Source organism: Acinetobacter junii, from assembly GCF_018336855.1.
Classification (GTDB): Bacteria; Pseudomonadota; Gammaproteobacteria; order Pseudomonadales; family Moraxellaceae; genus Acinetobacter; species Acinetobacter junii.
In genome coordinates this window covers 3,114,253-3,344,938 of record NZ_CP059558.1, presented here as the reverse complement: position 1 = coordinate 3,344,938, position 230,686 = coordinate 3,114,253, and the positions used below count along the sequence as shown (strand labels likewise).

Genomic DNA, 230,686 nt, shown 5'->3' with positions numbered 1-230,686 from the left:
CCAGTCAGGACGACCTTCGATCATCGATTGAATACGATTTTTACCCCAATCTGGAACAAATTCGATGTCATTTTCAATCGCATTTAAAGCAGTTTGACGTAAACCTTTGGCATCCATGCTGATAAACCATTGTGGTGTTGCACGGAAGATAATCGGTGTTTTATGACGCCAGCAATGTGGATAGCTATGTTTAATTGGCTGATGTGCCCATAAACGACCTACAGCACCCAAAGCTTCGATAATTTTTGGATTGGCTTTGTAGATGTGCTCACCCGCAAAAATCGGTGCAGTTGGTAAATATACGCCATTACCACCGACTGGATTATCGACTTTTAGATTGTATTGCAGACCGACTTTATAGTCGTCCACACCGTGTCCAGGAGCAGTATGTACGGCACCTGTACCGCTCGTCGCAATTACGTGCTCACCAACAATTACTGGGACTTGACGATCAGTAATTAAAGGATGCTGTAATAATAGCTTCTCGATGACAGCGCCTTTAAAATCAGCCAATACAACTGGATTTTCGAGCTTGTAACGTTCGATTGCTGATTCAACTAAATCTTTGGCAAGAATGAAGTTTTGTGAGCCTCGTTCAGTGCTTACTTGTACAAGTTGGTAGTCAATGTCGGCATGTACTGCAACAGCTTGGTTGGCAGGTAAAGTCCACGGTGTAGTTGTCCAAATGACAATATCAGTCACATCTTGAACATCAATACTTAGACGTGTGCTTAAATCTTTAAGATCAATGACGGTGAAACCGACATCAATTGCATCAGATTTTTTGTCTTCGTATTCAACTTCTGCTTCTGCAAGTGCAGAACCACAGTCCAAACACCAGTTCACAGGCTTCAAACCTGGTTCAATATGACCCGCTTTAGCAATCGCACCCAAAGAACGTACGATGTCAGCTTCTTGTTTGAAGTTCATGGTGAGGTATGGATTATCCCAGTCACCAAACACACCCATACGCACGAAGTCTTTTTTCTGTAACTCGACTTGTGTGTAAGCATATTCACGGCATGCTTTGCGGAAGGTAGATGCGTCGACCTTGACACCAACCTTACCCACTTTCTCTTCTACTTTAAGCTCAATCGGTAATCCGTGACAGTCCCAACCAGGAACATAGGGTGCATCAAAGCCATCCATCACGCGGCTTTTGATGATGATGTCTTTTAAAACTTTATTGACTGCATGACCTAAGTGGATTTGACCATTGGCATATGGAGGGCCGTCATGAAGTACATATTTTTTCTTGCCAATACGCGATGCGCGAATCTGCTGATAAATGTTGTCGGCATACCACTCTTCTAACCATTTGGCTTCACGCACAGCCAAATTTGCTTTCATCGCAAATTCAGTATCAGGCAAATTGAGTGTGGCTTTATAATCCACTGCATTTTCAGGAGTTTGCTTATCGCTCATGCAAGTTTTCTTCCAGTTTTATCAGTCTAAACTGACATGTTCTACAAAAATGAAATTTAAAATTTAAAAAGGAAATTCTGGTGTGCGCTTACGATAGTCTCGTAGTTTTTGCACATCATCATCAATCCCAGCTTTGAGTGCTTCAAGCGAAGGGTAATTCAGTTCGCCATGTAAATAGTGAAGAAAAGTTACCCGCATCAATAGGCCATACAGATTAGCAGAAACATCAGGGAAATGTACTTCTAATCGCCATTCTGGATGATCTTGTTGAATAGCTGGACGTGTCCCGACATGACCTGCACCAAACAAACTATCAGCTTGATAACCAGCAATTCCATTCAACCCAGCATCTGTATGTTGAATTTTTGCTGTGAGAGAAGCATTCTCACATACCACGTCTACCGCATAAATACCACTTAAACACGGTTTGTGGCGATTTAAACGGACATTAATCGTTGGAAAATCAAGGGTACGTCCAATCTGATCGCCATATTGCACACGACCTGTAATGCTGTATGGACGACCCAATAATTTAGCAGCTAAAGCAAGATCACCTGCTTGTAAAACTTGACGAATACGAGTTGAACTCACACGTTCACCATTTAAAGCCACTGTATTTAAATTAGTGACGTCAAATCCATAATCGCGTAGGAATTCGCTATTACCTTGGCGGTCTTTACCAAAATGAAAGTCATCACCTAATACTAAGCATTGAGCATTGAGTTTTAATTTGAGTAGCTCAGCAAATTGGGTTGCATTAAGACTTCTAAAATACTGATCAAACTTGGCGACAGCAATATAATCCACCCCTAACTCAGTTAAATATTCTACTTTTTCTCTGAGCGAGCTAATACGTGGTGGTGCGTCATAACCTTTAAAAAATTCAAGCGGTTGTGGCTCAAAAATCATCACTAATGTTTTTAAGCCTTTGGCATCAGCCAATCTTTTGAGTTGAGCAATCATCGCTTGGTGACCCAGATGGACACCATCAAAATTGCCAATCGTTACCGCGCTCGGAGGTAACTGAAAATCTGGCGATAATGCGTTGAGACGAAGCAACTTCATGGGCGTTAAATTCAGTGAATTTTGCAAAGGCTATATATTGCCATATTCTCAGCGATTCGTCTTGTTGTTGTGTTTTTACGCAAGGAAATTTCAATATTTAAACGCAATATATCATTTTTATTGATTCATTAAATAAAAATAAATCAATTTTTCTTATTAATTGGATCGCTTAAGATAGCTTAATCGTCGCTATAGATCGAGAAAGAGATGAAAAAGCCATTTTATCAGCTAGAACAAAGCAGAGATGTGATTCGCCATTTTACCCCAAACTGGTTTACCGCCACGATGGGAACAGGTGTGGTAGCAATGATTTTAGCACAGCTGCCTTTTGCTTCATCTGTCTTGTTTATGCTTGCGACTAAATTATGGCAGTTCAATATCTTGCTATTTATCACTTTCAGTATTCTTTATGGCTTGCGTTGGCTTCTGTTTCCGATTGAAGCAAAACAGATTCTTAACCACCCAAACATGAGCTTGTTTTTAGGTGCGATACCGATGGGACTAGCGACGATTGCGAATGGTTTCTTGAGCTTTGGAGTGCATTTATATGGCGATATTGCGATTCAGATAGCGACTTATCTTTGGTATCTCGATGTATTTCTTGCGGTGTTGATTGCCTGGGTGGTGCCATTTTGTATGTTTAGCTGTCAGGACCATCAATTGCAACGCATGACTGCGGTTTGGTTGTTGCCAATCGTGGCGTGTGAGGTGGCTGCGAGTTCTGCAGGGTTACTATTACAGCATTTGGCCGCGGATCAGCATGCTTTAGCGATCTTGATCACGGGGTATGTATTGTGGGGGATTTCTGTATTGCCTGCTTTTGCAATCTTAACCATTTTGATGTTACGTCTGGCTTTGCATCAGTTGCCTGAAAAAGAAGTCGCGATTTCTAGCTGGTTATGTTTAGGACCGATTGGAACAGGGGCATTGGCTTTGTTGTTACTCGGTCAGCAAGCTCCACGTATTTTGAATGCTGTTGGATTAGAAGAATTGGCGACAATAGTTCCAGCCTTAGGTGTCATTGGTGGTTTGATCTTGTTGGGTTTTGGCTTGTGGTGGTTTGGCATCGCTGTTTTAACGACTGTACGTCACGCGCGTACAGGGATTCCTTTTAACCTTGGTTGGTGGGGGCTGACTTTCCCATTTGGTGTATTTATTTTAGCAATCTTTAATTTGGCGCATCAGTTACAGTTCAATTTCTTAACCTATATTGCTGTAGCTTTGAGTATTGTTTTGCTCGTGTTATGGGCTTTAGTGATGAAAAAAACAGTGGTTGGAGCATATAGTGGTCAACTATTTTTCTCGCCTTGTTTGGTCGCCTTACAGCAAAAGATGCAATAAGATAATCGGTGTGCAAGAGCACACCTTTTTATGTGTGTTGGCTTTAATCTGAATAGAGAATGTGGTTATGAATGCTGATGTTGCTTTGATGATGGCACTGCCAAATGAATCAAAAGGTCTATTTGAGCAAGCTGGAATTGAAGTTCACTATAGTGGTATCGGTAAAATTAATGCAGCATTCAAGGCATTTGAGGTAATCCAAAAAACGGGATGTAAAACCTTGATCAACTTGGGTAGTGCTGGGAGCTCTCATTTTAATGCGCATAGTTTAGTTGAGGTGACGACCTTCGTGCAGCGCGATATGGATGTATCACCTTTGGGCTTTGCGGTCGGGGTCACGCCTATGGATGAACATTTACCTGCTGAGATTCATACACCAGCCTATTTTGAATATTTACCTAAAGGGATTTGTGGTACAGGTGATTCATTTGAAACTGAGGTTCCAAAGGTTCATTGCAATTTAGTAGATATGGAAGGTTATGCTCTGGCAAAGGTATGCCAAAAACTTGGTGTGCGGTTGATTTCAGTAAAATATATTACGGATGGGGCAGATGATACTGCTCATTTAGACTGGGAAGAAAACCTATTGGTAGGGGCACAAAAACTGCTCGCTTTGTATCAAGCTCACTTCTAATAAAAAAGCCCATCGATCGAGATGGGCTTTTTTTAATGGGCTAATTTAGCGAGGGATCACACCATAAAGCATCATATGCACTGTATGTTCAATCGTGCGTTGGTACATGCTGCGATTGCGTAACGTTTTGCCTGTCACCATCTCCATTTGTGTAGCAAAATCCGCATAATTCTGCGTAATTGCCCAAATGTTAATAATCAACAGTTCCGCATCGATTTCTTTTGAGATTTTCCCTTGTTCTTGCCAAGTTTGGATCACTTTGGTTTTGCGTTTAAACAACTTTTTCAAAGGTCCTTTTAAGATCGGCAATATATGTGGAGCACCTTGGATGATTTCTAAAGCAAACAAACGAGATGCTTTAGGTTGGTCGCGTGAGCTTTCGAGTTTTTGAATGAGATAGTCAGTAAGTGCTTGAGTAGGCTCAAGTTCTGCTTCTAAAATTTGCAAAGGTGCAAGCCATTTCTGTAATACAGTTGTCAGCACCTCAACATAAAGCGATTCTTTATTTTCATAGTAATAGAAAATATTCGATTTATGCATATTTGCAAGTTGTGCAATCTCATCCAAACTTGCGCCGCTGAACCCATAGACGGAAAAAACATCTAGGGCAGCATTCAGCAGTTGATTGCGCTTTTGTGTACTTTTTTTCTGTTCCATCTGCGAGCTTGATTCAAAAAATGTCCTTGACATTGTAAGATAAATTCATATATCTGTGCACAAGAACACATTTTTTTTAGCAAAAATCGTTCAGTTCTTAGATTAACGGTAACGTTCTGTTGATTAACGGTAAAAACTGACCATTTTGGGTATCTTCTGCCGCTTATTTTGTAGACAAAAACAGAACGGTCAGTCATTTTTCTTAGTCGTAAAACATATAGCTCAAGTGGCTAAAACAGCCTCTAAAACCTGCTGTTCTAGGCGTGTGAAGGCAATATTCTTAACGCGTGGACGAGCTAAATCAACGTTGAAACTCTGTTTAATGTGACCTTGATCGAGCAAGATAATACGATCTGCCAGTTGAACGGCCTCACTAACATCATGGGTCACTAAAATAGCGGTAAAACCTTGTTCATTCCAAAGTTGTTCGATGAGATTTTGCATCTCTAATCGTGTGAGCGCATCTAATGCACCTAAAGGCTCGTCCAGTAGTAGAATGCGAGGCGCATGCGATAGAGCACGTGCTAAAGCAACACGTTGACGTTGTCCCCCTGAAAGTTGAGTGGGCCAATGTTCGGCTTTATCTTTTAAGCCCACTTTTTCCAGCAATTGCTCGGTAGATTTATATTTTTCTTTGGCTAATCCAAGTTGCGTGTTTTTCAATACACTTTTCCATGGTAGTAGACGTGGATCTTGAAACATGACCCTAATATCAGCATTGGTAATCCCTTCTCTAAAATGGCGTGCAGATTGATATTTGATTTCGCCATAACTTGGTTTTTCCAGTTGGGCGATTAAACGTAACAAGGTGCTTTTACCACAACCACTACGTCCAACAATTGCAACAAATTCACCTGCTTGAATATCTAAATCTAGATCTTCTAATACTTTGACATCACCATAAAATTTATAGAGTTGCTCAATTTGAATAGCAGCCCCAGTGGTATTGTGATCCTTGGATAGTGATTCTTGGGTACGAGATTCACTTAAGAATTTTAGGTTGAGATTCGTCATAAATTGATCCTTTTTATTTTTGATAGCCTGCATGCCAACGCAATAAATAACGTTCTAATATCTGTGCAAAAACATCAGCTAGTTTTCCAAGTAGGGCATAGAGCAAAATGCCGACCAAAACGATATCTGTTTGTAAAAATTCACGTGCATTCATGGTCATATAACCAATACCAGATTGCGCTGATATCGTTTCAGCTACGATGAGAAGCACCCAAACCAAACCGAGTGAAAAACGAAAACCGACTAAAATCGAAGGCATGGCCCCAGGTAAAATAATTTCTTTATAAAGTTGCCAGCGACTCAGACCATAACTTTTTCCCATTTCGATTAGTTGAGGGTCAACAGAACGAATACCGTGATAGGTGTTGATATAAATTGGAAAAAACACACCGACCGCAACTAGAAATAATTTGGCTGTTTCATCAATGCCGAACCATAAAATAACCAATGGAATCAGTGCTAAAGCAGGAATATTGCGGATCATTTGTAGAGTGGTATCGAGTAAGGTCGATGCGATCCGTGATGAACCATTCAATAACCCGAGCAGTAGACCTAGACCGCCTCCGATGAGTAATCCAAGTAATGCCCGTCCAGCGCTGACCTTTACGTGCTGCCAAAGCTCGCCACTAATTAGTAAGTGCCAAAAGGCACTCACTACAGCGGTCGGTGCAGGAAGAACACGACTTTGCAAGAGACCCGAACTTGATGCAACTTGCCATATCACGATCAATAAAATAGGGAATAGCCACGGTAAAAGATTGGTAAAAATGCGTTGTGTTCCACGTGAAACATGATGCGTAGTCATGCGGTCTCCTTGTTTAACAATTTAGGCTGTTTGGCTTCGGGCACATAATTGTTGGCAATAATTTCACCGAAGGGACCTGTTAAATGAGGTTGTGCAAGTTTCTCTCGTGTTTTTAGTGGCAATAACGGAAACACCAATTCTGCAAAACGGATTGATTCTTCTAAATGTGGATAGCCTGAGAAGATAAAAGTATCGATACCCAACTCAGCATATTCTTGAATACGTGCAGCAACAGTTTCTGGATCACCAACCAAGGCTGTGCCTGCCCCACCACGGACTAAACCAATACCCGCCCATAAGTTTGGTGAGACTTCTAATTGATCTTTACGCCCGCCGTGCAAAGCAGCCATGCGCTGCTGGCCGACAGAGTCCATTTGTGCAAATTTTTTCTGCGCTGCTGCAATAGTCTCATCATCTAAATATTGAATTAATTCATCGGCTGCTGCCCAAGCTTGGTGGTTGGTCTCGCGTACTATCACGTGTAAACGGATTCCATAATTCAAGCTACGACCCTTTGCCGCAGCCTTAGCTTTTAAATATTCGATTTTTTCTTTTACAGCAGCTGGTGGTTCACCCCATGTTAAATAGGTATCCACTTGTTCCGCCGCAAGTTCAGTAGCATCTTCTGATGAGCCGCCAAACCAAAGGGGAGGGTAAGGTTTTTGCACAGGTGGGTACAAAAGTTTGGCATCGTCAACGCTTAAGCGCTCACCATGAAAAGTGAAGGATTCACCAGTATGTGATCGGCTTAGAATTTCACGCCAAATTTTTACATATTCAGATGCCGTTTGATAACGCGTACTATGGTCTTCATATAAGCCATCACCTTTGAGTTCTTGCTCATCACCGCCAGTCACAAGATTCAATAAAATACGACCATTTGATAAGCGATCAAATGTGGCAGCCATTCGTGCAGCGAGTGCAGGCGTCGTGATTCCTGGTCGGAGTGCGACTAAAAATTTAAGCTGTTTTGTGGCATCGATGAGGCTTGCTGCTGTGATCCATGGGTCTTCACAAGAGCGACCAGTTGGAATTAATACTCCTGCATAGCCAAGATTATCTACAGCAACTGCAATCTGTTTCATATAAGCATGATCGACCTGACGAGCACCCTTGCTGGTGCCTAAATAACGACTGTCACCGTGAGTGGGAATAAACCAAAAAATATTCATGTCGATGTTCCTTATGAAAGTAAAATAAGCATTTATTTGGCAGACCAGACGCTGCGCTGAACGTCTATTTGCACAGGGATCAATTGCTCTTGTTGAAATAAATCGGCAATCTCTTGTTGGTGGAGAGTTACCTCTGTTGTGAGAGGAAGTACAGGCGAAGGTTTTGGTCTTTTGTCTAAAACACGTTGAGCAACTTGAGTATCAAGACCTGTACTCCCTGCGTAGATTTTTAAGGCTTGATCTTGGTGTTTTACGATCCAGTAATCTGCATCATTGATCGCATTTATGACTTTCTGTACAGCTTGAGGATGCTTCTGGATGAAATTTGGATTGCCAATATAAAAAGAATAAGTGGTTGGAAAAGATCGCCCATCAATCAACGTTTTGGTATGACCCTGTAATTCCGCAGTGCCCAAATAAGGTTCCCAAATTGCCCAAGCATCTACCGCTTTTTTATCAAATGCAGCACGTGCATCAGAGGGTGGTAACCAAATAGGTTCGATATCTTGCCAAGACAATTGAGCTTTTTGTAAGGTCTTAGCGAGCAGCTCATGTGCACTAGAACCTCTTTGCACAGCAATTCGTTTACCTTTCAAATCTTGTAGTGTATTGAATTGGCTATTGGGGTGAACCAATATGGCTTGTGCAGTAGGTGCGACAACTTCATAAGCCACATAAGTTAATGGCTTTGCAGCTGCTTGAGCAAAAATAGGTGGTGTATTTCCAACAGAGCCAAAATCGACAGCACCAACAGCCAATGCTTCAAGTAATTGTGGACCTGCAGGAAATTCACGCCATTCAATTTTGGCATTTGGAAAGGCTTGCTCGAATAATTTCTGTTGTCTTGCGACCAGTAGATTCAGCGAAGATTTTTGGAAGCCGATAGAAAGTGTTTTTACCGCGCTATTTTCATTTGAGGTTGCGGTGTCTGCCGACGGCTGTTCGATTTTTTGACAGCCTCCGATTGTCGCTGCCGCGATCAATAAACCCAAAATTGAAACGTTAGAAAGCACCTTCATCGAGATCTCCAATTATTTAACATCGTTTTTTAGGATGGCATCTTGGATGACAAGCTGTTTTGGAATAAGTTTTTGCGCAAAAAATGCATCAGCAACGTATTGTTGTTCTTTAGCGACTTTTTCAGAGATTGGTTGAACGCTGAAACCCATACGAGAGATTGATGTTTTTAAAACCGCAAATTCCAGCCCTGTCGGTTTTTCGAGTAATTTAGCTGCGTCATCAGGATGTGCTTTGACCCAGTCAGTTGTTTGATTCAGAGTGGCAACCAGAGTTTTCAAAACTGCTGGATTGGATTCAGCAAACGTACGATCAGCCAAATAGAATTGATGATTACTGACCAGATGTTCACCGTTCGCAATTACTCGAGCTTGGATTTGATGTTCTGCAGCAGAGAAGAATGGATCCCAAATCACCCAAGCATCGACGGCACCTTTTTCAAACGCAGCACGTGCATCAGAAGGAGGGAGATAAACGGGTTGAATGTCATTGAGCGTAAGGTTATGTGCTTCAAGCAGTTTTAATAAAAGATAATGAACGTTTGAACCCTTGTTTAAAGCAACACGTTTACCCTTCAAATCTTGTATTGATTGAATCGGTGAGTCCTTCTGCACAATTAAGGCTTCAGCAGTAGGTGCAGGTGGTTGGTTTGCAACGTAGACTAAGTTAGGGTTCGCTGCTTGAGCAAAGATAGGTGGTGCCTCACCTGCTTCACCAAATACTACGCTCCCAACATTTAAACCTTCTAAGAGTTGAGGACCCGCTGGAAACTCAACCCATTTAATATTCACACCCTGAGCAGCAAGACTTTTTTCTAATTCACCTTTTGCTTTGACAATCGGCAAGATGCCATATTTCTGGAAGCCGATGTTTAATGTTGTGGTTTCTTGTTTTGTTTCTGCTTGCTGCTCAGGTTTTTTAGCACAACCAGAAATACCCAATAAGCTGCTAAGACTTGCAGCAAGAAGTGTGTATTTTAGCCATGAAGAATGGATTGAAATGTTCATAGTGGTTGTGCTCCCCGTAAATCCAAAAAGATCTAAATAAGTGAGCAACTAAACTAGAACGCTTTTTATTGCAGAAAAAATAAATAATCAGGCTTTAGTTATCAGTAAAAGTGCAAAATAGAAAAAAGAATAAGTTTAGTGATTTATTGAATATTGAAAGAATTAAAAAATCTCACCTAAGCTAATGTTTATTATATCTTTTAAATTTTATTTAAGGTTTTAGATCAAATTAAATTAAAACAATAATCACAGTATTGAGCGATTCGAAGATATCTTTATCAGAAATAAAAATATCTTCACGTACTGGAATTAGTTCAATGCTTTTTTAAACACAAGTGAATTTCTTTGATAATTATAGAGCGCTTGGCGAGCGTTGGGTAAGTCATCCACAGTGGCAGGAATAAATCCTTGCTCTAAAAACCAGTGGCCTGTTCGAGTGGTGAGAACGAATAATTGTTGTATATCTTGCTGTTTGGCTTTGCTTTCCAAGAATTGCAGAATTTGGCTGCCACGATTGGATTTTCGATAGCTAGAATCGACTGCAACACAGGCAATTTCCGCTGAACGAATTTCATCGTCCTGCGCAGGTATTGGATACAATGCAGCGCAAGCCAAGATCATGCCATCTCGTTCAATTACTGCAAATTGTTCAATCTCACTCTCAAGACGTTCCCGAGAGCGATAAACCAAAATACCTTCTTGTTCGAGTGGACGAAGTAGATTAATGAGACCACCAACATCATGAATATTGGCAATTCGAACTTCTTCATAATGTGCATCGGTAATCATGGTACCTATACCATCACGAGTGAATAACTCCTCGATCAATGCACCATCATAAGCATAAGAAATTAAATGTACACGATGAACCCCTGATAAAGAGGCCTGTTGAGCTTGTTTTAAATGTAATGAAAATTCAGGATTATTTGCTTGGAACTGTTGAATATAAGGTTCAAGTTGACGAGGGCTCAGTTCACGAAGCAAGTGCTGTTTTTGATTCATTAAACCTTGTTTTTCACCCAAGAAAATGAGTTTATCGGCTTTAATCGCAGTTGCAGTTTTGGTTGCAACTTCCTCAGCCAGTAAATTAAACACCTCACCTGTGGTGGAGTAGCCTGTCGGTCCTAGCAACACAATATTGTGATTATCTAAATGACGCTGAATAGCATCTGTATCGATTGAACGTACATCACCTGTCAGTTGGAAATCGATACCATCACGAATACCATAAGGTTTTGCGGTGACAAAATTACCTGATACAACATCAATACGGGCGCCGTACATCGGTGAGTTCGCAAGGCCCATAGATAGCAGAGCTTCTATTTCTAAGCGAATCGAACCAACAGCATTCATAACGCCGCGTAAAGACTCGCGTGTCGTTACACGACGATTTTGATGAAAAGGTGTTTCAATTTTGCGTTCAAGCAAATTTTGATTAATTTGTGGACGTGCACCATGTACTAAGATCAGACGAATACCTAACGAGTGCAGTAAGGCAATATCGTGGATGATATGCTGGAAATTATCATGTTGAACCGCTTCACCGCCAAACATCAGGACGAATGTTTTATCACGATGAGCATTGATATAAGGTGCTGAATGGCGAAACCAATGTACATAATCTTGCGCTGTACTATTTGAAGTTTCAGTGATTTGGTTCGCCATATCGATCTCAGATTTACTGCAATTTATTTGATTCTAACCAAAAAAAGCAAAAGATAAATCTCTTAGTACTGTTGTGGCGAATTTAAATTGCTCAACTGAGGTTTCAAAGGTTTAGAAACCGACAATACGAATAATACTATTATCATCGGAATTGACTAGAATGTAGTCATTATTGATTTTATACCATTGTTCATTTCGACCCGGTTTCGGAAGATTATTTTGTTTATAATCAACTTTATAACCATTACCTCGATAATGTTGAGGCATTACATAACCTGCTTGCCAACGATGTTGTTTCAAACGTTCAACACCACGTTCTTCGCGCATACGACGTTCACGCATACGATTTTCATTATCCGAGTTATCTAAACCACGACCTTGCCAACCACCTCGTGCGTCTTCTCCGCGATCAAAGTGGGGACCTGCGATGCTGTTCATACTACTTAATACAGCGGTTGAACCTAAAACAAAGATAATGAAAATTTTTTTCATGATGCACCTTAGTGACTTCGGATGTCTCTCATGTGAAAACTGTAACTTAAAAATGCAGAGAAACTGTGAAGATCAATTCATGATTCGTTTAAAACTATGAAGATTCCTTTAGCAGCCTCTCTCACTCATCCATTAGAATTTTTATCATTCTAGCTTTGAGCATCTATGCTTTGACCATTCATTTCTAAACTGTCATCACCCATTAAATATAAATAGGCAGGCATGATGCTATCCGGTGTTGGTAAAACCTTTGGATCCTCTTCAGGATAGGCTTTTGCTCGCATGGCTGTTCGCGTCCCACCAGGATTGATGCAGTTGAATCGAATATTCGGATACGTGTTTTCAGCTGCAAAGATTTTACTCATCGCTTCAATCGCAACTTTTGAAACGGAGTAAGCTCCCCACAATGCACGAGCTTCTCGACCTACACTTGAACTGGTAAATACAACTGAAGCGCGATCAGACTTTTCGAGTAAAGGTAATAATGCTTGAGTTAATGCAAAAGGCGCTCTTAGATTAACGGCCATAACATCATCCCAAACATCTACAGGATAATGTGCTAATTCGACGCGATCACCTAACATGCCTGCATTATGTAAAATACCGTCTAAACGCCCAAACTGTTGCTCGAGTGTGTCGACCAATAGCTCATAGTCATGGCTTGATGCAGTAGACAACTGTAAAGGTAAAATTGCAGGTTGAGGAGCACCTAAGCCCTCAATTTCATCATAAATAACTTCAAGCTTATTTAGTGTGCGACCATGTAATACGACGGTTGCGCCATGCAAGGCATAACTAATAGCAGCCGCACGCCCAATACCATCACCCGCACCTGTAATCAGAATAATGCGGTCTTTTAATAGATCAGGACGAGGTTGATATTCTGAATATTTCATTGTTATGCCTCCTATAATTATCTTTAATGCTTAACCCATCATACGCTGATTTTCTGACAAAACAGTGATTTTCTGTTTGAGCAATTCATGTAATTCCGGAACTGTTTGGATAATCGCATCTGCATTCCACGCATCAAGGTCATCACGAGATTCAATTGGTAAATAACCATACGCTGCCAAAATCGTATACATACTCGCATTGCGACCTGCATCGATATCACGAGGATGGTCACCAACATAGATGATTTCTTCGGCAGCAATTTGAAGTTGTTTTGCAGCCAAATACATTGGTTCAGGATCTGGTTTGGTATTTTGAACATCTTCGGGGCAAACCAAGACTGAACAACGTGAGCTGAGATTTAACTCTTTAAGCAGGGACTCACTCAGACCACGTGGTTTGTTGGTTACGATACCCCATGGAATTTGTTTTGCTTCTAGCTCTTCGAGTAAAGGGTACATACCATTAAAAAGGTCTGTATCTACAACGATATTTTCACCATATACATCTAAAAAGCGTTGGCGATGAGCGAGAAATACAGGATCAGTCACGTCTAATTCTGGATAGACCAATTTCACCATGGCTCGAGCACCTTCTGACACTTGAGTTCGAATTAACTCTGCATCAACAACTGGACGTTGTTCATCACGACACATCTGTTGAATGATGCGAATAAAGTCAGCCGCAGTGTCTATGAGCGTTCCATCAAGATCGAATAATACCGCTTTCATTAGGCACCTGTATTGGTAGTATGAACCATATAATTCACATCGACATTTGGGGCTAACCAATAGTGTTTGGTGATTGGATTATAGTGAAGACCAATCATTTCTTTTAAGCTAAGACCAGCGTTGCGAATATCATGCGCCATTTCAGATGGGCGAATGAATTTATGATAATCGTGCGTGCCTTTTGGTAGTAAACGTAACACGTACTCAGCGCCAATGATCGCAAACAAATACGATTTAGGATTACGGTTGATCGTTGAAAAGAATACATGACCGCCTGGTTTCACCAAACTTTGACATGCTTTTACAATCGAAGCTGGATCAGGCACGTGCTCCATCATTTCCATGCATGTGACAACATCGTATTGACCTGCTTGCTCTAGCGCAAGCTGCTCAACAGGGATTTGGCGATATTCAATGTTTTGTACATTTTCTTGTTGTGCGTGCAGACGACCGACAGCGAGTGGGGCTTCGCCCATATCAATACCGAGAACATCTGCACCACGACGTGCCATGCTTTCTGCGAGGATGCCACCACCGCAACCGACATCCAAAACTTTCTTCCCTGCCAATCCACCTACACGCTCATCAATCCAGTTTAAACGTAATGGGTTAATTTGATGGAGAGGGCGGAATTCAGAATGTTGATCCCACCATTTGGCAGCCAATGCTTCAAATTTTGCGATTTCTTGTGGGTCAACATTCAATTGCGACATGGTGTCACCTCTATTTATTGGCATAATGATCTAGGTCTAGTGTAGCGATTCTTGAAAAAAAAGCGATAAATCCTATAAAAAACTTCACAGAAGCAAAACGAATTGATCGTGTTTGATTTATATTTAGCATATAAACTTACGAAAAATGCTTAGAGGAAAAGCAAACTCAATGAAAAAGTTAGTATTAGGTGGTTTAAGTGCGGTTGCAATGGCGTTTTCAATGAATGCTATGGCGGCTAATTTTGTTGCTGGTAAAGATTATACTGTGGTTGCGAATCCAGTGAAGACCGCTGCACCAGCAGGCAAACTCGAAGTACGTGAATTCTTTTGGTACGGATGTCCACATTGCTTCAAACTTGAGCCACATATGCAAACGTGGTTAAAGAAGATTCCAAGTGATGTTTATTTCTTACGTACACCTGCTGCGATGAATAAAGTATGGGAGCAGGGCGCACGTGGTTACTACGTTTCTGAAGCGCTTGGCGTACGCAAGAAAACCCATATTCCATTGTTCCATGCTATTCATGAAGGTGGTCAACAAATCTTTGACCAAGCTTCTCAAGCAAAATTCTTTGCACGTTATGGTGTGCCAGAACAGAAATTTAACAGTATGTTCAATTCATTCCCTATTACTGCAAAAATTGCTGAATCTAACAAATTAGCTCAACAATATCAGTTGACGGGTGTTCCAGCAGTTGTAGTAAATGGCAAATATGTGGTGCAAGGTGAAGATGCTAAAGTGACTCAAGTCGTTGACTTCCTACTTGAGAAAGAGCGTAAAGCTAAATAATTGGCATACTTCGATCATAAAAAAGGACTGTCATCACAGTCCTTTTTTATTTAAGCGTTTTCATCGAGCTGAAATTCTTTTAGATCGATCTGTACTGTTTGAGTAGGTAAAGATAGCGCTTGGCTGACATAGAGATTAATCAGTTTTTGGCGAGAACCAATTGAACGCTGGTAATAGCTTGAGTTCAATAATAATGCTGCGCCATAAGTAAGAGACCAGATATAAGATAAATAGTCTCGAATCGACATATCGTAGTTCTGTGATTTTAAATATTTTTCAGTCATGTCTTTGAGTGAAACAATACGTTGTTGGCGAACAGCGTATAGTTCATCAAACAAATGTTTGAGTTTCGACTCTGTCATGGTCAGATGTTCTTCTAACTGATGTAAAAGAATCGTACGACTCGGCGCCGTTAAATGATGCAGCATATAACGAGGGGCATATTCTTTGAAATCTGTATTGTATTGATCCGAAATCTTGAGAATTTCTTTTTCATTTTGAATGATCAGTTCAAGTAACAATTCATTTTTGCTACGGAAATGCTTATATAAGGTGCCTTTTGCGATATCCAGTTCGGCAACCAGTTCATCGAGGGTCATTTCTTGGTTGTTTTCTAATAATAGCTTTTCCGCAACCTGCAAAATTTTTTCTTTACGTATTAAGAACTGAGTATGACGATCAGGATTCATGATGCTTTTAAGCTCCTCATAGTGTTCTAAACGGCATCGCGCTATTGTCTAATGCATCATAACGCTTAGCAATGCTTTTATATATCAACCTTTCATATTGATATGATCAAGCGTTTTGAGGTTCCCAGTTTGAGATCCCACGAAATAGTAAGCGTACTTGAGTCGCTGCATTATCGATAAATAAATTTTGCTGTTCTAACAAATGATCAATCGTGAACTGTTTGGGTAAGTTGATCCATGTCATCGCCCATGTAAAGGACATATTAATCAAAATCGTTGATAAGACTTGGAGGTCTTTGGCTTCTTTAATATGTTTGAAGGTTTCGAGTTTGCACAGGTCAATGGCAAGATCTTCAATCAAAAATTCGATTTCACGGGCAATCGCGATTCGTACTGTTTCAGAACCACCCCAACGTTCAGCGATCATAAATTGCCACTGTTGAGGGCTATGATTTACTGCTTGGACAAACAACTCAATGCTGGTTCGTGTTTTCGCAGACCCGCTGTGTTGTAAATAACTTTGCCCCAGTTGATGAATCAGGCTTTTGAGATGCAAAGAAACTTGATCAACGAGTTCTTGCCCTAACGCTTCCATGTCTTGGAAATGACGATAAAACGCCGTTGGTACTAAACCAACTTCGCGAGCCACTTCACGCAAACTGATACTACTAAATGAGCGTCCAGAAGTACTGAGATGGAGTGCTGCATCAAGCAGAGCTTGTCGGCTCTGTTGTTTTCGTTCATCTCTAATCGACATGAAAAAGATCCATTGAATTCATACAGCAGAGTCTAGCAAAAAAAACATGATTTTTTTAGCCCTGAGCGAGGATTAAACAAAGCAACTTTGTCCTGAGAAGTGTCTAAAGCCTAGCAAGAAAATGAGCAGCTAGGCTTCAAATAGAATTTATACCAATACTTTCTTTGTTCTCATAACCATTTAATGCCTGTTAAGAAGTGAAGTTGCCAAGCGAGAATAGAAACATGTTTTGTTAGGGCTAGATTTGTTGATTAATCCATTATTTTTTTCTCGTCATTTTAGCGATTTATAAAAAAGTATTAAAAATAACCAAAAATTAGTGAACAAGTGTTGACTCAGTGAACACAAATTAATATAGTGTACACATGTTCACTACATGAACATTTGTTCACTCAATATAAATAGCCAGATACAAAACGAGGAACGTATGAACGCTAAGTTAAATTATCAACCGCATTGGGTTCGTGAAGATTTTGTTGATTTTATCCTTGCAAAGGTTAACCCGATGTGGACTTTACGCCGCATTATGGCAAAAATCGAAGCGATTGAGCCTATTGCAGATGAAATGATCAAGGTCACTTTAAGCAGTAACAATAAATTTACAACCTATCAGCCTGGTCAATTTGTGATGGTGACGGTTCGTATTGATGGTGTGCTGCATCAACGAGCGTATAGCTTGGTGAGTTCACCAAGTCACGACAAATTGGTATTGGGTATAAAAAAACAAGGTCGTGTATCTAACTATTTAGCCAACAGTGCACGTGCTGGTGATGTGATTGAAATTACTCAGGCGATGGGCGAATTTACGCTAAAAGACTTTGATACAGAAGAAGGTAAACAACCAATTCTTTTGGTATCTGCAGGTAGTGGTATTACGCCGATTATTCCGATTGCGAAACAGGCTTTAGCACGTTCAAATCAACCTGTAACGTTGATTTATTACTCACGTGATCCAGCGTTCCGTACTGAATTGGAAACACTGGCAGCAGAATATGCGCACTTTAAGCTACACATTATTGTCGATAGTGCTGAACAACCTGCTTATTTTGATGAAGAAACTTTGGATCGTTTGTGTGTCGATGCTGCTCAACGTCAAACCTATGTGTGTGCTGCTCCAGGGTTGATGAAAGCGACACGTCAAATCTGGGCGAAACGTGGTTGGTTAGACCGTTTAACGCAAGAAAGCTTCTTGCCAGTGACGATGGATGTGGATGCTCAAATCCAACCAGTCAATTTCCGCCGCAGTATGCAAGAGTTTGAAGGCCGTGGCAACCTATTGGCCAGTGCTGAAGCTGCGGGTTTGAAACCATCTTTTGGTTGTCGTATGGGGATTTGTAATACCTGTGTTTGTACCAAGGTTAGTGGTGCAGTGAAAAATCTACTTACAGGTGAAATCGATAACCAAAACAATGTGCAAATTAAGTTGTGTGTGAGTGAAGCGGTGAGTCCCGTTGAGATTGACCTTTAATTCATATTGACCAGATAGAGAATAATATTATGAACATGATGACAGTAAATCCGACTAAAACGATTCCTCCAATCAAATTTGGCGGTAATACAAGCCGTGCATTAACACCAGAAGAAGTACAAGAGTTTGGCCGTAAGATTGAAGCCATCCGTACTGAAACCATGGCTAAAATTGGCAAAGAAGATTCTGATTATATTTATAAAGTACGTAACTTTGTACGCTACACCGAAATTGCGTCACGCGGCATGTTGATGTTTGGTGGTTGGATTCCACCTGTATGGTTATTAGGTACCGTTATGCTAGGCGTATCTAAAATCGTTGAAAATATGGAACTTGGTCATAATGTGATGCATGGTCAGTTCGACTGGTTAAATGATCCAACGCTTAATGGTGCAACCTACGACTGGGATACGGTGTGTACGGGAGAAGATTGGAAATATACGCATAACTATAAGCATCATACTTATACCAATGTGTACGGCATGGATCATGACATTAGTGGTTATGGCGTGATGCGTATGAGTCGTGAGCAAAAGTGGGAACCTCGCTTTTTGTTTAACGTACCAACGGGTTTTGTATTATCTACGGGTTTTGAATGGCTATTGGCTTTACAACGTCTAGAGATGGAAAAAGTATTATTTGATGGCACCAAAACTTGGAAAGAAGTGTATGTAGAATCCAAAAATCTACGTAAAAAGATGGTACGTCAGTTTGGTAAAGATTATGTGCTGTTCCCATTGATCGCTGGCCCAATGTTCTTGCCAGTATTAGCGGGTAACTTTGTTGCCAATCTGATCCGTAACTACTGGGCATCGACCGTGATTTATTGTGGTCACTTTACAGAAGACTCTGAAATTATCACTGACAATATTGATAATGAAACCAAAGCAGAGTGGTACTTGCGTCAGATTCGTGGTTCAGCAAACTTTACTGGCGGTAAAATCATGCATTTCTTAAGTGGTAACTTGAGTCATCAAATCGAACATCACTTGTTCCCAGATGTACCTGCCAACCGCTATCAAGAGATGGCTCCTAAAGTACGTGCAGTCTGTGAAGAGTTTGGTCAACAGTACAATACAGCGCCGTTTGGATCTCAAATTGTGAGTGTGTATAAACGTCTGGCGATTCACTCTTTGCCTGACAATGTGGTAGACCGTTTGGTGGCGATCAAAGATAGCTTTGTTGACGCAGTGAAAAGCATGTTTGGTAAAGCTGCTTAATTAAGATAGAGCATTGTTTGAGTCATTAAGCGATGCTCTTTACCAACAAGCAAAAGGGAAAGTACGTGTAATTGAGATATACTATGGTGCAATTATAGTTGTGCTATCGTTTTAAGGAATCATTATGCGTATTGACCAAAGAGCATTAGACCAGTTACGTGACGTAAAGATTACGCGTAATTATACCCGTTACGCTGAAGGTTCAGTTTTGGTTGAATTTGGCCATACCAAAGTGTTGTGTACAGCAAGCATTGATAATTCAGTACCTCGTTTCTTGAAAGGTCAGGGACAAGGTTGGGTAACTGCGGAATATGGCATGTTGCCACGCTCAACGCACACGCGTAGTGATCGTGAGGCAGCACGTGGTAAGCAAACGGGTCGTACTCAAGAGATTCAACGATTAATCGGTCGTAGTCTTCGTGCGATGGTGGACTTGAAGAAGTTGGGTGAAAACACGATTACGATTGACTGTGATGTGATCCAAGCGGATGGCGGTACACGTACTGCGGCAATCACAGGTGCAGCGGTTGCATTGGTAGATGCAATGAATGTATTGCTGAGCAACAAGAAAATTAAACATGACCCGTTAAAAGGTTTAGTGGCAGCGATCTCAGTCGGAATGTATCAAGACGAAGTCCTACTAGATCTATGCTATGAAGAAGATTCAAATTGCCAAACGGATTTAAACGTGGTGATGACACAAGCAGGTGAATTTATTGAAATTCAAGGGACGGCAGAAGACAAACCGTTCACACGCCAGCAGTGTAATGCCATGTTAGAGCTTGCAGAAAAAGGAATTTCAGAGTTGATTCAAAAGCAACAGCAAGCACTCGGTTGGTAAGTTCCAGTTGATAGTGCGGGCGGTCTGGTTTTTTTAGACCGCCTTTTTTTTCTCTTATGTTTTCTGTCATCAAATTGCGATCTAATTATCATCGAATTGTCATTTATATTGTATTGACTATCTGCACGATTATTTTAACGGATAGTAAAATGCCATCTTATCTTTTAGCTTTGCTGACGAGTTGTATATTCCTATTAAGTGCTTGTAATGACGGTGAGCAAAACAGTCAGGGCGATACGGTTCCAAAACCACCAACAAACTGCAAAATGCATTGCGCTCCATAAAAGAATAACAATAAGGAAATACAATAATGAATCGTCGTGACTTTTTATTAAATTCAACAAAAACACTTTTTGGTACAGCAGCGCTCGCTAGTTTTCCGATGAGTATTCAAAAAGCTCTTGCTATCGATGCTAAGGTTGAGACAGGTACGATCAAAGACGTCAAACATGTGGTGATTCTGACTCAAGAAAACCGTTCTTTTGATAATTATTTTGGTACGCTCAAAGGTGTAAGAGGGTTCGGAGACCGTTTCACCATTCCTTTAAGTCAGGGGCGTAAAGTTTGGGAGCAGTATGATTCTAATAAGAATAAGGTGTATCCATACCATTTAGACAGTACACGAGGAAATGCTCAGCGTGTGAGTGGTACACCACATTCATGGACGGATGGTCAATATGCTTGGGATCACGGTCGTATGGGCAACTGGGTACAGTATAAGCAACCACAATCGATGGGTTATTACAAACAACAAGAACTCGAATTTCAGTTTGCTTTGGCGAATGCATTTACTATTTGCGATGCTTATCATTGTGCGATGCATACAGGTACAAACTCGAACCGTATGTTTATTTGGACGGGAACCAATGGTCCAACTGCTGCAAACGTTGCGAGTGTCGTCAACGATATGGATGCGATAGGACCTTCATCAGAAGGCTATAACTGGACTACATATCCTGAGCGTTTACAACAAGCGGGAGTGAGTTGGAAAGTCTATCAAAATATGCCTGATAACTTTACCGATAATCCTTTAGCGGGCTTTAAACAATATCGTCTTGCGAATGAGCTTTCTGGAAAACCTGTAAATCATGATACCGAATGTCCCGCATATGATCCTGCGATTGATGTTACCCAACCGTTGTACAAAGGGATTGCGAATACAATGCCTGATGGTGGTTTCTTAGGAACATTCAAAGAAGATATTGCGAAAGGTCAGTTGCCTCAGGTCAGTTGGTTGGTTGCACCTGCGACTTATAGTGAGCATCCTGGACCTTCAAGTCCAGTTCAAGGCGCATGGTATATTCAGGAAGTCTTGAATGCTTTAACAGAACAACCTGAGCTTTGGAGCCAGACTGTATTCATTATTAACTTTGATGAAAATGATGGTTACTTTGATCATATCCCATCTCCAAGTGCTCCTTCGATGGATGTTTCTGGTGAAGTCTGTGGGAAATCAACATTAACTCAAGCACAAATGTCTTATGAATATGCCACGCATGCGAAGGCATCAGCAGGCCAACCAAATTTTACTGATCCCAAAGTAAGTAATGGGATTGGTGTCTATGGACCTGGTATCCGTGTGCCGATGTATATCATTTCACCTTGGAGTCGTGGCGGATGGGTGAATTCACAAGTATTTGATCACTCCTCTGTGATTCGATTCCTAGAGCAGTGTTTTGATGTGCAAGAACCGAATATCAGTCCATATCGTCGAGCGGTATGTGGTGATTTAACTTCTGCTTTTGATTTTAAAACGCCTAATCTTTTACCTTTACCAAATCTAATGGGAAAATTGACTAAAGCTGAGGCAGATGCAATTCGTAAAGCTCAGGAAGGCATGCCACAAGTGAGTCGTCCACTCAATCAGGCATATCCAATTCAAGAAATTGGTATACGTCCATCTCGTGCGTTGCCATATATTCTTCATACCAGTGCCAAAGTAGATATCTCCAATAGCACGATCAAGCTGATGTTTACAAACACAGGCAGTCATGCAGCAGTTTTTCATGTTTATGATCAATTCAATTTAGATGCGATTCCTCGCCGTTATATGGTTGAGGCAGGTAAGCAATTAGAAGATGTATGGCAAACCAAAGATAGCCGATATGATTTATGGGTCTTGGGTCCTAATGGTTTTCATCGCGCTTTTAAAGGGGATTTAACCAGAAATGAACAACAGAGCTCACTTCCAGAAATACGCGTGTGCGTAGAGGAGTGTGAGCCTAAAGTTTTTGTAAAACTCAGGCATGAGGGTAAGTTGTCGGTAAAAATGCAGGTCAAAGCCAATGCTTATTTGCCAAACCAGACGTGGTCAATTGAAACAACGACAACTGAGAGTGAACTGAGTTGGGATATGTCTGAATTTGGAGGTTGGTATGATTTTACTGTGACGATAGCAAATGACCCAAGTTATAGTCGTCGTTTTGCAGGTCGTATTGAGACCAATCAAGATTCGATTTCTGATCCTTATATGGGCTTTGTTGGATCATAGTTGATCGCTTTATGAACTCATAAGCAGTCTATTTTTTTCTTTTAGACTGCTTTCTTTATTAGAACTCAACGAAGGAAAAACCAATAAATACATAAAGAAATAACCACGCCCCATGTAATAAAGCCAACAATAAAAACCTCAGTGCTCTCAATATCAACATGACGTCTCAATCGATAAGCAGATACAACACAATATCCAGTGCCACGAATCAAGCCTTCGATAATCACTTCAAAAATGATATGCAAAAAAAAGCGGATGATTTGAAAAATCAAAGTAAAGAAGGCTTCGAAAATAGATTCCATTTTTTATGGTTTAAAATAGTTTATGGGTCAATGTATCTCTAAGCGACATAAAAATAAACATGATCAATGAATATCTATCTCTACATAGACGCATTATAAATTTTCAAACGGTAACATTACCCGCTCATTCAGCTCATCTTAGTTTGGTACGCTGGAATAAATTGAAAATAACAAGGAGGGGGAATAATGGTTCAAGTATTTCTCGTTTTTTTAACAGCAGTGACTTTTGTTTTGATGGCTGTTGATCCACGCTCTACTGATTCGACACAAGCGAAGTCAGCTTGGAATGAAAAAGTCGAAGTATCTAATGACACTTCGACTCAGAAGGAAACAAAAGATGTGGATGATGCTTAAGCATTAAAACGCATAGATAAATCTATAGCTCTCACATCCTTAGTCAGTACACCCATTGAAATGTAATCTACGCCAGTTGTGGCAACTTCGCGTAAGTTCTCAATAGTAATATTGCCTGAAGCTTCTAACTTACAACGTCCTGCAACATGCTTCACTGCATCAATCATTTGTTGCTGGCTGAAATTATCTAACATCACGATATCAGCTCCAGCTTCGAGTGCTTGATTCAGTTCGTCCCAAGTCTCTACTTCTACTTCTACTGGTTTACCTGGTGCGATTTGATGTGCTTTGGTAATGGCTTGGGCAATACCACCTGCTGCCATAATGTGATTTTCTTTAATTAAGAAAGCGTCAAATAAACCTAGACGGTGATTTTGACCACCACCGATTGCCACTGCATATTTTTGAGCGATGCGTAAGCCAGGTAAGGTTTTGCGTGTATCCAAAAGTTTAGTGTTTAAACCATCCAATTGTTTGACGTAATTTGCCGTTTTGGTCGCCACAGCCGAAAGGGTTTGCACAAAATTCAAAGCAGGGCGCTCAACAGTCAGTAAGCTACGGGCTGAACCTGCCAATTTTAGAAAAGCTTCATTGGCTTGAACAAGTTCACCTTCTTGCTTTAACCACGTGATTTGAACATTTTTATCATAAGCTTTGATTAAGGCGTTAACCCAAGGTTGACCAGCTAATACCATGTCTTCACGAGTGATAATCGTTGCTGTAGCTTGCTCATTTTCTGGTGTGAGCATTGCGGTGATATCACCGTCCCCAATATCTTCCTGTAATGCTTGTTGAATGTTAATTTGAATCGATTGTTCAAGCAAAGATTGAGGAATGCTCATACTATTTCCAGTATAGGTTGACCAAAAAACTAGTGCGTTATATTAGCACCCTCAACATAAAAAATAAGCATTTCATCTCGATTATTGCGCATAAAGCATGTCAAAATGGCAAAGATAAAGATTAAATTGCCGATTTGATAAACCATGCAACGTTCTAGATTTGCGCAAATTCGAAATGGTGTATTAGAAGGTGCGACGCAACTTCCATCACCAAATTTTAATGCACGTCCAATGGATGCTGACATTCAACTGATTGTTATTCATAACATCAGTTTGCCACCTTCTCAATTTGGTGGTGGTTATATCCAGCAATTCTTTCAAAATAAGTTAGATTGGAATACTCATCCTTATTTTCAGACCATTGAAGGCATGCAGGTATCCGCACATCTATTGATTTTGCGCACTGGAGAAGTGATTCAATTTGTAAATTTCAATGATCGTTCGTGGCATGCGGGACGTTCGAGTTATCTAGCACACAAAGAATGTAATGATTATTCGATCGGCATTGAGTTGGAAGGCAGCGATGATCTTCCTTTCGAGGACGCACAGTATCAAGCATTGGTTGATGTTGTATTGATGCTAGATAAAAGCTATCCAAAAATTCAGAATCATATCGCGGGGCATTCTGATATTGCACCGATGCGGAAAACAGATCCAGGTCCTTATTTTGATTGGCAAAGATTCCGAAAAGCACTATCACAAGCCAAATTAACTTAAAAAATATCCGCCAATTTATGATTTCACAACGAAATCTATTTTGAGTTTCATTACAATAACGCTTTTTAAAGATAAGCCGTAGGTGAATGCGATGGCATTGTGGCGATCGACTATTATTGTCAGTGCAATGACGATGTTATCTCGAGTTTTGGGATTAGTGCGTGATATCGTGCTATTAAATGTATTTGGTGCGGGTAAAGATTTCGATACTTTCGTTGTTGCCTTTCGTATTCCAAACTTTTTTCGACGCTTATTTGCGGAAGGGGCTTTTTCTCAAGCTTTCATTCCTGTTTTAACCGAATATAAAACTAGTAAAACACATGCAGAAGTACAAATTCTGATTAGCCGAGTGTTTGGTTGTTTGCTGACGGCTATGTCATTGCTAACTTTTGTAGCGATGGTTGCCGCACCAGCGATTATTTATTTGTATGCACCAGGATTTCATAACGATCCAGAGAAATTTGATTTAGCGGTGGATATGTTCCGCCTCACGATTCCTTATTTAATGTTCATGTCGTTGACGGCTTTTGCGAGCAGTATCTTAAATAGCTATGGTTCATTTGCATCGCCAGCATTTTCACCTGTGCTTTTGAACATTGCGATGATTGCAGGGGCATGGTGGTTAACACCTTTTATGGCAGAACCCATTATGGCATTGGGGTGGGCTGTCGTGGTTGCAGGTGTTTTACAGTTAGCGATACAAATCCCTGAGCTTTGGAAAAAGAACTTACTTATTCCACCTAAAGTTGATTTTAAGCATGAGGGTGTTGATCGTATCTTAAAACTAATGTTGCCAGCATTATTCGGTGTTTCAGTGACACAAATTAATTTACTGTTAAATACGATTTGGGCATCGTTCATGCAAGATGGTTCAGTGTCGTGGTTATACAGTGCTGAACGAATGACTGAACTGCCATTAGGTCTCATTGGGGTTGCGATCGGCACAGTTATTTTACCTTCCCTATCTGCGCGTCACGCTGAGCAAGATCAAGCTAAATTTAAAAGCATGATTGATTGGGCTGCTAAGATCATTATGTTGGTCGGTATTCCCGCAAGTATTGCATTATTCATGTTATCGACGCCGATTATTCAAGCCTTATTCCAACGTGGTGAATTTACTTTAGAAGATACACATATGACGGCACTTGCATTGCAATGTATGAGTGCGGGTGTAATTTCATTTATGTTGATTAAAGTGTTTGCACCGGGTTTTTATGCACAGCAGGATACCAAAACACCAGTTCGTGTTGGTCTCATGGCAGTTGCTGCAAATGCGATTTTAAACGTTGTATTTATTGGATTCTTTAAATTAATTGATTGGCATGCTGAGCATATGGCTTTAGCACTCGCTTCGTCGGGCTCTGCTTTAGTCAATGCTGGGATGCTTTATTTTTATTTACACAAACGAAATATCTATCGTTTTGGGGCGCATTGGAAAAAGCTCGGTTTTCAATTTTTAGTTGCCAACATAACCATGATTGCTGCTCTTGCATATGCTTTAACATGGTATCAAGGTGATATCGCTCAGTGGTTGCGAATCGCAGAAGTTGTTGGCTTGTGTATATTGGGTGTCGCTGCTTATGTCATTGGTTTACTAATCACGGGTTTTCGCCCAAGACATTTAAAACATTAAAAAAGAAACCCTCCAACAAGGAGGGTTTATTACTATTTCACTTCGAGTAATTCAATATCAAAAATAAGTGTGCTATTTGGTCCAATTGCATCTCCAGCACCCACGTCACCATATGCTAAGTTAGATGGAACAAAGAAACGACTTTTGCCACCTTCTTTCATCGTTTGGACACCCTCAGTCCAGCCAGAAATGACTTGATTCAGTTTAAATTCAACAGGGTGGTTACGAGCAATCGAACTATCAAACACAGTTCCATCAATTAATCGACCTTCGTAATTAACTTTTACTGTCGATGTTAACTTTGGCGATTTACCAGTACCTTGTTGAAGAATTTGATACTGTAAACCTGATTTTGTTGTGATGATATCTGACTTTTTAGCATTCTCTGCTAGAAATTTTTTTCCTTCTTGAGCATTTTTTTCTGCCTGCTCTTGAAATTCAACTAATTGTTTGGCTTCAAGTCGCTTTTTATATTGGTTGAGAACTGTCGCCATTTGCTCATCACTGAGAGTTGCTGGTTTTCCCTTAATTGCATCTTCAAGCCCTAGCACAAAGGTTTCGATATTTAAGTCTTTAAGTGTTTCTGTATTTCCTTTCCCCATTAAATACCCGTAGCTATAACCCAGTTGATCTTTTTGTGGACTTTTTAGGGTGATAGGAGCTGCTTGAACCGTTCCAATCATCAATGTTATGAGAGTAAGTGTAAGTTTTTTCATTCTTTCTTCCAAAATAAAGGAGAGCACAAGCTCTCCCTATATCATTATTTTACAGCGATTAATTCGACATCAAAAATCAAAGTACTATTTGGCGGGATAGAGCCTGGCACGCCTTGTTCACCGTAGCCTAAGTTAGCAGGGATATAAAGCGTTGCCTTACCGCCTTCTTTCATGAGTTGTAGACCTTCAGTCCAGCCAGGAATGACTTGATTTAATGGAAACTCGATTGGTTCACCACGATCGTATGAGCTGTCAAATACTTTACCGTCAGTTAATTGACCTTTGTAATGAACTTTAACGACAGAAGTTGCAACAGGTTGTTTGCCAGTTCCTTCTTTGGTGATTTTGTATTGCAAGCCAGATGCTGTTGTTTTAACACCTTCTTTTTTAGCATTTTCAGCTAAGAAACTTGAGTTGCTTGCCTCAACTTTTTTGGTTTCGTCTTGTTGCTTTTGTTGCATCTCTTTTTGGAATTCTACATATGCTGCTTGTAATTCCTCCTCAGAGTATGCTGCAGGCTTCTGAGAGTGTGCATCACGGAAACCTGTAATAAATGCATTCGTTTCAAGCTCTGGTGGAGTTTGTTTTGCAACTTCATAACCGAGAGCATAGCTGATCTTAGCAACAGGTGCTGCATTTTTATCTGCTTTTGCACCAAACTCAGTGGTTGGATTTTGTGTCGCATAATAAACAGGTACTAGGGCCGCACCGCCTAACACAACTGCAGCAATGAGAGGTAAAGCTTTACTCATGAGATGTCCAAAAGTGAGATTCTAAATAAAAATATGTCAATGATCTTAGCATGTCTAAGCTTAAGCAATGAATAACTCAGCTGTAAAATGCGTAGGTTTTTTTATAAGATTTATGTTTAAAAAAAAAGCCAAATCAAATGATTTGGCTTTTAATAAGGCTTGAAAAGAGAGCTTAATCTTCTTTTTGAGCTTTATAAGCATATGCATAGTTATAACTATAGCCAGTACCTGCTATACGTTGGATATCATTCAAGATGAAACCGTTGACTTTCACACCAGCTTGTTCAAAGCGATTTAAGCTGAGTTCAAGCTCTTTCATCTGTGATTTTGAGTAACGTGCAATCAACAAGTTTACGCCAGCGTATTGAGAAATAATGATACCGTCTGTTACGGCCAATACAGGCGGTGTATCAATAATAATATGGTCATATTGAGTACTTAATTCTTCCAATAAGGTTTTGAATCTTTGTGAACTCAACATTTCGGAAGGATTGGTTGGACTTTTACCACGTGTGATCACATCTAAACCATTCACTTGCGTATTGTGAATAACTTGACTCAATTCTACTTGATTGCTGAGAAACTCAGATAAACCTGGTTTGACCTCAACATCAAAGTATTTGTGCATATAACCACGACGCATATCAGCATCGATCAGAAGTACTTTTTTATCACCTTGAGCAAAAATCGTTGCTAAGTTTGTTGAAATAAAAGACTTACCAACCTCAGGGGCAGGACCAGCAACCATAATAATATTATTTTTTGCATTCGATAATGCAAAATGAATAGCGGTACGAATGCTCCGTAAACTTTCAATTGCAATATCATCGCTATGTTTCACAGCCAAGATAGGAATTGACTTTTTCTTTTTCAAGATGCTCATACGAGTTTCTTGTACAGGAGATCTTGGTACTGTTGCATACACTGGTAGATCGAACTCTCTTTCAATTTGTGTTGAGTCTTTAACACCCGTGCGGAACATATTACGAGTTAATGCCAGCAATATTCCCGTAAATCCGCCCAAGAATATCGCTAGAATGAGAATTTGTAATTTCTTTGGTTTAATAGGTTCTACTGGCTCTACAGCAGTATCAACAATACGAACATTACCAATTTCTCCAGCTTTTGCAATACGCAGTTGTTGGTAGGAATTAAGAAGAGCTGTATAAAGTTGGGTTTTGACCTCCACCTCTCTATACAATTGGAGATATTGTCGTTGTAAATCCGGTAATTGTTTTAATGTACTGTTTAACTCGGTGATTTGTTTATCTAACGCGGTAATCTGAGCATTAATTTCACGCATCGCGGGATGCTCTGTAGTATATTTGGCTGCTAGATCTGCTTGTTGTTGTTGTAACTCAATTTTCTTAGTTTCTAATGTAATACTTTGGGTCAGGTAGAGTTCAGACTCTTTAGTTACATCAACCGTATTATATTGCTGACGGAATTTGTTGAATTCACGTTCTGCATCATCGAGTTGCGTCTTGAGCTCTGGAAGTTGTTCATCTAAGAATTTTAATGTTTGTGCACTTTCAGCAGTTCGTCTAGCAATATTTTGTGCACTATAGACAGATAAAATTGAATTGAGAACTTTCGTAATATGTTCTTTATTTTGACCTTGATAACTTAGCCCTAAAATTCCTGTGGCCTTACCTTTTTCTGCAACTGAATAGTTTGAATTTAGAGCTTGAACAGCAGCAGGCAGTGATTGCTTGCGTATGAAATAATGTGCATCTAATTTATCTGTAGAAAATATGGCAACTTCCCAATTACCTGAGCGCATGGTTACTTGATTTAACTGATTCAGCGGTGCTGTTAATAGGATTTCTTTAGTCGCTGCATTGGTAAGGCTAAAATAATTATTTTTAAAACTTAAACCCAAGGTTTTATCAAGATAATAGTTAGGAACTTTGAATTGATGTACATCAAAAGCTTTTTGGCCATCGTGGAAAGTGACGGCTTTAGGTGTATGTTCTGTTTCGTAATTTTTCTTATGAATTAAACGCTGGCTAAGCGTATCTTCTTCACTTGAGATTTTTAGATCTAGATGTAATGCCTGAATCACAGAGCCTAAGACTAGTCGTGATTTTAAGATTTCAATTTCAGATTGAGCAGGAGATTTCTGATCAACCATTTGAGAGAGATTACCCAACAGAGCTGCGGACGCTCCTTTACTATCCTCGACCTGAACCAAAGCATCTACAGCATAAGTACTTGGTGTTACACGAAGGTATAATAAAGCACATACCAGACTAAAAATGATGCAGAGAGCAATAAGTTTCCATTGAGCTATTAAAGTAAAAAAAAGCTCTTTGAGGTCAATAGTGTCTTCAGTGTTCGTATTTTGACTCATAATCTTAAATCTAAAAAGTTAAATATATTTCTTCCAATCAGTAACACACTGTTGGATAAGTCTGCATGTATCATCAAAAAACTTTTGATCATGTTGATATGGATCAGATACGTTTTTATTTTGCCAATGCCCTAATCTAAAGACCTTACCTTTACAAAATGGCCAAGTCTGTTCAAGGTGTAGCTGCTGTTTATTGCTCATTACTAAAATTAAGTCAGCTTTCTTGATCAATTCGGCATTTAGTTTTTTTGCAATATGGGTGCTCATGTCAATATTGAGTTTCAACATACATAACTGTGCTTTATCATCAGCTGGATAGCCAATAAGTCCAGAAATCCCTGCTGACTCTATATTCAAATTAGGATGCTGTTGCTTCAATAAGTATTCAGCCATCGGACTTCGACATATATTACCCACGCATACTACTAGAATATTTTGAATGTTCATTTGGGTTATTGTCCTAAACGATCAAAACTATAGAGTGCATTAGAAAAGGGGATAATCTGATTGACTATACGCTGCCAACGAGTTAAACCAGTTGCATCCACATAAACAATATCGTTACTTCTTAACTTAAACTGATTTGCGAGTCCAAAGTCACCTAAGCTTATTAGATTCAAATGATAGAGTTCCGTTGATCGATCATTAGCATTAGTTCTTAAAACATATATACGACTTGCACTAGCTGATAGTGGGTTAAGTCCTAAGCTTTCACCTAATGCATCGCCAAGGGTCATTTGCTGATCACGCATTTGTAAGGCTTGGTTTTTACCTGACTCACCCATCACATAAATTTTTTGGTTTTCTTTTGTGCTGACATAGATTGTATCATTTGGTTGAATTAGTAAATGATGTAATGAATAACCTGCTTTTTCTAACTCAATTGTATTTAGATCATAAACTTTAGCATTGCGAACAAGTTGAATATAGGTGTTTGCGCCTTTTTCATTTATCCCACCAGCCAACCCTAAAGCTGTATAAATACTGGTTGGTTGATCATTTAAAAAAAACTGACCACCTTTTGCCACACTGCCTTGAACAGAGTATCGCTGTCCTTGGTAAGAAAGAACACGAACAATTACATCTGGGTTTTTAAGATATTGAGAGAATTGTTTTCTTAACTCGGTATTTAATTGACTTAAAGATTTACCAGCGGCTTTATATTGACCAACTAATGGAAGTTGAATATATCCATTTAAATCAATTGTATAACCATTTGCTCTAGCGGCTTGATCATTACTTGCATTCATTGATGCTGGCGTAATCTCAGGATAAGACCAAAGGTATATAGATAATATGTCACCAGCACTGAGACGATAGGTTTGTTTTCCTTTATTAAAAAGCTTTACATAATCATGTTGATAGTTAATTTGTGAGGGTTGGATGGTAGGCAAATTACCTTGGGTGATTTTTATTACATTGACTTTAGTACCAAGATCTGTTGTGTAAACACCTTCATTGGGAATGTCATACGTTTGCAAGCCCGAAGTAACAGCACAACTCGTAGCGCTTATGGTAATTGCTATAATGGAAAAAAGTTGATAATGCTTCACACTTAACCCTTAATATTTATATCTAATTCATCAATTAACCGCACTAAAGACAATCAATTTTTAGACGCTTAAAATACTATTCTAACCTAATGCTTCAAGAATAGCATACAAGATATATGTGTAGCTGTTTAATTTTCTAAACAACTAGAATCAAAGACAGGAATAGATACCTAGTTTGATGTGATAATTCAATAAATGATTCTAGTCTTTTTTTGTCAACTACTTATTTTTGATTGAAGTTTGAATTAAAATTTCAAAATGTTGATTTAATTAAATATTTTAAAATTAGCTTAATTATAAAAAGAATGTAAATATCACTTAAAATTACGAGATAAAATAGAAGTTTTATTTGGTTTGCGATAACTGACATAAATCCAGCGATTACAAAATGTTGGTGTCGCATGTTAATTCACAAACATATGCCCAATCTTAGCGTGCTTATCAGCTTTTTTTTAAATTAGTTAATCATTCTAGATAGTGAAGCATTAATATAAGTAGAATTTGGGTTAAATCGTTTGATATTTATAAGTCTATGTAAAAAATGGCTTTGTTTTAACTACACATGTTTTTTATTGTTAAGTAACTATAAACGGTAGTGTAGCAGTAATAGAAAATTTGTTATATTCTCCCGCTAAATTATATCTTAGTGATTACTCTATTATCTTTCTTTACGATAGAAGAGTAGCCATTAGCAAAAAATCAAGATAGGGAAAAGGTTGAATTTTATGCAACTTGCCGATTTAAGAATAGCTATTATAGGTTTGGGGTATGTCGGATTACCATTAGCTGTTGAATTTGGGAAAAAAATACCAACAATCGGTTTTGATATATTACAAAAACGTATAGATGAACTCAAAAGTGGTCAAGACCATACTTTGGAAGTTTCACCAGAAGAATTAAGTCAAGCAACCAACTTAAGTTATAGTGCAAATTTAGAAGACTTAAAAGGCTGTAACTTTTTTATTGTAACTGTACCGACCCCGGTTGATGAGGTGAATCGTCCAGATTTGACGCCTTTAAGAAAAGCAAGTCAAACCTTAGGTAAAATCATTAATAAAGGCGATATCGTTGTTTATGAATCTACTGTTTATCCAGGCGCTACCGAAGAAGTTTGTATTCCAATATTAGAGCGTGTGTCTGGCCTGAAATTTAATCAGGATTTCTTTGCGGGTTATAGTCCGGAACGCATCAATCCGGGCGATAAAGTAAATACCCTAACCAAGATTAAAAAAATCACTAGTGGTAGTACGCCCGAAGTTGCTGATAAAGTAAATGCAGTTTATGCCAGCATTATTACTGCGGGTACTCATAAAGCATCAAGTATTAAAGTTGCTGAAGCAGCGAAGGTCATCGAAAACACACAGCGTGACTTAAATATTGCCTTGGTGAATGAACTTTCGGTAATTTTTGATCGTCTGGGTATTGATACCATTGACGTACTTGAAGCTGCTGGCAGTAAGTGGAACTTCTTGCCATTCCGCCCAGGTTTGGTAGGGGGGCATTGTATTGGTGTCGATCCATACTATTTAACCCATAAAGCGGAAGAAGTGGGTTACCATCCACAGGTCATTCTGGCGGGTCGTCGTATTAATGACAATATGGCACGCTATGTGGCGCGTAATACCATTAAGCGAATGCTGCAAAATGGTATTGATGTGCCTCGTGCAAAAGTTGGCGTACTCGGTGTTACCTTTAAAGAAAATTGCCCAGATATCCGTAACAGTAAAGTCGCTGACTTGATTAGAGAATTCGAAGCTTGGGGTGCTCAAGTGGTCGTTGCAGACCCGTGGGCAGATGCTGAAGAAGTCAAGCATGAGTATGGGATCGAATTAGGTCAGGTCAATGCAGAACACCCAGTCGATGCACTGGTTGTTGCGGTGGGGCATAATGAATTCCGTAAATTGTCTGCGGCCGAGCTAAAAAGCTATGTGCGCAGTAATCAACCTGTTCTTGCCGATGTCAAAGGTTTATTTGACCGTATAAGCATGACTGAACAAGGTTTTACAGTATTCCGTCTATAATTTAAATATTGAAAAGAAGTTAAACGATGAAAAAATTTGCTCTTATTGGCGCAGCTGGCTATATCGCACCACGTCACCTGAAAGCGATTAAAGAAACCGGTAACACATTAGCAGTTGCTATGGATGTGAATGATTCAGTGGGGATTATGGATAGTCATTTCCCAGAAGCTGAGTTCTTTACAGAATTTGAAGAATTTGAAGCCTATGTAGAAGATCAGAAGTTAAGAGGTGAGAAGCTAGATTATGTTGCGATCTGCTCACCTAACTATCTTCATGCCCCTCACATGAAATATGCGTTGAAAAATGGTATTGAAGTGATTTGTGAAAAACCATTGGTACTGAATTCAGAAGATTTAAATATGCTTTCTGAATATGAAAAGCAATATGGTGCCAAGGTAAACTCAATTTTACAGTTACGTTTACATCCGTCTATTATAGCTTTACGCGATAAAGTTCAAGCGGCTCCAGCAGATAAAGTATTTGATGTTGATCTAACTTATCTCACATCACGTGGTAAGTGGTATTTAAAATCATGGAAAGGAGTAGATAATAAGTCAGGTGGTGTTGCAACTAATATCGGTGTGCATTTCTACGATATGCTGCATTTTATTTTTGGCAAAATTGTTAAAAATGAAGTGCATTTCCGTGATGAGAAAACCGCTTCGGGTTATTTAGAATATGAGCGTGCGCGTGTACGTTGGTTCTTGTCAATTGATGCGAATAACCTACCAGAGAATGCTGTACAAGGTGAAAAGCTAACCTACCGTAGTATTACCATTGAAAATGAAGAGCTTGAGTTTTCAGGCGGCTTTACTGATTTACATACACAGAGTTACCAACGTGTATTAGAAGGTAAAGGTTATGGCGTAGAAGAAAACCGTGCAGCGATTGAGACGGTTGAAGTGATTCGCGTTTCTCCAATTGTTGAAAACCCAAAAAATCCACATCCACTATTGGCAAAGGTGAAAAAAGCATGAGCTTTTATCAACATGAAACAGCTATAGTCGATGATGGTGCACAAATTGGTGAGGGTTCCCGTGTTTGGCATTTTGTTCATGTCTGTGGCGGAGCAAAAATTGGTAAAGGCGTTTCTTTAGGCCAAAACGTATTTGTGGGTAACTGCGTCGTCATTGGTGACCATTGTAAAGTCCAAAATAATGTATCGGTTTACGATAACGTTACTTTGGAAGAAGGGGTTTTTTGTGGCCCAAGCATGGTATTTACAAATGTATATAACCCACGTTCTTTAATTGAGCGTAAAGACCAATACCGAGATACCTTAGTGAAAAAGGGCGCTACGCTAGGCGCAAACTGTACTATTGTCTGCGGTGTTACCATTGGTGCTTATGCTTTCGTTGGGGCTGGTGCTGTAGTGAATAAAGATGTACCAGCTTATGCGTTGATGGTCGGTGTGCCAGCTAAACAGATCGGTTGGATGAGTGAATTTGGTGAACAGCTTGATTTACCTTTACAGGGGCAAGCTCAGGCTATCTGTTCTCATACAGGAGCTGTTTATCAACTCGATGGAACGACACTGACAAAGCAGGGTTAATATGATTGACTTTATTGATTTAAAAGCACAACAAAATCGAATTAAAGATAAAATTGATGCTGGTATTCAAAATGTATTGACCCATGGTCAATACATTTTAGGTCCTGAAGTAACTGAGCTAGAAGAAAAGCTAGCTTCGTATGTGGGTGCTAAACATTGTATTACTTGTGCCAATGGAACTGATGCCTTACAAATTGCACAAATGGCATTTGGTATTGGACCTGGTGATGAAGTTATTACTCCAGGTTTCACTTATATTGCTACAGCAGAGACAGTTGCACTCTTGGGTGCAAAACCTATTTATGTTGATGTAAATCCTAAGACTTATAATTTAGACGTTGAAAAACTTGAAGCTGTGATTACATCTCGGACTAAGGCTATTATTCCTGTGAGTTTATATGGTCAATGTGCAGACTTTGACGCAATCAATGCAATTGCGGAAAAATATGGTATACCAGTAATCGAGGATGCGGCTCAAAGCTTTGGGGCAACATATAAAGGTCGTAAAAGCTGTAACCTAAGTACGGTTGCTTGTACAAGTTTTTTTCCAAGTAAACCATTGGGATGTTATGGTGATGGTGGGGCTATTTTTACTAACGATGATGATTTGGCTAAAGTGATTCGTCAGATTGCACGTCATGGACAAGATAAACGTTATCATCATATCCGCGTGGGTGTGAATAGCCGTTTAGATACCATTCAGGCTGCGATTTTGTTACCAAAATTAGAAATTTTGGATGATGAAATGCAGGCGCGTCAAAGAGTAGCTGAAGTTTATAATCAGTTATTTAATGAGGTGGATATTCAGACAACGCCATATCTCGAGTCACACAACACCAGTGCTTGGGCTCAGTATACGATTCAGGTCGATAATCGTGCAGATATTCAGGAAAAATTAAAAGCTCAAGGCATTCCAACGGCTGTACATTACCCAATTCCGTTGAATAAGCAACCTGCAGTAGCAGATTTAAGTGTGACGTTGCCTGTTGGTGATGCGATTGCTGAGAGGGTTATGAGCTTGCCAATGCATCCTTACTTGACGATCGAAGCTCAAGCGAAGATTGTTACAGCCTTAAGGTAAAATGATGAAAAAAATACTTGTAATTGGAAATGGTGATTCAGTTTTCGTAAAAGATTTTATTTATCAGTATAAATCTAAAGGATGCATAATAGACTTAATTTCTTGGGGCAGCGAAACAAAGATCGATGGTATAAGAAACGTGTCAATATGTTCTATTAAGAATACTGGTTCACCAGTTCTCAATCACTTAAAAATCTTTAATAAAATTAAAGCTGGTTTAAAGTTATTTGAAAATGATTATGATGTTATTGTAATTCATTCTATTTTTTTCTTTCTTGCTCCACATATGTTCCATTTAAAAAGAAAAGCAAAAAGAATTGTTTCTGTTGTATGGGGAAGTGATTTTTATCGTGTTACATCGAAAATTAAAATCTTTTTTCAAAATGTCATTTATAAAAACTCTAATGTTATTGTTTTTACAAACCCTAAAACTAAATCTATTTTTAATAACAGAAAAAAGAATATCAAGACAGAACTTAAAATTGCAAGATTTGGATTGCCTGTTTTACAGGAGATTGATGTTCTAAGGAAGGAAAATCAATCTGAGTTATGTTCTGGTTTTAATTTACCAAAAGATAAAATAAAAATTATGGTGGGTTATAATGCAAATTTAGCACATGAGCAATTATTAGTAATAGATGAAGTAGGAAGATTTGAAAATAGTCTATTGGAGAAAATTCATTTAATATTTCCTTTAGGATACGGTGGTGCTAATAGTAAAGTAGCAATAGAAGAAAAATTAAAAAGAAACCCAAGTATTAATTACACTATTTTAGAAGATTTTTTAAATTTCCATAATGCAGCTAAATTAAGATTAGTAACAGATATTTTAATTAATATTCAACCAACTGATCAGTTTAGTGGGTCAATGCAAGAAACTCTATATGCGGGTGGATGGGTATTAACAGGTAATTGGCTGCCTTATGAAATGCTTATGGAACTTGAACCCAAAATTCTTCTTATAAATTCAAAAGAAGAAGTGGGTGAAAATTTGGCTAAATTAATTAATGAAAATGCAAAATGTTCTTCGGTAAATACTGAAAAAATTCAAGAATATATTCGTAAAGAATCTAGTTGGGAGAAAAACCTTATTATTTGGGATTCAATAATGTTTGGTGTCTAATGACATGGTTTAGTAGATAGTATTATGAATACCAAAAAGATTTTCGGTTATGCAGTAGGTCCTATCGGTACAGGGCTTTTAGGTTTTATTACTCTGCCTATCATTACCTGGTTCTACTCAGCGGCTGATGTAGGTCGGGTTTCAATGCTTCAGGTATCGACAAGTTTAGCCATTCTACTATTTAGCTTTGGTTTAGATCAAGCATATGTGCGTGAATATCATGAGTCAAAGAATAAGCCTGCACTTTTAAAAATGGTTTTATTTCCATGTTTAGTTGTCAGTGTTTTATCATTCTTGTTGTTAGCAATCTATGATTTAAAAATTATATCGCAGTGGTTATATGAAATTCCAAGTACTTTTTTAAGTTTCATGGCAATTTTATGTTTTATCACTGCTTTAGTTTCAAGATTTTTATCCCTTATTTTGAGAATGCAAGAAAAATCATTTGCTTTTTCAATGAGTCAGTTATTACCAAAAATAATTTTCTTATTTATTGTTATTAATGCCGTATGGTTAGGTTTTTCTAGGGATATATATAGTTTAATTACAGCAAATACAGTTTCACTTGTTTTGGCATTTTTGGTATTTGCATGGAATACAAGATCAGAATGGTTAATTGCAATTAACGAAAAGATTAATATCAATGAGTTAAAGTCTGCTTTTAGCTTTGGCTGGCCTTTAATCTTTGGAGGCCTAGCTTCTTGGGGATTAAATGTCATGGATCGATTGTTTTTAAGACATTTTTCTACTTATACCGAGTTGGGGATATATTCAATTACAATGAGTATTGCTGTAGTGGTGACTATTTTTGCAGGTATTTTTAATACGATATGGTCACCTATGGTTTATAAATGGATGAGTGAGGATAACTTTGATTATGAAAAAATAGATTTAATTTTAGAGTATGTTGTTGCTGCAATTTATTTTTTTATTGTTTTAAGTAGCTTATTTTCATGGATAATTCCTTATTTTTTACCTGTACAATATAACAATATCCAATATTTAATAACCGTATGTTTGTTGGGGCCGTTACTATATACACTGTCTGAAGTTACAGGGATAGGGATATCTGTTGTTAGAAAAACAAAGTTCTCAATGCTATGTGCTTTTATTGCCATGTTATGTAGTGCTACTCTAAATTATTTTCTTGTGCCTAAATTTGGTGCAGCTGGTGCAGCGATATCAACGGCGATAGCTTTTTTTATTTTCTTTGTTTTAAGAACTCTAATTTCTCAATTAGTTTGGAGGAAAAAATCTCACCTAAAAATTTTTATAATTCTTGTTAGCTTATTAATTTTAAGTGGTTTAAATCTTTTGTTAGAAGATTTAAGAATGGAAATATATTTTATATGGGTGGGAATGTTTTTTCTAGGTTTGATATTGTTTAATAAAATTTTTATTGATTTTTTTAGAAAATATTTATATGGAGAAAGGATTTAATTTTAATTGTAGCTAGCAGTCATTAAACTGTGATTTTGGATTTTTCTGGAAATTAATTTAAGGTTCTTAAAAAATATCAATTTGAAATTATTGATATTGCTTTATTAGAATTTAAATTGGTGAAGAATATATTGTTTTGATAGGCTGAGTAGTTGAAAGGTCTTCTGAAGATAGTATAAATGGCTTTGGTTGTTAAGGAATTTAAGCAATGAAAATAGATATGATTATGATGTCTAAATTTGGTTATGCTGATGGGGGGCGTGAGACATGGTTTAATAATTTTTTTAATGAAATGAGTGAAGATAACGATGAGTTGAAAGTAGTTTTATACTCTTTAAAGTTGAGATCAGAGAATATGGTTGATTTTCATATAAAGGGAGATAATCTCATTGAAAATCATCAAATCGATTTAGGTGCTAGAAAATTTTTACCTTTAACTTTATTGTTTATTCTAAAATTATTTTTCTTAATAACTGTAAATAATAATAGAAGTTCAAAAGTTGTAGCGGTAGGTAGTTTAAATGAAATGTTAGCTTGTTTTTTTAGTTATCCTCCTATTCTGTATAGAGGAAAAAAAATTATATGGTTAAGGACAATTAGTCGACGAGAATTTGGGATGAAAACTAAATTTTTAAGACTACCTTTAATTTTTATTGAATATATGCTTCTTAAATTTTATTTTGATCGTGTCTTAACAAATGGAAAGGATACAGGTGATTTTTATTCTAGTATTGGTATATCTAATGAGGTAATTAATAATGGAGTAAATGCAGAAAGATGGTTTAATGAAATAAGTATAATGCCTAAAGAGGATAAGTTATCAATAGCATTTATTGGTCGGTTAGAGGAAAATAAAGGCATTGTTGAGTTTTGTAATGCTATTAGATTGTTTAACCAAAGAGGGAGTAGTAATATTTCTTTTAAAATTGTTGGTCAAGGTGGTTATGCGAATAATGTTTTGAAGTTAGCTAATGAGGAAAGAAATGTAGAGTTTATTAACGGATTAAATAATCAGGAGATGCCTAGTTTTTTAAGGAATATAGATGTTTCTGTTGCATTAACTTTTTCTAGTAATTCAATGGGGGGTGGTGGGCTATCTAATGCCTTACTTGAGCAAATGTGTTCTGGTAATCTAATAGTGGCTTGGGATAATCCAATTTTTAGACAAATTCTTAATGAGGATTGTTCAATTTTGGTAGAACAAGGTAATGAACTTATGTTGGCTGATACTTTTGCTAAGATTTCTAAAGAATATAATTTGATGAGAGGTTTGAGGTTGAGAAGCCAAGATTTGAGTTTAAAGAACTCATCAAAAAATAATAAAAATCAATTTTTAAGTGTTTTAACAGAAGATTAAAGAGGATGTATTTTATGCTATAACTTTGCTAAGTTTAAAGTATAAAAACTTTTTGGCCAGAGTTGATTTGTTTTTTAATCGATTTTTTGTTATTTTGTTTATTAAATAAATGATTTTGTTGGTTAAAAAAAGGATAAAAATAAAAAATAAATGTATAATTGTCTCAATATTTTACTCTGGTTCTTGATGAGACATGAGGAAATGTCAATTAAGTAAGTGAGGGAAGCCTTTTGAATATATCTAAAATGATATCTTTGTTATTACTTTGTTTCTTGTCAACATCTTTCTTGGCAGTCTCTTTTGATGGGAATTCAAGATTAATTAATTATTTTTTTGCTATAATTGTTTTTGTTTTTGTTTTTGTTTTTGTTTATAAAAAGAATATATTAGATAGATCTTTTTTTATAATTATAAATAATTATTATTTAGCAATATTTTTATCTACGCTTTTTGGCTTTTTGGTTGTATATGTTTTAGATAGTACTATATTTTCTTTCAAAGATGTAAATATGTATGGGCGTATTTTAAATGTAATATTATTTTCATTTTTAGCTTGGTTTATTGTATCATTGTGTGCTTATGATGATAAACACTTTTATCCTAAGAAAATGGCCGCTTTCTATGCGGTAGGATGTTTTTTGCTAATATTGACTGGTTATTGGCAAGCATTATCAATTTATTTAGGTATAGGTTCATTTCCATTCGAAACAAGAAGTATGGTTCATGGTGTGGGTAAAAGTGACTATGATATTCAAGGGCGATTAACAGGAATAGCATCAGAACCAAGTTTTTTTGTCCCATTTGTTTTAGACTTTATGATACTCTCATTAATTATATTTAAAAAAAATATAAATAAATTAATTTTTTTCTGTTTTGGAGCTTTAGTCTTATTATTGTCTTTTTCACCTTCGGGTTATGTTAGTGCGATCGGCTCTTTAGGGTTGGCTTTGATTTTAGTGGCAAATTTTAAAAATAAGACATATGTTACTTTTGTATCCATATTTTTAGTGGCAAGTTTATTTTTTATAGTAACTGCATTAGATAAATTTAAAAATATCGGCTATGTTATTGGTCGATTAGAAAATATTGGGGAAGATGTTAGATTTAAAACTATTTTTGAGGTTATGGATACATTTTTAAACTCAAATATATTAACAGTTCTTTTTGGTTATGGAGTAACTAATTTTAAATTTGCGGCCCTGAATACTAACTACAGTATTTTTGAAACATCAAATAATGTTTTAGTTGATGTGCTTGTGGAAATGGGAATAGTAGGTTTGTGTCTATTTTTGGGTATTTTTTTTAAATTATTTCTTTTAATTAAAAAGTCTCCAACTGATCTTCTTCAAAAATTTATTTGTTATGCTTTGTTCTTTGATCTTTTGATAACTGGAATGGTGCGAGCAGATTATGCAAGTTCGCGATTCTTTATCATTATTGCACTTATTGTATTATTTTCTAAATATAATTTAAATAAGAAGGTATAGTATGTTTATAGACGTGATCATTCCAACCTATCAACCAGGTACATATCTTATAGAAACTTTGCAATCTATTCAAAAGCAAAAGATTCCATTTAATAATTTTAAAGTTACAGTAGTTTTAAATGGGTGTAAAGAACCTTATTATTCTGATGTAAAAAAAATTTTAAGCCAATTCTCTTTTAATTATTCTTTTATATATACGGAAAAAAAAGGTGTATCAAATGCTCGAAACTTAGGTTTAGAAAGCACCTCCAGTCCTTATATTTTATTTTTGGATGATGATGATTTGTTGAGCGAAAATTATTTAGATGAAATGCTTTTTAGTGCATGTGGAGAAGGTATAGTGACTTCTAATGTGTTTGGTTTTAAAGAAAGTAAAGATGTTTTGATTGATGATTATTTGAGTTTTAAATATAAATTTAAATCAAAAAATATTATTAAGTATAGAAGATATTTGTCAAATTCATGTTCTAAATTAATACCAAGAAATGTTATAGATGTAAATAGGTTTGATTTAAAACTTGATAAAAGTGAAGATGCTTTATTTATGTTTGAAATATCTAAAAATATTAAAAGTATAACTTCCACTTCGATAGAGGTTATTTACTATCGTAGACTTAGGCCGAATTCTGCATCGAGAAAACAAGTGAAAATGACTCAAGAGATTTTAAATGGCTTTAAAATTATGTGGAGTTTTACCTTGGTTTATTTTAAATCGCCACTTCAATATAACTTTTTATTATATTTGACTAGGTTGTTAGCAGTAATAAAAAGACTAGGGTTAACTTTTAAATCGTTACGATGATATTTTTCTATAATTGCAATTTTATTAAAAATTAACTAGTTAGTTTAGTGGTTTAAAATTGTTTTATAGAGAGGTTTTAATAGTTATAAATGTATTTATTAAAAGGATTACTTTCAGGTGCAAAAAGTTTTATTAATATTTGGTACTAGACCAGAAGCCATTAAAATGGCACCTCTAGCAATTAAATTACAAGAGAATAGTGATAGCTTTGAAACGAAGGTGTGTGTAACAGGGCAGCATAGACAGATGTTGGATCAGGTTCTTGATTTATTTCAACTAAATCCGGACTTTGATCTGGATTTAATGAAGCCAGGGCAAACACTGTCTGACATAACTTCTGGAGTATTAAAAGGATTAGAACAGGTATTCGAAATATGGAAACCTGATTTAATCCTTGTACATGGTGATACTGCAACAACATTTGCAGCTTCATTAGCTGCATATTATCACAAAATAAAAATTGGACATGTAGAAGCAGGGTTACGGACAGGAGATTTATATTCACCTTGGCCTGAAGAAGCTAATCGAAAATTAACAGGAGTCTTGGCGAACTTTCATTTTGCCCCAACCATGTCTTCTTACAACAACTTAATTAAAGAAAATATTAAATCCAAAAACGTAGTAGTGACTGGCAATACGGTTATAGATGCTTTATTACAAGTAAGAAACAAAGTAGAACATGACCAGCAATTAATACAAAAGTTTGAACAGGAATTTAATTTTCTAGATAAAAACAAAAAATTGATTTTGGTAACTGGTCACCGTCGTGAAAACTTTGGACAAGGTTTTCTAAACATATGTACTGCTTTGGCACAGCTAGCGAAAAAATATCCGAATGTGCAGATTATTTATCCTGTTCATTTGAATCCTAATGTACAACAACCTGTCAATGAGCTTTTGACAGGTATTTCTAATATTCACCTGATAGCTCCCCAAGATTATCTACCTTTCGTTTATTTGATGAATCGAAGCTTTATAATTTTAACGGATTCGGGTGGAATTCAAGAAGAAGCCCCTTCTTTGGGTAAACCAGTTTTAGTGATGAGAGACACAACTGAGCGTCCAGAAGCTGTTGAAGCAGGAACTGTAAGGTTAGTAGGTACTGATGTAAATAAAATCGTGGAGTTGGTGACAAAGTTATTTGAGGATCGAACTCTTTATGCTGAAATGGCTTCTGCACATAATCCTTATGGCGATGGTAGTGCTTGTAAGAAGATTATAGATTTTCTGAAAATAAATTTAGTTTAATTTTTAACCATCTAATTTTGTGGAAGTATTTATTGTGAAGAATTCATTTAAACACATTTGTGTAATTGGTCTTGGTTATATAGGTTTACCGACAGCAGCAACATTTGCGGCGCATGGGGTAAAAGTAACAGGTGTAGATGTGAATCAACATGCTGTAGATATGATCAACCAAGGTAAAGTCCATATTGTTGAGCCAGATTTAGATGCCTTAGTGCGCGATGTTGTCGCACAATCCAAATTAACAGCTCAAACATTACCAACGGAAGCAGACGCTTATATTGTTGCTGTTCCAACACCCTTTAAAGACGATTATCAGCCTGATTTAAAATATATTGAAACCGCAGCGAAAGCTTTAGCACCATTTTTGAAATCTGGTAATTTAGTGATTTTAGAATCGACATCTCCTGTAGAGGCTACTGAACAGATGTCATCTTGGCTAGCTGAAGTGCGTTCAGATTTAACTTTTCCTCAAACGCATGGAGAACAGGCAGATGTTTTAGTTGCACATTGTCCAGAGCGTGTTTTACCAGGAAAAGTTTTGCAAGAACTGATTAGTAATGACCGTATTATTGGAGGAATGACTCCACGTTGTTCAGCTGCAGCTTGTGATCTATACAAAATTTTTGTAAAAGGTGAGTGTATTGAAACAAATGCCCGTACAGCAGAAATGTGCAAGTTAACAGAAAATTCTTTCCGTGATGTTAATATTGCTTTTGCAAATGAACTCTCAATTATCTGTGAAAAATTAGATATTAATGTCTGGGAACTAATTTCTTTAGCTAATCGTCATCCCCGTGTAAATATTTTACAACCAGGTCCAGGCGTAGGTGGACATTGTATTGCTGTCGATCCTTGGTTTATTGTTTCTAAATCGCCTGATCAAGCACGTTTAATTCGAACTGCACGTGAAGTTAACGATGCGAAACCTCAATGGGTAATTGATCAAGTTAAAATCAAAATTGTAGAGTTTTTACAAGCTAATCCAAATAAGACGATTCAGGATGTTACTATTGCTTGTTACGGTTTAGCATTTAAACCAGATATTGATGATTTGCGTGAAAGTCCCTCTTTAGAAATTACTAAACAGTTAGCACAACAAGGTTTAAATATTTTAGCAATTGAACCAAATATTGATAGTTTGCCTGTAAATATGCCTTCCAATATTCAACTCATACAATTGGAAGAAAAAAATCAAGCCGATATTCATTTAATTCTAGTAGAACACAAAGAGTTTAAAAAAGGCTTACATGAAATAAATCCTGAATTTGTAGTAGATACGAAGGGAATTTTATAGGCTACTAAAGACATAATATGATTTCTTTAAGGGATTTTGAGTGAAAAGAGAGAAAAATTGAAAATTTTATATTTCCATCAGCATTTTTCAACACCTAAAGGGTCAGCAGGTATACGTTCTTATGCTATGGCTCAATCGCTGATTCGTAATGACCATCAAGTGACGATGGTTTGTGGCTCTTTTGGTGCAGGTCAAACGGGTTTAACTCAGCCTTTTAACAAAGGAATGCGTCGTGGCATGGTCGATGGTATTGATATAATTGAATTTGAGTTGCCTTATTCAAATTCACTCTCATTTCTCAAGCGTATTTTAATTTTTTTAAGTTTTGCTTTTAAATCAATCAAAGTTGCTTTAACTGAACAATACGATATTGTATTTGCAACAACGACACCCCTAACGGCTGGTATCCCTGGTATTTTTGCCAAGTGGTTTCGATGTAAACCATTTGTTTTTGAGGTTAGGGATCTATGGCCAGAGCTGCCTAAAGCGATGGGGGTAATCAAAAACCCAATTGTTTTATGGTTGATGTCTGTGCTTGAATGGATCTCCTATCATTCAGCTGATCGTTTAGTCGGGTTGTCTCCAGGTATTGTGGACGGCATTATTAAACGAGGGATTGCTGCTGAAAAAGTAGCATCAATTCCAAATGGTTGTGATTTAGATATTTTTGCATCTGAACATCCAGCATGGCGGCCAGAGGGAGTGCAACCAACAGACCTCATGGCAATTTTTACTGGGACACATGGCTTGGCCAATGGTCTTAATGCAGTGCTAGATGCAGCAGTTGAATTAAGAAAGCGTCAAAGAACAGATATTAAATTAGTTCTAGTTGGTGATGGTATGCAGAAAAAAGCATTACTTGAACGAGCGGCCGACCTTCAATTGGATAATGTGATTTTTCATGATCCTGTCAATAAGACAAAGCTAGCAGGTCTTATGGCTAGTGCAGATATTGGGTTACAAATTTTGGCCAATGTTCCAGCCTTTTATTATGGAACCTCTCCGAATAAATTTTTTGATTATATTTCAGCAGGTCTGCCTGTTTTAAATAATTATCCGGGTTGGTTGGCGGAATTGATTACTAAAGAAAAATGTGGTTTTGCTGTACCCCCAGATAATCCTCAAGCTTTTACTGATGCGCTAGAGCAAGCTGCGGATCACCGTGAAAAATTGGTTGAAATGGGTAAAAATAGTCAGCAAGTTGCTACAGAACAGTTTAATCGTTCGATTCTTGCGCAGAAGTTTTCTGATTGGGTCACAGGAGCGTCAGATGCTTAAACGTTTATTAGATATCGTTATTGCTTCGACTACTTTGGTGTTACTTTCACCGCTATATTTTTACGTTGTTTATAAGGTAAAGAAAAATTTAGGTTCTCCCGTCTTGTTTCGTCAAGTCCGTCCAGGTCTGCATGGTAAACCGTTTGAAATGATTAAGTTTCGTACCATGAAGGATGCTGTTGATGCACAGGGCAACCCACTACCAGATAGCGAACGCTTAACCTCTTTTGGCAAAATGCTACGTTCCACCAGTCTAGATGAAATGCCTGAACTTTGGAATGTAATTAAAGGTGATATGAGTATTGTGGGACCACGTCCATTACTTATGGAATATCTACCTTTATACAACAAAGAACAGGCTAAACGTCATGATGTACGTCCAGGTATGACTGGGTATGCACAGGTCAATGGGCGTAATGCAATTAGTTGGGAACAGAAATTCAAATTGGATACATGGTATGTGGAAAATAGATCACTTTTATTAGATTTTAAAATCATGTTGCAAACAGTGAAGAAGGTCATTGCAAAAGATGATATCAATGAAGCTGGAGAGGCGACGATGACAAAATTCACAGGCTCAAAGCCGGAAGATAAAACATGAGTAACCCTATATATGCGATTTATGGTGCATCGGGTTGCGGTCGTAGTTTAATGCCTGTTGCACGACAACAATTACAGCGTCTTGGTATTTCGGCTGAAATCTATTTTATTGATGACAGTCTACAAGAACAGCAAGTAGTAAATGGACATATCGCATTAAACTATCAATCTTTTAAAAGTTTAGCTGCTGCTCAAAAGTTTGTATTGATTGCTATTGCAAATAGTCAAATTCGTGAAAAACTTGCCAATCAGCTTATCAAGGATGGTCTTCGATTGTGGACTGTACAAGCTGATAATGTGGTAATAATGGATAGTGTTGAATTGGCAGAAGGCGCAGCACTAAGTCCTTTTGTTTCAATTACATCAAATATAAAAATCGGTAAATGTTTCCATGCTAATTTATACAGTTATGTAGAGCATGATTGCGTAATTGGTGACTATGTTACCTTTGCTCCAGGTGTGAAGTGTAATGGTAATATTCATATTGAGGACCATGCTTATATTGGGGCAGGTGCTGTAATCAAACAGGGCACACCCAGTAAACCCTTAGTTATTGGAAAAGGTGCGGTTATTGGAATGGGTGCAGTGGTAACCAAAAGTGTTCCGGCTGGTGTAACAGTTGTTGGAAATCCTGCACATATTTTGGAAAAGAAGTAATACAAAATATATGAAGAAAGATTGTTTTTCATATAAGTAAGATGAAAGCGGAAAGAATGCCATTTTTGATAATGGTCAATGAAAAGGTAAATTAAGATGTTAAATACTGCATTTGAACCATGGCCAAGTTTCACTCAACAAGAAGCAGATGCCGTATCTAAGGTATTACTTTCAAACAAGGTGAACTATTGGACGGGACAGGAGTGTCGTGAATTTGAAAAAGAGTTTGCTGCATTTGCTGGTACTCAATATGCGGTAGCTTTAGCGAATGGAACAGTTGCATTGGATGTAGCACTTAAAGCATTAGGTATCGGTGCAGGAGATGATGTAATTGTGACATCTAGAACCTTTCTTGCTTCAGCTAGTTCAATTGTCACAGCTGGTGCAAATCCTATATTTGCAGATGTTGAGTTAAATTCTCAAAATATTTCGCGACGAACCATTGAAGCTGTTTTGACACCCAATACTAAAGCAATTATCTGCGTGCATTTAGCAGGTTGGATGTGTGACATGGATCCGATTATGCAACTTGCTGAGGAAAAGGGTCTGTATGTTATTGAAGATTGTGCTCAGGCTCATGGTGCTCGATACAAAGGTAAACCTGCAGGATCTATCGGGCACATTTCAGCGTGGTCTTTCTGTCAAGATAAGATTATGACCACAGGTGGTGAAGGTGGTATGGTCACCACTAATGATGAAATACTTTGGAAAAAAATGTGGTCTTATAAAGATCATGGTAAAAGCTTTGACAGTGTTTATAGCAAGCAACATCCTCCTGGTTTTAGATGGTTACATGATTCGTTTGGCACAAATTGGCGTATGATGGAAATGCAGGCAGTGATAGGTCGTATTCAACTCACGCATATGGCGGAGTGGACGCGAAAAAGAACTGAAAATGCAGAGCAGATTCTGAAAGCATTTGCTAATTCTCCTTATTTTACAGTTCACTTGCCTTCGACTGACTATGTACATGCACATTATAAATGCTATGTACAAGTCAATTTAGCTGCTTTACCTGAAGGTTGGTCACGTGACCGAATTATGCAAGAGATTAATGCGCAAAATGTGCCATGCTTTAGTGGGTCGTGCTCAGAGGTGTATTTGGAACATGCTTTTGATGGTACACCTTGGCGTCCTGAACAGCGTTTACAGAACGCGCAACAACTTGGTGAAACAAGTTTGATGTTCTTGGTACACCCAACACTCAGCAAAGATAGTATAGATAAAACGGTTCAAGCAATTCAAACCGTAAAAACTGCGATTCACTAAGTGTAAAAATACATGCAAGAGTGAAATGAGCTCTAACTCTTGCTTTTTATGATTATGTAATCAGTATGTAAAGGTCATTTCAAGTTCAAGAAGAAATGCGTATAAAGATCAAACTGAAAAATGGATGATTAGAAGATCATTGTGAAAAAGATTATTCATCAATTCGCCTCAGCACCAAGGCTACTTAAGCAAACTTTCCTTGTTTTTCTGGATGCTTTAGCTATTCCAGTGATCTTATGGCTCTGTTATGTCATTCGATTATTTGATTTAGGTGCACAAATTATTCCAGGCATTGAACATGGTGTCCTGTTGGTGAGTTTGATTGCTATCGTCAGTTTAGTCATTACAGGCGTTTATCACTTTATTGTCAGAACATTCAATGAAGTTTTTATCGTTAAATTAGCTCTAGCTGTGGCGCTGACGATGATTGCTTTGTATGGTCTGAGCAGTTTTACCCATGCATATATTCCGATGTCTATCCCATTTATGTTCGGATTTATGATGTTTACGTGGGTATGGGTTAGCCGTGCTTCTATTCGTTTCATTATCAAAGCTTCATTCTATTCAGACATAGGTCGTAAGAGAATCGCCATATATGGTGCAGGGGATGCTGGGCAACAGATTGCCGCTGCATTAAACCGCTCGGATGACCATTTACCTGTCTTTTTTATAGATGATTACACTTCACTACAAGGTCAAATTGTAGGTGGTTTAAAGGTTTTTTCTGTTGAAAAGGCATTGCAACGCTTTGAAAAAGACAGAATTGATGAGATTTTATTAGCAATTCCATCCGTTGGCCGAGTTCGTAAAACTGAAATTATTCAGCAGTTTGAATCTGCTCATTTAAAAATTACTGAACTTCCTGGACTGACTCAATTAGTTGATGGTGAAATACGAGTCTCTGATATTCAAGAAGTTGATATTATTGATTTACTTGGTCGAGATCCAGTTCCACCGATTGCGCACTTACTATCTAAAAATGTACAGAATAAAATTGTGATGGTGACAGGAGCAGGTGGGTCGATTGGTTCAGAACTATGTCGCCAAATTATAAAGAATCAACCTAAAATGTTAGTGCTCTATGAGCTAACAGAATTTGCTTTATATGATATTGATAAAGAGTTAAGGCAAGCCGCTAGTTGTGAAATTATTCCGATATTGGGGACTGTTCAGGACCAACAAAAACTGGAACGAATTATAGAACAGTATCAAGTGCAAACGGTTTATCATGCTGCTGCCTATAAACATGTTCCTTTGGTGGAGTGTAATCCAATTGCAGGTCTAAAAAATAATGCAATTGGCACTGCAAATAGCCTTAATGCTGCTGTCAAAAAAGGTGTTGAAACCTTTGTCCTTATTTCTACAGATAAAGCAGTTCGACCAACCAACGTAATGGGTGCTTCCAAGCGTATGGCTGAGCTTTATTGTCAAGCTGTTGCTGAAACTAAGCCTCATACACAAATTAGTATTGTTCGATTTGGTAATGTACTCGGTTCATCAGGATCAGTAGTCCCTTTGTTTAAGCAACAAATTGCAAAGGGTGGGCCTATTACGGTAACTCATCCAGAAGTCACTCGTTATTTTATGACGATTCCAGAAGCGTCTCAGTTGGTTATTCAGGCTGGTGCTCTAGGATCAGGTGGTGATGTTTTTCTCTTAGATATGGGTGAACCAGTACGTATCCAAGATTTAGCACGACAAATGATTAAACTGAGTGGTTTGAGAGTTCGGGAAACTGGCGAAACTGATGGCGATATCGAAATCGCTTATAGCGGTTTAAGACCTGGCGAGAAGCTTTACGAGGAGCTATTGATTGATCAGGATAATACTGAATACACAGAGCATACTCGTATTTTACGTTCGTTTGAAAAACATTTTCCATTACACGAAATTCAATCGGTATTTAGTAAAATCAACCAAATGACTGCTGTTGAGCAAGATATAGATTGGGCATTAACCCAGTTAGAACATTATGTTGATGGCTATAAACGTAGTGGCGAAGTTCGAGTAAATTAATTAGAGAAAATCTATGATCAAAAAAGCAATTTTGCCTGTTGCAGGGTTAGGTACACGTTTCTTGCCAGCAAGTAAATCGATTCCTAAAGAAATGGTGACTGTTGTAGATCGCCCCGCGATTGAGTATGTTGTTCGAGAGGCCGTTGATGCAGGTATTGAACAGATCATCTTAGTCACGCATTCATCTAAGGCATCTATTGAAAATTATTTTGATCGAAATTTTGAGCTTGAAACGACGCTGGAACAAAAAAAGAAATTTGATTTATTGAAAGAAATTACCGATATATTACCTAAACATATCAGTGTCGTAAGTGTACGCCAACCGCAACCATTAGGTCTGGGGCATGCTGTACTTTGTGCGAAAGATATTGTTGGTGACGAAGCGTTTGCCGTTTTGTTGCCTGATGTCTTGGTTAAAGACCATGCAGTTGAAAATGATTTATCGTTGATGATTCAGCGTTTTCAACAGTCACAAGCTGCACAAATTATGGTTGAAGCAGTGCCTGATCATTTAGTGGATCAGTATGGCATAGTAGATGTTGCACAATCACCGAATGAAGGTGAAAGCATCATCATGAAAGGTATTGTAGAAAAACCCGCAGTAGGTACAGCACCTTCAAATTTATCCGTTGTTGGGCGTTATATTTTGCCAGCTAAAATTATGCAATTATTGCAAGATACGCCTAAAGGCGCGGGCAATGAAATACAACTTACTGATGCAATTGCAAGCTTGCAACAACTTGAGGCTGTAGAGGCTTATCGAATGAAAGGTCAAACCTTTGATTGTGGCAGTAAGATTGGTTATCTTAAAGCAGTATTGCACTATGGTATTGAGCATCCAAAGCTAGGTGCTGATTTTAAGGGCTTAATTCGTGAGTTAGCCCTGTAATTTAGGGTTAACGGTTATGAAAATTGCAATATTTGGCAATACTTTATATGCGGGAGTAATGTCCGTACTTTTATCTGAATCTGGACATCAGGTTTTTTGGTGTTCAGATACTCAAAACAATGAAAATAATTTGCAATATGCATTTCATGATGAGAATGTTAATCAACTATTAGAAAAACAATTAAAAAGTGGCTTTTTGAACTACGCAGCTCTTTCTGAGTTGCCATTAGATATAGATGGGTATTTATTTAGTTTTAACCAAACCCAAGAAACTTTCGTTTATCAGTTGCTCAGTAGGCTAAAGCAGCGAAATATTATCCATCCAAAACTCATGATTAATGCATCTACTTTTGGTCTGCATGGTACTGAAAAGATGCAGAAAATACTTGCAGAGGATGATTGGGTATATTTACCTGACACAATCCAAGAAGGTAATGCTTTGCAGAGCTTAACCCAAGCTAAGCAATTGATCGTGGGCTGTTTGGATCATCGTGCTCAATGCAAAGTAAAAGAGTTATTAAGACCTTTTTTCCCTTTGGAACAGCAATTTTTGTTTATGCCCATCCTAGATGCCGAGTTTACTAAACTTAGCATCTCAGGCATGTTGGCGACCCGTATTAGTTACATAAATGATTTGGCTGTAGTCGCCGAAAAACTTGGAATAGATATTGCCTCAGTACGTCAAGGCATGGCTGCAGACAATCGGATAGGCTCTGCTTATTTATCACCTGGAGCGGGGTTTGGTGGTGAAAACTTTTCCCATGATGTTTTGACATTGGCTAGTACTGTAGCAAATACAGGAGTTAAAAGTCAGTTACTTGCACAAGTTTGGGATATTAATGAGCAGCAAAAAGAAATTCTGTTCCGTAAATTATGGAATTATTATCATGGTGATTTGCAAGGTAAAACAATAGCAATATGGGGGGCTTCCTTTAAGGAAAATACCTCCAGTATCCAACAATCACCTATCCATCACATGCTAAAAGCACTATGGGCACAAGGTGTTACAGTCCATTTGCATGATCCACAGGCTTTAGATGAAATTGAAATGATTTATGGGCAACGCTCAGATTTGATTCTCTTTCAAAATCAATATGAAGCTGTTCAGAATGCTCATGCCCTTTGCCTTTTAACGGCGTGGAAACAATACTGGAGCCCTGATTTTAAGCGATTGCAGCAGCAGATGGAGCATCCTTTGATTTTGGATGGTCGTAATATCTATGACCCTCATTATGTGAAAGCACAAGGTTTTGCTTATATGGGCGTGGGGCGTTAATGATGACTCAACCTAACCAATCTATGTCTTTGACGCAGAAGTCTTCTGCAATGGAAAGCTTATCTTCTTTAAAAAATCAATTGATTGATACTCATCTCAATACCTTATTTGCTGAAGATTCAAAGCGTTTTAATCATTTTTCAGTTGAATATGATCAAATTGTTTTAGATTTTAGTAAACACCGTATCAATCAAAGCATAATAAATGGTTTAGTTGAATTAGCAGATGAGCGAAATTTAGGGCAATGGATTCAGAAATTATTTTCAACAGAGTTGATTAACTATACGGAGCAAAGAGCAGCAATGCATTGGGCATTGCGGCTGCCAAAGGATTCTAGTTTTCAACCCGAAATTACTGAACAAGTACATGTGCAACTTGATCGCATGTATGCCTTAGTAGAAAAGATTCATAGCGGTCAATATCGTGGCGCTACCGGTGAGGTAATTCAAGATGTCGTGAATATTGGTGTTGGCGGTTCAGATTTGGGTCCACTAATGGTGACTCACGCGCTGTCTGATTTTAAAGTGCCAACTGCAAAACCTTTAGCTGTCCACTTTGTCTCTACAATGGATGGTAGCCAGTTATCTGAGCTTTTGCATCAATTGCGACCTGAAACAACGCTATTTATTATTTCATCGAAGTCTTTTGGCACAATTGATACGCTTTCTAATGCACAAACCGTACGTCAATGGCTTGAAAAGGCGTTAGGTTACAATGACAAAATTCTCAAGAATCATTTTATTGGGGTTTCAACTAAACCTGAGAAAATGACGGAATGGGGAATAGCAGCTGATAAACAATTGTTACTGTGGGATTGGGTTGGTGGTCGTTATTCTCTATGGTCTTGTATTGGGTTACCGATCGCATTAACGATCGGAATTCAGGGTTTTAAACAGCTTCTAGCAGGAGCTCATGCGATAGATCAGCATTTCCGAACCACATCATTTGAGCTCAATATTCCTGTTCTGATGGGTTTGTTAGGCGCGTGGAATAATAATTTTCTCGATATCCAAACACATGCTGTTTTGCCATATGATGGTCGCCTTAAATATTTTGCTGCCTATTTACAACAGCTTGAAATGGAGTCTAATGGTAAATCTATTCAACGGGATGGAGAAAAGGTTAGCTTAGCTACTTGCCCAATTGTATGGGGTGAAGTTGGACCCAATGCGCAGCACGCATTCTATCAATTACTTCACCAAGGAACGCATAAAGTCAGTTGTGATTTTATCGCGCCTGTAAAACGTTATAATTCTAATCAATTTACCTATGCTGAAAATGCGGATGCCTTGATAGAACAGCATCATTTGGCATTATCGAATTGTTTAGCCCAATCACGCCTGTTGGCTTTTGGGAACCAAGCACTTTCACAAGATGAATTAAATGAATTACCAAGATATAAACAATATGAAGGTAATCAACCAAGTTCAACCATTTTGTTAAAAGAGCTTAATCCATATAGTTTAGGGATGTTGATAGCAATGTATGAGCATAAGGTGTTCGTACAATCCGTCTTATGGAATATCAATCCTTTTGATCAATGGGGAGTAGAGAAAGGAAAAGAAGTTGCCAACCAACTCTTACCTATTTTGAACCGAGAGCAAGAGGATTTATCTTTATTTGATACTTCAACACAAGGTTTATTAAGAATATTGTTGAATCAAAAAGAATAGTAAAATGTTGAGCTGAGCTATATTTGCAACTAAAGCGTAAATATAGCTCGGCTGTTTTTATAGCTTAGGATTGAATCAATCCAGTTAACTCATCCACATAATTTTGCATAGGTTGCGGATTTTTATCAGCACGACTTTCAATATTTAAGCGTAGTAATGGTTCTGTATTCGATGCGCGGACATTCAAACGCCATGCACCAAAATCAAGGCTAACACCATCTGTACGGTCTACTAATGGATTTTGGTCTGCATAATGATCAAAGATCTTTTGAACCGTTGCTTGTGTGTCTGCTACTTTAAAATTGATTTCGCCGCTACAAGGGAATTTGGCAATCATATTTTCAACGAGTATTGAGAGTGATTTTTCTGTTTCTGAGAGTAGAGCTATGGTGAGTAACCAAGGAATCATACCGCTATCACAATAAGCAAAGTCACGGAAATAATGATGTGCACTCATTTCTCCACCGTAAACAGCATTGTGTTCACGCATCACATCTTTAATAAAAGCATGTCCAGATTTTGATTGAACTGCGATACCTTGGTATTGCTCTACGATATCAAAGGTATTCCAAACTAGGCGTGGATCATGCACAATTTTTTCGCCAGATTGTTTGATTAAGAATGCTTGTGCCAATAAGCCAACAATGTAGTAGCCTTCGATGAATTGACCTTTCTCATCGAATAGGAAGCAACGGTCAAAGTCACCATCCCATGCAATGCCCATATCTGCATTGTGCGCAAGCACAGCATCACGGGTACTGTCTCGGTTTTCAATTAAGATCGGATTCGGAATTCCATTAGGGAAAGTTCCATCGGCTTCATGATGAATTTTAATAAATTCAACTGGAATATTCAGTTGCTGGAATTTCTGTTCAATCGCATCAATGACATGGCCTGCTGCACCATTACCTGCATTTACCACCAGTTTGAATGGTTTAATTTTCTGAGGATCGATGTAGGTTAATAGGTGATCAACAAACTCTGGCAAAATATTATAGTTTTTAGTTGTACCTTTTTGCTCAACTTCGGTAAAAGTTCCTGATTCAGCGAGTGCTTGGATGTCTTTTAATCCCGTATCAGCACTTATTGGACGTGCATTTTCACGAACTAATTTCATGCCGTTATAATCCATTGGATTATGGCTCGCCGTAACTTCAATGCCACCTTGTACATCAAGATGGAAAGCGCCGAAATAAACTTCTTCGGTACCCGTCATGCCTAAATCTAGAACATTGACACCTGCATCATTAAGACCACGAATGGTTGCTTGCTTTAAGCCTTCACTACTCAGACGGATGTCACAACCAATCACCACTTTTTTAGGTTGATAGATTTGTCCGTATGCACGACCAATTTTATAGGCAATTTCTTCATTGAGTTCAGTGCCTAGTTTTCCGCGAATATCGTAGGCTTTAAAGCAGGTCAGTTGAGTCATATTTAAAGGTGCTGTTTGTTGTTTATTCATGTGTTGCAGTATACAAAGACTGAGCTAGATTGAACATTGAATGATACAGATTTAATCATTCAGCACATTTATTCTTGGCTCTAGTTGTCGGATAAATTTTAGTTTTAATGAAGCTGGTTTTGTAAAAATAAAAAAGGTTGTTTCACGTGAAACAACCTTTTTTGATTCATAAAGTCTCCCTTTTGAAAGGGAGATGAGGAGCGATTATAGCTCCGCAAGGGGATTTTAAGCTGATTTTGCTAACACTTCAGCCATTGCTTTTGCAACTTTATAAATATTATTCATATTTAAACCTGCAACGCAGATACGACCACTACGAACGAGGTAAATTGCATATTCTTCACGTAAGGTGTCGACTTGCTCGCCTGTCAAACCTGTATAGCTGAACATACCTTTTTGGTTTACAAGGTAGCTAAAGTCACGCTCAGGAAGTGCTTTAGTCAACTCATCTTTTAAGATGCTACGCATTTTGATAATACGTTCGCGCATCTCTTTAACTTCGTTTTGCCATTGTTGATTGAGATCAGCATCATTTAATACTTGATCAACCAACCATGCACCAGTTGTTGGTGGGCTAGAGTAGATACGACGTACAGTTGCTTTTAACTGACCGAATGTGCATTTTGCTGCTTCAGCATCGTCACATACGAAAGTTAAACCACCAACACGCTCACCATAAAGTGAGAAGATTTTAGAGAACGAGTTGCTTACGATGAAGTTCAGACCAGCTTGGTCTAAAGCACGAATCGCATAAGCATCTTGTTCCATGCTATCGCCAAAGCCTTGATAAGCGATGTCGAGGAATGGAATCAAGTTACGCTCTTTTAATACCGCAATCACTTGATCCCACTGTGCTGGATTTAGATCCGCACCTGTCGGGTTATGGCAGCAAGGGTGTAACAACACGATGCTTTGCTCTGGCAAAGTTTTTAATGTCGACAACATGCCATCAAAATCAACGCCACGTGTTTCAGCATCGAAATATGGATAGTAGTTGCTCTTGATGCCAGCACCGTTGAAAATCGCAACATGGTTATCCCACGTTGGTTGGCTTACCCACACTTCTGAATTTGGGAAATAAGTTTTTAAGAAATCTGCACCAACTTTTAATGCACCTGAACCACCAAGCGTTTGGATAGTAGCAACACGACCTTGTTGAATTGCAGGGCTATTTGCACCAAACAATAACGCTTGAATCGCATCACGGTAAGGTTTAAAACCTTCCATTGGTAGATAAAGTTTGGTTTGAGTATTTTTAGGTGCAATACGTTTTTGAGCTTCGATAATAGTTTCGAGCTGTGGAACGATACTGTCTTCGTTGTAGTACAAACCAATACTTAAATTAACCTTTTCAGCGCGTGGATCAGCGTTGAACTGTTCCATTAAAGAGAGAATTGGGTCGCCTGCATAAGGTGGGATATGTTGAAACATTAACAATGTCCTTTTATTCAACAAGGTGCATGGATGTGTCTTGTGGAGCGCTGCTCCAGATGCCCAATAATGTACCAATAAAGCGATGATGAAGCACGCTGTTATTTACATTTCTAGTGCAGTATTTACTTACAAAAATTTGTAGCAAAGTGCTCGATTATAAAGATTGTCTACAATCAAGCTGTCATACCATAGTCGTAGCATAAGCAATATTAATGAGTCCAAAGATATACAAAATTGAGCGTAGATCAATTGCAATAAAATCATAAATATTTGTTTTATTTATAATTATTGTGATTTTTATGACGGTTTTGAATGATTCTAATCAGAATGGATAAAATGTCTGACTGACTGCACAGGTCTATTTTATTGTCGACAATCCTATTGCATTATTTCTATTATCCCGTTATAAAATCATCAAAACTGTAGAGATTGTCGACAATATGCAAGATACCCTTGTTCCTCAAGCCATCAGCACGAGTCAGAGTATTACTCTGACGGAACACGTATTTAAGCAAATTCAATCGGCGATTGTATTAGGACAAATTCCTGCGGGCAGTAAAATTTCTGAGCCTGAGTTAGCGCGTATTTACGGGATTAGTCGTGGTCCATTGCGCGAGGCGATTCATCGTCTCGAAGGGCAGCGATTGGTTGAGCGTACGGCACATGTTGGCGCGCGAGTTGTTTCTCTTTCTCTACAACAATTTAAAGAACTTTACCAAATTCGTGCTTCACTTGAAGGCTTAGCTTGTAAGTTGGCTGCACAGCATATTGATAAAAAACAAATTTTGGCATTGCGTGATGTGTTGCGAATGCATGCTGAAGATGAAAATTTTAAAGCAGGTAAGGGTTATTACCTACAAGAAGGTCAAGACGATTTCCATTACTGCATTATCAAAAGCAGTGGTAATAAAACCTTAGAAAAAATGTTATGTGATGAGCTGTATCACCTCATCCGTATGTACCGAATTCAATTTTCAAACACCCCAAATCGACCGAGCAAAGCTTGGGACGAACATATCCGCATTTTAGATGCGATCGCAGAAGGTGACGGTGAACTTGCCGAAATGCTGATGCACCGTCACATCAATGCATCTTACAAAATTGTTGAGCAAACATTGCTGCAAACCCAAGGAGAACATCAACATGGCTAAATCTGCTGGTCAGCTATTCCGCGACGCGGTCGCAAATGAAAAACCATTACAAGTGGTGGGTGCGATTAACGCCAATCATGCATTGTTAGCAAAACGTGCAGGCTATAAAGCAATTTATTTGTCAGGTGGTGGTGTTGCAGCAGGTTCGTTAGGTTTACCTGATTTAGGGATTAGTAACCTTGATGATGTATTGACGGATGTACGCCGTATTACTGATGTCTGTGATTTACCATTATTGGTTGATGTGGATACCGGTTTTGGTGCTTCAGCATTCAACATTGCACGTACCACTAAATCAATGATTAAGTTCGGTGCAGCAGCAATGCACATCGAAGACCAAGTGGGCGCAAAGCGTTGTGGCCACCGTCCAAACAAAGCGATCGTGACCCAACAAGAAATGGTTGATCGTATTAAAGCTGCTGTTGATGCTCGTACCGATGAAAGTTTTGTGATTATGGCGCGTACTGATGCACTTGCAGTTGAAGGCTTACAAGCAGCAATTGATCGTGCAGGTGCGTATATTGAAGCTGGTGCGGATATGTTGTTCCCTGAAGCAATCACTGAATTGGCAATGTACAAGCAATTTGCTGACCTGACTAAAGTTCCAGTATTAGCAAACATTACTGAATTTGGTTCTACACCATTATTCACGACTGAAGAGTTGGCTTCTGCGGATGTAAGCATTGCGTTGTATCCACTTTCAGCATTCCGTGCGATGAACAAAGCAGCAGAAAATGTGTATGTGACTTTGCGTCAAGAAGGCACACAGAAGAACGTTGTTGACACCATGCAAACCCGTCAAGAATTGTATGAACGCATTAACTACCATGCGTTTGAACAATACCTAGATGGAACTTTCGCGAAGAATAAATAAGTCAAACAATCTCCCCTAACCCCTCATTGGAAAGAGGGGTTTAGGGAGATTAAGAACTTTATAAGTTTTACCCCAAAGATATAAAAAAGGACAATGTTATGAGCAGTAATGAAACTCCAACAGGCTTCAAGCCAAAAAAATCAGTTGCGTTAAGTGGTCAAGTTGCAGGTAACACAGCACTTTGTACAGTGGGTCGTAGTGGTAATGACTTGCACTATCGTGGTTATGACATTCTTGACCTTGCAGTGGGTAGCGAATTTGAAGAAGTTGCGCACTTGCTTGTACATGGCAAACTTCCAAACAAAGCTGAGTTGAAAGCCTATAAAGCAAAACTGAAAGCACTTCGTGGCTTACCAGCAGCATTGAAAACTGCACTTGAGCAGTTACCACCATCTGCACACCCAATGGACGTGATGCGTACAGGCGTTTCAGTTCTAGGTTGTTTAACGCCTGAACATGAAGACCACAATGAAGCAGGTGCGAAAGATATCGCTGATAAATTGATGGCAAGCTTGGGTTCAATGTTGTTGTATTGGTACCACTTCAGCAACAACGGTCGTCGTATCGAAGTTGAAACGAATGATGACTCAATCGCTGCGCATTTCCTCCATTTACTTCATGGTGAAGCGCCATCTGAAGAATGGATTCAAGCCATGCATACCTCTTTGATTCTGTATGCAGAGCATGAATTCAACGCTTCTACATTTACTTCACGTGTTGTTGCAGGTACAGGTTCAGACATGTACTCAGCAATTACAGGTGGTATTGGTGCGTTGCGTGGTCCAAAACATGGTGGTGCGAACGAAGTTGCATTCGTGATTCAACAACGTTATGACAACGCTGATGAAGCAGAAGCAGACATCCGTAGCCGTGTAGAGAAAAAAGAAGTGATCATTGGCTTTGGTCACCCTGTTTATACCATCTCTGATCCACGTAACGAAGTGATCAAGAAAGTGGCGCGTGATCTTGCAGATGCTCAAGAGAACACCAAAATGTACCTCATTGCTGAACGTTTAGAAGCAGTGATGAAAGAAGTGAAGAACATGTTCCCGAACCTGGATTGGTTCAGCGCGGTGAGCTATCACTTGATGGGTGTTCCAACAGCAATGTTCACTCCATTATTCGTGATTGCACGTACAGCAGGTTGGTCAGCACATGTGATTGAACAACGTCAAGACGGCAAGATCATTCGCCCAAGCGCGAACTATACTGGCCCTGAAAACTTAGAATTTAAACCATTGGCGGAGCGTGGTTAATGACAAATCAATACCGTAAACCGCTGGCAGGTACCCAGCTCGAATATTATGACGTGCGTCAAGCCGTTGAAGATATTCAGCCAGGCGCATATGAAACTTTGCCATACACATCTAAAGTGTTGGCAGAGCAGCTTGTACGTAAAGCTGATGCAGAAAACTTAACTGATTATTTAAAGCAATTGATTGAACGCCGTCAGGACATGGATTTTCCTTGGTATCCTGCACGTGTGGTATGTCATGACATCTTAGGTCAAACCGCACTCGTCGACCTTGCTGGCTTACGTGATGCGATTGCTGACAAAGGTGGCGATCCTTCTAAAGTGAACCCAGTAGTTCCAACGCAGTTGATCGTGGATCACTCTTTGGCAGTGGAATATGGCGGCTTTGATCCTGACGCGTTTGAAAAAAACCGTGCAGTAGAAGATCGTCGTAACGAAGACCGTTTCCACTTTATCGAGTGGACGAAAACCGCATTTAAAAATGTCGATGTGATCCCTGCGGGTAACGGCATCATGCACCAGATCAACTTGGAGAAAATGTCTCCAGTGATCCAAAATCGTGATGGCTTAGCGTTCCCAGACACATGCGTAGGTACAGACTCACATACACCACATACGGATGCACTTGGTGTGATCTCAGTGGGTGTGGGTGGTTTAGAAGCTGAAAACGTGATGTTGGGTCGTGCATCTTGGATGCGTCTTCCAGACATTATCGGTGTTGAGCTTGTCGGTCAACGTCAAGCAGGCATCACAGCGACTGATATCGTATTGGCACTCACTGAATTCTTGCGTAAAGAACGTGTCGTTGGTGCATACCTTGAGTTCTTCGGTGAAGGCGCAGACACCATGTCGATTGGTGATCGTGCAACTATCTCGAACATGACACCTGAATACGGTGCAACGGCTGCGATGTTCTACATCGACCAAAATACGATTGATTATTTACGCCTGACAGGTCGTGAAGATGCACAAGTGGCATTGGTTGAGCAATACGCAAAAGAAATCGGTCTTTGGGCATCAGATATGACCAAAGCACAGTATCCACGCGTACTTCGTTTTGATCTTTCAACAGTCACTCGTAACATTGCAGGTCCATCAAACCCACATGCACGTGTATCTACTGCTGACTTGAAAGAAAAAGGTATCGCAGGTGTTGTTGAAAACCGTACTGATGGTTTAATGCCTGATGGCGCGATCATCATTGCTGCGATCACGTCTTGTACCAATACCTCAAACCCACGTAACACGGTGGCAGCAGGTCTATTGGCACGTAAAGCCAATGAACTTGGTTTAGTACGTAAACCTTGGGTGAAATCATCATTTGCACCAGGTTCTAAAGCGGCTGCACTTTATCTTGAAGAAGCTGGCGTACTCAAAGACCTAGAGAAACTTGGTTTTGGTATCGTGGCGTATGCATGTACTACCTGTAATGGTATGTCAGGTGCGCTTGATCCAGTGATTCAACAAGAAATCATTGACCGTGATTTGTATGCGACAGCGGTACTTTCGGGTAACCGTAACTTCGATGGTCGTATCCATCCTTATGCAAAACAAGCGTTCTTGGCATCGCCTCCACTTGTTGTCGCGTATGCGATTGCAGGGACAATTCGTTTTGACATCGAAAAAGACTCATTCGGTACAGACAAAGACGGTAATCCAATTTACCTGAAAGATATCTGGCCATCTGATGCTGAAATCGATGCACTGGTAAAAGAAGCTGTGAAGCCTGAACAATTCCGTAAAGTCTACATTCCAATGTTTGACCTCGGTGAAGTTGAGCAAGCGGAAAGCCCACTTTACGACTGGCGTCCAATGAGTACTTATATCCGTCGTCCGCCGTATTGGGAAGGGGCGTTGGCTGCACCACGTACTTTGACCAACATGCGTCCGCTTGCAATTTTGGGTGATAACATCACGACTGACCATTTATCGCCTTCAAATGCGATCATGATGGATTCGGCTGCGGGTGAATACCTACACAAAATGGGCGTACCTGAAGAAGACTTCAACTCATATGCGACACATCGTGGTGACCATTTGACCGCACAACGTGCAACATTTGCCAACCCGAAATTGTTTAATGAAATGGTGGTTCGTTCAGACGGCACGATTAAACAAGGTTCAAAAGCGCGTGTAGAGCCTGAAGGCGAAGTGATGCGTATGTGGGAAGCGATTGAAACTTACATGAACCGCAAGCAACCGTTGATCATTGTAGCGGGTGCGGATTATGGTCAAGGTTCAAGCCGTGACTGGGCAGCGAAGGGTGTTCGTCTTGCAGGTGTTGAAGCGATCGTGGCTGAAGGTTTTGAGCGTATTCACCGTACTAACCTTGTCGGTATGGGCGTGTTACCGCTTGAGTTTAAACCAGGTGTGAACCGTAAAACGTTGAAGTTAGATGGTACTGAGCTTTATAGCGTGATTGGTAATATCTCACCGCGTTCGACTTTGACTTTAGTGATTGAACGTTCAACTGCTGATGGTAAAGAAGAAATTCTTGAAGTGCCTGTAACTTGCCGTTTAGATACAGAAGAAGAAGTTTCTGTATATGAAGCGGGCGGTGTACTTCAGCGTTTTGCGCAAGACTTTTTAGAAGGTCAAGTGGCTTAATACTTTAGCTAAAAGTAATTGATATTGTTTAAAAAAAACCCTATCTTGATGATGGGGTTTTTTATATTGAGAATATTATGCAAGAAGAACTACTTAAAAATCTTGTCTCTGAATTAATTAAGCAATTTACCTTACCAATATTTAATGGGTTAAAGAGGTTAACTAAAGAAGCTAATAACAAAATTCAAGTGTCATTTAATTTATGTTTTTCAGAATATTTAGAAAGAAACTATGAAAGATATTCGAAAACTAAAACACTTTTGTATAGAGAAATGCCTGTAAATATAAAAGATTTTTACGTCAGAACTGATCTGATGATTAGTTCAAAAATAGTTAATGAACATAATTTTATTGAAGAAATAGAGGGTAGTAAAAGATTAATTATTTTGGGGAATGCAGGTAGTGGAAAATCAACATTCTGTAAAAGTCTATTTATTGAACTAATAGAGAAGCCAATTGGTATCTTTCCAATTTTTATTGAGCTAAGACATATTAATAGTTCTCCTGATAAGTCTATATATAATTTTATATTAAATACCATGATTTCTATAAATCCATTATTTAATAAAGAACAATTAGATTACGCCTTTAAATTAGGACGGGTTTTGATTGTTTTGGATGGATTTGATGAAGTTAATAGTGAAGAGCGCGAAAAAATTGAAAGAGAGATATTGCATTTATCAAATAATTATCATGGTATAAGAATGTTGATCTCTAGTCGCTTTGATAATAGATTTTCTTCTTGGGAGGAGTTTTATCAATATAGGATTTTAGAGCTTGATAAAAATAAAGCTCTAACTTTGATTAATAAGCTGGATTATGATAGACAGGTTAAAGCATCATTTTTAAGTGAGTTAGATAAGAAATTATATGATTCTCATACTAGTTTTGCTGCAAATCCATTACTATTGACAATGATGCTTTTAACTTATGAACAAATAGCAGAAATACCAAATAAGATACATTTATTTTATGAGCAAGCTTTTTTAACTCTTTTTAATAAGCATGATTCATTAAAAAGTATGTATAAGAGGAAGTCTTTTTCTCAATTGCCTTTAGATGATTTTAAACGTTGTTTAGAGGCTTTTTGTATATTGAGTTATTGTGATAGATCATACTCTTTTGGAGAAAATGAAATAAATAGGTTTCTTGATGATTCCATAGCTATTTCTGCTTCAAAAACTACTGCTAAGGATTTTTTAAATGATTTACTTGACTCTGTTTGTATATTACAAAGAGATGGTCTAGGTTTCACTTTCACCCATCGATCTTTTCAAGAATATTTTACTGCTCAATTCTTAGTAAATAAGATTAGCAATAAAAAATTTGAGCTTTTTGAGAAAATTTTTAATGTGAACTGGAGAGATAATGTATTAGGTATGGTTTTTGATATGAATCCTGCTATATTAGAAAAGGAATGGATTATTCAGAAATCTATATATATTCTTTCGGAGGTTAAAAGTGTTATTGATGAAGATATTTTACTTTTAAATAAAATTTACTCATCAATTACTACAGTGGAAAATGATGATGGGGAAGTTCTTATAGGCTTTGGTATGGGAAATCCATCAAATTATGCAGAGTTTTTTTTGTTTTTTAATAAACTTTATGATAATGAATTTGCAGAGTATTGTAAGGAAAATTATAAAGAAAAGTCAGAAGATAATAAAAAATATGAAGAGGATTTAATTGATTTTATTATTAACAATGGGGATATTAGCTTGGTGGAATATGAAGTTATTGATCCACATATTATAGATTTAGTTAATAAAGCAAATGCAACCGATTTTATTGTAAGGAATATTAATTTCTTAGAATATATGGTTGATTTTATTAATAAAAAAAATGATAAGCAAGACGTTGATATAGCAGCACTAATTTTAGATGGTTAAAATATAGCTAATTAAATCTAGAAAGATTCTTTCTACTAACCTAGAGTTTAAATTTCACCTTTCCGACACCACTATTCGTCAGAAAGGTCAATAAATAATCAAAACTATCACGCTATAGTATATGAACCATTTCTAAAATCTATGGAGAACAAAGATGGTTACTGCTGGCGAAAGACCTGGAACTGGCTTCTATTTTTGTGTCCAATGCGGACATCGCACCTATTTAGAAATTGGTACTGATCGTTTACCTCCGTGTACCAAATGCCTTGGCAATCAATTCAACAGTAAGAATGCCTAAGCCGCAAACACCAAACAGTTACCCACTGTTTTGATGAAAGCCCTGTCACTCGATAGGGCTTTTTTGTTACTGTAAAATATGAAATAACAAGATAGCGATATCTGACAAAAATAAGGAAAACCCAGATGGAAACAATTTTAGGACTTTGTATCGGCGTAGGATTAAGCGCAGCCTGTGGTTTTCGTGTCTTTGTTCCTTTATTGGTGATGAGCATTGCAACCCTGATGGGCTGGTATGAACCTGCAAAAGGTTTTGAATGGTTAGCGATCCCTGCTGTATGCGCGGCACTTGGATTTGCAACCATCTGTGAAATCGCAGCTTACTATGTGCCGTGGGTCGATAATCTCTTGGATACCATTGCCACGCCTGCTGCTGTAGTGGCAGGCACACTCAGTACGATGGCAGTCAGTAGTGGAGAAATGTCACAATTTGCAACGTGGGCAGCCGCGCTGATCGTGGGTGGCGGAACAGCAGGTGTGGTGCAAATGAGTACGGTCGCTGCACGAGGTGTCTCAACAGCAACCACTGGTGGACTGGGTAATTTTGTAGTGGCAACAGGTGAGTTGATTGGCTCGATTGTCTTGTCGATCTTGGCATTTGTGATGCCTGTTGTGATTACGGTATTTGTGATTATTCTCGTGATTGTGGTCGCACGTTGGGTGAGCCAAAAAAAGCAAGAAAAGATCAGTCATTCAACATCGTGAGTTTTTAAATTCAGTACAATCAGGAAACTTAGAGCAAATTTTATAATCTAAGTTTCCTATGTGTATTACCACTTCACACGTTTTAATAAGATATCTTTATACATAATAAAGTCGCAGGCGAGGCTAAAGAATGGCTGCTTAAAGGTTGCAGGTTTATTATGCTCATAAAAGAAATGACCTACCCACGCAAAGCCATATCCGACTACAGGCAAAGCCCAAAGTAATTTGGCATTTCCAGTTGCAACAGATGCAGCAGCGATACCAATCACGCAGCTTGTCCCCACGAAATGCAGACGACGACAAGTCGCATTTTCATGTTGCGAAAGATAAAAAGGATAAAATTCAGCAAGGGTTTTATAACGAACTTCACTGGCTTCCATCTGCACAGTATTGTTTTTCATCAGTTCTTGAGTATTGTGAGACATACGACTATTCCTTTCGTTTAAAGTCGTCTTCATTTTGAACACTCCAACCGAAATGGTCTTGAACGAATATGCTATCTCAACATACGGAATTAGACTCGATCACACCGCATAAAAGCTTGGTCTATGCGTGGGATGGCGTGATTGTGTATGTGACTCAAGATCATTTGAATAAAGCACACGCGCATTTTCCAGCACTATTACAAATTGGTTTGGGCACTGCTTTTGCATTGGCTGTTGAAGATCAACCTACCCGCTATCATGAAATTGTGGTGATGGCACCCAATATTAGCCACAGTACCGATTCACAGAATCAACCTTATATTGCAATTCTGATCGATCCTGATCATGTGCTTTATGCTTATCTGCATCCTTTATTGAATGGACAGACATTTAATTCATTATCTGCTGATCGACTTCAATCTTTTCAAAAACAGTTTCAGCAATTGATGACTGCTCAACTCTGCTTAGAACAAGTAAAGCAATTGCTGATGGATGTGTTATTGGCACTCAATCCTCAGCCATTATTGGCTTTACCATGGGATCAACGGATTCAACTGGCATGTGATTACATCAAACGCTGTGTGCCTCATCAAATTCCAACTATCGCTGATGTTGCGCTACAGGTTGGACTATCAGAGTCACGCTTGATGCATCTGTTTAGTCAGCAACTCGGACTTTCCATGCGGCAATATATCTTGTGGTTGCGTATCCGCTATGCCATCAAGTTGTGGATGCAGGGCAAAACTTTGATTGGGATAGCAGTTGAATCAGGCTTTTCTGATCAAGCTCATTTCACCCGAACTTTACGTCGTATGGTGGATTTTGCGCCGTCGATGTTGAAAGCCAATACGATTTTTATCAGCGATGATGCTACCGAAAAATAAACTAAGCATTGAAAGAGTTCGGTCAAAGTATTTCTAAGATTCGATGCTAAGATTTTCATGAACACTCAGAAGAATGATAGATATGAAAATCGTCGCCATTCAGCCTGCATTGCAGTTAGGACAGGTTGAAGCAAATTTAAAAAAACTCGAACAATTGATTTTAGCGGCATATCAAGAGCATACGCCTGATGTGATCGTACTTCCTGAGTCGATGACTTCTCCAAATGTCTATTCACCACAAGCTTTCTTGACACCACAACCATTACAGGGTCAGCCCTTACAGCTTTTAATTCGCTTAGCCAAGCAATTGAATGTGGTGATCACAGGGGGCTTCGTGGCAATTCGTGACGGGCATACCTATGGTACTTATGTCATGGTGGAGCAGAATGGCGATTATCATCTGCATGACAAAGATATTCCAACTGCATGGGAGCAAAATTTCTATCGCGGTGGTTCGGATAATGGAGTTGTGGATTCAAGTAGCTTGAACTGTAAGGTTGCATTGCTCTCAGGTTGGGAGTGGGCAAGGTTCCGTACCGCCAAGCGTGTTCGAGAACAACATGCACAGTTGATTTTAGGTGGAATGTGTTGGTATTCGATGCCGATAAATTGGTATGGATTGTTGGGTACTTGGATGCGTCGTGAACATGAAATTTATAAACAACAAAGTGAAGCACTACCTGCGCAAATGGCACGTTTAACAGGTATTCCCGTAGTGCATGCCGCTCATGTCGGCGAAATCCTGAGTGATATGCCGTTGTTACCTTATGTCAAATGGTTAACTGAAATGGTGGGCGAAACGCAGATTTGTGATGCTGCTGGAAATGTTTTAGCGCGTATGAGTTTAGCCGATGGTGAGGGCTTTATCGCCGCAGAAATTGAATTGGCTGACCCTAAACCTGTCGAACCTTTAGCATCTAGTTATTGGATTCCTGACATGACGCTGACTTCAAAATTAGCATGGCATGTCGGCAATCTTCATGGCGGACTGATGTATCGTGTAAGACATCGCCTGAAAAAGTTTCCTTGGCAAAAACAGTTGAAGTAAACTAAAGCTAGCTTCTCATTCAACAAACAGCGATGGCATGGTGATCTTACCCATCGCTTCTGAGTTTCAAAGACAGTATTTTTCTCAATCAAAGCTCGAAAAATCATCTTCAAGCGAGTAAATTACACCCACATTTTGAGTGTGCATGGTTGATGATGGCGTTTACTTGGATTTTATTTACCTTGATGGCTGCTTTTATGCAGGCGTGGCGCAATGCATTTCAAAAACAACTCAGCACCACAGTCGATGTTTATGGCACGACATTGGCACGCTTTCTATTTGCACCGATCTTTGCTTTTAGTTATATCGTCATTCTTTATGCTCAGCAGCCTGTCAGTGTTGAAGTTAGTTTTTCTAATAAATTTTGGTTCTATGTGGTGATCGCAGGGATTAGCCAAATCTATGCAACGGCTTTAATGGTCAAATTATTTCAACAAAAGAATTATGCCATCGGGGTCGGACTCGCCAAAAGTGAAGCTATTTTAGCGGCATTGGTCGGTGTACTGTTTTTACAAGAGCATTTAACAGCATGGGGCTGGGTGGGTGTTTCGATTGGTGCAGTCGCGGTATTTTTACTGAGTAAAGGCCGACAACATACTGAACTTTCAATGAAAACATTGATGATCGGTTTAGGCAGTGGTTTGTGTTTTGCCATCACCTCATTGTTGGTACGTGAAGCAAGTTTAGAGTTGGGCATGTTGCCATTTCTACATCGTGCCGCATGGGTGCTGTGTAGCTTAATCAGTTTTCAGTGCATCATTTTGTTGCTATATCTTGGTATCTTCAGTCGTCAGACTTTATACAAAATGTGGCAACGTCTTGGACTGACTTTCAAAGTGAGTGTCTGTAGTTTTCTTGCTTCATTGGGTTGGTTTAGTGCGATGAGTATGCAAACCGTGGCAATCGTGAAAACACTGGGTCAGGTCGAGATTTTATTTAGTTTATTGATCTCTGCATTTTTCTTTAAGGAAAAATTGGCGAGAACTGATCATTTGGGTTTGTGGTTGGTGATCGTGGCTGCAATTATGGTGATTTGGGCTTAAATTTTATAAGCTCATGAAAAAATACACATGTAAATTTGAATATATCGGAATTTAAATTAGTTATTATTTGTTGGGATGGGAAATAATTCTGATTTTATAATCTGGTATGCAAAACTATTTCATTTGTGGCGAAAAATACCATTTTTTAGGAAAACAATCCCATCCCGATCTGCCTAAACTATGTCTCAAGGGTGTGAAAGGGATCGAAAAGAGTAGCATGCACCGACGCTTATAAAGCAAGTGTGTACGAACCCAAAAGGTCTCGATTCGGCTTAGGACGCTATAGATCAAAAGTTTATAGGCAAAGGTTATGGCTTACAAAGTCATAGGTGTTGAAGTAAACAACATGTTTTCCCTTGATACCCTAAAAAATTAATCTAAACAGAATATGACGAAAACATTAAAAATAATAAATACTAGATCAATAAAAGCAAATTCGAATGTGAAACACATCTTTAAATTCAAAAAATATGAATAGAAGTCGAGATTTTTATATTAAAAAACAAAGTGATATAATGCCATTAAAAGCGAAAAATCAAAATATGATCATACTGGAATAGGTCAGAAAAATAATGAACGAGTTCGATCTGAAAATACGTTATCCCCATCAAACCAACAGAAATGATGCTGCTCATTTGGGTATGTTTGACGCAGAGACGATCATTCGTAAGTTTGATGAAATGGGATGGCGACAACAAATGGTCCGTCAGTTACAACTGGATGGTACAAGCACCAGTTTTATCGTAACGAATGAATATACAGGACAAAGTGTCCGTATCATTTTGGATGCCTATGCTCAATCCCAGCAACTTGAATTTAAATTGGATAGTGATATTCCTGTTCTGATTTCGAGAAAGGATGTATTTGGATTGGTCACCCGCAAAGCCAAAGATACGATTTCCTTTAATCACCTGACACTGAACCGTGCCAAAGAATATCTCATCGCGTTTATGAATGGCGAGGTTGAGGAGTTAGAAGCACTTTATCGTGACAGCTTAAATAAACCGATGAAGACAGCGTCTTAACTTTTAATCTTCCTGAACACAATCGAATAAACCCTGAATAAAGACATTTTATTCAGGGTTTTTATTTTAGATAAACCAAATAAAAAATAGCGAGCCGCTGGTTGTGATTTTTTTGAATGGGTCGATTTTCTATCCGTTGTCGTTATAATCTGCTCGCTTGATTCAATCTGTTTGCTTCCTATGCCTTTAAACGATCATTTTATTTACCAACCTCCCCAAGAACCGCTTGAGATCATGTACGAAGATGAGGATTTGGTCGTGGTCAATAAACCTGCAGGCTTATTGTCCGTGATGGGGCGATTACCAGAACATCATGACAGCGCGTATTTACGTGTATTGGATCTCCATCCAACAGCTAAAGTAACGCACCGTTTAGATATGGCCACTTCAGGTTTACTGATGTTTGCTAAGCATCGTGATGCAGAGGTCGCCGTGAGTAAAATGTTTCAAGCGCGTACCGTCAAAAAATATTATGAGGCCTTGGTACAAGGTGCAATTCAGGCTGAAGGTAGTGTCGATGTCCCATTGATTACAGATTGGGAAAATCGTCCACGTCAAATCGTACATTTCGAGTTGGGTAAGCAAGCCAAGACACTGTTTCAATTGATGGATTACGAAGCTGAAACTGATCAAAGTCGTGTGCGACTAGAACCCGTTACAGGTCGTTCACACCAACTTCGTGTGCACATGATGCATATTGGACATCCAATCATGGGCGATAAACTTTATCATCCTGAGCCTGCCAAATTTCATTTAAAACGTATGGCGTTGCATGCTGCATTCTTGTCTTTTCAACATCCTTTACAACAACATCTCGTTGAAATTAAATCGGTGATTCCATTTTAAAATGTAAGTTAAGGTGAAATGAAGTGTAGCTAAGCTAGGCATGTGGATGGATTTATAATAGATTATAAAAATATATAATGTTTTGTGAGATGTCCGATGAGTCAACCATTAACCCAGCATTGGCAAACCATCTATTCCACCAAAGATCCCAAAGAAGTCAGTTGGTTCCAAGCTCAGGCTTCAACCTCCTTGCGATTGATCCAAAAAGCGCAACTGCACCCTGAGGCAGAAATCATAGATGTTGGGGGTGGCGCCTCGGTTTTAGTTGATCAGCTTTTAGAACAAGGCTTTAAACACATCACAGTTTTAGATTTGGCAGAGGCTGCGTTACAAAAAAGTCAGGTACGCTTGGGAGAACTTGCCAACAAAGTGACATGGCTTATTGCTAATATAGTCGAGGTTGAGTTTGCAGATCATCAATTTGATCTTTGGCATGATCGGGCGGTTTTTCATTTTTTGACAGAGCACAACGATCAGCAGCGTTATTTGCAAAAAGTAACTGCTGCGCTGAAATCAGGTGGTTATCTAGTGATCTCAACCTTTGCAGAAGATGGAGCATTGAAGTGTAGTGGTTTGCCTGTGCAACGCTACAGTACACAAGAGCTGATACATTTCTTTGGACAATCTGCATTTGATGTGGTGGAAGAGGGGAAAGAAGTTCATATCACCCCAGCGGGAAATGAACAGAAGTTTAGTTATCTACTCTTGCGAAAAAAATAAAACAAGGAATAACGTTCTTAACTATGTATTCGTGTATCAACGAGTTAAAGTGGGCTGGTTTGCCGACTTTGACTCAAGCGCAATTAAAAAAATTACTACTTGAAGCCGATCCAGATTGGCAGCATGTTTTAGCTTATCTATCAGAAGTAAAAATCTTTGTGATTTCCAATGATCGTCGGGATGTAATTGCAGAATTATGTTTATTACAACGCGGGGATGAAGCGGAAATTATCAATTTAGCCGTCACCAAAGAGCATCGAGGTTTTGGTTTAGCCAAATCATTGATTAAACATGCGATAGAAAACGCATGGCAATCTTCGGTCAGCACTGTTTTTATTAAAACAGGCAATTCAAGTTTTGATCAGTCGGCTCTATATCAGAAGTGTGGTTTTCGTATGTCATACATTGAGCGAGATGTGTTTAAACACTATCCTGAGCCGATTTATGAAAATGGAATCCGTTGTATCGATCAAGTTGTTCTATCCATCGAGTTGACCATATAGCTATCGAAGATCGACATGAAGATCATTTATGCTTTCACTACAATAATGATCTTCATGCGTCTAAAAACTGACATAAAAATAGATTAATCTATAGCCAAATAATTAAACTGAAACGACAACAAAGGATATTCAAATGACACGTGATTACGAGCAATTTCCTGATAATGATAATGGTAATGTGCTTTGGCAAATGGTTGAAGATGGCAATGACCTAAGTGAACCGCATGAAGTCGAATTTTCAATTGTATTTGAAAAGCAAGAACAAGCAGAAAAGTGTGCATTGCATCTGTTGCATCAAGAGCAAAAAATTTCACTGTATCAAGAAGAATTGCATTCAGATGGATCGGATTTGTGGGTGTTAAATATTCACGTCAATATGATGTTGGAATATGAAGATATTGCTGATTTAGAAGAGTGGATGACGCGGATTGCGCAAGAGTTTGATGGTGAATACGACGGATGGGGTTGTATGAGCTATATCTATGATGATGAAGACGAATAATGATACATATTCAGCCTGCGTTTGCAGGCTGAAATATTTTTAATGGTGCACCCTACGACATCTAATTTTATTTACTCACATCTAAGTAAAGACTTTCTTTGACTTCTTCCATCACCACATAACTATGGGATGATGCCGAAGCAGGCAGTTTTTTCAGTAAATCACCCAATAAACGTCGATAAGCACTCATTTCTTTGAGTCGAGCTTTGACTAAATAATCAAACTCACCTGAGATCAGATGACATTCCAAGACCTCAGGAATATCGACTAAATCTCGAGCTACTTGATCAAAGACATCACCTGATTTTGCTGACAGTTTGATTTCCAAAAACACCAATAGGCTACGATCAACATGCGCAGGATTAAGCCGAGCGTAGTAGCCCATAATAATACCTTCACGTTCCAATCGTTTGACGCGTTCTGAGCAAGGCGTGGTAGATAAGTTCACACGTGAAGCTAACTCACTAATTGCGATACGCCCTTCACGTTGCAGAATGTCTAAAATCAGGCGATCAATACGGTCTAATTTACGCATAGATTATTCCCTTTTATTTTAATTTTTCCGCGATAAAAACATTAAATTACCTAGATTATAGCCATAAAAATAGTCAAAAAAACTATTGAAGCAAAAATATACTAGTTAAATAAACTAGTGGGCGAGAGGGACCTATTATGCGCGTCATCGTTTTAGGAAGTGGTGTTATTGGTGTAGCAAGTGCTTACTATCTTGCGCAACAAGGTGCCCAAGTGACTGTACTTGATCGTCAGTCTGGTCCAGCAAAAGAAACCAGTTTTGGTAATGCTGGGCAAATCTCGCCAGGATATTCAACACCTTGGGCTGCACCAGGGATTCCATTCAAAGCAGTAAAATGGATGTTCCAACATCATGCACCACTTGCTATTAATATAGATGGCAGCATGTGGCAGCTTCAGTGGATGGCACAGATGCTGAAAAACTGTAATCCTCAAAGTTATGCGGTCAACAAAGAACGCATGATGCGTGTGGCGGAATACAGTCGTGATTGTTTGCGTCAACTCAGAAGTGAAACAGGTATTCATTACGAAAATCGTTCCAAAGGTACCTTACAGGTATTTCGTAATGAAGCGCAGCTTGAAGCAGTGCAACGAGACATCCAAGTACTGAAAGAATGTGGTGTTGATTTTAATTTACTCAATGCTCAAGAACTGGGCAGTGTAGAACCAGCATTGGCACACACCGATAAATTAGTCGGTGGTTTACATTTGCCGAATGATGAAACGGGTGATTGTTATTTATTCACCAATGCCTTGGCGAAAGTAGCGCAAGACTTAGGTGTCGAATTCAAATTCGATCAAAATGTTGAGCAACTGATCGTAGAAGGTGACGAAATCAAAGGTGTGATGGTCAATGGTGCGATTTTAACGGCTGATCGTTTCGTACTTGCCTTTGGTAGTTATTCACGCGATTTCTTAAAACCATTGCAATTGAATCTGCCAGTTTATCCAGTGAAAGGTTATTCATTGACGATTCCAATTGTTGAACCAAAATTTGCTCCGCAATCAACGGTTTTAGATGAGACATATAAAGTCGCGATTACACGTTTCGACCAACGTATCCGTGTGGGTGGTATGGCGGAATTAAGTGGCTTTAACTTGGGCTTGAATGATGATCGTCGTGCAACTTTGGAAATGGTTACCCAAGACTTATTCCCAGGTGGTGACTTACAACAAGCATCATTCTGGACAGGTCTACGTCCAATGACACCAGACAGCACACCGATTATTGGTGCAACCAAATATAAGAACCTATTCTTAAATACTGGTCATGGCACTTTAGGTTGGACCATGGCATGTGGTTCAGGCAAATTGATTAGTGATTTGGTGATGAATCATCGTACCGAGATTAGTACGGATGGCTTATCGATCCAGCGTTATTCACACGCGGCATAATTTGATTATACAAGGAAGTTGATTATGCCTCGCCCAATTACTGCGGTCATCCATACTCAGGCTTTGCGCCAAAATCTTGAGGTCGTGAGAACTTCTGTTCCAGACAGCAAGGTGTTTGCAGTGGTCAAAGCCAATGCCTATGGACATGGAATCGAACGAGTTTACGATGCTTTAAAAACTGCGGACGGCTTCGCATTACTTGATATAGATGAAGCGAAACGTTTGCGTGCATTAGGTTGGACAGGTCCAATTCTATTGCTGGAAGGAATTTTTTCGCCACAGGATTTATTTGACTGCGCTGAATATCAGTTGAGTTTCACGGTACATAGCGAGCATCAAGTCGAATGGATACAGCAGCATATCTATCCAGCCCAGTTTGATATTTTCTTAAAAATGAACAGTGGCATGAACCGTCTAGGTTTCAAGCCTCAACAATACCGAAAAATCTGGCAACATCTGCAACGCCTCAATAATGTTTCCAACATCACCCATATGACGCATTTCTCTGATGCTGATGGCGAACGTTTTGGTCAAGCTGGGGTTGAATATCAACTCGCAGAATTTGAAAGCACCATTCAGGACTTACCTGGCGAAAGATCGGTGAGTAATAGTGCTGCCATTCTCAGATATCCCTCGCAAGTACACTCCGATTATGTCCGTGGCGGCATCATGCTCTATGGCAGCTCTCCCGATTATCCGAAGCATAGTATCCAAGATTGGGGACTTGCACCGACCATGAGTTTGCGCAGTGAATTGATCGCGATCCAGCAGTTAAATGCCAATGAAAGTGTGGGTTATGGTTCAAGTTTCGTAGCTGCACATGCGATGACTATTGGTATTGTAGCGTGTGGTTATGCAGATGGTTATCAGCGTACCTCTCCTACAGGCACGCCCGTGTTAGTCAATGGAATCCGTACTAGAACCATTGGGCGTGTCAGTATGGATATGTTGGCAGTCTATCTAACGCCAGTTCCGAATGCTGAAATTGGCAGTGAAGTTGTGCTTTGGGGAACATCAAAAACAGGACAAATTCTCTCTATTGATGATGTTGCAGCAGCCTCAGGCACAGTTGGCTATGAACTTATGTGTGGCGTAACTGCACGAGTTCCATTTATCACTCAAGACTAAGGAAGTCATCATGTCATATTCAGAGATCCAGAAAATCAATAGCACCGAAGTGATGAGTGCAGCCACGGTTTTTAATCAGGTGGTTTATCTATCAGGACAAGTTCCTAAAAATCCTGATTTAGATATCGAAGGACAAACGCGTGATGTATTGGCAACGATCGAGCAATTGTTAGCCTCCGCAAATAGCGATAAATCACGTTTACTTTCGGTACAGCTTTTTCTGAAAGACCTAGCGGATTTTCCTAAGGTCAATGCGATCTATGTTGATTGGTTAAAAGACTGTGTGGCGCCATCACGCGCTACGATTCAAGCTGATTTGGTCAATCCAAATTGGTTAATTGAAATTGCAGTGATTGCAGCACAAAAATAAAGCGAATCGCTTTATTTTTGTTTAAATGAGATTAAAAAAGAAGAAAAGTAACGTATTTGTCATAGATAAAAGTAAGGCAAATACGTATTTTCTTGCAGTCAAAATGAATGGGTCATTTATAAAGGACAGCTGGTTAAGCTCATAAATTAGCGACCGATTCATTTTAGGAAGTAGTAAAAAGGAACTTTTTTATGACGGTGATACATAATCAGTCTTCAGGTGATGATGCACCTCAAGACTTACAACGAAAACTTTCCAATCGCCATTTGCAATTGATTGCCATTGGTGGCGCGATTGGGACTGGACTGTTCATGGGTTCAGGAAAAACCATCTCCCTTGCTGGTCCATCAATCTTGTTTATTTACATGATTATTGGTGGCATGTTCTTCTTTTTGATGCGAGCACTCGGTGAATTGTTGCTTGCCAATTTACAGTACAAATCTTTCGTCGATATGGCACACGATCTGATTGGACCGTGGGCCGGATATTATTTGGGTTGGACCTATTGGTTAGGTTGGGTCTTGGTCGGTATTGCGGACTTAGCTGCTGTGATTAATTATCTGGGTTTTTGGCTGCCTGATGGAACGACCTTTACTCCAATAGGACAGGCGCTGATTAGTGCGGGCTGCGTATTATTCGTTTTGGCCTTGAATTTACTTACGGTCAAATTGTTTGGTGAAGTCGAGTTCTGGTTTGCACTGATTAAAATCTTGGCGATTATTGGTTTGATTGGGGTTGGGGGCTATATGATTTTTAGTCACTTTACCGCACCTCATGGCACAGTGGCTTCGCTAAATAATATTTGGTCGCATGGTGGTATGTTCCCGAAAGGTGTTGATGGCTTCTTGGCTGGTTTCCAAATTGCTGTTTTTGCCTTTGTCGGTGTGGAGCTGATTGGAACCACTGCGGCAGAAACCAAAGACCCACATAAGAATCTTCCCAAAGCGATTAATGCGATTCCGATTCGTATTATTTTGTTCTACGTCTTAGCTTTATTAGTGGTGATGGCTGTGACACCGTGGGATCAAATTCGCGCAGATAAAAGCCCATTCGTTGAGTTATTCCTGAATGCGGGGATTGTGACCTCAGCGATCATCATGAATTTAGTGGTGTTATCTTCGGTGATGTCGTCGATGAACAGTGGTGTTTTCTCTACCAGTCGTATGTTGTTTGGTCTGTCTAAAGATGGTCAGGCGCCAAATTCATTTAGTCGCTTATCCAAAAGTGCAGTGCCAGCAAATGGTCTGATCTTCTCATGTGTATTTATCATGGGTGGAGCTGTGCTTCAGTATTTTGTCCCGAACACCATGGAAGCCTTTACTTTGGCAAGTTCGCTCTGTGTGATCCTGTTCATTAGCGTATGGAGCCTGATCATGGTTTGCTATATCCGCTATCGCAAATTACGTCCAGAGTTACATGAACAGTCTAAATTTAAAATGCCAGGCGGCGTGTTCATGTCTTATGTGGTGATCGCATTCTTGTTGTTCACTTTGGTGATTTTGGCACTCGAACCTGACACGCTGAAAGCGCTGTATGTGAGTCCGTTGTGGGTGGTGATTTTAGCGGTGACCTATCAAGTATTATACAAACCACGTATGCGTAAACTTGGACGTGAATTAGCTTAATCGATTCATTAGCATCTCCCATAAAAAGAGCTGATCTAACTAGATCGGCTCTTTTTATATCTACGCCGAGAAGTATTAATCAACCAATAAATGCTGATATTTATCTGCCTGTTTACGTAAATAATCCCAGACCAGTTTAATCCGTGGCTCATGCTGTAAATCTACAAAGGTCAGCATCCAGAATGTATGATTAAAACGTACTTGTTCAGCTAAAACATCCTGAAGTTCAGGTTTATCATGGGCTAAAAATTTCGGCAAAATTGCTAATCCAGCACCTGCACTTACTGCGATTTGCTGTGCCAAAATACTGCTACTGCGAAAATTTGCAGTGAGTTTTAAGGGTAAGCGTTCTAGACAATACAGCTCAGGGCTATAGACCAAATCATCAATATAATTAACAAAACGATGTTGGGTTAAATCCTCTAATCCACGAATTGGTGGATGTTGAGACAGATAGTTTTGGCTGCCATAAATCTTTAATGTGTAATCTGACAGTCGCGTGATGATATAAGGTCCAGACGTTGGTCGATCAATAGACACCACAATATCCGCTTCACGATGCGAGAGCTTAATCATCTTTGGCACAGGAATCAGGTCAATCGTGAGCTGAGGATAGTGAATCGAAAATTCTGCCAATAGTCGTGCAAGAAATGCGGTACCAAATCCTTCAGGTGTGCCAATTCGCACACGACCTTGTAAAGGTTGATGCGGTTTCTCAATCTGAAGAAAGGCTTGTTCCATTTGCTCAACCTGCGGAACAAGGGCTAATCCTTCCATCGTTAGTTCATAACCTGATGCTTCACGCTTGAACAAAGTCGTGCCTAAAGCCAGCTCCAATGCTTGAATCCGTCGAGCTACGGTACTGTGTTCTACGCCAATAATGCGTGCTGCATTGGTCAAGGTTTTGGTTCTCGCTAAAACCAGAAAAAACTGTAGATGATCCCAATCCACTTTCATTGTTATTGTCATCCCTGTGCATATTTGCACATCAATCGTGCATGAATTTGCGTTGGTGGTCAAAGCATTCTTTGCTAGTCTCAAACAAATGTTAAAAAAAGAAAATACGACGAATCGCTATTTTCGAACATCTGAACACAATAAAAATAGGCCTATGGAGAGGTTATGAATACAATCCAGAAAATCGAGCTGGACACAGCTAAGCTACTCATTAATGGACAGTTGATCGAGTCTGAAACCCAACACTGGCAAGATATCGTCAATCCTGCGACACAGGAAGTCATCGGTCGCGTACCTTTTGCAACAGTGCAGGAAGTGGATGCAGCGATTCAAGCTGCACAAGATGCTTTTGCCACTTGGCGTCAAACACCGATTCAGGCACGTATGCGCATTATGCTGAAGCTACAAGACTTGATTCGTGCCAACATGAAAGAGATCGCGAAAGTACTGACCGCTGAACAAGGCAAAACCTTAGCCGATGCAGAAGGTGATATCCAGCGTGGCTTAGAAGTGGTTGAGCACGCTTGTTCTGTCGGTACCTTGCAAATGGGCGAGTACATCGAAGGCGTAGCACGTGGTGTTGATACCTATACTTTGCAACAACCATTGGGTGTTTGTGCGGGCATCACTCCATTTAATTTCCCAGCCATGATTCCATTGTGGATGTTCCCGATGGCGATTGTTTGTGGCAATACCTTCGTACTCAAACCCTCTGAACAAGACCCATTAACCACGATGATGTTGGTCGAACTTGCGATTCAAGCAGGTGTACCTGCTGGTGTGTTGAATGTGGTACATGGCGGTAAAGAAGTGGTGGATCGTCTGTGTACACATCACCACATCAAAGCGATTTCCTTTGTCGGTTCAACTGCGGTGGGTACCCATGTGTATAACCTCGCAGGGCAACATGGCAAACGTGTGCAATCGATGATGGGGGCGAAAAACCATGTGGTGGTGATGCCTGATGCCAACAAAGAACAAACCCTCAATGCTTTAGTCGGTGCGGCTTTTGGTGCTGCAGGACAGCGTTGCATGGCACTTTCAGTTGCTGTGATGGTGGGTGAAAGTAAGCAATGGGTTCAAGAGTTGGTTGAAAAAGCCAAAACCTTGAAAGTTAATGCAGGACATGAGCCGAATACAGATATCGGACCTGTCATTTCTCAACGTGCCAAAGCGCGTGTGATTGATTTGATCAATAGTGGTGTCGAGCAAGGTGCAGAGCTGTTACTCGATGGTCGTGATGTGCAAGTTAAAGGTTATGAGTCAGGTAACTTTGTTGGAGCGACCATTTTTAATGGCGTGACCACAGATATGCGTATCTATAAAGAAGAAATCTTTGGTCCTGTATTGGCAATTATTTCTGTTGATACTTTGGAAGAAGCGATTGAGCTGATCAATGCCAATCCATTTGGTAATGGTGTTGGACTCTTCACTCAAAGTGGTGCGACAGCACGTACCTTCCAAAACTTAATTGATATTGGTCAAGTGGGGATTAACATTCCAATTCCTGTGCCAGTGCCATTCTTTAGCTTTACAGGTTCGCGTGGTTCAAAACTAGGTGATTTAGGCCCTTATGGTAAGCAAGCGGTACAGTTCTATACACAAACCAAAACCATTACTAGTCGTTGGTTTGAAGATAGCCATGAAGTCGGCGATGTAAATACCACCATTAGTTTACGTTAAGGGGGAATCAGGGATGAATATCGCCTTTATCGGTCTTGGAAATATGGGTGGCAGAATGGCCCATAACCTGCTCAAAGCAGGACTTACAGTTTATGGTTATGACCTCAGTGAAGTGGCGAATCAGCACTTTGCTGAAGCGGGTGGTGTGGTCTGCGACAGTCCACAAGCAGCAGCCCAACAAGCAGATGTGGTGATCACCATGTTACCAGCAGCCAAGCATGTCAAAGAGGTTTACCTCGGTGAGGAGGGTGTGCTGGAAGTCTTGAAGGCAGGGGCATTGTGCATTGATAGCAGTACCATTGATCCACAGACCATCAAAGATATCGCTGCGCTTGCGCAAACTAAAAATATTCACATCTGTGATGCGCCTGTGTCGGGTGGCACCATTGGCGCGCAGGCAGGTACTCTCACTTTTATGGTGGGTGCCAATGATCAGACCTTTGAGGAAGTCAAACCTGTGCTCAGCTACATGGGCAAGAATGTCATTCATTGTGGTGATGTTGGCGCAGGACAAATTGCCAAGATTTGCAATAACTTAATTCTTGGAATCTCGATGGCTGCTGTGGCAGAGGGCATGGCATTGGGTGCCAAATTGGGGATCGACCCACAAGCATTGGCAGGTGTGGTGAACACCTCAAGTGGTCGTTGCTGGAGTTCAGAGATTTGTAATCCATGGCCACATATCAATGAAAATGCACCTGCTTCACGTGGCTATCAAGATGGTTTTGCGACACAACTGATGCTGAAAGATTTAGGTCTGGCAGTCGAGGCAGCAGGTCAGGTCAAACAGCCTATTTTGTTAGGTGGCATGGTACAGCAGATGTATCAGCAGATGTGTATGCGTGGAAATGCGCATTTGGATTTCTCCAGCATTATCCAGCAATACCTACCAGACCAAGTTTAAACATCAAGCCATTGGATGGCTTGTATACCAATAAATGCAACTCTGTCGTAAATAACTACAAATCCAGACTGAGGGAATAGAGATGTTGAATTATAAAGATGTGGCAAACGCATTTGATTTTGAAAATACGGCTCAACAAATGTTGTCAGGTTCGTTGGATGCACTCAATGCATGCTTTGAGTGTTGTGACCGACATGTAGACGGTGAAAAAGTTGCTTTGTACTGGCAAGGCAAAGATGGGCGTAAGGAACAATATACTTTTGCGCAATTCAAACAGTGGTCCAGTCAATTTGCTAATTTTCTAAAATCACAAGGTGTACAGGCAGGTGATCGTATTTCGGGTTTATTACCACGAACGCCTGAGCTGATCGTGACGATTTTAGCCGCATGGCGAATTGGAGCCGTATATCAACCGCTGTTTACTGCTTTTGGGCCGAAAGCGATTGAGCATCGTATTCAACTTGCACAAAGCAAGTTAGTCGTCACGGATGTGGGCAATCGCAGCAAGCTCGATGAAGTTGAACAATGTCCAGCTATCGTGACCGTTGCTGATACAGAAGGTTCGGTGCTCAAAGCCAGCGATTTTAATTTTTGGCAGGAGCTGAATCAGCAGTCTGATCAATGTGAATTAGTCATGCGTAATTTGCATGATCCATTCTTATTGATGTTTACCTCAGGTACTACTGGACCTGCAAAACCGCTCGAAGTTCCACTAAAAGCCTTGATTGCATTTGGTCGCTATATGCAAGATGCGATTGGCTTAACTGAAGATGATGCTTTTTGGAATATTGCTGATCCGGGTTGGGCCTATGGTTTGTACTATGCGATTACGGGGCCGTTATTCTTGGGACATGCGACGTTGTTCTACGAGGGTGGATTCAGTACGGATAGTTTGTGTCAAATCGTCAAGGATTATCAAATCACCAACTTGGCAGGTGCACCAACGGCCTATCGTATGATGATGGCTGCTGATCCAGCACAAATGGCGCCGTTAAAAGGTCAGTTCCGTGTGGTCAGTAGTGCAGGTGAGCCACTGAATCCAGAAGTGATTCGCTGGTTCAAACAAGTTTTAGATGCACCGATTTACGATCATTACGGACAAACTGAAGTGGGTATGGTGATCTGTAACCATCACGGTTTAAGCCATGAAATACGTGCAGGTGCGGCAGGTTTTCCAAGTCCGGGTTATCGGGTTGCCGTGGTCAATGAGCAAGGCGAAGAGCTTCCACCAGACACCGCCGGAATTTTAGCGGTGGATATCAGCCAGTCGCCAATGATGTGGTTTGGGGGATATAAAGAAAGCCGTAAATCACCTTTTGTTGGCAATTATTACTTAACAGGCGATACCGCTGAGTTACATAGTGATGGCAGTATGAGTTTTGTAGGGCGTAGCGATGATGTGATCACCACATCGGGTTATCGTATCGGCCCATTTGATGTTGAAAGTGCTTTGCTTGAACATGATGCGGTGATTGAAGCTGCGGTGATTGGTGTGCCTGATCCAGATCGTACCGAACTGGTTAAAGCCTTTGTTATTTTAGCGGCAGGTGTACAGTCTACAGTTGCTTTGGCAGAAGAATTAAGCCAATTTGTGAAAAAACGTCTTTCTGCGCATGCATATCCACGTCTAGTGGAGTTTGTCACCGAGTTGCCGAAGACGCCGAGTGGTAAAATCCAACGGTTTTTATTGCGTAATCAGGAAATTGCTAAGCAACAAGCAAAAGCAGGGTAAGGGAAATAACAATGCAATTTACCGAAGAACAATTGTTAATTCGTGATATGGCGAAAAGTTTCGCCCAAGAACAAATTAAACCGAATGCCAGTGATTGGGATCGAGATGGCACCTTTCCCAAAGCTGCGTTGGCGCAGATGGGGCAGCTTGGTTTTATGGGGATGCTCGTCCCAGAGCAATGGGGTGGGTCAGATACGGGAAATTTGGCCTATGTATTGGCACTCGAAGAAGTTGCAGCAGCAGATGGTGCGACCTCGACGATTATGAGCGTGCATAATTCGGTGGGCTGTGTACCTATTTTAAAGTTTGGTAATGACGAGCAAAAAGAACGCTTTTTAAAGCCCTTAGCCCAAGGTGAAATGATTGGAGCCTTTGCTTTAACCGAACCTCATACTGGTTCGGATGCCGCAGCTATCAAAACTCGCGCGGTTAAAGATGGTGATGATTATATTCTGAATGGTGCAAAGCAGTTTATTACTTCTGGTCATAATGCAGGGGTGATTATCGTCTTTGCCGTGACTGATCCAAGCGCAGGTAAAAAGGGTATTAGTGCCTTTCTCGTGCCACGTGATACACCCGGATATGAGGTCATTCGTGTCGAAGAAAAGTTAGGTTTACATGCTTCGGATACCTGTCAGATTGCTTTGACCGATGTACGTGTGCATAAAAGTTTGATGTTGGGTAAAGAAGGCGAGGGTCTGAAAATTGCACTTGCTAATTTAGAAGGTGGTCGTATCGGGATTGCAGCACAAGCAGTGGGTTTGGCGCGTGCAGCTTTAGAAGAAGCCACGCACTATGCCAAAGAACGTCTGACATTTGGTAAACCAATTTTCGAGCATCAAGCGATTGCCTTCCGCCTTGCCAGTATGGCAACAGAGATCGAAGCTGCACGACAACTGGTTCATTATGCTGCACGTCTCAAAGAAGCGGGTCAGCCTTGTTTGAATGAAGCATCGATGGCCAAATTATTTGCTTCTGAAATGTCAGAGCGTGTTTGTTCAAGTGCCTTACAGGTCTTTGGTGGTTATGGCTATCTGAAAGATTTTCCAATCGAGCGAATTTATCGTGATGCACGAATTTGTCAGATTTATGAAGGTACTAGCGATATTCAACGTTTAGTGATCGCACGTAGTCTATAAAACTCAAACAAGGATTGAATGATGCAGTGGCAAACTATTTTATTGGAAAAGCGTAATGGTGTAGGGTTAATTACCCTCAATCGTCCTAAAGCTTTAAATGCGCTAAACAGTGAATTGATCAGTGAAGTGAATCAAGCCCTCGACCAACTGGAAAAGGATCGTGAGATTGGTTGTATCGTATTAGCAGGTTCAGAAAAAGCTTTTGCAGCCGGCGCGGATATTAAGGAAATGGCACAGCTAAATTTTCCTGATATTTATTTTGATGATTTTTTCCATCTTGCTGATCGTATTGCCCAACGTCGTAAACCTTTGATCGCTGCGGTGAGTGGTTATGCTTTGGGTGGTGGTTGTGAATTGGCACTGATGTGTGACTTTATCTACTGCGCTGAGAATGCCAAGTTCGGCTTACCTGAAGTGACTTTGGGCGTAATTCCGGGAATTGGTGGAACACAACGTTTAACTCATGCGATTGGTAAAGCCAAAGCCATGGAAATGTGCCTCACCGCACGACAAATGGGTGCAGTAGAAGCTGAGTTAAGTGGTTTGGTTGCACGTGTATTCAACAAAGAAGACCTACTCGAACAAACCCTAAAAGCTGCTGAACAAATTGCGACACGTTCTCTGACCGCAAACATGATGCTGAAAGAAACCATTAATCGAGCTTTCGAAGTCAATTTGACCGAAGGATTACGATTTGAACGACGCATGTTCCATTCTATTTTTGCCACTGCGGACCAAAAAGAAGGCATGCAGGCGTTTGTTGAAAAGCGGCAGGCAAATTTTAAAAATCAATAAGAGATCAACAAAATGAACAAAGAAAATCACTTAATGATTGAGCAACAAGGTGGTCTAGGCATGATCACCTTAGATCGAGTGACACATCTGAATGCATTATCACTAGCGATGATTGAGGGGATTCAAGCCCAACTTGAGCTTTGGCGAGATGATGCTGCTATCCAAGCGATTTTAATCAAATCGAATAGCCCGAAAGCCTTTTGTGCAGGTGGCGATATTCGCTATCTGTATGACAGTTATAAACTGGGCACGACAGATCATCAAGGTTATTTTAGTGCCGAATATAAGATGCTCACCACCATACGTGAGTACCAAAAACCTGTCATCGTTCTGCTCGATGGTTATGTGCTTGGTGGTGGTTTTGGCTTAGCGCAAGCCTGCCACATCATTGTGAGTAGTGAAAAATCACGCTTTGCCATGCCTGAAACAGCGATTGGTTTTTTCCCAGATGTCGGCGCTACTCATTTCCTATCGCGCTTGGATGACATAGGCGTGTATATGGCGATTACAGGTGAGCAAATAAGTAGCAGTGATGCCCTTTATTTGGACTTGATTGACTACCATGTACCGAGCGAAAGACTGCAAGCCTTGCAAGATGCCTTGGTTGCAGAAAACGATTTAAGTCAACAAAACATTGAACATATTGTGAGTTGCTTTATCACCCGCCCAGCAGAAAGTGAATTGAAACAGTATGCTGAAGCGATTCGTAAACATTTCGGTTTTCAACATTTGGATGAGATTGAGCAAAGTCTTGCAAATGAACAAGATGAGCAGTTAAAAGCATGGGCAAGCAAATTACTGCATCTACTGCAACAACGCTCATTCGTAGCAAAACAAACCAGCTTGAAACTACAACATCTTGGACGTGGGCTTTCCTTGCAGCAATGTATGCAACTAGAGCGTGATTTGCAGGATATTTGGTTTGAGCATGGAGACTTTATTGAAGGCGTGCGTGCACTGATTGTCGATAAAGACAAACAACCGCAATGGCAACAAGCCAATCCTGAACTAGAGCAAATATTAGAAAAGCTAAGCTAAGTACGGCTCATCCGATTGTTATCACAAAGGAGAAATACAAACAGGACGTAGACTTTTGATCAAGCATGATCATCAGCATAAAAATTCAGAATAAAAATTTCCAAGAAAGGAAAATGAAGATGCAAACATTACATGGAAACGGTTCACATCCTAAAAAGTCATCACATCGTTTGGCGGGTATCTCCAGTATGGTGGGTACCACCATCGAGTGGTATGACTTTTTTATTTATGGTGCAGCGGCGGCACTGATTTTCAATAAATTATTTTTCCCTAATCTTGATCCCCTGACAGGCGTACTCGCAGCATTTGGGACCTATGCAGTAGGCTTTATCGGACGACCCTTAGGTGGTTTAGTGTTTGGGCACTTTGGTGATAAAATTGGTCGTAAGTCCATGTTGTTACTGACTTTGATGCTGATGGGCATTCCAACGGTATTGATTGGACTGTTGCCTACCTATGAATCAATCGGCTATTGGGCTGCGATTTGCTTGGTCATCTTGCGTTTTATCCAAGGTATGGCAATGGGTGGAGAGTGGGGCGGGGCTGTGCTCATGGCTGTTGAACATGCACCTGAAGGTAAAAAAGGATTTTGGGGTAGTTTGCCTCAAGCCAGTACAGGTGGCGGTTTAATGCTGGCCTCAATTGCTCTAGGATTGGTGTCCTTACTGCCTGAACAAGCATTGTTTAGTTGGGGTTGGCGTATTCCATTTCTCGCAAGTATCGTATTACTGGCTGTAGGTTGGTATATCCGTGTCAAAGTACCTGAGTCACCTGACTTTGAAAAAGTTAAAGAGCAAGCTGAGAATATTAAAGTTCCTGCGTTACAGGTCTTCAAACAACATCCAAAACAGTTGATTACGATTATTGTGGCACGTGCTGCTGAAAACGCATGGTTTTATATTGCATCAACATTTACTTTGGCTTATACCACGACCCAACTTGGAATCCCTCGACAAGAGATTTTGTTCGCTACCATTTGTGGTGCAGCAGTCATTCTATTTATGACCCTATTGTGTGGACATCTGTCCGATCGGGTTGGTCAACGCAATATGTTTATGTTTGGCTTATGCGTGTTGGCAGTATTTAGCTATCCATTCTTTAGTATGCTCAATACCAAAGACCCTGTACTGGTGTGGACTGCGATTGTATTGGCAATTGGTGTGGTGTTCCCGATTATGTATGCGCCGCAAGCACAATTGTTCGCGCGTCAGTTCCCTGCTGAGATTCGTTATAGCGGTATCTCGATTTCAGTGCAGTTGGCTGGTGTATTGGGTGGTGGTATTGCACCGTTGATTGCAACCAAGTTGTTGAGTGTCGGTGGTGGCAATCCATATTTGATTATGATTTATATTGGTTCGATGGCGATGATAGCAATTATTGCGACAACTTTTATGCCGCGTGACCGAATTGCTGAAACTTATCAGCAATCAAATGAGCTAGATTTAAAAACGAAGATTACTGAACAATCCTAGTTTGCAAAATCCATAGATAAGAAAAAAGCCCTAATCTTTCGACTAGGGCCTTTTAAATTTGGAGCGGGAAACGAGACTCGAACTCGCGACACCAACCTTGGCAAGGTCACCGAGATTTATAACATTAAATGATGTTAACTATAAGTATATGATTTAATTGATTGTGTATAGTTTTTAGTGGGGTAAAATTTTTAGCAATTTAGATCATTTAAGGGTATTTTGGTCACTTCATATTGGAAATTTTAGTCTATAAAAGTCACCTGTATTTTGGTGCGAATTTTCATGAGAAATAACAATATTATATGATTTAATATAATGATTCTTAATCCTCATGAAAATGTTTTATATTCAATTCAATAAATGAATATTATGCTCAATCCTATTTTGGATCAGTTGGAGAGTCTCTGCTTGAATTTGTCCAGGTAATAGGTCATGAGCGATATTGCTGAATCGGATTGCAACCTTACAAATCGAGCCAATAATTTCATCGACTTCTTGGGCAGAAAGTTCCGCTTCCTGAGTACCAAGTTTTACAAGAGCTTGTCGAGGAATATCCAGTGCCTCACCCATGATATCCATTTGATGATATCCACCTGGCCCTTCACAGAAAGTAACATCATAGGCAGGGGAGAGTTTCCATTGCCCATTTTGGGACATCAGAAATGAAAAGTTTTTGCAATGATCATCTCGATTATTGAAGACTACATTGAAAACAGCTCGCTTGAATGCAATTGCTTTTTCGCGAACATCATTGGTGCAAAAGTGTGCAGCGCGAAGAAAGTTACTGTAGTCTAAACTCCCTGGTGATTTAAAATCAGCTCCGGTGAAGGCCGCTAAACTTTGCATAGGGATACGCATACCATCATGGCGGTCAAATCTTTTTGATGCAAATGCGGTTAATCCATTCGGAAGAGTAAAATATTGAGTGTCAGGGGTGTCAATATGACAATGACGCAAACATTCTGCATAAACAGCTTCAATTGCACAAACTTCAGGATGCTCTTGCTGAGCGGGAAATTTGATCAGCCAAGCTTCATGTTGATGTGAGCTAACTGTTGAGAATTCGTTGGTGACAGGATCACGATAGACGAGTGCTTTTGGCCTTGCACCATGTGGAGATCCACCCATAATTAATAAATGCTGTAAAAATTCTGCACCTTCTCCTTTGAGAACTTGCTGAACTTCTTGAGCGAGTTTAATCAGCGGAATATTTTCAGTTAATGCTAACTCAGGTGCTGAAGGTTCAAAGGATAATGCCCCCATTGCATGTGTATTAATATACGTGAGTCGTTCTAATGGCCCAATCCGTGCTGGATTGAGTCCATTTTTTTTAAATAAGCGATCCATAAGAAGCATGCCCCAACCATCGGGTAGGGCATCATATATAGGACCTGGCAATCCCATTTGATGTGTAGGAAAGTTCGTTCTTAATGAGTCACCTTTTAATGGAAGTAGGTAAGAGGAAAGTTCTAAACCTTTACTGATCGCTTCTGCACTGTATTCAAAGGCAATTAATGGCCGACCTGTGATTGCGGTTGAGGAGACCAGTGTACCCCAAAGCCAATATTCACCCCATCCATTGTAGTAAACATTAAGTTTTTTGAGCATGGACTTATTTCCTTTTGATACGTTGGCGAGCCGTATTGCTCTCATAGCGGAGAATGTCATTTACACTGTTTAAATGAGGTTTGAAGAGTTCCTCTAATTCTTTTAATCGGCCCAATACCATGGCAACGCGTACTAAATTTTCAAATGAAACATTTCGACCAGCTTCCAGATTAGATACTGTATTCACACTAATACCAGCACGTGTAGCGACGTCTGCCTGAGTCATTTCCAGATAAAGTCGTTCTTTGCGAAGCCTTTCACATAATAAAGTAACAATCTCTTCAGGTTTTTTGAAATTTAAATCCATAATATTGGGTCTTATGTGTATATATGTATATTAAAACACAAAATAATGGATTTATATAAATAAACCATTTGATGTAAGGAAGGTGCTTAATTGGGCTGATTAGATCTTATTAGATTCAAGAAGTCTAATTAGACATTTACAATCTAATAGAGTCTAACAACTTGCTTTAAGTTCAATTAGTTTCGCGTGATGTAGCGAGAAACCTGGATTTGCTATCAGTTCAATGTGGAATATCTGACACAAGTGGTCTGGAGCAATGAGGTCGATGGGCAGCGCTTTGCCTTGCCTGTTACCTTAATTCAGTACCGATTCACAATTTATTCATCATATTCTGAAAATATTTCTTCAATTTCATCCTAATGCGGCAATTTATACTTTTTTATTCACTTCGAATTGTAAACCAATACTGCAAATTCTTGTTTAAATGATCATTAAATTTTGTGCTAACTTGGACAGACATTATTTGGCTAGTGGGACAAACAGTTATTGTTCTTTAAGATGATTAATTTAATCACTCACGCTTGGAAGTCCATATTAAATCATTACAGGAATGACTGGTAAACCACGAATAAGAATGCGTGGCAAACTTATCCAATAATTTGCATTAAAGATGAGAAACTATCATGAGATACATCAGTAACTTGAATACCCCAAGTGCTTTTGCATCTTTACCCTTGAAGCAGAACTTAATTCGCCTTTCATTTTCATTCAGGCTGAAGTTTTCTGCCCGTAATGTTAAATCCTGTAATGTCTTTTTGAGCTCTGTCTTGCTCTGCTGAGAGAGTTCTAAATGAAGATATTTTTTGGGAAATAAGCTATGAATAAAAGAAAGAAGTTTCTTCAGTTGCCGTTTTTCATTCAGTTCAAAAATTAACTGGGCTGAATTGGGCTGAGCTTTTTCAAGATAAATTGAGTAGATCACATTGAGCTGTTTTTTGTATTTACTTTGTACATTTGCATAACGCTCCTGAACATGGTGAATGACCTTTTTTTCCTCCTGATTGGTTGGAAACATGGTGACCAATGCATCGGGAGTTTTCCTTAAAAAATCTGTGGTAAATAACTTCGATGATTTTTTTTGATTTACACAGGAGGTTTTTAAATGCAGGGCTCTGGCACGTAATTTTTGCGCGATTTGCAAAGGAATGGCTTCAGGTAATAGAAGGTCTTGTTCTTTTTCTACTGCAAGAATGTGATGCAATAATTCAAAAGTCATCTCTGAGTCATGAGCTCCTAGCATCAGTGAATCAGGTGATTTCTGTTGACCTGGTTGAAATTGATGATCATGTTGCCTGTAACGGTCTTTAGTGAGTTGATCAAATAAAAAATGTTTGATCGCCCGCTGCTGAACAGGATATTTAATAGAATCATCATGTTTCAGAATATTAAAATAGGCTTCTTTAGGAAGCGGGCTGTGCATTTGATTCAGCTGGTAGCTAATTGCTAGATGCATTAAATGCAGATAGCTTGAACAAGTGGTTTCAGGCGTTAGGTGCCCGGCAAAATGAGAAAGCGCATACCAGGTTTGCTGAGTATTTTTGTTTCGCAGCAATGCATAACGGATGCGTAGTTGATCATTTGGCGTATAGTCTGTAAATGCATCAGCAAGCGGTGAGTGTTTTAAAACCAGATAGAGATGATTAAATGCTGAATGACGCAGAGTATGGTAAGTAAAACTGTGTTCTCCAGAAGCAGACTGGATCAATTGTTTCAAGAGAGCATTGACTTCATTTTCGTGAGTTTCTTCTAGGGACTGTTTTAAAAATAGCGGTTGAGTAACTGATTTTCTTTGTTCTTTTAGCAGGCGTTTTCTATTCTGACTATATGTTTTAAATGCATGTAATTCATCGGCTTTAAGTAGATGATGTAAAGGAATCTTGCGGTAAGCTGAGTAGCTTTTTTGATTTTTATTGCGATTGTTGCGAATGGTGAGTATCACAGCATCTGCACCAATAAATAGATCACGTACGAAGATATTCAATGTTTCATTGATCCGTAGTCCGACTCTGAACCCCAGAATAAAAATCAGTTTAAATATATTTTTATCCTGAATTGAAATATCTTGAGTATTTTCGAGCTGCTCTAGCATGCGGTAAAAAATATGGGGCGAGATCAATGCGGTTCTACAGATTTTTACTTGGATTAAACTATCCAGATCCACAGTGGGCGCGTTAAAAAATAAGGTCTGTTTGTGATGAAACTCCTGTAAACGTTTTTGTAAAGTCTCTCTAGTTGTTTCTTTCTTTAATAAAAGCATTTCTCCATACAGATCTTCAAAATCGGCATTTGAAAATGATGAAATGTCTTTGTCTTGCGTTGCCTGCAGCCAATGGACTGCAAACTGTGAAAACATGGTCTTCAGAGAACTTTGCTTGACCGGCTGAAAATCTGCACGTATAAGCTTGCGCTTAAATCGTTGCTGCTGCTGAATAATATGATTGAGAAGGTCCAGCTGAGGTTCCGTTAATTTTGAGCGTAGAATGCTCCACAGCAGCAAACGTTCCAAGGCTGGAGATTGTTTTTTAGCATATAATTCTATGAGTTGATCGCTATAGTTTTTTGCACGAATAGCTTGACGTATTTCTACTAAAATATCGACTTCATCTAATGTAATAGTGACCGTAGGCTTTTTCTGAGGTTTTTCACAAATATTCTGAACTGTATGGGTAGGCGTGGGTTCAGACTGAATAAAATAGGCTGCTAATTGTTTTTCGAGAGGGCTGGAACTGTAAATTTCATTTTTTAGGATACAAATGGACATTTGATCCAGTCCGCTGTTTTTCAGGAACTGTGTATAGTAAAAACCGTATTTTAACAGGTCTTTACAACGTACCTTTTCCTCAGGGAAGCATTCAATAATACAAGCGTTAATCAGATGTTCTGCATCTTCAATATCCGAAAATAAATCAAACTTTTGATGTTTAAGTCTGTAGATCCAGCATTTCACAATGTCGTGTAGCACAAACGTTTTTGTATAGCTGACTGAAAAATCAGGGTCATTTATACGCTGATTACCGAAATTCCGGTTCGGGATTTCGAGTGTTACCATATGATTTAGGTTTAAAAAACTTTGAAATTTCTTTGTTTTTAAAATGATTTTTAAAAAAAATTGCAATTCGGCATGGTTATAAATGCCATTAAATAATATTGAACTGATCAAACAAAAGCCAAGAGATTGGGTGGGACTGAAGTCATTTCGTTTTGCCCAGTAAGCAATCATATTTTGGGCAAACTGAGTAACTTTTTTACCATGTTTTAAGGTTTCAATATTTTGTAGTGGCAGAGACCTTTCGTGCCTTACGGGAGCGGCAGGCACTGGATAGTACTGATTCGATGAAAGATTAAAGCGCTTGATATATTTAGCAAATTCTATACGTGCCATCTGATAGCTACGGATGTTTGACTTACAGTGTTCTAAAAGCTGATTATCAACTTGACGACAAATTTCCGAATAGTTCTCAGGCGTCAGTTCTATACATTTCTCACTAAACAAGTTCAGAAGAAATGCTTTGTTTTTTCTATGCTTTTTTATTCTTTTAAGGGAGTGTGGGTGTTTACTCATTCAATCAGGAACCCGTTAAATGTAGACATACTTTTAAGCTTTAAGAGTCCGACCAGCTTGTCTTGTGCTGCTCTAATTTGATCGTAATCTGTTGTCTCAAAACCTGAATAGCGGTCAAACAGTTCCTGCATAGCTTCGTCATGACCAAAGATGCCTTTTATTAGATCTTCATTGCAGTATTGGGCAAAAAAATAGCGAGCGAAGTGGCGGGTCCAATTGCGCTGTAATGCTATTTCAGTACAGTATTTTTGAATATCAGAAAGTTCCAGATTTCGGACATATCCTTTCGAATCGTAAAATAAGAGCAAGAGATGTTCACCATCGAAGACCTTTTGGATTGCTTGTACTTGTTCTTGCGACAGATAGGCTTTAGTGAGGTGCAGAAAATGTTTCAAATACTTTAGGTAATGCTGTATTTCATCACGGAGAAAATTATTAAAAGGTAAATAGCGTCCAATGGTGCCCGAATAACGTTGCTCTTTATCTGCAACAGCCATCAATTGGTTGTCAAGGTCAATATAATCTAGATTGGGTGGGAAGGACTCACTCGGCCGTGCTGAAGTTGTCAGCATACAAATATGCCAAAGCCAGATTGAATAATGATTTAAAGTCTGAAAGGGATTGGGATTATTCCGAACTTGGTGGTCAAGCTGGTAAAAAAAAGACTGGACGAATGGGAGATCCGGTACTTGCTGACTGCCAAACGTAATAGGGGATTTAAATTCGTCAATATATCCAGTGTCAAGCTGAGGACCAACCAGATTAAGTGTTTGAATATAAATATCTAAGATATCAATAATTTTTGTTGAAAAATAATGGCATGGAGTGTAGTTGTTAACATTTTCCCCAGCGAATAATTTACTTTCTAACTCATATCCTAGTTCATTTAATGTAATATCACTGATTAAACGAGGAAGATTTTGAGCTGTTAAAGGGAAAGTAAGATCATCACTGATTCTACGTAGATAATCTTGTACATCAGAAGCAATATCAGCTTTATCCCAATTTTTTAACTGAAAGATTCGATCTAAATAAACTTTGGGTAAGGGGATGGTAAAAGAATTACCAATGTTGAGCATATATTCTTTTAATAATGCATCTTTAAATTTAGAGTTATCAACACTTTGCTTTAAAAAACAGTTTCCATGAGTAAAACGGATTTCTTTACTTTTTGAGCTTAGAAAGAAACGAGTTCTGAATACCAGTAGCTCTTCATAATGCGTCAAACTGAGTACTGAAAATAAAAGCAATGCATGAATTGGAGAGTTTTCTGCCTGTTCTAATAAAATTTGCATAATGTACTGTGCAGTAGGCAAATCGAAGACATGAGGATTTGCCTTGCTCATTAATTCATTCTTGTTTTGATGCAGAATTTTGTTTTTGAGATTATTGATCTGAGCTGTAATAGAACATTGCTCTAGTGAATTGAATTCAAAATTATGGTCTTCAACTTTTTCTATAGTTTTATCCTCACGTGGTTGTTTTGCTATACCGCGTTCAAAATGAGTCTGATACGTTTGTTCATCATCGAGAGATATTCTTGATATCTTTTGAATATCAGTTTGAGGAGCTTCTTTGGCACCTGAACTGATTTGGCGATTTCGTTTTAAACGTTCAGACTGAGTAAAGACATATTGATAGATAACACGTAGATTTGCCAGCTGGCCAATTTGTTTTGCTGTTAATTTTGGAGTAGAACGTTCAAGTAAATCTTTATTCTCTACTTCAGTTTCATTTAAAAACTCAAGCAGATCCTCCAAATCCATAGGAAGAGCTGGTAAGAAGCTATAAAGCCAATGGTATTCCCGCTTTGTGCTGGCTAAACGAAAACGCATACAAAGATTAGCTACAGTGGAGGCATGTTCTTGGCTATCAAGCGATTCAATACATTGAGTATTGAAAATGGCCCATTTCAGTGCATTAGCTTGATAGGCTGAAGGGGTGTTGATCACTGCAACAAGGTAATGAACCAAAGGATATTCACTGATTGATTTGTCTGCAAGTTGTTGATTTATAATATTGTTGATTTCAACGATTTCAGTAGGTTTAATGAAGTCATTGAGTTTGCTTGAATTTTGAAAACTTTCTAGCTTTGCTTCTGCTAGTGTTTGATAGAATTCTCGAAACGGCTCAAGCTTTAATTCTTGAGTATCTTCTAAGTAACTATATCCGTTCATGATGATATTCCAGCCAGAATTTTTTCTAATGACAATGGACCTGTATAATTTGAAATAGAACTTACTGGACTTTTGGATTTAGACAGCCCTGATAATTCTCGTAGATGATTGATAGTTAGAACTTCCTGACCGAAAACTTCCTGAAGATGTGCGGCTAAGTATTGTTCATTTAGCCAATGTGCGATGATATCTAAGCCATGAATTGAGTGATGTAATCCGGAACATAGTAAGGCCTTTACTTCGCTTAAAGCCATGATGGTGAATTCGTAGGAATTATTTTTCTCATAAGCTCTAAACGTAAATTCATTTTTATTCTTGTTGTAAAAATAGGCATAGATCCAGCTGAAATGACTACTAAAAAAATAGTGACCCAGTGTGTTAGTGGTAATGAGTGGAATGTCGATATTCTGCTTAAAAATTAAATTCAAGTGATAGTTTTGCTGTTTCTCATTAAGCTGAAAAAATAGAGCAATCCAAATTTGGTAGGCATGCATACATTTTGGATAACACTTTAAGTGCAGATTTTTTACAGCTACACGGTAATTTTGAATCCCCTTTTTTGATTTTGACATATTTTATTGTCTCGCAGAAAGTTTAGATCAGATCTAAATACTGATAAGTTTTTTTTAAAATTATTCTGTTAAATCAAAGGTTTTTTATTTTCCTTAAAATCTCTAAAATTAAAGTATTTATTGTTTACATTTATACTGTTCAAATACACACTAAAAAATTTGCTTAGTAGTTTCATTAGTAATAACCATCGAAAAATAATAATGTTTTAGGTTGTGCTACTAACTGAATCTCTAAAACTAAAGTCTTTAAGATTCAGTAAATATTAATTATTAGGGAAAAAAAGAAGGATGCCTTTTAGTATCCTTCAGTGATCCCAGTCTGCTAACAGTATTAAAAATATCACATTAAGTTATTGATAAAAATAGAATAAATATTTATTCTAATTGAGATTATTTTTTTAAAATTAGGCAGATAGCCTAAAAATTGTTTGAGTTACAAGTCATTTTTAATACAAAAAATTACAATTAAATTGCGGTTAAGCATACTTTTGTTGAAATCAGAATCTCTAGATTGCCACTATATCTTCTTAATTTTATTATGCGATTGCTGGCACACATTGCCAGTCGGTTTTAGTAGACCGTTGATCCAACACAGAAAACAGTCTATCTATTTTTTATGGATCTTTTCATCCCCTTTTTTCTTTAGGGCAGGGTGTTCTGCCACCATTACTTACAAGTAATTGGTATAACTTATTAATATTCAATGATTTACTTGTATTGCATTCGCTTTTTTAATCTGTACCTCATCCCATGTTCAACCTCATTGTACTTTGTAATGAGGATTAAGGTTATACAGCTAATTTTTATTATTCGTCTGTATAAAAAACATTTCTTACAAGAAAAATCCAACGGTGGATTGCTAAGTCACGTCTATACAAAATAATTCTTTTCTATATCTGTTGGTGATTGAGCATTGTATTGAACACATGAGAATAGATGGTCGTTTTATCCAGTATTTTGCAATCAAATTGAGATGCAATGCATGTAAAGCTAGTTGATGGGTATTGATTAGATAAATCATACGTTGATAGCAAGGACGCTGTTTAAATAAATGGTTTTTGTTTAGTTTCTTTCAATGATGTAAATAATGCTTTGAAATTATTGAATGAGAACACTTATATCAAATAGCAGTAAATATAATTTCAGAAATACTCAGTTGGGCATGACGAGTTCTTGAGCATGTACAGTTATGTCTTAGAAATTTCAAATAGACAGCTTCAAATTGTAGAAAAAATCATCAATGACACAGAATAATTGAGTACTATCGAACATAAGGAATAGAGTTGTAAGTTTGTTGTGGTAACTCAACTGATGGCTCTAGTCCTTTTCTTTTTCAAGTTTATTCCTTATCCGAGATTCGGGTTAACATAAAATATTGGCTTTTATGCAATGAATCAAACGTCAAATTATTATAATCAGCATGCTCAAGAATTTTTTGAAAATACCTATCAGGTTGAGATCGATTAAATCATTTTCATCATAATCCAGAGTACTGTCATTATCAGACATCAGCGGCAGCCTATATTGTATTTTAATATCCGTCCATAGTAATGAATGAATTAAATTTTGCCTAGCAGTGGATATTATGGGGTACAAAGAATGGCTAAATTCAAAAAATAATTGCCCCGACAATAAAACAAAATAATCCAAAAATCACCCAAATCCAGACATTCGATTTGGGTTGCTCAGTATGTGATGTATAGAGCGGTTGTTGTTCCTGAGCAGGGTTTTCTTGGTTGCCGGCTCTGTTTTTATAGGGCTGGTGCTTGGAATAGGATAGGCCTGTGCCAGGAATACCAACGATGGTTCGGGTGCCTTTTTTGCCAATATTTAAAGAAGCACTAGGTGTGCCAATGCTTGCACTGCTGATGCCTTTATGCGTCAGATTGATTTTTAATCCAAGTAATATTTTAATACTCTTGCGAAATCTGAAGCCCATATTTTTTCCATTTACAAGAACCAGTTTGGTTTCTATCTCAGTTGTCCGGATACAGTGAAATAAGAGTTTGATTCATTCATAGGACTGATCATTTGACTTATCTAGTGAAATATCAGTATGTTCTTTAACATAAGATATTGGCTTTTAGACAATGAATCAAACATCAAATTATTACAATCAACATGCTCAAGCATTTTTTGAAAATACCTATCAGGTTGAGATGGAAAGTCTTTACGCACCATTTCTAAGATATTTGCCCGAACAGGCATTGATCTTGGATTTGGGCTGTGGCTCGGGGCGGGACACTTTGGCGTTTAAAAAAAAAGGCTATCAAGTTGAGGCAATTGATTATTCTGCCGAGCTGGTTAAAAAGGCTAGGGAACTGACCAATATTGAAGTACGTCAGCAAAGTTTTTATGACCTAGCTGAGAATAATAAATACGATGGCATTTGGGCCTGTGCTTCTCTTTTACACTGTGACAGAGATCGTTTGCCTGAAGTACTGGGGCTTATATTCAAAGCATTAAAACCAAATGGCGTGTGTTACATGTCTTTTAAATATGGCAATACAGACCGTGAGAAAGACGGACGTAGCTTTACTGACTTGAATGAGCAGCAAGCGCATGAGTTAATCAAACAGATTGATCAGGCTTTATTGTTACAGCAATGGATTACTGTAGATAAACGTCCAGACCGTACAGAAGAGTGGATCAACGTAATATGGAAAAAGCAATCACATGCTTTTGATTATTACCCGCAGCGTTTATACAGTCGTGCCGAGTTAATGAAAGAGCCCTCTTTGATTCCTGCAGAACACGGGATTTATTTTTGGTGGTTCAAAACAAATCCACCGGGAATCCCAACAAAAAACTGTATAACGTATCAAGAATACACTTTGTTGTATGTTGGCATATCGCCTGACAAAAAGACTAAACCAAATAGTAAATCAAACTTGAGAATACGGCTTAAAACACACTTTACAGGTAACGCAGAAGGTTCAACACTAAGACGAACATTGGGCATACTTCTGGCTGAGATGAGTGGGTATCCGCTTAGAAGAGTAGGGTCAGGTAATCGCATGACTTTCACGCATTCAGGTGAACAATGGCTGGATGCATGGCTTGAAGATAATGCGTATGTGTCTTGGATAATTTGTGAAGAACCTTGGAATGTTGAAGAAAAAGTTTTTAAGCAAACGATACTGCCACTCAATTTGAAAGGTAATCAGCACGAGTTTAAAGAAACCCTTTCAGCTATGCGTAAAAAAGCCATTCAAAATGCGAAAATGATGGAAATCGCTACGGAAGCAGGATTACAAAGACAGGTGAAGCTTCAACATGTGGCAGGATAATCACTTTATAGAAAATTATAAACCTACACCCAACGAGCAGCTGAAATTCTTGAAGCATATTCAGCAGATATTGCAGTCAGGGACTTTTACTTCGACATATAAGTTTGCTTTGCTGATCAGTATCACGCGTCTGGCGATTGAACAGGGTCAAGATACCGGTGCTGCCTTGCATTTGGAATATCAGGATATTGCTGAAAAGTTTATTGACCTATACTGGAAACAGTCACTGCCGTTTCAGTTTAACCAGTATGAGCCTTTTACTATTCATCAAAGCACTGGTAAGCAGGCAAAGATCATCACTGAAATCCAGAATGCACAGCAACAATTCAAGACCTTGGCTGCGTTGAGAAAGGATGTACTTTACTGGAACAGGTTGAAGCGAGCAGTTGCAACAACGGTAAAGCAAATGCCGGTGGTATATTTGCAGAATCTGAATGGTCAAACGGTAGAATTTCTCTATTGCCTTGAAGACTCCAAACAGTCCCTCAAGCTTTTACCCAAAGTGATGTATTGTTTGAGACAGTTTAGTGAAATTATTGAAGAGCTGTGCCAGAAGCGCTGGATTGATTTTGTCCGGCTGAATAAGCAGAACCTGGTTGTATTAGATGGGTTACCTGACCTAGATGAATTCATGTTTGCACCGAGTCGTAACCAACTAGGACAGGTCGCAGACTTTCTGATTGATTTGCAAGAATGCCAGTGTTTTTATTGCGGTAAAAGCCTAAAAAAATCTAAATATGCAGTGGATCATTTTATTCCATGGTCTTTATATCCTGCCGATACCGGACATAACTTTGTCCTGGCGGATGAAAAATGCAACTCACAAAAAAGTAATTATTTAGCATCACAGCAATTCTTACATCAGTGGCAGGAGCGTAATCATCTGCATGATCAATCTATTATTCGAGAGATTTCTCAATTAGGTTTTCTAACCGATCTGCAACGTTCGCATCGGGTTGCCGACTGGGCGTATAAGCAGGCAATAGAGAATGAGTATTTAGTTTGGTTGGGGGGAAAAGATAAAAAGATATTAGCCCAAGTGTATTAAAGAATTTATTTTCAATAGATATATTTAAGTACTTGAATGTAATAAAGATATAAAGCACCTTAGTAGTGCTTTATATCTTTGGGTGTGTGCATTTGTTCTAACCTTTCTAAGACGGTAGCAGAGAACGGTTGCCAATAGTTCCATGAACGATATTTTTGATCAAAACGGCCACCACCTTCATTCCGCCATTGCTTTAGAATTGCAATGATTTCGGGGTTGTAAATACAATTCACGGATAGCATTCCACTCGAAAATTTGCGAGCACGTACCCATATTCCATTGATGGTAAATTGATAATCTTCCCAAGATGAAACATTAGGAGTCGTGTTTGTTGCGAGTTGTTCAGTTGCTTTAAGTGGATTTTTAGATATTTTCCCTTCAACTCCATTTTTAATCACTTTAGGGGCTTGAGGATAAAGCCAACTTTTATGATCCAGACTTTCAAGGATCAGTTTCTTTGCTTGTTCACTTGGTATTACAAGTTCAGTCTGTAATAAGCTCGATAAATCAATCTCTAATGTATTAACGTTCATTGATTCAATGATCTTGAGTTTATTCTCATCAATAAAATGTGTGACAGCAATTTCAATAAATACTGGTTCATCATTGTAATAACAGGCTAAATCAGGACGAATTAACCCTAAGTGAAATTCAGGAATAATTTTGTCAAATGTCCACCATGCAGCTTCATTGTCTTCAGTATTTGGGACCGCAGGAAGCATTAAACCCATAGATTCTAAAATGACTTCTTTGGCGTATTTGTGTAGTACAGATTCTGGATTAATGTTACAGCTCTCCTTATTGCTGGCATGTGCAAAATGATGCTCTTTGATATCACCTTTGCGTGCAATGACAGTTTCACCGCATTCAAAACAAGTACATTTACACGCTAAGCCACGTTCAACATTTTCTATTTGGACCAGATTATTATTTTCATTGAGAGCAACATACATAGTCATGAGTACAAATCCTTTAGCAAGTTAATTTACTCTTCTACTATGACTGTGATTTAATCGCTAAAACACCGTATTAACAGGGGTAATACGGGTAAGTGGGGTGTATAAGTGACTGAAATAGAAATAAAAGTACTAAAATTATTTTATGGCTTACTAGTGAACCAGCCTACGATCAACAGGGCGTATGATTGTTTAAAGGTGTTATTTGAAAAAACAATTGAGAGTTATAAGAGTGGTTTTGAAGAGAAAGTTACTTACTCCAGGCAGCAATTGAAAGCTGCTGTTGATGGAAAATTGTCAGCGGAAAGAATGGATTCTAAAGAACTTGGAAAATGGATCAATGACTCACGATTAAATGATTTTTTAAAGTGTGTTATTCACCGGCACAGTGCAGTGTTTGATGAGCTTGGATACATCCCATTTGTAAATACAAATGATACTAAGGGTGGGAAGGGGAATGAGCGAATATATTGGTTGGAAATAAAAAAAATTACAGCTAAAGTTGATGAAGATAATCAGAGTCCTGAAGATAATATTGTTCATTATGAGCGAAATAATCCTGCCGACATTCAACTGTCGTGGTTTTATAAATTCATTTTTAAAAATGGCGAGTTAAAAAATAAGAGCTTGAGAGGACTGGTAATGATTACCGTACTCTTTGGTAGTGTGATTGGCTGGGCTATTTATGTTTTTATTTTTTCATTGGTATTGGTTAGTGATGAACAATCTTTTACATCGTTGGACTTATTTTGGATTAGTTGTCTGATTTTCTTTTCATTTATTATGTTTAAGTACTGGGCAATTCCGTTATGGAATTTACCAGAGCATCGTGTAATTAAAGCCCCTATGAGTTTTATTTCATTCGCTGAAGATCATGCTGATCTTGAAATGTATCGGGATAAAGAGAGAAATCAAATTACTCGGGTGACAAAGTTTAAAGGTACATGCCCGATATGTGCTTCTGATGTCCTCTTAAAAAGTGGGAAACCAGATCAAAAGATGCCTTTAGTGGGACGGTGCGTTGAGAGTCCTTTTGCCCATGTGTATAGTTTTGATCGTGTGACACTGAAAGGTGAGCAACTAAAATAAATCATAATTTACATGGGTAAATTGTTATATGTAAATGTGATTTTTAAAAATAAGTGGGCGATTGTACGGCCACTACATTTAAACATGAAATTTTTGAAAAGTAAGAGGGTTCGGATTGACCCCACAAACTTGATAAGAGACGGTCTTATTTTGATAGCTATTCAAAATGTTTAATTATTACACGCCTGTCTTATCTAAGTCTTATGCTTATAGTAAGATTCTCATTTATCTAAAAAATATTGTCTATGAAAAAAATTGCTGTTGTTGCTGCCGTAATCAAACATGAAGATAAAATTTTATGTGTACAAAGAGCACCATCTAAATATGATTATATTTCTTTGAAATATGAATTTCCTGGTGGGAAAGTTGAGCAAGATGAAACGCCAGAGCAAGCAATTATTCGTGAAATTCAAGAAGAATTAAACATGGAGATTGTAGTACATTCACATCTTATTACGGTTGACTATGACTATCCTGACTTCAGTATTTCTTTGAATACATTCTTATGTCATAGCAATGATAAAAATTTACAGTTATTAGAACATGTGGATTATCAATGGTTGACTATCGATGAACTAACTACTCTCGACTGGGCAGCAGCAGATTTACCTATTGTTGATAAGTTGCAAACAAAATGATTCTAGATGCATTGAGTAAAGGGTTAATTACAAGCTTCATTGATCAATCTTCCTATTCAGAAGATATTTATCAAACTAAGTTGGTACAAAATAATTATCCATTAGAAAAAGTGATCAATACCTTTGAAGGTGAATTAGAACATTGCACAAGGTTTTGGTTCACTACAGCTTTTTTGAGCATGAGTGGTTTTAATACACTTTATTCTTTGCTAGAGAATTTACAACGCAGGAATGTTCCTGGTCGAATTTTAGTTTCTCAGTATCTTAATTTTACTCAACCAGATGCACTAAAAAGACTAAAAAAGTTTAAGAATATTGAGGTCCGTATCGATACGAAATCTGATTTACATGCGAAAACCTACCTATTCCAGCGTGAAGATCATATAAGTGTGTTGTTAGGTAGTAGTAATTTAACTGCTAATGCATTGAGTAAAAATGAAGAGCTCAATATTTTTATTCGAGCTTTACCTCAAAGTAAAATTATGCGAGATATGCTGCTTAAAAAAAAGACTTTATTTAATGATGCACAAGAATTGACTGACGAGTATTTAGCACAATATAGTGAAATATATCAGGCCCAAAAACACTTTGTTCAGAAACTACCACAACAGAACATAAAGCTTTCTAGTTCAATTACACCTAATTTAATGCAACAAGAAGCCTTGAGTAGTTTGGAAAAATTACGAGAGGGCAATGTTTCTAAGGCTTTACTCATCTCTGCAACAGGTACAGGAAAGACTTATCTTTCGGCTTTTGATATACGCAATTTCAAAGCAAAAAGTATGCTTTTTATTGTGCATCGAGAAAATATTCTTCTTGATGCACAACAGACTTTCAAAAATGTATTCGGGACCGATTTTAAATCTGCTATTTTTTCAGGATCTAATCGAGATATAGCTGGGTACAATAATATTTTTGCCACTATACAGTCTTTATCTAGAGATCATCATTTAACTCAATTTTCACCAGAGGCTTTTGACTATATCGTAATAGATGAAAGTCATCGTTCAGGCTCTGCTAGCTATTTAAAAATTTTAGAATATTTCAAACCTAAATTTCTTTTAGGTATGACCGCGACTCCAGAAAGAAGCGATGGTATTGATATTTTCAAAGCATTTGATTACAACATAGCCTATGAGATTAGGCTTAAAAAAGCCATGGAATGTAATCTCATTTGTCCTTTTCATTATTTTGGAATTTCAGATTTAGAAATAGATGGTGAGCTGATTGATGATAATACTGATTTTGGTCATTTAATTAGTGATGAGCGTGCTCGAAAGATCAAAGAAGCTTCAGATAAGTTTGGTACAGATAGCGGTGAATTAAGAGCCTTAGTTTTTTGTTCTAGCGTTAAAGAAGCGAAAGAGCTTGCAGGGAAAATGAATCTCTTAGGGATTCAAAGTATAGCTTTAAGTGGTGAGAATAGTACGGAACAGCGAACAGCTGCGATCGAGTCAATCAGCTCGGCAGATAATCATCGTATTGAAATGATTTTTACGGTTGATATTTTTAATGAAGGAATTGATATTCCTAAAATTAATCAAGTAATTTTTCTACGAGCAACAGAGTCATCGATTATTTATGTCCAACAATTAGGTCGTGGACTACGAAAAACTGCAACTAAAGAATACCTGACCGTTATCGATTTCATTGGCAATTATGAAAAGAACTTTCTAATCCCAATGGCTTTATTTGGTGACAGCTCATTTAATAAGGATCAATTGCGCAAATTAGTGACGAGTGGTGGTTCATTATTACCAGGTGCATCGACGATTCATTTTGATGAAATTGCTAAAGAAAAAATCTTTGCTTCGATTAATAATTCTAATTTTCAAATGAAAAAAGATTTAGTGAATGATTACAAGTTATTAAAGACTCGGCTTGGTCGTATGCCGATGATGATGGATTTTCTACAAACCGATTTGCGAGATCCATTTAGTTTTGTTAATTATGCAAAATCTTATTATTCCTTTATAAATCCGATAGAAAAAATTACACCAACTTTAAATGAGTTCGAAGAGGCGTTATTACAATTCTATGCTCTAGAAATTAACAATACAAAGCGTGTACTAGAATCATTGCTTTTAGAGAAAATTATTCAATACGATCAAGATGTAATAGAGGTCGAAACATTCCAATATGAAGTAAAGGAAAGATATCAAATCAGTGTTTCTAAAGATGATTTGGTATCCATACTTAATAATTTAAATATGGTTTTTAACCCGACTAAATATTTTAAAGATCATGGGGTAATGAGTTCTTTAGGGATAAGAAATTCTTATTTTTTTGCTTCTAATGATTTAAAGAAAGCTCTTAAAAACTCTACTTTTAAAAAATTCTTAAATGATAATGTGCAGTATGCAATCAGTAAATATTTTAAAGATTTTGATATAGTTAAATTCAACCGTGGTTTTGTTTATTATGCGAAATATGGACGTAAAGATGTATTCCGTATTTTAAATTGGGAAAAAAATCAAAACCCACAAAATGTGGGTGGATATTTAGCCAGTAAAGATAAATCAAATTGCCCAATATTTGTCACCTATCATAAAGCAGATGATATTTCTGATAGTACAAAATATGAAGATAAGTTCATTGATCCGCAACATTTTCAGTGGATGTCTAAATCAAAAAGAAAAATTTCTAGTCCTGATGTTCAGGTGATTTTAAATGCACAGCAACAAGGAACATTGCTACCTTTATTCGTGAAAAAAGATGATGATGAAGGTGTTGATTTCTATTTTATCGGTTTTCTAAGTTATATCGAAGGTAGTGTACAAGAGACTTTAATGCAAACAGATGCTGGTCCTGTTTCTGTTGTTAAAATTGATTTTAGAATAAATAAGCCTGTTGAAAATGGATTATATAAATATCTTGTAAATATATAATATGTATTAGTTCAAACTTAATAGGATATTGATTGTGGAAACCGAGAGTTATCTGCTGGGTTAGATGTTCTGAATCTTTAGAAAGAAAGCCAATTATCTCGGAAGATAATTGGCTTGAGCAAAGAGTTTGGCTATCCGCTTATTCGTCGATCATCCCAATAACACGGTACTACAATCAAATTGTTTTCATGTAATCGTGACCATAATCGGACACCTAAATCCCGCTGCATATTTTGGACTGTGAAATTGGAAATCAGCAGGGTAGATTTCATATTGTCATAACGACTATATAAGACCTTATGCACCATCTCTAGACGTTTTTCATGCCGGTCATGCAGGCCATATTCATCAATCACCAATAAATCAAAACTGGAGAAATGGTCGATGACTTCTTTCTCAGAGCGTGAAGCATCTGACCAGGTATCCATCATTTTTTGAGCAATTTCTGCACTGGTATAGTAGCGTGCAGATTTTGTACTGTTATGCAGAATGTTGCGAATAATTGACGCACTCAGATGGGTTTTACCTGTACCCGGTGTACCAATCATCAACATGTTCGGGTTGTGGTCAGAAATAATCTGCTGTGCAAAAGCCTGACATAGCTTGATGGTATTGTCTTGTGCAGTACATGCAACTACATAATTCTTGAAGCCACGATCCAGGTAGCGTTTATTGAGTCCTGAATTTTTAATTTTCTGTTTTAGTAATCGCTGTTGCAGTTCATTCTCATAGGCTGCATGTGAGTGTTGGACGGTTTCTTTGGCACACAATTTACAGATCCTGTGACCTGCAATTTCTATCAAGGGTACATCATGGGTAGGGCAAAGTGTTTCCGTTGTTTCTGCGCGAAACTGGAGTGTTTTAAGCATGGTATTCATGACTGATCTCCTAAATCCACTTTGAATTTTCTAAAAAATTCTCATTTTTTTCTTCAAAATTTGAAGATGAAGATGAAGATGAAGATGAAGATGAAGATGAAGATGAAGGGCATGATTCAAGCATGGCTTGAGTAATACTCGAGCTCTTCTCAGGAGTTGCTTGAGCATTTACTTTTCGTTGCTTGGTTGATGCTTGAGCATTACTAGCGGATTTTCCCCAACGTGCTTGAGCTGCATTTTTAGCTTTATCAGATTTCATTTGCTGATTTTGCAATGCCTGGCTTTTTAAACTGCTTAAGAAATTTGAATGAATCTGCTCAGACTCGACTTCAAACAATTCTAGGGCCATCAGCGTATTTAACAAAGTTTTAGCCTTGGTGTGCTGCGGTAATTTCGTGATGCTGCATACCGTTGCTAAATCATGAGGAATGGCACCATTTTTCCAGAAATCCATCATTAACAGCAGTGCCGCACCAATTTGTTCTGCTGTCATTCGTGCAAATTTCGCCTGTAGGTCGCCAATATAGAGTGGCATCCAAATTGAAATATCTTTATTCATATGTTTACCTTTTTATAGGTATAAAGGGGCTAAGGTCATCGATTTGATGACCTTTTATGTTTGTTTTATGAGTGAGCGAGACTCATTAAGCGGAGACGGGCCTGTTGAGCCAAGTCATCGTAATGAGCTTGCCCTTCATCTAGCATTCGCTGTAGCCAGAGTCTTAATGCTTGGTGATCATCGAAGCATTTATTGATTTCCAGCAAAAAGGCCAGATTGTGCAGTTTGGGAATGTGTAGCTCATGGATTAATTCACGAGCGACCAAATCTGCTTCAGGGCTGACGACCACACCACCAAAGAAAGCTTTACTATTCATGTGCAAGCTCCTCTGTATTTAGTTTTTCCAACATGGCTTCAAATGCACTGCCATCGCGGCGCGTAATATTGGGGATGTAACGGCTATAGACTCGGAATAGCATTTCAGTCGTTGAATGTCCCAATTGACGTGCGATCCATTCCGGATTTTCACCCGCAGATAACCAAAGTGTGGCAGCTGTGTGACGTGTCTGATAAGCACGACGAGGCGTTAATCCTAAAAAGCGCAGGATAGGGTGCCATACACGTTTATTAACTAAACGGTAGTCTAGAGGACCGCCATCACGGTTGCAGAAGACGAAGTCCGATTTTCCGTTGTTGAGGCTTTTCTGTTGCAGAAAGGCCTGATAAACCCGATCACTCATTTGGATGGTACGGTCAGAACCATAAGTTTTGGTTCCACCAAGCTCCCCATTCACTAATGCTTCACGAATGTGGATTTCCCGACGTTGTAAGTCGATATTTTTCCATTGCAGACCATCGATTTCACTGGTGCGCATACCCGTAAAAAAGCGAATGGTGTAATAGGGGCGGAAGTCTTCACGCACTGTGGTAAGAATTTTATGCACCTCTTCCAGAGAAAAAGGTGTGACTTCAATCTTGCTTTCCTTCAGATTGTTAATATTTTTATAAGGCGACTCAAACTCGTATCGTTCAGCCGCATCATTGAGTATCATACGTAAAGGCGTCATGATTTGATTGATTCTCGATGCTTTCAGACTTGTCTGATTTTTTCCGTGTGTCACTTTGGCGAGAGAGGCACGGAAGTTCAGCAAGTCTGACTTCTTGATTTTCGAGAGAACCTGATTACCAAAAGCAGGAATCAAATAGTTTTTGATCACAATTGAAACCTTTTGCTGGTATGAGGTTCTCCATTCAACTTGTTTCTGCTTAAACCACAATTCAGTAAACTCTTTAAAAAGAGGCACTTTGGTTTGTACAGCGATTTGCTGACTTCTTTTTTCCTTAAACTCCTCAACACGGTTACTTTTTGGGAAGTACTTTTCGTATTCAAAAGTTCCCAAAGTAATTTCCGCCTCCAGCTGCTCGAGACGTTTTTTCAAAATACGACGGTTATAGGCATTGTCTTCAAGACTAGTTGTTTCTCTGCAACGAATGCCCATGTAGCGAAAATCGGCAATCAGTTTGCCACTTCGTTCCCGGATGGTAGCCATCAGTTAAACCTCCTAAGCCTTATTGCAGGGCATCCATGCTTAAACCAGTGAATTTAAGCATTTCAGTTTCAATACGTTCCCAAACAAAAAGAATTTTGCGGCCACCAAAAGGACGGATGTAGTGAACACCTTCAATAAAGACACTGTCCTTTAGCTGGTTGCGAATAGTACGAGCGTCGTACTGGATTTTTTCAGCCAGTTGCTGGGCTGTGAGATAGGTATATGACATAATAGAGCCTCATATTTTTTACTAGGTAACTAGGAAAAATTATTCCTAAGACATAAATTATCATATTTTTATGTTGTTGCAAGTACTTTTTATGATTTAAGTAGGAAATTTTATGATTATTTCAAACTTGGCAGTTTTATTAGCAGAAAGGAAACTTAAGGTTGCTGATTTGGTAAGAAGTACTGGAATTAATAAATCTACTTTGCACAAACTTTATAATGATGAATCTGTACGGATTGATTTTGAAACCATTGATAAAATTTGTATTGCATTAGATGTGGGAGTGGGTGATTTATTGATTTTTAAGAAAATTGATAATAATCAAAATGATAATGATTAGTTTGGTCACAAATGGTCACATCAAAAAGTAAAATGGTCACAAATTATTGAACGATTGGTAAAAAACACTGTGCTTTGAAAAGAGTTTGGTGTTTTTTAAAGCCAAAAAAGCTCTGAGGGGGCTAAAAAGTAGTGATGAAATGAGAGCATTTGAGATCAATTAAGACCATTTTTATTGTCGTGGGCACGCCATGGTCACATCTTGGTCACAAAATACAAATTACATTAAGAATATTTTTTATTGAATTGAATCACAAAGGAAGGCGGAATTTTCAAAAATATAATAAAATCAACAAGAAAAAAGCCCTAATCTTTCGACTAGGGCCTTTTAAATTTGGAGCGGGAAACGAGACTCGAACTCGCGACCCCAACCTTGGCAAGGTTATGCTCTACCAACTGAGCTATTCCCGCATATTGAGCAGTTTTTACTAAAACTTACACTTAAAAAAACCAATCTGGAGCGGGAAACGAGACTCGAACTCGCGACCCCAACCTTGGCAAGGTTATGCTCTACCAACTGAGCTATTCCCGCGTGCCAGCTATAATACATTAAGCAAAACAAGGGTCAACAACTTTATGCAAAGTTTTTGCTTAATTGCATAAAATAAAAGCATTTATCTAGAAAATACCGAAAAACCAACCTTTAGAGGCGAAGTTTTAATCTATTCTGCCAAGATACTCTGCGTTTGTATCTCCGAAATCATCACAGACCTCATGCAAGTAGTTATGTATAATCAATGTACTATCTCAATCTGATTTACAGAGTGAATGATGAACTTAGAACAACAGTTAATTGAGCGCTTAAACACGTTAAACCCAACTCACCTTGAAGTTATCAATGAATCTTCAGGTCATGGTGGATACTTTCCAGGTAAAGAATCCCATTTTAAAGTTGTGGTGGTCAGTGAAGAGTTTCAAGGTTTACGTCTCGTGCAACGTCATCAGAAAATTTATGCGGTTGCTGCGGAATTGATGAGTCCTGGGAAAATTCACGCCTTAGCTATACATGCTTATATCCCTTCAGAATGGCAAGGACAAGCACCAGCAAGTCCTGAATGTGCCCATGCACCCAAAAACTAGGAATCGACTATGGACGCGCATTTAATTACCAAAATTATCCATATGTCAGCGGTGAGTTTGCTCATTCTAGTATTTGTCGCTCGTGCTGCAACTTTGTTTATTGGATTGCGAGATAATCAACAGCCAAATACAAGTTCAAGTAAAGCGATCGTGGGGTTACAGCATTTATCGTTAACTTTAATTATTGTTACGGGTGCTGTGTTGGTTTATATGAAAAACTTCCAAGTCGAGTCGTGGTTCTATGCCAAAGTCATCCTATTTTTTGTACTGTGGTCTTCGATGATCAAAATGTATAAAAAAGATGATACGGTGCTTTTGGTTCAACGTCGTGCTGGTTTATTGATCGGAACAGTGGCCTTAGTGGGTATTCTGGGCTTAGTTATGATCAAGCCAGTTTTTGCATGATTGTTTGACATTGTTTTAGTAATTGTTTTAGCACTAGGTTAAACTGCGTGCAGTTTACAAAAAATCTTGTAGAGGGAAATCATGTTAACTCGTGTGGTATTTAACCAAAAAGGTGGTGTGGGAAAATCAAGTATCACAGTCAATTTGGCAGCAATCAGTGCTAAACAAGGTCTAAGAACCTTAGTTATTGATCTTGATCCACAGGCAAATTCGAGCCAATACCTTTTGGGTGAAGATGCGACATATTCTGCTGATAAAACAGCATTAGAGCCAAACATTGAGAACTTCTTTGAAGATGTCTTAGGTACAACACAACAAAAAGGACTGATTGGTAATGCAATTGGTTCTATTTTGAAAGCCCCACGTGGTAAAGGGCTCGAAAGTTATGTACATCGTTCGTCATTTGAAAATTTAGATGTCATTCCTGCCAGCCCAAGTCTAGGTTCATTAGAACACGCATTAGAAAGCAAACATAAAATTTATAAATTACGTGATTCGATTCAATCGCTTAGCGCACGTTATGATCGTATTTTTATTGATACACCACCTGCCTTCAATTTCTTTACTTTATCCGCATTAATTGCAGCAGATCGTGTATTAATTCCATTTGATTGTGATGTTTTCTCTAAACGTGCGTTACAAACTTTGATTGAAAATGTGATCGAAACCCAAGATGATCATAATGATCGCTTAGAGATTGAAGGTATTGTGGTCAATCAATATCAAGCTCAAGCAAAATTACCACGTGAAGTGGTTCAACAATTGAAAGATGATGGTTTGCCTGTACTTGAAAGTATGCTGCCACCATCAGTTTTGATGAAAGAATCACATCAGAAGAATTTACCTTTGGTTCATCTCGCAGCTGAACATAAATTGACGCTTGCTTATGTCACTTTATTCAATGAGATTGAAGCAAAAAAATAAGAGAAGCTTATGAAGCGTTTATATTGGTTGCCAGTTTTGGCAACAACCTTATTTCTCGGTGCATGTGCATCGACGGTTAAACCTGCTTATGTATCTCCAACGCAATATCAGTCATTAAACTGTCAGCAACTACAAGCAGAATACAATCGTATTCAGCATTACATCGATAATGGTGTACAAACACCGAAGCGCACAGGCGTAGGGGTGGGAGTTGGACTTGGCGGTGGCTGGGGTAAAGGCGGTTGGGGCTTTGGGCCTTCGATCTCAGTCAATATGGGTCAGTCGATGAACACCAAAAATACTGAGCTTGCGAATGTACTGGGTCAGCAAGATGCAATTGTTCAGGCTGCGAAGTTTAAAGGTTGCCCAATTATTGTCAAACAGCGTGCAAATTCTTAATCTTCATATGTGCATCACTGGTATTTACGCTGGTGATGCTCAATTAAAGTTTAGCAAAATGTTTCATTAAAAATATAAATATAACAATGTCTTAATTGATTCTATCTTCAATTTTCTTCATTTCAAATTGTTCATTTTTCCCATAAAACTTGTTTGTCGCAGCGAATTTCGTATAAGGTGGCGAGCATGTTGAGTCAGTTGGTATCTATATGATTGAGAGTTGGTTTTTTGTTTTGGCGATGATCGCAGTGTTACTCATTCCAGGGCCGACGAATGCTTTATTAGCCAGTTCAACACATCAACAAGGCGTGCTGAAAACGTTGTCATATATACCTGTAGAGTGGCTAGGTTATATCTATGGGATCGGATTGTGGGCGTTATTTATCCATCTTTTTGACCCAATTTGGCCTGCTTTAATCATCATTTTGCATGTTTGTAGTGTTGCCTATGTTTTATGGCTAGCATTTCATTTATGGAAAAGTTCACATCTTCAAAAATACAATCAGCATCATCAACAAATTAAAACTCCTCGACTATTTGTTTCGAGTCTAAAGAATCCTAAAACATTGTTATTGGCAGCAGGAATTTTTCCAAGAGAAACATGGGACTCAGTTGAAAATGCATTATTGGTTTTCGCTGTGTTTAGCTTAGTGTTAATACCCGTATCAATTTTTTGGATGATCTTTGGGCGTGCATTATTGGCTGGTAGTTTGGTAGGAATCAAAGCCGACCACTTGTATAAAGGATCGGCTATGTTATTGATTATTTGTACCTTACCAATGATTTTTCGTTTCTTTTAATCAATGGGGCAGAGCATTATTTTGCTTTAATGCTTTGCATTTTCTGACGTAGAAAACCAATTACACCCGGTAAGATACTGATAATAATGATACCGAAAATTAAATGCGTAAAATTATCTTTCACGATTGGCATATTTCCAAATAAATAACCCAAAGTAATGAATGATGCGATCCAACAGAACGCCCCCACCACGTTATAGGTCAGGAAGTATTTATAGTTCATGCTGCCTGTACCAGCTACAAATGGCGCGAAGGTACGTGCAAATGGCACGAAACGTGCGAAGATAATGGTTTTTCCACCATGACGCTCAAAAAATTCTTGAGTCTTAAATAAGTGCTGTTTATTGATGAAACGCAAGTTCATTTCAAATACACGAGGACCTATGTAGCGTCCGATATGGTAATTGACAGTGTCACCAAGAACTGCAGCGATAAATAACAAGACACCGAGAACCCAAGGATCCATTGCACCAGTTGATGCGGCTAGCGCACCTGCCGCGAATAACAAACTATCGCCTGGTAGGAATGGCATCACCACTAAACCCGTTTCGACAAAAATAATCAAAAAGAGAATGGCATAAATCCAGACACCATAATTCTTAATAAACTCTAAAAGGTGTTCGTCAACGTGCAGAATAAAATCAATGAGTTCCATGAAGGCTTTAACACTATAAATTTGAGCTAAATCCTAGCAGTGCGTCTGTCTAATGTCAGTAAGAAAAGCAAATTAATTAGTAACTTTACTTAATGATGCAAAGCATAACGAATTGCTGTTAAATTAGTCACTATTGTTCTTAAAATAGAACGATGTATTAACAAATATGATGTTTATTGCAAATAGGAAGATACATAAACTGGTGTTAAGTTAAAAAACAAACAGTGTGGAATTGATTATGTTTAATCCTAATGTCGTTGTAAAAAATATCGTAACGCAATCTGGCGTAGAAAATACAGTGACTTTAATTGCTCGTATTTTAATGGCCTATATCTTCATTATTGCTGGATGGGGTAAATTGACCGCATATGGTGCTACAGCTGGCTATATGGAGTCGATGGGAGTTCCAGCGGCATTATTACCGATCACAATCTTGGTTGAGTTTGGTGGTGGATTAGCTCTGTTATTTGGTTTCCAAGCTCGTTTAGCTGCTTTGGGTTTGGGAGTGTTTAGTATTATTACTGCATTCATCTTCCATGGCACAGATGATCAAATGCAACAGATCAACTTTATGAAAAACTTGGCAATGGCGGGCGGATTATTTTACTTAATGCTTTATGGTGCAGGTCGTCTGAGTTTAGATCACGCAATTGAAAAATAAACAATCAGTTTCAAAAAAGCCCCACTTTTGATGGGGCTTTTTTACATCCTTTGAATTTACCGTTTATTACAAAAAATGATCTCACTGTTTATCGAAATTTGTTTGAATATTAAAGGATTAAATTGTTTGGAATGAATCAATGAGAACAATAAGCTTAGGTTTAATGGTCGGTCTTTTATCAATAGCTGCAAGCCACACATGGGCTGGGAAACAAGATGCTGTACTGTTGAAAGAAGCAGCTCAAAATAGTGTGCTGGTTAGGGATATCGTCAAATATGCAGATGAAACTGGTGTGACGCTCACAGGAAAAATTAGCAAACATTTACACAGTGATCATTATGAATTTCAAGATCAGAGTGGCAGCATTGTTGTAGAAATTGATGATGATTTATGGCAGCAAGCACGTTTAAGTGTTGGTGATTCTGTACGTTTAATCGGTGAGGTTGATACACATCGATTTAAACCTACGGATATCGAAGTAATCAAAATTGAGAAATACGGACATTAATAAAAAAAGGAAGCCTTAGCTTCCTTTTAAATTTGATAAAAATCTTAGAGCATAAAGTGGATTTGCATTTCCCCGACGAGGAAACCGAGCACAGCACCGACGATAATCAATGACCATTCATCTTCTTTGAATGCTGGGCGTAACATACCTTCAAATTCTTCAGGGCTGAGGCGTTGCATACGATCAACTAAGGTATTACGAACATTCATTGCATCTTCAGCATAAGATTCAACATAACGCATCGTATCTGGCAACTGTTTTAAAATACGTTCAGCAACTTCAGCTTTCAGGCTTTGATACTTCTCGCCACCAATTGCGTACACCACCAATGGGCGAACAATACCTGCTTGTAAATCAATTTCTTGTTTTACATGGCGGCTGACCAGTTCAATTACCTTGTCTGAGTGAGTTCCTGAAAAAAGCTCTTCCATCATGTTACGAGAGGTGAGTAACTGTTTCGAGATTAATGCAGCGTAGTCCGCAGCCACTTCATTTTGACGTTTAATGAATAGTCCTTGCCATGTGTAACCCATGATTTTTTTCGGGTACAAAGGTCTAAACATCATTTGTAATGCGATCCAGTCACTAAAGAAACCGACAAAACCACCAAACATTGGAAGCATCCAAGGATATTTTCCTTGTGTCACAATCCAACAAAGCATTTGTACGACACCAATCGCGAATCCAAAAATAAAGCCGACATTACTGAAGAATTTAAATTCTTGTTTGCCGACTTTTTTAAAGATTTCATTGAGGAGGCGTTTATCTTTGAGTAGGTTGTTGACCACCATGTGTTTGATATCGAAGTATTTAGACACATCACGCTGTACTTCACTCATGATGTGTTCAACGATTTCAGGTGCTTTGGTTTGGACACGTTTGATCAGTTTTTGACGAGCAAACTCTGGCATCCCTTCCCATAAACCAGGTTGGTATTGCTGAGCAACTTCACGAGTGATGTCTTCAGCGGCTGCCATGAGCGGTTTTTCAATTTCTTTTGCGATGCGTTTCGGATCGAGTCGTGCAAATATTTCTTCAGGTTTGATCAGTTTTGAGGTCATCAATTCAACGGCAGTGGTTGCCATTTTTTCAGCTTTGCGAGGAACGATACCTTGCCAGCCAATAGGAAGACCAAATAATCTTAACCCCTTAAACTCAAGTGGTGAGAACATCATTTGAATCGCAATCACTTTTGTTACATAGCCAATAAAGCCACTAATAAAAGGGATTGAAATATATAACCAGAAATTCTGTTGAAAATCTGCAATCATTTCTTGAAACATTATTGTATTGGTCCTTCAAGTCCTAATTGTTGCCTTATGACAAGACAAGCCATAGATGATAATGAAATGTTTTAGGACATTGGTGGTACACCAATATCTTTAGATTCTTTTAATTTTTCCTTTTATCAAGGACATCGCATTCACATAAAAAGGAAACGATGAGATCTATTGAATACCTTTCCATGGTAATGCTTTTTTCAGTTCATCATCTTAGCACCAATTTTTGCTTTGTGTTGAGCAGAATTGGCAAGAATTGTTGATTTAACTCTCTAAAATAGGCAAAAAGTTGTGAAATTTTAGTTTAAATTTCAGCAGGGATTAGCAAGTAAAGCTAAAAAATAAGATAGATGATGAATTGCGATGCGCCAAAGCGTGAAAAATGTTAGAATGTGGCGCTTAATTCATTTGCCTTTATGATTATCCCATGACGACCAATACTCAAATTACTGAAGATCGTATCCTTATTTTGGATTTCGGCTCTCAATATAGCCAGCTGATTGCACGTCGTGTACGTGAAGCGGGTGTCTATTCTGAAATGTATGCATTTGACATGTCTGAAGAAGATATTCGTGCATTTAATCCAAACGGGATTATTTTGTCAGGTGGCCCTGAGAGTGTACATGAAGAGGGTAGCCCACGAGCACCTCAAATCGTGTTTGAATTAGGCGTGCCAGTTTTGGGTATTTGTTATGGTTTACAAACCATGTCGGAACAACTTGGTGGAAAGGTAGAGCCAGGTACAGTTCACGAATTTGGTTATGCAGAAGTTGATATCTTGGTACGTGACCAGTTAATTGGTAACTTGCAAGATCGTGAGAACCAGCTGCATGTTTGGATGAGTCATGGTGATAAAGTAAGCGCGATTCCTGAAGGTTTCCAAGTTACTGCAAGCACACCAAGCTGTCCTTTTGCTGCTGTAAGTGATGAAACACGTCGTTTCTATGGCGTTCAATTCCACCCTGAAGTGACTCACACTGCGAAAGGTGAAGAATTACTTTCTAACTTTGTTCATAAAATTTGTGGTTGTCGTGGTCTTTGGACACCTGAGCACATCATTGATTTACGTGTAGAACAATTACGTAAACAAATCGGCGATGAAAAAGTTCTTTTAGGTTTATCAGGTGGTGTTGATTCATCTGTAGTCGCAGCATTGTTGCATAAAGCGATTGGCGATCAGTTAACGTGTGTATTTGTAGATAATGGTTTACTTCGTTTAAACGAAGGTGATCAAGTTATGCAAATGTTCGCAGAGAACATGGGTATTCGTGTGATCCGTGCAGATGCAGAAGAGCGTTTCTTGACTGCGTTAGCGGGTGAAGTTGATCCTGAGAAAAAACGTAAAATCATTGGTCGTGAGTTTATCGAAGTATTCGCAGAAGAAGCTCGTAAACTTGATGGCGTAAAATTCTTGGCACAAGGTACGATTTATCCTGACGTAATCGAATCTGCTGCAAGCAAACAAGGTAAAGCACACGTCATCAAATCACACCACAACGTAGGTGGTTTACCAGAAGATTTAGCTTTTGATCTTGTTGAGCCATTACGTGACTTATTCAAAGATGAAGTACGTAAATTAGGTACAACTTTAGGTTTACCTCATAGCATGATTTATCGTCATCCATTCCCGGGTCCAGGTTTGGGCGTGCGTATTTTGGGTGAAGTGAAAAAAGAATATGCAGATATTCTACGTCTTGCTGATGACATCTTTATGCAAGAACTTCGTGCGAGTGGTTGGTATGACAAAACTGCTCAAGCATTTGCGGTATTCCAACCTGTGAAATCAGTGGGTGTTGTGGGTGACGGTCGCCGTTATGCATGGGTGATTGCACTTCGTGCGGTTGAGACTGTTGACTTTATGACAGCGCGTTTCGCTCACTTGCCATACGAGTTAGTTGATAAAATCTCTACGCGTATCATGAATGAAATCAAAGATGTTTCACGTGTAGTTTATGACGTGTCATCTAAGCCACCAGCAACGATTGAGTGGGAATAATTTTTCCGCATAGTTATTAATGAAAAGGACGCGTAAGCGTCCTTTTTTTGTATAATTTTTAAAATAAAGAAGATATAAGTGCGGCTATACTATACTCACATAAATATTGTCTCAAAGATAACACTCAGCGTATTACCAAAACACTATATTGATTCATACTTGAATTGTTAAGATCATCAGAACAACTCATTGCAACAGCATAGGTAAAAGAGAGCGACATCATGAGTAATAATAACGATTACGACATTTCTGATTCAAAAGACTGTGAAACTTATATTAATCAGTTTATTCAAGATTTTACGATCCGTTCAGCAGAGATTGGAAAAGGGACAACGATTAAACGTGCATTGCCAAGCCGCCAAAAACGTTTAGTTGGTGCTTGGTGCTTTCTAGATCATGCAGGGCCAGTCAGCTTTCCAGCTGGAGATGGGTTAGATGTTGGACCACATCCTCATATTGGTTTGCAAACCTTTACATGGATGATTGAAGGCACCATGATGCATACCGATAGCTTGGGTTCAAAACAGCTTATTCGTCCAAAACAAGTAAACTTAATGACAGCTGGACGTGGTATTTCTCATACAGAGGTCGCGCCTGATACTGAAACTCAAATGCATGCTGCACAGTTGTGGATTGCTCTTCCTGATAACAAGCGCAATATGGAGCCTAACTTTGAGCATTACCCAGAACTTCCTGTTGTGGTTAAAGATCAAGTTGAATTTACAGTTTTAGTCGGTGACTTCCTCAATACTCTTTCTCCAGTTCAAGTACATACACCTTTAGTTGGTGTTGATCTAACAGCTCAAGCGGATACTAAAACGCGTATACCACTCAATCCAGCATTTGAATATGCTTTCATGGCGCTTGATGGCAAAGCTCGTGTGAACGGACATGAATTAACTGCTGATAATATGGTGGTTTTAGAAACAGGTTTGACGGAAATTGAAGTTGAAATCAAATCTGGTAATCGAGTGCTTCTCATTGGCGGTGAACCTTTTGAATCACCTATTTTGTTGTGGTGGAACTTCGTAGGGCGCACGATGGAAGACTTGCAGCAAGCACGTGAAGACTGGATTAACCATGATGCACGCTTTGGTGAGATTCCAGATTATCAAGGCAAACGCTTGGAAGCACCAACGCTACCTGATCAAATGAGGGCTTCAAAATGAGTGTTATCGCAAGTGCAAAAGTTCTAACTTTACCTGAACCGTGGAAAGGGGAAGTGACTAGTGGAACGCATCAATTTTTGACAGATAAGCCTGAATCTTTCGGTGGACATGACACAGGTCCCGCACCATATGATTTTCTTACAGCTAGCCTAGCATCATGTACCATGATTACATTGCGCATGTATGCTCAACATAAAGAAATAGCCTTAGGTGAGTTTACGGTTGAGGTGGATTTTCATACTAATCGGGAGCAACAGGAGCGAATTGAACGTCGTGTCACCTTTAAGCAACCTGTTTCACCAGAGCTAAAAGAAAAACTTCTCAATGTCTGTAGCAAGACACCTGTCACTAAAACTTTGTTACGCAGTTTAGACATTCAGACCGTGATTCTTTAAGGCTTTAGTGCTATTGTGCTTGGGCAAAACATAATTCTAAACGCAACTGTTAGAGGGATAAAAAACAACAGTTGCGTAGCACAAGCAGGCACACAAAATGATTACCTTACATTATCTGCAATGCTCACGTTCGTTTCGAATACTGTGGGCATTAGAGGAGCTTGGTGTGGACTACCAAGTAGAGTTTTATCAAAGGTCAGCCAGTTATGCAGCACCAGAAATCCTTAAAAACATACATCCTCTCGGCAAAGCACCTATCTTGGTAGATGATGGTGATGTAATTGTTGAATCGGCAGTGATTTTGGATTATTTGCAGCAACAATATGATCGACTTCAGCAGTTCAAACCCCAACAAGTGAAAGATCAAAGACAATATGACTATTGGATGCATTATGCAGAAGGTTCTTTGATGCCGCTTTTGGTGATGACTTTAGTCATGAACAATGTCAGTAAGCATGTACCGTGGGTGATTCGTCCAATTGCTGAGAAAATCACAGATGGCGTAAAAGGTGGTTTTATTCGTCCTCGTGTAAAAGAACATATTCTGTATTTAGAACAATATCTGTCTGAGCATGATTATTTTGCAGGTGAGTTTTCATTTGCTGATATTCAAATGGCTTTCCCATTGATTGCGTTACAAAAACGTCTACATGGGAAATACCCAAATATTCAAGCCTTTGTACAGCGAATACAAGAGCGCGCGGCATTTCAACGTGCCGAACAGAAAAGTTTAGAATCTGAGTGTGGCTAGTTCAAATCATCTTGCTTTAAATAAAAAAGGAACGATCAAGCGTTCCTTTTTTATTTGATATTTTGCCGATCAACGTTTGATGACAATCGAATCAATACCACTATTTTGAAGTGTTTGTTGTGCTGCTAAAGCGGCATCTTGGCTATCGTATGGTCCTGAAAAAACACGATACCATGTTTGACCATTTTCAACAGTTTTGACTACATCTGCCGATAAACCATTCAAAATAATTTCGGCACGTCTTGCATCGGCACTATCAGGATCGGGATAGCTTCGCACTTGTAAAATATAAGTGGCTTGAGCAGGAGCTGTTTGCTCACTTGGCGTAATTCCTCCTGACGCATCAGCGTTTGTCGCCTCTGCGGCTGGGGATTCAATAATCACGACATTACCTTGCTGTTTGGTTTCAGGAACAGCTTGTTCAGGAATTGGAGTGACTTGTTGTTGAGGGAGCAGATCATAGAAGCGATAGTCTTTGTTGGTATCTTCCTCTTGATAATGCTCTGATGTCACCTGATTTTTAGCAGGTACAGGTTGCCATGGTTTCCATAGCATCAACATAACCGCAACACATAGAATCGCCAAAATGGCTACAAGCATACCGAGCCACTTAGGTATGAGTGGTTTTTTGGGTTTATTTGGTCGTTCAGATACACCACGTTGCGTTTTTCCAAACACCTGAAATTCCTCTTGATCCTATTATGTTATTTGTAACGTGAATCATTGAATAAACAAAGCATTATGTTCAAAAATAATGCGTTATTCACCTTATTATTTATCAGATAAAACCTAAGATAGTGTTTTTTTCTGTAAAGTGAATATGAATCTCTCATTTGTTAAACTTAAACGATATAAATAATAAAGCAAGCAAAGTGGACTTTGCTTGCATCTATTGATTATAAAGTTGTTTAGATTACATTGAGTCTGGTGCAGATACGCCCAATAACTCTAAACCATTACGTAACACTTGCTGTACGTTAATTGAAAGTAATAAACGTGCTTGCGATAAAGGAATATTTGTTTCATCTAGAATTTTAACATTATCCAAGTTATACCAACCGTGGAACAACGCAGCTAATTCTTTCAGATAGTTACCAATTTGATGCGGTTCATACGCATTGGCTGCTCGTACCAAAATATCTGGATAAGCTGAGAGCTTAGCTAATATTTCAAATTCTGTCTCTAAAGTCAGTAATTTTGCATCATAATTTTGTAGAGTAGTGCGATCAAATGGAATATTCTTCTCTGGTGCACGAATATCTACCATACGGTTCACACGCGCATGCGCATATTGGATGTAATACACCGCATTGTCTTTGCTTTGCGAAACTGCGAGGTCTAAGTCAAAATCAATATGTTGCTCAGATTTACGCATCACGTAATAGAAGCGTGCCGCATCATTCCCAACTTCTTTACGTAGATCACGCAATGTGACGAACTGACCTGAACGAGATGACATTTGTACCATCTCACCGCCACGCCACAAACTCACGAACTGAACTAAAAGTACAGTCAATTTCTTCGAGTCATAGCCCATCGCGTCAATTGCTGCTTTGACACGTGAGATATAACCATGATGGTCTGAACCCCAAATATCAATTAAGTCAGTATAACCACGTTGTAATTTATTCAAATGATAAGCAATGTCAGACGCAAAATAGGTGGTTTGACCATTACGACGTTTCACAACACGGTCTTTTTCATCGCCGAATTCGGTTGATTTAAACCAGATATTGCCATCTTTTTCGTAGAGGAAACCGCGTTGATCAAGTGTTGTAAGTGCTTCATCAATTTTATCAGCCAATGATGCTTCACTAAACCATTGATCAAAGGTAACACCAAAGTCTGCGAGGTCGTCTTTAATATCATCTAAAATGGCATGCAAAGCCGCTTGGTGGAAAACGCGATAGCCTTCACCTAAATGCTGTTGAGAATTCGCAATTAAACCATCAATATGCTTTTCTTTATCCCCAGAGAGCACAACTTTGTTGCCATCAGCGTCTAATTCTTCTGCATATTGAACGTCTTCTGGTACATCTTTGTAAATATCTGTAACTGGACGAACATAAGCATCACCATCTTGATCAATGATGCTTTGTGCGATTTCTTTCACGTAGTCGCCTTGGTAGGCATTCTTAGGGAAAACAAGAGTTTGACCTGTTAACTCTAAATAGCGCAAATAAGTAGAAGTCGCCAAAATATCCATTTGACGACCAGCATCATTTACATAGTATTCGCGATCAACTTTAGCGCCTGTTGCTTCTAATAAGTTTGCAACAGTCATACCGTAAGCAGCGCCACGACCATGCCCAACATGTAGGCTAGAAGTAGGGTTCGCTGATACAAACTCAACTTGGATTTTTTTCGCAGCGTTCACTTGGCTACGACCATATTGATCTTTCTGTGCTTGAATCTGGTCGAGCACAGCAAAGCGTTGATCAGCATTTAGAAAGAAGTTAATGAATCCTGGACCAGCAATTTCTGCTTTACTAATATCAGCAACTTCTGGAAGTGCTGCTAGGATTTTTTCAGCAAGATCACGAGGTTTCATACCTGCAGCTTTCGAGCCAATCATCGCAATATTCGAAGCAAAGTCACCGTGACTTCGGTCTTTGGTACGGGTTAAATGGCTCGTGTTTGTCCAATCTGAAGGAAGTACCCCTTGTTGTTGAAGGGATTGCACCGCATGATCAAGAGCTGATTGTATTGCCGTATTCATAGTTACCGAAATAAATGTCGCGGAAAAACGCTAAATATAGCAAATTTCGCCCCTGTTAGGGGAGACATTTGGCGGCTGAGTGAATAATTTTAGTTAAGTAATGACCTATGTGAATGAGAGTTTCATTGAATCTCAACTTTTAGTTTGATTGGTAATTTCTGATTTGAATGAATGTGGTTTGGATCAAGTGTACAAGATTTTTGCATTATTTAATTATGAAATGGTTGATAACATCAAAATTTATGTGCTTAAGATTTATTGATAACTATGAATTATCACAACATAATTATAATTGTATGAAAATATTATAAAATATCTCTTGTATGTCGCTATTGAATACTAAGCCTGAACTGTATCACTGTTTAAAATGTCATTTTTATACGAAATAGCCTTAAGCTATTAGACACCACGAGCATGAAGTGATCTTTAAGAGGCTTTTGTGCTCTAAGCTGGAAAATGAGATAGGCAATGACAACAGGAAATCCAAGTAAACACCCTCTTTATATCCCATATGCAGGTTATACCCTCCTAGAATTACCACTTTTAAATAAAGGTTCGGCGTTCACTCAAGAAGAACGAACCAACTTTAATTTGCACGGTTTACTTCCACATATTATTGAAACTATTGAAGAACAGAGTCAGCGTTCATATCAGCAATATTGTGCGTTTAGTGATGACATCAATAAGCATATCTATTTACGCAATATTCAAGACACCAATGAAACCTTATTTTATCACCTCATCGAACATCATTTAGAAGAAATGATGCCGATTATTTATACACCAACTGTCGGGGAAGCATGTCAGCGTTTCTCAGATATTTACCGCCGTCATCGTGGTGTTTTTATCTCATATCCTGATCGTGAATTTATTGATGATATTTTACAAAATGTGAATAAAAACAATGTAAAAGTGATCGTGATTACCGATGGTGAGCGTATCTTGGGATTAGGCGACCAAGGAATTGGCGGGATGGGTATCCCGATTGGGAAGCTGTCTTTATACACTGCTTGTGGCGGAATTAGCCCAGCCTATACTTTGCCGATTACAATCGATGTCGGAACCAATAATCAGCAACTATTAAATGATCCGATTTATATGGGGTGGCGTCAGCCTCGTATCAATGGCGACGAGTATTATGAATTCATTGATCATGTGATCAATGCGGTTAAACGACGTTGGCCAAAAGCTTTGATTCAGTTTGAGGATTTTGCTCAAAAGAATGCTATGCCGTTATTGCAAAAATACCGCGATAAGATTTGTTGTTTCAATGATGATATCCAAGGTACTGCGGCCGTTTCGGTTGGAAGTTTAATTGCAGCGAGTCGAGCGGCAGGAAAACAATTAAAAGATCAAACGATTGCCTTTTTGGGGGCAGGCTCAGCAGGTTGTGGTATTGCTGAACAAATTATTGCCCAAATGATGGCAGAAGGTTTGACGGATGCTGAAGCACGTGCGCGTGTATATATGGTTGATCGTTTTGGTTTAATCACTGAAAATCAGCCGAACTTGTTAGATTTCCAGCGTAAGTTAGCGCAAAAGGCGGAAGTCATCGAGCAGTGGGCGAAAGTTGAAGATATTATTTCTTTGTTAGATGTTGTGCAGAATGTCAAACCGACCGTATTGATTGGTGTCTCGGGGCAACCAGGCTTATTCACTGAAGAAATTATTCGTACCATGGCGGCACATTGCGAACGTCCTATAGTCATGCCTTTATCAAACCCAACTTCTCGTGTCGAAGCAGTACCTGCAGATATAATCGAGTGGACTGAAGGGCGTGCGTTGATTGCAACGGGAAGTCCATTTGCACCTGTGAATTATCATGGTCAACTATACAATATTGCTCAGTGCAATAATTCTTATATCTTCCCAGGTATTGGTTTGGGTGTAGTCGCTTGTGCAGCTACCCGAATCACTGAAAATATGTTGATGGCTTCAAGTCGTGCATTGGCTGATTGCTCTCCTTTATTAGCAGATGCTCAAGCAGACTTATTACCTCCATTAGGTGAGATTCAGGCTGTGTCTAAAGTGATTGCTTTTGAGGTGGCGAAAGCTGCGATTCAAGATGGTGTTGCGGTAACGATCAGTGATGATTTATTGCAGCAAAAAATAGAAGAATCTTTTTGGCATCCTGAATACCGTCGATATAAACGAATCCCATTTTAAATAAAAAGGAGCGTAATGCTCCTTTTTTTATACTGCCAATATTTCCTCTAGAAGTTCATCACTAGGCGCAAAGTAATAGGCACCATCAACTGCTGTAGTGAAATGTAATAGGCGATCATGAATGCCATCACCAGCAGTTCCGAACATACGCTGTAACATTGCATCAATAATATTTAGATCATTGGTATAGGCGACGAAAAATAAACCTTGTTCACCTTTGCCATCACCATATGGCAAGCTGTGACGGAGGATTTCCATTTCTTCACCCTCATCGTCTTCCACGACTGTACGTGCAACATGAGAGTTTTCAGGTTTGACATCATCATCAAGTTCAATTGACTCTAATTTGGTACGACCAAATACTTGCTCTTGCGTATCTACTTTGAGTTGTTGCCATTTCGCTAAGTCGTGGACATAACGCTGAGCAAAAATAAAACTTCCATCCGCAAATTTGCCTGCTTGCTCAGGTAGCAGCGCAGCTTCAGCACGATCGTCAGGAAATTGAGGGTTTTCAGTGCCGTCAATAAACCCTGTCATATCACGTCCATCAAAAAATCTAAAGCAATGGCGTTCATCCAAGACTTCTACTTTGTCTTGAATACCTGCAAAGAAAGCTTGACTGATTGAGAAGCAAATATCAGCACGTGCACTTGCAATATGAATAAATACATCTGCAGGTACAACAGGCATATTAAATGCGCCACTTTGAGGGTCGAGTTGTTTAAAACCTTCTGGTGTTTCAGTGCTGAGTTGTGCCCACAACTCAGGACCAAACGCAACAGCAGTTTTAATTTGATCATTTGGATGTTGGGTGATGAGGCGGTCGCGAGTTGATAGGAGAGCTTCAATCTGTTGTTTTAATTCAGAAATTGTAAGATCTTTTAAGCGAAGCACAATAAAGCGTGCATGATCTGAAGGTAGTGGAAGAATGACAGATTGAGCAGTCATTAAAATCTCCTTAATTATTTTTTAATACAGCAAAAAACAATATTGTGCCTGATGATATAACTGTTTAATAGTTTATTTATTCTTTTTTACCTCATGAATTAGCAGAAAATTTCAGCAATAAAACAGTATAATTCCACTTTTATTTATCTCTTTTATATATGAGTTTCCAAGTTTGGTTCGCCTTTATGTTGGCATGCTGGGTGATTAGTCTTTCTCCAGGGGCGGGGGCGATCGCTTCAATGTCGAGTGGTTTAAACTATGGCTTTAAGCATGGTTATTGGAATGCGATTGGCTTGCAGCTGGCTTTGATTATTCAAATTATGATTGTAGCCGCAGGGGTGGGAGTTCTTTTTGCGACGACACCGTGGGCGTTTCAGGTGGTGAAATGGTTTGGGGTCATTTATTTATTATATTTAGCTTATGTTCAGTGGACTGCCCCAGCTCAAAATATTGATATTCAAACCGAGCAGAAAAACACACCTGCTTTAGTACTGGTGTTTAAAGGATTTATCGTCAATATGAGTAATCCTAAAGCTATCGTTTTTTTGTTGGCTGTACTCCCGCAATTTTTAGATTTAAACCAACCGCAGTGGATACAATATGTGATCATGGCGATTACAATGGTCGTGATTGATTTGATGGTGATGGCGGCATATACAGGACTTGCATCAAAAATCTTGAGATTACTGCGTTCACCTCGACAGCAAAAATATTTAAATCGAAGTTTTGCGGTGATGTTTGGTTGTGCAGCTGCATTGTTGAGTGCAATTCAGCAAACGAGTTAATCTTTTGCTGAAGACACGCTAAGAGATTTAAATTTTTGTGTTGCAAAAATAGCTGCGAATGTCAGTGCCATACACAAAACGATGCTTAATCCTGTAGCAATATTCAATGCTGCACTTGACCATAATCCAACGGTCACTCCAAATTGAGCAAGCATAAATGCCCAAATCACCATTTGTTTAGGGGAGTGAGCCAGTAAGCGAGCACTCAATGCGGGAATGACCAGCAAAGCACCCATCAGTAGAGAGCCTACTGCGCGAAGTGCCAACACGGTAAATAAAGCGAGAAGCAACATAAAAACTAGGCGTTGCCATTTAGCATTCACGCCTTCACTGATCGCAATGTCAGGATCAATAGAAATCTGAATTTGTGCGGACCATGAGCGATAAAGAACAACCAATGCTGCAGCGATAACAATCGCAAATAAAGGTAAATCAGCCCATTCGATACTCAACAGATCGCCAAATAAATAGCTTAATAGTTCAGGTCTTAAACTTGGTAAATGCTGTATTAGAAGTAGGCCTGAGCACAGTAATGTCGCTGAACACAATGCCAATAAGGCATCATTCGGCAATCTTGAATCATGTAGAACCCATAAAATAGCGACTAAGAGTCCTGCTAAACAACCAACACCTAACCAAAAAGGCAGTTGAAGCATTCCTGCTATAGCAACACCGAGTAATGTGCCATGCGCCATAGTGTCTGCAAAAAATGACATCCTGCGCCAAAGCATCATACAACCTAAAGGTGCTGTGAGAAATACTAGTAATGTCCCCATGATCCAAGCAGGTAACAGTAACTCTAACCATTCCATCATCGCTTAGACCTTTGGTTCAGGGTGGATATGCGGACGAGGGTCATGCGTACAGAGTTCAACATGATCGCTATGCCCACAATGATTGTGGTGATGCTGATAAAACATGCGTTGAGTTCCAAAAATTGCTTGATACTCAGGATGCTGTTGAATGCTTTCAGGTAGTCCGCTACAACAAATGTGTTTATTGAGACAAACTACACGATGAGTACCTTGCATAACCCACTGTAAATCGTGAGAAACCATTAAAACAGCACAACCATAACGCTCTGGCAGACTACGTACGTATTCATACAGTTCGGCTTCTGATTGGATGTCTAAACCCTGCATGGGCTCGTCAAGAACTAAAATATCAGGTTGACGTAATAAGGCGCGAGCAAGGAGAACACGCTGACGTTCTCCTCCAGATAGCTGCTGAACTTTAGATAATTGTAGTCTTGCAATCCCAGTGTCCTGAATAATTTCTTTGCGAAGATCACTTGCACATGCTTCTAGATCAAGTAAGTCTTGGACACGTAAGGGCAGGCTGCTAGACGGATTAAATTTTTGTGGGACATATGCCATTTTTAGCTTTTTAGCAAAAGTGACTTTGCCTGCGTTGGGTTGCATGATGCCAAGCAATACTTTGATCAACGTAGACTTACCAGCGCCATTCGGACCAATCAAAGTGACGATTTCTTTTGCTTGTAAAGCAAAATTGACATTTCTAAGGATGTCTCGTTTATCTCGTTGAACCGAAATATTTTCAAGTTCAATCAATGAAGGGCTTATTGACGAGTGCTGCACTGATGACATTTTCCAGAGATTTCAATAATGCTGTGTTGCGCGATAAATTGATCAGATGCCGCCAATTGATCTAACTGTTGAATTAAGCCTTGAGCAGATGCTTCTTTTACAGAGTGGCATTCTGTACAAATCAAAAAAGCAGCTTGATGTCCTTCACGTGGATGGCAGCAAGGGATGTAAGCATTGATTGAGGTTAAACGATGGATTAAGCCTTTCTCTAGCAGGAAATCTAATGTTCGATACACGGTGGGTGGTGCAGCAGGACGATCAGCTTGCCCTTTTATTTTTGCCAGAAGATCATAAGCACCCATAGGTGCCGAGGCATTTAGAATGAGTTCAAGAACTTCTTTGCGTAAAGGTGTTAGTCGTGCGCCAACCGCAGTACATAAAAGCTCTGCTTCCGCAATTCTTGCTTTAATATCGTGATGACCGTGGACACCGTGCAAAGCATTATCATGTTCATGTGAACAAGAACTCATAACTTGACCTCATTGTTTTGCACATATCATAACATGCAAATGATCTATAACTATCTATATCGTGATCTTGATGATTATGATGACAAGGGGCTTGGAAAATAGACATAGGCAATTTTTAACTTTTGTTATATTATAACATGCTTCGCTAAGTTGAGTACTACTGTAATGTCACGCCTTTTAATCTTTGTTTTCTTTTCAATGTTTAGTACATGGGGGTGGACTCAAAGTTTAGTGGTTTCGACACATCCAATTTATTTGATCGCTAAGGAAGTAACACAAGGAATTGAAGAGCCTGTATTACTTTTAAATGATCAAACAGGACATGATGTTCAATTGACACCTGCTCACCGCAAAGCGATTCAGGATGCATCTTTAGTGATATGGCTAGGCAAGGCGCATGAAGCACCTTTAGAAAAGCTCCTAGGACAAAATCGAAAAGCGATTGCTTTATTGGACTCAGGAATTTTAACGATACTTCCTCAGCGTAGTTTACGCGGAGCAGCTTTGGCGAATACGATGGATAGTCATGTTTGGTTGGAACCAAACAATGCAGTTCGTATTGCTTTCTTTATTGCGACTTTGCGATCACAGCAAAATCCTGAAAATAAAAATAAATATATGTCAAATGCAAAAAACTTTGCACAACAAATGCTACAGGCTTCACAAATATATGAGAGTACTAATAAGGCAAAACCATATTGGTCTTATCATGATGCCTATCAATATTTAGAGCGGGCGCTGAATTTGAAGTTTGCTGGAGCATTAACTGATGATCCGCATATTGCGCCTACAGCTGCACAAATAAAGTACTTAAAAGATAGTCGACCAAAGTCAAAAATGTGCCTATTGGCTGAAACTTCGGCAAGTTCAAGCCAATATCAGAAGCTGAATCCCATCATCTTTGAATCGGTAGATGAAAGCATGAGAGGGGAGGATGATTTTGTGGTTGCTTGGAAAAAATTGGCTTCAAAAACCGATAAGTGCGTATTAAGTGCGCAAAAATGATGAAAAAAAATTAATTGAGTTGACTCTATCGTCAGAAAATATGGTAACGAAAAAAGCAGACTTAAGTCGAGAAAAGATTGCATGTTCAGGGGTGTAACTCTATAATGCCTGCGATTCGAAACGATCATCAATAAAACTTGTCAAGCAGTTACGCTGTAAGTGGGTAAAAAATGAGCCGAACTAGTCGCATGATTGACCGACGATTAGCAAAAGCTTTGGTCTTCTTACAAGCGTGTATGATTCCAGTGGCAGCTTTATTGGCTTGGCTGATTAAAGATACAACTGCTGCTTTAAGTGCTGCGCTTGGAGCTTTGGTCTGTTGGTTAGCACACTGTTATTTTGCTTGGCAGTCGTTCAGAACGGCAGGTGCCAGAGCATCAAAACAAGTCATGCTAAACATGTATCGAGGCATGCTTGGGAAGTTTGCGATTGTGATCGTTGGTTTTATATTAATTTTAAGCAATGTTAAACCGCTGTCACCGGTTGCATTGTTTAGTGGATTTATCCTCGTACAAGCGATGTCGTGGGTCGCGCCGTTTTGGGCGTCGCGTCTACAAAAACGTGGATAAAGCACATTTTGAGATTTTTGGAAGTAAAAACGAGATTATTGCAGTACGCATGGTTCGTTTAACTTCTTTTTAATGATTGACATTGACCAGGTGTGATTTATGGCTGCTGAAGAACATGCCCTGACTTCGACCGAGTATATCAAGCATCACTTGACCAATATGACCTATGGCAAAATGCCTGATGGTACATGGAAATTGGCTGAGACTGCTGAAGAAGCTCAATCGATGGGGTTCACTGCAATTCACTTGGATTCAATGGGTTGGTCTATCGGACTTGGTGTTATTTTCTGTTTGTTGTTCTGGACAGTTGCGAAAGCTGCGAATGCAGGTGTACCAACTAAATTCCAATCAGCGATCGAGATGATCATTGAGTTTGTTGACTCAAGTGTTCGTGATACTTTCCACGGCAAATCACGTTTAATTGCTCCACTTTCATTGACCATTTTCGTGTGGATTTTCCTCATGAACGCAATGGACTTGATTCCTGTAGACTGGATTCCTTATCTAGCTCAACAGATTGGTGCAAGTGTATTTGGTATGGACCCTCACCACGTTTATTTCAAGGTTGTTCCATCTACTGACCCGAACATTACTTTAGGTATGTCATTGTCGGTATTTGTGTTGATCTTGTTCTACAGCATCCGTGAAAAAGGTGTTGGAGGATTCGTTGGCGAGTTGGCACTTAACCCGTTTAATCCAAGTAACCCAGTTGCAAAAGCGTTATTGATTCCAGTGAACTTGATTTTGGAATTAGTAACTTTCCTTGCTCGTCCAGTTTCGTTGGCTCTACGACTGTTCGGTAACATGTATGCAGGTGAGTTAATCTTCATCTTAATCGCGTTATTACCGTTCTGGATCCAGTGGGCGTTATCTGTGCCTTGGGCTATCTTCCACATTCTTGTAATCACGCTGCAAGCATTTATCTTTATGATGCTGACCATCGTTTACTTGAGCATGGCAAGCGAAAAGCATTAATGGTATTGCCTAACTATCACCTGATGGTTGGGCTTAAATTTTAGTTTAATTTGGTAATAACCTAACCTCTGAGGAATTTTTCATGGAACTCACTTTAGGTCTAGTTGCAATTGCATCTGCTATCTTGATCGCTTTCGGTGCTTTAGGTACTGCGATTGGTTTTGGTCTTTTAGGTGGTCGCTTCTTAGAAGCTGTTGCTCGTCAACCAGAATTGGCTCCACAACTTCAAACTCGTATGTTCTTAATCGCGGGTCTTCTTGATGCTGTGCCTATGATCGGTGTTGGTATTGGCTTGTTCTTCATCTTCGCTAATCCATTTGTAGGTTAATAGCTTAATTCCTAAATCCACATATTGAGGAATAGCGAAATGAATATCAACCTCACATTGATTGGTCAAGCAATTGCATTTGCGATGTTCGTCGCATTCTGCATGAAGTTTGTTTGGCCACCACTAATCAATGCGATTAGTGAGCGTCAGCGTAAAATCGCTGATGGCTTAAACGCTGCTGAAAAAGCTAAAGCTGACCTTGCTGATGCACAAGCACAAGTTAAGGCAGAATTAGATGCAGCGAAAGCACAAGCGGCTCAATTGATCGAACAAGCGAACCGTCGTGCAGCACAATTGGTAGAAGAAGCGCGTACCCAGGCTGCGGCTGAAGGTGAGCGTATTCGTCAACAGGCGAAAGAAACTGTTGATCAAGACATCAATGCTGCTCGCGAAGAATTACGTCAACAAGTTGCTGCTTTGGCAGTTGCTGGCGCAGAAAAAATTCTGAACCAACAAGTTGACGCAGAAGCTCATAATGCCATGCTGACTCAGCTGGCTGCTAAACTATAAGCGAGGCGAAATATGGCTGAACTCTTGACGTTAGCACGCCCGTACGCCAAAGCAGCATTTGCTTATGCATCTGAGCAGAATGCAACTGACGCTTGGTCAAATGCGTTACAACTGCTCAGTGCTGCGGTGCAAGACGAAGCATTTTCCGCTTATTTAAATCGCCCTGAGCTGACTCCTGCGGAACAAGTAGGTCTTTTTGCGAAAGTTTTAGGTGAAGATCAATCTCAATCAGTGTCTAACTTTTTGACACTTCTTGCAGATAACGATCGTTTAGTTTTATTGCCTGAAATTGCTGCAGAATACGAATTACTTAAATCGCAGAACAACAACACGTTGGAAGTGGAGATTGAATCTGCTTTTCCAATGGATGCGACACAAGAGCATATTTTAGCTCATGCGCTTGAAAAACGTTTTAACAGAACTGTACATGTGACTGTTACCGTTAATCCAGCGTTAATCGCAGGTGTTGTGATTCGTGCAGGCGACCAAGTGATAGATGACTCTGCGCTTAACAAGCTTGAAAAAATGCGGACTCGTCTTCTTGCGTAACAGCAAAAAGACTGAACTTAAAAAAGATTGAGGAATAGCGCAATGCAACAACTGAATCCATCCGAGATCAGTGCGCTCATTAAACAGCGTATCGGCGATCTGGACACCAGCGCGACCGCTAAGAATGAAGGTACCATCGTCATGGTATCTGACGGTATCGTGCGTATTCACGGTCTTGCGGATGCAATGTACGGTGAAATGATCGAATTCGACGGCGGCTTATTTGGTATGGCACTGAACCTAGAACAGGATTCAGTGGGTGCCGTTGTTTTAGGTAACTACCTAAGCCTTCAAGAAGGTCAAAAAGCTCGTTGTACAGGTCGTGTATTAGAAGTTCCGGTAGGTCCTGAACTTCTTGGCCGTGTCGTAGACGCTTTGGGTAACCCAATTGATGGTAAAGGCCCTATTGATGCAAAACTAACTGATGCTGTTGAAAAAGTAGCACCAGGTGTAATTTGGCGTCAATCTGTCGACGAACCTGTTCAAACTGGTTATAAATCAGTTGATACCATGATCCCTGTAGGTCGTGGTCAGCGTGAGTTGATCATTGGTGACCGTCAAACTGGTAAAACAGCAATGGCGATCGATGCGATCATCGCTCAGAAAAACTCTGGCATTAAATGTGTATACGTTGCGATTGGTCAAAAACAATCAACAATTGCAAACGTTGTACGTAAGCTAGAAGAAACTGGCGCTATGGCGTATACAACTGTTGTCGCAGCTGCGGCAGCTGATCCTGCAGCTATGCAGTATTTAGCTCCGTACTCAGGCTGTACAATGGGTGAATACTTCCGTGACCGCGGTGAAGATGCGTTAATTATTTATGATGATTTGTCTAAGCAAGCTGTTGCTTACCGTCAAATTTCATTGTTATTACGTCGTCCACCAGGTCGTGAAGCGTATCCAGGTGACGTATTCTATCTTCACTCACGTCTTCTTGAGCGTGCTTCGCGCGTTTCAGCTGACTATGTTGAGAAGTTCACGAACGGTGCAGTAACTGGTCAAACTGGTTCTTTAACTGCGTTACCGATCATTGAAACTCAAGCGGGTGACGTATCTGCATTCGTACCAACGAACGTAATTTCGATTACTGACGGTCAGATCTTCTTAGAAACATCATTATTCAACGCGGGTATTCGTCCTGCTGTGAACGCGGGTATCTCTGTATCGCGTGTTGGTGGTTCTGCTCAAACTAAGATCATCAAAAAATTGTCTGGTGGTATCCGTACTGCTTTAGCACAATACCGTGAATTGGCTGCGTTTGCTCAGTTCGCTTCTGATCTTGATGAAGCAACTCGTAAGCAACTTGAGCATGGTCAACGTGTAACTGAGTTAATGAAGCAGAAACAATATGCTCCTTACTCAATTGCTGACCAAGCTGTATCTGTTTATGCATCTAACGAAGGCTACATGGCTGACGTTGAAGTGAAGAAAATCGTAGACTTTGATGCTGCGTTAATTGCTTACTTCCGTTCAGAACATGCTGCGTTAATGCAACAGATCGATGAAACTGGTGATTATAACAAAGACATCGAAGCAGCATTCAAAGCAGGTATTGAGAGCTTCAAAGCGACTCAAACTTACTAAGTTTATCTTTAGTTAAGTTTGGTTCACGGATCAACCTTCGGAAGCTCGAAAGAGCTTTCGAATACTAGGTTAAGCGTATGGCAAATTTAAAAGAAATTCGCGCCAAAGTAGCTAGTATCAAAAGCACGCAGAAAATTACTCGCGCGATGCAAATGGTAGCTGCTTCTAAAATGCGTCGTGCGCAAGAGCGCATGGCTCAAGGCCGTCCGTATGCCGATAATATGCGCCGTGTAATTGCTCACTTAGTTCAAGCAAATCCTGAATATAAACACCGTTATATGGTTGATCGCCCTGTTAAGCGAGTTGGCTATATCGTGGTGTCTTCAGATCGTGGCTTGGCAGGTGGCTTGAACATTAATTTGTTCAAGAAAGTTGTGCAGCATGTCAAAGCACAACAAGAGCAGTCAATTGAAGTTGAATTTGCTTTGATTGGTCAAAAAGCGGTTTCGTTTTTTAAGAATTACGGCGGTAAAGTGCTTGGTGCAACGACCCAACTTGGCGACGCGCCGAGTTTGGAGCAGTTAACTGGCTCTGTACAAGTTATGCTTGATGCATTTGATAAAGGCGAATTAGATCGTATCTACCTCGTTTCAAATGGTTTCGTCAATGCGATGACTCAACAGCCTAAAGTAGAACAACTTGTTCCTTTAGCACCAGCGCAAGCAGGCGATGATCTCAACCGTACTTATGGTTGGGACTATATCTACGAACCAGAAGCAGAAGAATTGTTAAATGGTTTGTTGGTTCGCTACATCGAGTCTATGGTTTATCAAGGTGTGATTGAAAACGTTGCATGTGAGCAGTCTGCTCGTATGGTCGCAATGAAAGCAGCGACAGACAACGCAGGCCAATTGATTAAAGACCTACAACTCATTTACAACAAGCTGCGTCAAGCCGCGATTACTCAGGAAATTTCCGAGATCGTTGGCGGTGCCGCTGCCGTTTAACATTATTAAGTTTGAATTGAGGAGACAGCAATGAGTAGCGGTCGTATCATTCAGATCATCGGCGCGGTTATCGACGTCGAGTTTGAGCGCAATAGCGTTCCTAAGATCTATGACGCTCTCCAAGTTGACGGTACTGAAACTACTTTAGAAGTTCAGCAACAGCTTGGCGATGGTGTTGTTCGTACCATCGCAATGGGTTCTACAGAAGGTCTTAAACGTGGCCTTAATGTAACTAGCACAAATGCACCGATTTCTGTTCCAGTGGGTCCTGCTACGCTTGGTCGTATCATGGATGTATTGGGTCGCCCTATCGATGAAGCAGGTCCTGTAGCGACTGAAGAACGTTTGCCGATTCACCGTCAAGCACCTTCTTATGCTGAACAAGCAGCTTCTACTGATCTTTTAGAAACTGGTATTAAAGTAATTGACTTACTTTGCCCGTTCGCGAAAGGTGGTAAAGTTGGTTTATTCGGTGGTGCGGGTGTTGGTAAAACCGTTAACATGATGGAGTTGATCAACAACATCGCGAAAGCACACTCAGGTTTATCTGTGTTTGCTGGTGTTGGTGAGCGTACTCGTGAAGGTAACGACTTCTATCACGAAATGAAAGATTCTAACGTTCTTGACAAAGTAGCAATGGTCTACGGTCAGATGAACGAGCCACCAGGTAACCGTTTACGCGTAGCGTTAACTGGTTTGACTATGGCTGAATACTTCCGTGATGAAAAAGACGAAAATGGTAAAGGTCGTGACGTATTATTATTCGTCGACAACATCTACCGTTATACACTTGCGGGTACTGAAGTATCAGCATTGTTAGGTCGTATGCCATCTGCGGTAGGTTACCAACCGACACTTGCAGAAGAAATGGGTGTTCTTCAAGAGCGTATTACGTCTACTAAGTCTGGTTCGATCACATCGATCCAAGCTGTATACGTACCTGCGGATGACTTGACTGACCCATCACCTGCAACAACGTTTGCTCACTTAGATGCAACAGTAGTATTGAGCCGTGACATCGCATCTTCTGGTATTTATCCAGCGATCGATCCACTTGACTCAACTTCACGTCAGTTAGATCCATTGGTTGTTGGTCAAGAGCATTATGAAATTGCACGTTCTGTACAGAACGTATTGCAACGTTATAAAGAGCTTAAAGACATTATCGCAATCTTGGGTATGGATGAATTAGCTGAAGAAGATAAATTGGTTGTTTACCGTGCGCGTAAAATCCAACGTTTCTTCTCTCAACCATTCCACGTAGCTGAAGTATTTACTGGTGCTCCTGGTAAATTAGTACCGCTTAAAGAAACTATTCGTGGCTTTAAAGGTCTATTAGCTGGTGAATACGATCACATCCCAGAACAAGCGTTCTATATGGTTGGTGGTATTGACGAAGTGATTGCTAAAGCTGAGAAACTCTAATTTAAGGAGATCATCTCATGGCGACTATGCAATGTGATGTCGTAAGTGTTAAAGAGTCTATTTACTCTGGACAAGTTACGATGTTAATCGCAAAAGGTGCGGGTGGTGAGTTAGGTATTTTACCTGGACATGCACCACTTGTAACTTTACTCCAACCTGGACCGATTCGTGTTCAGTTGGAAAATGGTACGGAAGAAATTGTTTACGTATCTGGCGGTGTGTTAGAAGTTCAACCTCATGTTGTTACGGTACTTGCAGATAGTGCAATCCGTGCAGACAACTTGGATGAAGCTGCAATTATGGAAGCTCGTAAACAAGCTGAACAATTGCTAGCAAATCAAAAGAGTGATTTGGATTCTGCTGCTGCACTTGCTGCGTTGGCTGAAACAGCTGCTCAGCTTGAAACGATCCGTAAAATCAAGAATCGTGCAATGTAATTGCAGATTTAAGATTGAAAAAGCCACCGTCAGGTGGCTTTTTCATTTAGAGTGACTTTATGAATCTGACAATTATCACAATTGCCTTTATAAAAAGGTTCAGTAGCAATACGATCAAGAACAGATATTCTTTAAGATATAAGAAAATAATGCTTAGTTTATTTAAACTTTTTTTATTTGGTAATCTGTGCGTGAAGCATAAATTAAGGATATATTTAACAATCTAGCAACTCGCTTAACAATAGTGATCGGAAGTAAGAGTTTGCTGATTTTTCTATATTTGCAATAACGAATAGATCTTATAAAAATTCAATTAGGAAGTATATGTTACCGAGTAATGTCTTAAAGTTGCGTTTAGATCGCATCGAACAACAAGGGCATCATTTATCTGTCAAAGACCAATTGAAGCTGGTAACGCTCACCCAACCTGATTTAACTGCAAATATTTACACACAAATATTTAATCTTACTTTACCCAAGATTTGGAATTTTCGTCATTCCACCAAAGAAGATATTCATTGTTCTTTACGTTTAATTCAATTAATTACAGAGACCTTTATTCCTGCTTATAAGTTCCATGCACAAAAAAATGCATGGCTAGAGCAGTGTTTAGCATTTCGTTTGCAATATTCAGAAGAAAAATTTAGCTCAAATGAAATTCAAACGATTTTGTTGCAGTTATCAGAGTGCAAAGATGGTGAATTAAAACTGAGTGTTTTGAAACAACTGTGTGATGAATACGATATTGTTGAAATCAAATTGAATCTTGCGAAGTTGTATGTGCGTTTGGAAAATTGGCATGCAGCTATAGAAATCTATGATCGTGTATTCCAGCAACAACCTACACAGCATGAAGATATTCACTACGATTACATTCAAAGTCTGTTAAATCGTAATCATTATTCGAATGAACATGGTCATGGTGATATCGTTGAAGCTTTGGATCGACTAGGAAATCTTGATCAGATTCAACAGCAAAAACTACACGATGAACTGACACGACGAGCTGTAGGCTTATTATTGCCTGAGAATCTCAACTCGCATATTGTGCAATCTCCAAAACCATTTATACATCTTCAGCATAAGCTAAAGTTCGTTGGATACTCTTTAAATCATTGGCTATCGGCTGATGAGTTTGTTGTACCTTATTATAAAAATAGAATTGAACAAGCACCTAAATTGCTCAATAACCAAGAGGTGGTTATGCATTTAGATCGCCATAAAGCAGCAAATGCAGCACTACAGAAAATATTAATTGGGCGAGATTTAAAATTTGTTAGTGGAATTAACGCTGCAAATCATAGCTTAGGATTTATTTGGAATTATTTTCATATAAACCCTTTGGTTTTAGATGCGCTTGTCACTGCTTCAAAGGGTGATCCAGAAGCATTTTATAATTTAAAACAGATTCCAGCACCTGATTATAATCATGATGCTGCTATGCAGCAGATATCATCTTATTTGGCTAAACAACAAGTAGCATATAACTTGAGCCAACAGGGACATAGTATTGAGTTTGTAGAGCATTCACATTTAGCTGGATTTGACCTTATTGTGGATGGTACACCGATGCAGGTTAAATGCACGCTTGATACTGAAAAAGTCGAAAAATTTGCGCAGAGCTATCCACATATTGCAATTATCGTGAATATTGAACTGGCTCATTTGCAAGAAAAATACCCATCGGTTTTTGCTGATTTAGCACTAAGTTATGAGTCAGTACAACGCACTGCTCAGCAAAGCTTACAGCAAGTCGTTGGACGTGAGGATTTTTTACCGATCCCTTTAATGAATACAGGTTTTGCCGTCTATCGTAATTTTAATAAAGTACAAACTAGACAAACAGTACGCCCTTTTCTGCAATACAAATCGTCTAACTCTACTATGAAAAATGGTTTGGCTTTAGGAGCAGCAATCGGTGGGATGGTCTCAGGTTCGATCGGTGCTTTTTTTGTTGGGGGACTAGCGATTTATCGAACTTGGCGTGTTCAGAATAAAGAACAAACCAAATCGGCTCATGAGAAACAACAAATCATTGCGCAAAGAAACCAAGTCATGGATTTGTTGATTGATTTTGCGGAATGGTTTACTCACGACTTACTCAAGTATCGGATTGATTTATATGCCTACCAACTCAGACAAATTGAAATGAAGCTGATGGGGCAGATACCTGAGCTGTCTCTTTCTACTTTGCTGTTTGCCTATAAGTTTGAAGCACATCATCGAGCGGTAAAGTTGTATGAATGGATGCAGCAACAATTGACGCATGACAATCCCAAACGCAAAGTACAAGCAGGCTGGGTGGCATTAGCACAGTCAGATCAGTTTATGTCGATTGAGTTGAAGCAACGTCTTAATCAATTAAATACTGTATTAGATCAATATAAAAAGATGACTCAAATGGGGCATGATTTTCAAAATCTAAGCAAGCAGAAAGCTAATACTTCAGTTTCTATGCCATCGTATCAGATACAACCCATCAAAATGAGTTATGAGATTTGATGCTGGCGTAATCCTAATTACTCATCATAAAAAAGAGCGCTCTCAAGCGCTCTTTTTTATGTATTTTATTTTGCTAATTCAGCTTCAATTGCATTAACGATGCGTTCATCATCCGCTGTAATATCTGGTGCAAAACGCGCCACAATTTCACCATTTTTATTTACCAAGAATTTTTCAAAATTCCATAAAACTTCAGGCGGATTGTTTGGCGTTAAACCATAATCAACTAAATCTTTCCACCAAGGACCTTCACCAATACGTTCAGGGATTGCTTGAGTTAGAGTTTGATAGAGTGGATGTTTGTCATCGCCAGCAACAGAGATTTTTGCAAATAAAGGGAAATGAACATCGTAATTTAATGAACAGAATTGCTGAATTTCATCATTACTACCAGGTTCTTGCTCTAAGAAGTTATTTGCTGGAAAACCTAAGATTTCTAAACCTTGATCTTTCTTCGCTTGGTACAGTTTTTCCAAACCTTCATATTGGGGAGTTAAGCCGCATTTAGATGCGACATTGACGATTAAAAGTACTTTACCTTGGTATTGTTCAAGGTCGACTTCCTGACCTTTGATATCCTTAACAGGAATGTGATAAACCGATTGGCTCATGGAATACGTCCTAATTTGTTGTTGTGACAAGACTTGTTTGTTTTAACTGCTTATTTATCAGAGTGCAATCTTATTCATAGTAATCAATACAAATAATGAGCAAAAGAAGAAAGCTGAATTAGGTAGATGCATTTTTGAGTTGAATAGGTGTTTGTCCCGTATAGCGTTTAAAAAATTCGATAAAACTTGAGCTGTGTTGATAACCTAGAGAAAACGCAAGTTGTTTAATGGTCATCCCTTGGCGAATTTGATTGATCGCATAGATGATCTTAGCTCGATTGCGCCATTCTGCTAAAGATAGCTGTAACTCTTGTTGGCTGAGGCGAAACAGATGACGTTCACTGAATGTAAAGTGCTGTAGGATCTGTTGTAGGCTCATATGAAATAATTCAGGATTCGCAAGTTGATCGAGGATCGGAGTTAATGTTGGATGAGTGCTTTGCGGCAAATAATGTGTATATGCTGGAGCTTGTTTTAGTTGATCGAATAACACTTGTAATAAATGTTCAAGATATTCGGGTGCAGGATTTTGCTTTTGTTGCTCTAGAATTTGAATGACCAAGGCGCGAAAAAAAGGTTGAATACTAAAACAGCGGCAGACATCGCCTAATGCATCTCCGAAACGAGGATGAAGTCGGATGCAAATATAATGAATTTCATGTTCAACAGGCAGTGATTGGTGTTCTGTCCGTGGTGGTAGCCATAGCCCATAGCTTGGCGGTGATAAATAATATTTTCCTTCAATATCAAACTCTAGTGTTCCATTTAAACTAAAATTAAAGTCACCCCAAAGTGAAGAGTGAGGGCTAACAACGTCATTCTTTTGATAGAGAAATTCATGCACCTCTATACCAGTTAAGAATGGAAATTGTTGGGTACCGTCAAACTTCATTTGGATTCTCAACTTTTAATTTTCACAAGTGACTTTGGGATTATTTAAGCCTTTGGCTAAAGTAAAAATGCTGATCAAGGCTAAAGCTACAAAGCTAATTACACCATAAATTAAGATATTTTCATTGAAGTGATCAACGACATAACCACCTAATAATGAGCCAACAGCAATCATGACTTGGAACATGCCAACAAATAGAGGCATTCCTTTTTCAACAGCATTGGGTGCATGAACAAACATCCAAATATTCGCGGAAGTAGGAAAAGCTCCAAAGGCAAAACCCCAAAGTGCGGTGAGGATGACAGCACCCAGTTCATGCACTGCAAATATTGGGAAGCCAAAGAACACAACTGCAAAGCAGAACCCCACAAAAGCAAGCGTATAGCGAACATTTAAATTGCCACTATAACCTGCGAATGCATTCCCAAACACACCAGCAATTCCATAAAGTAACAGGAGAGAACTAATGGTGGTGCCATCAAAACCTGCGATATTTTTAAAGAAAGGGGCTAAATAACTATAGGCACAGAAATGTGCTAAACCAATTAAGAGTACAATCAACATGCCACTACGTGCTTTGGGTATTCTTAACAGCGCAGGAAGATCACGCAGGTGAATAGCGGATTCAGGATTTAATTTGGGTAAGAAGATGATTTGTAATAAGAGGACTATTAAGCCAATCGCTGCCGTTATTCCAAATGCGCTCCGCCATCCGTAGAACTCGCTGAGCCATGTGCCTATAGGAACGCCTAATACCGTTGCAAAGGTTACACCTGCCATGACGACTGCGGTTGCCTTAGCGATGGGCAGATGAGCAGGAGCAAGTTTGCCACTCAAAGCAATTGCTGTTGCCCAAAAGCCTCCAATTGCAATTCCTAATACTAACCTGCTCAGTAAGAGGATATTAAAACTCTCAGCAAATGCAGTAATGGTATTTGCTATCACCATGATCGCAGTCAGTAGAATTAAGACATAACGACGATCTAGTTGTTTCACTGATATCGGGAGAAGGGGTGCTGCAAATGCTGCCATGACGCCTGGTAGAGTGATAATCAAACCCGCTGTGCCAATAGAAATATTCAAATCAGCTGCAACACTGTTGAGTACACCTACGGGGAGAAATTCACTGGTCACCAGTGCAAAAGCGCCGATCGCGACTGCGAGAATCGCATACCAACTCCCTTGATTTTTCGTAGATGATGCGCCATTAGATTCGGGAGAGTAAGAGTTTTCCATATAAAATTCCTTTATTGTTAGATGCGTAACAATAAAATTTTGAATACTGGTTAAATTTTTATAACGATCGTTAGAAAATAAAAATAGTTGATAAAAATAGATGCGTCAATTAATTTAATAATGATCGTTATGAAAATATCTGTGGCTTTTATGAAAGATACGCATGAATCTCACCTAATGCCTTGTGATAATAGCCTTAAAAAGAAACGTGGTCGCCCAAAGTGTTTTGATGAACAACAAGCCTTACAAAAAGCAATGCTATTGTTTTGGGAACATGGCTTTGAAGCGACATCGATGAGTGATTTAACTCAAGCTTTAGGGTTAACTGCACCAAGTTTATACAGTAGCTTTGGTGATAAGGTGGGACTTTTTTATAAGTGTATCGACTACTATTTGGCTCATGAAGCATGTCCAATTGAAGCGATTTTCTTAGAGGCGAAAACTGCCAAAGTCGCATTTGAATTATTTCTTTATGACAATGTACAACGTTTGGTTCAACCCAATAAACCTACAGGTTGCATGCTTGTCGTTGCTACCATGAATTGTTCTGATCATGCGCAGACAGTGCAGCATACTATTCTTGAAAAGCGCCTGAAGACCAAACAAAAAATGCTTGAGCGTTTAAAACAGGGTGTAGAAAATGGTGACATTGCTCAGTCTACCTCTCTACAAGAGATAGCAGATTTCTATGCAACAGTCTTACAAGGATTGACTGTGCAAGCACGAGATGGTGCAACGGTTCAACAACTGCATAAGGTGGTTGAACACGCAATGCGTAGCTGGGATTTATTCTAAATTTGATGTCTAAACAGCGATATAAATGTCTGAAATACGATATTTAAATTGATTTAGACATCTTTCAGAATATTCGCATTACTTAGAAAATGCGGGAAAGTGGATGGGTCAGCTAAGCAAATATCAAAAATGGGTGTTTATCTTACCTCTCATTGCTGTTTTCATTTGGTCATTGAACATTGCGGTGACTCGTTATGTTGCAGATTATATTTCACCTGCCAGTATTAGTTTTTATCGGTGGTTTGTCGCTTTTATTATCCTGACGCCATTCAGGCTACCCAAAGTTTGGCAACAACGTGCTTTGATTCGACCTTTGATTGGACGTTTAGCTGTGCTAAGTGCTTTTGGTATGGTGTTATATCAAGGTCTCTCATATACCGCGGCACATTATACGACGGCGACCAATATGGGCATCGTCAATGCATTTGTTCCCATTTTTACTATATTTATTTCATATTTGATTTTAAAGGATAAACCTAATCGTTTTGCGATCTTTGGTAGTTTATTGTCCTTTGCTGGATTGATCTATGTGATGAGCCAAGGTCAGCTTTCTAGTTTGTTTGCTCAAGGTGGGCATTGGGGAGATGCTGTCATGGTGATTGCGGTAGGATTCTATGCATTTTATGGGGTGTTTCTCAAAAAATGGCAAGTCCAGTTACCCTTGATGACCAGTTTATATGTCCAAATAGGGTTTGCATTGTTATATCACGTCCCATTTTTATTATATTTAGGCTTGGATGCGATTGATGCAGAGAATGCCATGAGTGTGCTTTATGCTGGTATGTTTCCATCTTTGATTGCTCCCTTGTTATGGATGGTAGCAGTACAAGCGATTGGCCCAAATCGAACCAGTATTTTTATGAATCTTATGCCTGTATTTACGGCAGTGATAGCCAGTGTTTGGTTGGCCGAACAATGGACAATTTATCACTCGGTTGGCGGCATAACGATTCTCATAGGGATTATTTTGGCCCAAAAAAAGACAAAAAAAGTTGTTCAATCACAGTTGGAAACGGCGACTTAGTTGTGCATAAATGAGATAGTTTTGCTTAAAAGAGCAACAAACGAACGTAATTTTTTTATTAACTGTTTATTCTTTCTATATGATTTACAAATATATTTTAAAGGAGTGCCTCATTTGTGATTCTGAAAAAGATCAATAAAAATAAAAATATATTTTTATTGGATCTTTAAAACTGACAAAAAAGGTACGCTTTTCACTTTTTTTGTTAGATAAATAATATATTTGTATAAGATGAATGATTGATCCATAATACTCAACACAGCAAGATGATTCGTTTTAGAATGAATGAGTTGCTTACCAAATTTGCGAACCCTCTGGATGTGATGATACACATCCTTTTTATGCTCAGTTATCCCTATATAACTGAGCTTTTTTTTATCTGCTATTCATGTAATTAAGCGCGAATCACTTCACCTGTTAGTGCATTTAGAATACGACTTGGTTCTTGGCTCAAGCCTAATTTACCATCTAGATAATGCAGAGATGAACCAAAATAAGCTTGTGCTTCTTCTAAACTTTTTGCTGGAGTTAAGCCTGCAGGATTTGCGCTTGTCGATACGATAAATCCACCAAATGAATCACATAGCTCTACACACAAAGGATGTGTTGTTACACGAACAGCAACCAAAGAGTGTTGTCCTTTAATCCAAGTCGGGATGTGTTGATCGGCTGGAAGTAGCCATGTTGTGGCACGTTCGGTCTCTTGACGATTTGACCAACTGGCAATCACTTGGTTGCGGAGGTTGGATTCTAGGTTCTGTAGTAGATGTTCTACTTGTTCTAGATGCCCAGCTAATAAAATCACGCCTTTTTCAACTGGACGATGTTTTAACTCAAGAATGTCTTGAAATGCTTGTTGATTAAAAGGATCACAGCCCAAACCCCAAACGGCTTCTGTTGGATAGGCGAGGACTTGTCCTTGTTTTAGACAATCAGCGGCTTCAGCAATCGAGTTTGTAATCATGTCTAGGTAGGTACTAACAGAAAAGATTGGCTATAGTTTAATGGATTGGACGACAACGTAAATAGCGACCACCTTGTTGTATGCACAAACCTAGTAACTCTAATTCCATTAATTGAGATGTGATTTCAGAGATCGGTGCTGGATAGCGTTGGCTGAGTAAATCTAAATCCTGTCCAATCCAATCTAAATTCTGATACAAGCTAATCAAATGTGGTGGAAGTGTTGAGTGCTGTTCTACAGCATCTTTAGTGTGTTGTTGGGTCTGCCAATGTGTAGGTAATGCTAAATCTTCAATAATCTGTTCAGGATGATCGACCAAAACAGCCCCTTCACGAATAAGTTGATGACAGCCTTGATGGTATTCACTGTAAATATGACCAGGGATAGCAAATACCATTTTACCTTGATTGGCTGCTTCATTCGCCGTAATCAACGATCCACTTTTTAGTGCTGCTTCAACCACTAAGACACCTAAACTTAAGCCACTAACAATCCGATTTCGTCGTGGAAAATGTTGTTGTAATGGGAGTGTCGTAGGAAGAAACTCTGTGATGATGGCACCTGATTGAGCAATTTGTTGTGCCAATGGTTTATTTTGAGTGGGATAAACGGTATCTAACCCAGTACCTGTGACAGCGATACTTCGATGATGTGCTAAGCCACCGCGATGAGCAGCTTCATCAATCCCATGTGCAAGACCACTGGTAATATAAAATCCTTTCTCACTAAGGTAATAAGCAAAATCATAAGCCACTTGGCGACCATGTGGACTAGGTTTGCGGCTCCCCACTAATGCAATTTGCGGTTGCAGTAAAGCTTGAAGATGACCTTGACCAAATAATATGGGTGGATGGTCTGCATAAGGTATGAGTTGTTTGGGATAGTCAATATCGTGTGGCGTCACGATAAAGTCACAGTGCTTCAAAATCAGTTGAACTATCTGTTCAAATTGTTTTTGACCTTGTGTACTTTGAAATTCTTCTAAACGTTTTAGATGGTTTGCATGTAAACCGAGTTGATACCACTCAGAGAATCGGTGGCTTTGTGTTGCTTGTTCACAACTCCCAAAATGTTTCAGAATTTTGTGAAAGCTGGATAGGGAATGTTGAACCAAATACCACACCAACACGGTATGGTAGTGGCGGGGTGATAATTGATTCAACATAGTTTGTTCTTAGTCATCCAAGCGTGGTGGTTGGATGTTTGAACCGACCTTGATTGGTAGTTCACTTTCTAAAACGTAGGCATAGCTGATACGATCAAAACTCTTGAAGATCATCAAGCTACCCACATATTGTCCAGGTAATTTAACTTTCTCTTTAGTTTTTGGATCTTGTACGATCTCACCCTCTTGGTAGGTGCTAAAGACTTGACCAATTTCAACGCCATCAGCAGTACCACGATCAACAGTGACAACACCATTTTTTGCGGCTGTACCAATCGATCCTAATACACGAATCACTTTACCGCCATCGCGTACTTGTTTTGCATCGATAGGATAGAACAAGGTTGGTAACATTGCCTCTTGTTCAAGCATCACGCGATCACCACGACGAACTTCGCCGTTATAGCTATCAGTGAGTTCAACCGTAGTAATGTCGTTTTCATTGCGCACAGCAACACCAGATGCGACTTGAAGTAATTCAACACCTAGGTTTTGCTTTTTGCCTTGCTCATCGACAACGATGTAAGGTTCACCTTCACGGTAAACGCCATAACGCTGACCATTTTCTAGACCTTGACCACGGACGTAAACACTTTGTCCTTTGCCTGCAAGCACGCGATTGTCAGCTGTGCCTAAGATATAAGGGGTATTCGCAATTGCATCCGCTGGTAATACTGAACTACGTTCTAACCATTGTTGAATATGAGCCAATGGAATAACTGGCACACTATTGTTCAATGCTTCGATACGTACTTGCGGACGTAAAGTTGTTCCACCACCTGTATAACGACGAATAATACCGTCACAGCCGTCACCTTCATCTTTACCGATTAACGGTTTGCCATTCAAACTACAGAGTAGTAAGCGGTCACCTGGATAAATCCAGTGAGGATTCTTAACGTGTTTATTGCTTGCCCAAATTTCTGGCCAGCGCCATGGTTTACTTAAAAACTTGCCTGAGATATCCCAAAGGGTATCGCCTTTTTTCACTACATAGACATGTGGTGCCCCAGCTTTGACAGAGGGTGGGCTAACATTAGGGCTTGCTGCATGCGTTATATTTACCGTCATGCCTAATCCTGCACAGATGGCAACAGCAATCAGTTGTTTTTTTAACCCCAAGGCATGAAATGAGTGTATGCCGTTTAAAACCTTTTTCATTATCATAATTCCTAAAAATTATGTGTGTAGTTGCGCTATAATAACGACTTTACACACAATTTTTTGATCAAGCATTCCCTTCAGTTGGTTTTCTGATCAATGGCATAAATGAGGAACAGTATGGCCTTATTACCTATTTTAAGTTTTCCTGATCCCCGTCTTCGTACCATTGCTAAGCCAGTCGAAGAAGTCACTGATGATATTCGTCAGCTTGCAGCAGATATGTTAGAAACCATGTACGAGGCACCGGGTATAGGTTTAGCGGCAACTCAGGTTGATCATCATATTCAGCTTATTGTCATGGACCTTTCTGAAGAGAAAAATCAACCGATGGTGTTCATTAACCCCAAAGTCACTCCACTGACTCAAGAGACTCAGCCGTACGAAGAAGGCTGTCTCTCTGTGCCTCAAATATACGACAAAGTTGAGCGTCCGTCACGTGTAAAAATTGAAGCAATTAACCTTGATGGTCAAGCATTTGAGTTAGAAGCTGACGAACTTCTCGCAGTTTGTATCCAACATGAAATGGATCACTTAAATGGCAAACTTTTTGTTGATTATTTATCGCCATTAAAACGTCAGCGTGCACGTGAAAAGGTTGAGAAAGTAGTACGCCAGCGTGAAAAAGAGAAAGTTGCCGTGAAGCGCTAAGCTCATCGTTGGTTTTTCGTGATGCCATTATTGTTTCGCAGTGGTTTATTATTCGCATTTACCGCAGTCTGTTTGCAGATTGCGGTCTTTTTGCAGCCTCTACTGCCGAAGCAATATCAAATCGCACCAGTCTGTGAAACGATTACCAAAGCTTTACTGTTACCTCAGGTACAAGCTGAGCAAAGTCAATCACAGCATCATGCTCATCATCATTCACATCAACTCGAACAAGCACCCGCATCTACATCTTCGCACGATCATCACGATCCCAATCATCAATGTCAGTACTGTACGGTATATGCCAATTTAGTGTTGCCGCCTGATGTTGGTGTCAAAGAAATTTTAGTTCGTGTTCAAGTACGTTTAGTCACATTTCAGCAAACATTTCATCATGTTTATTTTGCGCTACAACGACTTTTTCTATTGCCACAAGGGCGAGCCCCACCTGTTTTCGCATAAATCAAAGCACTTTTTCTTAGGGTTTGTATGAACTCTAAGCCCGTTTTATTTATGTTTTAAGAGAAGACATCTCATGGCACAGCCTAAATTTTTATTACAACCCTTAACGGTTGCGATTCTTGCTGCCTCAAATTCGAGCTTACTTTGGGCAAATTCTGAAGATTTATCGACTCAGCAACGTGTTGAAGCAAAGCTTGCACCTATTGTTGTGACTGCTCAACAACCGAACCAAAATAATGGTTTAGTCATTGAAGCTGATCCTAAACAACCCATACAACCTGTACCAGCAACTGATGGTGCTGATTATTTGCAAAGCATCTTAGGCTTTAGCGCCATCAAAAATGGCGGAACGAATGGTGATGTTACATTTAGAGGAATGTTTGGTTCTCGGATAAAAATGCTTGTGGATGGAAGTGAGAGTTTAGGTGCTTGTCCACAACGAATGGATGCCCCGACTTCATATATTCAGCCTGAAAGTTTTGACAAAATTACGGTAGTGAAAGGTCCACAAACTGTTCAATACGCAACGCCTGGCTCTGCAGCAACGGTGATTTTTGAGCGCCAACCAGAGAACTTGAGCAAAGATCAGCCTTATCGTGGACAAGCGAGCGTCTTGATCGGTTCATATGGGAGACTCGATCATAATGTAGAGGCTGCGATTGGGGATGAGAGCAAATATGCGCGATTAAATGCTAATCGTTCTGTCTCAAATGATTATCAAGATGGTGATGGTCAGACGGTTCATTCAAATTGGGAACGCTGGAATGCCGATCTTGCCTTAGGCTGGAAGCCTTCAGAAGATTCTTGGCTAGAGTTTCGTGCGGGTAAAGCAGATGGCGAAGCGGCATATGCAGGTCGTACTATGGATGGTTCGCAATTTAAACGCGAAAGTTTAGCTTTGCATGCGGAACAAAAGAATATCACTGAGGTGATTAAGAAGATTCAAGCACAGATTGATTACAGTTATAACGATCATGTGATGGATAATTTTAGTCTACGCACACCTCCGATGACCACGATGAAAATGCACGGTATGGAGATGACTGTACCGAACAAAATGTCGATGCGTGTTGATCGTCGTACCTTAAATACACGTCTAGCAGTAACAACCGATTGGGATAAATTTAGCGTGATTTCGGGTGTAGACACGCAACAGAATAAGCATGGTGGCGATATGATGATGTATGCCATGCCGAAGATGAACATGCCTTATGCGGAAGACTTGAAGTTTCAATCTTATGGTGCATTTAGTGAGTGGACTTATGCGATTGATCAAGATCAAAAAGTCGTAGCAGGAGCACGTGTCGATCAAGTCAAAATAGACAATCTGCAAAATGCTAAAAATCGTAAAGATACTGTACCAAGTGGTTTTGTACGCTTGGAAAAGAGTCTCCCAGAACATGGTTTAAAGACTTATCTAGGTTTGGGATATGTGGAACGTACACCTGACTTTTGGGAGTTGTATAGCACCACGACAGATCATGGTGTAGGTTCCACAGATATGATGGGTAAAACCACATATAAAATGGTGGATAATCTAGACAACCTGAACAATGAGCGCACAGCACAATTGGATCTCGGTTTGCAAGCAGAGCATGGTGCATGGAGTACTTGGGCATCAGTTTATGCTGGATTAATCAAAGATTTCATCCTACTTGAATACAATACACCAGATAAAAGAAAACCACTTGCACGTAATGTTGATGCCACAATTGCTGGGGCAGAGGCTGGGGTAGGTTATCAATTTAATGATCATTTCCAAGCAGATATTTCAGCAATGTATGCGTGGGGTGAAAATAGGTCAGATGATCGTGCTTTGCCACAGATAGCGCCTTTTGAAGCGCGTATGAATCTTCGTTATGTGGATGAAAAATATAGTCTAGGATTGTTATGGCGTGCCGTTGCAGAACAAGATCGTATTAGTCTCAATGAAGGGAATGTGGTTGGTTATGATATGAATGAAAGTAAAGCGTTTAATACCTTGGCGATCAATGGAACATATCAATTGACCGATGCAGTCGATGTTTCGGTAGGCGTTGATAACCTTTTAGATAAGGCTTACACCGAGCATTTAAATAAAGCAGGCGCTTCGATGTTCGGTTATGCAGCCAGTGAGCAATTCAATAATATTGGACGTAATTATTGGATGCGTATGAGTATGAAGTTCTAAGGAATAACAAAACAAGGTGGGAATTCCACCTTGTTTTATTTTGTAGTTAAGCCAAGCAATCTTGTTTTGGCATCAAACTATCGCAGTACAACGGATTTAAAGCACATTGTAGGTCATCAATTTGTTCTTGGGTCACATAGCCTTTAGCTTTGAGATATTCTGCAACGCGATCATCTCTTAAACTTAAGAATGCTGCATCGTAAACTCCTAAATCTACAAATAAAGCAGCAGTTTCTAAGCTATTAAAATGATCTAAAAATACGTCATTTTCATACATCAGGAATACATGGTCTAAGTCTGCATTCGTATCGACTTTGAGTCGTTGTGCAAGCTCTAAAGGACGTGTTTTGATAAACAGTAAATCGGTCAATTCATCAAATTGTGATTTATCGAGTTGATGTGTGCCTGTTTTAACGTGCCCTAACCATGCTTTAAAGACGAGAACTGCACCACCACGAAGTAGCATGCTCCACATTTGATGGCGTGTATCGTGATCTAGATGTGCAGATTCATTTTCCAAGGCTTTAACTAGATTCTCTTCTTGCTGAGCTAATTTATCAAAAAGCCCTAAACCTTGCGGATGATATGCAGCTGGTGCAAAAACATCAAAATTCAGATCGTGAAACACTTTTAGCGCGAGAGGAACAGCCGCTTGATATAGTGTATTTAATGCACGAGTGTGTAGTTCACTGAGCTTGCTTTGTTCGAAAATTTGTTGCCAGTCAAGTTCTGGAAGTAGCGCATTTGCACTATATTGGCGATAAAATTGTAATGCGGTATGTTCTGAAGTGGCTGTATTGCTATTCATGATCAATGTCCTTTTTGGCGAGAGTAAGAAACCAAAGGATTGATGCATTGGTTTCTTGCAATTTGATCAATTTATGCGTGATTTAAAAAGCAAGTAGAATACGACTAAAGTTGTAGATATGGATTTTTATGTTATAAAATTATTTAAAATCAATGATATATATAATTGTAAGTAAGTGTACAAACGTTCACTAATGTAAGTGGTTTATTTTGCCATAGTCAACTACTGTTTGAGCATTTTGGTCAATTTTTTAGCAACCAAAATGCTTTTTGTTGATCACTTCTGCCTATATCTAAAAATATTATGCTAGTCGCTGATCATTAATGGGCGTTTGATCCTTCTAACTTAATTTTTGTGCATCGGCATAATTTTTAATCCCGAAAGCCACGAACGCAGACCTGCTGGTTTTAGTGGTTTTTTCAGTAAGACGATATTCTGTTGTTTAAGTTTTTGCGGTAACTCTGGGTCAGAATCCGCAGTGATGAGTGCAACAGGAATGTGGGCAGGGCGATGCTGTTCGATAAAATCGAGTCCACGTTGATCATGATTTAAATGTTGATCAATTAGCCAAACCTGAATATCTTCATGTTGGATCAGCTCTAATGCTTCTGCTGGTTCAGTGGCAGTAAAGATTTGATAACCCCATTTGCTGAGTAAAGTCCGCATACCTTCCAAAATCGTTTCATCATTATCCAAACATAAAACTTTATAAGCCGTATGTTGTAAGGCGGTCATTTGTGGTGAGGCGACTTGGATTTTTGGAGCTTCTGCTAGAGGTACTTCAATCATAAAACAAGAACCTTTACCCAACTCAGAATAAACTTGAACAGGGAAATCTAGTAAGCTCGTCATACGTTGCACAATCGCTAGACCTAAACCAAGTCCTTGCTCACCCCATGGTGAAGTATGTCCACAACGTTCAAACTCTTGGAAAAGTTTTACGCGTTGTTGTTCATTAATACCAGGTCCTGTATCCCACACACCGATTCGAATATGATTCGGACGTTGAGCTGAACGTAGCACACCCACTACAACACGACCTTGAGCGGTGTAACGTAATGCATTGCTGACAAAATTTTGGATTATTCGTCGCATCCATTGTGGATCAGTGTCTACCCAAAACTTAGTGTCATGCACTTTGAGTTGAATATTGCGTTGAGCTGCGATGGATTTAAATTGCAATTCGAGATCACTCAACAAATCATGTAATGAATATGCTTGGCGCTTCGGTTGAATGGTTCCACCTTCGAGGCGAGCAATATCTAAAAGTGCGGATAACATACTCTCTGCACCATAGAGTGCACGGTCTAGCTGTTGAAGGGTGAGTTGATCATCTGGATTATCAATACTTTGCTCAAGTGCAGTACTAAACAGTCGTGCCGCATGCATCGGTTGCAATAAGTCATGGCTTGCAGCAGCCAAGAATCGACTTTTGGATTGATTGGCTTTATCGGCTTGTTCAAGTGCTAACTGCTGTTCTGTCAATGCATCGGCAAGCTGTCGGGTACGATCACGGACTCTTTCTTCTAAAACAGCTTCATTTTCACGGAACGCCGTAATATCTGCGAAAGTCGTGACAAAACCACCACCTTCGATTGGATTACCACGCATTTGAATCACAAGACCATCTTTACGAATCCGTTCAAATTCATGAGCACTTCCAACTTTCATCCAATGAATACGTTTACGAACATGTTCCTCAACTGGTCCTGGACCACATTCACCACGTTCAGCGTTATAGCGAATAAGATCGGCAATTGGACAGCCGACATAAACTAAATCTTTAGGGTAATCAAACAGTTTCAGATACTGATTGTTCCATGCAACTAAACACATATTTTTATCGACCACACTTACCCCTTGAGTCATGTGATCAATCATGGTCATCAGTAAGTTTTGGTTGAAACGCTGCCATTGTGAGGCTTGGTCTAAGATATTGGCGACTTGACCTAAAGCTAAACCATTATTGATCAAAGCAGTGGTCAATAATGTTCGTGCCGAAGCTGCACCAATGATCCCCGCTAAATATTGTTCAGTAAAACGCCACCACATCCCATTTGCGACATGATTTTCATTTAAAACCACATGATTTTGTTCACAAAATTGCTGGAATGCTTGGATTGTCGGTTTTTCACCTGTAATTCTTTTCGCGAGAGCGAGTAGGTCACCGACTTTTAATCGTGCGGCATTTTGATGTAAATCACTGAGATCTGTTGAAGTCTGTGCTGAAGGTAGAGGTTTGCTTTCGTAATAAAAGAAACTTTCAGCCTGAATTTGTTCAGCAATACTTGGGCGGTACAAGCGTGAAACCCAAATATACATGGCGATATTTAGTCCTAAAGACCATAAAACACCATGTGTTAATGGAACAAAAGATTCAAAACCTAATAATGCTTCTGGGCGTAAGCTATTAATATCAAAAGGACCAAACAGCAATAAATGTTGAGCAAAATTTTGATAATGCTCAGGAAGACTACGTAAAACTGTTGGGAATAACAGTGTATAGCTCCACATCACAAAGCCAACAATCAGTCCAGCGTATACTCCTTGACGACTAGCTCCTCGCCAGTACAAACCACCAATCAAAGCAGGTGAAAATTGTGCAACTGCACTAAAAGCGAGTAAGCCAAAAACTGATAGTTGGTTGATATCATTGAAAAAATGGAAAAACAAAAAGCCGAGCAGCATGACGCTGACAATACTGATCCGACGAGTTAATTTCAAAACACGTGGCAGTTGTTGATCTTGACGAGAAATGATCTTAAATCGCCAAAGTGCAGGCATGATCAAATCATTACTAAGCATGATTGAAAGTGCCACAGATGCAACCAATAACATTCCTGTAGAAGCCGAAAATCCGCCTAGAAATGCCAGTAATGTAAGCCATTCTTGTTGATAACTGAGCGGTAGTGCGAGCACCGCAATATCAGGTGTGCCCAATGATTCAGGCAATGAGTGTAATGCCCAACTTGCGATAGGAATAATCGCGATGATGGTCAAAATCAAATACGCTGCAAACCAACGTCGAGCACCACGGATATGTTTTTCATCGCGTAACTCAACCACTGCAACGTGGAACTGACGAGGCAGACAAATCATGGCTAAACCAGCCAGTAGCGTTTGCACCCAAAAGGTTTCTGGAACGCCAACTTGTTGTAAGTCATGAAAATGTTGACTGACATCGTTGCTGACTTGTTTAATATTTTCAGGCGATTGCAATAAGAAAAATCCTGCAACACAGAGGAGGGCGAATAATTTCACAAAGGATTCAAAGGCAACCGCCAGCATCAAACCGCCATGCTGTTCCGTGTGTGCAATATGTCGTGTTCCGAAAATCATTGCCAAAATAGCCAAAAGGGCTGTCAGCATTAACACACTGTTTGTTGTCGTAGTGACGTGTGCATTTTGTTCTAGAATGACCGATGCACTGAGTGCAATAGCACGTAATTGCAATGCCAAATAAGGAACAATAGCAATGACTGCTAAAATCGTGACGAGTGCAGCCAAACTTCCACTTTTACCGTAACGAGCAGCAACAAAATCGGCAATAGATGAAATGGCATGGTATTGGCGAATACGTCCCAACCGTTTCCAAATATCGTAGCCAAACCAAATAAATAGCAAAGGACCCAGATAAATCGGGAGGAAAATAACACCTTCTCGAACAGCAGCGCCTGTAGCACCATAAAACGTCCAAGATGAACAATACACGCCGAGCGTTAGGCTAAATAACAGCATACGACCGCGTGGACTCAAGCGGCTAGCGTGTTTTTCACCAAAGAAAGCACAGCCGAAAAGTAGCACGATATAGAGGGCGAGTACCCCGATAATAAGCCAACTGTTCATATTGCCCACGTGTTCAAATTCCATTTTTTATCATACCCGATGCTTCGCTTGCATGATGAGTTGAGATGTGCATTTAGAGACCAAAGTCTAAGTTACGAGTCAAGCATAATCTTGTTAACTTTAATTATGAAAAATCCCATTTGAAAAAGGGGTCCATGGTTGGACACAAAAATAAGGAGTCGGTTATGGATGATTCACAGGTAGAACAAATTCTACGTAATCCAAAGTTTCAAGAGATGGTGAGCAAGAAGCGTACTTTAAGTTGGACATTAACAGCAATTATGTTGTTTATCTACGTCGGCTTTATGCTTTTAGTTGGCTACAACAAAGAATTTCTAGCAAGTTCATTTAGCGGTGGTGTAACAACATGGGGGATGCCTCTTGGTTTGGGCATTATCGTGTTGTCCTTTTTGTTATGTGGTGTGTATTCATATATCGCCAACAATAAATTAGACCGTCTAAATGAAGAGGCTCTCAAGGAAGTTGAGGCGATCACACATGAAAAAGGAATGCACTGAGATGAAAGGGACGTCAATAAAAGCGAAACTCTTCGCTCTCACAAGCTTGGTGAGTTCTGGAATCGCCTACGCTGGACCAGACCTTGGAGCAGCAGAGCAGCAAGCAACCAACTGGCACGCGATCATTATGTTTATGATCTTCGTGGGTTTTACGCTGTTTATTACTAAATGGGCAGCAAAACAGACAACAAATGCTAGTGATTTCTATACGGCAGGCGGTGGTATCAGCGGTTTCCAAAATGGTTTGGCGATTGCGGGTGACTATATGTCGGCAGCATCGTTCTTGGGTATTTCCGCACTTGTTTTCAGTTCAGGTTTTGATGGCTTACTCTACTCGCTTGGTTTCATGGTGGGTTGGCCAATTGTATTATTCTTAGTGGCTGAGCGTTTACGTAACTTGGGTAAATACAATTTATCTGACGTGGTTTCTTTCCGCTTAGATGAGAAGCCAGTCCGTACCTTAGCCGCATTTAGTTCATTGGTTGTTGTTGCATTCTATTTGATTGCTCAAATGGTGGGTGCAGGTCAGTTAATCAAATTATTGTTTGGTCTGAACTATAACATCGCTGTTGTGATCGTTGGCTTACTGATGATGGCATACGTAATCTTCGGTGGTATGTTGGCGACCACTTGGGTACAAATCATCAAAGCGGTGATGTTACTCAGTGGAGCGACTTTCATGGCATTTATGGTAATGAAAGCCGTTGGATTTAGTTTCACGAATATGTTTAACCAAGCGATTGGTGTTTATAGCCAAGCGCATGGTATGAGCTGGGAAGAAGCTGCAAAAATCATGGGGCCAGGCAAACTCGCTGCAAACCCAATTGATGCACTGTCATTAGGTCTTGCTTTGATGTTTGGTACTGCTGGTTTACCACATATCTTAATGCGTTTCTTCACAGTTAAAGATGCAAAAGAAGCTCGTAAGTCTGTAGTTGTTGCAACTGGTTTTATTGGTTACTTCTATCTTTTAACTTTCATCATTGGTTTCGGTGCAATCTTGTTTGTTGCAAACAACCCTCAATTCCTTGATGTTGCAAAAGCTGCTATGACAGGAAAATTAGAGTTGGTCGGTGGTAACAACATGGCTGCGGTTCACCTCAGTGATGCTGTGGGTGGTGACCTATTCATGGGCTTCATCTCAGCAGTGGCTTTCGCAACAATCTTGGCGGTTGTTGCTGGTTTGACACTCTCAGGTGCTTCAGCAATTTCTCATGACCTTTATGCAAACGTATTCAAAAAAGGTAAAACGACTCCTCAATCAGAATTGCGTATGTCTAAAATTGCAACTTTAGGCTTAGCAATCTTTGCAATGATCTTGGGGATTTTGTTCGAGAAACAAAACGTTGCCTTCATGGTTGGTTTAGCATTCTCTGTAGCATGTTGTGCAAACTTCCCAGTCCTTGTTTTATCAATGTTCTGGAAAGGCTTAACGACTCGTGGTGCGGTTATCGGTGGTGTTGTTGGTTTAGTTGGTGCAGTGACTCTGATTATCTTATCAAAAGCAGTTTGGGTAGATACGCTTGCGATCTCAGAAACAGCACCAAACCCATTTAATGGTCCTGCATTATTTGCTATGCCATTATCGTTCTTATGCTGCTGGTTCTTCTCTGTAACAGACAAGTCAGCACGTGCTCAAAAAGAACGCAAAGCATTCGACGCACAGTTTGTTCGCTCACAAACAGGTATTGGAATCTCAGGTGCATCTGATCACTAAGTAGATTCTACGCTTTATTAAAAAGCCCTCATTATTGAGGGCTTTTTAATTGCTAATGCATACTGGCCAGTTGTTGTGCTTGATTACGATAAAGAGACAAGCCAAGTTTTTGCAGATGGCGTCCATTAAGTTCAAGAAACTGATTCAATCGTGGAATATGCTTAGCACATGAGTAAAGTGCCAAGTTTCGGCCAATCAAATAATAGGCAAACCAAGAGGCTGACTGAGGGGTTAAGCCCAACAATTTCATCTTCTTACGTCCTACAAAGAACTGAGTCAGTTCTAAGTGTTGTTTATATGCCAATTTTTGTTGAAAAGAGCGTAAATAACGATATTTTCGTTCAAAAGGTTCTTTGGAAAGACTTGAGCCAAGTGAAATACTACTTGCATCCGATTTTGGATGTGCGAATTGCATCCAGTAGATGAGTTTCCATCCTTCAGATTCCTGATCCACCAACCATTTTTCCTCAATTCCCATCAACCAACCTGCATATTTCCAAAAGTGTAAAAAGCTGTCGACTTCCTCCGCACTTGGAAAGATACCTAAGGCTCGAATTCCTAATAGCACCACCCCACTAAAGGCAATATTCGTCATGGCTTGATCATATTGATTAATTGGTAAGCCCCATGTTTCAGCATCCCATTTTTCTGATTTTTGTAGCTGATGCCGTACTAAAGAATGAATGAAACGAACATAAATTGTGGAACAAAAGCCCTTGTTATAACGTTCAAAGCCCTCTTTCTCTGTGATATCAACCCACCATTTTGTGGTTTCTGCAAGGCGCGTAGCTGCTTGTTTTTTTAATGCACCTGTGAGGATTAGCGGTTGGTTAAAACCCGGATACATATAGCCCGCCATTAAAGAGAGATCTCTCAGAATCAGACCATTATTTGCTCCCAATCGATAAGTGAATTGCAGAGCTTTATCTATTTTGACTTGGTCATACCAAGTGGGTTTTCGTTCAACTAAGCTAAAAAATTGTGTCAGTTCAGGAACGTCATGAGGCAGTTTATCTAAACCTTCATATAACGCCGTCTCAAAGTATTTTCGATGAAGTTTCGGATTTTGTAATACCCATCGCATCACTTGATCCATCGGCTCATCACCTGCTTGAAGCGCTTCATTGAGTTGTAAATATTCAGCATAGCTTGGTTGTAGATGTTTATTGGTCATATAACCCAAGATTTTGGTTTTTAAATTGGACTGCACCATAGTTTCAAATGCAGCTAAACGACTTGGCTTAGGGATGCTTAGCATTGCAAAACACCTTTGATTGTTATTTAATCAAAGCATAATATGAATATTTATTCGCATTCAATTCGCATTTCAACAGAGCCTCTTGATGAGAAAACGCCCACAACAACAACGCGCCAAAATGATCGTTGAAAGTATTTTGGAAGGTACGCAAAAATGCATTTCTGAACAGGGGGTTCTGCAACTTACAACACCAAAAATTTCAGAAAAATCAGGTGTAAGTGTTGGTTCGATTTATCAATACTTTGAAAATAAAGACCAGATCGTTGCCGAGTTGTTGTTAAGAAAAAGTGAAAATTTAGGACAAGCACTGAAACAGCTGGTGATGCTTCAACAACAGACTTCGATTCAAGATATCATCAGATTGAGTATTGCATTTGGTTTTGAGTCCCTAAAATCCGATCAAGGTTTTTTCATCGAAATTTTAAAAAACTGGCATGCTTATAGTGATTCAGATGCAGCGCAAGTTCTGGAACAGCATTTTTTAGAAATTGGGATGCATTTATTTGGGCGTTATTATCCGCATTGGGATTTTGAAACTTTAAAACATAAGTCCTTTGTGATTATTAACAGTACATTATTTACAATGATGCGTTATGCCAGTAAGAATACGTTTTTAATCGAAGAACAACGCTTACAACAAGAACTCACCAATATGATTATTTCTTATTTAGATGCCGTATCATGAGTTCAGAAAAACAATAATTTGGACATGGAAAAGCAATGCAAACAATAAAACAGTTTTGGAATGGATTTAGATTGTTGCCATCAGCTTGGCTCTTATTGGTGCAATTGGCTTTATTAATTTTAGCCACAATCACTTATGACGATAGTGCCTATCGTGCATTAACATGGTCATTAGGCGTTTTAGCCTTACTTATTATTGCAAAAGTCATTCGACAAACCCCAGTATTTGCATTTTGGGGACTGTTCTTTGTCAGTGGCGCATTTATATTTTCTATTTTGATCTTTGTCGGTTTTGACAATCATACAATACAGATTACTGCATACAGTTTTGAAGCCTTAGCCTATTTTTATGCAGCGTATGGTTTACTAAGATATATGTTTTCAGATCGTTATCTCACAAAAGACGAATTATTTGCGGCTGGTGCCGTATTTACTTTGATCGCTTGGGCATTCGCTTTTTTATATAGTATTTGTCAGATTATTTTGCCGAATAGTTTTCAAAATCCAAACCATCCTGAAGCCTTACAACGTTGGCTAGACCTACTCTTTTTGAGTTTTAGTTTGCAATCAGCCACAGGATTATCTGATCTTATGCCACTCAGTCCAGCCGCTAGAGTATTAACCATGCTACAGATGTTTGGTGGTGTGATGTATTTTGCAGTGATTGTTTCGAGATTAATTGCGCTGCAATATATTCCTCATGCACCGAAAAATTCACAAGATTAATCTTTAATCCTGTTACAGCATTACAACTGCGTTATTTTTCACGTTTTATATACTTTTGTTTGAGTTTTTCTTGTTTTGAACTCGCTTTTGTTCACATTAAGTGAATGTCTTATTTGACCTATAGGTCTGTCATGATCATTAAAATAATATGGGTGAATTATGTCTTCCAAGACTCCTTCGCAGTTTGCGAATGTGAATCCAAATGTGTTTTTTAGCACAGTCATTATTATCGCAATTTTCTTAGCAATTGTGATAATTGCCCCAAGCTCGTTTGAGTTTTTAACTCAACAACTGAAACAGTGGATCACTGATTCGTTTAGTTGGTTTTATGTATTATCAGTCGCCGTTTTCCTTATTCTACTGATTTACATCGCCTGTTCGGACAGTGGGAAAATCAAACTCGGACCTGATCACAGCCAGCCTGAATATAAAAATGGTTCGTGGTTTGCCATGCTATTTACGGCAGGCATGGGGATTGGTTTGATGTTTTTTGGTGTGGCTGAACCTGTCATGCACTATGTCAGTCCACCGAGTGGTGATCCTGAAAGTGTCGCCTCAGCTCAACAAGCATTAAGAATTACCTTTTTTCATTGGGGACTACATGCATGGGCAATTTATGCCTTGGTGGGTTTAGCTCTAGCGTATTTTGCGTATCGACATAATTTGCCTTTAAAAACACGTTCAGCACTTTATCCTATTATCGGTGAACGGATTTATGGCCCTTTGGGCGATAGTATTGATACTTTTGCAACGATTGGAACTGTATTTGGTGTCGCGACTTCATTGGGTTTTGGGGTAACGCAAATTAATTCAGGTTTGCATTATTTATTTGGGATAGAGCAAAGTACAAATATCCAAGTTGGACTTATTATATTTGTCAGTATTTTGGCATCTTTATCTGTTTTTCTAGGACTCGATAAAGGAGTGAAACGCCTTTCTGAATTAAATCTAATTCTCGCTTTAACCCTTCTTGCTTTTGTATTTATTGCAGGGCCGAGTATCTATCTGTTACAGACCACGATTCAAAATACAGGTTCTTACATCTCAAATTTATTTGCGATGACTTTTAATCTTTATGCCTATCAACCCAATGGTTGGATTGGAGGATGGACAATTCTTTATTGGGCATGGTGGATTTCATGGTCTCCATTCGTGGGAATGTTTATCGCACGAGTATCAAGAGGACGAACAATTCGTGAGTTTATTGTTGGTGTATTACTGATTCCTACAGGCTTTACTATTATTTGGATGGGCTTTTTAGGAAATGCGGCACTTTTTAGCATCATGCAAGAAAGCAATACCAATTTAATTCAGGCGGTACAGTTAGACTCTTCGGTCGCATTATTCGAATTTTTAAATCATCTTCCATTCTCAGGAGTTTTAAGTTCTGTTGCCACGCTTTTAGTGATACTTTTTTTCGTTACCTCAGCTGATTCGGGTGCATTGGTGACGGATTATCTCACCTCAAAAACCGAAAATTCACCGACTTGGCAACGTTTGTTTTGGACTGTCTTGATGGCGTTATTAGCGATTACGCTTTTACTCGTCGGTGGACTAGCCGCATTACAGTCATCCATTATTATGAGTGCATTGCCTTTTACGATTGTGATGTTGTTGATGAGTTGGGGGCTTTTAAAAGCATTGAATTTGGATGTAACCAAAACTCGAGCTATCCAAGAGGCACGTATCACACCACGCGCAATCAACAACCCACGAAGTTGGCAGCAACGTTTAGGATTGATTATGCATTATCCACATACAGAACAAGAGGTGAAAAATTATATTGCAAATGATGTTCGCAAAGCCTTTGAAAGCATTCAACGAGAATTCAAACGTCGACATTTAGAAGTTGACATTCGAGAGACTGAACAGGGTTTGCAGCTACATGTTGACCATCAGCATGAAATTAACTTTATTTATAAAGTCGTATCACATGTAACGCTTCCACCGAGTTTTATGCTCGGTCGATCTGAGATCGACGATTCTTCATATTTCCAAGCCGAAGTGTTTTTACGAGAGGGTGGTCAAAACTATGATGTAATGGATTGGACGCAAGAAGATTTAATTCAGGACATTATTGATCAGTATGAACGACATCTTTATTTCTTAAATATTGTACGAACGACAACTTCCTAACCCTCAAAAATAATTTTCTGAGAGATTAAAATAACGGCTTCAAAGTAATTGAAGCCGTTATTTTATTTTGAATGAATTAAATTTGAGCATTATTGAACTTTAAGAAATATTTTCTAACTCAGGATGTTGTCTAAAATACAGGCTAAATATAAAAATAGAGCTAGTTTTCTGTAGATAATTAAAACAAATTTTTAATAAAATTATTAAATTACAGTGACTTGGGTTTGTGGAATTCGTTTTTTTCTTATAATTAATAATTTTTAAATTATATAAATCAGTAAATTAGATAAGTTAAAGTTTAAAAATAAAACAACCAAATCATTAAATTTTTAAAATCGCTTGCAAGCGACCTGAAATGCTGTAGAATGCACATCCATCGGCGGTGATGCGGATAAAAACTTGTTGAGAAACAAGGATTTGGCTAAAGTGGTTAGATTCTTGAGTTGTTTGATAAGTTTTAAAAATATCTAAATTACCTGTTGACTTTAAAGAAATTTAGAGTAATATAGCCGACCTAGCTTGATGATGACGAATCATCGAGAAGATCATTAAGAGAATAGAAGAACAACTTGTGTGGATTTTTACTGGTTGATCGATCGAAATAATTTTCATTGATTGAATGGTAGAAATTTCTCGAAGTTTATTTGAGCGAATTTTTAGTCAGAAAATTGATGAGCCAGAATTAGCACCTTGTCTTAACTAAGGTGCAAAATGATTTTAACTGAAGAGTTTGATCATGGCTCAGATTGAACGCTGGCGGCAGGCTTAACACATGCAAGTCGAGCGGAGATGAGGTGCTTGCACCTTATCTTAGCGGCGGACGGGTGAGTAATGCTTAGGAATCTGCCTATTAGTGGGGGACAACATTCCGAAAGGAATGCTAATACCGCATACGTCCTACGGGAGAAAGCAGGGGATCTTCGGACCTTGCGCTAATAGATGAGCCTAAGTCGGATTAGCTAGTTGGTGGGGTAAAGGCCTACCAAGGCGACGATCTGTAGCGGGTCTGAGAGGATGATCCGCCACACTGGGACTGAGACACGGCCCAGACTCCTACGGGAGGCAGCAGTGGGGAATATTGGACAATGGGGGGAACCCTGATCCAGCCATGCCGCGTGTGTGAAGAAGGCCTTATGGTTGTAAAGCACTTTAAGCGAGGAGGAGGCTACTGAGACTAATACTCTTGGATAGTGGACGTTACTCGCAGAATAAGCACCGGCTAACTCTGTGCCAGCAGCCGCGGTAATACAGAGGGTGCGAGCGTTAATCGGATTTACTGGGCGTAAAGCGTGCGTAGGCGGCTTTTTAAGTCGGATGTGAAATCCCCGAGCTTAACTTGGGAATTGCATTCGATACTGGGAAGCTAGAGTATGGGAGAGGATGGTAGAATTCCAGGTGTAGCGGTGAAATGCGTAGAGATCTGGAGGAATACCGATGGCGAAGGCAGCCATCTGGCCTAATACTGACGCTGAGGTACGAAAGCATGGGGAGCAAACAGGATTAGATACCCTGGTAGTCCATGCCGTAAACGATGTCTACTAGCCGTTGGGGCCTTTGAGGCTTTAGTGGCGCAGCTAACGCGATAAGTAGACCGCCTGGGGAGTACGGTCGCAAGACTAAAACTCAAATGAATTGACGGGGGCCCGCACAAGCGGTGGAGCATGTGGTTTAATTCGATGCAACGCGAAGAACCTTACCTGGCCTTGACATACTAGAAACTTTCCAGAGATGGATTGGTGCCTTCGGGAATCTAGATACAGGTGCTGCATGGCTGTCGTCAGCTCGTGTCGTGAGATGTTGGGTTAAGTCCCGCAACGAGCGCAACCCTTTTCCTTACTTGCCAGCATTTCGGATGGGAACTTTAAGGATACTGCCAGTGACAAACTGGAGGAAGGCGGGGACGACGTCAAGTCATCATGGCCCTTACGGCCAGGGCTACACACGTGCTACAATGGTCGGTACAAAGGGTTGCTACACAGCGATGTGATGCTAATCTCAAAAAGCCGATCGTAGTCCGGATTGGAGTCTGCAACTCGACTCCATGAAGTCGGAATCGCTAGTAATCGCGGATCAGAATGCCGCGGTGAATACGTTCCCGGGCCTTGTACACACCGCCCGTCACACCATGGGAGTTTGTTGCACCAGAAGTAGGTAGTCTAACCGCAAGGAGGACGCTTACCACGGTGTGGCCGATGACTGGGGTGAAGTCGTAACAAGGTAGCCGTAGGGGAACCTGCGGCTGGATCACCTCCTTAACGAAAGATTGGTGACCGGTAAGAATCCACAACAAGTTGTTCTTCGAAGATGTATCTGAGGGTCTGTAGCTCAGTTGGTTAGAGCACACGCTTGATAAGCGTGGGGTCACAAGTTCAAGTCTTGTCAGACCCACCACTACTGACGAAGTGATGAATAATCACAAGCTGCTAGATGAAAAGATATGTCGTTCATTATGATTAAAGCTGGGGACTTAGCTTAGTTGGTAGAGCGCCTGCTTTGCACGCAGGAGGTCAGGAGTTCGACTCTCCTAGTCTCCACCATGAATTAAATGAAATATTTAATTCTGAGCTAAATAGATTATAGAGTTTAATGAATAAAAAGATTAAGTAATTGATCTTGGTTTATTAATCTCTGTGATTTATCACAGTTTACTACGCACCGACGAGGTGGTAGTTAATCATTAACAGATTAGAAAATTGAGTCTGAAATAAATTGTTCACTCAAGAATTTAAGTTGATCGAAGTAATTCGATTGATTTAAACATATTGAGAACTAGCAAAAACACTGAATCAAGCGTTTTGGTATATGAATTTAGATTGAAGCTGTATGGTGATTAAATTCACAGACAACAAACCAGTAGCAATTAAGTTTGCAACGATAACACTCACTTGTATGTGTTAACGACTGTTTGGGGTTGTATAGTCAAGTAATTAAGTGCATGTGGTGGATGCCTTGGCAGTCAGAGGCGATGAAAGACGTGATAGCCTGCGAAAAGCTCCGGGGAGGCGGCAAATATCCTTTGATCCGGAGATTTCTGAATGGGGGAACCCACCCGCTATAAGGCGGGTATCATAAACTGAATACATAGGTTTATGAAGCGAACGAGGGGAAGTGAAACATCTCAGTACCCTTAGGAAAAGAAATCAATTGAGATTCCCTTAGTAGCGGCGAGCGAACGGGGAGCAGCCCATTAAGTTATGTGTGTTTTAGTGGAACGCTCTGGGAAGTGCGAACGTAGAGGGTGATATTCCCGTACACGAAAGGGCACACATAATGATGACGAGTAGGGCGAGGCACGTGAAACCTTGTCTGAATATGGGGGACCATCCTCCAAGGCTAAATACTCCTGACTGACCGATAGTGAACCAGTACCGTGAGGGAAAGGCGAAAAGAACCCCTGTGAGGGGAGTGAAATAGATCCTGAAACCGCATGCATACAAGCAGTGGGAGCCGACTTGTTCGGTGACTGCGTACCTTTTGTATAATGGGTCAGCGACTTATATTCAGTAGCGAGGTTAACCGAATAGGGGAGCCGTAGAGAAATCGAGTCTTAATAGGGCGTTTAGTTGCTGGGTATAGACCCGAAACCAGGCGATCTATCCATGAGCAGGTTGAAGGTTGGGTAACACTAACTGGAGGACCGAACCCACTGTCGTTGAAAAGCCAGGGGATGACTTGTGGATAGGGGTGAAAGGCTAATCAAGCCTGGTGATAGCTGGTTCTCCCCGAAAGCTATTTAGGTAGCGCCTCGGACGAATACCATTGGGGGTAGAGCACTGTTTCGGCTAGGGGGTCATCCCGACTTACCAAACCGATGCAAACTCCGAATACCAATGAGTACTATCCGGGAGACAGACTGCGGGTGCTAACGTCCGTAGTCAAGAGGAAAACAATCCAGACCGCCAGCTAAGGCCCCAAAATCATAGTTAAGTGGGAAACGATGTGGGAAGGCATAGACAGCTAGGAGGTTGGCTTAGAAGCAGCCACCCTTTAAAGAAAGCGTAATAGCTCACTAGTCGAGTCGGCCTGCGCGGAAGATGTAACGGGGCTAAAACTATGTGCCGAAGCTGCGGATTTGACATTAGTCAAGTGGTAGGGGAGCGTTCTGTAAGCCGATGAAGGTGTATTGAGAAGTATGCTGGAGGTATCAGAAGTGCGAATGCTGACGTGAGTAACGACAAAACGGGTGAAAAACCCGTTCGCTGAAAGACCAAGGGTTCCAGTCCAACGTTAATCGGGGCTGGGTGAGTCGACCCCTAAGGCGAGGCCGAGAGGCGTAGTCGATGGGAAATTGGTTAATATTCCAATACTTCTGTGTAATGCGATGAGAGGACGGAGAAGGTTAAGTCAGCCTGGCGTTGGTTGTCCAGGTGGAAGACCGTAGGCATGCATCTTAGGCAAATCCGGGGTGCTCTATGCTGAGAGTCGATAGCAAGCTGTACTTGTACAGTGAAGTGGCTGATACCATGCTTCCAGGAAAAGTCTCTAAGCTTCAGTTACACAGGAATCGTACCCGAAACCGACACAGGTGGTCAGGTCGAGTAGACCAAAGCGCTTGAGAGAACTCTGCTGAAGGAACTAGGCAAAATGGTACCGTAACTTCGGGAGAAGGTACGCTGCTGACGGTGATGGGACTTGCTCCCTGAGCGGTTGGCAGCCGCAGAAACCAGGCCGCTGCAACTGTTTATTAAAAACATAGCACTCTGCAAACACGAAAGTGGACGTATAGGGTGTGATGCCTGCCCGGTGCTGGAAGGTTAATTGATGGGGTTAGCGTAAGCGAAGCTCTTGATCGAAGCCCCAGTAAACGGCGGCCGTAACTATAACGGTCCTAAGGTAGCGAAATTCCTTGTCGGGTAAGTTCCGACCTGCACGAATGGCATAATGATGGCGGCGCTGTCTCCAGCAGAGGCTCAGTGAAATCGAAATCGCTGTGAAGATGCAGTGTACCCGCGGCTAGACGGAAAGACCCCGTGAACCTTTACTGCAGCTTGACATTGAACTTTGACCTTACTTGTGTAGGATAGGTGGGAGGCTTTGAAGTTGGAACGCTAGTTCCAATGGAGCCGTCCTTGAAATACCACCCTGGTAATGTTGAGGTTCTAACTCTGTCCCGTAATCCGGGACGAGGACCATGTCTGGTGGGTAGTTTGACTGGGGCGGTCTCCTCCTAAAGAGTAACGGAGGAGTACGAAGGTGCGCTCAGCGTGGTCGGAAATCACGCGTAGAGTATAAAGGCAAAAGCGCGCTTAACTGCGAGACCCACAAGTCGAGCAGGTACGAAAGTAGGTCTTAGTGATCCGGTGGTTCTGTATGGAAGGGCCATCGCTCAACGGATAAAAGGTACTCTGGGGATAACAGGCTGATACCGCCCAAGAGTTCATATCGACGGCGGTGTTTGGCACCTCGATGTCGGCTCATCTCATCCTGGGGCTGAAGCAGGTCCCAAGGGTATGGCTGTTCGCCATTTAAAGAGGTACGCGAGCTGGGTTTAGAACGTCGTGAGACAGTTCGGTCCCTATCTACCGTGGGCGCTGGAAATTTGAGAGGATCTGCTCCTAGTACGAGAGGACCAGAGTGGACGAACCTCTGGTGTACCGGTTGTCACGCCAGTGGCATCGCCGGGTAGCTATGTTCGGAAGGGATAACCGCTGAAAGCATCTAAGCGGGAAGCCTACCTCAAGATAAGATTTCCCTAGGAATTTATTCCTCTAAAGAGCCGTTCGAGACTAGGACGTTGATAGGTTGGGTGTGGAAGCACGGTGACGTGTGAAGCTGACCAATACTAATTGCTCGTGAGGCTTGACTATACAACACCCAAACAGTTGTTGTATTCAAGATAAATTCAATACACAACTTGATTTAGTGTACAAACTAGTTACAATACAGACCCAATAATCTAATCCGTTAATAACTCTTTGGATCGTAAGTAAGGCAAACATTATTAATTAATGTGAATAAGACCCGAAAACACCACAACAGTTTGCTGGCGACAATAGCAAGAGTGAACCACCTGATCCCTTCCCGAACTCAGAAGTGAAACCTCTTCGCGCTGATGGTAGTGTGGCGTTTGCCATGTGAGAGTAAGTCATCGCCAGCTTTTAAATCTAAACACCCCTAACCTAACGGTTAGGGGTGTTTTTTATTTGATATTTATTTTAATTATATAATTGTGATTGATTAAGAAGATGTTATGGATGAAATCTCATTAGAAAAAATTAAATCAAATCTTAAACAACTAGAAAATATACTATCTAATTCTACTCGCGTACACATTGATCGAATTGAATATAGGACTTTCGATGAAGGGATGTGTGATGCTGTCTATTTTATTTGTAAAAAATCACAAGGTTTGAATTCATTAGAAGCATTTATAACACTGGTTATTCATGAACTTCATTTTTATGAAGAATGGGATATTCTTGAAACAACTACAACAGATTTAAAAAATATTTTTGATATTTGGTTGTTACCTATATTAGAGAAAGCTAATTTTAAAAAATTGACTGAATTAGAAGTCCAAGAACAAACACAATGGATAATGTATTCTATTCAAAAATTAATAAAGGAAAGTCAGAATGCAAAAAATCTAAAATATTTTGATCGTTGGGGAATTTATCATAATGGTGGCAAGGTTCTTTCAATTGAAAGTTTTATTTTGCCTATTTCTTCAGATCTAAAATTAGCATTAGAATTAACAGCAGAGTGGAATGAGGTAGAAATATTTTATGAAACGTCCGATGAGTATGTATTGTTCTCATGGTTTACGGGCGCATAATCAGTGAATAAAGCTATAAATATGGGGAGAGCTTTTCATAAATCCTACGTTTTCTACTTTCCTACTCAGCTGACAAGCCTATAATGATTGAGAATCATTCCAAATCTAATAAGGAAATAACATGTCGACCGATCAACAATTTCCAGTGCCTGCAAACTTAGGGATCGCAGTATATTCAAACAATGCTGAAGCGATTGGTAATACACCATTGGTTCGTATCAATCGTCTGATTAAAACTGGCGCAACAGTATTGGCAAAAGTTGAAAGTCGTAATCCTGCATTCTCAGTGAAGTGCCGTATTGGTGCAGCTTTGATTGCGGATGCGGAAAAGCGTGGTGTGTTGAAAGCGGGTATGCATATTGTTGAACCAACCAGTGGCAATACAGGAATTGCATTAGCATTCGTTGCAGCGGCAAAAGGTTATCCAATCACTTTGACGATGCCAGCCAGTATGAGTTTAGAACGCAGAAAAGTATTAAAAGCTTTAGGTGCGAATCTTGTTTTAACTGAACCTGCTAAAGGTATGAAAGGTGCAGTAGATGAAGCGGTTCGTTTAGCAACGGAAAATCCAGAGCTTTATTTTCTACCACAACAATTTGAAAATCCAGCCAATCCACAGATTCATGTTGACACTACAGGTCCAGAAATCTGGCAGGCAACCAATGGACAAGTTGATATTCTAGTTGCAGGTGTTGGCACGGGCGGGACAATTACAGGCATTTCTCGTTATTTTGAGCAAGTTCAGAATAAGCCAATTTATTCTGTCGCAGTTGAACCTGCTGAATCTCCAATCATTACTCAAACTAAAAATGGTGAAAGCATTTCACCCGCACCGCATAAGATTCAAGGCATTGGAGCGAACTTCATTCCTAAGAACTTAGATTTGGATTTGGTGGATGAGGTTGTACCAGTGAATAGTGCTGATGCGATTGAGTGGGCAAGAAAGTGTGCAACTCAAGAAGGCATTTTGGTTGGTATCTCAAGCGGTGCAGCTTTAGCAGCAGCAGCTCAAATTGCAGAACGTCCTGAAAATACAGGTAAAACCATTGTGGTGATCTTGCCTGATAGTGGTGAGCGTTATTTATCTTCTGTTTTATTTGAAGGTTTATTTGACGAAGCTTGATTGCATTGTTGAGTGAGTAAAAACCATGCCTAAGCGCATGGTTTTTTATTACTTCTATTATAAGGCTTTTTTTAAGGTCTTTTCATGGCGCTTAACTGAGCGTGCATATTTCTTCGCTTTATGGCGAGTCCAAAAACTACGTTCATAGCCTGTCGGTCCAACATTGTAATACGCTACAGCTGTAGACCAACTTCCAGCAGATTTGTAATAGCTGGAAAGAATATAAGCACCACAGTTGATATTGGTATTTTCATCATACAAATTGCCAGGGCAAGACGTACTCCAATAACTAGAAATAATTTGAGTTAGACCAATGGCACCTGTAGGAGAGCGCGCTGAGCTATTAAAATTTGATTCTTGGCGAATTAGTGCAGCAAGTAAAGTCGGTGAAACATCATAACGTTCAGCACTTTGCACAATCATAGGAGATAAACGATTGGCAGTATTTGGAGCAACAGAATAAGCATTTTGCAAACCTGAAGACAATTGATTAGATCGGTTTGCAAATGATCCGCTTAAACTACTGCATGCTGTCATACTGATCGCTATCATGCTCAAACTAATTTTTAAAATCATTCTATTAAATTTATTGATACGACTGTATTGATCAGTATGATTGAATAAGAATTGCAAAATAATAAACCAATAGTACAAAGATGAATTGATGGTATTAACACCATGCAAATGAGTCAATAATAGTTATTTTGCGATCATGTGAAGAGCATTGTTTGGACATAAAAAAAGCCCCGACATCCTGTCGAGGCTTTTTCATATTTGGTTTCTTGCCGTTAACTCCTGTCAACGACCACGTCCTGTGCTTCTTGTTGTTCTGAATGAGACTTCCTGTCTCTTTATGATTCTTATGATAGAGCTTTATACTTTAGTCGTATATTCGCTAATCACCGAAACTGATGTACGTATATGCGTACATGATGTAATCATAATGCTTCTTTTAAAGCTTGCTCATGGCGTTTTACTGAGTTGGCGTAGCGATGTGCTTGATTGCGCATGTAGAGGCTTCTTTTATAACCAGTTGGCCCGACATTGTAATAACCAAGTGCTTTGAACCAATCACCAGTCGCTTGATAGTATTTTGCAAGAATGTATGCGCCACAATTAATATTAATCTGTTCATCATAAAGATTTCCAGAACAGGTCTGTTGCCAAAACTTGGGACGTACTTGGGTCAATCCCACAGCATCTGCTGATGATCTGGCATTGGCGATATAGCTAGATTCTTGTCGAATCAGTGCAGCAAGTAAATGTGGAGAAATATTATAAGATTCAGCGCTTTGCAGAATCATCGGTGCGACACGATTTGCAGTCGTTGGATGAACAGAAAAAGCCGTTTGAATGCCTTGTGAAAATTGTTGTGAATGGTTGATTGTTGGTGATTTTGTTGTTGTACATGCAACGATGAAGTAGGCACTAATAACTATAAAGCTGAGTTTAAGACATTTGTTTTGAAACTGAGTAAAAGAAAATCTGTATCGCGTTATCATCGTGAAAAAAGTGTGTCCATTCTATAAAAGCACGCGGATAGTAAAAAGAGGCCTAGTTCGGGTCAATGATGGTTCATAGGCAAAATCGTTGGTTTTTATATTTTAGGCTTGACTTAATTTAGAAAAAAAGAAGCCTCGACTTCCTGTCGAGGCTTCTTCGTATTTGGTGCTATCACCAACTCCTGTCGATGACCACGTCCTGTGCTTTTTGTTATTTTAAATGAGACATCCTGTCTCTATGTCTTGCATTCTAGGTAAGTATTGGCATGTTGTATATGCGTTAATCACCTGATTTCGTGTAGGCTGTGGCTTACATAGTTGAATATCTCAATGCTTCAAATTGGCTGTCTTTATTATCCATGCTACTAGCTTTTGAGCAATTGGTGCACAGACTAATACACTTGGAAATGCAAACATCCACGCCACAATCCAAGCTGACATCCACATTGAAAAGAAGTTATCAATTAAACCTACCGCTTTAAAGGTAGTAATTCCTGAGATGAGAAATGACATCATGCAAGATAATATGAATGGAAATAAAAGACTTGCTGCCTTCACGTAATCACCTCTGAATTGCATTTAAATTTAATGCAAAATTTTGCCCGAATAATTGGGCGGTTTTAATATCACCAAAATCAAACGCATTGGCTGCACTTTGATGTTCAGCTTGTGCCATTAAACCTGACCAAGAACCAAGACGATTGAGTGCCTGAGTATGAGGTATACCTTGATGTTGTTCAGGTAGAACAGGATTACCAATCCATATCATACCGTGTTGCATACAAAAGGTGAAAAGTGAAATGAGTGTCGACTGTTTATCTCCAGCAGGAAGTGATGAAACCGTAAATCCTGCCGCGAGTTTTCCTTTTAGGCTTTGCTTTTTCCATAATGGTCCTGTGAGATCCATCAGTTGTTTGAAGGTGCCTGAAACACCCCCTAAATAAGTTGGACTACCCCAAATGAGTCCATCATATTGGGTGATGAGGTCTGGATGAGCCATCAATGATTCTGCTGTAAACAAATCAATTTGAATATTCTCTACTTGTGCAGCACCTATTTGAATTTGCTCTGCAATAAATTGTGTATGACCTTGGCGGCTATGATAGATAATTGCGATAGATTTCATGGAGTCGTCCTCGATTAGAAAAAATTAAGCAATGCAGCGGTGAGAAATAAACCACACCCAAAAATACTGTGATTGATCAAACTTTTGATGCGGTTAATAAAAGGCTGAGGTGTTTTTGAGGCAGCGATACCTAAACCCATCGCGGGTTGCATGATCAGGAAAGGGATCAAAACAGTGATCACACCAAAGGAAAGTGCAGAAGGAAATTGAGGTTGAGCCAACCAATTTTGGCCTACCATTAAAATAAAGCTGAAAGAAAAAATGACACCCACACTGTAATGAGCAATCCAGCCAAGTAGATATTCATGTCGAATTTCTGGACTTTGAGCAATGGATTGATGCTGGATTTTTCCACGCAAAATCCAGCCAACCCAACGCCCAAGTAAAGCAAAATTTAACGTTGGGATATTGAATCTTTTTAATATCAACAACCAAATATCCATGATGATGGTTGCACCAATACCAAGTCCAAAAATGTAAATCAATCGTTCCAACACATTCATTTCATCACCTAGAGCCTTTACCAATAAAATCTGATAAATTGATTGTGCAAGTTCAAGTTAACTTGAAGTCAAGGGGGATTTATGGATATTGGTGAAGTCGCAAAAAAAGCAAAGCTCACGACATCGACATTGCGCTTTTATGAAGAGAAAGGGTTAATCAAATCGATTGGTCGTCATGGCTTACGTCGTCAGTACAGTAAACAAGTTTTGGATCAACTGGCTCTCATTGCATTAGGTCGAGCAGCAGGCTTTTCATTGGATGAAATTGCAAGCATGTTTGGTCAGGATGGAAAGCCTGAGTTGGATCGGAAAATGCTGAATGATAAGGCAGAACAATTAGAACAAATGACACGACGTTTACATTTCATTAGCGAAGGATTGAGACATGCTGCGGTATGTCCCGCAGAAAATCATATGCAATGTCCGACTTTTCAGAATTTTTTAAAAGCTGCGATTGCAGGTGAATATCAGCCCACAAAACTCTAAAACAAAACAGAGTTTTAAGGAGAAAGCATCGGATTGCGTCGCCATAAAGATGTCATTTTATTGAAGTCAAAGTTTCATAAAAACTTGTTCTAATTTTTCTTAATTTTTACCAAATGTATAAAACCATGAACAAGAAAACTTTATTGGCTTTATTGTGCTGTAGTGCTTTGGCTTTAACGGCATGTAATGATGATCAAGATCAAAAAACATCGGTAGATCAAGTGACTGAGCCGACCTTGATCTCTTTTGCTAAGCTGCCTGTAGAAACCTATGCGATTGGACCTGATTCAGGCAACGCTGTCAGTGGCGCTAATGGTATTTACCCACCATTTAAAGGACAACCTGTACAAGGTTTCTCGGCTGCTTTGAAAAATGAAGACGGTAGTTATATGGCGATGTCTGATAATGGTTTTGGTACGCAAGACAATTCAGCGGATTATTTATTGCGTATTTATAAAATCAAAGCCGATTTCAGAACAAAAAATAAAGGCACAGGGCAAGTTTCAGTCCAAAGCTTTATTCAATTACGTGATCCAAATAAACGTATTCCTTTTGAAATTGTGAATGGAAATACTTCAGAACGTTTATTAACAGGTGCCGATTTTGATCCTGAGTCGATGCAACGTGCAGCAGATGGCAGCTATTGGATCGGTGATGAGTTTGGCCCTTACTTATTACATTTCTCAGCAGAAGGAATTTTATTGGATGCACCTATTGGATTGCCTAATCCTTTAGATCCAGCCCAAGAACTACGTTCTCCTCAAAACCAATTCAACAAAGCCAACATCAATTTTGTTGAGCCTTTGGTACAGCGCAGTGGCGGCTTTGAGGGAATGGCGATTTCTCTAGATGGCAAATATTTATATCCTTTACTGGAAAAGCCATTGCTGAATGATGCAACAGGTCAACTTCTGATTTCTCAATTTGATATTCAGAAGGAAAGCTATACGGGACAATATTATTGGTTCGCTTTAAATAGCAAGGCAACCAATATCGGTGATTTCCAATTATTTAGTGATAAAGATGGCATCATCATCGAACGTGATGCGAGCCAAAATAATTTAGGTGGGTATAAAAAGCTGATACGGATCACTTTGACCGAACCTAAACAAATGGTAGTACGTGAAGATTTGGTGGATTTAATCAAAATTGCCAATCCAAATTTACTCTATGGCACAGCGCGTGAAGGGGATATTGGAACAGGTCAGGTCTTTGCTTTCCCATTTGAAACGATTGAAGATGTAATTATTGAAAATGGAACGACATTAACTGTATTGAATGACAATAATTTCCCAGGTTCTTCGGGACGTAATGCCAAACTTGCGGACGACAACGAAATTATCCAGATTCGTTTGCCGAAAGCATTATTTTAAACGTCGGGTAAAATTAGCCGAAATGGTCATTCCTCATTTCGGTTGAAAGCGTATACTGATCAGGCAGAAGGAGTCCTCATGTCTGAATCAGTTACGCGCCCAACCCATATTGAATATGGTTCAAAATCGTTTACTGCGATTTTATGGTCTTTGTTCTTTGCTGGTTTTGCTTCCTTTTCATCCCTGTATTGTGTACAGCCGATGATGCCGATCTTTGCTAAATTCTTTCAGGTCACACCGACCCACAGTAGTTTCCCTCTATCTTTTTCAACCATTGCACTCGCGATTGGTTTGTTGTTCACAGGATTCATATCTGATCGTTATGGACGCAAAAGGATTATGGTGTTTGCCTTATTTTTTGTTTCCGTATTATTGCTGATTAGTGCTTCATTTCCGATTTGGGAAATTTTTCTGACTACTCGTATTTTTATTGGCTTAGCTGTGAGTGGTGTCGCAGCGGTTGCAATGACTTATATCGGGGAGGAGATCGCACAAAAAGATATCGGTTTTGCCATGGGGCTGTATATTTCAGGTACGGCAATTGGAGGAATGGGAGGGCGTTTAATCGCGGGGGTTTTAGTTGATTTTATTTCTTGGCAATCTGCTACTTATATTATTGGTTTTCTAAACCTGATTATCGCTTGTTTATTTTATTTTTTATTACCCAAATCGCAGCACTTTAAACCGTATCCCTTTCGATTTTCTCGTTTTAAGGATGCATTTGAACAGAACTTAAAAGATTCAAAATTAAGGATTTTATTTGCCCAAGGTTTTATCTTAATGGGCTGTTTAGTGACAGTATTTAACTATATTAGCTATCATTTATTAGAAGCACCATTTCACTTATCACAAGCATGGATTGGTGTGATTTCGATTGCTTATCTAGCAGGCATTTATAGTTCGCCTAAAGCAGCACAATGGGGCTTTAAATATGGGCGTGATAAGGTTCTGCCGATGATGTTAATGACGATGATGATTGGCTTGTGGTTTACACTCATTCCATCATTATGGTCAATTTTGATCGGTTTGATTATCTTCGCTTTTTCATTTTTTGCAGCGCATTCGACCGCAAGTAGTTGGGTTTCAGTACAAGCAGTTCAATATCGTGCAGTGGCATCCTCGCTGTATTTATTCTGCTATTACATTGGTTCAAGTTTGCTCGGCAGCTTCGGTGGATTGGTTTGGGAGCAGTTTGGCTGGATTGGAATTAATTTGAGTGTGAGTGTGGTTTTGGTGATTGGGTTAGTATCCGCTTTATATCTTGGTAAATTACAACGTTCAGCCTAAATTATTAAATCTGAATAAACTTTGTACAAATAATTTGTTATCTCCTTGTTCTTGAATGCTTTATAAACAGGGAAAATGAATTGAATTCATGTTAAAATGATCGGCTTTCATCTTTAGATGTCTCTCCTTCATCTGCTAGCCGAGATTCGCAAGCTATGTCTACTGCCTATACCAAGCAGACTGCGCCTAAAGCGCTGTTTGATTACGACAAATATTGGGCGTCGTGTTTTGAACCCGCACCATTTTTGCCGATGTCACGAGAAGAAATGGATCTACTCGGTTGGGATGCGTGTGACTTTATTTTAGTTTGTGGTGACGCTTATATTGATCATCCATCTTTTGTATCGGGTGTGATTGGGCGTGTGCTCGAAGCACAAGGCTTCCGTGTTGGTATTATTGCTCAACCAGATTGGACCAATGTTGAAAGTTTCCGTGTTTTAGGTAAACCAACCATTGCGTGGGGCGTAACTGCGGGCAATATGGATTCGATGATTAACCGTTATACGGCAGATCGTAAAATCCGTTCAGATGATGCTTATTCGCCAAATAATGAACCGAATAAACGTCCAGATCGTGCTGCCACGGTGTATTGTCAGCGTTGTCGTGAGGCTTTTCCTGATGTGCCAGTATTGCTCGGTGGGATTGAAGGTAGCCTACGTCGTATTGCTCATTATGATTATTGGTCAGACAAAGTTCGCCGCTCAATCTTGATGGATTCTAAAGCCGATTTATTGATGTACGGAAATGGTGAGCGTGCAATCATTGAAGTGATGCATCGTTTAGCTAAAGGTGAGAAAGTTCATGACATCACTGATGTTCGTGGTACTGCATTTATTATTAATAAACACAATAAAGCATCAAAAGCACAATTTGTTGAAATTGCAAGTAATGATGTGGATACGATTGGTCGTGTAGACCCAATTATCAATCCATATGTCATGACTGAAGATATTGATGGCTGTGAAGTTGAAAAAGAAAAAGGCAACTCACTCGCACAATATCAAAATTTCCAAAAAGAAATTGTGACCAATCCAATCGTTCGTGAAGGGGATCAACTTGATCCAGATACGCAGATCGTACAGTTAAAACCTGCGCCATCCAAAGCGATTAAACATAAGTTACCGCCACGTGAACTCGCTGTGATTCGTTTGCCTTCTTTTGAGGAAGTCGCCAATGATCAAGTGCTGTATGCGCACGCCAACCGTATTTTGCATCTGGAAACCAATCCAGGAAATGCTCGCGCATTGGTACAACGCCATGGTGAACGTGATGTTTGGATTAATCCACCACCAATTCCGTTAACAACGGAAGAAATGGATTATGTCTTTGATTTACCTTATGCACGTTTACCGCATCCAGCTTATGGTAATGCGCGTTTCCCTGCATTTGATATGATCAAATTCTCTGTGAATATCATGCGTGGTTGTTTTGGTGGTTGTACGTTCTGTTCGATTACTGAACATGAAGGTCGTATTATTCAAAACCGTTCTGAAGAATCCATTCTGCGTGAAATTGAAAAGATCCGTGATACTGCACCTCAATTTACAGGCATTATCTCAGACTTAGGTGGTCCAACGGCAAACATGTATCGTTTGCACTGTAATGACCCTGAAATCGAGAAGAACTGTCGTAAACCGTCTTGTGTTTATCCAGGTGTTTGTCAAAACTTACACACTGATCATGCGCCATTGGTTCAGCTTTATCGTAAAGCACGTGAAATCAAAGGCGTGAAGAAGATTTTAATCGGTTCAGGTCTTCGTTATGATCTCGCTGTGTTAAATCCTGAATATGTTAAAGAGTTGGTACAGCATCATGTTGGTGGCTATCTGAAAATTGCGCCAGAGCATACCGAACATGGTCCATTATCCAAGATGATGAAACCAGGGATCGGAACTTATGACCGCTTCAAACAAATGTTTGAGCGTTTTAGTAAGGAAGCAGGGAAGGAACAATATTTAATTCCTTACTTCATCGCTGCGCATCCGGGTACAACGGATTATGACATGATGAACTTGGCGATTTGGCTGAAAAAGAATGGTTTCCGTGCTGATCAGGTACAAACCTTCTATCCATCGCCAATGGCAACTGCAACTACTATGTATTATTCAGGCAAGAATCCATTGTCTAAAGTGGCGCGTTATACCGAAAATGTCGATATCGTGAAAGGTGAAAAACGTCGTCGTTTGCATAAAGCTTTCTTGCGTTACCATGATCCAAATAACTGGCCTTTATTACGTGAAGCACTGAAAGAAATGGGGCGTTCGGATTTAATTGGTAATTCGAAACAGCATCTGATTCCAACCTATCAGCCACAAGGCACGGCTGAAGGTGAGTATAAGTCTGCTCGTAAGAAAAACTCGACAGTGGCTGGTGATTCTGTAAAACGGGGTCAACAGTCTCGTCCGCAGTCTCAATCGAGTCAGAAACGTCCTCAAAAAGGACAGGTGTTGACTCAGCACACTGGTTTGCCACCACGTGAAACTGGTGATAAAAAGCCATTTTCAGGAAAGAGTAAACCTAAGGCTAAAGCCCATCGTTAATATTTAAAAGAAAGGGAAACATGCTTTCCCTTTCTTTTCGTCTGAAAATGTCAAAATAATCACAATTTAAGTGTAAAACTACAATTTATAGAAACATATACTGACAATATCAACTTGAAAATTTAAGCTATGATGATTATAAATAAAGGGCAGAACAGCTTTTACGACTTTGGTCGACTAGTAGAAAACGATTAAAAACTTTAAAGTTGCACTGCTAAAATGACTTTGCTATCGCTGTTATTGATTAAAAAAATGGCATAAAGCCAAATGATTATAAAAAATCTAAAGGGATTGGTTAGAAATGTATTATTTCATTACATTAGCTGGGTTGCTAATAATTGCAGCACTCGCGCTTCGGCGTATGCATCAAAATCAACGTCAAGATAGTCCGTTAAAACGCCGCGGCATTCTCACGATTTCTGAACAAATTACACTTATGCGCTTACAGGCTGTTTTGCCACGTCATACTGTACTTGCACACGTGTCTTTTGATGCTTTATTGACAACAAAATATGCGCATACACGCCGTAAGTATCAAGGACTAGTGGCAGATTTTGTTGTGCTTGATCAACAATATCAGGTTCTCGCTGTGATTGAGATTGCAGATGAGTCTTCAATTAATCGTTTAAATCAAAAATACTATCAAGATAGTTTGTTGGAGCTGGCTGGTTATAAAGTTCTACGCTACGGTAGTATTCCAACAGAACATGAATTACGTGAAGATTTGGTATCTGATCCTTATGAATCAAATACCATTATGACAACTTCATCTACCTCATTGCCTCAAACAGAACGTATGATGAAGTACAGTATGTTTGCTGCAAAATCGTCTTAATCTGGAAGAACAGCAGTAACGGTCATTTCTACTAGTACGTCAGGTGCATAGAGTTTAGATTCTACGCAGGTACGTGCTGGGGGATGACCTTCAGCAATCCATGCATCCCAAACCGCATTCATCGCGGCATAATCTTTCTCGATGTCTTTAAGAAAAATAAGCACTGACAAAATATGGGTTTTATCTGTTCCCGCTTCCGCTAGTAAACGATCGATATTATCTAAAGTCTGCTGTGTCTGAGCAGTTACATTTACACTGGTATCATCAGCTAATTGACCTGCTAAATGAACCAAATTTCCTGAAATTGCGACTTCGCAGTAACGAGAAGTGACATGCAAACGCTGCACAGACATAAGATTTACCTGAATGAATAACAATAGAAAAGATTGTACTTGATACGATTCTGATGCAGTGTAAATTTGTTTAAATTAGGCTGAAAAAGTTTCTATTTCCATTAATTTACGTTGTTTGAAAATCAAAATAGAGCGGGATTGTGGGCAAATAATAATATTGCCTAGATTCAGAAATTGAATTTTGGCTTGTCGAAGTTGATTTAAACAGCTCGCAATAGAGCTCTGGTTGGGACACAGTTGTTTGAGTTGGCTCAAAGCTGAAGTGGTCGTGTGACACATGATCTTATTCCTTATCATCATTGTTAAAAATTGGGCAAAGATATGACTTTGCCCAATTCGTTTATATGTTTTGTTGTTCGGATTGATACCAATTGACGTGGCGTGTGATGTACATGACGCATGCAATTAAAATGAAAGACAAAATGGAGCCGAACAAGAAAGTTTTTCCGCTGGATTGTAGTAATAGATACATCATGCCGTATAAAGCACTGAGCAAAACACCGAAGAGTATGGCGGCTTTAAAACCTTGAACGACGAAGTATAAATACCAAGTAATCAAGCCAATACATGCAACTGCCGCAATCAGATAGGCAAGGGAAAAAGCGTAATATTCACTGATTGATAGTAATAAGACGAAGAACACGCCTTGTGCCATGGCAACCAAAGCATACTGAACAGGATGAATTTTGAGATTCTTCAAAACCTCGAATAAAAAGAAGCAACCAAAGGTAATAATGATCACCATAATGCCATATTTGATGGCACGATCAGTTTGGGTATAAATATTAACGGGTTCTAAAAATTGCGTTGAAATACCAGAAATGTTATTTGAAGATGTATTTGAAGTAGCATAAGCAGCCTCAACATCACTGATCAGATTGCTTTGAGTATTTAAAGCTTGGTAAAAACACTGACTATTTTCACAGGTTGAGAGACGATCTAAATTACGTTTACCTAAAGCAATATTTTTCCAGTCCGCTTCAAAAAGTTGTCTTTTGCTGAGTTTCTTAAACGGTAAACTTTGACCATCGTATTTCACATCACCCCAATTCCCTTTAGCTTGATATGTCATTTCGTAACTGGTTGGGATAAATGCAAATTCGCTTAAACCTTCTAGATCAAATTGCAGATTAAAGCTAAAACCTTGTTGGAGTTTTTGGATCAGTTCAGGATATTGCTTGCTGGTGATATGTAGGAGATCAAAGCCATGCTGTCCTTGGCTTTGTTCAGAAAAGTCAAATTTATAATTTTTTCCATCAATATTAAACGTTGGCTTTGCGTTTAGACCGCGAGCATCTTGGATAGGGAAAATGATTTCAGCTTGATCCCAAAGATAGTTGTGTTGAGGTTCAATCGTAGCGCCTTTAAATACGCCTTTTCCTTGCATGTGATTTTGATAACTAATCGCTTTATACATACTACGTTTGTAGGTATTGTCTGAAACTTTAAATTCAGCTGTCCAGTCTGTTGTTTCTGCACCTAAGGTAATAAATGCTGTTTGCGTGCAATCGTAAGTTTTCTTTTGTTCATCGGTACATGTAGTTTGAATTTGATAGGGAAGTTTTAAATAGGGTGCAATCACTTGTTGTGGGCGAATTTGTTCTTTTGCAATGTCCTGAATCACTTGTTGTTGATAGCTTTGGCGCTCATCTACTAAGTTAGAGATAAAAAAAAGACCAATATAAAAAATCAAAATCAGGAACAAAATCGCTCCTATTTTCAGATTAATAAAGTTTCTGCGCATGGTGGATTCCATTGTCATTGTGGTATGACAAGTATCTCGAATCGATATGCGTTCTAAATGAGTTGTAATTGAAGCTTATGTGAAGTTTCGATGAAGTATAATTTTTACCAGTACTCCTGATTTGTGTTGCTCTAAGAAATCTAAATAATTTTCAGGGATATTTTGAATGGTGACGTGACCTTGATGCTGTTGGATAATTTGCTGCACGATACTCAGACCAATACCTGTACTTCGTTGCTGATTTTGGGGACGAGGTAATGAAAAATAGGTTTCAAAGACACGATTTAAAGCGTATTCAGGGATGGCTTCACCCTCATTGAATAATAGTATTTCAATACCACCAGTGATAGTGATGGTATTTGCCCTGAGTTGAATTGCGAGAAGACCGTGTTCAGAGCAAAAGTCTCTTGCGTTATCTAAAAGATTATTGATTGCTTGTTTAAGCCAAAAGGGATCAGCATAGATTGCGCAATATTCAGGAAGATTCAGCTCTATTTGAATCTGTTTAATTTGAAGAGCACTCTGTTGTTGTATCACGCAATCCCGAATCAATTTTGATAAATCAATATTTTGATACTCTAAAGCATGCTGATTTTTTTCTAAGCGTGTGAGCAGTAGCATGCGTTCGATTAAAGATTGTAAGCGATGACTTTGCTCAACAATATGTGCTGCAAATTGTTGTTGATCTGCTAAGGGTAAATCATCTTGTAATAGTTCTGCACTGGCTTGAATTGCCGTGAGTGGGCTTTTTAACTCGTGGGTTAGCGTATTGACATAATTTTCGACATAAGCACGATCTTCGAGTTTCTCTCGCATTTCACTGAGCGCTTGAGTCACTTGGTTGAGCTCTTTTGCAGAATAGAAAAATGGAGCTTGATTGACGGGTGCTAGTGCTTGAGCATAGCGACGCACTTTATCAATGCTGTGTCTTAACCAATATGCCACCATGCTTGCGAGTAATAAACTCAGTGCGGCGATCCAAAGCGCTTGATGAATCAGTTGACGTTCTGCACGAGCAATATACGGTTGTACGGACTGATTTGGTTTACCAATGCTAACTACACCAAGTAATTGTTGTTTGTAAATAATGGGTGCAGCAATATGCATCACGCTGCTGTTTCGATCATAAGGATTGGTTGCAGTAGAACGTGCGCCGTATTTGCCGCGTAAGGTCAGATAAACATCATTCCATTTGGAATAGTCTTGCCCAACGGCTTGACCTTCGGAGTCGTAGATGACAATACCGTGCTGATCTGTAATATACAGTTGTTGGTTAATTTCATCTTTTTGATGCTGCCAAATTGTGGCATTGAGTTGGCGTGATAATGCTGCTTGAATTTTTTGATCAAATTCAGGTGTACTGACTTTTTGTTGTGCCACATCTTCTGCAATCAGTTGGGCAATGATATTGGCATTCTCGGCGAGAGTATCTTCGACCACTTGACGTACATTTGGTTTAACCTGTTGATTCAACGTGTAGGCAATAAAGCTCAGGCTCAGCACAACCACTAAGCTAAAGAAAAACCAAATGCGGATAAAGATGGACATATCAAAAATTTTTTTAATTGTTGTGCTTGAGTTTAATACTAATCGAAATAAATAGTTCAGGTAAATTGAAAAATGAGCTAGAGAATATTAACATTCAACATAGTACCTTTTAAAAAATGATAAATTTAAGGGATTAGCTTTGAATAAAATAATTTTAATTTTTAGTTTGTTTTGCGCGTCAAGCTGTTTTGCGATTCATCCAGACCAAGAATATATGGAATTCTTAAAAAGGTATGAAGAACTTGCTAATTTGAATGATGCTAAAGAAATGGACATGTATGCCGATGATGCAAAGATTACCATTAAGGGAATTTCATCTGATGGTATCGAACGTTCAATGAGTATGTCAGGTAAGAAAGCAAAAGAATTCTATTTAGAAAATATGGAAATAATTAAAAAAATAGGGTCTCAAATAAAATTTAGTAATGTAAAAGTAGTTAGAGGTCATAACTCGACAAAAATAAATGCATCAAGGTATAGTAATGAAAAATGCTATACTGATAATGACTATAATATGGTAGTAACTAAAAAGGCAGATAAAAAGCTTTATATCACAGAAGAATATTTGACAATACCACAAGAAAACTTATGTAGAGAAGGGATCAAAGATGATTTGGCTCTTCAATTATCTTTATATGCGAATGTCATGCAGAAAAATCTTCCAATGCAGGTTGATAGAGAAACGAATTTAGAAAAAATTACTGCTCAAGATAAAGAGCTGATGTTTGTTTTTCGATTTATTCATTTTACAGCAAATGATTTTTCCAAAGAGCAATGGGAAATTAGTGGGGTACCGCAACTTATTCAAAATGTTTGTAAAGATATACCAATGAAAGAAAGACTAGATAAAGGTGCACAGTTTAATTTTAAAGTTTATTATTCAGATTATACCCCTATTACCGATATTAAAATGACGAAGCAGGATTGTAGTATTTAATTAACCTTGAATTAAACTATACCCAAACCCTCGATGTGTCCGAATGGGATCATCATCGGGGGTAATTTGTTTAAGCTTTTGTCTTAAACTTTTAATATGGGTATCGACTGTACGTTCTAGGCTATGCTCAGGATGTTCCCAAATATGATCCATCAGTTGTTGTCGACTAAAGACTTGTTCAGGATGCTGAATCAGTAAAAATAACAAACGATATTCATAGCGTGTCAGTTGCAGTATTTGCCCATGATATTGAATCTGTAGCGATTGTGGATTGCACGTCCACGTCGCAGATTGCAAGATAATTTCTGCTTGGGAAGTTGATGGTTTCGACGAGATATTTTGCGCCTGTATTTCCATTCTGCGCCAAATGGCTTTGATTCGCGCCACAATTTCTCTTGCACTAAAAGGCTTTGTACAATAATCATCTGCGCCGATTTCTAGACCGACAACCCGATCAATTTCATCATCACGTGCAGTGAGGAATAATAAAGGTGTTTGATATTTTTGGCGTAGCTGTTTGCAGACTTCAAAACCATTCTGATCAGGTAAACCAACATCTAAAATAATAAAATCAAAAGCTTGTTCTGAAAGATATTGTAGTGCTTGAGCCCCTGTATTTGCCCAACTCACGTTCCAGCCTTCGCGCTCAAGAGCATAACGTAGCGGAAGAAAAATCGCAGCTTCATCTTCAACACAGAGAATTTGTTTTTGATTCATCATGATTAACTAATCAATATTTTCTAATTTTATTGGGTTAGTTTAGCGGAAGATGTGGTTGAGAAAAGTAGGAATACTCATTTTTATAATTATTTAATAAAGCAAAGGACACTTGAAGTGCCCTGTAATATTCGGATTTGATCGTCACGCCAACCACAGGAGCAAATGCTAAAAGCGAGGATTTCTTTAGCAAGAGCAAATGACAAGGATAATGTCACTGCGATGCTTAGAGTACTGAAAACCGCATAAAAAGCAAACATAAATTTGAACGAGAATTGTGCTTTTGCATAAAAAAGCAACGTTACCACAAGGAAAGTTGAGATTCCTCCTCATGCGTCTGTAGTTGGTAAACGCCTACACCGACTAAACGGAATTGAAAACTTTGATCAATACGCATTTCTTCGATTAATTGCAAAACCACTTGTTCTAAATCTTGTTGTGAGCGAAGAGCGAGTTTAAAACTCTTACTATGCTGTAAGGTTTGAAAGTTTTTGAGTTTGAGTTTGACGTTTACCCCACGAGCAGTCAGCTGTTTTCTTTGCAAACTGCGCCAGACTTGCTCTGCTAAAGGCTGCCAAGCATGAGCACATTGATTCAATGTGTAGTCATCATCAAAGGTAATTTCTTTCGAGATTTGTTGGCGTTCACGTTCTGCTTTGACGGGACGATGATCAATGCCTTGTGCGTATAAATACAGTTGTTTACCGTATTTTCCGAAGTGATGGATGAGTACATTTTCTTCTATTTTTTGTAGGTCGCCCAAGGTGTGTAAATTTAATTGATTTAATTTTTCATGTGTGACTTTGCCAACGCCAGGGATTTTATTTAGTGCTAAGTCTTGAATAAAGTGTTGGATTTGATGGGGTTTGATAACAAACAATCCATTCGGTTTATTCCAATCAGATGCGATCTTAGCCAAAAATTTATTAGGTGCAACGCCGGCTGAAGCGGTCAGTCCTGTGACGGCAAAAATATCTGCGCGAATTTGAGTCGCAACTTCAGTAGCGCTCGGGATGTTTTTTAGATTCTCAGTGACATCCAAATAAGCCTCATCTAAAGATAGTGGTTCGATGAGTGGTGTATAATGCTGAAAAATTTGATGAATTTGTGCTGAAACCTCTCGATATTTCTCAAAATGAGGTTCAATCACCACCACTTGAGGACAAAGCTTTTTTGCTTGCCCCATTGACATCGCAGAACGTAGACCAAAAACACGAGCAGGGTAGGAGGCAGCGGCAATGACAGAGCGTGGATGGTGTGAGGAAATGACCACTGGTAAATCTTTAAGTTCAGGACGATCACGTAGCTCAACTGAGGCAAAAAAAGCATCCATATCGATATGAATGATTTTGCGTAACTCATTTGCCATCTTGAATGCCTTGCTGCTCAAGGAAGATGCGCCACTGGCGTGGTGAATCCGCATACACATTTAAATCAACAGCTTTAGGTATCCCATCAATTTTTCCAGTTTGGGTGTGTTGCCAAAATAGCCATTTACGTCCGTCTTTTAATTCAGGTTTAGCTTCGTAATCACGAACCCATAGCGGCGTATCGTTAAAGCTCCCCATCAAAACGATGTGATAAAAACTCTTAGAAATATAGAAAATAGGCTGTTTGCCATAATGTTGTTGTAATTGATCATGCATGACCTGAATTTCTTTGAGTAACTGTTCTTTGGTATAGGTATTAATACAATTACTGTCATATTCCAAATCAATCACAGGGGGAAGGGCATCTGCTTTCTTTGGAACAGTCGCGATAAAATTTTCAGCTTGAACTTTGCCATCACGACACAGGCGATAGAAATGATAAGCACCGACATGCAACCCCTGTTCGCGAGCTTTTAGCCAGTTGTCCTGAAACTTACGATCTTTAAAATCGCCACCTTCTGTGGCTTTGAGATAGACAAATTGATATTGCATCGGAGAGATTTTTTTCCAGTTAATCTCACCTTGATGATGTGAAACATCAAAACCGCGAATCGAATAATCTTGTGCAGAGGCTTTTTGTTGGTAGAACAAACCGAAATAACTGACGATACCTAACATGACGGCTAAACCGATACTGGTATAAGTCGGATAATGCTCAGAGAGTCGGTATTTCGCAGTTTTTTTCGCCATGTCGTCAGAAGTTATGCAAGGTCTAATAGAGAGTCGGATTTACAATACTGATCATGTATTGATTGTACTCGTTTTGCTTTGGGATGAACCATCTGACTACCAAATTGTTCCACAAATCTACACGATGCATAATCTTTAGCCTGTCGTTCATATTCACGTACCCAGTTTTCTCTGTCTGCCGTGCGCTCGTTTGATATCGGCCATATACCTTGTCTTAATCGCTCTACGCCTATTCGCCACGGTTTAGGACTGATTCGGGCACGGAAGCAATTTTGATTTTGGCACATCAGGTCATAATAGGGATCGGCATAGATTGCTTTGAAAAATGATTGAACTTGCTCCCCTCGAGGTTCAAAGATTTGATGCATAACCAAAATTCGATAACCATTGGGCGTGCGATAAACACGTAAGTGCCATGTTGGATAATGTGCTGAGAACGCTCTAATTTTCTCTAGAGCTTGTTGTTCAGGTGTGCCCTTAAGTTTTTGTTGGAATTTAAATACCGATTTTGCAATCAGGCTCATAACTAGAAGCGAAAGGACAAATCCAATGCCAAAGATAAACCAAGAAGAAAAATAAAATGCGCCTAAACCGCTGCTAGCCAGTAATACAAAGAAAATGATGAAGTACAAACTAGAATGAGGTTGGGTCACAAAATCAATATCAGCAAATAAGACATCAGGTGTGTTTAGACATAATGCACCATAGCTATTACGCGTAATAATCACATCATCGTACTGGCTGATGATTTCCTCTCGAATAGGTAAGCCCTCTGCACCGTTATAAGCAATTTTATGATCGATACGCCGAACCGTTTTATCTATTTTAAGTTGTTCAAGCGCCTCAAAGACTCGTTGCTCGGCATGCTGCTGAGCCGCTTCGATATTTTCATCTGACCAACCAAAGCGTTTAATCGTATATTGGCAACCTTCAAATTTCGTTTTGGTTTTTGCTTCAGCCCAATATTTAGGGATGATCATCTCTAGATCCTTCTTATTTTTGATATTTTATTACTTAATTAATCTGTTGTTTCTTTCGGAATTTGCCAAAAAATCCAAGCAGTAATGATATTGATACATCCTAAAGAGATGAGTGTGGCATGGAAAGCTGTAGTTATCGATGATGTTGGAAAATGTTGACCATATACATTGATCAATGTACCTGCTAAAGCAACCCCGATACTCATCGAGAGCATCATAATCATCGATAAGAAGCTATTTCCACTACTCGCATCATGCTGTGGTAAATCTTTAAGGGTGAGCGTATTCATGCCAACAAATTGCAGTGAGTTGAGCGTCCCAAAGATAAATAAATGTAATATTTTTAGCCAGAGAGGCGTATCAGCGGTCATTAATGCAAAACTAGCAATACATAGACCCACCAATACGGTATTGGTGAGCAGAAAGCGACGATAACCCACTCGTTGAATGATCGGTCGAATAATCGGTTTGGAAAATAATGAACCTAGTACCATCGGGATCATCATTAAACCTGTGATAAAGGGTTCGAAGCCAAAAGCCACTTGCAGCATCAACGGTAAAATAAAGGGAATCGCATTACTGCCGAGACGAGCAAAGAAATTTCCTAGTACCCCAATTGAAAAAATCTTATAGCGAAATAAACGTCCATGAAACAAAGCATTTTGATGGCTATGTGCATGATAGGCATACGCAACTGTTGCAATCGTACCTGCAACTAATAAGGAAATACTGACTAAACCTGAATATTGAGGTGCAGCAATATTTTCAATGCCTAAAGACAATCCGACCATTGCGATCATGAGCAAGATAAAACCACTTAGATCAAAGGCTTTTACGCTAGGTTCTTTTTGGTTAGGCATGACTTTGAAGGTCATGATCATTCCTAAGACTCCCATCGGGATATTAATCAGGAAAATCCAGTGCCATGTGGTGACTTCGACGAGCCATCCGCCCAATGTCGGTCCCATGAGTGGACCAATTAAACCAGCCAAACTCATTAGGCTCATAGCAGAGAGAAACTGAGAGCGGGGAATTAGTTTAAGTAATGCCAAACGACCAACAGGCATGAGCAATGCACCACCAATCCCCTGAATGACACGAAAGAATAGCAACTGATCGAGATTTTGGGATAAGCCACAACCTAGTGATGCTAAGCTGAAAATTACCATCGAACTGAGATAAATATTGCGAATACCAAATCGATCAGCAAGCCAACCGCTTAACGGGATACAGGCTGCGACGGATAATACATAAGCGACAATGACTCCATGCATTTGCAATGGGTCTTGATTGAGCTGAACTGCCATAGCAGGAATCGCCGTGTTGACGATCGTGGTATCTAAGGCCTGCATAAAGAAGCCAATTGAAACCAATAATACCAACAAGCGAAATTCAGGTTGTACAGCTTGATGAGTCGTCGTTGTCATATATTTTAAGGTGCTAAAACTCTATTCAAGTTTAATGCAAAAGAGCCTGAAAGAAAGACAATAATTGTCAAAGAGACGTCATCGAAATGACATCAAAATGTCATCGAATTTGAATCTCAGAACACTAGATTGATCCTACATAATAAATCGTATGGAAATTGATCATGAAGTTTAAGATTTCAGTTTTATTGACAGCTTTACTGTCTGTGGGATTAGTGGCATGTAACGATAATAATGACAACAACAATAAATCAGAACAAATTGAACCTACCCCTGAAACCATTAAATTAAGTGTATTAGGACACTATAAAACCAATATTTTTGCTGAAAGTGCAGCAGAAATTCCTGCGTATGATGCGGCAAGCAAACGGTTATTTGTCGTGAATGCACAAAAAGGTTTGGTAGATGTACTAGATGCATCTAAGCCTGAACAACCTGTTCATATTGCAGAACTCTCTGCACGTGATTATTTAGCTGACTCAGAAGTGAATAGCGTTGCCGTACAAAATGGCATCGTGGCGATTGCAGTCCAAGCAAAAAATAAAACCGATGCAGGTCTCGTGGTTTTCTTTAATGCCAAAGATTTGAGTTTTATGAGTAAAGTGGCTGTAGGTTCATTGCCTGACATGCTGACCTTTAGTCCAAATGGAAAAACTGTTTTAGTGGCAAATGAAGCTGAGCCAAATGATGATTATTCGATTGATCCTGAAGGTTCGGTCAGTATTATTGATATTCAAGACATTAAACAACCTAAAGCGAGTATTGCTGATTTTAGAGCTTGGAATAGCCAAAAGGCAGATCTCATGGCAAAAGGTGTGCGTATTTTTGGACCAAATGCTACGGTTGCTCAAGACTTAGAACCCGAATACATCACCATTTCAGGTGATAGCAAAACGGCATGGGTGACATTACAAGAAAATAATGCGATTGCACGAATTGATATTGCTCAGCAGAAAGTTACCGATATTTATCCATTAGGCTATAAAGATCATGGCGTAATGGGTAATGAACTGGATGTCAGTGATAGAGACAGCAAGATAGATATCAAAACTTGGACTGGTTTAGTGGGTATGTATCAGCCAGACTCGATTGCGAATTATCAAGTGAATGGACAAACCTATTTGGTCACAGCCAATGAAGGGGATAGCCGTGAATGGTTAAAAGATGAAGATGCCTATTTTGCGGGTAACTTAGCTCAAGGTTATGTTGAAAATATCCGTATGAAGCATTTATTTAACAGTAAAGGCTTCAATGCGGAAGGTGATTATCCTGCCCATTTACAAAAGATCGCAAATGGTGTGAAAGGAGCTAAACTTAATCCTGTTACATTTGCCTATTGTGGTGCGACAGCAACCGAAGCAGGAGATTGTCGTAAAGATGGTAATTTAGGCCGTTTAAATATCGCATGGAATATGGGATATCAAACCAATGCGGATGGATCACCAAAGCTAGATGCAAATGGACGATTAATTTACGATAAATTGTATGCCTATGGCGCACGTTCATTTAGTATTTGGAATACCCAAGGACAGCTGGTATGGGATTCAGGAAGTGAGTTTGAGAAGAAAATTTCTGAACTGTTTCCAAATTATTTTAATACCGATCATGAAGCCGTTAGTTTAGATGATCGTAGTGATAATAAAGGTCCTGAACCTGAAGGTATTACACTGGGCACGATTGGTGCGAAGACCTTTGCATTTATTGGTTTAGAGCGAATGAGTGGCGTGATGGTATATGACATTACTACACCAATGCAGCCTAAATTTGTTGAATATTTCACGACTCGTAATTTTGTGGAAACGGATAGTGCCAAGCAAGGTGATTTAGGACCAGAAGGCTTGATCTTTATCGCTGCCAAAGACTCACCAAATGGTAAGCCCTTATTGGTTGTCGGAAATGAAGTAAGTGGCTCTACTGCAATTTATCAAGTGAATGTTCAGTAATAAGTTATAAAAAAGCGGATCAATAGATCCGCTTTTTTGATCAAAATACATCAAACTTCAATATGGGTCGGTGCATCCAAATTTTTAATTACATTGGAAATTTGTTCAGTGGTTTCACAAATAATCACTTTGGCACGATGTTGAGGGGGAAGAAATCCTTCTTCTACTGCATAATCAAGTTGAGCAATCAGTGCATCATAGAAACGATTGACGTTATAAATAATCATTGGTTTTTGATGCTGATTGAGTTGTCCCCAAGTCGCAATTTCTAGAATTTCTTCAAAAGTTCCCAAGCCACCTGGCAGAGCAATAAAGGCACTAGCACGCTCAGCCATTAACGCTTTACGTTCATGCATGGTCTCTACGACGTGTAACTCGGTGAGTTTACTATGAGCAATTTCATAATCCAGCATAAACTCAGGAATTACGCCAACGACTTCGCCACCATGTTCTAAAACTGTATCTGCGACTTGTCCCATTAGACCAATACTGGCACCGCCATATACGATGCCAAAGCCTTGATCAGCGACATGCTGTGCGAGTTCAATCGCTTTATCGCGGTAGATTGGTTTATTACCGGTACGTGAACCACAATATAGCGCAATTAAAGCTTGAGTTGTTTTTGGGAGAGGTGTTGTTCTTTTCTCAGTCATTCTTAGTACACTATTCATTTCGTTTATTTTTCACCTTATCATTTTCATCGTAGTTGTCTAGGCTAAATCACTTTTATGACAGTTTTATGCACATTTTACATACAATCTCTTTTGGCAATACTTAGAAAGAATTTGTAAGAAACATCCACATAAAAAAGGTGAATTTCACTACGATCTTGCCTATACTGAAAATCCTTTTATTAATTTATGTACCTCTATGAGTAGTGGTTGTTGTCGCTCCGCTTTGTTTTTATTTCCTAAGAAAAATGTTTTGGCTGCTAATGCTGGCCTTTTAAAATTTAAACTCCAATACCTTGCTGCCAATTTTGCAGAGGAGTCTCGTCAATGATCTTCGAATGGATGTCTGACCCTTCTGCATGGGTTGGTTTGGCGACTCTAGTCGTATTGGAAATCGTATTAGGTATTGATAACCTTGTTTTTATTGCGATTTTGGCGGAAAAATTACCGCCAGAACAACGTGCTGCTGCTCGTAGAATTGGTTTAATTCTCGCATTATTAATGCGTTTGGTTTTGTTGGCATCCATCGCTTGGGTGGTCACTTTAACCCAGCCGCTTTTCCATGTGTTCGATCATCCTTTCTCAGGGCGAGATTTGATTCTGTTGTTCGGTGGTGTGTTCTTATTGTTTAAAGGAACAATGGAATTACATGAGCGAATTGAAGGTAAGCAGACCTTAAAAGAAGAAAATCCAGTACATGCTGCATTCTGGATGGTGGTTGTACAGATCGTTGTACTTGATGCGGTATTCTCACTTGATAGTGTGATCACCGCTGTGGGTATGGTCAAAGACCTTTCAGTGATGATGATCGCGGTGACTATTGCGATTGGTATCATGTTGTTGGCAGCACGTCCTTTGATGGAGTTCGTCAACAAACACCCAACCGTTGTGATTCTGTGTCTCGGTTTCTTGATGATGATTGGTTTCTCCTTAGTCGTTGAAGGCTTTGGTTTCCATATTCCGAAAGGCTATTTATACGCAGCGATCGGATTCTCTGTTTTGGTTGAAATGGTCAACCAAACTATGCGTCGTAACCAAGAAAAACTTGTGACAACGACTGACTTGCGCTATCGCACTGCTTCAGCAGTGTTGCGTATGTTGGGCGGCAAAAATGATGGTCAAAACAAAGAAGCGGAAGATGTTTTAGCAACTCAAGCTTATGCCAAAGAAGTCTTTGACGAAGATAATGGTGTGTACCATAGCGTACTTGTACAAGGTGTACTGGGATTGTCGGAACGACCTGTTAAATCGGTCATGACACCTCGTCCAGAGTTAGAGTGGTTAGATTTAGATTCTGATCCTGAAGAGTTAAAACAGCGCTTAATGGCAATGACCCACTCACGTTTAATTATTGCGCGTGGTGAGCTGGATAATATTGAAGGTATTGTTCTGACTCATAAAGTATTAAATGAATATATTGAAACAGGCTCAATTGATTTCACAAAACATATTAGAGAACCTTTGATTGTTCATGAAAATGCGCAAGTGTTGATGGTGATGGAGCAATTACGTCAAGCACCTTTGCAAATGGCGATTGTACTCAATGAATATGGTTCAATTGAGGGTATTGCGACTCCTATTGATGTGCTTGAAGCGATTGCTGGTGAGTTCCCTGATGAGGATGAACTCGAAGCTGCGGCAGCAAGCTTAGAAGACGGTTCAATGTTGTTAGAAGGATCGACCGATATTCGCCATGTGTCATTGTTACTCGGTAAGGACTTAGTTGATGAAAGTGAAGAATATTCAACTTTGTCGGGCTATATTCTTTTCCATTTAGGACGTTTGCCTGAAAATGGTGAAATGATCGAAGCCGATGGTCATCGCTTTGAGGTGGTGACGATGGATGGGCACAAGATTGAAAAAGTGCGCATCATTGCAAAAGACAAAACATCTGAAAAGTAATTCGATTTGTTGAGTTGCTTTAAGTCCCTGAGCAAAATCTAATATGTAGAGCAATCACATTATGATTTTCTCAGGGTTTTTATTTTTGAGAATGAAAAATGACTGTGTTAGAGAATTGCCCTTGCGGACAAGGTTTATACATAAATTGTTGTCAGCCTTTGCATCTAAAACAACAATTTGCTGAACATGCAGAGCAGTTGATGCGTTCACGCTATAGTGCATTTGCCTTGCAAAAAATAGATTATATTGTTGAGACGACTGCTTTAGGTCAACAGTCTATGCTTGATCGTGTGGCAATTGCAGATTGGAGTCAGTCCAATCAATGGTTGAAATTAGAAGTGTTACAACACCAGCCTAAACTTGATAAAACCCATGCCTTAGTCGAGTTTAAAGCCCATTATTGTGATCAAAATCAGGATGCAAAACAGCAGCATATACATCATGAAATTTCACATTTTGTTTTACATCAGCAGCGTTGGTATTTTCTTGATCCAACCTTGAATATGCAAGTCACCATGAAACAACCGTGTATTTGTGGTTCGGGGAAAAAATTTAAACAATGTTGTGCACAATTCATCTAAGTTTGTCTTAAAATAGCGCACACTTTTATGCCTGATTGAAGGATGTAGGCAGATGTTGCTCACCGTTATTTACATTATTGCCATTACTGCGGAAGCAATGACAGGAGCTCTGTCAGCGGGACGTCGTAGTATGGACTGGTTCGGTGTGACACTGATTGCCTGTGTGACAGCTTTGGGTGGTGGTTCAGTTCGAGATGTGTTGTTAGGGCATTATCCTTTAACTTGGGTGAAGCATCCTGAGTATTTGGTACTGACGTGTTGTGCTGCATTTGTCACGATTATTATTGCCAAATGGATGAAGCATTTACGCAATATCTTCTTGGTACTTGATGCTTTAGGTTTAATTGGTTTTACCATTATTGGTTGCCAAATTGCGTTGTCGATGGGGCACGGTTTTGTCGTCTCAGCCGTTGCAGGAGTTTTGACAGGAGTATCAGGTGGTATTCTGCGTGATATTCTGTGTAATGACGTGCCTTTAGTGTTCCGCCGTGAGCTATATGCCAGTATTTCCTTTGTTGCTGTGATCTGTTATTGGGTCTGCTTAGAGGTCGGTTTGCCACATGATTTGACCGTTATTTTCACTTTGGTTTTTGGTTTCACTTTACGTCTGATCGCGATTTATTTTGGCTTAGAAATGCCGAAATTTATTTATAAAGAAGATGATGCGGAATCAGCTTCGTCTACGGATGAGCATTGATTGACTAGCTGTATATGCGATGCTTTGAGATAAATTAAAATGAATGATATCAAGTTTGATAAGAAAGATTTTTATAAAAGTAACAAGCTTTTTCTTATCTTGGTGATTGTATATTTTCTGGCACAGTATAAGTCTCAGTTAGATGTTTTAAATATTCTGCATGATCTCCTTTTATTCGGAGTGACTATCGGATTGTTCAAATTACTAAGAAATACTCAACAAGATCAACTGAATTATCTTATTCCGAATATTATGTTTATTTGTCTCATAATTTTTCAGATTGTATTTAAGAAATAACATCTCTTGTAAGACAGCATTTGACGTTTAAACAACAACAAGGGCTTGTCACAACGCTTTCATCCACATAGCATACAAAGCATTGACGATAACAATGATTTTGGATGACTTGCTGAAATGACCAGCCTTGCACATCATGCAACCGAAAACCGTTCCGTAGCTGAATTCACAGAACAAGCTTATTTAAACTATGCCATGTACGTGATCATGGATCGTGCATTGCCACATATCAGTGATGGTTTAAAACCTGTACAGCGCCGTATCGTATATGCGATGAGTGAGTTAGGTTTAAAATCAACAGGTAAGCCAAAGAAATCTGCACGTACTGTCGGTGATGTACTGGGTAAATACCATCCACATGGTGACTCAGCATGTTATGAAGCCATGGTATTGATGGCTCAGCCGTTCAGTTATCGTTACCCATTGATCGAAGGTCAAGGCAACTGGGGTTCACCAGACGATCCTAAATCCTTCGCTGCGATGCGATATACCGAAGCTAAACTGTCCGCTTATAGTGAATTATTGCTGAGTGAACTAGGACAGGGCACCAGCGAATGGCAAGATAACTTTGATGGTTCGATGAAAGAACCAATCACGTTACCTGCACGTATTCCCAATATTTTGCTGAATGGCACCACAGGAATTGCGGTGGGGATGGCGACAGATATTCCACCTCATAACTTACGTGAAGTGGTAAAAGGTACGATTGCACTGATTCGCAATCCTGAAACCACAGATGAAAAATTAGCAGAATACATCCCTGCACCAGATTTACCGACTAAAGCAGAAATTATTACCCCGCCTGAAGAATTATTAAAAATTCAAACCACAGGTCGTGGTAGTTATCGCATGCGTGCGGTATATACCATTGATAAAAATGAAATCGTAATCACTGAACTACCGTATCAAGTTTCAGGTTCAAAAGTGATTACTCAAATCGCTGATCAAATGATCGCTAAGAAATTGCCTCTGGTCAGTGATGTACGAGATGAATCAGATCATCAAAACCCAACACGTTTGGTGATTGTACTGCGCTCTAACCGTGTCGATGCCGAAACGGTAATGAGTCACTTATTTGCTACGACAGATTTGGAATCTAGCTATCGCGTCAATCTGAACATGATTGGCGCGGATGGTCGTCCGCAAGTTAAATCGATTCGCCGTATTTTATTGGAATGGATTGAAATTCGTAAGCAAACGGTGACACGTCGTCTGCAATACCATTTAAATAAAATCGAAAAACGACTGCATATCTTGGCAGGTCTTTTAATTGCTTATCTCGATATTGATACTGTGATTCGAATTATTCGTGAGGAAGATCAACCCAAACCAGTGTTGATGCAGCACTTTGGGATTGATGACATTCAAGCGGAAGCGATTTTAGAGTTAAAGCTTCGTCACCTCGCCAAGCTTGAAGAAATGGAAATTCGTCGTGAGCAGGAAGAGTTAGAAGCGAAAGCTGCGATTATTCGTGAGCAATTGGCAAATCCAGAATCATTGAAGAATTTAATCATTAATGAATTAAAAGAAGATGCTAAAAAGTTCGGTGATGATCGCCGTTCACCTATCGTTACTCGTGCTGATGCTGTACAAATTAAAGAACAGGACTTAATGCCTGCGGAAACGGTGACGGTTGTTTTATCCGAAGCAGGTTGGGTGAGAGCTGCCAAAGGCGGTGATGTCGATGCTGCGAATTTAAACTATCGTGCTGGTGATCAATATCTCAGCCATGCAGTTGGAAAGACCAATCAGCGGGTTTATTTCTTGGATGAAACAGGTCGAAGCTATGCTTTACCGATCAGTAGTTTGCCATCGGCACGTGGATTGGGTGAGCCTTTAAGTTCTAAACTTGCACCAGCCAGCGGTGTGTCATTTATTCAAGTCTTTATTGAAGATGATGCGAGTGAATTGCTTGCCGTGAGTTCAAATGGTTACGGCTTCAAAACACAAGCAGCTCAACTTGATACCAATGCTAAGGCAGGTAAATCCTTCTTGACTGTGGCAGATAAAGCGACGGCATTACCATTGTTGCCAATTCAGCAAGCGACACATGTTGCAATCTTAAGTTCTGCGGGTAGGTTACTTATCGTTGATTTGACTGAGTTACCTGTGCTGAATAAAGGTAAAGGTAACAAGTTGATACAACTTGATGAAAAAGAGCAAATTTTATCCATGACAACCTTGAATTTAGATGAAATAATCCAAGTCGCTGCAGGACAACAACATCTAAAACTGAAAGGGGATGATCTCCAAAAATATATAGGAAAAAGAGCAACAAAGGGGCAACTTTTACCACGGGGATATCAAAAAGCAAATAGACTCCTCATTCAGAGATAAGGCTAGTATTCTGCGACACAAATACGTTATATATGAAATATATTCATCTTGTGTGAATAGATTGACAAGGCAATTCAAAAAGTTAAAAAAAATGTTTTGCCATGGAAAGTAACGTTGTTACATTTTAAGGATTACACTCGGAGATAATGGCATTATGGAAAAGATTTGGTTTGCTGAATACCAAAAGACAGGAATTCCAGAAACAGTTGCACTGCCTGCTGAAAACACCTCACTTGTTGATATTTTTGAACGCAATTTCCAAAAATTTGGTTCACGTGATGCCTTTATCTTCATGGATAAAGTTTTAACGTTCAATGAATTAGAAGTCGCTAGTCGTAAATTTGCTACATATTTACAAAGCCTTGGTTTGGCAAAAGGATCGCGTGTTGCGGTGATGATGCCAAACGTATTTCAATACCCAGTGGTTGCCTTAGGTGTATTCCGTGCAGGCTTGGTATTGGTAAACGTTAACCCGCTTTATACAGCGCGTGAACTTGAGCATCAATTAAATGACTCAGGTGCGGAAGCTCTTGTAATTATTGAAAACTTCGCAAGCGTATACCAAAGCATTATTGGTAAAACACCTGTGAAGCATGTTGTGGTAGCTTCAGTTGGCGATATGTTGGGGACCTTAAAAGGTACGATCGTTAACTTTGTTTTGCGTAAAGTGCGTAAGCAAATTCCTGCTTGGAACATTCCAGGTCACGTGAAGTTTAATACAGCATTAAACAAAGTAAGCCCAAGTAACTATAAACGCCCAAGCTTAACATTAAGCGATACAGCAGTACTTCAATACACTGGTGGTACTACGGGTGTTTCAAAAGGCGCTGAATTAACACATCGCAACCTTGTATCTAACTTATTACAGTCAGATGCAATTTTCTCAAGTAAATTCGGTACGGGTGATGGTGCTAAAAATGACCGTATCGTATGTGCTTTACCGCTTTATCACATCTTTGCATTCATGGTGTGTGCACTTTACGGTATGTACAAAGGTCAAGCGAATATCTTGATTCCTAACCCACGTGACTTACCAGCTGTTGTTGGTGAATTACGCAAATACAAACCTTCATTCTTCCCAGCAGTAAATACATTATTTAATGCTTTAGTGAACAATGAAGAGTTTAAACAACTTGACCATAGCAATCTTAAGATGGCAATGGGTGGTGGTATGGCTGTATTGCCTTCAACTGCTGCTGCTTGGAAGAAAGTAACAGGTACGATCATTATCGAAGGTTATGGTTTATCTGAAACTTCACCAGTTGCAACTGCGAACCCACCAGCAACAACTGAGTTTAGTGGCACAATCGGTATTCCATTGCCATTAACAGAAGTTGTATTGCTTGATGATGATGGTAATGAAGTGGCACAAGGCGAACAGGGTGAGATTTCAATCCGTGGTCCTCAAGTCATGAAAGGTTATTGGAACCGTCCTGACGAAACTGAAAAAGTGATGACCAAAGATGGTTTCTTCCGTACTGGTGACGTCGGTATCATGGATACACGTGGTTACTTCAAGATTGTAGACCGTAAGAAAGACATGATCTTGGTTTCAGGCTTTAACGTTTATCCAAGTGAAATCGAAGAAGTGATTGCAAAACATCCTAAAGTGTTGGAAGTTGCTGCGATTGGTGTACCTGATGAAAAATCAGGTGAAGTGCCAAAACTATTCATCGTGAAAAAAGATCAGTCATTAACGACTGAAGAAATCTTGGCTTATGCAAAACAAAACTTAACAGGTTACAAATGCCCTCGTTATGTTGAGTTTATGGATGACTTACCAAAATCAAACGTAGGTAAAATCTTACGTAAAGATTTACGTAAACCTGCTTAAGAAACCAACCTTTACACTGCTATAACCAGCTCACCCTTAAAAAGGGGGAGCTAGAAAAACGCCGCAATCGCGGCGTTTTTTATTTGGGTTTATTTAGCGTTATTCGACTTCATTAACCAGCGATCAATATACGGTCGACCGATGCCGACAATCCCGACAAATACAACCATTGTGGCAAGTTGGAAACGTAGACGAGTAGGATCAATCCCATTAAAACTAAAGTAATTATCTGCTACGGCGTAAGCAACAATAATACTCAACCAATGCCAAAGCGTTAAACGCTTAATCCCGACAGCGTAGAAGGCAATCGTCAGTATAACAAAGGTACCTAGAGTTGATTGCCAGTTCAAGTTTGCACAAATTACGCTAAGCAAAAATGCCATGATTGGCAGCACGACTTTCAATACACGATCTACGAGGACTTGATGTTGTCGTTGCTGTGCAAGTACTTCAAACATTTCTTTTTGATCTGGATGTTGCATAGTCTAACCCTAGAAAACTAAAAATGAGTTACAAGTGGATGGCATATAAACTTGAGAGATTTGTCGAATATACACAAATGAAAATTAAATAAATTTTAGGTTATGATAGCATGATCAAAAGAATTTCAAGTGACGGATGTGAGCATGCAAGGTATTGGCGGCATTATATTGATTATTATCGTCGCGTGTCTGTTGCCCTATGTTTTCACCTTGATTGCAAAATCGAAGGGTGGTTTTCAAGCAAAAGATAATCAGAATCCGCGTGAATTTCTAGCTAAAACGACAGGTTTGGCCGCACGTGCCAATGCTGTACAGCAAAATAGTTTTGAAAGCTTACCTTTGTTTATTGCGGCTATATTAATGGCTGAATATATGGTGGTACCTGAGAAATTTATTATGACTTTAGGTTGGGCTTATATCGTTTTTCGCGTGATTTACGGTATTTGTTATCTAGCGAATTTAGCGACTTTACGTTCGATCATTTGGTTTTTTTCGCTACTTTGTCCGATTCTCCTTTTTGTGATTACTGTCAAAATGACTTAAGGTAAATAAAATAGAAAATTCTCTAGCTGATGGTTTTCTAGCATCATTTTCATTGTATTCACGTTATAATCTCTCGGATTTACATCTAAGTTCACCAATATAAACGAGTGTTGATATGAGTTATAGCAATATTCCTGCGGGTAAAGACGCACCAAACGACATTTATGTCATCATTGAAATTCCTGCAAATGCAGCACCTATCAAATACGAAATCGATAAAGATTCTGATGCGTTATTTGTAGATCGTTTTATGGGTACAGCAATGTTCTACCCTGCGAACTACGGTTATGTGCCAAATACATTATCTGAAGATGGTGACCCATTAGACGTTCTTGTTGTAACTCCACATCCTGTTGCTGCTGGTTCTGTGATTCGTTGCCGTCCAGTTGGTAAATTAAATATGGAAGATGATGGTGGTATCGATGCGAAACTTATCGCGGTTCCACACGAAAAGTTATCTCCACTATATAAAGATGTTAAAGAATATACGGATCTTCCGCCATTATTGATTAGCCAAGTTGAGCATTTCTTTGCACATTACAAAGATTTAGAGCCAGGCAAATGGGTGAAAATTAGCGGTTGGGAAGGTGCAGATGTTGCTAAGGCTGAAGTGCTTAAAGCGATCGAAGCTGCTAAAAAATAATAGTTTTTAATACATCCTCAACGTTTGCATGCAAATGTAGGGGATATAAAAAACCTCCATTCAATGAATGGAGGTTTTTTTTAACTTGATCAATCGACTGTGAATTAGAATAATTTCACAGGGATATCAAGCCAGATACGCCATTCATTCGTATCACCGATGTAACCAGCTTGATATTCGCTGCTTGCACGGTAGTATGAGTGACGTAAGCGTAAGCTTGCATCTTTAGCAAAACCAGATTGAACTGTGTATTTTACTTGGTTGAAGAATTCACGTTCAGTTGCATTATCAGCTGTACGTGTACGACCAATCAAATCACCATTCGCGTTGGTTACAGCTGTATTGGTATCAATATCCCAGCCATAAACAAATGCAGTTGTCCAACTTAAACCTGGAACGCCATAAGCGCCTAAGTCAATGTTGTATTGAAGCTGAGCTGATTTTTCATCATTTCCAATAAAGTCAGACAGGTATGAGTTCGGCATATAAATGGTTTGATGGCCATCACCTACACCTTTACCTAGACCGTAGTCATAACCAGCATTACCACTGTTTTGTTGGTAAGCAAGCATCAACGTATGAGGACCAGTGTTATAGGTCGCAGACAAAGCCCAAATTGAGTTTTGGTATTTGTCATCAGCTGAACCAATGTAAGAGTACAAGCTGTCATTTGCTTGACGATCCCAATCAGTGTGGTAACCACTGAAGTCATACGTCAAAGAGCTATTGTTTGCTAATGCTTGTTTGTAGTTCGCATTTACATAGTGACGCTCTAAACGATCTTGAATATCTGTACCGTAATACGATGTATTCAATTGATCATTTACTTTGTATTTTGCACCCCAAACAACTGCGCGGTCTAATTGGTTACCGTCAGAGTTAATTTGGTCAGAGTATTGGTTTTTAGTGAATTTACCAACAGTAACTTCTAAACCTTCAATTTCACGGCTGTTTGCTAAAACACCTTCAAAATATTCAGGAACTAGACGAGCTGTATTACTTGCAAGTACTGGTAAATCTAGGACTTGAGTACCATAAGTTACGGTTGTATTTGATACACGTGCTTTAACAAAACCACCACCACGAGCCCAATGGTCATATGCTGAACCATCTGGGTGTTTTGGAATCATGCCGTTGCCAGCATTATTGTTTGAGCCAAGTTTGAATGAAGCATCGCCGATAATACCAGCGCCAAAGCCAACGAAGCCTTTAGTAAAACCAGAGTCTAGTTTTACCATCGCCGTCTGTGCATATGAGCTAGTGTCTTCGACACCATTTTTCTTGTCACGCGTTAAGTAACCAGTGCGGAACAGAACTGTTCCGTTGGCATCTTCAACAAATCCTTTTGCTTCGCTTTGTTCGCTTGCATATGTTGAGGAGATCAATGCGGCATTAATCAAAACCGCCAATGTAAGTTTCTTTGCCTTTGGCATAGGTAGCCTCATAATAAATAAAATCAATTTCGATCAAAATCGAAATTTTGACCAATTGTATAAGTTATACATAAAAAAGATAGATTTTTATTAAATTATTTTAATCATTTTTACACAAAATTCAGCTAACATTTTATGATTTAATTATCGTTTAAAATTAAATCATATTTAAATTAATATATTGATTTTTATTAATATATTGTTTTATTTTAATCATAAAATATATTGATTATTTTTTAGCTAAATGCATTAAAAATACGTGATTTGTTTCTATTTTTTCTCTTTTATTTTAATGATTTATTTTTTCTTTGATCAAAAGCTATTCGACTGATTTGCAAAAAATTACATCCCGACGAATGACATTTTTTGCTGTACAAAAACGCACCATTATTTTCAGGCAGATTTAAGTTTTATCTGTGCACTTTTAGGGGGCGATTCAGGCTATATCAACATATTTGATTGTTATTTAAGGAGAACAGCACTTTTTATTAAATTGAATTGCATTATTTTTGTGCATTTTTTAGGCGCAACAATGGCAGTGCTTCTTAATAGTTCAGAAAAATGAACCTTATTAAAGAAAAAATAATATTTCAGCACAGCCAAATGGCGTCGATAGCACTCTTATTGAACAGAAGCTAGATTTAGCAAGCATTTCTAAAAGTTGGCACAGCAATTGCTAATTACAAAATGATGCAACTTAAAACATAAATCAGTCGAATATCCATCATGGGGGAGATCAATATGATGAAATTTGCATGTAAAGCGATCGCGTTGAGTATTTTTGCTGTGACTTCGACTTTTGCTATGGCCGAAGAAACAAATACTTTATCTCAGTATGGCCTTAGCTTTTCTGGTAATGCTGCTTTAACTACAGACTACCGTTATCGCGGTATGACACAAACTCAAAGTGATCCAGCATTACAAGGTGGTTTTGCTTTATCTCATTCTTCTGGTTTGTATGCAGGGGTATGGGGTTCAAATGTAAATTTTGGTTCTGCTGATCCGCATTTGGAGTTAGACCCATATGTAGGTTATGCAACTGAATTACCATTTGCTGGTAAGCCAAAATTAGATGTTGGTTTATGGTATTACGGTTATCCAAGTGCTTCAGATTTTAACTGGCTTGAATTATACGCTAAATTAGGATTCAGCAGTGTTATTGCTTCTGGTGACAGTCTTTTAGCTGCTGTTAACTACACCAACGACTTCTTTGGTTTAGAAGAAGATGCGTGGTATTTAAATGCAACTTATACTGTGCCTTTCGCTGACACTGGTTTTGGTGGTGTAGCTAGCGTTGGTTATACTAAAGCTGATGATTACGACTTTAGTGACAACGGTAGTGAAGACGATAACTATGTTGATTGGAAAGTTGGTGTAACTTATAGCGTGAAATCAGTACCTGGTTTATCAGCTGAACTAGCTGCTGTAGGAACAAACATTGATGCAAATGCGCAACCATATAAACGTGGTGTTGAAACAGGTGCAGTATTTACATTAAACAAAACATTCTAATCATGTAATTGATTGATGCTTTGAAAGCCAGCAATTTGCTGGCTTTTTTATCTTTAGTCATTTTATTTTTAATCAATTTGATTGTTTGAAATTGAGTTAAGTATTACGTGCATCACTGCGCCAGAATGAACGCTTTTTGCTCCAGTTTGGTTAGGTATTCGATCATTAATTTTGCAACTTAATTATTCTAAAAAACAATCATGCTGATTTTTATCTAAATAATTGTTTTATAATAATTTATTAAATTTTGTATTGTTATTAATAATGGCATGGCATTTGCAAAATATCTATTGATTCACTTTAAGACCTAAATCATTCAAATGTAAATAAAAAGGGGCAATCAATATGATGAAGTTTGCAGTTCAAGCTGTTGCTTTAGGGGTCGCTACATTCGCTTCGACACTCACTATGGCAGAAGAAAAAAAACTTCCATTTCCAGGTACGATCACAGGCAATATCAATGTTGTGTCCAGTTATAACTTGCGTGGTATGACCAACTCACCTGAAAGTGATACACCTGCGGTGCAAGGTGGACTTGATTATGCACATGATAGTGGTTTTTATTTGGGTTATTGGTTTTCAACATTGACAGCTGCTTATGCAGATTTTAATACCTCACCTACAGACGTGAAGGAAGAAAAGAAGTCATTTGAAAATGATTTGTATGCAGGATACAAAGGAAAAATCACAGAAGATTTGGGCTATCAAATTGGTGGGACTGTTTATTATTACTATCCAGGCTGGGAATCAACGGGTTATGAAACAATTGTCGGGCTGAGCTACAAAGACTTTAATATTACTGCTCAGACATTATTAAATAATGTGACTTTTGGTAATAAAGGTGACACCTATTTCTTGGCAACTTATGCACCTAAATTAGCTGGCGGATTTACAGGTAAAGCACAAGTTGCGGCTTATTATTATGGTGATGATGATGAGTACTTGGCTTATCAAGCCAAACCAGGTGATGTCACTAAAACAGATTTTGCATTCCGACACGCTACACTAGGTTTATCGCATCCTTTGGGTGAAACTGGCGCAACGTGGAGTCTAGATTACATTTTTGGCGGTTATACACGTGATGAAACTAAACAGAAAAACAAAGTTGTTTTAGCTTTAGGTTATGCGTTCTAACTGATTTGAGAAAAAAGCGACCATTAGGTCGCTTTTTAGCTATTGCTACCTCGATAAGACAAGGCTTCTGTTAAATGTGAGCTAGATATTATGTCACTCTCAGCTAAGTCAGCAATCGTTCTTGCAACGCGAAGTACCCGATGATAAGCACGGGCCGATAGATTTAATCTTTGTTGTGCCATTTCAATAATTTTTGCAGATCCCTCGTCTAAACGAGCATGTTGATCCAAAAGTTGGGGTGAAAGCGCTTGGTTTAAGCATTGCTGTCTTTTGATCTGTTGTTGATATGCTTTTATCACTCGATGACGAACAGTTTCAGAGTTTTCTGAGGGTTTTGGGTCTTGTAGCTCTTGAGCTTGCAAGGGTGGAACATCGATATGCAGATCAATTCGATCCAAAAGTGGACCTGAAATTCGATTTTGATAACGTTGAATACTTTCAGGCGAACACTGACAACGACTATCTTGATTAAATGCATATCCACAAGGGCATGGATTCATTGCAGCGATAAACTGAAAATTTGCAGGGAAGGTCATTTGTCTCGCCGCGCGAGAAATTACGATTTCTTTAGACTCTAAAGGTTGGCGCAGAACTTCAAGCACTTTGCGGTCGAATTCAGGTAATTCATCTAAAAACAAAACGCCGCGATGAGCAAGCGTAATTTCTCCAGGTTTTGGTTGAGAGCCTCCACCAACCAAAGCGATCGCAGATGCTGTATGGTGAGGTGCACGAAAAGGGCGTTGACCGAAATGATGTTGAGCATTTGCTACGGAATAGATACTAGCAACCTCTAAATTTTCTTGAGCATTCAAAGGGGGTAAAATTGAAGGCAGTCGAGATGCAAGTAATGTTTTTCCAGTGCCAGGTGGTCCCTTAAAGAGTAATGAATGACCTCCTGCAGCCGCAATTTCTAATGCGCGGCGAGGACGGAGTTGACCTTTAACATCAGCAAGATCGTATTGATATTGTGATAATGATGAAATAGATCGTTGTGGTGCGGCTTTTATTTGGCTACTGCCCGAAAAATGTGCACATACATCTTGTAAATGTTTGGCAGGATAAACTTGAAAGTCTTCTAGTTGATTTACCTCGTCCACATTTGATTCAGGAAGAACTAAATGATGCTTAGCTTGCTGACAAGCCATAGCAATAGTTAATGCCCCTGAAGTTGGACGTAAATGACCATCCAAAGCAAGTTCACCAATAAATTCAAATCCTTCCGTACAATTTTCAGGAAGCTGACCTGAAGCGATTAAAATCCCCAATGCAATTGGCAGGTCAAGTCGTGACCCATCTTTGGGCAAGTCTGCAGGTGCTAAATTGATGGTTAAGCGTTTGGTTGGGAAAAGAAAACCACTATTAATTATTGCAGATCGAACGCGATCTTTACTTTCTCGGACGGCTGCTTCAGGTAAACCCACGATGGTTAAAGATGGTAGGCCAGAACTAATATGCACTTCGACCTCGATTTGAGGGGCGTGTAGCCCCAACAATCCCCTTGTATAAATTTTTGCAAAAGACATTTTATTATTGTTCCATTGTGGTGCTTTATTTTTAATCATTTAAATGTGCAAATTGCACTGAAAAGGTGCTTATTTTTTGTTCTGCACCATTTCTTCAAGAGCTTTCATCTGTTGTTGTAACTCAGTAAGACGTTGGTTGGCTAAATTGAGGGCAGTTCTTTGACGATCTAGTTCTTGTTTGGAAACAAGATCGAGCTTCTCGATGCTTTCATTTAATAATGCGCGGAGGTTCTTTTCTAAATCTTTTTTAGGTTGATCAATTTGCTGCAAAATCGCTTGTAAAAGAGTTTCAATCATAATGAGCTCAATGAGTTATGTATATTTGCTGCTCAGTGTAACACTGCTTGTCTGAATCCTCTAGACTTGTTGTTGAACGTTGGATGACTGGAGACTTGTTTTAGCTAAACGTAGGCAAATGAAACTTATTTTCGATTGAATATCTACATCTTCAAGGCTAAATAGGTTATAAAGAAAGCTTGTGCCTGATATTTAAAAATCCCCAACCTTTAAATATTGGCATGAAAATTGAACATAAAACCTTACTGGTGAAAATAAGCCGAAGGAAAACAAACATGAAGCTTGTAACTGCAATTGTAAAACCATTCAAATTAGACGACGTGCGTGAAGCGCTCTCTGATATTGGTGTTCAAGGGATTACCGTAACTGAAGTCAAAGGTTTCGGGCGTCAAAAAGGTCACACAGAATTGTACCGTGGTGCAGAGTATGTGGTTGATTTTTTACCAAAAGTGAAGATTGAAATTGCGATTAGCGATGAAATGGTTGATGCCGTAATCGAATCAATCACTCGTGTCGCAAGCACTGGAAAAATTGGTGACGGAAAAATCTTTGTTACGAATTTAGAACAAGTCATCCGTATTCGTACTGGTGAAACAGGGCCAGATGCTGTCTAAATTGGCATAAAGTTTGCTGAGTTAGAAATAAGAGAAATAGCTCACAAAATAAGGTTGGGGGACACGAATGAAAAAAATGCTTATGGCGCTCAGTCTATCTGGCGCACTCTTAGGTGGTTCGGCTGTTGTTTGGGCAGAAGAAGCTGCTTCAACACCAGCAACAGAACAAACTGTAGCAGCATCTGATACCGTCGCTGAAACAGTAACGACTGTTGTTGCTGAAACTACCGCTCCTGCAGAGGCTGCTCCAGCACCTGAAGAGACACCAACAGCAGATACAGGTGATACCGCTTGGATCCTTGTTTCAACAGCACTTGTTCTGTTAATGACTATTCCAGGTTTAGCGCTGTTTTATGGTGGTATGGTTCGTAAGAAAAACGTACTCAGTACCATGATGTTCAGCCTTTCAGCTGCAATTCTTGTGAGCTTGATTTGGGTGATTGTTGGTTATTCTCTCGCATTCTCTGGTTCAGGTGCCTATGTTGGTGACTTGGCGAAGGCGATGTTAAATGGCGTTGCTTTTGATGCGCTGAGTGGAACGATTCCTGAAAGCTTATTTGTAATTTTCCAAATGACGTTTGCGATCATCACTGTGGCAATTATCAGTGGTTCTATTGCTGATCGTATGAAATATTCTGCGTTCATGGCATTCATCGCAATCTGGGTAATCCTTGTTTACGCTCCAATTACTCACTGGGTTTGGGCCGCAGACGGTTGGTTATTCAAAGCAGGTGCTTTAGACTTTGCTGGTGGTACTGTTGTACATATCAACGCGGGTGTTGCTGGTCTAGTCGCTGCATACATGTTAGGTAAACGTACAGGTCTTGGCCGTGAATCTATGGCGCCACATAACCTTACTTTAACTGTAATCGGCGCGAGCTTGATTTGGGTAGGTTGGTTCGGTTTCAATGGTGGTAGCGCATTAGGTGCGGGTGCTCGTGCAAGTATGGCAATCTTGGTAACTCAAGTTGCTGCTGCCGCTGCTGCATTCTCTTGGTTACTTGTAGAACGTCTAATCCGTGGTAAAGCTTCTGTTCTTGGTGGTGCATCTGGTGCGGTGGCTGGTCTTGTTGTAATCACTCCTGCTGCTGGTTTCGTGGGTGTAGGTGGTGCATTGATCATGGGTCTGATCGGTGGCGTAGTATGTTTCTGGGGTATTACTGCACTGAAACGCTTACTTAAAGCTGATGATGCTTTGGATGCATTCGGTTTACACGCTGTTGGTGGTATCGTAGGTGCAGTACTGACAGGTATCTTCTACAGTGATGAAATCATTAAAGCTGCTGGTGTTGTACTTGCTCCGACATTCGCTGGCCAACTTTGGGTTCAAATTGAAGGTGTATTAGCAACAATCGTATATAGTGGTGTTGTGACTTTCATTATCCTTAAAGTGATTGATCTTGTGATTGGTATCCGTGTAAGCGCTGATGATGAGCGTATGGGTCTTGACCTTAGCCAACATGGCGAACGTATCGAATAATTGATCTTTCGAATATCGATAAAAAGCAGCCCGTAAGGGCTGTTTTTTTTATGTCAATGAAGAAGCATTTATATACTTTTGGTTGTACTGATGGGCTATTGTGGCTCTCTGTTTAGCTATAGCTGAAACTTTGATACACTTGGTTGACGTGAATAACTAATTGCACAACTATGCATTGTCCATTTTGTAACGCCGCTGATAGTAAAGTTATCGATTCCCGTTTGGCTGCCGAGGGTAGTCAGATTCGTCGCCGTCGTGAATGCGTGGTGTGTGGTGAGCGTTTTACAACTTTCGAAAGTTATGAAATGGTAATGCCGCGGGTTATTAAATCAGATGCGAAAAGTGAGCCTTTTGATGAAGCAAAACTCCGCCGCTCTCTGATGCACGCTTTGCAGAAGCGGCCTGTGACCCAAGAGCAAATTGAGACAGTGCTGAGCGACATTCAATCCCAAATTCGTCGTCTCGGTGAACGTGATGTCAAATCTAGAACCATTGGCGAAATTGTCATGCAGGCTTTGTTTGCATTGGATCATGTGGCGTATGTTCGTTTCGCTTCTGTATACCAAGATTTCCAAGATGTAGAGGCATTTCGTCGTCAAATCGAGCAAATGCAACAACGTGAAAACGAAGCTTAAGTTAGGGAAATCATGTCCGATTTAATCCAAGATCATCTTTCTGAAAATCAGTACTGGATGCAACAGGCTATTGATTTAGCACGACGTGGTCAGTATTCGACTAAACCAAATCCAAATGTGGGTTGCGTTATTGTTAAAGATGGAAAAATCATAGGTGAAGGTTTTCATCCCAAAGCAGGTCAGCCACACGCAGAAGTATTTGCACTTCGACAAGCTGGAGAAAATGCCAAAGATGCCACGGCATATGTGACTTTAGAGCCGTGTGCCCATTTTGGTCGGACACCACCTTGCGCGGAAGCCTTAGTAAAAGCTCAAGTCAAAAAGGTTGTCGTTGCTTGTTCTGATCCAAATCCTCTGGTTGCTGGTAAAGGCGTCAAAATATTGCAAGATGCAGGTATAGAAGTGGAAACTGGGATTTGTGATGAAGAAGCCAAAACTTTAAATTTTGGCTTCTTAAAAGCGATGTCGACAGGTTTACCTTATGTACGTTTGAAAATTGCATCTAGCTTAGATGGGCGGACTGCGATGGCATCTGGTGAATCGAAATGGATTACTGGAACAGCAGCACGTCAAGATGTACAACATTGGCGAGCCATCGCCGCTGCTGTGATTACAGGTATTCAGACCGTTCTAGCAGATGATTGTGAACTCAATGTTCGTTTCTTAGACGGGGTTGATCTCAGTTCGGTTGTACAACCTAAACGAATTATCTTAGATCGTCAGGGACAGTTACCTCTGAGTGCCAAGATTTTACAAAATCCTGAAACCGTCATAGTGATGACACCATTTCGTCAAGAACTTGCCGATTTAGGCGTGATACAATTAGCGCCGCAACCATTGAATCAATTATTGCAAACCCTCACTCAGCAATATCAAATTTATGATGTGTTGGTAGAGGCGGGTGCAACCTTATCAACCGCCTTTTTAGAACAAGGTTTGGTTGATGAAATGATTAGTTATGTTGCACCTACTTTACTTGGTCAATCTGCCCGTCCAATGTTCAACGCTAAGTTTAGCAAAATGGCAGAGCAACTTCGTTTTGAGTTGGTCGATGTAACCCAACTTGGGCAAGATATTCGCCTGAGATTGCTCCCTATCCAAGAGATCATATGAATCCAGAACCATCGGTTTATCACAAACGTCGTCATGCAGCACGTACCACTGACGAATATCTTTTTCATCAGTTAGTTCCATATCTCGGGAATAAGCGTCGACTTCTACATTTGATTTTAGAAGCGCTTGAGATTACAGGTACTCTGAATAGTAAAAAGAAGAATCCACCGATTTTTGCGGATTTTTTTGCAGGGAGTGGTGTTGTTTCTCGTTTAGCCCGCCAAAATGGGTATCGTGTGATTGCTAATGATTGGGAGCCCTATAGTCATGCACTCAATCATGCCATTTTAGCTTGTGTGGATGCACCAGCTTTCAAAGAGTTGGGTGGTTATCAAAAGGCGATTGATTACTTAAACAGGCTCCCTGAAGTCAAAGGCTGGGTGACCCATAATTTATGCCCACGCAATGATGATATTTACGATCCTTCCCGTGATCGATTGTTCTTTAAACGCCGCAATGGCATGCGTATAGATGCAATTCGACAACAGATTGCGACATGGCAAGCTCAAGGTGCAATTAATGATGTCGAGATGAGTGCTTTGTTGGCGCCATTACTTTATTCAGCCAGTTTTGTGAGTAATACCAGTGGTGTATTCAAGAGTTTCCATCAAGGGTGGGGTGGGCGAACTCAAACTGCACTAGAACGTATTGAATCTTTATTGTGGCTTACCCCAAGTCGCTTTTGTGAAATTGGTGATAGCAAACGACCTGCTGCTGAAATGTGGTGTGTAGATGCTCAGCATTTAGCAAATCAAATGAGTGGTTTTGAGGTTGATGTTGCTTATCTTGATCCTCCTTACAACCAACATGCTTACAGCAGTAATTATCATGTCTTAAATGCTTTGACTTTGTGGGATCAAGTCGACTTGCCATCACCTGATACAAAAGGCTTCAAGAGTGGTATTGATCGAGCATGGCGTAAAGAGCGTCCTAGCCCTTATAACTCTTCGAAGCATGCCAAAGATGCTTATGAGAAGTTACTTGAAACGATTAATGCACGTTATATTTTGACAAGCTATTCAACTGATGGAAATATCGAGCCTAAAGATTTACTTACAGCGAATTTAAAACGCGGCAAAGTAACATTACTTACGCAAGATGTTCCACGCTATCGAGTTAGTAAACAACGCCAATCTGAACGTGCACGTGTACTTGAATTTATTGTCATTACAGATACTCATGCTAAGTCTGGTCCTCCATTAAGACAACTATTAGGGCAGCTTTATCATTTCGCTGAGCTAGGCGGGGTCGATACAACAGGCAACAGCACGCAACTTGCACTATGGTAGGTTAATGCAGACATCATTTTTTATAAAATGGTGTCTGGGCTTTTATATTTTTTATCTTTTTTAATCATTAGAGCTAATATTTAGATTAAGTTATTGTTTTGTATGTGAGTTATAAAGAGCTTTTATAAATTCATATTTAATTGTTAATTTTATAAATAATAATCAAAAACAGAAGCTTATATTATTTTCATTTGAACTTATTGATTTTGTTATTTGAAAAATATTTTACTATTTGGTTTAAAAAATACCTTAAAAATATTGATCATTTTCGAAAATGAATATATTTTGCCGAGCTTGATTTAAGGTCATGCTGATCAGTAGCTATGACCAAGTGAGGTTGTTATGAGTCGCTCGGAACCTACTTTATGGGGTCAATGTGTCGCAGAGTTTTTCGCTACCGCAATATTTCTATCATTTGGTATTGGTGTTGTGGCTGCACTTAAGCTTGCAGGAGCAAACTTAGGTTTATGGGAAATTAGTATCGTTTGGGGTTTAGCAGTTGCTCTAGCTGTTTATCTGTCGGCGGGTATTTCAGGTGCTCATCTCAATCCTGCAGTGACTATCGCTTTAGCTTTATTTGCTGGGTTTGATAAACGTAAAGTTCCTTTTTATGTCATTTCACAAGTCGCTGGTGCAGCCTTGGGTGCATTCCTTGTATATGTTTTATACAGTAACCTATTTCTGGACTATGAGCAGACTCATCATATGCTCCGCGGCAGCGTAGAAAGTTTAGAGTTAGCAGGGATTTTCTCAACCTATCCACATCCGTTGTTGTCGATTGGTCAAGCATTCATGGTGGAAATGTTTATCACTATGCTTTTACTTTGGTTAATTATGGCGATTGGCGATGATACTAATGGCTTACCACGTGGAGCTTTAGCACCTATTTTGGTCGGATTGCTTGTCGCTGTAATCGGTGCTTCTTTTGGTCCATTAACAGGGTTTGCAATGAATCCTGCACGTGATTTTGGTCCTAAATTGGTTGCTTACTTTATGGGCTGGGGACCTGTCGCTTTTACTGGTGGTCGTGATATTCCATATTTCATTGTTCCTATTTTTGCACCAATTTTAGGTGCGTGTTTAGGTGTATTGGGCTATAAATTTTTCTTTAGCCAATTTCTAAAACATCAGCAAGTTGAAGTCAAAGAAAAGATGAACTCACAAATTTCTGAGTTTCAATAAACCTCATTGAATTGTTCAAAGGTAGTCAAATGACTACCTTTTTTATCTCTGATGATTTGAACTCTGAGTGGCTTGTTATCTCAAGTTCTTTGCTTTAAGGTATCTCATTGACTATGGCGCGTATTGCATAAAGATAGGTTGAAACTCCCATGTTTACAGGCATTATTGAAAGTTTAGGTAAGGTTGAGAGCTTACAAAGTGTGGGCGGCGATGTTCGTTTACGTATTCAAACTGATCTGGATATGTCGGATGTGCATTTGGGGGATTCGATTGCAACCAATGGTATCTGTTTGACGGTGATCGAATGGGGCGATAATTGGTATGCGGCTGATGTTTCCCGTGAAAGTTTGAATCGTACGACATTGGGGCAGTGGAAAGTTGGTCAAGCGGTGAATGTCGAAAAGGCAATGCTGCCAACGACTCGTTTTGGTGGGCACATTGTCAGTGGTCATGTTGATGGCTTGGGTGAAATTACTTTAGTCCGCCATGATGCCCGTTCATTGTATTTTGAAGTGACTGCACCTGTTGAATTAGCCAAATATTTGGCAGAAAAGGGTTCTGTGACAGTTGATGGGATCAGTCTGACCATTAACCATTTACGCGGCAATATTTTGAGTTTGAATTTGATCCCGCATACGGCTGAACGTACCAATATTGGAACTTGGCAAGTTGGAAGCAAAGTCAATCTTGAAGTTGATGTGTTGGCTCGTTATATCGAAAGATTACTACTCGGTGATAAGGCGGCTGAGCAGAAAACTGAATCCAATATCAGTATGGCATTTTTGGCCGAAAATGGTTTCTTGAAGTGATTCAAAAAAGCCCAGTTTGAACTGGGCTTTTTATTATTCTTCATCTGAAAATTGACTATTTTTGAGAATGTATTCTATTTCGTCTTGCGCAATCGCATGTAATTTTGCTCTAAAAACTGTGACCGCTTGTTCAATCATACTTTCAGCTTCTAATTCCAGTCGGACACGCACACTTTCAAGCTCAGATTGAATTTGCTCATCTTTAATGACCATGTGTTGAGCTTGAGCATAATCAATACTTGGTTGTTCTGGATTTACTTGATAACGTTCAGTTTGGTCTGCAATTTCTTGGTCAATATGATGACGTAATGCTGCTAAATGTTCAGTTTGTTGTTCGAACTGACGCTCTTCATCCGCTTGAAGCTGTGCTGCATATGCTGCTTCAGCAGCTCGTTTTTCTTCAAGAGCCTTTTCTAAAGCCAATTGTTTACGGATTCTTGCTTGTTCGATTAATTCTGCTTTGAGATCAGCATATGCTTTTTCAATTCGTTGTGCAGAATCTCGTTGTGCTTGTTCATCATGATGAACCCAAGTTTGGATGGGTGTTTGGGGCAGGAGTAAATCACAGATGCGAGCTAAATCTTCTTGATACGTTTGGCGAACCGCTTCAGGCGTGTTTAACCAACGTTTTTTAAAGTCTTGACCTACATTTAATGCCACCTGACACTCCTCGAATGACGCTCTAATTTCGGATTTATAATTTAAATGTTCGAGGTGCTATACCTAAACGACGATACATTTTAAATTTTTCTCGACCGATTTGTTTCGCAATTTCATTATTTTCAATAATTTCGATAATGTGTCGAAATTCTTGAGTTTGTTCAAGTGCATGATTGTTAAAATTAAAGACAATCCAATCATTGGATGATGGTAATTCTTCTGAAATACATACGGCACTATTTTCTAAATGAATCCCATGGGGGATAAAACTTGTTGGATCAAAAGTCCAAAGCTTCTCATCAAGTTCGTTCTGCATTTCTGTATTATCGCAATACCACCATACTTTAGGATGTTGGTTCAAAATCTTTCGGCATAAACGACAAGCACTTTCAACTTGTCGCTCAGTACTATTTTCAAATAGATAAAAACTAATTTGAGCTTGAGTTGACATCTAATTACACATATCTGTTTTTTATGGTTGGGTTGATGTATTCGCTAGCGAATACATCAATATGCTCAAATAGGGCTAGAAACTTCTCAATTTTGAATCGTCCAAAGTTATGTCCAAGCCCTATTTTTATGACAAGATAAATGTCAAAACACTTAGTTATTCGTTTGAGTACGATTTGCTAAAAATTGCATCAATAATGGAACTGGGCGACCTGTTGCTCCTTTAGCTGCTCCAGATAACCATGCTGTACCAGCAACATCGAGATGTGCCCAGCGATAGTCACGTGTGAAACGTTCGAGGAAACATGCTGCTGTGATTGCCCCACCATGTGGGCCGCCGATATTCGCAATGTCTGCAAAAGGTGAATCTAGCAATTCCTGATATTCTTCCATCACAGGCATGCGCCAAACACGATCGAGTGATTGTTCGCCAGCTTGTAGCAGCTCTTGAGCCAATTCATCATCAGGAGTAAATAAGCCACTTACAACTTTACCTAATGCAACGACACATGCACCTGTAAGTGTTGCAATATCAATCACAAGAGCAGGGTTAAAGCGTTTGATATAGGTGAGCGTATCACAAAGAACCAGACGACCTTCTGCATCAGTATTTAGAATTTCTACAGTTTGACCACTCATGGTCGTTACAATATCACCAGGTCGAGTCGCCCGACCTGATGGCATATTTTCCGCTGCGGCAATCGCACCTACCACATGAATTGGTAGCTGTGCTTCGCAAAGAGCCTGCATTGTGCCAAGTACTGAAGCAGCACCACACATATCAAATTTCATCTCATCCATACCAGCACCAGGCTTCAGTGAGATACCACCTGTATCAAAGGTTACACCTTTGCCGACAAGTACGATCGGAGCTTGATCTGTATTGGCTTTATATTCAATAGTAATCACTCGACCTGGACGATCAGATCCTTTGCTTACGGCAAGGAACGCATACATCCCAAGGTCAGCCATTTGTTGTTCATCAAGAATGGTAACTTGCAACATATCTGGATATTGAGCAGCAAGAGCCAGTGCTTGATCAGCTAAATATTCTGGGAAGCAAATATTTCCTGGTCGATTGCCTAAGTCGCGTGCATAGTTTTGTCCAGACTGAACAGCATGAACTAAGTTGAGTTGTGCATCATCTAATAGAGTTGTTTCAGCAACAAGATGAATGGTTTCTAAAACAAATTCATTTTTTTTGGATTTGAATTCGTCATAACCATAGCCTGCTTGACTTAAACTGAGTGCAAATAAGGCATGTAAATCTGTTGGCAAAGCAGTGAGATCAATCGTAATTTCTTTAAATTTATTTTGTGACGATTTGATAATGCTTTGTGCGAGTTTTGCTAATTTATTAGGTTTTAACTCGTTACTTTTACCTAAACCAAGCAGTTGGGCATTAGCTTGCTCTTCTATTTGAGCAATAAGCGGTAAATTCTCGTTGAAGGCTGCTTTAAATTGTGTTGCTGAAATAAGATTATCTAGATTGTTGATTTTATAAGACTTTGTGCTTTGTTGTAATTGCTCTGAATCAACTAAAATCCACAAAGATTCACTAGACGCTTGAGTTGGTAATGCGGTATGAAGTGTAAATTTCATTGTTTATGTAAAACCTAATGAGCAAAAAAGATAGATAAGTCCATTAAACACGTTCAGGTATGAGCTTGCAATCGGCAACATGCGATAGGTTTTATATTTTTAACATTCGGGTAAACTAGCGTTACCCCACGATTGGTCTATTTTTTGGAAGCATTACTTTGATTATTCGGCGTTATCTCGTCAAACAAGTGGTGTCCACTTCTTTGGTTGTAACTGCATTACTTACGCTCATTATTATGGGTGGTCAGTTAATCAAGATTTTTGGACGAGCTGCACAAGGTCGTTTAGATGCTGGCGTTTTGCTGAGTATCATTGCATATCGTCTACCCGAATTTTTGACGTTGATTCTTCCACTCGGTTTCTTCATTGGATTGATGCTGGTATTTGGTCGACTTTATGTTGACCATGAAATGGCGGTGTTGAATGGTAGTGGCGTCAGTCGAAATCAATTGGCAAAATTATTATTACCGATGACCTTCGTTTATTTGCTTGTTCAATCTTTTCTGATGTTTTGGGGATCATCGTCGGGAATCAGAGCTTACGAGAGTTTGATGCAAACTCAAGCAGTGCGAGCAGGTTTTGATTTGGTTCGACCGAAGGAGTTTATTTCTTCTGGGCCATACACCATTTATGCTGGCTCTTTGTCAGAAGATCGCAAAAACTTAAAAGATATTTTCTATTATCAAAAAGCTGAACGTGAAGACAAACCTGATGTCATGATCTTGGCAAAAGAAGCTACACGCGTGGAAATGGCGAATGACACAGCCAATGTGGTAGACCTCGTTCAGGGGCGTCGTTACGAAATTTATCCGAATCAGCCACGCTACACTCAAGCAGAATTTCAGTCATATCGCTTACGTTTAGAGAATGATAAAGATATTAAATTTGAAAGTGATGATGTTGAAGCATTATCTATGAGTAAATTATGGCAAAAACGTGATGATTCGGTGGTTCGTAGTGAGTTGGGATGGCGGATATTTGGACCGTTTGTGATCCTTGTTGCTTTGTTGCTCGCCGTAGCATTATCTGAAGTTAGCCCGAGACAAGGTCGTTATTATCGTCTTATTCCTGCGATTTTTATTTTTGCCAGTTTAATTGTATTGATGATTGCAATTAAGACCCGAATTAGTAAAGAAGAGTTAGATATTTGGGCATATCCAGTTGTGCTTCTTGTCTATGCAATTGCAGCAGCGATTTTTGCACGCAAACAGAAATTAGCGCCTAAAATTAAGAAAGGCATTCAGCGAGTGGGGTTATGATGTTAGCACGTCGAATAGTCGCCAAACATGTGACAAAAACCACGGTACTCGCAATGTTGGGAACAACATTGGTGCTTTCCTTTTTACAAGTGTTGTTTACGTATCTAGGTGAGTTAGGCTCACTTAAACCTAATTACAACGCATGGCAGGCATTTTTGTATGTCATGTGGGGTGCGCCTCGATATTTGTATGAAATTTTACCTGTAGCAGCGTTGATAGGTTCTGTACTTGGTCTAGGGGCATTGGCATCGAACAGTGAACTGATTGTCATGCGCTCGGTGGGTATCAGCCTATGGCGTATAGTTGGCTGGGTTATGCGTTCAGCACTGTTATTAATTGTTTTGTCTTTTGTATTAAGTGAATGGGTTATTCCATATACAAATGAAAAAGCTCAAAGCATTAAAAAACAACGTAGTGTTGCGACTTTAGGTGAAGTAAAAGGATATTGGTCGAGAGAAGGTCAACGTTTTACATATATTGACTATGCAAACTCTCAAGGGCAATTGCGCAATATTCAGTCAATTGATTTTGATCAAAATTATCGTCTTCAGTCTTTTATTACTGCTGAGAAAGGTCAGTTTGTGAAAGATGGTCAATGGACTTTACAGGACTCACATCAAGTTGATTTGCTGGCTCAAGGTAATGCAATTAAAACTGATCATGCTCAACAGGCATTAGGTCTCGCTTTGCAGCCGAAATATGTGCACATGGTGACCTTAGATCCTGAAGATTTATCTCCAAGTCAGTTGGTTAGTTTTATGCGCTATTTGGAAGAATATAGCCAAGTACCAAAGAGCTATGAACTGGCTTTCTGGCAAAAAGTATCTTCTCCTTTTGCATTGATTGCACTGGTTCTGATTGCTTGTTCATTTATTTTTGGTCCATTGCGTCAACAGTCTATGGGTTTTCGTCTGGTGATAGCATTATTTACGGGATTAGGCTTTTTCTACTTGCAAGACTTTTTAGGTTATGCAAGTTTGGTTTATGCGCCATCTCCTGCATGGTTTGTATTGTTGCCAATTATGCTGATGTTCGGCATCGGTAGTTATTTGCTCTATCGAGCACGTTAACGCAGCATTTGCTTTCCGTATCTTATCGATTGAGCAAAGCCATCCGTCAGGTCATAGAGAATTTTGTCAAATTTCGGTAAACTATGCCGATCAAATGATAGACAAACAGAGAGTCCAATATGACGGATGCAAATGCTGGCAAAATTCCTCACGTTCTAGTAATCATGGATGGTGTAGGACATCGTGAAGCAGTTGAAGATAACGCGTATTTAGCAGCAAAAACGCCAAATCTAACCGCCATGAAAGCGAAGCATCCGAATAGTTTAATCTCTGGTTCAGGTGAAGATGTCGGTTTGCCAGATGGGCAAATGGGTAACTCTGAAGTTGGACATATGAATCTTGGTGCAGGTCGAGTGTTGTACCAAGATTTTACTCGTATTACTAAAGATATCCGTACTGGTGCTTTTTTTGAGCATGAAGTATTGGTTGATGCTGTAGAAAAAGCCAAAGCTGCAAATGGTGCTGTGCATATCATGGGCTTGTTGTCAGAGGGTGGCGTTCATTCACATGAAGATCATATCGTGGCGATGTGTGAGCTTGCACTAAAACGTGGTGCAAAGGTCTACTTACATGCATTTCTCGATGGTCGTGATACTCCACCACGTAGTGCGAAACCTTCGTTAGAAAAATTAGATGCTGTATTTGCTCAATACCCAAATCAGGGTCGCATTGTTTCGATGATTGGTCGTTATTTTGCAATGGACCGTGATAATCGCTGGGATCGTGTTGAACAAGCTTATCGTTTAATGACTGAGGGTGAGGCGACTCGTATTGCTAGCAATGCGGTTGAAGCGTTGGATCTCGCTTATGCCGCTGATGAAAACGATGAATTTGTCAAAGCAACACGTATTGGTGACATTGTTAAAGTACAAGATGGCGACAGTATTGTATTTATGAATTTCCGTGCCGATCGTGCGCGTGAAATTACTCGTGCTTTTGTTGAAAAAGATTTTACAGGCTTTACACGTAAAGTAATTCCAGCACTTTCAAAATTCGTTATGCTGACTCGTTATCAAGCAAGTATTGATGCTCCCGTTGCTTATATGCCTGAAGAGTTGAAGAATTCGATTGGTGAATATCTATCAGGATTGGGTAAGACACAGTTACGAATTGCTGAAACAGAAAAATATGCACATGTTACGTTCTTCTTTAGTGGTGGTCGTGAGGATGAATATGCAGGTGAGAAGCGTATTTTGATTCCATCGCCTAATGTCGCAACTTACGATTTAAAACCTGAAATGAGTGCAATTGAAGTCACTGATGAGTTGGTTAATGCAATCAATTCAGGTGAGTTTGATCTGTTAGTTGTGAACTATGCAAATGGTGATATGGTTGGTCATACTGGTGTGTTTGATGCTGCTGTGAAAGCAGTAGAAACTGTGGATGCATGTTTAGGTCGAGTCTACGAAGCAGTGATGGCAAACAAAGGTCATATGTTAATTACTGCTGATCATGGTAATGTAGAGCAAATGCAGGACTATGAAAGCGGACAGGTACATACGCAACATACCACTGAGCTGGTGCCATTCATTTATGTTGGACCTACACAAGCAACAATCGCTGAAGGTGGCGTGCTTGCAGATGTAGCACCAACTTTGCTCAGTTTAATGAATCTTCCTGTTCCACAAGAGATGCAAGGTAAAAATCTAATTACGTTACAATAAGGTGAGAGAATGACCCCACACAACAACATATATCGCGCATTATTTGCTAGTTTGTTGATGTGTGGGGGATATTCCTCCTTTGCTGCACCGATCTCACATACGCATGAATGGGATGAGAGTTCTGAATCGCGTAGTGCCGAAGTTCCGATTGAATCAATTCAACAGTTTGTTCAAATCTATAGCATTGTGAAGGACAATTACGTCGATAAAAAATCTGACGATGCTTTGTTCCAACAATCCATACAAGGTCTAGTCAGTGGTCTAGATCGTTATTCTCGTTATCTTTCTGCAGAAGAATATCGCCAACTCATTCAATATACCGAAGGTGATTTAGCATCAGTTGATTTTAATTTGAATTACGACACGCATATCCGTGCATGGCAGATTCAAGATTTAAAAACAGGTTCTGATTCAAATAAATTGGGTTTGCGTAATGGGCAGACAATTTTAAAAATTGATAATCAAGAATTAAAAAATTTAAACCAAGATCAAGTCCTTGGTTTGCTTTATGGGTCTATTGGTAGCACCGTGCAAATACAAGCTGAAAATAGCACGAGTACTATCATCTTAGTCAGAAACAAAAAAGTTGAAACGGATATCGAACCTGAGTTACTGCACAATCAAGTTTTAGTCTTAAAAATTCGTGTCTTTCAACAAGACACTGCAAATGAAATCAAAAGAATTATTGATGAATATAGTTCAAATCGTTTGAAAGCTGTTGTTTTGGATTTACGTAATAATCCAGGTGGATTGTTATCCGCTGCTGTTGAGTCAGCCGATTTATTTTTAAACCAAGGTTTGATCGTGACGACAAAAAGTCGTTCTGAGGGAGATCAACAATTTCAAGCACTTCCTTCAAATGACTTTCAAAATCTAAAAGTAGGGATTTTGATTAATCATCGTTCCGCATCAGCTGCTGAAGTATTTACTGCTGCATTAAAAGAGCATAAAAGAGCATGGGTAATTGGTGAAAATAGTTATGGGAAAGGTGTGGTGCAAAAGCTTTTTCCACTTCCTAGCGGAGCCGCCTTACAAATGACGGTTTCTCATTATTACACGCCTGAAGGACATATGATTGAAGGTCAAGGGATTCAACCTCATCAAACCTATCCCTTGTCGCCTGAAACAAGGGAAGATACATATCTAGAACATGTGGCAGAATTGACTTTAAAAAGCAAAATTTAAAAAAAGCCCCAAATTTTATGGGGCTTCTTATTCAGAGATTACTCATCATCCTCAGTATCTAAACCAAACTTTTTCAAACGATAGCGTAAAGATCGGAAGGTCATTCCAAGTTTTTTTGCTGCTAGCGTTCGATTCCAGTGGGTCAGATTTAAAGCATTCAATAACACTTCTTTTTCAATATTTTCTAAATAGCGCTCCAAACCTTCTGGCGGTAATTTTTTAGAGCTTGGGTTTGGACTCGCACTTTGCAGCGTTATTTCACTTTCATCTGACTGAACATAAGCATTTGAAGGAATACTGATTGAGCTACGCAGAGGTGCAGTTTGCAAATGAGCCAAATCAATGGTTTCATCATCACTGAGAGTGATTGCACGTTCAATAATGTTTCGAAGTTCGCGAACGTTACCTGGAAAATATTGCTGCAAGAGGAATTGCTCTGCACGTGTGGTGAGGGATTTAACAGGTAACTCCCATTCTTGGCTAATCTTTTGAATAAAATGATTCGCCAGAATTAAGATATCTTGACCGCGCTCACGAAGTGGGGGCAATACGATATCCATCACATGAATGCGAAAGAATAAATCTTGTCTAAAGCGACCTTGCTGAACCAAAAGTTCTAAATCTTGGTGGCTGGCACTAATCACACGGAAATCCACATCAATTTCTTGATCTGAGCCAACAGGGCGAATTTTTTTCTCTTGTACTGCACGTAAAAGTTTTACTTGCATGTTTAAGGGAAGTTCTGCGATTTCATCTAAAAAAAGGCTGCCACCGTGTGCAGATAAGATAAGTCCTTGTTTATCCTGTGTTGCACCTGTAAAACTGCCTTTCTTATGACCGAATAATTCGCTTTCCATTAATTCTGTTGGAATAGCACCACAGTTGATGGCAATGAAAGGTCCTTCGCTGCGATTACTTAAACGATGCACTAAGTTCGCAACGACCTCTTTTCCTGTTCCTGATTCACCTGTAATAAAAACAGGTGCTTGTGAACGGGCAATCTTTTTTAAAGCGATCCGTAATTGCTGAATAGGTGCTGAACGCCCAATCAACAATTTGTTTTCTAAGGCTGTTTCTACCGCCTCTTGTTCTGGTTGAGGGCGGTTTAAAGCTTTTTGAATCAGTTGATCAAGATGTGTCTGATTCACTGGTTTGCTAACAAAGTCAAACGCTCCAGCTTTCAGTGCTGCAATTGCAATGTCCATATTTCCGTAAGCAGTAAGAACAGCGATGGGTGTGTTTGGATAGTTTTGAGTCACATGTTTAACGAGATCAAGACCATTTCCATCTGGAAGATTAAGATCGGTTAGACATGCATCGTACTGAAACTCGGTAAAGAATTTTTTGGCTTGCTCCACACGATATGCAAGATGAGTTTTGATTCCCATACGTGCGAGCGTCATTTGCATAAGAAGACACAAGTCTTCTTCATCGTCTACGAGTAAGACGAGAGGTTGTTTAGTTGCCATTTCCCCGAAAAACCTAATTTAATCAATGAATTTTTGAGCATTCAATCCTGAAACATGCTCCTTGTTGTTGCTCTATATAATTGAGCTTTGCATGATTTGCCTCACAAAAACTATGAGACAAGTACAATCCTAAACCAGTTCCTTTAATTTCGGTACTAAAAAATGGTTTGAATAACTGAGAAATATCTCTTTTTGCAACGCCTGTACCAAAATCAATCACATCTATTCGGGTGCGACCATCATTTAGATGAATATTCACTTCAATATATTCTGCTTCAGGTGCATTGTGTCTTATAGCATTACGAATAAGATTGATTAACACTTGTCTTAATTGTTTTTCATCAAACAGAATTGCTAAATTTTCAGGCAAACTGAGTTTGATCTTAGATTTAACATCTGCTAAATCTTCATTTAATAATGTTTCAAAAAATTCTGTTAATTGAATAATTTGTGGTTCAGTAGGTTTATTGCGTGCCATCCCCAAAGTATCTTGAATGATGCTATCGATCCTTTTTGCCTGTTTGCTAATCATTCGAGATAGCATGTCTTGCTGATGGATATCGCTACCCTTAAGTAATTCATTGGCTTGTACAATAGCTGCAAGTGGGTTTCTGATTTCGTGTGCAATACTTGCAGAAAGTTGTCCTAAAGCTGCCAATTTTAATTGTTGAACCTGTTGAGTAAGTTTTTGGGCATCTTTCAGGATCAATAAGAATAAGGGCTGTTCAGGAACAATTAAATGTTTGACTCTAACATTGACCGTGTATGGGCTAAGTTGTGATTCAAAACTAAATTCCTCACCATCTTTTAGCTCACTAAATTTGATCAGCTCAAAAAGATCGGGTTGCCATTTTATTAAAGGTGTTTTCTCAGTAGAAACAGGAACGTTAATTCCAAGTAAAGTATTGGCAGCAGGATTGCTTAAAACAATATGATTACTTTCATCTAGAACGAGATAACCATCTTCAATCTGTTCAAGGATGTAGCGGTTAATATTTTGAAGTTGATGAATCTCTATGGATTGATGGAATGTCAATGTCTCTAAAATTTTAAAACGTTGTACTGCAATACGTCCAATCGCATGCACAACAAAGAATAGAAATGCCAGTAAGGCACTGTTTCCGAGATGATTTAAGTTATTGTAGTTAAAGAAATCACCAATAAAACGTTGATAAACCACCATAATGACAGCAAAAAGTGTCACGATCAGCGAGAGCTGAGAGTTTAATAGAATTGCAGAAGAAAAGATTACGATTACGTATAACAAACTTAATTGTAAATTTGGTCCCCCTGCAGAGAAAGTAATCAGCGCTAAACAAATCACATCAATAAGAAAAATTAAAATGAGCTGTTTGGTGACTTGTACTGGAAGTATTTTGAGTAAAAAAAGCTGGAAAATACTAAATGCAATAAAGCAAATCAGTGTATAGAAATATAAAAAAGGGTAATCATAATTGGAGGCTAATTGCTCAGCCGTTAATAGATAAATGAGCAAAAGGCTGATAGAAATAATCAGCCGATATCCACTGTACCAAATACCAAGCTTATAGACAGTTTGGGAGACGGAAGAGGCTATTTTGCCCAGCATATGTGATCACTTTTCTTAAGGTTTAATAAGACCGTATCGAATCGCTAAGTGTGTGAGTTTGACATCACTATCAATCCCTAGTTTTTCAAAAATACGATAACGATAAGTATTGACAGTTTTAACGCTTACAAACAATTTATCGGCAATTTCCTGAGCACTAATACAGTTAACGACCATCATCGCGACTTGCATTTCACGTTCTGAAAGCGAATCAAATGGGGATTGTTGAGTATCTGAAAGATATGAGCTAGCTAACTGCTCTGCAATATCAGCACTGAAGTATTTACCACCTTGCATGACTTTATTGATCGCTCGAACCATCTCCGAAATTGGTGCGCCTTTGGTAATATAACCTTTAGCACCAGCTTTGAGCAGTAGTGATGGGTAGGGTTCTTCTGCTAAACCACTGACAGCAATGACTTTTGTATCTGGTGCTGACTGGAGTAGTCGGCGAGTAGTTTCAACGCCACCAATACCTGGCATATTGACATCAAGCAATACCACTTGAGGGTGTTTTTGACGAACCAATGCAATTGCTTCCTCGCCAGATTCAGCTTGTCCAATAACATCTACATCTGGATGGTCTTCTAACATACGGCAAATGCCTGTGCGTACGAGTTCATGATCATCAACAACGAGAACAGTGATCAAGAAGACCTCCTTTTTTTTCAAAAAACTGGTTTTTTGTTACATAAAGCAAAATTAGCTTGCAATGAAACGACAAAATTAGCAATCCTATTCTTTGTGATTAGAGAATAGTTGTACACAATTGTGTCTATAAAAGCTTTACCCGATTTGTTCAAATGTAAGGCATAATGATAGTAAGCGCAAATGTACAGCGTCCTGAGTTGAGTATTGTGTCGTGAAAAATTCTAAAAAATCTGTCTTGCATGTGTTAAGCATGTCGATCTTGTTGGCGTGGAGTTCAACAAGTTTTGCTGAATTAGTGAATAATAATTCAGTATCTCCGAGTGCGGGCAGTTCGTCAGCTTCGATTAGTTGGTCTGCAAATGATGTTAGTCAACTTCTGGAAGATGATGAGACTGAGATCAGCCCACAAGGTTCAACTTCAGTCACGACAACTTTACGAGGGAGTGGCTCTGCTTCCATTACTTCATCAACGGCGCCTCAAAAGAGCGTACAAATACGTGACACTTTCGGGTATAGCAATCAACCCTCTGTCAATGCACGTGCAGCATTAGTCATGGATGCACAAACTGGTGAAGTACTGTACAGTAAAAATAGTAGCTTAGCAGTTCCAATTGCATCGATTACTAAAGTCATGACCGCAGTTGTGACAGCTGATGCTCGTTTAGACATGTCGGAAGAGATCACCTTACAACAAATCGATTTCGCTGGTGCTGGTGGTAAGAACTCAAGTTCTACATTGCGTGCTGGGGATACGATGAATCGTGCAGAACTACTGCTTTTCGCATTGATGAAATCTGAGAATCCTGCTGCTGCTGCTTTAGCTCGTACATATCCAGGTGGCCGTTCAGCGTTTGTGGCTGCGATGAATGCAAAAGCAAGACAATTAGGTATGACATCAACTCGTTATGCTGAATCTACAGGCCTTGATCCACATAATGTTTCATCAGCAAGAGATTTAGGTATTTTGGTTAGTGCTGCATCTCAATATGGTTTGATTCGTCAGTTCTCAACAACACCTACTTATGATTTTAATTTAGGCTATCGTGTTTTGAAGTCTAATAATACCAATGCATTAGTACGTAATGGTGGTTGGAATATTAACTTATCAAAAACAGGTTATATCAATGAGGCAGGACGTTGTGTAGTGATGCACACCACAGTTAATTCTCGTCCAGCTGTTGTCGTATTGCTCGGGGCTTCAACTTCTCAAGCACGTACAAATGATGCCACTAATCTATTAAATTGGGTGGCTACCCTACCAAAACGTATTTAGTAGCCTTGGATTGTTAAAAGCTCTTCTTTATGAAGAGCTTTTTTATGTCTTTAAAAAATCAGAGAAAGACGACATAACTTGTCTTTTAATTTTGTAAATGCGATAGATGTGAAGCAATTACCCCAAAACTTTGAACAACATTTAGAACTATTACATCTTAACTATGTAAAGGATAAAACAATTTCGCAAATGATGTTATCGCCATTAGCATTGACGGGTAAATTACATTCTTTATTACTGACACATAATAGCTGGTTTATTTTTGATATCTTACCTCGATTGGGATCACTGCCTAGTTTGGGAAATATTCGTTATAGCCCTGCTGATTTTTTTAATGCAATGCATTTTGAATTGTGGATGGACAATTGGATGGCAATTCCTCTGAGTGCGCAAGCATTACATCAAATAAAACAAACGACTTAACGATATATTTTTAGGGGAATAAAATGAGCACATATGTGATTCGTGCCAAGTATTTTGGTTATAACGATGAAGTTTTCTACGTAGCTGGCAATCGTATTGCGAATATTTTTGATAATAAACAACAGGCTGAATTAGCTTATAAAAAACTTGAGATAGATGGAGCGTGTGATTTTGCTTTATATGAAGTTGAATCTCTTTTTGATGCTGATGAAGCATTATTGCAGCAATTAGATGATTTCGTATATTCACGTTGTGGTGAACATATTTGCGAAGAAGGGGATATCTCTGACGATGTATTACCTGCAAGTTTAAGTGACGATGATACCTTTGAATTTATTCAGCTTGCTGGAATGCAAAAATTCCAATTGATTGAATTCGAAAATCAAGTCAAATTTTATGGTTTATGGTCTGTAAAAAAACAACAATGGGTTGAGGAGCATGATGAATGCTTTGCGGGTTTAATATATTCAGAAAATTTAGATGCTTTTAAATCTAAAGTTGAGCATATTTTTGCTGATTATGATTATTCAGCAATTGAACTAAAAGGTAGCTTAGATGAGCTTTCAGCTCAACCGATTTTATTGCAAGCAATGATTAGTACACAATCTGGTTTAAGTTATGATGAAGCAAAACAAACCCTTGTCATTGATGCTTGGCAAGATGAAGCATTGTATGCTGTGAATTCGCTATTGAAGCAGCCTTTGTTTGAAATTAAGGAAATTAGTCTAGAAGAAATTCAAAAAATTGAAAAAGACTTAGCAAAACAATACAGCTATGATGAAGATTATGAATATGAAGAATAAAATCATGTTCTAGTTAATAAAAAACCAGTTGCAAGCAACTGGTTTTTTATTACTAAAAATTTATTCTTACATATTTGAAAGAATAGAATCTTTAACTTGATCCATCGTTGCATCAATGGATAACATCACAGCATCCGCACATTGTTTGATTGCTGTATCTGGATCTTTCAAACCGTTACCTGTCACAGTACATACGATCACAGAACCTTCAGCAATTTTACCTGCTTTAATGTCACGAATAGCACCACCGATAGAAGCAGCAGAAGCTGGCTCTACGAAAACACCTTCATACATAGAAAGTAAGCGTTGAGCTTCGAGAATTTCGCTATCTTGAAGTTCATCGAACCAACCTTTCGAATCACGTACAACTGCTTTTGCATGATTCCAGCTTTGTGGATTACCAATACGAATAGCCGTTGCAACGGTTTCTGGACTTTCCACTGGAGCACCACGTAAGAATGGCGCTGCACCAGAAGCTTGATAACCAACCATCGTTGGTAAGCCTTCAGGTTTAGGACCAGTGAATTGATCTGTTGCTGCATCATAGATGACTTGTTCGAACTGATCAGCAGGTTGATTTGCTACTGCTTCTGTATAACCCATCCAGTGTGCAGTGATATTCCCTGCGTTACCTACT

208 protein-coding genes, 4 tRNA genes, 3 rRNA genes and 4 pseudogenes (2 of these 219 running past the window's edge) are annotated in these 230,686 nt (G+C 39.4%); 135 read left to right on the top strand and 84 right to left on the bottom strand.

The window, feature by feature from the left end; translation table 11 throughout:
* Positions 1-1,425, bottom strand: the 5' portion of a protein-coding gene (ileS, locus tag H2677_RS15495; protein WP_212638884.1) for an isoleucine--tRNA ligase. The gene continues 1,413 nt to the left of window position 1, outside the view; the window shows 1,425 of its 2,838 coding nt (coding positions 1-1,425); its start codon is at positions 1,423-1,425; the stop codon falls past the left edge of the window.
* A 63-nt stretch (positions 1,426-1,488) separates the two neighbouring features.
* A complete protein-coding gene (gene ribF, locus H2677_RS15490; RefSeq protein WP_212638883.1) occupies positions 1,489-2,490 on the bottom strand; it encodes a riboflavin biosynthesis protein RibF in 1,002 nt (333 codons plus the stop codon).
* Positions 2,491-2,697: 207 nt separating this feature from the next.
* Between ribF and H2677_RS15485 the strand changes: the two genes are divergently transcribed.
* Together H2677_RS15485 and H2677_RS15480 are read left to right on the top strand one after the other, a co-directional pair.
* Positions 2,698-3,831: a TDT family transporter gene (locus H2677_RS15485; RefSeq protein ID WP_212638882.1), complete on the top strand. Its 1,134-nt coding sequence runs from the start codon at positions 2,698-2,700 to the stop codon at positions 3,829-3,831.
* Between the two features lie 67 nt (positions 3,832-3,898).
* Positions 3,899-4,465 (top strand): 5'-methylthioadenosine/S-adenosylhomocysteine nucleosidase family protein, encoded by a 567-nt coding sequence (locus H2677_RS15480; RefSeq protein ID WP_212638881.1) that lies wholly within the window; start codon positions 3,899-3,901, stop codon positions 4,463-4,465.
* 45 nt (positions 4,466-4,510) lie between these two features.
* Here H2677_RS15480 and H2677_RS15475 read toward each other — a convergent pair whose 3' ends face one another.
* The 11 genes from H2677_RS15475 to ubiG all read right to left on the bottom strand — a co-directional run bounded on the left by H2677_RS15475 (position 4,511) and on the right by ubiG (position 14,632).
* Positions 4,511-5,122 carry a TetR/AcrR family transcriptional regulator gene (locus H2677_RS15475; RefSeq protein WP_004956922.1) on the bottom strand — a complete coding sequence of 204 codons (612 nt, stop codon included), beginning with the start codon at positions 5,120-5,122 and terminating at the stop codon, positions 4,511-4,513.
* A gap of 222 nt (positions 5,123-5,344) precedes the next feature.
* Positions 5,345-6,136, bottom strand: a complete 792-nt coding sequence (locus H2677_RS15470; protein WP_212638880.1) for an ABC transporter ATP-binding protein — start codon at positions 6,134-6,136, stop codon at positions 5,345-5,347.
* Positions 6,137-6,149: 13 nt separating this feature from the next.
* Complete coding sequence (gene ssuC, locus H2677_RS15465; RefSeq protein ID WP_125297580.1) at positions 6,150-6,941, bottom strand: aliphatic sulfonate ABC transporter permease SsuC; 792 nt, start codon at positions 6,939-6,941, stop codon at positions 6,150-6,152.
* Positions 6,938-8,113, bottom strand: a complete 1,176-nt coding sequence (gene ssuD, locus H2677_RS15460) for an FMNH2-dependent alkanesulfonate monooxygenase (RefSeq protein ID WP_212638879.1) — start codon at positions 8,111-8,113, stop codon at positions 6,938-6,940. Before ssuD ends, ssuC begins: the two co-directional genes overlap by 4 nt.
* Before the next feature lie 32 nt (positions 8,114-8,145).
* The gene (locus H2677_RS15455) at positions 8,146-9,132 is read right to left on the bottom strand and encodes an aliphatic sulfonate ABC transporter substrate-binding protein (RefSeq protein ID WP_212638878.1); all 987 of its coding nucleotides are present in this window, start codon (positions 9,130-9,132) and stop codon (positions 8,146-8,148) included.
* A 12-nt stretch (positions 9,133-9,144) separates the two neighbouring features.
* On the bottom strand, positions 9,145-10,137 hold the full coding sequence (locus tag H2677_RS15450) for a sulfonate ABC transporter substrate-binding protein (RefSeq protein WP_212638877.1): 993 nt from the start codon (positions 10,135-10,137) through the stop codon (positions 9,145-9,147).
* A 309-nt stretch (positions 10,138-10,446) separates the two neighbouring features.
* Positions 10,447-11,802, bottom strand: coding sequence for an amino-acid N-acetyltransferase (argA, locus tag H2677_RS15445; protein WP_212638876.1), 1,356 nt, complete (start codon positions 11,800-11,802; stop codon positions 10,447-10,449).
* A gap of 111 nt (positions 11,803-11,913) precedes the next feature.
* On the bottom strand, positions 11,914-12,294 hold the full coding sequence (locus tag H2677_RS15440; RefSeq protein ID WP_005403823.1) for an RcnB family protein: 381 nt from the start codon (positions 12,292-12,294) through the stop codon (positions 11,914-11,916).
* Positions 12,295-12,443: 149 nt separating this feature from the next.
* Positions 12,444-13,190, bottom strand: coding sequence for a YciK family oxidoreductase (locus H2677_RS15435; RefSeq protein ID WP_004907319.1), 747 nt, complete (start codon positions 13,188-13,190; stop codon positions 12,444-12,446).
* A gap of 30 nt (positions 13,191-13,220) precedes the next feature.
* Positions 13,221-13,919: an HAD family hydrolase gene (locus H2677_RS15430; protein WP_005403824.1), complete on the bottom strand. Its 699-nt coding sequence runs from the start codon at positions 13,917-13,919 to the stop codon at positions 13,221-13,223.
* Positions 13,919-14,632: a bifunctional 2-polyprenyl-6-hydroxyphenol methylase/3-demethylubiquinol 3-O-methyltransferase UbiG gene (gene ubiG, locus H2677_RS15425; protein WP_004907314.1), complete on the bottom strand. Its 714-nt coding sequence runs from the start codon at positions 14,630-14,632 to the stop codon at positions 13,919-13,921. The genes H2677_RS15430 and ubiG overlap by 1 nt, the downstream gene beginning before the upstream one ends.
* A gap of 169 nt (positions 14,633-14,801) precedes the next feature.
* Between ubiG and H2677_RS15420 the strand changes: the two genes are divergently transcribed.
* On the top strand, positions 14,802-15,422 hold the full coding sequence (locus H2677_RS15420; protein WP_004907312.1) for a thiol:disulfide interchange protein DsbA/DsbL: 621 nt from the start codon (positions 14,802-14,804) through the stop codon (positions 15,420-15,422).
* Positions 15,423-15,472: 50 nt separating this feature from the next.
* On the opposite strand, the gene H2677_RS15415 is transcribed toward H2677_RS15420, so the two are convergent.
* Together H2677_RS15415 and H2677_RS15410 are read right to left on the bottom strand one after the other, a co-directional pair.
* Positions 15,473-16,111 carry a TetR/AcrR family transcriptional regulator gene (locus H2677_RS15415; RefSeq protein ID WP_004907310.1) on the bottom strand — a complete coding sequence of 213 codons (639 nt, stop codon included), beginning with the start codon at positions 16,109-16,111 and terminating at the stop codon, positions 15,473-15,475.
* Between the two features lie 106 nt (positions 16,112-16,217).
* The gene (locus H2677_RS15410; RefSeq protein WP_004956897.1) at positions 16,218-16,868 is read right to left on the bottom strand and encodes a TetR family transcriptional regulator; all 651 of its coding nucleotides are present in this window, start codon (positions 16,866-16,868) and stop codon (positions 16,218-16,220) included.
* A 427-nt stretch (positions 16,869-17,295) separates the two neighbouring features.
* On the opposite strand from H2677_RS15410, the gene H2677_RS15405 reads away from it, so the two are divergent.
* The 6 genes from H2677_RS15405 to H2677_RS15385 all read left to right on the top strand — a co-directional run bounded on the left by H2677_RS15405 (position 17,296) and on the right by H2677_RS15385 (position 23,544).
* Positions 17,296-18,336, top strand: coding sequence for a ferredoxin reductase (locus tag H2677_RS15405; RefSeq protein ID WP_005403828.1), 1,041 nt, complete (start codon positions 17,296-17,298; stop codon positions 18,334-18,336).
* Between the two features lie 29 nt (positions 18,337-18,365).
* A complete protein-coding gene (locus H2677_RS15400; RefSeq protein ID WP_212638875.1) occupies positions 18,366-19,556 on the top strand; it encodes a fatty acid desaturase family protein in 1,191 nt (396 codons plus the stop codon).
* 124 nt (positions 19,557-19,680) lie between these two features.
* Positions 19,681-20,397, top strand: a complete 717-nt coding sequence (gene rph, locus H2677_RS15395; RefSeq protein WP_004907303.1) for a ribonuclease PH — start codon at positions 19,681-19,683, stop codon at positions 20,395-20,397.
* A 149-nt stretch (positions 20,398-20,546) separates the two neighbouring features.
* Positions 20,547-20,681, top strand: coding sequence for a hypothetical protein (locus tag H2677_RS16145; RefSeq protein ID WP_268919030.1), 135 nt, complete (start codon positions 20,547-20,549; stop codon positions 20,679-20,681).
* A 26-nt stretch (positions 20,682-20,707) separates the two neighbouring features.
* Positions 20,708-22,888, top strand: coding sequence for a phosphocholine-specific phospholipase C (locus tag H2677_RS15390; protein ID WP_212638874.1), 2,181 nt, complete (start codon positions 20,708-20,710; stop codon positions 22,886-22,888).
* A gap of 488 nt (positions 22,889-23,376) precedes the next feature.
* Positions 23,377-23,544 (top strand): ABZJ_00068 family colistin stress protein, encoded by a 168-nt coding sequence (locus H2677_RS15385; RefSeq protein WP_167543093.1) that lies wholly within the window; start codon positions 23,377-23,379, stop codon positions 23,542-23,544.
* On the opposite strand, the gene nadC is transcribed toward H2677_RS15385, so the two are convergent.
* Positions 23,541-24,386 (bottom strand): carboxylating nicotinate-nucleotide diphosphorylase, encoded by an 846-nt coding sequence (gene nadC / locus H2677_RS15380; RefSeq protein ID WP_212638873.1) that lies wholly within the window; start codon positions 24,384-24,386, stop codon positions 23,541-23,543. The genes H2677_RS15385 and nadC overlap by 4 nt on opposite strands.
* Before the next feature lie 144 nt (positions 24,387-24,530).
* On the opposite strand from nadC, the gene ampD reads away from it, so the two are divergent.
* Together ampD and murJ are read left to right on the top strand one after the other, a co-directional pair.
* Complete coding sequence (gene ampD, locus H2677_RS15375; protein ID WP_004956877.1) at positions 24,531-25,103, top strand: 1,6-anhydro-N-acetylmuramyl-L-alanine amidase AmpD; 573 nt, start codon at positions 24,531-24,533, stop codon at positions 25,101-25,103.
* A gap of 82 nt (positions 25,104-25,185) precedes the next feature.
* Complete coding sequence (gene murJ / locus H2677_RS15370; protein WP_171065614.1) at positions 25,186-26,736, top strand: murein biosynthesis integral membrane protein MurJ; 1,551 nt, start codon at positions 25,186-25,188, stop codon at positions 26,734-26,736.
* Between the two features lie 32 nt (positions 26,737-26,768).
* Here the strand turns inward: murJ and H2677_RS15365 are convergent, their stop codons facing one another.
* The 5 genes from H2677_RS15365 to H2677_RS15345 all read right to left on the bottom strand — a co-directional run bounded on the left by H2677_RS15365 (position 26,769) and on the right by H2677_RS15345 (position 32,110).
* Positions 26,769-27,452, bottom strand: a complete 684-nt coding sequence (locus H2677_RS15365) for an FKBP-type peptidyl-prolyl cis-trans isomerase (RefSeq protein ID WP_112987031.1) — start codon at positions 27,450-27,452, stop codon at positions 26,769-26,771.
* A gap of 44 nt (positions 27,453-27,496) precedes the next feature.
* Positions 27,497-28,204: an FKBP-type peptidyl-prolyl cis-trans isomerase gene (locus H2677_RS15360; protein ID WP_199956103.1), complete on the bottom strand. Its 708-nt coding sequence runs from the start codon at positions 28,202-28,204 to the stop codon at positions 27,497-27,499.
* Positions 28,205-28,376: 172 nt separating this feature from the next.
* Positions 28,377-30,557 (bottom strand): polysaccharide biosynthesis tyrosine autokinase, encoded by a 2,181-nt coding sequence (locus H2677_RS15355; protein ID WP_212638872.1) that lies wholly within the window; start codon positions 30,555-30,557, stop codon positions 28,377-28,379.
* Positions 30,558-30,575: 18 nt separating this feature from the next.
* The gene (locus tag H2677_RS15350; protein ID WP_125299894.1) at positions 30,576-31,004 is read right to left on the bottom strand and encodes a low molecular weight protein-tyrosine-phosphatase; all 429 of its coding nucleotides are present in this window, start codon (positions 31,002-31,004) and stop codon (positions 30,576-30,578) included.
* 5 nt (positions 31,005-31,009) lie between these two features.
* The gene (locus H2677_RS15345) at positions 31,010-32,110 is read right to left on the bottom strand and encodes a polysaccharide biosynthesis/export family protein (protein WP_212638871.1); all 1,101 of its coding nucleotides are present in this window, start codon (positions 32,108-32,110) and stop codon (positions 31,010-31,012) included.
* A gap of 725 nt (positions 32,111-32,835) precedes the next feature.
* On the opposite strand from H2677_RS15345, the gene H2677_RS15340 reads away from it, so the two are divergent.
* The 19 genes from H2677_RS15340 (at position 32,836) to pgi (ending at position 55,173) form a co-directional block, all read left to right on the top strand.
* Entirely contained in the window at positions 32,836-34,131 is a 1,296-nt protein-coding gene (locus H2677_RS15340; protein ID WP_125299896.1) for a nucleotide sugar dehydrogenase, read from the top strand.
* 26 nt (positions 34,132-34,157) lie between these two features.
* On the top strand, positions 34,158-35,108 hold the full coding sequence (locus H2677_RS15335) for a Gfo/Idh/MocA family protein (RefSeq protein WP_125299897.1): 951 nt from the start codon (positions 34,158-34,160) through the stop codon (positions 35,106-35,108).
* Positions 35,105-35,683, top strand: coding sequence for a UDP-2-acetamido-3-amino-2,3-dideoxy-D-glucuronate N-acetyltransferase (gene wbpD, locus H2677_RS15330; RefSeq protein ID WP_125299898.1), 579 nt, complete (start codon positions 35,105-35,107; stop codon positions 35,681-35,683). The genes H2677_RS15335 and wbpD overlap by 4 nt, the downstream gene beginning before the upstream one ends.
* A 1-nt stretch (position 35,684) precedes the next feature.
* Complete coding sequence (locus H2677_RS15325; protein ID WP_212638870.1) at positions 35,685-36,764, top strand: DegT/DnrJ/EryC1/StrS family aminotransferase; 1,080 nt, start codon at positions 35,685-35,687, stop codon at positions 36,762-36,764.
* Between the two features lie 4 nt (positions 36,765-36,768).
* The gene (locus H2677_RS15320; protein ID WP_171455789.1) at positions 36,769-37,887 is read left to right on the top strand and encodes a glycosyltransferase; all 1,119 of its coding nucleotides are present in this window, start codon (positions 36,769-36,771) and stop codon (positions 37,885-37,887) included.
* Between the two features lie 24 nt (positions 37,888-37,911).
* The gene (locus H2677_RS15315; RefSeq protein WP_212638869.1) at positions 37,912-39,327 is read left to right on the top strand and encodes a lipopolysaccharide biosynthesis protein; all 1,416 of its coding nucleotides are present in this window, start codon (positions 37,912-37,914) and stop codon (positions 39,325-39,327) included.
* A gap of 208 nt (positions 39,328-39,535) precedes the next feature.
* Positions 39,536-40,684, top strand: coding sequence for a glycosyltransferase (locus tag H2677_RS15310; protein WP_212638868.1), 1,149 nt, complete (start codon positions 39,536-39,538; stop codon positions 40,682-40,684).
* Positions 40,685-40,914: 230 nt separating this feature from the next.
* A complete protein-coding gene (locus tag H2677_RS15305) occupies positions 40,915-42,171 on the top strand; it encodes an O-antigen ligase family protein (protein ID WP_212638867.1) in 1,257 nt (418 codons plus the stop codon).
* A 1-nt stretch (position 42,172) separates the two neighbouring features.
* On the top strand, positions 42,173-42,973 hold the full coding sequence (locus H2677_RS15300; protein ID WP_125299722.1) for a glycosyltransferase family 2 protein: 801 nt from the start codon (positions 42,173-42,175) through the stop codon (positions 42,971-42,973).
* Between the two features lie 117 nt (positions 42,974-43,090).
* Positions 43,091-44,221 carry a non-hydrolyzing UDP-N-acetylglucosamine 2-epimerase gene (gene wecB, locus H2677_RS15295; protein WP_125299723.1) on the top strand — a complete coding sequence of 377 codons (1,131 nt, stop codon included), beginning with the start codon at positions 43,091-43,093 and terminating at the stop codon, positions 44,219-44,221.
* 34 nt (positions 44,222-44,255) lie between these two features.
* Complete coding sequence (gene wecC / locus H2677_RS15290; RefSeq protein ID WP_125299724.1) at positions 44,256-45,515, top strand: UDP-N-acetyl-D-mannosamine dehydrogenase; 1,260 nt, start codon at positions 44,256-44,258, stop codon at positions 45,513-45,515.
* 57 nt (positions 45,516-45,572) lie between these two features.
* Positions 45,573-46,793 (top strand): glycosyltransferase family 4 protein, encoded by a 1,221-nt coding sequence (locus H2677_RS15285; protein WP_125299725.1) that lies wholly within the window; start codon positions 45,573-45,575, stop codon positions 46,791-46,793.
* Positions 46,786-47,394 carry a sugar transferase gene (locus H2677_RS15280; protein ID WP_125299726.1) on the top strand — a complete coding sequence of 203 codons (609 nt, stop codon included), beginning with the start codon at positions 46,786-46,788 and terminating at the stop codon, positions 47,392-47,394. Before H2677_RS15285 ends, H2677_RS15280 begins: the two co-directional genes overlap by 8 nt.
* Positions 47,391-48,050, top strand: a complete 660-nt coding sequence (locus H2677_RS15275; protein WP_125299727.1) for an acetyltransferase — start codon at positions 47,391-47,393, stop codon at positions 48,048-48,050. The genes H2677_RS15280 and H2677_RS15275 overlap by 4 nt, the downstream gene beginning before the upstream one ends.
* 96 nt (positions 48,051-48,146) lie before the next feature.
* Entirely contained in the window at positions 48,147-49,319 is a 1,173-nt protein-coding gene (locus tag H2677_RS15270; protein ID WP_112987047.1) for a DegT/DnrJ/EryC1/StrS family aminotransferase, read from the top strand.
* A 141-nt stretch (positions 49,320-49,460) separates the two neighbouring features.
* Positions 49,461-51,335 carry a nucleoside-diphosphate sugar epimerase/dehydratase gene (locus H2677_RS15265; RefSeq protein WP_212638866.1) on the top strand — a complete coding sequence of 625 codons (1,875 nt, stop codon included), beginning with the start codon at positions 49,461-49,463 and terminating at the stop codon, positions 51,333-51,335.
* Between the two features lie 13 nt (positions 51,336-51,348).
* Entirely contained in the window at positions 51,349-52,224 is an 876-nt protein-coding gene (gene galU, locus H2677_RS15260) for a UTP--glucose-1-phosphate uridylyltransferase GalU (RefSeq protein ID WP_125299730.1), read from the top strand.
* Between the two features lie 16 nt (positions 52,225-52,240).
* The gene (locus H2677_RS15255) at positions 52,241-53,500 is read left to right on the top strand and encodes a nucleotide sugar dehydrogenase (RefSeq protein ID WP_212638865.1); all 1,260 of its coding nucleotides are present in this window, start codon (positions 52,241-52,243) and stop codon (positions 53,498-53,500) included.
* Positions 53,501-53,550: 50 nt separating this feature from the next.
* Complete coding sequence (gene pgi / locus H2677_RS15250) at positions 53,551-55,173, top strand: glucose-6-phosphate isomerase (protein ID WP_235702185.1); 1,623 nt, start codon at positions 53,551-53,553, stop codon at positions 55,171-55,173.
* Positions 55,174-55,237: 64 nt separating this feature from the next.
* On the opposite strand, the gene H2677_RS15245 is transcribed toward pgi, so the two are convergent.
* Together H2677_RS15245 and H2677_RS15240 are read right to left on the bottom strand one after the other, a co-directional pair.
* A complete protein-coding gene (locus H2677_RS15245; protein WP_212639623.1) occupies positions 55,238-56,608 on the bottom strand; it encodes a phosphohexomutase domain-containing protein in 1,371 nt (456 codons plus the stop codon).
* A 255-nt stretch (positions 56,609-56,863) separates the two neighbouring features.
* On the bottom strand, positions 56,864-58,069 hold the full coding sequence (locus H2677_RS15240; RefSeq protein WP_112987170.1) for an amino acid aminotransferase: 1,206 nt from the start codon (positions 58,067-58,069) through the stop codon (positions 56,864-56,866).
* 443 nt (positions 58,070-58,512) lie between these two features.
* On the opposite strand from H2677_RS15240, the gene H2677_RS15235 reads away from it, so the two are divergent.
* The 7 genes from H2677_RS15235 (at position 58,513) to H2677_RS15205 (ending at position 66,853) form a co-directional block, all read left to right on the top strand.
* Positions 58,513-59,223, top strand: coding sequence for a GntR family transcriptional regulator (locus H2677_RS15235; RefSeq protein ID WP_004956801.1), 711 nt, complete (start codon positions 58,513-58,515; stop codon positions 59,221-59,223).
* Positions 59,216-60,097, top strand: coding sequence for a methylisocitrate lyase (gene prpB / locus H2677_RS15230; protein ID WP_004956800.1), 882 nt, complete (start codon positions 59,216-59,218; stop codon positions 60,095-60,097). Before H2677_RS15235 ends, prpB begins: the two co-directional genes overlap by 8 nt.
* 98 nt (positions 60,098-60,195) lie before the next feature.
* A complete protein-coding gene (gene prpC, locus H2677_RS15225; RefSeq protein WP_004907222.1) occupies positions 60,196-61,353 on the top strand; it encodes a bifunctional 2-methylcitrate synthase/citrate synthase in 1,158 nt (385 codons plus the stop codon).
* The gene (gene acnD, locus H2677_RS15220; RefSeq protein ID WP_212638864.1) at positions 61,353-63,959 is read left to right on the top strand and encodes a Fe/S-dependent 2-methylisocitrate dehydratase AcnD; all 2,607 of its coding nucleotides are present in this window, start codon (positions 61,353-61,355) and stop codon (positions 63,957-63,959) included. The genes prpC and acnD overlap by 1 nt, the downstream gene beginning before the upstream one ends.
* Before the next feature lie 77 nt (positions 63,960-64,036).
* Positions 64,037-65,851: an NACHT domain-containing protein gene (locus H2677_RS15215; protein WP_212638863.1), complete on the top strand. Its 1,815-nt coding sequence runs from the start codon at positions 64,037-64,039 to the stop codon at positions 65,849-65,851.
* 154 nt (positions 65,852-66,005) lie between these two features.
* On the top strand, positions 66,006-66,149 hold the full coding sequence (locus tag H2677_RS15210) for a zinc ribbon-containing protein (RefSeq protein ID WP_004665293.1): 144 nt from the start codon (positions 66,006-66,008) through the stop codon (positions 66,147-66,149).
* A gap of 125 nt (positions 66,150-66,274) precedes the next feature.
* Entirely contained in the window at positions 66,275-66,853 is a 579-nt protein-coding gene (locus H2677_RS15205) for a DUF4126 domain-containing protein (protein ID WP_004956784.1), read from the top strand.
* A 65-nt stretch (positions 66,854-66,918) separates the two neighbouring features.
* Here the strand turns inward: H2677_RS15205 and H2677_RS15200 are convergent, their stop codons facing one another.
* Positions 66,919-67,278: a DUF962 domain-containing protein gene (locus H2677_RS15200; protein WP_042893579.1), complete on the bottom strand. Its 360-nt coding sequence runs from the start codon at positions 67,276-67,278 to the stop codon at positions 66,919-66,921.
* A gap of 68 nt (positions 67,279-67,346) precedes the next feature.
* Here H2677_RS15200 and H2677_RS15195 point away from each other — a divergent pair, with 68 nt between their 5' ends.
* The 8 genes from H2677_RS15195 to H2677_RS15160 all read left to right on the top strand — a co-directional run bounded on the left by H2677_RS15195 (position 67,347) and on the right by H2677_RS15160 (position 73,849).
* Entirely contained in the window at positions 67,347-68,162 is an 816-nt protein-coding gene (locus H2677_RS15195) for a helix-turn-helix transcriptional regulator (protein WP_212638862.1), read from the top strand.
* A gap of 82 nt (positions 68,163-68,244) precedes the next feature.
* Entirely contained in the window at positions 68,245-69,210 is a 966-nt protein-coding gene (locus tag H2677_RS15190) for a carbon-nitrogen hydrolase family protein (RefSeq protein ID WP_212638861.1), read from the top strand.
* 155 nt (positions 69,211-69,365) lie between these two features.
* Complete coding sequence (locus H2677_RS15185; protein ID WP_099949534.1) at positions 69,366-70,253, top strand: DMT family transporter; 888 nt, start codon at positions 69,366-69,368, stop codon at positions 70,251-70,253.
* 572 nt (positions 70,254-70,825) lie between these two features.
* A complete protein-coding gene (locus H2677_RS15180; RefSeq protein WP_004966988.1) occupies positions 70,826-71,278 on the top strand; it encodes a hypothetical protein in 453 nt (150 codons plus the stop codon).
* A 180-nt stretch (positions 71,279-71,458) separates the two neighbouring features.
* Complete coding sequence (locus H2677_RS15175; protein ID WP_004907202.1) at positions 71,459-72,124, top strand: pseudouridine synthase; 666 nt, start codon at positions 71,459-71,461, stop codon at positions 72,122-72,124.
* 96 nt (positions 72,125-72,220) lie between these two features.
* Positions 72,221-72,844, top strand: coding sequence for a class I SAM-dependent methyltransferase (locus H2677_RS15170; RefSeq protein ID WP_004956771.1), 624 nt, complete (start codon positions 72,221-72,223; stop codon positions 72,842-72,844).
* A 23-nt stretch (positions 72,845-72,867) separates the two neighbouring features.
* Positions 72,868-73,347: a GNAT family N-acetyltransferase gene (locus tag H2677_RS15165; RefSeq protein WP_212638860.1), complete on the top strand. Its 480-nt coding sequence runs from the start codon at positions 72,868-72,870 to the stop codon at positions 73,345-73,347.
* A 133-nt stretch (positions 73,348-73,480) separates the two neighbouring features.
* The gene (locus tag H2677_RS15160) at positions 73,481-73,849 is read left to right on the top strand and encodes a ribonuclease E inhibitor RraB (protein ID WP_004907196.1); all 369 of its coding nucleotides are present in this window, start codon (positions 73,481-73,483) and stop codon (positions 73,847-73,849) included.
* A 67-nt stretch (positions 73,850-73,916) separates the two neighbouring features.
* Here H2677_RS15160 and H2677_RS15155 read toward each other — a convergent pair whose 3' ends face one another.
* A complete protein-coding gene (locus H2677_RS15155; protein WP_004665270.1) occupies positions 73,917-74,384 on the bottom strand; it encodes an Lrp/AsnC ligand binding domain-containing protein in 468 nt (155 codons plus the stop codon).
* Between the two features lie 137 nt (positions 74,385-74,521).
* Between H2677_RS15155 and H2677_RS15150 the strand changes: the two genes are divergently transcribed.
* The 4 genes from H2677_RS15150 to H2677_RS15135 all read left to right on the top strand — a co-directional run bounded on the left by H2677_RS15150 (position 74,522) and on the right by H2677_RS15135 (position 78,901).
* Positions 74,522-75,778, top strand: coding sequence for a D-amino acid dehydrogenase (locus H2677_RS15150; protein ID WP_005403875.1), 1,257 nt, complete (start codon positions 74,522-74,524; stop codon positions 75,776-75,778).
* A gap of 24 nt (positions 75,779-75,802) precedes the next feature.
* On the top strand, positions 75,803-76,906 hold the full coding sequence (alr, locus tag H2677_RS15145) for an alanine racemase (protein WP_004966994.1): 1,104 nt from the start codon (positions 75,803-75,805) through the stop codon (positions 76,904-76,906).
* A 10-nt stretch (positions 76,907-76,916) separates the two neighbouring features.
* Positions 76,917-77,276, top strand: coding sequence for a RidA family protein (locus H2677_RS15140; protein ID WP_212638859.1), 360 nt, complete (start codon positions 76,917-76,919; stop codon positions 77,274-77,276).
* A 191-nt stretch (positions 77,277-77,467) separates the two neighbouring features.
* Positions 77,468-78,901: an amino acid permease gene (locus tag H2677_RS15135; protein ID WP_004956756.1), complete on the top strand. Its 1,434-nt coding sequence runs from the start codon at positions 77,468-77,470 to the stop codon at positions 78,899-78,901.
* A gap of 75 nt (positions 78,902-78,976) precedes the next feature.
* Here the strand turns inward: H2677_RS15135 and H2677_RS15130 are convergent, their stop codons facing one another.
* Positions 78,977-79,858: a LysR family transcriptional regulator gene (locus H2677_RS15130; RefSeq protein WP_212638858.1), complete on the bottom strand. Its 882-nt coding sequence runs from the start codon at positions 79,856-79,858 to the stop codon at positions 78,977-78,979.
* 165 nt (positions 79,859-80,023) lie between these two features.
* On the opposite strand from H2677_RS15130, the gene H2677_RS15125 reads away from it, so the two are divergent.
* The 7 genes from H2677_RS15125 (at position 80,024) to H2677_RS15095 (ending at position 88,621) form a co-directional block, all read left to right on the top strand.
* Positions 80,024-81,541 (top strand): CoA-acylating methylmalonate-semialdehyde dehydrogenase, encoded by a 1,518-nt coding sequence (locus H2677_RS15125; protein WP_212638857.1) that lies wholly within the window; start codon positions 80,024-80,026, stop codon positions 81,539-81,541.
* A gap of 13 nt (positions 81,542-81,554) precedes the next feature.
* Entirely contained in the window at positions 81,555-82,445 is an 891-nt protein-coding gene (mmsB, locus tag H2677_RS15120) for a 3-hydroxyisobutyrate dehydrogenase (RefSeq protein WP_212638856.1), read from the top strand.
* A gap of 82 nt (positions 82,446-82,527) precedes the next feature.
* Positions 82,528-84,177 carry an AMP-binding protein gene (locus H2677_RS15115; RefSeq protein WP_212638855.1) on the top strand — a complete coding sequence of 550 codons (1,650 nt, stop codon included), beginning with the start codon at positions 82,528-82,530 and terminating at the stop codon, positions 84,175-84,177.
* Positions 84,178-84,188: 11 nt separating this feature from the next.
* Positions 84,189-85,316 carry an acyl-CoA dehydrogenase family protein gene (locus H2677_RS15110; protein ID WP_004956740.1) on the top strand — a complete coding sequence of 376 codons (1,128 nt, stop codon included), beginning with the start codon at positions 84,189-84,191 and terminating at the stop codon, positions 85,314-85,316.
* A 21-nt stretch (positions 85,317-85,337) separates the two neighbouring features.
* On the top strand, positions 85,338-86,111 hold the full coding sequence (locus tag H2677_RS15105; protein ID WP_161984948.1) for an enoyl-CoA hydratase: 774 nt from the start codon (positions 85,338-85,340) through the stop codon (positions 86,109-86,111).
* Between the two features lie 12 nt (positions 86,112-86,123).
* Positions 86,124-87,149 (top strand): enoyl-CoA hydratase/isomerase family protein, encoded by a 1,026-nt coding sequence (locus tag H2677_RS15100; RefSeq protein WP_212638854.1) that lies wholly within the window; start codon positions 86,124-86,126, stop codon positions 87,147-87,149.
* Between the two features lie 119 nt (positions 87,150-87,268).
* Positions 87,269-88,621 (top strand): MFS transporter, encoded by a 1,353-nt coding sequence (locus H2677_RS15095; RefSeq protein ID WP_212638853.1) that lies wholly within the window; start codon positions 87,269-87,271, stop codon positions 88,619-88,621.
* A 348-nt stretch (positions 88,622-88,969) separates the two neighbouring features.
* Here the strand turns inward: H2677_RS15095 and H2677_RS15090 are convergent, their stop codons facing one another.
* The 6 genes and pseudogenes from H2677_RS15090 to H2677_RS16100 form a co-directional block, all read right to left on the bottom strand.
* Complete coding sequence (locus H2677_RS15090) at positions 88,970-90,229, bottom strand: type II toxin-antitoxin system HipA family toxin (protein ID WP_212638852.1); 1,260 nt, start codon at positions 90,227-90,229, stop codon at positions 88,970-88,972.
* Positions 90,230-90,233: 4 nt separating this feature from the next.
* A complete protein-coding gene (locus H2677_RS15085; RefSeq protein ID WP_044431308.1) occupies positions 90,234-90,536 on the bottom strand; it encodes a helix-turn-helix transcriptional regulator in 303 nt (100 codons plus the stop codon).
* Positions 90,537-91,140: 604 nt separating this feature from the next.
* On the bottom strand, positions 91,141-94,098 hold the full coding sequence (locus tag H2677_RS15080; RefSeq protein WP_204379265.1) for a site-specific integrase: 2,958 nt from the start codon (positions 94,096-94,098) through the stop codon (positions 91,141-91,143).
* Positions 94,095-96,275 (bottom strand): hypothetical protein, encoded by a 2,181-nt coding sequence (locus H2677_RS15075; RefSeq protein ID WP_204379266.1) that lies wholly within the window; start codon positions 96,273-96,275, stop codon positions 94,095-94,097. Before H2677_RS15075 ends, H2677_RS15080 begins: the two co-directional genes overlap by 4 nt.
* Positions 96,272-96,769 (bottom strand): hypothetical protein, encoded by a 498-nt coding sequence (locus tag H2677_RS15070; protein WP_204379277.1) that lies wholly within the window; start codon positions 96,767-96,769, stop codon positions 96,272-96,274. Before H2677_RS15070 ends, H2677_RS15075 begins: the two co-directional genes overlap by 4 nt.
* Positions 96,770-97,760: 991 nt before the next feature.
* Positions 97,761-98,119: pseudogene (locus H2677_RS16100) on the bottom strand (IS982 family transposase); the annotation flags it as partial.
* A gap of 117 nt (positions 98,120-98,236) precedes the next feature.
* On the opposite strand from H2677_RS16100, the pseudogene H2677_RS16095 reads away from it, so the two are divergent.
* Positions 98,237-98,311, top strand: a pseudogene (locus H2677_RS16095) (SAM-dependent methyltransferase); the annotation flags it as partial.
* 145 nt (positions 98,312-98,456) lie between these two features.
* Here the strand turns inward: H2677_RS16095 and H2677_RS15065 are convergent.
* A complete protein-coding gene (locus H2677_RS15065; protein ID WP_212638851.1) occupies positions 98,457-98,786 on the bottom strand; it encodes a DUF4236 domain-containing protein in 330 nt (109 codons plus the stop codon).
* A 151-nt stretch (positions 98,787-98,937) separates the two neighbouring features.
* Here H2677_RS15065 and H2677_RS16165 point away from each other — a divergent pair.
* The 3 genes and pseudogenes from H2677_RS16165 to H2677_RS15055 form a co-directional block, all read left to right on the top strand.
* Positions 98,938-99,516, top strand: a pseudogene (locus tag H2677_RS16165) (class I SAM-dependent methyltransferase); the annotation flags it as partial.
* A gap of 54 nt (positions 99,517-99,570) precedes the next feature.
* Positions 99,571-100,137: a GIY-YIG nuclease family protein gene (locus H2677_RS16160; protein ID WP_328706008.1), complete on the top strand. Its 567-nt coding sequence runs from the start codon at positions 99,571-99,573 to the stop codon at positions 100,135-100,137.
* Positions 100,124-101,185, top strand: coding sequence for an HNH endonuclease (locus tag H2677_RS15055; protein WP_212638849.1), 1,062 nt, complete (start codon positions 100,124-100,126; stop codon positions 101,183-101,185). Before H2677_RS16160 ends, H2677_RS15055 begins: the two co-directional genes overlap by 14 nt.
* Before the next feature lie 59 nt (positions 101,186-101,244).
* Here H2677_RS15055 and H2677_RS15050 read toward each other — a convergent pair whose 3' ends face one another.
* A complete protein-coding gene (locus H2677_RS15050) occupies positions 101,245-102,144 on the bottom strand; it encodes a competence protein CoiA family protein (RefSeq protein WP_168542678.1) in 900 nt (299 codons plus the stop codon).
* 105 nt (positions 102,145-102,249) lie between these two features.
* Here H2677_RS15050 and H2677_RS15045 point away from each other — a divergent pair, with 105 nt between their 5' ends.
* The 3 genes from H2677_RS15045 to H2677_RS15035 all read left to right on the top strand — a co-directional run bounded on the left by H2677_RS15045 (position 102,250) and on the right by H2677_RS15035 (position 106,756).
* Entirely contained in the window at positions 102,250-103,230 is a 981-nt protein-coding gene (locus tag H2677_RS15045) for a hypothetical protein (RefSeq protein WP_212638848.1), read from the top strand.
* A gap of 245 nt (positions 103,231-103,475) precedes the next feature.
* Positions 103,476-103,868, top strand: coding sequence for a (deoxy)nucleoside triphosphate pyrophosphohydrolase (locus H2677_RS15040; RefSeq protein WP_212638847.1), 393 nt, complete (start codon positions 103,476-103,478; stop codon positions 103,866-103,868).
* A complete protein-coding gene (locus tag H2677_RS15035) occupies positions 103,865-106,756 on the top strand; it encodes a DUF3427 domain-containing protein (protein WP_212638846.1) in 2,892 nt (963 codons plus the stop codon). The genes H2677_RS15040 and H2677_RS15035 overlap by 4 nt, the downstream gene beginning before the upstream one ends.
* A 131-nt stretch (positions 106,757-106,887) precedes the next feature.
* Here H2677_RS15035 and H2677_RS15030 read toward each other — a convergent pair whose 3' ends face one another.
* The 5 genes from H2677_RS15030 to H2677_RS15010 form a co-directional block, all read right to left on the bottom strand.
* The gene (locus H2677_RS15030; protein WP_078210238.1) at positions 106,888-107,634 is read right to left on the bottom strand and encodes an ATP-binding protein; all 747 of its coding nucleotides are present in this window, start codon (positions 107,632-107,634) and stop codon (positions 106,888-106,890) included.
* 10 nt (positions 107,635-107,644) lie between these two features.
* The gene (locus H2677_RS15025) at positions 107,645-108,193 is read right to left on the bottom strand and encodes a DUF1376 domain-containing protein (protein WP_212638845.1); all 549 of its coding nucleotides are present in this window, start codon (positions 108,191-108,193) and stop codon (positions 107,645-107,647) included.
* A 65-nt stretch (positions 108,194-108,258) separates the two neighbouring features.
* On the bottom strand, positions 108,259-108,510 hold the full coding sequence (locus tag H2677_RS15020; RefSeq protein WP_104441254.1) for a hypothetical protein: 252 nt from the start codon (positions 108,508-108,510) through the stop codon (positions 108,259-108,261).
* Complete coding sequence (locus H2677_RS15015; protein ID WP_212638844.1) at positions 108,503-109,684, bottom strand: site-specific integrase; 1,182 nt, start codon at positions 109,682-109,684, stop codon at positions 108,503-108,505. Before H2677_RS15015 ends, H2677_RS15020 begins: the two co-directional genes overlap by 8 nt.
* 19 nt (positions 109,685-109,703) lie before the next feature.
* Entirely contained in the window at positions 109,704-109,913 is a 210-nt protein-coding gene (locus H2677_RS15010; protein ID WP_000122748.1) for a hypothetical protein, read from the bottom strand.
* 112 nt (positions 109,914-110,025) lie between these two features.
* Here H2677_RS15010 and H2677_RS15005 point away from each other — a divergent pair, with 112 nt between their 5' ends.
* The gene (locus H2677_RS15005) at positions 110,026-110,253 is read left to right on the top strand and encodes a helix-turn-helix domain-containing protein (RefSeq protein WP_000587224.1); all 228 of its coding nucleotides are present in this window, start codon (positions 110,026-110,028) and stop codon (positions 110,251-110,253) included.
* 334 nt (positions 110,254-110,587) lie between these two features.
* Here H2677_RS15005 and H2677_RS15000 read toward each other — a convergent pair.
* Positions 110,588-110,663, bottom strand: a tRNA-Gly gene (locus H2677_RS15000).
* A 45-nt stretch (positions 110,664-110,708) separates the two neighbouring features.
* Positions 110,709-110,784: transfer RNA gene (locus H2677_RS14995), tRNA-Gly, on the bottom strand.
* A gap of 239 nt (positions 110,785-111,023) precedes the next feature.
* Between H2677_RS14995 and H2677_RS14990 the strand changes: the two genes are divergently transcribed.
* The 5 genes from H2677_RS14990 (at position 111,024) to H2677_RS14970 (ending at position 113,860) form a co-directional block, all read left to right on the top strand.
* Positions 111,024-111,332 carry a BolA family protein gene (locus H2677_RS14990; RefSeq protein WP_004905618.1) on the top strand — a complete coding sequence of 103 codons (309 nt, stop codon included), beginning with the start codon at positions 111,024-111,026 and terminating at the stop codon, positions 111,330-111,332.
* Between the two features lie 9 nt (positions 111,333-111,341).
* Positions 111,342-111,737 carry a SirB2 family protein gene (locus tag H2677_RS14985; protein ID WP_212638843.1) on the top strand — a complete coding sequence of 132 codons (396 nt, stop codon included), beginning with the start codon at positions 111,342-111,344 and terminating at the stop codon, positions 111,735-111,737.
* 81 nt (positions 111,738-111,818) lie between these two features.
* The gene (locus H2677_RS14980; RefSeq protein ID WP_004905614.1) at positions 111,819-112,661 is read left to right on the top strand and encodes a ParA family protein; all 843 of its coding nucleotides are present in this window, start codon (positions 111,819-111,821) and stop codon (positions 112,659-112,661) included.
* Between the two features lie 9 nt (positions 112,662-112,670).
* Positions 112,671-113,060 (top strand): hypothetical protein, encoded by a 390-nt coding sequence (locus H2677_RS14975; protein WP_004956592.1) that lies wholly within the window; start codon positions 112,671-112,673, stop codon positions 113,058-113,060.
* A 209-nt stretch (positions 113,061-113,269) separates the two neighbouring features.
* Entirely contained in the window at positions 113,270-113,860 is a 591-nt protein-coding gene (locus H2677_RS14970) for a LysE family translocator (protein WP_004956591.1), read from the top strand.
* 16 nt (positions 113,861-113,876) lie between these two features.
* Here the strand turns inward: H2677_RS14970 and H2677_RS14965 are convergent, their stop codons facing one another.
* On the bottom strand, positions 113,877-114,515 hold the full coding sequence (locus H2677_RS14965) for a DedA family protein (RefSeq protein ID WP_004905607.1): 639 nt from the start codon (positions 114,513-114,515) through the stop codon (positions 113,877-113,879).
* A gap of 238 nt (positions 114,516-114,753) precedes the next feature.
* Between H2677_RS14965 and H2677_RS14960 the strand changes: the two genes are divergently transcribed.
* Positions 114,754-115,176 (top strand): DoxX family protein, encoded by a 423-nt coding sequence (locus tag H2677_RS14960; RefSeq protein WP_004956589.1) that lies wholly within the window; start codon positions 114,754-114,756, stop codon positions 115,174-115,176.
* Between the two features lie 139 nt (positions 115,177-115,315).
* Positions 115,316-115,684 (top strand): NirD/YgiW/YdeI family stress tolerance protein, encoded by a 369-nt coding sequence (locus tag H2677_RS14955; protein ID WP_129261079.1) that lies wholly within the window; start codon positions 115,316-115,318, stop codon positions 115,682-115,684.
* 44 nt (positions 115,685-115,728) lie between these two features.
* On the opposite strand, the gene H2677_RS14950 is transcribed toward H2677_RS14955, so the two are convergent.
* A complete protein-coding gene (locus H2677_RS14950; RefSeq protein WP_171065615.1) occupies positions 115,729-116,955 on the bottom strand; it encodes a DUF445 family protein in 1,227 nt (408 codons plus the stop codon).
* Positions 116,956-117,391: 436 nt separating this feature from the next.
* On the opposite strand from H2677_RS14950, the gene guaA reads away from it, so the two are divergent.
* From guaA to H2677_RS14930, 4 genes are all read left to right on the top strand, one after another.
* Complete coding sequence (gene guaA, locus H2677_RS14945; RefSeq protein ID WP_004905594.1) at positions 117,392-118,960, top strand: glutamine-hydrolyzing GMP synthase; 1,569 nt, start codon at positions 117,392-117,394, stop codon at positions 118,958-118,960.
* Positions 118,961-119,181: 221 nt separating this feature from the next.
* Entirely contained in the window at positions 119,182-120,129 is a 948-nt protein-coding gene (locus tag H2677_RS14940) for a pirin family protein (protein ID WP_099949370.1), read from the top strand.
* Positions 120,126-120,524 carry an OsmC family protein gene (locus H2677_RS14935; RefSeq protein ID WP_212638842.1) on the top strand — a complete coding sequence of 133 codons (399 nt, stop codon included), beginning with the start codon at positions 120,126-120,128 and terminating at the stop codon, positions 120,522-120,524. Before H2677_RS14940 ends, H2677_RS14935 begins: the two co-directional genes overlap by 4 nt.
* A gap of 97 nt (positions 120,525-120,621) precedes the next feature.
* A complete protein-coding gene (locus tag H2677_RS14930; protein ID WP_125299861.1) occupies positions 120,622-121,275 on the top strand; it encodes a glutathione S-transferase family protein in 654 nt (217 codons plus the stop codon).
* Positions 121,276-121,344: 69 nt separating this feature from the next.
* On the opposite strand, the gene H2677_RS14925 is transcribed toward H2677_RS14930, so the two are convergent.
* Together H2677_RS14925 and argS are read right to left on the bottom strand one after the other, a co-directional pair.
* Entirely contained in the window at positions 121,345-121,953 is a 609-nt protein-coding gene (locus H2677_RS14925; RefSeq protein WP_212638841.1) for an SPOR domain-containing protein, read from the bottom strand.
* 235 nt (positions 121,954-122,188) lie between these two features.
* Complete coding sequence (gene argS / locus H2677_RS14920) at positions 122,189-123,994, bottom strand: arginine--tRNA ligase (RefSeq protein ID WP_212638840.1); 1,806 nt, start codon at positions 123,992-123,994, stop codon at positions 122,189-122,191.
* A gap of 468 nt (positions 123,995-124,462) precedes the next feature.
* On the opposite strand from argS, the gene H2677_RS14915 reads away from it, so the two are divergent.
* On the top strand, positions 124,463-126,160 hold the full coding sequence (locus H2677_RS14915) for an NAD-dependent malic enzyme (RefSeq protein WP_004956579.1): 1,698 nt from the start codon (positions 124,463-124,465) through the stop codon (positions 126,158-126,160).
* A gap of 27 nt (positions 126,161-126,187) precedes the next feature.
* Here H2677_RS14915 and H2677_RS14910 read toward each other — a convergent pair whose 3' ends face one another.
* Positions 126,188-127,108, bottom strand: a complete 921-nt coding sequence (locus tag H2677_RS14910) for a Dyp-type peroxidase (RefSeq protein WP_004956577.1) — start codon at positions 127,106-127,108, stop codon at positions 126,188-126,190.
* Positions 127,109-127,266: 158 nt separating this feature from the next.
* Between H2677_RS14910 and H2677_RS14905 the strand changes: the two genes are divergently transcribed.
* Positions 127,267-127,893: a LysE family transporter gene (locus H2677_RS14905; RefSeq protein ID WP_004905561.1), complete on the top strand. Its 627-nt coding sequence runs from the start codon at positions 127,267-127,269 to the stop codon at positions 127,891-127,893.
* Here the strand turns inward: H2677_RS14905 and znuB are convergent.
* From znuB to H2677_RS14890, 3 genes are read right to left on the bottom strand one after another with little or no spacing between them, the layout of a single operon-like run.
* Positions 127,890-128,708 (bottom strand): zinc ABC transporter permease subunit ZnuB, encoded by an 819-nt coding sequence (gene znuB / locus H2677_RS14900; protein WP_212638839.1) that lies wholly within the window; start codon positions 128,706-128,708, stop codon positions 127,890-127,892. The two genes, H2677_RS14905 and znuB, sit on opposite strands and share 4 nt — an antisense overlap.
* Positions 128,709-128,711: 3 nt before the next feature.
* The gene (gene znuC / locus H2677_RS14895; protein WP_212638838.1) at positions 128,712-129,500 is read right to left on the bottom strand and encodes a zinc ABC transporter ATP-binding protein ZnuC; all 789 of its coding nucleotides are present in this window, start codon (positions 129,498-129,500) and stop codon (positions 128,712-128,714) included.
* Positions 129,473-129,970, bottom strand: a complete 498-nt coding sequence (locus H2677_RS14890; protein WP_004905556.1) for a transcriptional repressor — start codon at positions 129,968-129,970, stop codon at positions 129,473-129,475. Before H2677_RS14890 ends, znuC begins: the two co-directional genes overlap by 28 nt.
* Before the next feature lie 165 nt (positions 129,971-130,135).
* Between H2677_RS14890 and H2677_RS14885 the strand changes: the two genes are divergently transcribed.
* The 11 genes from H2677_RS14885 to H2677_RS14835 all read left to right on the top strand — a co-directional run bounded on the left by H2677_RS14885 (position 130,136) and on the right by H2677_RS14835 (position 140,804).
* A complete protein-coding gene (locus tag H2677_RS14885) occupies positions 130,136-130,975 on the top strand; it encodes a metal ABC transporter substrate-binding protein (protein ID WP_004905554.1) in 840 nt (279 codons plus the stop codon).
* A gap of 170 nt (positions 130,976-131,145) precedes the next feature.
* Positions 131,146-131,544 carry an ATP synthase subunit I gene (locus H2677_RS14880; protein WP_004956567.1) on the top strand — a complete coding sequence of 133 codons (399 nt, stop codon included), beginning with the start codon at positions 131,146-131,148 and terminating at the stop codon, positions 131,542-131,544.
* 99 nt (positions 131,545-131,643) lie between these two features.
* A complete protein-coding gene (gene atpB / locus H2677_RS14875) occupies positions 131,644-132,519 on the top strand; it encodes a F0F1 ATP synthase subunit A (RefSeq protein ID WP_004905552.1) in 876 nt (291 codons plus the stop codon).
* 82 nt (positions 132,520-132,601) lie between these two features.
* On the top strand, positions 132,602-132,847 hold the full coding sequence (gene atpE, locus H2677_RS14870) for a F0F1 ATP synthase subunit C (protein ID WP_000424060.1): 246 nt from the start codon (positions 132,602-132,604) through the stop codon (positions 132,845-132,847).
* 39 nt (positions 132,848-132,886) lie between these two features.
* On the top strand, positions 132,887-133,357 hold the full coding sequence (locus H2677_RS14865) for a F0F1 ATP synthase subunit B (RefSeq protein ID WP_004905548.1): 471 nt from the start codon (positions 132,887-132,889) through the stop codon (positions 133,355-133,357).
* A gap of 12 nt (positions 133,358-133,369) precedes the next feature.
* Complete coding sequence (locus H2677_RS14860) at positions 133,370-133,906, top strand: F0F1 ATP synthase subunit delta (RefSeq protein WP_168154715.1); 537 nt, start codon at positions 133,370-133,372, stop codon at positions 133,904-133,906.
* A 42-nt stretch (positions 133,907-133,948) separates the two neighbouring features.
* Complete coding sequence (gene atpA, locus H2677_RS14855) at positions 133,949-135,493, top strand: F0F1 ATP synthase subunit alpha (protein ID WP_004777723.1); 1,545 nt, start codon at positions 133,949-133,951, stop codon at positions 135,491-135,493.
* Between the two features lie 77 nt (positions 135,494-135,570).
* Complete coding sequence (atpG, locus tag H2677_RS14850) at positions 135,571-136,440, top strand: F0F1 ATP synthase subunit gamma (RefSeq protein WP_004905540.1); 870 nt, start codon at positions 135,571-135,573, stop codon at positions 136,438-136,440.
* Positions 136,441-136,470: 30 nt separating this feature from the next.
* Positions 136,471-137,865 carry a F0F1 ATP synthase subunit beta gene (gene atpD / locus H2677_RS14845; RefSeq protein WP_004798063.1) on the top strand — a complete coding sequence of 465 codons (1,395 nt, stop codon included), beginning with the start codon at positions 136,471-136,473 and terminating at the stop codon, positions 137,863-137,865.
* A gap of 17 nt (positions 137,866-137,882) precedes the next feature.
* Positions 137,883-138,302 (top strand): F0F1 ATP synthase subunit epsilon, encoded by a 420-nt coding sequence (locus tag H2677_RS14840; RefSeq protein ID WP_004905537.1) that lies wholly within the window; start codon positions 137,883-137,885, stop codon positions 138,300-138,302.
* Between the two features lie 324 nt (positions 138,303-138,626).
* Positions 138,627-140,804, top strand: a complete 2,178-nt coding sequence (locus H2677_RS14835; RefSeq protein WP_212638837.1) for a hypothetical protein — start codon at positions 138,627-138,629, stop codon at positions 140,802-140,804.
* Positions 140,805-140,869: 65 nt separating this feature from the next.
* Here the strand turns inward: H2677_RS14835 and H2677_RS14830 are convergent, their stop codons facing one another.
* The 3 genes from H2677_RS14830 to H2677_RS14820 all read right to left on the bottom strand — a co-directional run bounded on the left by H2677_RS14830 (position 140,870) and on the right by H2677_RS14820 (position 143,543).
* Complete coding sequence (locus tag H2677_RS14830; protein ID WP_004956561.1) at positions 140,870-141,415, bottom strand: glutathione peroxidase; 546 nt, start codon at positions 141,413-141,415, stop codon at positions 140,870-140,872.
* A gap of 118 nt (positions 141,416-141,533) precedes the next feature.
* Entirely contained in the window at positions 141,534-142,307 is a 774-nt protein-coding gene (locus H2677_RS14825) for a helix-turn-helix transcriptional regulator (protein WP_212638836.1), read from the bottom strand.
* A 15-nt stretch (positions 142,308-142,322) separates the two neighbouring features.
* A complete protein-coding gene (locus H2677_RS14820) occupies positions 142,323-143,543 on the bottom strand; it encodes an MFS transporter (protein WP_212638835.1) in 1,221 nt (406 codons plus the stop codon).
* 129 nt (positions 143,544-143,672) lie between these two features.
* On the opposite strand from H2677_RS14820, the gene H2677_RS14815 reads away from it, so the two are divergent.
* Entirely contained in the window at positions 143,673-144,338 is a 666-nt protein-coding gene (locus H2677_RS14815; RefSeq protein ID WP_171495825.1) for a TetR/AcrR family transcriptional regulator, read from the top strand.
* A gap of 103 nt (positions 144,339-144,441) precedes the next feature.
* Positions 144,442-145,362 carry a DMT family transporter gene (locus H2677_RS14810; RefSeq protein ID WP_212638834.1) on the top strand — a complete coding sequence of 307 codons (921 nt, stop codon included), beginning with the start codon at positions 144,442-144,444 and terminating at the stop codon, positions 145,360-145,362.
* Between the two features lie 394 nt (positions 145,363-145,756).
* Here H2677_RS14810 and H2677_RS14805 read toward each other — a convergent pair whose 3' ends face one another.
* From H2677_RS14805 to H2677_RS14795, 3 genes are read right to left on the bottom strand one after another with little or no spacing between them, the layout of a single operon-like run.
* Complete coding sequence (locus H2677_RS14805; RefSeq protein ID WP_199956066.1) at positions 145,757-146,326, bottom strand: Sua5/YciO/YrdC/YwlC family protein; 570 nt, start codon at positions 146,324-146,326, stop codon at positions 145,757-145,759.
* 37 nt (positions 146,327-146,363) lie between these two features.
* The gene (gene dprA / locus H2677_RS14800) at positions 146,364-147,491 is read right to left on the bottom strand and encodes a DNA-processing protein DprA (RefSeq protein WP_075695884.1); all 1,128 of its coding nucleotides are present in this window, start codon (positions 147,489-147,491) and stop codon (positions 146,364-146,366) included.
* A 9-nt stretch (positions 147,492-147,500) separates the two neighbouring features.
* Positions 147,501-148,652, bottom strand: coding sequence for a LysM peptidoglycan-binding domain-containing protein (locus H2677_RS14795; protein WP_004905510.1), 1,152 nt, complete (start codon positions 148,650-148,652; stop codon positions 147,501-147,503).
* A gap of 120 nt (positions 148,653-148,772) precedes the next feature.
* Here H2677_RS14795 and def point away from each other — a divergent pair, with 120 nt between their 5' ends.
* The 3 genes from def to H2677_RS14780 all read left to right on the top strand — a co-directional run bounded on the left by def (position 148,773) and on the right by H2677_RS14780 (position 151,932).
* Positions 148,773-149,303, top strand: coding sequence for a peptide deformylase (def, locus tag H2677_RS14790; protein ID WP_004905508.1), 531 nt, complete (start codon positions 148,773-148,775; stop codon positions 149,301-149,303).
* A 21-nt stretch (positions 149,304-149,324) separates the two neighbouring features.
* Positions 149,325-149,762, top strand: coding sequence for a DUF2946 family protein (locus H2677_RS14785; RefSeq protein WP_212638833.1), 438 nt, complete (start codon positions 149,325-149,327; stop codon positions 149,760-149,762).
* A gap of 73 nt (positions 149,763-149,835) precedes the next feature.
* Positions 149,836-151,932 carry a TonB-dependent copper receptor gene (locus H2677_RS14780; protein ID WP_212638832.1) on the top strand — a complete coding sequence of 699 codons (2,097 nt, stop codon included), beginning with the start codon at positions 149,836-149,838 and terminating at the stop codon, positions 151,930-151,932.
* Between the two features lie 46 nt (positions 151,933-151,978).
* On the opposite strand, the gene H2677_RS14775 is transcribed toward H2677_RS14780, so the two are convergent.
* Together H2677_RS14775 and H2677_RS14770 are read right to left on the bottom strand one after the other, a co-directional pair.
* Positions 151,979-152,740 (bottom strand): hypothetical protein, encoded by a 762-nt coding sequence (locus H2677_RS14775; RefSeq protein WP_212638831.1) that lies wholly within the window; start codon positions 152,738-152,740, stop codon positions 151,979-151,981.
* Between the two features lie 345 nt (positions 152,741-153,085).
* A complete protein-coding gene (locus tag H2677_RS14770; RefSeq protein ID WP_212638830.1) occupies positions 153,086-156,586 on the bottom strand; it encodes a hybrid sensor histidine kinase/response regulator in 3,501 nt (1,166 codons plus the stop codon).
* A gap of 185 nt (positions 156,587-156,771) precedes the next feature.
* Here H2677_RS14770 and H2677_RS14765 point away from each other — a divergent pair, with 185 nt between their 5' ends.
* Together H2677_RS14765 and H2677_RS14760 are read left to right on the top strand one after the other, a co-directional pair.
* Positions 156,772-157,104 (top strand): DUF485 domain-containing protein, encoded by a 333-nt coding sequence (locus H2677_RS14765; RefSeq protein ID WP_004905493.1) that lies wholly within the window; start codon positions 156,772-156,774, stop codon positions 157,102-157,104.
* A 1-nt stretch (position 157,105) separates the two neighbouring features.
* A complete protein-coding gene (locus tag H2677_RS14760; RefSeq protein WP_004905491.1) occupies positions 157,106-158,821 on the top strand; it encodes a cation acetate symporter in 1,716 nt (571 codons plus the stop codon).
* Between the two features lie 52 nt (positions 158,822-158,873).
* Here the strand turns inward: H2677_RS14760 and H2677_RS14755 are convergent, their stop codons facing one another.
* Positions 158,874-160,079: an oxygenase MpaB family protein gene (locus H2677_RS14755; RefSeq protein WP_212638829.1), complete on the bottom strand. Its 1,206-nt coding sequence runs from the start codon at positions 160,077-160,079 to the stop codon at positions 158,874-158,876.
* 85 nt (positions 160,080-160,164) lie between these two features.
* Here H2677_RS14755 and H2677_RS14750 point away from each other — a divergent pair, with 85 nt between their 5' ends.
* From H2677_RS14750 to cysK, 10 genes are all read left to right on the top strand, one after another.
* Positions 160,165-160,764: a TetR/AcrR family transcriptional regulator gene (locus H2677_RS14750; RefSeq protein ID WP_212638828.1), complete on the top strand. Its 600-nt coding sequence runs from the start codon at positions 160,165-160,167 to the stop codon at positions 160,762-160,764.
* A 35-nt stretch (positions 160,765-160,799) separates the two neighbouring features.
* A complete protein-coding gene (locus H2677_RS14745) occupies positions 160,800-161,489 on the top strand; it encodes an ion channel (protein ID WP_004956532.1) in 690 nt (229 codons plus the stop codon).
* Between the two features lie 159 nt (positions 161,490-161,648).
* The gene (locus H2677_RS14740; RefSeq protein WP_212638827.1) at positions 161,649-163,625 is read left to right on the top strand and encodes a BCCT family transporter; all 1,977 of its coding nucleotides are present in this window, start codon (positions 161,649-161,651) and stop codon (positions 163,623-163,625) included.
* Positions 163,626-164,343: 718 nt separating this feature from the next.
* A 16S ribosomal RNA gene (locus tag H2677_RS14735) occupies positions 164,344-165,880 on the top strand.
* 59 nt (positions 165,881-165,939) lie between these two features.
* A tRNA-Ile gene (locus H2677_RS14730) sits at positions 165,940-166,016 on the top strand.
* Positions 166,017-166,086: 70 nt separating this feature from the next.
* Positions 166,087-166,162, top strand: a tRNA-Ala gene (locus H2677_RS14725).
* A 380-nt stretch (positions 166,163-166,542) separates the two neighbouring features.
* Positions 166,543-169,432: ribosomal RNA gene (locus H2677_RS14720) — 23S ribosomal RNA — on the top strand.
* A gap of 175 nt (positions 169,433-169,607) precedes the next feature.
* Positions 169,608-169,722, top strand: a 5S ribosomal RNA gene (gene rrf / locus H2677_RS14715).
* Together the 16S, 23S and 5S rRNA genes with 2 tRNA genes alongside form the textbook arrangement of a ribosomal RNA operon.
* Before the next feature lie 93 nt (positions 169,723-169,815).
* On the top strand, positions 169,816-170,400 hold the full coding sequence (locus tag H2677_RS14710) for a hypothetical protein (RefSeq protein WP_212638826.1): 585 nt from the start codon (positions 169,816-169,818) through the stop codon (positions 170,398-170,400).
* Between the two features lie 121 nt (positions 170,401-170,521).
* Positions 170,522-171,523: a cysteine synthase A gene (gene cysK / locus H2677_RS14705; RefSeq protein ID WP_212638825.1), complete on the top strand. Its 1,002-nt coding sequence runs from the start codon at positions 170,522-170,524 to the stop codon at positions 171,521-171,523.
* Positions 171,524-171,580: 57 nt separating this feature from the next.
* Here the strand turns inward: cysK and H2677_RS14700 are convergent, their stop codons facing one another.
* The 5 genes from H2677_RS14700 to H2677_RS14680 all read right to left on the bottom strand — a co-directional run bounded on the left by H2677_RS14700 (position 171,581) and on the right by H2677_RS14680 (position 174,654).
* Positions 171,581-172,099: a lytic transglycosylase domain-containing protein gene (locus tag H2677_RS14700; protein WP_212639622.1), complete on the bottom strand. Its 519-nt coding sequence runs from the start codon at positions 172,097-172,099 to the stop codon at positions 171,581-171,583.
* A gap of 362 nt (positions 172,100-172,461) precedes the next feature.
* Positions 172,462-173,025 (bottom strand): lytic transglycosylase domain-containing protein, encoded by a 564-nt coding sequence (locus tag H2677_RS14695; RefSeq protein ID WP_004917154.1) that lies wholly within the window; start codon positions 173,023-173,025, stop codon positions 172,462-172,464.
* 327 nt (positions 173,026-173,352) lie between these two features.
* A complete protein-coding gene (locus H2677_RS14690; protein ID WP_004917151.1) occupies positions 173,353-173,583 on the bottom strand; it encodes a DUF2798 domain-containing protein in 231 nt (76 codons plus the stop codon).
* Positions 173,584-173,587: 4 nt separating this feature from the next.
* Positions 173,588-174,151, bottom strand: coding sequence for a flavodoxin family protein (locus H2677_RS14685; RefSeq protein ID WP_212638824.1), 564 nt, complete (start codon positions 174,149-174,151; stop codon positions 173,588-173,590).
* A gap of 14 nt (positions 174,152-174,165) precedes the next feature.
* The gene (locus H2677_RS14680) at positions 174,166-174,654 is read right to left on the bottom strand and encodes a DUF2938 domain-containing protein (RefSeq protein ID WP_212638823.1); all 489 of its coding nucleotides are present in this window, start codon (positions 174,652-174,654) and stop codon (positions 174,166-174,168) included.
* An 81-nt stretch (positions 174,655-174,735) separates the two neighbouring features.
* Here H2677_RS14680 and H2677_RS14675 point away from each other — a divergent pair, with 81 nt between their 5' ends.
* From H2677_RS14675 to H2677_RS14655, 5 genes are all read left to right on the top strand, one after another.
* A complete protein-coding gene (locus tag H2677_RS14675) occupies positions 174,736-175,140 on the top strand; it encodes a helix-turn-helix domain-containing protein (RefSeq protein ID WP_005403498.1) in 405 nt (134 codons plus the stop codon).
* A gap of 125 nt (positions 175,141-175,265) precedes the next feature.
* Positions 175,266-176,513 carry an esterase-like activity of phytase family protein gene (locus tag H2677_RS14670; protein ID WP_212638822.1) on the top strand — a complete coding sequence of 416 codons (1,248 nt, stop codon included), beginning with the start codon at positions 175,266-175,268 and terminating at the stop codon, positions 176,511-176,513.
* A 78-nt stretch (positions 176,514-176,591) separates the two neighbouring features.
* Complete coding sequence (locus H2677_RS14665; RefSeq protein WP_039046889.1) at positions 176,592-177,800, top strand: MFS transporter; 1,209 nt, start codon at positions 176,592-176,594, stop codon at positions 177,798-177,800.
* Positions 177,801-177,955: 155 nt separating this feature from the next.
* Positions 177,956-180,340, top strand: coding sequence for a YgiQ family radical SAM protein (locus H2677_RS14660; RefSeq protein ID WP_125299601.1), 2,385 nt, complete (start codon positions 177,956-177,958; stop codon positions 180,338-180,340).
* Between the two features lie 301 nt (positions 180,341-180,641).
* On the top strand, positions 180,642-181,175 hold the full coding sequence (locus tag H2677_RS14655) for a DUF2726 domain-containing protein (protein WP_004917136.1): 534 nt from the start codon (positions 180,642-180,644) through the stop codon (positions 181,173-181,175).
* Here H2677_RS14655 and H2677_RS14650 read toward each other — a convergent pair.
* The 4 genes from H2677_RS14650 to creC all read right to left on the bottom strand — a co-directional run bounded on the left by H2677_RS14650 (position 181,172) and on the right by creC (position 184,781).
* On the bottom strand, positions 181,172-181,528 hold the full coding sequence (locus tag H2677_RS14650) for a RidA family protein (RefSeq protein WP_004958403.1): 357 nt from the start codon (positions 181,526-181,528) through the stop codon (positions 181,172-181,174). The two genes, H2677_RS14655 and H2677_RS14650, sit on opposite strands and share 4 nt — an antisense overlap.
* Positions 181,529-181,603: 75 nt before the next feature.
* On the bottom strand, positions 181,604-181,807 hold the full coding sequence (locus H2677_RS14645; RefSeq protein WP_004917129.1) for a hypothetical protein: 204 nt from the start codon (positions 181,805-181,807) through the stop codon (positions 181,604-181,606).
* Between the two features lie 61 nt (positions 181,808-181,868).
* Positions 181,869-183,272, bottom strand: a complete 1,404-nt coding sequence (creD, locus tag H2677_RS14640; RefSeq protein WP_151738687.1) for a cell envelope integrity protein CreD — start codon at positions 183,270-183,272, stop codon at positions 181,869-181,871.
* A gap of 75 nt (positions 183,273-183,347) precedes the next feature.
* A complete protein-coding gene (gene creC / locus H2677_RS14635) occupies positions 183,348-184,781 on the bottom strand; it encodes a two-component system sensor histidine kinase CreC (RefSeq protein ID WP_235702184.1) in 1,434 nt (477 codons plus the stop codon).
* Between the two features lie 178 nt (positions 184,782-184,959).
* On the opposite strand from creC, the gene H2677_RS14630 reads away from it, so the two are divergent.
* Positions 184,960-185,757: a hypothetical protein gene (locus H2677_RS14630; RefSeq protein WP_199956231.1), complete on the top strand. Its 798-nt coding sequence runs from the start codon at positions 184,960-184,962 to the stop codon at positions 185,755-185,757.
* On the opposite strand, the gene creB is transcribed toward H2677_RS14630, so the two are convergent.
* The 5 genes from creB to mdtD form a co-directional block, all read right to left on the bottom strand.
* Positions 185,758-186,477 (bottom strand): two-component system response regulator CreB, encoded by a 720-nt coding sequence (creB, locus tag H2677_RS14625; protein ID WP_212638820.1) that lies wholly within the window; start codon positions 186,475-186,477, stop codon positions 185,758-185,760.
* Positions 186,478-186,775: 298 nt separating this feature from the next.
* Positions 186,776-187,843 carry a DNA polymerase IV gene (gene dinB / locus H2677_RS14620; RefSeq protein WP_212638819.1) on the bottom strand — a complete coding sequence of 356 codons (1,068 nt, stop codon included), beginning with the start codon at positions 187,841-187,843 and terminating at the stop codon, positions 186,776-186,778.
* On the bottom strand, positions 187,833-188,594 hold the full coding sequence (locus H2677_RS14615) for a glycoside hydrolase family 25 protein (protein WP_004917111.1): 762 nt from the start codon (positions 188,592-188,594) through the stop codon (positions 187,833-187,835). Before H2677_RS14615 ends, dinB begins: the two co-directional genes overlap by 11 nt.
* Before the next feature lie 11 nt (positions 188,595-188,605).
* Positions 188,606-189,574, bottom strand: a complete 969-nt coding sequence (locus H2677_RS14610) for a hypothetical protein (protein ID WP_212638818.1) — start codon at positions 189,572-189,574, stop codon at positions 188,606-188,608.
* A 38-nt stretch (positions 189,575-189,612) separates the two neighbouring features.
* Positions 189,613-191,001 (bottom strand): multidrug transporter subunit MdtD, encoded by a 1,389-nt coding sequence (gene mdtD, locus H2677_RS14605; RefSeq protein WP_212638817.1) that lies wholly within the window; start codon positions 190,999-191,001, stop codon positions 189,613-189,615.
* Positions 191,002-191,165: 164 nt separating this feature from the next.
* On the opposite strand from mdtD, the gene H2677_RS14600 reads away from it, so the two are divergent.
* The gene (locus tag H2677_RS14600) at positions 191,166-192,944 is read left to right on the top strand and encodes a choice-of-anchor I family protein (protein WP_212638816.1); all 1,779 of its coding nucleotides are present in this window, start codon (positions 191,166-191,168) and stop codon (positions 192,942-192,944) included.
* A gap of 50 nt (positions 192,945-192,994) precedes the next feature.
* Here the strand turns inward: H2677_RS14600 and H2677_RS14595 are convergent, their stop codons facing one another.
* Positions 192,995-193,615 carry an LOG family protein gene (locus H2677_RS14595; RefSeq protein ID WP_004917099.1) on the bottom strand — a complete coding sequence of 207 codons (621 nt, stop codon included), beginning with the start codon at positions 193,613-193,615 and terminating at the stop codon, positions 192,995-192,997.
* Between the two features lie 327 nt (positions 193,616-193,942).
* On the opposite strand from H2677_RS14595, the gene H2677_RS14590 reads away from it, so the two are divergent.
* The 5 genes from H2677_RS14590 to H2677_RS14570 all read left to right on the top strand — a co-directional run bounded on the left by H2677_RS14590 (position 193,943) and on the right by H2677_RS14570 (position 201,263).
* Positions 193,943-195,517 (top strand): TerC family protein, encoded by a 1,575-nt coding sequence (locus H2677_RS14590; RefSeq protein ID WP_004917094.1) that lies wholly within the window; start codon positions 193,943-193,945, stop codon positions 195,515-195,517.
* 98 nt (positions 195,518-195,615) lie between these two features.
* Positions 195,616-196,098: a YchJ family protein gene (locus H2677_RS14585; RefSeq protein WP_125297270.1), complete on the top strand. Its 483-nt coding sequence runs from the start codon at positions 195,616-195,618 to the stop codon at positions 196,096-196,098.
* A 52-nt stretch (positions 196,099-196,150) separates the two neighbouring features.
* Positions 196,151-196,795, top strand: coding sequence for a trimeric intracellular cation channel family protein (locus H2677_RS14580; protein ID WP_004957253.1), 645 nt, complete (start codon positions 196,151-196,153; stop codon positions 196,793-196,795).
* Between the two features lie 414 nt (positions 196,796-197,209).
* The gene (gene parC / locus H2677_RS14575) at positions 197,210-199,429 is read left to right on the top strand and encodes a DNA topoisomerase IV subunit A (protein ID WP_004917083.1); all 2,220 of its coding nucleotides are present in this window, start codon (positions 197,210-197,212) and stop codon (positions 199,427-199,429) included.
* Positions 199,430-199,583: 154 nt separating this feature from the next.
* Positions 199,584-201,263, top strand: a complete 1,680-nt coding sequence (locus H2677_RS14570; RefSeq protein WP_212638815.1) for an AMP-binding protein — start codon at positions 199,584-199,586, stop codon at positions 201,261-201,263.
* 89 nt (positions 201,264-201,352) lie between these two features.
* Here H2677_RS14570 and H2677_RS14565 read toward each other — a convergent pair whose 3' ends face one another.
* A complete protein-coding gene (locus tag H2677_RS14565) occupies positions 201,353-201,745 on the bottom strand; it encodes a hypothetical protein (protein ID WP_004957261.1) in 393 nt (130 codons plus the stop codon).
* A 144-nt stretch (positions 201,746-201,889) separates the two neighbouring features.
* Between H2677_RS14565 and H2677_RS14560 the strand changes: the two genes are divergently transcribed.
* Entirely contained in the window at positions 201,890-202,288 is a 399-nt protein-coding gene (locus H2677_RS14560) for an MAPEG family protein (RefSeq protein WP_005403514.1), read from the top strand.
* Between the two features lie 115 nt (positions 202,289-202,403).
* Positions 202,404-202,931, top strand: a complete 528-nt coding sequence (gene ppa / locus H2677_RS14555; RefSeq protein ID WP_004917070.1) for an inorganic diphosphatase — start codon at positions 202,404-202,406, stop codon at positions 202,929-202,931.
* Positions 202,932-203,035: 104 nt separating this feature from the next.
* On the opposite strand, the gene H2677_RS14550 is transcribed toward ppa, so the two are convergent.
* Entirely contained in the window at positions 203,036-204,364 is a 1,329-nt protein-coding gene (locus H2677_RS14550; RefSeq protein WP_004957264.1) for an OprD family outer membrane porin, read from the bottom strand.
* Between the two features lie 741 nt (positions 204,365-205,105).
* Between H2677_RS14550 and H2677_RS14545 the strand changes: the two genes are divergently transcribed.
* Together H2677_RS14545 and H2677_RS14540 are read left to right on the top strand one after the other, a co-directional pair.
* Positions 205,106-205,876, top strand: coding sequence for a TorF family putative porin (locus H2677_RS14545; RefSeq protein ID WP_004917065.1), 771 nt, complete (start codon positions 205,106-205,108; stop codon positions 205,874-205,876).
* Positions 205,877-206,221: 345 nt separating this feature from the next.
* On the top strand, positions 206,222-207,010 hold the full coding sequence (locus tag H2677_RS14540; RefSeq protein WP_004957280.1) for a TorF family putative porin: 789 nt from the start codon (positions 206,222-206,224) through the stop codon (positions 207,008-207,010).
* 35 nt (positions 207,011-207,045) lie between these two features.
* Here the strand turns inward: H2677_RS14540 and H2677_RS14535 are convergent, their stop codons facing one another.
* Both H2677_RS14535 and H2677_RS14530 read right to left on the bottom strand, forming a co-directional pair.
* Positions 207,046-208,533, bottom strand: coding sequence for a YifB family Mg chelatase-like AAA ATPase (locus H2677_RS14535; RefSeq protein WP_212638814.1), 1,488 nt, complete (start codon positions 208,531-208,533; stop codon positions 207,046-207,048).
* A 69-nt stretch (positions 208,534-208,602) separates the two neighbouring features.
* On the bottom strand, positions 208,603-208,830 hold the full coding sequence (locus H2677_RS14530; RefSeq protein WP_004917059.1) for an accessory factor UbiK family protein: 228 nt from the start codon (positions 208,828-208,830) through the stop codon (positions 208,603-208,605).
* Between the two features lie 275 nt (positions 208,831-209,105).
* Here H2677_RS14530 and glnK point away from each other — a divergent pair, with 275 nt between their 5' ends.
* The 7 genes from glnK (at position 209,106) to H2677_RS14495 (ending at position 215,952) form a co-directional block, all read left to right on the top strand.
* Positions 209,106-209,444, top strand: a complete 339-nt coding sequence (gene glnK / locus H2677_RS14525; RefSeq protein WP_000780326.1) for a P-II family nitrogen regulator — start codon at positions 209,106-209,108, stop codon at positions 209,442-209,444.
* Positions 209,445-209,511: 67 nt separating this feature from the next.
* Positions 209,512-210,924: an ammonium transporter gene (locus H2677_RS14520; protein ID WP_004917056.1), complete on the top strand. Its 1,413-nt coding sequence runs from the start codon at positions 209,512-209,514 to the stop codon at positions 210,922-210,924.
* Between the two features lie 170 nt (positions 210,925-211,094).
* On the top strand, positions 211,095-211,559 hold the full coding sequence (gene nrdR, locus H2677_RS14515; protein ID WP_004957298.1) for a transcriptional regulator NrdR: 465 nt from the start codon (positions 211,095-211,097) through the stop codon (positions 211,557-211,559).
* 12 nt (positions 211,560-211,571) lie between these two features.
* On the top strand, positions 211,572-212,672 hold the full coding sequence (gene ribD / locus H2677_RS14510; protein ID WP_212638813.1) for a bifunctional diaminohydroxyphosphoribosylaminopyrimidine deaminase/5-amino-6-(5-phosphoribosylamino)uracil reductase RibD: 1,101 nt from the start codon (positions 211,572-211,574) through the stop codon (positions 212,670-212,672).
* Entirely contained in the window at positions 212,669-213,961 is a 1,293-nt protein-coding gene (locus H2677_RS14505) for a DNA adenine methylase (protein WP_004917048.1), read from the top strand. The genes ribD and H2677_RS14505 overlap by 4 nt, the downstream gene beginning before the upstream one ends.
* 342 nt (positions 213,962-214,303) lie before the next feature.
* Positions 214,304-215,143: an MIP/aquaporin family protein gene (locus tag H2677_RS14500; protein ID WP_212638812.1), complete on the top strand. Its 840-nt coding sequence runs from the start codon at positions 214,304-214,306 to the stop codon at positions 215,141-215,143.
* A gap of 149 nt (positions 215,144-215,292) precedes the next feature.
* Positions 215,293-215,952 (top strand): riboflavin synthase, encoded by a 660-nt coding sequence (locus H2677_RS14495; RefSeq protein ID WP_099949332.1) that lies wholly within the window; start codon positions 215,293-215,295, stop codon positions 215,950-215,952.
* A gap of 33 nt (positions 215,953-215,985) precedes the next feature.
* Here the strand turns inward: H2677_RS14495 and blhA are convergent, their stop codons facing one another.
* The 3 genes from blhA to H2677_RS14480 form a co-directional block, all read right to left on the bottom strand.
* A complete protein-coding gene (gene blhA, locus H2677_RS14490; RefSeq protein WP_125272425.1) occupies positions 215,986-216,612 on the bottom strand; it encodes a cell division protein BlhA in 627 nt (208 codons plus the stop codon).
* Between the two features lie 34 nt (positions 216,613-216,646).
* Positions 216,647-217,063, bottom strand: a complete 417-nt coding sequence (locus H2677_RS14485) for a DNA polymerase III subunit chi (protein ID WP_039046873.1) — start codon at positions 217,061-217,063, stop codon at positions 216,647-216,649.
* 152 nt (positions 217,064-217,215) lie between these two features.
* On the bottom strand, positions 217,216-218,664 hold the full coding sequence (locus H2677_RS14480) for a leucyl aminopeptidase (RefSeq protein ID WP_099949330.1): 1,449 nt from the start codon (positions 218,662-218,664) through the stop codon (positions 217,216-217,218).
* 158 nt (positions 218,665-218,822) lie between these two features.
* Between H2677_RS14480 and lptF the strand changes: the two genes are divergently transcribed.
* The 4 genes from lptF (at position 218,823) to H2677_RS14460 (ending at position 223,842) form a co-directional block, all read left to right on the top strand.
* Entirely contained in the window at positions 218,823-219,923 is a 1,101-nt protein-coding gene (gene lptF, locus H2677_RS14475; RefSeq protein WP_004917030.1) for an LPS export ABC transporter permease LptF, read from the top strand.
* Entirely contained in the window at positions 219,923-220,993 is a 1,071-nt protein-coding gene (lptG, locus tag H2677_RS14470) for an LPS export ABC transporter permease LptG (RefSeq protein WP_005403525.1), read from the top strand. Before lptF ends, lptG begins: the two co-directional genes overlap by 1 nt.
* Before the next feature lie 119 nt (positions 220,994-221,112).
* On the top strand, positions 221,113-222,657 hold the full coding sequence (gene gpmI, locus H2677_RS14465; RefSeq protein ID WP_004957318.1) for a 2,3-bisphosphoglycerate-independent phosphoglycerate mutase: 1,545 nt from the start codon (positions 221,113-221,115) through the stop codon (positions 222,655-222,657).
* 9 nt (positions 222,658-222,666) lie between these two features.
* Positions 222,667-223,842 (top strand): S41 family peptidase, encoded by a 1,176-nt coding sequence (locus tag H2677_RS14460; RefSeq protein ID WP_212638811.1) that lies wholly within the window; start codon positions 222,667-222,669, stop codon positions 223,840-223,842.
* A 38-nt stretch (positions 223,843-223,880) separates the two neighbouring features.
* On the opposite strand, the gene H2677_RS14455 is transcribed toward H2677_RS14460, so the two are convergent.
* The 3 genes from H2677_RS14455 to gacA are packed head-to-tail and all read right to left on the bottom strand — an operon-like array spanning position 223,881 to position 227,550.
* Positions 223,881-225,311 (bottom strand): sigma-54-dependent transcriptional regulator, encoded by a 1,431-nt coding sequence (locus H2677_RS14455; protein ID WP_004917021.1) that lies wholly within the window; start codon positions 225,309-225,311, stop codon positions 223,881-223,883.
* A gap of 22 nt (positions 225,312-225,333) precedes the next feature.
* On the bottom strand, positions 225,334-226,899 hold the full coding sequence (locus tag H2677_RS14450; protein WP_212638810.1) for a sensor histidine kinase: 1,566 nt from the start codon (positions 226,897-226,899) through the stop codon (positions 225,334-225,336).
* Positions 226,900-226,914: 15 nt separating this feature from the next.
* On the bottom strand, positions 226,915-227,550 hold the full coding sequence (gene gacA, locus H2677_RS14445) for a response regulator transcription factor GacA (protein WP_004957336.1): 636 nt from the start codon (positions 227,548-227,550) through the stop codon (positions 226,915-226,917).
* 211 nt (positions 227,551-227,761) lie between these two features.
* Here gacA and pbpG point away from each other — a divergent pair, with 211 nt between their 5' ends.
* The 3 genes and pseudogenes from pbpG to H2677_RS14430 all read left to right on the top strand — a co-directional run bounded on the left by pbpG (position 227,762) and on the right by H2677_RS14430 (position 230,049).
* A complete protein-coding gene (gene pbpG, locus H2677_RS14440) occupies positions 227,762-228,823 on the top strand; it encodes a D-alanyl-D-alanine endopeptidase PBP7/8 (protein ID WP_125297253.1) in 1,062 nt (353 codons plus the stop codon).
* Positions 228,824-228,910: 87 nt separating this feature from the next.
* A pseudogene (locus tag H2677_RS14435) lies at positions 228,911-229,246 on the top strand (DUF6915 family protein); the annotation flags it as partial.
* A gap of 23 nt (positions 229,247-229,269) precedes the next feature.
* The gene (locus H2677_RS14430) at positions 229,270-230,049 is read left to right on the top strand and encodes a hypothetical protein (RefSeq protein WP_212638809.1); all 780 of its coding nucleotides are present in this window, start codon (positions 229,270-229,272) and stop codon (positions 230,047-230,049) included.
* Positions 230,050-230,115: 66 nt separating this feature from the next.
* Here the strand turns inward: H2677_RS14430 and thrC are convergent, their stop codons facing one another.
* Positions 230,116-230,686 carry the 3' portion of a threonine synthase gene (gene thrC, locus H2677_RS14425; protein ID WP_002048893.1) on the bottom strand. The gene runs 569 nt beyond the window's last position, so 571 of the gene's 1,140 nt are visible here — the last part of the coding sequence; the start codon falls outside the window, past its right edge — the gene reads right to left on this strand; its stop codon occupies positions 230,116-230,118.

Bases quoted from the DNA above. Each gene is read 5' to 3' on its own strand.
- H2677_RS14505 (WP_004917048.1), top strand. From the start codon at position 212,669: ATGAATCCAGAACCATCGGTTTATCACAAACGTCGTCATGCAGCACGT.
- H2677_RS15350 (WP_125299894.1), bottom strand. From the start codon at position 31,004: ATGAACATTCAAAATATTCTAGTAGTATGCGTGGGTAATATATGTCGA.
- H2677_RS14675 (WP_005403498.1), top strand. From the start codon at position 174,736: ATGGATATTGGTGAAGTCGCAAAAAAAGCAAAGCTCACGACATCGACA.
- H2677_RS14535 (WP_212638814.1), bottom strand. From the start codon at position 208,533: ATGTCTTTTGCAAAAATTTATACAAGGGGATTGTTGGGGCTACACGCC.
- H2677_RS14600 (WP_212638816.1), top strand. From the start codon at position 191,166: ATGAAGTTTAAGATTTCAGTTTTATTGACAGCTTTACTGTCTGTGGGA.
- H2677_RS15080 (WP_204379265.1), bottom strand. From the start codon at position 94,098: ATGAGTAAACACCCACACTCCCTTAAAAGAATAAAAAAGCATAGAAAA.
- H2677_RS14820 (WP_212638835.1), bottom strand. From the start codon at position 143,543: ATGGAAAACTCTTACTCTCCCGAATCTAATGGCGCATCATCTACGAAA.
- H2677_RS14890 (WP_004905556.1), bottom strand. From the start codon at position 129,970: ATGAGTTCTTGTTCACATGAACATGATAATGCTTTGCACGGTGTCCAC.
- H2677_RS14750 (WP_212638828.1), top strand. From the start codon at position 160,165: ATGAGAAAACGCCCACAACAACAACGCGCCAAAATGATCGTTGAAAGT.
- H2677_RS15030 (WP_078210238.1), bottom strand. From the start codon at position 107,634: ATGAATACCATGCTTAAAACACTCCAGTTTCGCGCAGAAACAACGGAA.
- H2677_RS14495 (WP_099949332.1), top strand. From the start codon at position 215,293: ATGTTTACAGGCATTATTGAAAGTTTAGGTAAGGTTGAGAGCTTACAA.
- H2677_RS14905 (WP_004905561.1), top strand. From the start codon at position 127,267: ATGAGTTTCCAAGTTTGGTTCGCCTTTATGTTGGCATGCTGGGTGATT.
- cysK (WP_212638825.1), top strand. From the start codon at position 170,522: ATGTCGACCGATCAACAATTTCCAGTGCCTGCAAACTTAGGGATCGCA.
- H2677_RS15005 (WP_000587224.1), top strand. From the start codon at position 110,026: ATGATTATTTCAAACTTGGCAGTTTTATTAGCAGAAAGGAAACTTAAG.
- H2677_RS14915 (WP_004956579.1), top strand. From the start codon at position 124,463: ATGACAACAGGAAATCCAAGTAAACACCCTCTTTATATCCCATATGCA.
- H2677_RS14830 (WP_004956561.1), bottom strand. From the start codon at position 141,415: ATGAGCCAATCGGTTTATCACATTCCTGTTAAGGATATCAAAGGTCAG.
- H2677_RS14700 (WP_212639622.1), bottom strand. From the start codon at position 172,099: ATGATTTTAAAAATTAGTTTGAGCATGATAGCGATCAGTATGACAGCA.
- H2677_RS15240 (WP_112987170.1), bottom strand. From the start codon at position 58,069: ATGTTTCAACATATCCCACCTTATGCAGGCGACCCAATTCTCTCTTTA.
- H2677_RS14780 (WP_212638832.1), top strand. From the start codon at position 149,836: ATGGCACAGCCTAAATTTTTATTACAACCCTTAACGGTTGCGATTCTT.
- atpB (WP_004905552.1), top strand. From the start codon at position 131,644: ATGGCTGCTGAAGAACATGCCCTGACTTCGACCGAGTATATCAAGCAT.
- H2677_RS15210 (WP_004665293.1), top strand. From the start codon at position 66,006: ATGGTTACTGCTGGCGAAAGACCTGGAACTGGCTTCTATTTTTGTGTC.
- gpmI (WP_004957318.1), top strand. From the start codon at position 221,113: ATGACGGATGCAAATGCTGGCAAAATTCCTCACGTTCTAGTAATCATG.
- creB (WP_212638820.1), bottom strand. From the start codon at position 186,477: ATGATGAATCAAAAACAAATTCTCTGTGTTGAAGATGAAGCTGCGATT.
- H2677_RS15160 (WP_004907196.1), top strand. From the start codon at position 73,481: ATGACACGTGATTACGAGCAATTTCCTGATAATGATAATGGTAATGTG.
- H2677_RS15340 (WP_125299896.1), top strand. From the start codon at position 32,836: ATGCAACTTGCCGATTTAAGAATAGCTATTATAGGTTTGGGGTATGTC.
- dinB (WP_212638819.1), bottom strand. From the start codon at position 187,843: ATGGCAAATGAGTTACGCAAAATCATTCATATCGATATGGATGCTTTT.
- H2677_RS15150 (WP_005403875.1), top strand. From the start codon at position 74,522: ATGCGCGTCATCGTTTTAGGAAGTGGTGTTATTGGTGTAGCAAGTGCT.
- ppa (WP_004917070.1), top strand. From the start codon at position 202,404: ATGAGTTATAGCAATATTCCTGCGGGTAAAGACGCACCAAACGACATT.
- acnD (WP_212638864.1), top strand. From the start codon at position 61,353: ATGACAAATCAATACCGTAAACCGCTGGCAGGTACCCAGCTCGAATAT.
- guaA (WP_004905594.1), top strand. From the start codon at position 117,392: ATGACGACCAATACTCAAATTACTGAAGATCGTATCCTTATTTTGGAT.
- H2677_RS14815 (WP_171495825.1), top strand. From the start codon at position 143,673: ATGAAAATATCTGTGGCTTTTATGAAAGATACGCATGAATCTCACCTA.
- H2677_RS15215 (WP_212638863.1), top strand. From the start codon at position 64,037: ATGCAAGAAGAACTACTTAAAAATCTTGTCTCTGAATTAATTAAGCAA.
- parC (WP_004917083.1), top strand. From the start codon at position 197,210: ATGACCAGCCTTGCACATCATGCAACCGAAAACCGTTCCGTAGCTGAA.
- H2677_RS15065 (WP_212638851.1), bottom strand. From the start codon at position 98,786: ATGGGCTTCAGATTTCGCAAGAGTATTAAAATATTACTTGGATTAAAA.
- H2677_RS15310 (WP_212638868.1), top strand. From the start codon at position 39,536: ATGAAAATAGATATGATTATGATGTCTAAATTTGGTTATGCTGATGGG.
- H2677_RS15190 (WP_212638861.1), top strand. From the start codon at position 68,245: ATGAAAATCGTCGCCATTCAGCCTGCATTGCAGTTAGGACAGGTTGAA.
- atpG (WP_004905540.1), top strand. From the start codon at position 135,571: ATGGCAAATTTAAAAGAAATTCGCGCCAAAGTAGCTAGTATCAAAAGC.
- H2677_RS14975 (WP_004956592.1), top strand. From the start codon at position 112,671: ATGAAGCGTTTATATTGGTTGCCAGTTTTGGCAACAACCTTATTTCTC.
- H2677_RS14610 (WP_212638818.1), bottom strand. From the start codon at position 189,574: ATGATCATCCCTAAATATTGGGCTGAAGCAAAAACCAAAACGAAATTT.
- H2677_RS15275 (WP_125299727.1), top strand. From the start codon at position 47,391: ATGAGTAACCCTATATATGCGATTTATGGTGCATCGGGTTGCGGTCGT.
- H2677_RS15140 (WP_212638859.1), top strand. From the start codon at position 76,917: ATGTCATATTCAGAGATCCAGAAAATCAATAGCACCGAAGTGATGAGT.
- H2677_RS15485 (WP_212638882.1), top strand. From the start codon at position 2,698: ATGAAAAAGCCATTTTATCAGCTAGAACAAAGCAGAGATGTGATTCGC.
- mdtD (WP_212638817.1), bottom strand. From the start codon at position 191,001: ATGACAACGACGACTCATCAAGCTGTACAACCTGAATTTCGCTTGTTG.
- H2677_RS14450 (WP_212638810.1), bottom strand. From the start codon at position 226,899: ATGCTGGGCAAAATAGCCTCTTCCGTCTCCCAAACTGTCTATAAGCTT.
- H2677_RS15155 (WP_004665270.1), bottom strand. From the start codon at position 74,384: ATGCGTAAATTAGACCGTATTGATCGCCTGATTTTAGACATTCTGCAA.
- H2677_RS14935 (WP_212638842.1), top strand. From the start codon at position 120,126: ATGAGTGTTATCGCAAGTGCAAAAGTTCTAACTTTACCTGAACCGTGG.
- H2677_RS15135 (WP_004956756.1), top strand. From the start codon at position 77,468: ATGACGGTGATACATAATCAGTCTTCAGGTGATGATGCACCTCAAGAC.
- ribF (WP_212638883.1), bottom strand. From the start codon at position 2,490: ATGAAGTTGCTTCGTCTCAACGCATTATCGCCAGATTTTCAGTTACCT.
- ampD (WP_004956877.1), top strand. From the start codon at position 24,531: ATGCAACGTTCTAGATTTGCGCAAATTCGAAATGGTGTATTAGAAGGT.
- H2677_RS15070 (WP_204379277.1), bottom strand. From the start codon at position 96,769: ATGCATGCCTACCAAATTTGGATTGCTCTATTTTTTCAGCTTAATGAG.
- H2677_RS15355 (WP_212638872.1), bottom strand. From the start codon at position 30,557: ATGAGTCAAAATACGAACACTGAAGACACTATTGACCTCAAAGAGCTT.
- H2677_RS15300 (WP_125299722.1), top strand. From the start codon at position 42,173: ATGTTTATAGACGTGATCATTCCAACCTATCAACCAGGTACATATCTT.
- H2677_RS15175 (WP_004907202.1), top strand. From the start codon at position 71,459: ATGCCTTTAAACGATCATTTTATTTACCAACCTCCCCAAGAACCGCTT.
- H2677_RS14835 (WP_212638837.1), top strand. From the start codon at position 138,627: ATGTTACCGAGTAATGTCTTAAAGTTGCGTTTAGATCGCATCGAACAA.
- H2677_RS15405 (WP_005403828.1), top strand. From the start codon at position 17,296: ATGAACGCTAAGTTAAATTATCAACCGCATTGGGTTCGTGAAGATTTT.
- H2677_RS14930 (WP_125299861.1), top strand. From the start codon at position 120,622: ATGATTACCTTACATTATCTGCAATGCTCACGTTCGTTTCGAATACTG.
- H2677_RS15365 (WP_112987031.1), bottom strand. From the start codon at position 27,452: ATGAAAAAACTTACACTTACTCTCATAACATTGATGATTGGAACGGTT.
- H2677_RS14980 (WP_004905614.1), top strand. From the start codon at position 111,819: ATGTTAACTCGTGTGGTATTTAACCAAAAAGGTGGTGTGGGAAAATCA.
- H2677_RS15335 (WP_125299897.1), top strand. From the start codon at position 34,158: ATGAAAAAATTTGCTCTTATTGGCGCAGCTGGCTATATCGCACCACGT.
- H2677_RS15025 (WP_212638845.1), bottom strand. From the start codon at position 108,193: ATGAATAAAGATATTTCAATTTGGATGCCACTCTATATTGGCGACCTA.
- H2677_RS15105 (WP_161984948.1), top strand. From the start codon at position 85,338: ATGCAGTGGCAAACTATTTTATTGGAAAAGCGTAATGGTGTAGGGTTA.
- H2677_RS15170 (WP_004956771.1), top strand. From the start codon at position 72,221: ATGAGTCAACCATTAACCCAGCATTGGCAAACCATCTATTCCACCAAA.
- H2677_RS15110 (WP_004956740.1), top strand. From the start codon at position 84,189: ATGCAATTTACCGAAGAACAATTGTTAATTCGTGATATGGCGAAAAGT.
- H2677_RS14580 (WP_004957253.1), top strand. From the start codon at position 196,151: ATGTTGCTCACCGTTATTTACATTATTGCCATTACTGCGGAAGCAATG.
- H2677_RS14500 (WP_212638812.1), top strand. From the start codon at position 214,304: ATGAGTCGCTCGGAACCTACTTTATGGGGTCAATGTGTCGCAGAGTTT.
- H2677_RS14840 (WP_004905537.1), top strand. From the start codon at position 137,883: ATGGCGACTATGCAATGTGATGTCGTAAGTGTTAAAGAGTCTATTTAC.
- H2677_RS14460 (WP_212638811.1), top strand. From the start codon at position 222,667: ATGACCCCACACAACAACATATATCGCGCATTATTTGCTAGTTTGTTG.
- H2677_RS15040 (WP_212638847.1), top strand. From the start codon at position 103,476: ATGAAAAAAATTGCTGTTGTTGCTGCCGTAATCAAACATGAAGATAAA.
- H2677_RS15180 (WP_004966988.1), top strand. From the start codon at position 70,826: ATGAACGAGTTCGATCTGAAAATACGTTATCCCCATCAAACCAACAGA.
- H2677_RS15200 (WP_042893579.1), bottom strand. From the start codon at position 67,278: ATGTCTCACAATACTCAAGAACTGATGAAAAACAATACTGTGCAGATG.
- mmsB (WP_212638856.1), top strand. From the start codon at position 81,555: ATGAATATCGCCTTTATCGGTCTTGGAAATATGGGTGGCAGAATGGCC.
- H2677_RS15410 (WP_004956897.1), bottom strand. From the start codon at position 16,868: ATGTCGATTAGAGATGAACGAAAACAACAGAGCCGACAAGCTCTGCTT.
- argA (WP_212638876.1), bottom strand. From the start codon at position 11,802: ATGGCGAACCAAATCACTGAAACTTCAAATAGTACAGCGCAAGATTAT.
- H2677_RS15415 (WP_004907310.1), bottom strand. From the start codon at position 16,111: ATGAATCCTGATCGTCATACTCAGTTCTTAATACGTAAAGAAAAAATT.
- H2677_RS14760 (WP_004905491.1), top strand. From the start codon at position 157,106: ATGAAAGGGACGTCAATAAAAGCGAAACTCTTCGCTCTCACAAGCTTG.
- H2677_RS15035 (WP_212638846.1), top strand. From the start codon at position 103,865: ATGATTCTAGATGCATTGAGTAAAGGGTTAATTACAAGCTTCATTGAT.
- H2677_RS14965 (WP_004905607.1), bottom strand. From the start codon at position 114,515: ATGGAACTCATTGATTTTATTCTGCACGTTGACGAACACCTTTTAGAG.
- H2677_RS14560 (WP_005403514.1), top strand. From the start codon at position 201,890: ATGCAAGGTATTGGCGGCATTATATTGATTATTATCGTCGCGTGTCTG.
- H2677_RS15195 (WP_212638862.1), top strand. From the start codon at position 67,347: ATGCTATCTCAACATACGGAATTAGACTCGATCACACCGCATAAAAGC.
- H2677_RS14520 (WP_004917056.1), top strand. From the start codon at position 209,512: ATGAAAAAAATGCTTATGGCGCTCAGTCTATCTGGCGCACTCTTAGGT.
- H2677_RS14655 (WP_004917136.1), top strand. From the start codon at position 180,642: ATGTATTATTTCATTACATTAGCTGGGTTGCTAATAATTGCAGCACTC.
- H2677_RS15430 (WP_005403824.1), bottom strand. From the start codon at position 13,919: ATGAAAGCGGTATTATTCGATCTTGATGGAACGCTCATAGACACTGCG.
- H2677_RS14805 (WP_199956066.1), bottom strand. From the start codon at position 146,326: ATGATTACAAACTCGATTGCTGAAGCCGCTGATTGTCTAAAACAAGGA.
- H2677_RS14650 (WP_004958403.1), bottom strand. From the start codon at position 181,528: ATGTCTGTGCAGCGTTTGCATGTCACTTCTCGTTACTGCGAAGTCGCA.
- atpD (WP_004798063.1), top strand. From the start codon at position 136,471: ATGAGTAGCGGTCGTATCATTCAGATCATCGGCGCGGTTATCGACGTC.
- H2677_RS15185 (WP_099949534.1), top strand. From the start codon at position 69,366: ATGGCGTTTACTTGGATTTTATTTACCTTGATGGCTGCTTTTATGCAG.
- H2677_RS14485 (WP_039046873.1), bottom strand. From the start codon at position 217,063: ATGTCAACTCAAGCTCAAATTAGTTTTTATCTATTTGAAAATAGTACT.
- prpC (WP_004907222.1), top strand. From the start codon at position 60,196: ATGAGCAGTAATGAAACTCCAACAGGCTTCAAGCCAAAAAAATCAGTT.
- creD (WP_151738687.1), bottom strand. From the start codon at position 183,272: ATGCGCAGAAACTTTATTAATCTGAAAATAGGAGCGATTTTGTTCCTG.
- H2677_RS14810 (WP_212638834.1), top strand. From the start codon at position 144,442: ATGGGTCAGCTAAGCAAATATCAAAAATGGGTGTTTATCTTACCTCTC.
- H2677_RS14955 (WP_129261079.1), top strand. From the start codon at position 115,316: ATGAGAACAATAAGCTTAGGTTTAATGGTCGGTCTTTTATCAATAGCT.
- H2677_RS14775 (WP_212638831.1), bottom strand. From the start codon at position 152,740: ATGAATAGCAATACAGCCACTTCAGAACATACCGCATTACAATTTTAT.
- H2677_RS14825 (WP_212638836.1), bottom strand. From the start codon at position 142,307: ATGAAGTTTGACGGTACCCAACAATTTCCATTCTTAACTGGTATAGAG.
- H2677_RS15455 (WP_212638878.1), bottom strand. From the start codon at position 9,132: ATGAAGGTGCTTTCTAACGTTTCAATTTTGGGTTTATTGATCGCGGCA.
- H2677_RS15480 (WP_212638881.1), top strand. From the start codon at position 3,899: ATGAATGCTGATGTTGCTTTGATGATGGCACTGCCAAATGAATCAAAA.
- H2677_RS14565 (WP_004957261.1), bottom strand. From the start codon at position 201,745: ATGCAACATCCAGATCAAAAAGAAATGTTTGAAGTACTTGCACAGCAA.
- H2677_RS14665 (WP_039046889.1), top strand. From the start codon at position 176,592: ATGTCTGAATCAGTTACGCGCCCAACCCATATTGAATATGGTTCAAAA.
- H2677_RS14785 (WP_212638833.1), top strand. From the start codon at position 149,325: ATGCCATTATTGTTTCGCAGTGGTTTATTATTCGCATTTACCGCAGTC.
- H2677_RS14740 (WP_212638827.1), top strand. From the start codon at position 161,649: ATGTCTTCCAAGACTCCTTCGCAGTTTGCGAATGTGAATCCAAATGTG.
- H2677_RS14530 (WP_004917059.1), bottom strand. From the start codon at position 208,830: ATGATTGAAACTCTTTTACAAGCGATTTTGCAGCAAATTGATCAACCT.
- ssuC (WP_125297580.1), bottom strand. From the start codon at position 6,941: ATGACTACGCATCATGTTTCACGTGGAACACAACGCATTTTTACCAAT.
- H2677_RS15075 (WP_204379266.1), bottom strand. From the start codon at position 96,275: ATGAACGGATATAGTTACTTAGAAGATACTCAAGAATTAAAGCTTGAG.
- H2677_RS14680 (WP_212638823.1), bottom strand. From the start codon at position 174,654: ATGAATGTGTTGGAACGATTGATTTACATTTTTGGACTTGGTATTGGT.
- H2677_RS14545 (WP_004917065.1), top strand. From the start codon at position 205,106: ATGATGAAATTTGCATGTAAAGCGATCGCGTTGAGTATTTTTGCTGTG.
- H2677_RS15385 (WP_167543093.1), top strand. From the start codon at position 23,377: ATGGTTCAAGTATTTCTCGTTTTTTTAACAGCAGTGACTTTTGTTTTG.
- H2677_RS14695 (WP_004917154.1), bottom strand. From the start codon at position 173,025: ATGATAACGCGATACAGATTTTCTTTTACTCAGTTTCAAAACAAATGT.
- alr (WP_004966994.1), top strand. From the start codon at position 75,803: ATGCCTCGCCCAATTACTGCGGTCATCCATACTCAGGCTTTGCGCCAA.
- H2677_RS14960 (WP_004956589.1), top strand. From the start codon at position 114,754: ATGTTTAATCCTAATGTCGTTGTAAAAAATATCGTAACGCAATCTGGC.
- ssuD (WP_212638879.1), bottom strand. From the start codon at position 8,113: ATGAATATTTTTTGGTTTATTCCCACTCACGGTGACAGTCGTTATTTA.
- atpA (WP_004777723.1), top strand. From the start codon at position 133,949: ATGCAACAACTGAATCCATCCGAGATCAGTGCGCTCATTAAACAGCGT.
- rph (WP_004907303.1), top strand. From the start codon at position 19,681: ATGCGTATTGACCAAAGAGCATTAGACCAGTTACGTGACGTAAAGATT.
- H2677_RS15165 (WP_212638860.1), top strand. From the start codon at position 72,868: ATGTATTCGTGTATCAACGAGTTAAAGTGGGCTGGTTTGCCGACTTTG.
- H2677_RS15325 (WP_212638870.1), top strand. From the start codon at position 35,685: ATGATTGACTTTATTGATTTAAAAGCACAACAAAATCGAATTAAAGAT.
- H2677_RS14660 (WP_125299601.1), top strand. From the start codon at position 177,956: ATGTCTACTGCCTATACCAAGCAGACTGCGCCTAAAGCGCTGTTTGAT.
- H2677_RS14710 (WP_212638826.1), top strand. From the start codon at position 169,816: ATGGATGAAATCTCATTAGAAAAAATTAAATCAAATCTTAAACAACTA.
- H2677_RS14860 (WP_168154715.1), top strand. From the start codon at position 133,370: ATGGCTGAACTCTTGACGTTAGCACGCCCGTACGCCAAAGCAGCATTT.
- H2677_RS14910 (WP_004956577.1), bottom strand. From the start codon at position 127,108: ATGACTGCTCAATCTGTCATTCTTCCACTACCTTCAGATCATGCACGC.
- H2677_RS14615 (WP_004917111.1), bottom strand. From the start codon at position 188,594: ATGGCGAAAAAAACTGCGAAATACCGACTCTCTGAGCATTATCCGACT.
- H2677_RS15205 (WP_004956784.1), top strand. From the start codon at position 66,275: ATGGAAACAATTTTAGGACTTTGTATCGGCGTAGGATTAAGCGCAGCC.
- H2677_RS15400 (WP_212638875.1), top strand. From the start codon at position 18,366: ATGAACATGATGACAGTAAATCCGACTAAAACGATTCCTCCAATCAAA.
- prpB (WP_004956800.1), top strand. From the start codon at position 59,216: ATGGCTAAATCTGCTGGTCAGCTATTCCGCGACGCGGTCGCAAATGAA.
- H2677_RS14940 (WP_099949370.1), top strand. From the start codon at position 119,182: ATGAGTAATAATAACGATTACGACATTTCTGATTCAAAAGACTGTGAA.
- H2677_RS14645 (WP_004917129.1), bottom strand. From the start codon at position 181,807: ATGTGTCACACGACCACTTCAGCTTTGAGCCAACTCAAACAACTGTGT.
- znuB (WP_212638839.1), bottom strand. From the start codon at position 128,708: ATGATGGAATGGTTAGAGTTACTGTTACCTGCTTGGATCATGGGGACA.
- H2677_RS15255 (WP_212638865.1), top strand. From the start codon at position 52,241: ATGAAAATTGCAATATTTGGCAATACTTTATATGCGGGAGTAATGTCC.
- H2677_RS15280 (WP_125299726.1), top strand. From the start codon at position 46,786: ATGCTTAAACGTTTATTAGATATCGTTATTGCTTCGACTACTTTGGTG.
- galU (WP_125299730.1), top strand. From the start codon at position 51,349: ATGATCAAAAAAGCAATTTTGCCTGTTGCAGGGTTAGGTACACGTTTC.
- H2677_RS15010 (WP_000122748.1), bottom strand. From the start codon at position 109,913: ATGTCATATACCTATCTCACAGCCCAGCAACTGGCTGAAAAAATCCAG.
- H2677_RS15095 (WP_212638853.1), top strand. From the start codon at position 87,269: ATGCAAACATTACATGGAAACGGTTCACATCCTAAAAAGTCATCACAT.
- H2677_RS15090 (WP_212638852.1), bottom strand. From the start codon at position 90,229: ATGCTCAAAAAACTTAATGTTTACTACAATGGATGGGGTGAATATTGG.
- H2677_RS14480 (WP_099949330.1), bottom strand. From the start codon at position 218,664: ATGAAATTTACACTTCATACCGCATTACCAACTCAAGCGTCTAGTGAA.
- H2677_RS14770 (WP_212638830.1), bottom strand. From the start codon at position 156,586: ATGAACAGTTGGCTTATTATCGGGGTACTCGCCCTCTATATCGTGCTA.
- ribD (WP_212638813.1), top strand. From the start codon at position 211,572: ATGTCCGATTTAATCCAAGATCATCTTTCTGAAAATCAGTACTGGATG.
- H2677_RS16160 (WP_328706008.1), top strand. From the start codon at position 99,571: ATGAAAGAGCCCTCTTTGATTCCTGCAGAACACGGGATTTATTTTTGG.
- H2677_RS14985 (WP_212638843.1), top strand. From the start codon at position 111,342: ATGGACGCGCATTTAATTACCAAAATTATCCATATGTCAGCGGTGAGT.
- wbpD (WP_125299898.1), top strand. From the start codon at position 35,105: ATGAGCTTTTATCAACATGAAACAGCTATAGTCGATGATGGTGCACAA.
- H2677_RS15450 (WP_212638877.1), bottom strand. From the start codon at position 10,137: ATGAACATTTCAATCCATTCTTCATGGCTAAAATACACACTTCTTGCT.
- H2677_RS15270 (WP_112987047.1), top strand. From the start codon at position 48,147: ATGTTAAATACTGCATTTGAACCATGGCCAAGTTTCACTCAACAAGAA.
- H2677_RS14550 (WP_004957264.1), bottom strand. From the start codon at position 204,364: ATGCCAAAGGCAAAGAAACTTACATTGGCGGTTTTGATTAATGCCGCA.
- H2677_RS16145 (WP_268919030.1), top strand. From the start codon at position 20,547: ATGCCATCTTATCTTTTAGCTTTGCTGACGAGTTGTATATTCCTATTA.
- H2677_RS14540 (WP_004957280.1), top strand. From the start codon at position 206,222: ATGATGAAGTTTGCAGTTCAAGCTGTTGCTTTAGGGGTCGCTACATTC.
- H2677_RS15015 (WP_212638844.1), bottom strand. From the start codon at position 109,684: ATGGCTACCATCCGGGAACGAAGTGGCAAACTGATTGCCGATTTTCGC.
- H2677_RS15245 (WP_212639623.1), bottom strand. From the start codon at position 56,608: ATGACTCAACTGACCTGCTTTAAAGCCTACGATATTCGCGGAAAACTA.
- H2677_RS15390 (WP_212638874.1), top strand. From the start codon at position 20,708: ATGAATCGTCGTGACTTTTTATTAAATTCAACAAAAACACTTTTTGGT.
- H2677_RS15055 (WP_212638849.1), top strand. From the start codon at position 100,124: ATGTGGCAGGATAATCACTTTATAGAAAATTATAAACCTACACCCAAC.
- H2677_RS15020 (WP_104441254.1), bottom strand. From the start codon at position 108,510: ATGAATAGTAAAGCTTTCTTTGGTGGTGTGGTCGTCAGCCCTGAAGCA.
- H2677_RS15125 (WP_212638857.1), top strand. From the start codon at position 80,024: ATGAATACAATCCAGAAAATCGAGCTGGACACAGCTAAGCTACTCATT.
- H2677_RS15435 (WP_004907319.1), bottom strand. From the start codon at position 13,190: ATGAAATATTCAGAATATCAACCTCGTCCTGATCTATTAAAAGACCGC.
- atpE (WP_000424060.1), top strand. From the start codon at position 132,602: ATGGAACTCACTTTAGGTCTAGTTGCAATTGCATCTGCTATCTTGATC.
- H2677_RS14880 (WP_004956567.1), top strand. From the start codon at position 131,146: ATGAGCCGAACTAGTCGCATGATTGACCGACGATTAGCAAAAGCTTTG.
- H2677_RS14865 (WP_004905548.1), top strand. From the start codon at position 132,887: ATGAATATCAACCTCACATTGATTGGTCAAGCAATTGCATTTGCGATG.
- H2677_RS14685 (WP_212638824.1), bottom strand. From the start codon at position 174,151: ATGAAATCTATCGCAATTATCTATCATAGCCGCCAAGGTCATACACAA.
- H2677_RS15130 (WP_212638858.1), bottom strand. From the start codon at position 79,858: ATGAAAGTGGATTGGGATCATCTACAGTTTTTTCTGGTTTTAGCGAGA.
- H2677_RS14430 (WP_212638809.1), top strand. From the start codon at position 229,270: ATGAGCACATATGTGATTCGTGCCAAGTATTTTGGTTATAACGATGAA.
- H2677_RS14950 (WP_171065615.1), bottom strand. From the start codon at position 116,955: ATGATTGCAGATTTTCAACAGAATTTCTGGTTATATATTTCAATCCCT.
- H2677_RS14970 (WP_004956591.1), top strand. From the start codon at position 113,270: ATGATTGAGAGTTGGTTTTTTGTTTTGGCGATGATCGCAGTGTTACTC.
- H2677_RS14755 (WP_212638829.1), bottom strand. From the start codon at position 160,079: ATGCTAAGCATCCCTAAGCCAAGTCGTTTAGCTGCATTTGAAACTATG.
- H2677_RS15420 (WP_004907312.1), top strand. From the start codon at position 14,802: ATGAAAAAGTTAGTATTAGGTGGTTTAAGTGCGGTTGCAATGGCGTTT.
- H2677_RS15470 (WP_212638880.1), bottom strand. From the start codon at position 6,136: ATGACGAATCTCAACCTAAAATTCTTAAGTGAATCTCGTACCCAAGAA.
- lptG (WP_005403525.1), top strand. From the start codon at position 219,923: ATGTTAGCACGTCGAATAGTCGCCAAACATGTGACAAAAACCACGGTA.
- H2677_RS14670 (WP_212638822.1), top strand. From the start codon at position 175,266: ATGAACAAGAAAACTTTATTGGCTTTATTGTGCTGTAGTGCTTTGGCT.
- H2677_RS14570 (WP_212638815.1), top strand. From the start codon at position 199,584: ATGGAAAAGATTTGGTTTGCTGAATACCAAAAGACAGGAATTCCAGAA.
- H2677_RS14590 (WP_004917094.1), top strand. From the start codon at position 193,943: ATGATCTTCGAATGGATGTCTGACCCTTCTGCATGGGTTGGTTTGGCG.
- znuC (WP_212638838.1), bottom strand. From the start codon at position 129,500: ATGTCATCAGTGCAGCACTCGTCAATAAGCCCTTCATTGATTGAACTT.
- ubiG (WP_004907314.1), bottom strand. From the start codon at position 14,632: ATGTCGCAATTGAATGTTGACCCACAAGAAATCGCAAAATTTGAAGCA.
- H2677_RS15315 (WP_212638869.1), top strand. From the start codon at position 37,912: ATGAATACCAAAAAGATTTTCGGTTATGCAGTAGGTCCTATCGGTACA.
- H2677_RS14745 (WP_004956532.1), top strand. From the start codon at position 160,800: ATGCAAACAATAAAACAGTTTTGGAATGGATTTAGATTGTTGCCATCA.
- def (WP_004905508.1), top strand. From the start codon at position 148,773: ATGGCCTTATTACCTATTTTAAGTTTTCCTGATCCCCGTCTTCGTACC.
- H2677_RS14795 (WP_004905510.1), bottom strand. From the start codon at position 148,652: ATGAAAAAGGTTTTAAACGGCATACACTCATTTCATGCCTTGGGGTTA.
- dprA (WP_075695884.1), bottom strand. From the start codon at position 147,491: ATGTTGAATCAATTATCACCCCGCCACTACCATACCGTGTTGGTGTGG.
- H2677_RS14885 (WP_004905554.1), top strand. From the start codon at position 130,136: ATGTCACGCCTTTTAATCTTTGTTTTCTTTTCAATGTTTAGTACATGG.
- H2677_RS15115 (WP_212638855.1), top strand. From the start codon at position 82,528: ATGTTGAATTATAAAGATGTGGCAAACGCATTTGATTTTGAAAATACG.
- glnK (WP_000780326.1), top strand. From the start codon at position 209,106: ATGAAGCTTGTAACTGCAATTGTAAAACCATTCAAATTAGACGACGTG.
- H2677_RS15235 (WP_004956801.1), top strand. From the start codon at position 58,513: ATGCAAGATACCCTTGTTCCTCAAGCCATCAGCACGAGTCAGAGTATT.
- H2677_RS15440 (WP_005403823.1), bottom strand. From the start codon at position 12,294: ATGAAAAAAATTTTCATTATCTTTGTTTTAGGTTCAACCGCTGTATTA.
- H2677_RS15085 (WP_044431308.1), bottom strand. From the start codon at position 90,536: ATGGATTTAAATTTCAAAAAACCTGAAGAGATTGTTACTTTATTATGT.
- H2677_RS14455 (WP_004917021.1), bottom strand. From the start codon at position 225,311: ATGGCAACTAAACAACCTCTCGTCTTACTCGTAGACGATGAAGAAGAC.
- H2677_RS15475 (WP_004956922.1), bottom strand. From the start codon at position 5,122: ATGGAACAGAAAAAAAGTACACAAAAGCGCAATCAACTGCTGAATGCT.
- nadC (WP_212638873.1), bottom strand. From the start codon at position 24,386: ATGAGCATTCCTCAATCTTTGCTTGAACAATCGATTCAAATTAACATT.
- nrdR (WP_004957298.1), top strand. From the start codon at position 211,095: ATGCATTGTCCATTTTGTAACGCCGCTGATAGTAAAGTTATCGATTCC.
- H2677_RS14765 (WP_004905493.1), top strand. From the start codon at position 156,772: ATGGATGATTCACAGGTAGAACAAATTCTACGTAATCCAAAGTTTCAA.
- H2677_RS14595 (WP_004917099.1), bottom strand. From the start codon at position 193,615: ATGAATAGTGTACTAAGAATGACTGAGAAAAGAACAACACCTCTCCCA.
- H2677_RS15050 (WP_168542678.1), bottom strand. From the start codon at position 102,144: ATGACTATGTATGTTGCTCTCAATGAAAATAATAATCTGGTCCAAATA.
- H2677_RS15320 (WP_171455789.1), top strand. From the start codon at position 36,769: ATGAAAAAAATACTTGTAATTGGAAATGGTGATTCAGTTTTCGTAAAA.
- H2677_RS15360 (WP_199956103.1), bottom strand. From the start codon at position 28,204: ATGAGTAAAGCTTTACCTCTCATTGCTGCAGTTGTGTTAGGCGGTGCG.
- H2677_RS14990 (WP_004905618.1), top strand. From the start codon at position 111,024: ATGAACTTAGAACAACAGTTAATTGAGCGCTTAAACACGTTAAACCCA.
- argS (WP_212638840.1), bottom strand. From the start codon at position 123,994: ATGAATACGGCAATACAATCAGCTCTTGATCATGCGGTGCAATCCCTT.
- H2677_RS14585 (WP_125297270.1), top strand. From the start codon at position 195,616: ATGACTGTGTTAGAGAATTGCCCTTGCGGACAAGGTTTATACATAAAT.
- pgi (WP_235702185.1), top strand. From the start codon at position 53,551: ATGGAAAGCTTATCTTCTTTAAAAAATCAATTGATTGATACTCATCTC.
- H2677_RS15100 (WP_212638854.1), top strand. From the start codon at position 86,124: ATGAACAAAGAAAATCACTTAATGATTGAGCAACAAGGTGGTCTAGGC.